Origin of the sequence: Microbulbifer hainanensis (genome assembly GCF_014904735.1) — a bacterium.
GTDB lineage: Bacteria > Pseudomonadota > Gammaproteobacteria > Pseudomonadales > Cellvibrionaceae > Microbulbifer > Microbulbifer hainanensis.
In genome coordinates this window covers 1-169,002 of sequence record NZ_JACZCR010000040.1, presented here as the reverse complement: position 1 = coordinate 169,002, position 169,002 = coordinate 1, and the positions used below count along the sequence as shown (strand labels likewise).

Here is a 169,002-nt window from a genome sequence, read left to right as displayed (position 1 = left end):
CGACCCAGTATGAGCCGCCAAGCGAACTGTTGGGATAATGCTGCGATGGAGTCATTCTTCAGTCGCTTGAAGGTGGAGCTGGTGTACGCAGTGAGCTTTGAGAGTGTGGACCAGGCGAAGTCCGAGGTGTTTGAGTACATCGAGGTTTTCTACAACAGGGTACGTAGGCACTCTACACTGGGTTACATAAGTCCAGCTGAGTATGAGCGCAAATGCGCATAGTTAGAGCGTCTACTTTTTGTGGGTAAGACCACCCCCCAGGAAAAACATGAGTCGCATTAACGAACAACTAGAACTAAGGCTAGCAGGCACCTTTAAGCAATATATACGTCATGCCATTCAACATTCACTGACAGAAGATGTAACAGAAAGTGACGTTTTGCAGGTCATAGTAAATATCCAAGCTGCACTAGAGCTGCTAAGCAAGTTATATGTGTTAAAAAGAACGGGGTGGCAGGGAATTATAAAACCTCAATTTCATAAGAAACCAGAATCAGAAGTGCTTTTGGCAATTGAGAATGGAACAATAACGACAACACCATACTGGAAGAACAAGGAATTTATATCTGATGAAATCTATTTGAATGAGGACGACAAGTCGTTATTAGATGGCTTTCAAAATCATAGAAATCAAATCATGCATTTAGGGATGGTTACTCCTTCTAGGGAAACTTTGAACGAATCAATATGGTTCATGGTAAGAATAATAAATCAGCTAGATTGGCAGGATACTCTTCCTACAAATAAACGGTATATGTCGAATAGCCTTGAATATCTTTTGGGTGACAAGCTATACAAAAAACTGATTAAGACTTCTTGCTATGTTGATGAAGCAGTTGATAGGGCGTATGAACTTTATGACGATGTAAAGCCTTGTATTCAATGCGGCAATGATTCTTGGGCTTTGAATGAAGAAGACTATAGAAATTGCGTTGTATGTGGTTACAGGGGTAATGAGGATGCTCTTGGCTTCATTGATTGCTCACGATGCAATGCAAAAGGCACATTAATTTACGACTCGTTAAATATAACATCTAATACTTTTTCGAATGCAAAGTGCTGTGCTTGTGGAGAGATAGTTCCGGTATCCCAGTGCCATGTGTGTGAAGGAGTTTCTAAGTACACAGAAGAGTGCAGGTTTTGTGGAGATCAGGGCTAACAAGTCGATGCCGTTCGTTTCGGTCCTTTGGGCCTACACCGGACAGTCCACGCTTCGCGCGGCCTGCCGCAGATCGAGGCGTTAGCTTTAGTACTTCTTCCCCTGCAAAACTCAACATTTCATAAAATCTATGAAGGCTCTCAGAGCAGTTGGGACGAGGTCTCTACCGGAAAAATAGAGGTAGTTGGCGGGTAAAGTCGGGGCGCTGTTGTCGAAGACTTCAACCAGTTGTCCGTTTTGCAGCCAGGGTAAGACTTGTTCTTCAACCAAGCAGACGATGCCGCAGTCGTTCAAGGCGGCCTGTAGCAAAAGTTCTGCATCGTTCAGTACCAAGTGAAACTTGGGATTGATGGAATATTCTTCCGTATTGTTCACGAATGTCCATGGATACAAGGTGTTGGCGGATATAAAGCGGTAGCCAATGCAGCGGTGCTGATTCAATGCCCGAGGATTTTCCGGTGTACCGAAGTTGGCTAAATAGGTGGGCGAGGCAACGTAGTACAGTTTCTTCGGTTGGTCGATGCGCACGGCGATCATATCCGGTGAAAGTTTTTCACTTGGTCGAATACCTGCATCGAAGCCTTCTGCTATGAAGTCCACCAGTCGATCGTTCATGTCGAGGTCTACAAAAACGTTCGGATACGCCTGCATGAAATCGGACATACGGGGGATTAACGAGTATTTCGCTGCGATATGATGGCATGTGATTCGGATGCGCCCTGACACCTGATTAGTGTGTTCGCCGATGCTATCAATTGTTTGATTCAGTGTTTTCAGTGTGGGGGCGAGTTCGGACAGGAGCTTAAGGCCAGCCTCTGTGGCGGCAATGCTGCGGGTTGAGCGATGGAGTAAACGTGTCTCCAGTTGCTTTTCCAGCTTCTTGATGGCGTGGCTGACAGCGGAGGGCGTAGTGCCCAGCTGTCGAGAGGCCGCGGCGAAGCTACCCGCTTCGCATGCGGCGGCGAAAACCAATAAGCCGTTCCAGATTTCTTTTTTCATTGCTGAATTTAATTCATGTATGTATGGGCGATTATAGCGGTTTTTATAGGAAAACCTACCTGTTAGATTGATTTCACACATTAATCAGACAGGATTAGCATTGTGACGCATTACAGTACATTGGGTCGTTCAGGTTTGGTCGTGAATTCGTTGTCTTTGGGGACCATGACATTTGGCACACAACGCTGGGGCGCTGACGATCAGCAGTCTTACGAGATTTTTAAGGCCTATTACGAAATGGGCGGTAACTTTATCGATACCGCCAACGTTTACTCGGGCGGCCAGAGTGAGAAACTGGTTGGTCAGTTCGTCCAAGAGATGAACATCCGTGATGAAGTGGTTATTGCAACCAAGGCAGGCTTCGGCACAGGCACGCATCCTCACACGGGTGGCAATGGCGCTAAGCATATTTCCAGCGCGTTGGACGCGTCACTGAAGCGCATGAACACGGATTACGTGGATCTGTATTGGGTTCACATGTGGGACATGGTTACGCCTGCGGAAGAAATGCTGGAAACCATGGCGTCTTTGGTAAGAGCTGGGAAAATTCGATACTGGGGTATTTCTAATTCGCCAGCGTGGTATATCTCCAAAATCGTGACGTTGGCGAAAGCGTTAGGCTTGCCGGGGCCAATCGGCCTGCAATTGCAGTATTCGCTGGTGGAACGAAACATTGAAGCGGAGCACTTTCCTCTGGCGTTGGAAGAAGATTTGGCGGTCCAGCCCTGGAGCCCGCTGGCAGGGGGTTTTTTAACGGGCAAATACTCGCAAGCCGATCCTGATAACGTGGCTGGGAAACGTGGTCCTGCATTACCGGATGGCGCGGAAGATACCGGTGCAGAAACTAACCGTTTGTCTGGGAATAATCCGTTCGGAGACAGTATGTTCACGGAGCGCAATTGGCAGATTCTGGATGTTCTAAAAGAAATTGCGGAAGAGACCGGTTATCAGATGGCGCAAATCGCGCTGAATTGGTTGAGTCGCCAGCCACTGCGTGCGCCAATACTGATCGGTGCGAGCCGCAAGAGCCAGTTGGATAGCAACATGGCTGCGTTGGATATCTCACTGACGGATGAACAACTGACTCGCCTGAACGGCATCAGCCGCCCGGATCTGGAGTACCCTGCTGCTTTGTTTAACCCAGAGGTGCAGAAATTTGTCTTCGGTGGCCATGAGGTGACGGCGTAAGTGGCACGTCTTTGGGCCATAGATCTAAATGGGCCGTACCGGCTAAAATGATAAATGCTATAGGGCTTATGCACTGATTCAGCGGGTTATTCCTTTCTGATTATGACAAGTTCATCAAGTACCGAAGCTAACATACGCAAAGACACGGATCAATTTTTCGCTTCGCTCCAAATTGGCCGGTATTGCGGGGGTTAGGCACAATAGGAGACTTCATGGAATATATTCCTCTCAAAATACTAGTTGGAAAAGCCACAATCACCCGAGTCGAGGAAACTAAATTTGCTTTGCCAACCGACACTCTCTTTCCTGAGTGGGATACGCGCTATGGTCAATCCATGGGAGGAATTCTTAACCCAGCTAGCTTGGACCTCGTTAATCAGCAAGTGCCATTACAGACTCACTTATGGGTGATGGAAATTGGTGGTCTGACCATCGTTATTGACACCGGAATCGGAAATGGGAAAGCTCGTCCATTCAGCAAACTGTTCGATATGCTCGATACGCCGTTGCTCAAGCGTTTCGAAGAAGCAGGATTTCAGCGAGAGCAAGTCGATTACGTGCTCCTTACTCATCTACACGTAGATCATGTCGGTTGGAACACGCATTGGGAAGATGGCCGATGGTCGCCGGTATTTCCCAATGCCACTTATGTATTCAGTAAACAGGAGTGTGATTTTTTCAGTACGCCGGGCGGCGCCGCCCGGCGCATGGTCTTCGAGGATAGCGTATTACCAATCATTGAGGCAGGAATGGCACGCATGATACCCGATGAAGGGGAAGAGATACTTGACGGAATCCGTTTCTTACCTACCCCAGGGCACAGCACTGGGCACATGGTAATTTCAATAGACTCACATGGAGAAACGGCGGTATTTTCGGGGGACGTTATGCATAGCCCATTACAAGTCTATCGTCCGACTTGGAACTCAGTTTTTTGCCTCGATCAACAAGCGGCACAAAAATCGCGCGAATGGTTGCTCGCGTATGCGGCGAACAAAAATGCTATCGTTTTCAGCGCACATTTTCCAGAAACATCTGCGGGAAGCATTCAGCAAGGTGGGAACGGGTATGAATGGCTTTATGTGCCAGTCTAACAACGGCTTCGAGCGCGACAATTTTTCGCATTGCGGCTCAAGCCAGCGTTAAATTCCCACCTATCGGCTCTGCCAACACAGCTGTTTAAGACACCCGCGCAAAGTCTCTCCCGCCGGCAACCCGACTCGAAGCGCCGGCGGGATCCCTACCCCAACCGCACAACCACATCAACGCCCCACGTAAAGCGTCCGCGGCCGAATCAACCGTGGATCCCGGTTGAACTCGTGGAAATGTGAGATCCAGCCAAACACCCGGCTGCACGCAAATAGCGAGGTGAAGTACCTCTCCGGAAACGCCAGCGCCAGATACACGGACCTTTGTAGAATTCCAGATACGCGAAGATTTCCTTGCCCTTCGCACTGAAGACGTCCTGGCCGGTGTCCTCCACCGCTACCAGGGTTTCCATCAGCGTCTGCTATTCGGTGCCTTCGCAGAACTGGCGGGCCATGGGTTTCAGGATGGCGACGACACTGGCGGACAGGCTGGCGCCGGTATTGGCGATGACCACCTAGCGGATGAGCTATGCACCCTTCCCTACAGCCCTTACAGACGCCCATATTTATTGCGATATTCCTGCGGCGTAACACCGGTCAAGCGTTTGAAAACGCTGCGGAAGGTTTTGCTATCGTTATAACCCACTTCGTAGGTCAGTGCCTGGATGTTTTTCTTGCCGCCCTCCAGGGCTTTCTTGGCGACCTCAATTTTCACTCGCTGGATATATTCAATCGGCGTAATCTGCACGGCCTGCTTGAAGCGGCGGATAAAATTGCGCTTGCTCATATTCACCTGCGACGCAATCTGCTCGACGCTGATGTCCTCACCATAACGCGCTTCGATGAAATTCTGCGCATCCAGAATCGCCTTGTCACCGTGCCGGTCCAGGCCACTGAATATCGAGAAGTGCGCCTGATTCATATGATCCCGGTGGATGGAAAAGTTCTTGGCAACCCGCACCCCGACATCGTGCCCGCAGAATTTCTCGACGAGATATAAAACCACGTTCAGAGACGAAAACGCGCCGCCGCCGGTGTAGATGCCGCTCTGATCGGTGAGTACGGAATCCGGTTGCAGGTCCAGCTCCGGGAAGCGCTGGCGCATATCGTCGATGACGGCCCAGTGCGAAGTGCAGGCCTTGCCTTCCAGCAATCCGGCTTCCGCCAGGAAATAGCTGCCCTTGCACAAGCTCGCGACTTCCGTGCCCATTTGATAGTGCTGCTTCAGCCAGGCAATGGCCGCACTGTTTTTCCTGCACAGCAGTTCCCATTCACCATCGAAGGCGGGAACCAGGATCAGGCTCTGATGATGGCCGGCGGGCTTTGGCGGCACCTCTTCCAGGCTGCGCTGGCAGGCAAAGGACGCGGGACTGCCGAGCCGGATATCGCTGGCCTGTTGCGCAACCAGGGAGATATCAAAAGCCGCCGCCCGCCCCATCTGTTTGAGGATGTCGTTCGTGCGCGTGAATATATCCAGCGGCGCTGCCGCCGACGAGAGCACCACTTCTTCAAAAACCAGGATATAGACACTCTTCACTGTCGTACGCTCCTGCGTCCCTTTCACTCCGGAAGATCATAGGTGAGCGGATGGCACAAAACCACCCCGCCTCCGTCATTTGAGCACAGCGCTCGCCAGCGCATCTAGCACCATACTGACCCGGACACTGAAAACGGAGGTCACTATGAACCGGATCGTCGATACACAGGAATGGCAGAGCGCGCTGGAGGCTTTTCGAATCAAGGAGAAGGAACACACCCGGCTTCGGGATGCGTTAAACGCCGAACGCCGTCGCCTGCCGATGACTGAAGTCAGCAAGAATTATCGTTTTACCGGCCCCGAGGGCCAGGTCAGCCTGCTGGACCTGTTTGAAGGGCGCAGCCAGTTGATTGTCTACCATTTCATGTTTGCCGAATCGCCGTGCACTGGCTGCTCGATGATGGTCGACAATATGGGGCATATCGCCCATATCCACGCGCGCGACACTTCGCTGGTGCTGGTATCCCTCGCCCCCTATGCAAAGCTCGCCGCCTTCAAGGAACGTATGGGTTGGGCGTTTCCGTGGTATTCCTCCGCGGGTAGCGATTTCAATAGGGATTTCGGTGCGACCCGCGAGAACGGCGAAATGTTTGGCGTCAGCGTATTTATCCGCGACAAGGACGCTATTTACCGCAGCTACCACACCACCCAGCGCGGCGCGGAATACCTGGGATCCAATTTTTCTTATCTTGATCTCACGCCAATGGGACGCCAGGAACTCTGGGAGGAGAGCCCGGAAGGGGTTCCACAAACGCCACCCTACCGGTGGTGGAAGAAACACGATGAATATTGAGGGGGACTGGCAATGTGTCCGCTGTGTGCCCTGACCGGGCTGACCACCTGGATGCTTGTCGGAGGTGCAGGCAGTAGCTGCGCCGCCACCGCGGCGGTTTATTGGCGCAGACGGAAGTTGGCTTCAAGTACCAGGTGCAAGGCAAAAGGTCTTGCGCAGACGAATATTATTAAACCCAAATAGGAGGGTTGTATGGCGCGTATGCTAGTTATTTACAAGGCCCCTGCAGATCCAGCAGCATTTGATAAACATTACTTCGATGTTCATATTCCATTGGCTAAACAGCTGCCTGGTCTCAAGCGGTACGAGGTCAGCAAGGGCCCCATCGTCGCCCTGGCAGGTGCGGATAGTCCTTACCTTATAGGGACTCTGCACTTTGAATCCATCGATGCCATTAAAGAAGCATTTGCAAGCGAGTGCGGGCAGGCTTGTGCTGCAGACCGCCGAATTTTGGCGCCTGATGACGAGGACGTGCAAATGTTCCTATTCGAAGATCAGAGTACCTAAAACGGCGGTATCCCCAGCCGGCAACCCGGCTCGGGATACCGGCGGGAGCATCCCCTGCGTCAGCATAGATGGCCCGCCGGCACAACCACCTCAACGCCCGACGTAAAGCGCCCGCGGCCGAATCAACCGCGGATCCAGATTGAACTCGTGGAAATGTGAAATCCAGCCAAACACCCGGCTGCACGCGAACAGCGAGGTGAAGTAGCGCTCCGGAATACCCAGCGCCAGGTAAACGGCGCCTTTGTAGAATTCCAGATTCGCATAGATTTCTTTTCCTTTGGCACTGAAGACGTCCTGACAGGTGTCCTCCACCGCTACCAGGGTTTCCATCAGCGTCTGCCATTCGGTGCCTTCGCAGAACTGGCGGGCCATGGGCTTGAGGATGGCGGCGCGGGGGTCGAGGCGTTTGTACTCGCGGTGGCCCATACCCATGATCTTGACCTTGTTGGCGAGGGCATCGCGCACCCAGCTGTCGGCGTTTTCGGGGCTGCCGATCTCCCGCGCCATCATCACCGCCGCTTCGTCGGCGCCGCCGTGCAGAGGGCCGGACAGCGCGCCGAGGCTGCCGGCGACGCTGGCGGACAGGCTGGCGCCGGTGCTGGCGATGACCCGCCCGGCGAAGGTGCCGGCATTGAAGCTGTGGTCCAGCTGCAGTATCTGCGTGGTGTTGATCGCCTGCAGCGCCGCCTTGTCGGGCGCGGCACCGTTGATGCCGTAGAGCAGCTTTTCCAGGAAACCGAGACCGGCGGGGACGGCGAAGATGTCGCCGCGCTGGCTCAAGTTGTGCCAGATCCTGACGGCGGCGTTGATACGCGCTGCCAGGACCATGCCGGGTACCCACTGTTCGCCCAACCAGGCCGGCGGTTGCTGGGCCGGGGTCAGGTCGGCGATGGGCGCCAGGGCCTGCAGCACCGCCATCGGGTGGGTGTCGCGGGGCAGTTGTTCCAGCACCCGCGTCTCTATCGCGGTCAGTTCGGATTCGTCGGCCAGCCAGCGGTCCAGTGCCCGGCACTGCGTCTCATCCAGCCAGTCACCGGTCATCAGCCAGTTGAGCACGGCGGGGAAGTCCCGCTTCACCAGCGCTTCAATCGGCTCGCCGCGGTAGGTCAGCCGGCCGATATCGCCCTCGACGTTGGATAGTTCCGTTTTCCCCACAACAACGCCTTCGAGACCGGCGTTGATTTCCTCTGCCATGACAAACTCCTCACACTCTGTTTGTGATGTATGTATTAAAGATCGAGGAGCGCTGTTAATCTAATTAAACTTTGTGAACAAATGATTAGCAGGACTTATCATGCGTCTGGAAAGCGGTGAAATACGTATCTTTCATTCAGTAGCCCGCTCGGGCGGCTTTCGCGCCGCGGCCGAGGAGCTCCACCTCACCCAGTCGGCGGTCAGCCAGGCAATCAAGCAGCTGGAAACCAAGCTGAACCAGCCACTGCTGATCCGCGACCGTCCGGTGCGCCTGACCACGGCGGGCCGCCGCCTCTATCGCTACGTCGACGATCAGTTGCAACAGGAACAGGCGGCGCTGGCGGACCTGTCGCGGCTCGCGCGCGGCTTGGACCAGCAACTGAGTGTAGCCATCGACAGCACCAACAACCGCTTCGCCGGGGCGGACCTGATTCACACCTTTATCGGCCGCTGGCCGGAGGCGCGGCTACGGCTGGTGGAACAGCCCTCCCGCGCCATCGTGCAGGCGGTGATGAGCGGAGAGGTCGAGCTGGGGCTGGGGCCCTTCCAGACCCGCATGGATCGCTTCGGTACCGAGCCGCTCTACAACGAACACCGCCTGCTGATGATCAGCCCGGCGCACCCGCTCCATCGCACAGAGATGACTGCCAAGGACCTGCAGCGTATCCCCCTGGTGGTGTCGTCGCTGGACGAGCCGGACCAGCGCCCCTATCAGGAGAAGCTGCGCGACCGCTTCCGTATGATCTGGCAAATCAGCAGCCTGAACGTGCGCCTGAACCTGATCGACCGCGGGCTGGCGGTGGGCTATGTCAGCACGGAGGTGACGCGGCAGTTGCCACACGTGCAGCATTTCCGCGCGCTGCATGAATTCGATTTTGCCCGCATCGAGCGCCAGGTTGGTCTGTTTTATCGCAAGGATCGGGATCTGAGCCCGGTGGCCCAGGACTTTATCGAAGTATGCCGGAGCTACTGGGTTGAAGGACAGGGCGACCCCAACATTAGCGCTACGAAATAGCGGCGTTGAATAAGGGGCGCCGGCTCCACGGTGTGCCGCAATCTTTTTTTAATATTGATTGCCGTTCGCTTAGCGGTTCAAATAACCACTCTAAATCGTTAATCCCAGTGTGAGAAAGGAGTCCACCATGCCCAGCGTCCAACACGACGGCTACCAGATTCACTACCAGTGCAGCGGCTCCGGCCCGGCACTGGTGCTACTGCACAGTTTCCTGTGCGACGGCGAAATGTGGAAGGAGCAGCTGGCACCGCTGGCAGAACACTACCGGGTAATCAATATCGATATCCGCGGACACGGCCAGTCAAGCACCGCGGATAAACCGCTGGATATTTATGACCTGGTCGATGACGTGGTGGCAGTGCTGGATCAGGAAGGCATCGACAAAGCGATCTGGGCGGGGCTGTCGATCGGCGGCATGATCGCGCTGCGCGCCGCGATCAAAGTGCCCGAGCGGGTGGACAGCCTGTTGCTGCTCGATACCCATGCCGGCACCGAGACTCGCTTCAAGATTTTCAAATACCGGATGCTGGTTGCCCTGGTGAAGCTGTTCGGCATCAAGCCATTGCTGCCGGCGGTATCCAAGATGATGTTTGGCCGCCACACCCGGCAGAACCAGCCCGCGCTGGTTGAATACTGGCAGCAGAAGTTTTCCGCAATGTCACTGGTATCCATCGATCGTGTGTGCCTCGCGCTGTGCCAGCGCGATTCGCTTAAAACGCAGCTCACCGGGATCTCGCAGCCGGCCCTGGTCCTTGTCGGCGAAGAGGATGCTTCCCTGCCCCCTCCCTGTTCTGAAGCGCTGGCTCAGCGGCTGCCCAATGCAACGCTGGAGATCATCCCCCAGGCCGGGCACCTCTCTACCCTGGAACAGCCAGCTGCCGTGACACAATCGATGCTGGAATTCCTGCGTAATCATCCCACCGGCAGAATGATACCGAGCGATGATCAGATCAGCACGACCTGAAGACGCCGCCCAAGTAGCGGCGATCTACAATCACTACATCCTTAACACGACGGTAACTTTTGAGGCCGAACCGGTATCCGCATCCGATATGGAGGCACGAATTGCCGGTGTTGCCGCGGCTGAGTTGCCCTGGCTGGTCACAGAAGAGTCCGGCCAGATCCTCGGCTATGCCTATGCAACGCCCTGGCGCACACGCAGCGCCTATCGGCACTCGGTCGAAATATCTGTGTACCTGCACCGGGATGCGCGCGGCGCCGGACTGGGGACGGCGCTCTACGAGGCACTGTTCAACTCGTTGCACTCGCGCTCCATCCATGCCGTTATCGGCGGTATCGCGCTGCCCAACGATGCCAGCATACGCCTGCACGAAAAGCTCGGTATGAACAAGGTGGCCCACTTCGAGGAGGTCGGGCGCAAGTTTGGTCGCTGGATCGATGTGGGTTACTGGCAAAGGGTCCTTTTGCGCGAGGAACGGGACTGAAGTTTTCGATTACCTGTCGGCGCTGACCTCAAAGTCACCCCCTCAAATAATTGATTGACTTCTGATCAGGGCTGGATACACTGCCTAAGCGCTAGAAATTAAGCACCATGAACATTCTCTCCTGTTACGAAGTTATATCCATAATCCTCGTCCGATAGTTTAAGTCCTGCTTATTTTCCGCCGTCACCGCCATTACGTATGGCTATATACAATTTAAGTTATAGGACACGATTATGTCTGATACCGTTACAGGAACCGTTAAGTGGTTCGACGAATCCAAGGGCTTCGGCTTTATTGAACAACAGTCCGGCCCGGACGTATTTGCCCACTACAGCGCCATTAGCGACAGTGGTTTCAGAACCCTGGTCGAAGGCCAGCAGGTTTCTTTCTCCGTTGCGAAAGGCCCGAAAGGTCTGCAGGCGGAAAACATCGTCGTTATCTAAATAACGATATCCGGGCGCTGGCGGATTTTGATCAATCCGGCAGCCCGCGGATTGCGGTAGCAAAAAAAGCGGAGCCAATTGGCTCCGCTTTTTTTTGTTGCATGGCATTGATCTAAAATTTTTGAATTATTGAACGCCCGCTGCCGATACCACCATGATTCCACCGCGACCGCCATGCCGCTCACAATGATTTGGCAACGCGAAAAAGGTCGTTTACCTGGTGTTTTTGCCACCTCACTGACACTCACTACCTGACGTTTTACGCGCCGAACGCTGAACAAATTGCTCGGCGGCAAAAAAACTGGCGTCCTATCAGTTTTTTGAACGTTCCACTTTCCCCTGCACCGGATTCTGGGTCGATATCCGGGCATGACAACGCTGACAATCTTCCGCGCAGTCTCTCGCAACAGCCGTATCCGTTGCCGAATAAATTCAAATAATAATTGCGATGAGGTCAGGGAAAATGAAACGTTTGCTCGCCCTCGCTGCGTTCGCAGCGCCTGCATTATTTTCTAGTAGCGGCTACGCCATCGATTGCGACGGCTTGCCGACCTATTCTGCCGGAACCAGTTACGTCCAGGATCAGGACTTGCAAAACAACGGCAGTGCTTACAATTGCGATATCCCCGGCTGGTGCTCTTCCACTGCCGCCTGGGCTTACGAACCCGGCGCCGGCAGCGCCTGGACCCAGGCCTGGTCTTTGCTGGACAGCTGTGACAGCGCTAACAATGGCAGCTCGTCGAGCTCCTCCGGCGGCGCCAGTGCCGGCGGCGACTACGGTATAGAAGCGCTCGGCAGCAGCTCCGTGCTGTTCTACGTGAACACCAGTAACTGGGCTGATGTGCACTTCATCGTGAACAGCGACGGCCAGCAGAACTACCGCATGACCGCCGCCAACGGCCGCCAGGAGTGGCCGCTGGACAATCTCGCCACCGGCGACACCATCCAGTATTTCTATACCTACGACAACGGCAATGGTGCGGTGGATACGCCCTGGGCCACTTATGTTGTGGGCAGCGGCAGCTCCAGTAGCTCGTCGAGCAGTTCTTCGAGTAGCTCGAGTTCGTCTGGCAGTTCTTCCGGTGGCAGCAGCGGCGGCTGGACACTGGTGTGGTCTGACGAGTTCAACGGCTCGGGCCAGCCGGATCCGGCCAACTGGAACTATCACGTGGGCAACGGCTGGAATGCCGGCATCGGCGCCTTCGACGGCTGGGGCAACCAGGAACTGGAGTGGTACCGCCCGGAGAACTGCTACCAGCAGGGTGGCAACCTGGTGATCCACGGCGAGAACAATCCAATCAGTGTCAACGGCCAGAATTTCGACTGGCGCTCCTGCCGCATCACCACCCAGGGCAAGCACTCCTGGACATACGGCCGCATCGAAGCGCGCATCTCGTCACCGAGCCTGCAGGGCAAGTGGAACGCCTTCTGGATGCTGGGGGATTCCCAGAGCGGCAGCTACACCGACAGCTACTCGCCGGCGGCCGGCTACTACGACAGCATGCCGGGCAACTGGGCCAGCTGCGGTGAGACCGACATCTTCGAAAACGTCAATCAGGACAGCTTTACCTTTCACCATAATTTCTGGGATACCCGCACCGGTGACTTCCCCTACGACGCAGGCAGTAACGCCGACTACGGCAGTACCGGCGCTATCGGCGATACGGAAGCCTTCCATGTCTACGCGCTGGAGTGGGACCAGAACGAGCAGCGCTACTATATCGACGGCGTGCTGACCCATACCATCGATATCACACCGGCCAACATGGAAGAATTCCATGAGCCGATGCACATCATCCTGAATATGGCGCTGGGTGGGCGGCTGACCTACGGCTACAACCCGATTGCGTCACAGTGGCCGCGGGATACGCTGGTGGATTATGTGCGCGTCTATCAAGGTGACGGCAGCTCGTCGAGCAGCAGTTCCGGCGGCAGCTCCAGCAGCTCTTCCGGCAGCTCCGGTGGCAGCTTTGATCCGGGCACGCCGGCAGCCGGCACCAGCCACCCGCGCCTGACCGTTCACAACGCCTGCCCCACCAAGACCATGTGGGTGCACTGGCTGAGTGTGCCAGATGGCTCCGGTGGCACATTCAACGCGCCCAATCACAGCGCGGTGCCGGCCAGCGGCTCCATCAGTTACGACATTCCCGACAAGGGACTGGCGGCGATGCGTTTCTGGCCGGCGTTCGACTGCGATGGCACCGGTATGGACTGCCGCATCGGCGCCAGCGGCGGCCCGCAGGAATTCGGCTTTACCTGCCCGCCGGAGGGCTGCGCGCCACCGATCGATTCCAAGTTCGAGGCCACCTTCGGCTGTATCACCGGCATCGACGAGAGCCAGTGCCAGACGAACCCGTCCGCCCCAAGTTCGTCGCTGGGCCGCTCCGACTGGTGGAACTCCAGCGCGGTGGATGGCTTTACCGTGCCGATGAAAGTATCAATCAACGGCTACTGCCCGGAAGGGCCTGTTACCTCCGGCCCGTTCGCGGGGCCCGGCGGTCCCACCAACGGCCAGATCGACTGTTCGGCGCTACGCGTGGCGGACTGCCCGCGCAATGCCGACCTGTCTACCGACGGTCTCTTCCCGCAACTCGGCAATATGGATCTGCTCGCCACCAACCCGGCCACCGGCGAGGCGGGCGGCTGCTATTCACCGGCGGGCAAGCTGACCTACGCCAACTGGGGCAACACGCCCACCTACACCCCGGATGCACCGGAAGCGCAGATGTACACCTGCCCCACTCCGCCGATCAGCCAGGAGGAGTGTCACGCGGGTCCGGCGGATCGCAGCGCCTACCGCAACTACATCCACTCGGTATGCGAGACCTACTCCTATGCCTATGACGATGGCTTCGGTCTATCGACTTGCCCGGCGTCGACGCTGACAACTTATGACGTAACTTTTTATTGTCCCGAATAACAGATTCGCGCAGGGAGTTACCGACAAAGAAACTGGTGAGAAGGTCCTGCCGCCCGAAACACCAACGGGCCGGCGGGCAAAACTTTGAAATGGTGAAGAGAGGAAAAAAATAATGGAAAGCTTTCAATTACCACTGCGTCCGCTTTTAGCGGTCTGCGCCTCGCTACTGCTCGGCGCCGGTGCGGCATGCGCCGATGCCACAGTCTTTCAGGTCGAGGATTACAACGCGTTTTACGATACGACACCGGGCAATACCGGCGGCGCTTATCGCAGCGACGATGTGGATATCGAGGCGACTACCGACACCGGTGGCGGCTACAACGTGGGCTGGGTCGAGACCGGTGAATGGCTGGCGTTCAACAACCTGAATATTTCTGCCTCTGGCGATTACACCGTGCGCCTGCGCGTCGCCAGCCAGGGCGGAGGCACCCTGTCCAACGACCTGAATGGTGGCTCCATCGTACTGGGCAGTGTCAATGTGCCGGACACCGGCGGTTGGCAGAATTGGCAGACGGTGTCTTACACCGTGCATATCGATGCGGGCAATTACAGCTTCGGTGTCTACGCCACCACCGGCAACTGGAACCTGAACTGGATTGAAATAACGGCCAACAGCACCGGCGGCAATATCGCCACCGTCTATAACGACTGTAATTACGGCGGCTGGTCAGCGGGGCTGGGTGTGGGTTCCTACAATCTGGCGGCGCTGCAGGCACTGGGCTTCGTCAATGACCAGGCATCATCCATCCGCGTCTCGCCCGGCTACCAGGCCACGCTGTACGAGCACGACAACTTCGGCGGCTCCTCGATAACCGTCAACGGCGACACCAGCTGCCTCAACAATTTCAACGATCTGGCCTCGTCCGTGGTGATCAGCCCGACCCAAACGGGTGGCCTCGTTTGGAGTGACGAGTTCGACAGCATCAATACCGCTAACTGGACTTTCGAGACCGGCGGCGGCGGTTGGGGCAACAACGAGCTGCAGTACTACACCAACGGCCAGAATGCGTCGATTCAGTATGACGCCCAGGCGGGCAGTAACGTGCTGGTGATCGAAGCGCGCCAGGAGGGTGGCAACAGCTGCTGGTACGGCACCTGCCAGTACACGTCGACGCGCATGATCAGTTCGGGCAAAAAGGAGTTCCAGTATGGCCGCATCGAGGCGCGCATGAAGCTGCCGCAGACCCAGGGCATCTGGCCGGCCTTCTGGATGCTGGGCAACGATATCGGCAGCGTCGGCTGGCCCAATTCGGGCGAGGTCGACATCATGGAACACGTGGGTTACGAGCCAACGCTAACCCATGGTGCGCTGCACGGTCCCGGTTATTCCGGCAATACGCCGATCACCGGCACTAATAACCTGGGGCAGAATGTCGATGCCAACTACCACGTCTACGCGGTGGAGTGGAACAGCAACGGGATCAGCTGGTATGTGGACGGCAACAACTTCTATAACGCCTCCCGCGCCCAGGTGGAGCAGTACGGCAACTGGGTCTACGACCACCCGTTCTTTATCCTGCTGAACGTCGCAGTGGGCGGCAACTGGCCGGGAAGCCCGGACGGCTCCAGTAGTTTTCCGCAAAAGATGTACGTGGATTATGTGCGGGTCTACCAATAATCCGGTAGTCGCTTAGATCGATGCGGCGGCGCAACACTCCGAGTGTCCGCCGCCGCATTTTTTCTATTGGAATATTCCTAAGAGAGAAGCGAGGGCATTACCGTCCCTACGCTGCGACCGTCTGAGCAGTATCCGTACTCCGGTTGTCGACAAACGCCCGGTATTGCGACAGGTACACCTTGCCCGACAGATGCTGCAGGAAGCCGGTACTCTGCAGTCGATCCATCACCGGCCCCTTAACCTCGGACAGGTGCAACTGCATCCCCTGCTCCGCCAGGCGCTCATTGATCGCTTCCAGAACTTCCAGGGCACTCCAGTCGATTTCATTGATCGCACTGCACATCAGGATCACATGTTTTACCCGGCGGTTTGCGGCGAGATCCCCGTAGACGCGATCTTCCAGATAACCCGCGTTGGAAAACATCAGGCTCTCGTCCACACGGATCGTCAGTATCTGTGGATCGGTCACGACTTCATGGCGTTTTACGTTGCGGAAATGCTCCGTGCCCTCGACCAATCCAACCTCGGCAATATGTGGGCGCGAAGTACGGTACAGGAAGAGTGCAATCGACGCTGCGACACCACAGGAGACACCCGCCTCGACACCAAACAGCAGGGTAACCGCGATGGTGATGGTCACAGCGAGGAAATCGCTCTTGGAAAAACGCCAGGTCTTGCGCAGGATCGAGAAGTCCACCAGCGACAGTACCGCCACGACGATGGTTGCGGCCAGCGTCGCCTTCGGCAGGTAGTACAGAAACGGGGTCAGGAATACCGAGGCCAGCGCGATACCCACCGCGGTAAAGACACTGGCGAGCTGCGTCTCGGCACCCGCATCGAAGTTGACCACTGAGCGAGAGAAGCCGCCGGTCACCGGAAAGGCGCCGGACAGGCCCGAGCCGATATTGGCGGCACCGAGTCCGATCAACTCCTGGTTCACGTCGATTTTCTGGCGCCGCTTCGCCGCCAGCGTCTTGCCCACGGAGACCGATTCCACGTAACCGATGATAGAAATCATAATCGCCGGTACCGTCAACGCGCGCACCAGATCCCAGGAAAAATGCGGCAGATGCAGGCTCGGCAATCCCGATGGTATTGCGCCCACCAGTGCCACCTGCTTGCCCTCGAAGTTAAAGGCAATTGCAACGATGATAGTGGCGATCACCCCCACCACCGGTGCGGCCTTAGACAACAGCCCGGCGGTATGGGCGGGCACGGACAGACGCTGCAGCAATCGCCCGGCGCCGCCGCGCGACCAGTAAAGAAATGCGATGACCGCGCTACCCGTAACCAGCGCGTAGACATTGATATGGTGCAGGTGGCTGACAAGCGACCCGATAATCTGCGGCAGGTTATGGCCGCCGGCGCTGACACCAAACAGGTGCTTCAGCTGACTGAAAGCGATCAACAGTCCCGATGCAGTAATGAATCCGGAAATCACCGGGTGCGAAAGAAAATTCGCCAGGAAACCCAGTCGCAATATACCCAGCAATGCGAGAAACGCGCCCGAAAGTGTGGCGAGCACTGCGGCGGCCAGCAAGTAGTCGGTGGTGCCCTGTGCTGCCACTTCGCCGAGTGCGGTGGCACTCATCAGCGACGCGACGGCAACCGGCCCCACCGACAGGGTGCGGCTGGTGCCGAACAGCGCGTAAACGGCCAGCGGCACGATACTCGCGTAGAGGCCGACCTGGGCCGGCAGGCCCGCCAGCAGCGCATAGGCCAGCGACTGGGGAATCAGCATGATGGTCACGATGGCCGCCGCCAGCAGGTCGCGGCTCAGCGCCTGCCGGCTGTACTGCCCGATCCAGCTGAAAACGGGCAAATAACTCTGAAGTGCACGCATATTTATTAATACCGTTAGGGCAACACTAAAAATCAACCGCACTCGTGCTCGCAAGCGCCCGGCGGCCAACACCAGCCACCGGTTCGCTATGGCTTTCAGGGATGCCTGTGCCTATCGCACAGTTACTCTGCAGCAAACGCGGCCACTACGCCGCTCACGTCAAAACCCGCCGTGCGGGCACTTTGCAGCAGAACTTTCTTGTCTGCGCCGGAGAGAGCGCGCGCCCCTGCCCACAGGTTGCTGGAGCGGTTGCCGGTGCGACAGTAGGCGTGCACCTGCTTTCCTCCCGCCAAAAGTTCGGCGAACTGCCGGCAGTGTTCCGGCGTCATCTGCCCACTCGGAAACGGGATTGCGACAAATTCCAGGCCGTGCTCCGCCGCCGCGGTCTGCATTTCGGCATTGGACGGCTGGTCTTCTGTCTCGCCTTCAGGGCGATTACATACAAGTACCTCAATGCCGGCATCAGCCAGCAAAGCAATCGCCTCGCAGCTGAGCTGCTCCGAGACACTGACCTGTTGATCCAGTTGTTTACGGTTCATTGTTACCTCGCAGGCGCCGCCAGGCGGCGCCAATTACAGTTTGTTAATCGGCACTTTCAGGTAAACGGTTCCGTTGTCTTCCGCCGGCGGCATCTGCCCGGCGCGGACATTGACCTGGACTGACGGAATGATCAGCCGCGGCATCGCCAGGGTGGCATCGCGCTTGCTGCGCATCTCGACGAAATCTGCCTCACTCACGCCTTCGTGCAAATGGATATTGCTGCGTTTCTGCTCACCCACGGAGGTCTCACACAGGTGTTCGCGCTCGCCGTTGGGCGGATAGTCGTGGCACATGAACATGCGCGTGTCCTCCGGTAGCGCCAGCAGCTTCTGCGCCGAACGGTACAGGGTGGAGGCATCTCCGCCCGGGAAGTCGCAGCGCGCGCTGCCCACATCGGGCATAAACAGCGTGTCACCGACAAACAGGGCGTCGCCGATCAGCCAGGCCATATCCGCCGGTGTGTGGCCCGGGGCGTAAATGACCTGTGCTTCCAGATCACCGATCTTGAAGGTATCACCGTCGTGGAACAGGTGATCGAACTGACTGCCGTCAACCAGGAACTCTTTTTCCAGGTTGAACACATCGCGGAAGATCGTCTGCACCTGGCGGATATGGTCGCCAATGGCAATCTTGCCGCCGACCTGCTCGCGGATGAACGGCGCCGCCGAGAGGTGATCGGCGTGGGCGTGGGTCTCGAGAACCCACTCCACCGACAGGTTTTCCCCATGCAGGAACTCAATGATGGCCTCGGCCCCCTCGGTCGAGGTGTGTCCGGAAGCGGCATCAAAATTGAGTACTGCATCGATCACCGCAGCAGTACCGCCCGCGTGGTCGTAGACCACATAACTCCAAGTCTCGGTATCCCGATCCAGGAAGGGCTGCACATGGGCAATAGGCTTGTTGGCTGACATCGCAGGCTCTCTCCTATCTATTCCTAAAAATCTGTTCAGCAACAATATACTTGCTAACAATATATAAATCAATATAATGTATTTGAGTAAATTAACCTCATAGTGAGGACACCATGCCCGACACAACTGAGATCAGCCTCGACAAGATGCGCGCCTCGGCCGGCGACGCGTCGATGATGCTGCGCTCTCTCGGCAATCCCGACCGGTTGCTGCTGCTGTGCCAGCTGAGCCAGGAAGAACTCTGTGTCAGTGAGCTGGAGACGCGACTGGATATCCGGCAGCCAAGCCTGTCACAGCAGCTCGGCGTGCTGCGCCGCGAGGGCCTGGTGGCCACGCGTCGCGAGGGCAAGAACATCTACTATCGTGTGGCAGACCAACGCGTACTGGCCCTGCTGCAGACCCTTTACCAACTGTACTGTGCGGAGTAACGACCCCAAATGACCATCGACTGGAATGCATTTACCCCCTACACCGCCCTCGCCGGCGGGGCCCTGATCGGCCTGGCAACCGCCGTGCTGCTGTTGCTGAATGGCCGCATCGCCGGCATCTCCGGCATTCTCGGCGGACTGCTGTTTCGCGCACCGGGCGAGACCGCCTGGCGCCTGGCATTCACTATCGGGCTGCTGGTCGGTCCGGCTCTGTGGATGCTGGTTCACGCCCTGCCGCCAATCCACATCGACGCCGGCTATCCGGTGCTGGTCGCCGCCGGCCTGCTGGTCGGCATCGGCACCCGCTACGGTTCCGGCTGCACCAGCGGCCATGGGGTCTGTGGTCTGTCGCGCCTTTCACCGCGCTCGCTGGTCGCCACACTGACCTTTATGGCCGCGGGTTTTATCACCGTGTTTGTCGTCCGCCATTTGCTGGGAGCCTGAACCAATGAACAAAACCACTGTTACCGCCCTGGTTTCCGGCCTGCTGTTCGGCCTCGGGCTGCTGTTGTCCGGTATGGCCAACCCCGAGAAAGTACTGGGCTTCCTCGACCTGCTCGGCGCCTGGGATCCATCCCTGGCACTGGTGATGGGCGGCGCCATTGCCGTGGGCCTGCCGGTGTTCTTTATCGCCGGACGTCGCGGCCGCACCCTGCTTGGCGACCAGATTCAGATGCCGACACGGCGCGATATCGATCGCCCCCTGGTTGTCGGCAGCCTGTTGTTTGGCATGGGCTGGGGACTGGCCGGCTTCTGCCCCGGCCCGGCGGTGGTTGCCACCGGTGCAGGCGAGCCCAAGGCCCTGATTTTCACTGTGGCAATGCTGGTGGGAATGATCCTGTTCCAGCTCACCCAGCGCCGCGCGCAAACGACCCAGAGCGGCGCCCAGAGTTAATTTCCAAAGCTCCAATCGCGATCGGCAACCCGGGTTGCCGATCGCGCTCTTCTGTACACCCTCACCCAACCGCTTTTCGATAGAGCCCACCCGCAACGGAAAGGGCCTCAAAACCCGACTATCTTTTCAAAGCCGCTGTGAGCGGGCGCCGCGATCATGGAATAATTGCAGCCATGCGACTGAGCAAATTCATTCCCCATTGGTTAGAGGGCTATCAGCGCCACTGGCTGGCGGGTGATGCAATCGCCGCCCTGGTTGCCACCATGATGCTGGTGCCACAGGCCCTCGCCTACGCGGCACTGGCGGGCCTGCCTCCCCATATCGGTCTCTACGCCAGCCTGCTGCCGCTGCTGGGTTATGCGCTGTTCGGTTCCAGCCCGGTACTGTCGGTGGGCCCCGTCGCCATTCTGGCTCTGATGACCGCATCGGCACTGGCGCCGATAGCCGCACCCGGCAGCGCGGAATATATCGTTGGTGCGATCCTGCTCGCGGCCCTGAGCGGTATCTTCCTGGTGATCATGGGCATGCTGAGGCTCGGCGCGCTCGCCAACCTTCTCAGCCACCCGGTCATCCACGGCTTTGTATCCGGCGCCGCCATCCTGATCATCGTCGGCCAGCTCAGCCCGCTGCTGGGGATCGGCAGTGACGGCCACACCGCCCTGCAACTGTTTATCAGCACCGTTGAACACCTGCCGGCAATAGCGCCGCAGACTGCAGCAGTAGGCCTTGGCGCAGTGCTGATACTGGTGACGGCCAAGCTCACCCTGGCGCCGCTACTGCACAAGTTGGGGCTCGGTGAACACATGGCGAATTTGCTGGCGCGCCTGGCGCCAATGTTGGTAGTACTGCTGGCCATTGCGCTGACGGAAATTTTTCACTGGGAACGTCAGATGGCCGTGGTCGGCCCCATTCCCGCCGGGCTGCCGAAAATGCAGCTGCCGCCACTGGACTGGAACCTGATTTACCGACTGTCATTACCGGCGCTGATCATTGCCCTGCTGGGCTTTGTCGAAAGCCTCTCCATCGCCCACGCCATCGCACTGCGCCGCGGCGAACGCCTGAATGCGGACGCAGAATTGCGCGGGCTGGGGGCAGCCAATCTGCTCAGCGCGCTATCCGGTGGTTTTGCAGTCACCGGAAGCTTTGCCCGCACCGCCATCAACGATGAAGGCGGTGCCATGTCGCCACTGAGCGGAGTGATTACTGCGGCACTAATGGCTCTTGTGCTGCTGTTTATTACCGGCCTGTTTGCAGCACTGCCCCTGAGCGTGCTGGCGGCCACCATCATCGTCGCTTCCGCCAGCCTCGTGGACCTGCGTGGTTTTCTGCACAACTGGCGCTACGACCGCACCGACGCTACCGCCATGGCCGGCACCTTTCTCGGAGTACTGCTGTTCGGCGTCGAGGCAGGTATCGGCCTGGGTATCGGCCTATCCTTCGCCACACTAATCTGGCGCAGCAGCCGCCCCCATATTGCCGTGGTGGGACGCGTGCCCGGTACCGAGCACTTCCGCAATGTGCTGCGGCACACGGTGGAGACCCAGCCGGGTATTCTGTTCCTGCGTATCGACGAGAGCCTGTTCTTCAGCAATATCAGCGCCGTGGAAGAGCGATTGCTGAGCGAGCTGAAGCGCCATCCGGACACCCGAGAGCTGGTGATGATCCTGTCGTCGGTCAGTCGTATCGACGGCACCGCGCTCGAGCGGCTGCAGCAGGTCAACCGCGATCTGCGCGGGCGAAAAATCCGCCTGCACCTGTCCGAGGTGAAAGGCCCAGTGCTCGACCGCCTGGGGCGCTCACACCTGCTGGAGGAATTGAGCGGGCGCGTGTTCCTGTCTTCCTATATTGCCGAATTGGCATTGCGCCACGGCAATGTTGGTGGCGAGGATCCGCTGGCCGAGAGCGCCTAAAACGATAACCCCCACCCCCGATTAGCCACTTGTACACGATTGCCGAATACTGGCAAAATATCCAGTATTTGGGCAGGCGGTATCATGCACGCGAGCGCGCTAACGGAAGAACAGCAGGCCATCGCCGACCACCCCGGCGGCCACGCCAAGATCATCGCCGTGGCCGGTTCCGGCAAGACCACTGCCCTGCTGCACTATGTCCGCAACCGCCTGCAATCTGGCGTTCCCAGCGACCGGATGCTGGTGCTGATGTACAACCGCAGCGCCCGCGAGGATTTCGAACGGCGCCTGCAACCGCTGGTGGATGGTCCCGCGCCCGCCGTACATACCTTTCACAGTCTCGGCTACCGCCTCTACCAGCGCATGATTGCCAACCGGCACCTGGCGCCGGCCAATCTCACCCCCCTGCCCCAGTCCACGGTGCAACTACAGATATGGAAAGCGATCGAGGCCTGTGCACCCCGGGCGGAACTCGAAGATATCCGCGCGCGTAAACAGTCGGAAATCGAGGCGGTAGAGTTTTTTATCGACTACACCAAGACGATGCTCGGCGGCGACCTGAGTGCCTTCCAGGAACTCAAGCTCGGCGATGAATACATTTATTTTCTGAAGGTGTTACGCAAGTTTGAGGAGTGGCGGCGCGACCAGAGTGCGGTGACTTACGCGGACCTGATTTACGACCCGGCCATTCTGCTGAGCCTGGAGCCGGGCATTGCCGAGCAGTACGGCAGCCATTACGAAGATATCCTCGTGGATGAATACCAGGATATCAACGAGGTACAGCACTTCCTGCTGCGCGTGCTCTACGGCAAGTCCGGCAATGTCATTGCGATCGGTGATCCGGACCAGACCATCTACGAATGGCGGGGCTCCAAACCCGCTTATCTGCTACGCCTTTTCGACGGCGATTTCCCTCCGTCAAATGTCTATCAGTTGAGCCGCACTTTCCGCTACGGCCACAAGCTTTCGCTCGCAGCCAATCACTTTATCGAAAACAACCGCGAGCGCGCGGAAATTTTCTGCGTCTCCGCCGACGACGAACGGCATACGGAAATCGAGCTGGTACAGACCGCCAAGGAAACCCGCTGGCTGGTGGATCAGCTGCGGCGACTACAGCAACAGGAGCAACCACTCGACCAGGTCGCCATCCTCGTACGCCTCTGGTCCGTGGCCGCCCCCATCGAACTGGCACTGCTGGCGGCGAACATCCCCTACCGTTCCGGCAGCCGCAACACGGTGCTGTCGCGGCGCGAGTTGCGCCCACTGTTCTGGAGCCTCAATGTTGCCTCGGGCCGCTTCGCAGAGCTGCCGGCCAAACGCCGCCAGCAGGGACTCTACGAATGGCTGACGGCCCCGCATATCCGCATCGCCCGACGGCAGCTGGAACCCCTGTGTGCGGAACTGGCCGGACTGGAAAGCGGATGGGGCAAAAACCTGATGGCCCTGATACCCGACACACTGAGCAAGCCGCAGGTGAAGCGACTGCGCCAGCGCGCGGAATTATTGACGGAGATGGAAAACTGGCGGGGCCTGGCCGGCGAACTGCTGCGGCGCCAGCTGGGCGAGCTGGATTACCTCACCGGTATCGGCGACGACAGCTTCACCCGCCAGCAGGGAGAGGAACGCCAGCAGACGATTCTGGCCTTCTGCCAGTACCTCGACCGCCTGAAACAGCGCCCGGTGGAAGCCCTGGCGCATCTGCAGGAACTGCAGCGGCAACACCGGGAAGGCGAGCAGAGTGCCGCTGACGCGGTACAGATCACGACAATGCACCAGGCCAAGGGCCTGGAGTGGGACCAGGTCATCATCCCGTCCCTGACCCAGCACAACATGCCCTATCAACCGCAGCGGGATTTCTCCGCACCGGCGTCGGTGGAGAGCGAACGCCGCCTGATGTATGTGGCCATGACCCGCCCGCGCCAGAAGCTCTACCTGCTGGCACCGGAAGTCGCCGCCAGCCCAGCGGCGGGTGATGACCAGCAACAACCGTCACTGTTTCTCGAGGAAATGCAGCTGCCGCTGTGCGGGATTGTCGGCGACGCCCTGCGCGATCGGCCATCGACCCTGCGCAGCCAGGTTCCGATCACGCGCCAGGCACTGCTTTACCTGGAGGCTTGTAGCTACCAACCGGAAATCGACGCTCCCCGCGCACCACTGCGCAAACCCGCTCTCGGCGACGGCATCCGTCACCGTAAACTGGGCTACGGGCGCGTGATCAAATGGGAAGATGGGCGTGTGGAAATACTGTTCAGCGACCGGCAGACCCGGCGCTTTGACTGGGAAAAAGTGGCACAGTTTCTAATTTAGCCCGGGGCGGCCTGCACCGCTCCCGGGTTCCGGCCCCGGCAATTAGCGATCCGCGTTACTCTTCAGCCACATCGGCGGCGCGCGCAAACTGCTGGCTCACGTTGAAATACAGCGGATATTCCTTACCGGACTCGGGATCGCGAACCTGCATCTTGTCGTAGATACCCTTCTTGTCGTAAACGATCGACTGATCCAGAACTTGCAACCCCTTGAGGCGCAGGAAACCGCGCAGTTCCGACGTGCTGATGGTCCGGTAGGCGCTGTCCTGGGTGCGGCCATCACCGCTTTGTTCAATTGATGCCATCAGCCCGTCCACCATATAGCGGTGCCGGTCCTCACCCTCCAGCTTGCCACTGCGCGCACTGCACACCACGCCAATCATATGTGCCTCGAGGCTCATATAATTCTGTGCCAACACCGTATCGATATCGCTGAGACACTGGTCAAACTCGCCCCGCTCTACGGCGTCATACGCATCTGACAACCCACTCAGTTTGTCGCCGCCATTGGGATTGTACTGCGGCGATGCCACATAGGCGCGGCGCAGCTGGTCAAAATCCAGTGTAAAAGAGAGCTGCTTGGCCTCCGCCACCAGGCGCTGGTACTCGCTCTGCTGCACCGGGCTTCCCGGCTGGACACCCGGCCCGCTACAGGCGGTGCCGACTGCGGCCAGCGCCAGCAGGACCAGCCCGCGAGAAAATTTACGATTGCGTATTGCCATTGGCTGCTTCCGTTTGAGGTTTGACTTTGATACCGAACAGGCCGCGCCGTTCGGTCTCTTCCGGGATCGGGTGGGGCTGGAGGAACTCCCGCAGCTTATTCTGCTCCCACATCGCGTCCTGATATCCTAATTCGATCAACTCACCCAGAAATGGTTTCTCAAATAACAGGTAACTTGCCGCTGAGGCCCCTCCACCGGACGTGGTCGCACCCGTGGAGCGGAACAGCCAGCGCAGTGCCGGCGGCAGGTAGCGCACCTTGCGACCAGCCAGTCGGTCGAGACTCTGCGACGGCTCAATGACCGCGGATTCGACCGGTCGCAGCGGCGACAGATCTCCCAGCCGGTCATGGGCGACAGAATCCAGCAGCAGGTTGACGCGATCCAGGTGCTCCAGGTCCCCTTCGAGACTGTCGATGAATGCGGCATTGAACAGCTGACCGGCAATTTGCGCGATGGACGGTGAGTGTTTCGGTGCCTTGCTACGCTTTTTGCCCCAGTGTACCGGGGAGCGATTATCCGAGACCCCCACGACAAACACGCGGTTGGCACCGAGGTGCAGCGCGGGACTGATCGGTGCCAGCTGGCGCACAGCGCCATCGCCAAAGTACTCGTCGCCAATCTTGACCGTGGAGAACAGCGTCGGAATCGCCGCAGAGGCCATCAGGTGATCTGCAGTCAGTTCCGAGCGCACGCCGAAGCGGCGAAAACGCCGCCACTCGCGCAGGTCGTCTGTGCCCTGGAAGAAACTGACCGATTCGCCGGCACTGTAGGACATCGCATTGACGCAAACGGCGCGCAGGCGACCCTCTTCGATATTCGAGCGGACATTGTCAAAATGGATCACCTCCTCGACCAGCTCGCGCAGCGGCGTATTGTCGAGTAGTGCCAGCGGACGCCGGCGCCCCACCCCGTGGTGGAACAGAGAGCGAGTGATGTGGAACAGGTTGCCGAACAGGCTGCGCCAGCTGCTGCGGTAGATCTGGTCCACCGTAAGGCCCATCCACAGATCGCACAGGCGCGCGACCGCTTCCTTGAAGGTACCCGTATGCGAGGCCAGCAGCAGCGCATTGACCGCGCCAGCGGAAGTGCCGCAGATGATCTGGAAGGGGTTGGGGTTGGTGTCCGGAGTCAGCTCCGCCAGCGCCTTCAGTACACCGGCCTGGTAGGCCGCGCGCGCGCCGCCGCCGGACAGGACCAGGGCACTGGACTGGTGGGTGAGTTTGGGGAGTTCTTTCTTAACGGACAATTTGTTCTACCAATACCGGCAAGCCACGGATAATGCCCCGGCCGTATGGGCTTTCGGGCAACTACACTTCCGCGCCCCATTATAATTCGGGCTATTTAGCATAGCAGGCCGACTGCGCAGCAATTTGACCCAATCGAGATTTTGGTCACTGATTTCCCGGCCGGTGCCGATCAGAGCGCCATATCCACGACATAGCGACCGATACCGTGCCCCCGGTGCAGTCGTGCGAGAAATTCCGGCGCCTGTTCGAGGGAGATATCTTCGGCGATACGGTCGAGCTGTTCACCGATATACCAGTCCCCGGCCAACTTCTCCCACACTACGGCTTTTTTCTCGATCGGCAGCTCGACACTGTCGACACCGAGCAGGCTGATTCCGCGCAGGATAAACGGAAACACATTGGCCTGAAATTGGGCACCGGATGCCATGCCGCAGGCGGCGACCCCGCCGCCATAGGCCAGTGACTTGATGACATTGAACAGCGTCTCGCCGCCGACGGTATCCACCGCCCAGGCCCACAGCGGTTTAACCATGGCCTTGCTGGCGAAGGGCGCCAGCGTCTCCCGATCCAGTACTTTCCAAGCACCGAGATCAGTGAGAAATTCCGCCGATTCCAGCTTGCCGGTCACCGCCGCGACGCGGAACCCGAGATGCGCCAACAGAGCCACGGCAATAGAACCGACACCGCCGGTGGCACCGGTGACCAGCACCTCGCCATCTTCGGGTTTGGCCCCGGCCTCCAGCAGTTTTTCCACGCAGAGCCCCGCGGTGAGTCCCGCGGTACCGAGAATCATCGATTCCCGCGCCGACAGCCCGCTTGGTAGCGGCAGCGCCCAGGTCTCGGGGATCGCAATGCGCTCGGCGAGCCCCCCCGGGGTGTTCATGCCCAGATCGTACCCGGTCACCAGCAGCTGAGTGCCGGGTTCAAAGGTGCCACTCTTGTCTTCGACCACTTCGCCGACCGCGTCGATTCCCGGCGTATGCGGATACTCTCGGGTGATGGCGCGATTGCCGAATGCCGACAGCGCATCCTTGTAATTCAACGACGAGTGCGAAACCGCCAGCAGCAGCGGATTGTCCGGCAGGTCGCGCAGGCGCCGCAGCTCGATCTGCTGATCGTATTTTCCGGCGGCCACTTCCTCGACCCGCATTGCGCGAAAAGTATCATCCATGGCTCAGGTTCCGATTGCTGCCGGGCGTGTCTCGGCGACACAATCCGGCAATCCCACTATTGCGCCATTACTGGGCCTGGTGGCGCCAGGCTTCCAGGCGCGAGAACAACCGCGACACGGCGGACTCTACGCCGGCCTGCGCGGCCAGACCAAATTTCTTGGCAATATTGGTCTTTTCTTTGTATTCCACCTGATACAGGTCTGCGCTCTTCGCACACCCGGTCAGGTACTCATCGGATGTCTTGATTTCGTCAACCAAACCGAGATCCAGCGCCCGCTGTCCGAACCAGACCTCGCCGGTAGCGACTTTGGCCACATCCAGCTGCGGCCGGTATTCACCGACAAAGTGCTGGAACAGCGCATGTATCTCATCCAGATCGCTCTGGAATTTCTCTTTGCCCTCAGCCGTGTTTTCGCCAAACATGGTGACGGTGCGCTTGTATTCACCGGCGGTGAACAACTCGAAATCTACATCGTGACGCTTTAACAGGCGATTGAAATTCGGCAGCTGAGCCAGCACACCGATGGAGCCCAGCATTGCGAAGGGCGCGGCGAGAATGCGATCGGCGACGCAGGCCATCATGTAACCACCGCTGGCCGCGACCTTGTCGACGGCAATCGTCAGCTGGATACCGGCACTGCGAACCCGCGCCAGTTGGCTGGCCGCCAATCCGTAATTTGCCACCATGCCGCCCGGGCTTTCCAGGCAGACCACGACCTCGTCGCCGGGCTCGGCCACCTGCAACACTGCGGTTACCTCTTCGCGCAGGTGCGCCAACGCACTGGCCTTGATATCGCCATCGAAGTGCAACACAAACAGGCGACGGCGTTCGCCCTCAGGCTTCTCTTTGACGACCGTGCGGCTGTGCTGTTCGCCGGCCTCGGCATCCGCCTCACCCTGCTCAGGCAGCGTTGTCTCCGTGCTTTCGAGCCCACTGTGCTGCACTTTTTCCCGCGGTTTCTTTTTCTGTTCCGCCTTCTGTTTTTTCAGCAGTGCCTTGTTCTGCGCTTTCTTTTCCTTCGCCTGCTGCTTCGCGCGATGCGCAAACTCGTGCTTATCCATCACCGCTTCGAGCAGGGTTTCTTTCATCTGCTCGTAGCGGTCATTGAGGCTGCTCACGCTGATGTGTCCCTGCACACGCTCTTTGAGATGCTCCCGATTGGCCACGATAAAACCCACGATGACCAGCAACGCCACCACGATGGTCACCACCTTGGCGAGGAACAGGCCGTACTCAATAAGAAATTCCACTACAACTCCAATTCGCTATCGAAAGATCAAGAAAAACATCCCTGTGCTTTTCGGGGATTATTGCCACTCGTTGAGCGCCGATGTGGCCTGCTTGTTGAGCGGTCGGGCCAGCAGGCCGCTGTGGGTGATGCGCACTTCATAGACGGCACCGTCTTCCATCGGCAGAAAAGTCGCACTGCCGTAAACGGCGTCGACAAAGGGTAGCTTGTTGTCGATTCCGCGCAGTGTCTGCCATACATCGACGCCGTAATTACTGCCGTCCAGCTGGTGAACCGTGCGCTCTTTGGTGCGCTCATCCTGCAGCGTCAGGTAGCGGCCGCTGAGCCGGTCCAGGCGGTACGCGGGCTGTATTCCCCAGCGCGCCAACGGCCCCTTCCACTTCAACATCCGTGCGTCCAGTTGCCATTGGTCCCCCTGCAGCTCAAAGCGCTGGGCGAGTCCGTCCTCATCGGAGAATTTGGCTTCATAGCGCTGGTCTCCGATCTTGCGGAAGGAAACCGTTCCCACGCTGTGTTCTTTGGCCAGGTTGCGGTAGCTGTATACGTCCGCGGCGACCAGTACGATCATCAGCGCAGCGCCGAGCAAAGCCAGGCCGACGGCACCGCGAATAAATCCCAGCAACCAGCTGCCGTTAATCAGTACCCGGCCGCCCCAGAACACCAGCAGCAGGGCAACCAGGGCGATCAGGAAGGTAATGGCGATATACATGGCTATATTGAGCTCCGTTTGCGCGGCCCGGCCCTGGCCGGGTCACTGGCGGTTGTTATTTTCGCTGGCAAACGTCCGGATCAGTTGTCCGGACAGTGTCTGCGCCGGCGGTATCGCGGGCAAGTCACTGAAATGGTACCAGTGCGCCTCGGCGATTTCCTCGAGATCCGGGGCCAGGTCGCCGCCCGCCCATTCGGCCAGATACCCCAGCATCAGCTGCCCGGGAAACGGCCAGGACTGGCTGCCCATATAGCGGCAGGCCCCGACTTCCAGACCAACTTCCTCGCGGACTTCACGCACCAGGGCCTGCTCGGCCGTCTCGCCCGGTTCGATAAAACCGGCCAGCGCGGTGTGCAGGCCGTGGCGATGATGGGCATGTCGCGCGAGCAGACACTCCTCGCCGCGAGTCACCAACATGATGACACAGGGGGAAATGCGCGGATATACCGCCAGTTGGCAGCGGGAACAGACGCGGGCGCGATCCCGCTCGTGATATTCGGTGGCACTACCGCAGCGGCCGCAAAACCGGTGATCACAATCCCAGTTGACCACCTGCATCGCACGTCCAGCCAGGGAAAAAAGATGCTCATCGACCTCGCCGAGCAGCGAGCGCAGACCGCGCCACTCGTAACCGGCAATATCCCATTGCCGCGAAATCAGATGCACACCACAGGTTTCGCCCTCCAGCTCACCGAGAAAGTGACTGGCAGACAGATCTTTGTCCGCCAGTGGCAAGTCGGCGTGCAGAAAGCTTGCGCCGCGGCAGAGCAACTGGCCTTCCGCCACCACGATATGCCGCCGAAAAGCCGGTGCCGGCCGCACTATGCCGGCGGGTACAAACAGATCGCTCACGCGCACCTCCGAATCAGGCGACCTCGACGGGGTAGCCAAGGGCATCGAGACTCTCTACGGCCAGGTTCAGTGACTGCACGTCGGCCTTGCGGTGCAGTTTTACCTCCCCGAGGTAGTATTCGAGACTGATAATGGCATCCGCAAAGACTTCGAGTGACTGCTCGATAGCCGGGGCGGCCTCGTGCTGATCCATCACCGCCTCGACAAAATCTACCAGACGCTCAACCACGGCAGCCGCACGGCGCAGATTGAGCACCACGAGCCCGCCGCGCACCGAGTTGAGCGTGGTCGAAACATTGCGGATATGGCCGTGATCAAATTCCGATTCGGCGTAGGAGGCCAGTGCACGCTTGATCAACGACAATCCCGCTTCCGCCTCCTTGAGCACTGCCACTTCGGCCTCTGCCAGCTGACTGTGCTCCAGCGCCAGGTCCGCGTGTCCGTATTCGTCGACGTCGATACTGGAACTCTGACGCAGGGCACGAATGGTGCTGTCCACCATCAATACCTGGCTGGTCAGTTTCTGCAGCGCGGCTTCCGCGACACCGCCGCCGGCACCGGCACTGCTGCGATATTCCTCCACCGCGTTGCGCAGGCCCTCCCCGACACGGCGGAAATTGAGCAGCGCCAGGGTGCTGGCGATGCGCAGCAGGGTACCGGTCAGGCCGCCCTCCTCGTCAAATCCGGAGACGCCGATGGTCTCCACGTCGTCGAGCATGCGCCGCACACCGGAGAGCTCTTCGTCCAGCGCGCCGGCCACGGCACTGATTGCGGTGGCACCCGGTCCGCCCAGGCTCGCCCGCTCGCGCTCCAGTTCCGCCTCGCTGTATCCCAGTTTGGCCGCGGAGAATGCTTCCAGCATCCGTGCCCCCTGCCCACTCGGGGCTGACAGGGCCAGCCAGTAGAGGCACTCCTTCAACAGAACCGGCGGCGCCGGCTGATCCAGGGCCGCATCCCCCTGCTTTTGCAGCGCGCGAAGGCGGCGGTCAAACATGCTGAATACCATGACCCGCGAGCGGTTGATATGCATCTCTTTCGATGCCATACCGCCCAGCGCAGCGCCGGCCACCGCCCAGAGCCGGCCATTTGGGCGGCCGGCGGAAATACTGGCTATGCGCTGCAATGCACGCGCCATCATCGTGTACGCCGGTTTACACGGTTTGCCCTGCAACAGCGCCAACAGGCCGACCTGGTACATATGGCGGAATCGCCGCACAAAACTGGACAGGTCCTCGGACATCATCGACGCCGAGACGCCACCGGGTAGGCTCGCGTCGAGGCGACAGTGGAAAAAGTGGCTCTCGGGCACCGGTGGCTGGGATCGGGCAGCGCGCAGGTTGTTAATATAAGGAATCAGCAGCTCGGGCCGGGACATGCCGCGATTCTGGACGAAATCGACATAGCGGGTCAGTACATAGAAGCCTGTTCCGAGCCCTTCCATCACTTCGCCGGCGGGCTCCTGACGCCCCTCTTGCAGGTCCGCCAGTGCCGCAAGCAACTCCTGGGCCAGCAACTCTCCCGCGTGCAACTGCACCATCTGCAGCACACCACTTACCTGGCGCACCGCAGCCAGGCACTGTTCCAGCGCCTGCTTGTTACTGTTATCCGCCGCAAAATGGTCGAGATGCGCCGCGGCGGCATCTACGGCCACCACCAGCTCATTTTTGACCACATTGATAGAAGTAAGATTGATATCGCGCAATTCAGTCACTGCTTACACCGCTGGACTCTTATTGATCTTGTACAAAACTCGAGCAAACAAGAGCAGATTGAACGAGTTAGGGGGCAATTTATACCAAACCCGCCAAGAGTCCACCTTTGGGAGGACAATTTCCATCGAACAATCGACAAAACGGCACAACGCCCGGGGAGACTGGTAAAACCACTTGAATTTTCCCGGAAACTGGGTAGCGTTCGGTACAGGTATGACAGCTCCGCACGGCTCTCCGAGAGAAGCTGTGCCGCGGCGGACTGCCAGTGGCAGCGGTACCAATACGGGCAGCTACCCACAGATGGTGGCGCCCATATGCTGGTTACGGCCCACAGCGGGCCACCGGCTAACAAAGGAAGTAAATAATGAATACTTACAATAATGCACTTACGGCTTCTGGCAGTGGCTTCGGTCGGGCCTTAACCGATAACTTTCTGGGCGAGGCTCCCGACTGGTACAAGCTCACCATTGCGTTGTTTCTTATCGTCAATCCCCTGCTGCTTTTCACCTTCGGACCTTTTATAACGGGCTGGGTGCTCATTGCCGAATTCATTTTTACCCTGGCAATGGCCCTCAAGTGCTACCCGCTGCAGCCCGGTGGACTGCTGGCCGTTGAGGCAGTACTACTTGGCATGACCAGCACCGATGCGGTGTATCACGAGATTGTCGAAAGCTTCGAGGTAATCCTGCTGCTGATGTTCATGGTGGCCGGCATCTACTTCATGAAGAATCTGTTGTTGTTTGTCTTCACCAAAATCCTGATTGGCGTGCGGTCAAAAACGCTGTTGTCCCTGCTGTTTTGCGGTGTCGCCGCCGTACTGTCGGCGTTCCTGGACGCACTGACGGTCACCGCGGTACTGATTGCCGTGTCCGTCGGCTTTTATTCCGTGTACCACCGGGTGGCGAGTAACCGTCCACACCACCAGCACGATCACGACCATAACAATGATGACCATGTGGTGGAGTATCACCGCGAGGACCTGGACCAATTTCGCTCCTTCCTGCGCAGCCTGATCATGCACGGTGCCGTGGGCACCGCGCTGGGCGGCGTGTGCACTCTGGTGGGCGAACCGCAGAACCTGTTGATTGCGGAAAAGGCGGGCTGGGAGTTTATGGAATTTTTCCACAACATGGCCCCGGTCACCATGCCCGCACTCTTCTCCGGACTGCTCACCTGTGTTCTGCTGGAAAAAACCGGGGTCTTTGGCTATGGCGCCAAGCTGCCCAATGCAGTGCGCGAGGTACTGCAGAATTTTTCCGCCGAGCAGGAACAAAAGCGCACCACTAAAGAGGTCGCCGAACTCTGGGTGCAGGGTATTGTGGCGGTTATTCTTGTGCTGGCCCTCGCCTTCCACGTTGCGGAAGTGGGCATTATCGGCCTGCTGGTAATTGTTCTGCTGACGGCCTTCAACGGCGTGGTGCAGGAGGCCCGCATCGGCCACGCATTTGAAGAAGCCCTGCCGTTCACCGCACTGCTTGTCGTGTTCTTCGCCATTGTTGCCGTAATCCACCAGCAGCATCTGTTCGAACCGGTGACACACTTCGTCCTCGGACTCGAAGCGGAACACCAGCCGGGCATGCTGTTTCTCGCCAACGGCCTCCTGTCGATGATCAGTGACAATGTGTTTGTGGCCACCGTGTACATCAACGAAGTGAAAGCCGCACTCGCAGCAGGGGAGATTACCCGGTCCCACTTCGACCAGCTGGCCGTCGCCATCAATACCGGCACCAACCTGCCCAGTGTGGCAACCCCCAATGGACAGGCCGCTTTCCTGTTCCTGCTGACTTCGGCACTGGCACCACTGATTCGCCTATCCTATGGCCGGATGGTGATGATGGCCCTGCCCTACACGCTGGTACTAAGTCTGGTCGCGCTGGGCTCGGTAATCTTCCTGCTCAGCTGACACCTATTGCGGCGCACAAAAAAAAAGCGGGCCAATGGCCCGCTTTTTTTTTGTTCGAAACACAAGCCTTACCAGAAATGCTTGCCGGCCGACTTTTCCAGCAGCGCCAGCATTTCCTGATGCGCTTCGACTTCCTGCGCGCTGGCAGCGACAACACTGAGTGGTGATCGCTCGGCGGTAAGACGCCGTATCGCACCGGGCGCCATATCGCGCTGCGTTCCTTCTTCACCGTCACCAGATTGCTGATCCCCGCCCTGAGCCAGGGCCAGATCCGTCTGGCCACCAGTCATCAACAGATAGACGTCTGCAAGGATCTCCGCATCGAGCAAGGCCCCGTGCAAATCGCGCTGGGAGTTGTCGACGAAGTAGCGCTTGCACAGCGCATCCAGGTTGTTTTTCTGCCCCGGGTGCTTCTCCCTCGCCAGTGCCAGCGTATCGAGCACGCTGCAGTGCGCGGCGACATTCTGCCAGCGCGGACTGCCAAGTAACTTGAGCTCCCAATTGATAAAGCCGACGTCGAAGGGCGCGTTGTGAATCACAAGCTCGGCGCCCTCGCAAAACGTCATGAATTCATCGGCGACCTGCGCAAATACCGGCTTGTCCTGCAGGAACTCATTGGTGATCCCGTGGACTTCGATGGCCCCATCGTCCACTTCCCGCTCGGGATTGATGTACTGATGGTAGTGCCGTCCAGTGAGCTTGCGGTTGACCAGCTCCACACAGCCGATCTCGATGATGCGGTGCCCGGATTTCGGGTCGAGGCCCGTGGTTTCGGTATCCAGTACGACCTGGCGCATATTCTGCTCCCCTAGCTCTTCAGCTCATCGATGCCGCGATTGGCCAGTTGATCTGCCCTTTCATTGCCCGGATGTCCGGCGTGCCCCTTGACCCAGTGCCAGTGAACGTCGTGTTCACCGATACTCTCGTCCAGCGCGCGCCACAGGTCGGCATTCTTGACCGGCTTCTTGTTGGAGGTTTTCCAGCCGTTCTTTTTCCAGTTGTGGATCCAGCTGGTGATTCCCTGACGCAGGTACTGGGAATCCGTGTGCAGATCAACCCGGCAGTGCTGATTGAGCGCGCCGAGTGCCTTGATCGCCGCCATAAGCTCCATGCGATTATTTGTGGTGTGCGCTTCGCCGCCACAGAGCTCACGCTCTCTGTCGCCGTGTACCAGTAATGCGCCCCAGCCTCCCGGTCCGGGATTTCCGCGGCAGGCGCCGTCGGTATAAATCGTGACTTCTTTCAATGTGAATGCTTGTATTGATGGCGCACCGCTCGCGCGATGCGCTGGTTGCTTTTAATTAGCGTTTTTGATGGCGCTGACGAGCAGCAACCCGCGGACTCGAAGGTACCGCGGTCAGCGCGGCCTTACGGTCGCCGCGCCAATCCAGCTTGATTGTGCGCATACGCGCCACTTCTTTGCGCGCGACTATGATGTAAAAGCCCCCCCATGGCAAGCGCCAGCGGGCGCCGGTTCGCTCCATCCAGGTAGTCTTGGCAAGCAGTTCGCGCTGCTGCAGCGGCAGCCGGAAGAACCCCCGCTCGATCGTACCCGCCTGGAGGTCGAGCAGATTCATCCAGTCCGCCACTCGAGCCGCGCGGAGCTGGTTACCGCGCTGGTGGGCACCACCGGAGAACAATAAACGCGACAGCCCCAGCAGGGAGAAGGGGTTAAAACCGATCAGCACCATATGGCCACCGGGAATCATGACCCGGGCGGCCTCCCGCAATACCTGGTGGGGATGACTGGAGAAATCCAGCAAGTGGTGAAGGACCACCACATCGATGGATTCCGATGGCAGGGGCAACTGCTCGAACTCTACCACCGCTGCACCCTGCTGCCCGCCACAGGCACTGAGGCGAAAGCGGTGATTGATACGACTGCATGCGCCAAAGTCGACTGCGCTGGTGACCCCGGCCTGCATCAGGTGATAGCCGAAGAGCCTTTCTACCAACGGCTGGGCCAGCGCCAGCTGCTGAGTCAGTATCTCCTGCCCCAGCTGACTGGAAAACCAGTGGGAAAGCGCCTGGCAGGAATCTGCCAGGGTCGGGATTTCCCCCTGCCGGCTCCAAATTGACTTGTTTGCCATAGCTTCTCCCGGACGAACGGTTTTCCGTGGAAACAGAATCCTCTCAAAATCTACAGGAAAACACTCCTGTTTTCATATGAGCAGAAGTGACGCAACAATACTTCCACCACTCCATTCAGGATCGCTCCTGTGCCTCCCACCCATTATCGGGTTTGACGGCCGAATGTCACTGTCCCGTTTCCATTATTAGCTTATGGTATCGTTACTGCTTCACGATTAACGGGCCGCGAAAATGCTCTCTATTAACCCGATTCCAGCATTCAGCGACAACTATATCTGGCACCTGACCCGCGGAGGGGAACACTGGGTCGTGGATCCCGGCGATGCCGCCCCAGTCATCGAAACTCTGGCGGGCGAGTCGCTCGATGGCATCCTGATAACCCATCACCACCTCGACCACACCGGGGGAATCGCCGCGCTGCGCGCACGCTACCAGTGCCCGGTACTGGGCCCCGGCTCCATCGATGGCGTGACCCAGCCACTGCAGTCCGGCGACCGCCTCGAAATACTCGGCCTCCCGCTCGAGGTAATGGATGTTCCCGGCCACACACTCGATCACCTGGCCCTACTTCTCCGGGAGCCCACAGATCAGGGCGAAAAGCTGCACTTGTTCTGTGGCGACACCCTGTTTGCAGCGGGCTGCGGCCGACTGTTTGAGGGAACGCCGGCGCAGATGCACGCATCGCTGTCCAAGCTCGGAAGCCTGCCACCGGAAACCCGGGTTTACTGCGCCCATGAATACACGCTCGCCAACCTGCGATTCGCCGCGGCGGCCGAGCCGGGCAACGTGGCGGTAACCAATCGCCTTGCGGAAGTACAGGCACTACGTGCTGACGACAAAATCACCCTGCCCTCGACTATTGGCGCTGAACTCGCCACCAACCCCTTCATGCGCTGCCATATTCCAGCTGTGGCCCGTCGTGCCGCGGGCCAGGCCGGGATGGACAGCGCAGATGAAGTGGAAGTATTTGCCCGCCTGCGGCAGTGGAAGGACAATTTTTAACCAGCACGGATGCCTGTCAATGCATTTTCGCGGGGTCAGCGACGACATTTTTGAACGAAATCTAGCCAATTTGCATTGACCGAAACCAATCTCGCTCTTTAGAATCAGACAATTAGAACGAGAAGCTCAGGTTTAATACGAAATATCAGTGCCTTGAGCTCCGATGGGAAAAGAACGACTCGCGGATACCAGCATGGTTCACAAAAAACTTGCCGTTGCCATCATGGCAGCGGCTGTGGGGGCCTGTGCGCAGATGCCCGGCAAAGGCACGGCGCCAGACGATTCGGCTATAAAGGCCACTCAACCCGGTAACACACTCAACTCAGCCGCGGCGCATCCCAGTCCCGCGGAGCGGGCTCAACCCCCGGTAGATATCTGGGACAGGCTGCGCCGCGGCTTCCGCCTCGATCGTCACGTCGATCAGCCGGCCGTCGAGGACTACGTCGCCTACTTCTCCCGCAATGAGGCCTATATGTCGCGGGTGACAGAGCGTTCGCGCCGCTACATTTTCCACGTTGCCGAACTGCTCGACGAAGCCAACCTGCCCGCAGAGCTGGCGCTGCTACCGATTGTCGAGAGCGCCTACGATCCCTTTGCCTATTCTCACGCGCGCGCCTCCGGTATGTGGCAGTTTATCCCGGCCACTGCCCGCCACTTTGGGCTCGACGAAAACTGGTGGTACGACGGCCGCCGCGATGTGGACGAATCCACCCGCGCCGCGATCAAGTACTTCTCCTATCTGTCAGAACGCTTCGACGGCGACTGGGAGCTCGCCCTGGCGGCTTACAACGCCGGTGAAGGCACTGTCAGACGCTCGATCGAGCGCAACAAGCGCAGGGGGCTAGGCACCACCTTCTGGGACCTGAAGCTGCCGCGCGAGACCAAGCGCTACGTGCCGCAATTGCTGGCGCTGGCCGAGGTGGTTTCCCGCCCTGACTACTATCACGTCCCGCTTTTCGATGTTGCGAACAAACCCTATTACGCAACCGTCGACGTGGGCAGCCAGATAGACCTGGCCCAGGCCGCCGACATGGCCGATGTGGATATCAAAGAACTCTACCTGCTCAACCCCGGCTTTAACCGCTGGGCAACCGACCCCAATGGCAGCCACAACCTGCTGATTCCGGTCGATAAGCGCGATTCGTTCGTGACTGCGCTGAGCAAACTGCCCAAAGACCAGCGCGTCAGCTGGCAGCGCTACAAGATCCGTCGCGGCGATACCCTGTCCACCATTGCCCGTCGCTACGAAACAACAGTGGTCGCCATTCGCGACAGCAACAAACTGCGCGGCAACTCGATTCGCGCCGGACAGACATTGCTGATCCCGAATGCCTCAGTGCCGGCTTCGCAGTATGCGTATGCGCTGGATCAGCGCGTCAAGCGCAGCCGCTCCTCCGGTAACGGGAACAAGATCAATTACACCGTGCGCCCCGGCGACACGCTGTGGGGTATTTCCCGCGACCTCAAGGTCAGCGTACGCGACCTGGCCCGCTGGAACAGCATGGCGCCCGGCGACACCCTGCGCCCGGGCAACAAGCTGGTGGCCTACGCCGGCAGCGGAAGCGACAGTCGCACCACCCGCAAGCTGTCCTACCGCGTGCGCAATGGCGACTCGCTCTACCGGATTGCCAGCAAGTTCAGCCTGGAAATCAGCGATATTCTGCGCTGGAACCAGATCAACAAATCCACGTACCTGCAGCCGGGTCAGCGCCTGACGCTGTTTGTCGACAGCGCCGCCAGCAGCTGATCGACTAGCATCGCAAACCTGGCCTCCAGGCAATAAAAAACCCGGCAAAAGCCGGGTTTTTTTATTGCCTGGAGGGAGGGAGCAATTCACTCCCGCCCATCCTGCACTACCTACTACGCATTACTTGCTGCTGCTAAATTCGATCTTTGCCTCGTCGGTGAGGTACTTCTGCACCGCCGCCAACTCGGCCCTGCCGTCCATTGTGGCCAGCTGCTGCAGCAGCGCAGCGCGTTGCTCACTACTCTGGCGGGACAGATCACCGGGACGCACCGCGCGCAGCTTGAGCACCACCTGGTTGCCTTCATCGGTGGCAAAGGTGCCGAAAGTACTGCCGCCGGATGCCGGTGAGGCCATCGCAAAAGCATGCTCGATGATTTCTCCGCGTTCACCGAAACCACCGCGGCGGGTATTGTCGCTGGTCTCCAGCGTCAGTCCCTGCTCTTTCGCCAGCTCAGCAAAATCGCCGCCGTCTTCCAGCTGCTTCTGCAGCGCCTGCGCTTTGACGGCCAACTGCGCGCTGGCTTTATCACGCTTCAGGCGCGTGACGATTTTCTCCCGCACCTCTTCCAACGGGTAGGTACCGGAATCCTTGTGCTGGGTAACGCGCAACACCACCGCTTCATCACTGCTGAGATTCAAAACATCCGACGTGTTGCCATCGAGCATCACCTCGGGCGAAAAGGCCGCAGCCACAACCTTGTCATTGGCAGCGATACCTGCCCCCCCTTCACGACTGAACAGTCCGGTTGTCTGTACCGGCACCCCGAGCTCCTCGGCCGGTCCGCTCAGGGAATCAGCGTTATAGGCCAGGTCGGCCAGGCGGCTCAGCGCACCGACGAACTCCCGCTCTGCCTCGGCATTCTGCAACTGCTCTTTGATTTCGGCTTTGCGCTCTTCGAAGGTTGGGGCCTTGCTATCCTCTACCTCGAGCAGCTTGATAAAGTGCGTGCCCGCATCGGTGGTCACCGGCCCGGAGACCTCTCCCACCTTCAAGCCCGCGAGCGCCTTCTCGAAAGCTTCCGGGAAAACATCGCCGGCCGTGAAGCCCAGATCACCACCTTCGTCGCGGGAACCCAGGTCATCGGAATAGGTCTTTGCCAGTTGCGCAAAGTCTTCACCCGCAGCCAGCTTGCTCTGCACCTCGGCAATTTTCTTCTGGTCGTCGCCTTCAATCAGGATGTGCGCCGCATGTCGACGGGTTTTCGCCTGGAAACTCGACTTTTCCTGCTCGAATTGGGCGCGGACATCCTCTTCAGAAATATCGATATTTTTGGCGAACAGGCTCGGCTTCAGGTCGATATATTCAATCGCCACCTGCTCCGGACGCTGGAAATCATCCTGGTGCTTGTCGTAATAGTCCTGGACTTCGCTGTCGCTGACACTCACTTCGTCCAGCAGGCCGTTGACCGGCAACAGGGCATAATCGAAATCCCGCTCTTCCATGGACATTGCCACGACCTTGTCCGCAGCGGCACGGGTTGTAAAGGCGCTGTCAGTCACACTGTCGGCGTACTGCTGCAGCACCAGGTCGCGCTCCATCGTCTGGCGGAAGCCGGCCGCGCTGTATCCCAGCCGACGCAGGCCATCCCGATACAGCTGTGGGTCGAACTTGCCATCGACCTGAAAGCCCGGAATCTGCACGATTTCCCGATCGACGGCAGCGGGGCTCATCACCATGCCACTGTCCTGCGCAGCCTGGCGCATCACGGAGCTGGTGACCAATTGCTGCAGTACGGGCTCGCGGAGCTTCTCGTCAGTGAGCAGGTCGGCGGGCGCCTGGTCACCAAACTGGTTCATGATCATGTTGCGGCGATTCTGGATTGCACGCTGCAGATCCAGGTTCGTAATTTTTTCGCCATTTACCTCGGCCACCTTGTCGGCGGCTCCGCCGCTTGCACCGGAGAAAAAGTTGATTCCCCCAATGACCATTATGAAACCAAACAGGGCAGCGACGATAATGGCCGCAGTACCCTTAAGGTTATCGCGCATGGACTGAAGCATGCTCAGCTCCGAAAGTTAACTCTAAAAAATTTTATGGTTGTGTGTTGTCGCCAATGCAAAACATTCAACAGGCGACCCTGCGTCAGATACAAAAAAGGCGCATCCGAGTGATACGCCTCTTTGAAGCTTCGGCTGAAATACGAGGCTTCTTAATTTACCGCGTCTTTCAGGGCTTTGCCGGCCTTGAAGTTCGGGATTTTCGCCGCAGCGATTTCAATCGGATCGCCGGTGCGCGGGTTGCGGCCGGTGCGGGCTGCACGCTCTTTAACGGCGAAAGTACCGAAACCTACCAGAGCAACTTGATCACCTTTTTTCAGGGCACCAGTGATGCTGTCTACCATAGCGTCCAGAGCACGGCCGGCTGCTGCTTTCGGAATGTCTGCAGATGCGGCAATCGCTTCAATCAGTTCGGACTTATTCACGCTTAATCCCTCTGTTCTTTTCTAGTATGTTTCTGGCGCTCCCTGCGGGGCGCCATTGTGTTCGAGCCATCAATCGCCGGCAATTTTTGCGCCGGTCAATAAGCCCCGTTTTATACCAACTGCCCGGTAGTGGGTCAAGGAACCATGCGGGTTTCCGGGCAGTTGGACAAATCTGCAGCAGCTTTCACCGCTGACAGATTATTTTTTAGCCGGCGACACCAGGCAGTGTCGCCCAATCTGATCAATGCGTACGCACTGAACGCTGCGAACGCTCTTCCGCCTGTTTTTGCAGCGCGGAATACTCTTCGTCCGACAGGGACTCAGGTTTGTGTTCGAGCGCCAGCTCCAGCACCTGATCAATCCATTTGACAGGCTTGATTACCAGATCCTGCAGGATGTTATCGGGGATATCTTTCAGGTCCCGCTCATTATCCGCAGGGATCAGGACTGTTTTGATACCGCCGCGATGCGCCGCCAGCAACTTCTCTTTTAGACCACCGATACGCAAAACTTCTCCACGCAAGGTGATTTCCCCGGTCATTGCCACCTCTGAGCGCACCGGGATACCGGTCAGCACCGAGGCCAGTGCGGTACACATGGCAATACCCGCAGAGGGCCCGTCTTTCGGGGTTGCGCCTTCCGGAACGTGAATATGGATATCCCGAGTCTCGTGGAAGTCCGGCGCGATTCCCAGGGATTGAGCCCTGGCCCGCACTACCGTCAGCGCGGCCTGGATCGACTCCTGCATGACATCGCCAAGCGAACCCGTCTTGATCACCCGACCCTTGCCCGGCACCGCCGACGATTCGATTGTCAACAACTCACCGCCGACTTCCGTCCACGCCAGACCGGTAACCTGCCCGATTTTGTTCTCCTCTTCGGCGCGACCGAAATCAAACTTACGCACGCCGAGCAAATCTTCGAGCTGACTCGGTTCAATCACCGCTTTACTGCTGGTGGACTTCCGCACATGCTCGGTAACCACCTTGCGGCTGATCTTGGCGATCTCCCGGTCGAGTCCGCGCACACCGGCTTCGCGGGTGTAGTAACGCACGATATCGCGCACGGTATCGTCGGACAGGGAAAGCTCATTGTCTTTCAGGCCGTTCGCCTTGCGCTGCTTGGGCACCAGGTAGCGCTGGGCAATATTCACTTTCTCGTCTTCGGTATACCCCGGCAGGCGGATTACTTCCATCCGGTCCAGTAGCGGGCCGGGAATATTCATGGAGTTCGAAGTACACACGAACATTACGTCGGAGAGATCGTAATCGACTTCCAGGTAGTGGTCGTTAAAGGACTTATTCTGCTCCGGGTCCAACACCTCGAGCAACGCAGAGGCGGGATCGCCGCGGTGGTCCATCCCCATCTTGTCCACCTCATCGAGCAGGAACAATGGATTTTTGACACCGACTTTGGCAATTTTCTGAATCAGTTTACCCGGCAGCGAACCGATATAGGTACGACGGTGGCCGCGAATTTCCGCCTCGTCGCGCACACCGCCAAGCGCCATACGCACATACTTGCGGTTGGTGGCACGGGCCACGGATTGGCCGAGTGACGTCTTACCGACACCGGGGGGCCCAACCAGGCAAAGAATCGGGCCCTTCACCTTCTTGACCCGCTTCTGCACCGCGAGGTATTCGAGGATCCGCTCTTTTACCTCTTCCAGGCCATAGTGATCCTGATCGAGAATTTCCTCGGCTTTTTTCAGGTCGTGGCGCACACGGCTGGCTTTTTTCCAGGGCACGCTCAGCATCCAGTCGATATAGCTGCGCAGTACCGAGGCTTCCGCCGACATCGGCGACATCATTTTTAATTTGGCGAGTTCCGCGCGGGTTTTCTTTTCTGCCTCGGCGCTCATGCCGGACTCGACAATCTTTTTCTCGAGCTCCTCGACTTCGTTGGGCTCTTCGGTAATTTCACCCAGCTCTTTCTGAATGGCCTTCATCTGCTCATTCAGGTAGTACTCGCGCTGGCTTTTTTCCATCTGCTTTTTGACACGGCCGCGGATACGCTTCTCGACCTGAATCAGGTCAATCTCGGAATCCATCAGGCCAAGCAGATGTTCCAGGCGCTCTTTCACGCTCGCGGTTTCAAGAAGCTCCTGCTTTTGCGGCAACTCCAGCGACATATGCGCGGCGATCGTGTCCGCAAGGCGACCGGGCTCGTCAATGCCCGACAGAGATGTCATCACCTCATTGGGCACCTTTTTGCTGACCGAAACATACTGTTCGAACTGGCTCATGGCAGAGCGTACCAGCGCCTCGGCTTCGGCTTCGGGCAGTTCTTCGGTCTCCATCGGTTCGACGACCGCCCGGTAGTGGCCATCGCCTTCGGTGACATCTGTGATGTTGACGCGGCGATTGCCCTCTACCAGCACTTTTACCGTACCGTCTGGCAGCTTGAGCAACTGCAACACGCTGGCGACCGTGCCCACGCGGTAAATATCTTCGGCACCGGGATCGTCTTCCGATGCCTTGCGCTGTGCAACCAATAGAACCTGCTTGTCGTTGCGCATTGCCTCTTCCAGCGCATCGATGGACTTTTCCCGGCCGACAAACAGCGGAATCACCATGTGCGGATAGACGACAACGTCACGCAGCGGCAACAGTGGATATTCTTCAATTGTGGTGTCGGATGGCTGATCCATAGAACTCCTCTCGGCCCGATCACTGGGGTATTGGCGCGGCAACAACTAGCTGCAATTCACGATTAACAGCTGCTCTGGGTCACCGCTTGTCTGTTGCTAGAGATGGGGGGGCAGTGACCGGAATACAAGTCTAATCTAACGGCGAATCGGTGCCGAGGCAGAATTCCCGCTTTGCCGCGCCAAACCTTCACACAATGATCGACATCACAGGAAATAGGCGCCTTTTAATGGGAAACGCGCCAAACCGCAGCGAATCAACTGATGCCGTCCAGCTAAACCCCATAAAAAAAGCCCCTTGCGGGGCTTTTCGAGCGGGAGTGAATCACTCCTCCGGGGCAGCCTTTTGTTGCGGCTGGGACTCGTTACTCTCGTAAACAAGCAGTGGAGCCGATTCACCCTTGATGACCGCCTCGTCAATGACAACCTTGGCAACATTGTCGCTGGACGGGATATCGTACATGGTCTCCAACAGAACAGACTCCATAATGGAGCGCAGGCCACGGGCGCCAGTCTTGCGCTCCATCGCCTTGGTCGCCACCGCATCCAGGGCATCCGGACGGAAATCCAGCTCCACCCCTTCCATTTCAAACAGCTTGGCGTACTGCTTGGTCAGGGCGTTGCGCGGCTCGGTCAGGATCTGGACCAGCGCAGCGCGATCCAACTCTTCCAGCGTTGCGGTTACCGGCAGGCGACCGACAAATTCTGGAATCAGGCCGTAGCGCACCAGATCTTCCGGTTCCAGGTCGAGCAACACTTCACCGAAGTTGCTGCTGCTGTCCTTGGACTTCACCTCGGCACTGAAGCCGATTCCGCCCTTCTCGGAGCGATCGCGGATCACCTTGTCCAGGCCCGCGAAGGCGCCGCCACAGATGAACAGGATGTTCGACGTGTCGACCTGCAGAAACTCCTGCTGCGGGTGCTTGCGGCCACCCTGGGGCGGCACGGACGCGACGGTACCCTCGATCAGCTTCAGCAGCGCCTGCTGCACGCCTTCGCCGGAAACATCCCGGGTGATGGACGGGTTATCGGACTTGCGCGAAATCTTGTCGATTTCGTCGATATACACGATGCCCTGCTGGGCTTTCTCCACGTCGTAGTCGCACTTCTGCAACAACTTCTGGATAATATTTTCCACGTCCTCGCCCACGTAACCGGCCTCGGTCAACGTGGTCGCATCAGCGATCGTAAACGGTACGTTCAGCAGTCGCGCCAGGGTTTCAGCCAGCAGAGTCTTACCACTACCGGTGGGACCCACCAGCAGGATATTGGACTTGCTCAGCTCGACGTCTTCCTTGCCCTTGACCCCGGTCTTGCTGCGCAGGCGCTTGTAGTGGTTGTAAACCGCTACTGCCAGCACCCGCTTGGCACGTTCCTGGCCAATGACGTACTGGTCGAGAATTTCGGTAATTTCACGTGGGGTCGGCAGGCGACCCTCGGGACCTTCCGAGCTCTCCTGCACTTCTTCGCGAATGATGTCAGTGCAAAGTTCGACGCATTCGTCGCAGATAAAGACTGACGGGCCCGCGATCAGCTTGCGCACTTCCTGCTGGCTCTTGCCACAGAAAGAACAGTACAGCAGTTTGCCGTTGTCTTCTCCGCTGCTCTGGTCGGTCATCAAAATACTCCGTGGTCTGTGGCCTGCCGGGAGCCCGGCTTACACAATGGTTTCCATAGCAAGATGCTGTCTTTTGGCGGGTTTTTCAAGCCCTTTGTGCCACAGCTAACAAAAGGCGCCTCGCCCACCCCCGACCTCCGGGCCGGGGGTGTATCAATATATGAACAAATAGTCTTATTTGGTCGGCAACTGGCGTCGCGCGAGAACATCATCCACGAGACCGTATTCCTTGGCCTCGTCGGCACTGAGGAAATGATCCCGCTCGGTATCGCGCTCGATATCCTGCAAACTGCGGCCAGTATGGTGGGCCATGATCTCGTTCAGGCGCTGGCGGATCTTCAGGATTTCCTGCGCGTGAATGTGGATATCACTCGCCTGCCCCTGGGCGCCACCGCTCGGCTGGTGGATCATCACGCGGGAATTCGGGGTCGCGTAGCGCTTACCTTCGGCGCCGGCACTGAGCAGGAAAGCACCCATACTGCATGCCTGACCAATACACATGGTACTCACGTCAGGCTTGATGAACTGCATGGTGTCGTAAATGGACATGCCCGCAGTGACCGAGCCACCCGGAGAATTGATGTAGAGGTGAATATCCTTGTCCGGGTTTTCCGCTTCCAGAAAGAGCAACTGTGCCACGACCAGGTTGGCCATGTGGTCTTCCACCTGACCCACGAGAAAGATCACCCGCTCTTTCAGCAGGCGGGAATAAATATCAAATGAACGCTCGCCTCGGGCAGTCTGCTCTACCACCATGGGCACCAGGCCGGTGGCGGTCGGGTCGATCGAGGACTGGGGGTAATCAAATCGTGCCATAGATACCTTAGCTTCCTTTTGTGGCGTATTAGGCGAGTCAACCCGCGGCATAAGCGCCAGGGGCCGAAAATCAGGTCTTTCTGAGCTTAACCGGTCAGGCGCGAGAAAGCCAGCCGGCGAAAAGGGGAAGGAAAGGGATGGGCGACGGCCATTATACCGTCGCCCATCGAACAGGATTTAGCCCTGCTGTTGCGGCTTGATCACATCGTCGTAGCTGCTGTTAACGTCCTTGACCTTGGCGGATTCCAGCACGAAATCAACAACCTGGTCTTCGAGGACGACCGACTCAACACCGGACAGCAGTTCGCGGTTGTTGTAGTAGTACTCAACCACTTCTTCCGGCTGCTGATAGGTGGAAGCCAGCTCCTCAACCTTGGCCTTGACGCGGTCGGCATCCACAGACAGCTTGTTCTGCTTAACGATTTCGCCGACCACCAGACCCAGTACGACACGGCGCTTGGCCTGCTCTTCGAACATGGTGTCCGGCAGCATCTTCTCGGCATCTTCGGCTTTGATCTGACCGCCGAACTGCTGAACCATCTGGCCGCGCAGGGTGCGGACTTCGCCGGCAACCAGTGCTGCAGGCAGCTCCACTTCGTGCTTCTCGAACAGCGCGTCCATGACCTGGGTCTTGACCTTATTCAGAGCCGCATTCTTCAGCTCACGCTGCATGTTATTGCGGACTTCTTCGCGGAATTTCTCCTCACCGCCCTCTTCCACGCCATAGGCCTGGAAGAACTCTTCGTTCAGTTCCGGCAGTTCCGGCTTCTCAGAAGCGGTAACTTTGATGCTGAAGGTTACTGCTGCGCCGCGCAGATCTTCCGCCTGGTAATCTTCAGGGAAAGTCACGTCGATGTCTTGTTCTTCGCCGGGCTTCATGCCCAGGATGCCATCTTCAAAGCCCGGGATCATCTGACCGGAGCCCAGCACCAGCTGGTGACCTTCGGCCTTGCCGCCCTCGAACTCTTCGCCGTCTTTACGACCGACGAAATCGATGGTCACGCGATCGCCCTTCTGGGCCTTGCGCTTGGTTTCCTTCCAGCCGGACTGCTGCTTGCGCAGCACGTCGATCATGTTGTCGACGTCTTTATCGGTAACTTCAGCTACCGGGCGCTCGATGCTCAGCGCTGCCAGATCGGTCAGTTCGACTTCCGGATAAACTTCAAACGTCGCAACGAATTCCAGGTTTTCACCGGGCGCAGTCTGCTTGGCCTCGATGCTCGGCTGCCCAGCCGGGTTAACCTGTTCTTTCTGTACCGCCTCGTAGAAAGAGCGGCTCATGACTTCACCAAGCACTTCCTGGCGAACACCGGCGCCGTAACGCTGGCGAACCACTTTCAACGGCACCTTACCTTTGCGGAAGCCGTTAACGCGGACATTCTTTGCCGCCTGCTGCAGACGCTTATCCACTTCTTTATCGACGATTTCCGCCGGCAAATTAACCGTTAAACGACGCTCCAGGCCGGAAGTTGTTTCGATGGAAACCTGCATGTTATTCCTCGTGAGACTCTCTCTAATCGCGCCGCAGCGCTTTAGGCTCTTCTGATTTTGCCAGCGCGCCGCAGCGCCAACTCTGTACCGGGCCGCCGAGATCACATCGGCCAACCGTCCTGTATGGCCCACCGGAACTGCATTGCAATCGCCGGCATCAGCCAAATACAAACAGCCCGCACCTGCCCTTTCCGGGCAGGCGATACGGGCTGTTCAATTCCTTAATCTGGTGGGGACGGGGAGACTTGAACTCCCACACCTTGCGGCACCAGAACCTAAATCTGGCGTGTCTACCAATTCCACCACGTCCCCGAAATACTCCCCGGCGCTAACTCATTGATATTCCTGCAATTTACTGCAAAAACATCGGGTCCCGGCGACGAGGGGAGCAGATTGTGCCACAGGCGCCTGAGCGCTTCAACAAAAGCGGGCGTTCCGGGGGCCGACGCCGCCCCTCATCTTGCGGCAGCTACGAAAAAGGCGCCCCGCAGGACGCCCTTTCCGCTACCGAACGGCGGCTATCGGGTCACACTCTCTCAACGATGGTGGTGATGCCCTGCCCCAGCCCGATACACATGGTGGACACGCCCAGGTTGCCCCCCTCGTTCTGCATGACGGACAGCAGTGTTCCGGTAATACGCACACCGGAACAGCCGAACGGGTGACCCAGGGCGATGGCGCCGCCGTAGAGGTTGACCTTCTCGTCCATCTTGTCGAGCAGGTTCAGGTCCTTCAGCACAGGCAGTGCCTGGGCGGCAAAGGCCTCGTTCAGCTCCACCTTGTCGATATCCTCGACACTGAGGCCAGCACGCTTCAGCGCTTTCTGGGTGGACGGCACCGGGCCGTAACCCATGATCGAAGGATCCACACCTGCCAGCGCCATCTCACGCACCTTGGCGATGGGAGTCATGCCCAGGGCCTGGGCGCGCTCCGCGGACATTACCAGCATGACGGAAGCACCGTCGGTGATCTGCGAGGAGGTACCCGCGGTCACCTGGCCGTGCTTGGGGTCAAATGCCGGCTTCAGCTGGGCCAGGCCTTCGACAGTGGTGTCCGGACGGATGGTCTGGTCGGTCTCCACCAGGTGGGGCACGCCGTCGTCGTCGTGACCTTCAATCGCGATGATCTCGCGATTGAACTTGCCCTCTTTGGTCGCCGCAGCGGCGCGCTGGTGCGACCGGGCACCGAACTCGTCCATCTGTTGCCGCTGGATACCGTGCATCATTGCCAGGTACTCAGCAGTCATACCCATGGAGCCGGCGGCCTTGGCCATATAGCGGCCCAACATCGGGTTGGGACTCACGTGCTCCATCATGTTCAGGTGTCCCATGTGCTCGACACCGCCGACCACGTAGACATCGCCAACGCCCGCCTGGATGTTGGCAGCTGCGGTGTGCAGGGAGGACATGGAAGAGCCGCACAGGCGGTTGACTGTCTGTGCAGGGACGGTGTGCGGCAGGCCGGCGCGCAGCAGGATGAAGCGGGCCACGTTGAAGCCCTGCTCGTCGCGCTGCATCACGCAGCCCCAGATCAGGTCGTCGATCTCTGCCGGATCCAGTTTGTCGTTGCGCTGCAGGAATTTTTTCAGCAGCTCGGCAGACATGTCATCGGCGCGCACATTGCGGTAAACGCCGTTCTTGGAGCGGCCCATTGCCGTGCGCGCGTAGTCGACGATCACAGCGTCTCTAGGATTCAAACTCACGATAATTCTCCTTACTTGTCGTCGCCGTAGTAGGTTTCACCTTTGGCGGCCATTTCGCGCATGCGCTCGGTGGGCTTGTACAGCTCACCCAGGTCGGCGTACTTATCGGCCATCTTCACAAAGGCATCCAGGCCGACCTTGTCCAGCCAGGCAAAGATGCCACCGCGGAACGGCGGGAAACCGATGCCGTAAATCAGCGCCATATCGGCCTCAGCCGGTGACTCGACAATACCCTCTTCCAGGCAGCGGGCCAGCTCGGTGGCCATCGGCACCATCATGCGCTCGATGATTTCGTCTTTTTCGAATTCGCGGCGGTCTGCCACGTGCGGCTTCAGCAACTCATAGGACTCTTCGGTAGCCACTTTTTTCGGCTTGCCTTTTTTGTCCTCTTCGTAGTTGTAGAAACCCTTGTCATTTTTCTGGCCATAGCGACCGGCTTCGTACATGACATCGGACGCGGCGGTGAAGGTTTTGCCCATGCGCTCGGGGAAACCTTCGGCCATCACTTCCTCGGCGTGCACACCGGTATCAATACCAACGACGTCCATCAGGTAGGCGGGACCCATCGGCCAGCCCCAGCGCTCCATGACTTTGTCCACTTCCTGGAAGTCGGCACCGTCACGGACCAGCATGGAGAAACCGGCGAAGTACGGGAAAAGTACGCGGTTGACCAGGAACCCGGGGCAATCGCGTACCACGATGGCCTTCTTGCCCATCTTGTTGGCATAGGCAACAACGCGAGCAATGGCATTCTCGGAAGTCTTCTCACCGCGAATTACTTCCACCAGCGGCATCTTGTGCACCGGGTTGAAGAAGTGCATGCCGAGGAAATTCTCCGGGCGCTGCAGCGGCTCCGCCAGGGAATCGATGGAGATGGTCGAGGTGTTGGAAGCGATCACAGTATCTTCGGTGACCTTGCCTTCCACTTCTTTCAGCACCGCGTGCTTCACTTTCGGATTTTCCACCACCGCTTCGACGACCACGTCGATATCGTCAAAGCCGTCATAGCTCAGGGTCGGCTCGATACGGTTCAGGGTTTCGCCCATTTTTTCCGCGGTCATACGGCCGCGCTGTACGAGCTTGGACAGCAGCTTGTTCGCTTCCTTCAGGCCGAGATCGATCCCTTTCTGGTCGATATCCTTCATCTTGATCGGCGTACCCTTGTACGCAGACTGGTAGGCGATACCGCCACCCATGATGCCGGCACCGAGTACCGCAGCGCGCTCGATCTTCTTATCGGCTTTCTTTTCCCAGCCTTTTGCGACCTTGCCGATCTTCTGGTCGTTCAGGAACAGGCCGACTAGGGACTTGGCCGTGTCGGTCTGGGCACACTCGATGAATTTCTGCTGTTCGATTTTCAGCGCTTCTTCGCGCGTCACCTTGTAGCCCTGCTCGATAGACTCGACTGCCTTGACCGGTGACGGGTAGTTTTTGCCCGCCTGGGCGCCGACAAATGCCTTGGTGGTGAAGAAGGCCATCAGCGCTTCGATGTCATTGAGCGGAATCGGCGACTTTTTGATTTCGCGGCGGGCCTTGTAGTCCAGCTCGCCATCGATAGCGCGACCCAGCAATTTCAGCGCGGCATCCTTCAACTTGTCCGTCGGCACTACCGCATCCACGGCGTGCGCAGTCAGAGCCGCGTCCGGGCGCTGCTCTTTACCGGCGGCGATCCACTCGGCAGCTACATCCACCCCGACGACACGCGGCAGGCGCACGGTACCGCCCCAGCCCGGGATCAGGCCCAGCTTCACTTCCGGCAGACCGACTTTCGCCTGATCACCCATGACGCGGTAATCACAGCCGAGACACACCTCAAAACCACCGCCAAGGGCGTAACCGTTAATGGCGGCAACACTCGGCACCGGCAGGTCTTCCAGGCGGCTGATATTCTCATTGTTCTTGTTCATCAGGTCGGCGATACCCTCGGGTCCCGCCGAAAAAGCGCCGCCGAATTCAGTGATGTCGGCGCCGACAATAAACACGCTCTTGCCGCTGGTCAGCAGCACGCCTTTAATGTCCTTGGCCGCTTCAATCGCGTCCAGGGCCTGGGAAAATTCCGATACCGTCAGGCGATTGAATTTGTTGACGGACTCGCCTTGCAAATCGAACTTGAGCTCGGCGATGCCGTTGTCCAGCATCTGCACCGATAGCGCTTTGCCACTAAATAACATTGATTGACCTCTTTTATTCGGGGCTGGGAAGTGAGCCCGGGGTCGGGATTTATTGCGCCACATTCCTGTGGCTCGGTCTTCAACCGGTGGATGCCGAAACAATTCGCTCGGGCGAATTCCCGCCGCACTGCGGCAGCTCGGCGACACCGGTCAAATTCGCTCCCGGCGAATTTGCCACTGTACCCGGCCGAAAACGGTGACGTATTCGCCAAGTACAGTCAGGGAACCCTAGTATAGCCAGATTCAAACGTCTGTTTGAATACTATTTCTTACAAATCGAATGGCGCCGGCGGCAATAAAGATCACTATTCCATCAGCCGGCGCCTACCCGATGCCGTTGGGCCGGGGCCGCAGCAAGTCTATATGCAGTGAGCCGGACTATTAAGGTACCTGGCGCAACAGAGCTTTTATCGCGAAGCCGAACGGGGGAAGCGAGTGGAGGAGATCAAACACTGGGCGGAGAATTGGCGGTCACCAGTACACAATCCTCATCGCCGGGATTGCGGAAACGGTGGGGGCGACGACTGGTGAAATAATAACCATCGCCGGGACCGAGCAGCGCCACCTCGGCACCGACGGTCACCTCCAACTGGCCCGATACGACGATGCCCCCCTCTTCTCCCTCGTGACTCAGCAGTTCGTGGCCGGTGTCCTGGCCGGGACGATAGGTTTCCAACAGGATCGACATGGCCCGGTTGCCATTGCTGGCCGCCAGCAAGCGGTATTGGATCGGCCCGCTGCCAACATCGGGCATTTCATCCGCGCGGAAAAAAACCTGGGGATTGTCGTCCAGTTCCAGCGCGAAGAATTCGGCCAGGGACATTGGAATGCTGTCGAGGATCTTTTTCAGGGAACCGACAGACGGACTGACCCGCCCCTGCTCGACCAGGGAAATGGAGGCATTGGTAACGCCGGCGCGCTTGGCCAGTTCGCGCTGGGACCAGCCGTGCATTTTGCGCACGGCCTTCAGTCGCACACCGACCTCGTCGCCATCCCTTGCCTCCGGCGGCTGAATCACCGAATCCATGTTTGCCATGTTGCTGCCTGCCTTGTGCGGACTGCCAGTCTAACGCCAAACCGCTACAGCGAACAAAAGGCGCAGGCGCGCAAGCGCTCGCCCGCCCCAGCATTAGCCTGGCATCAGGTCATGTCGTCAAACGGATTGGTGTCCGGCAAGGTGACCGAGGGATATCCCGGCAGGGTCATTTCCGCCGAGGAAATCTCAATAGCACTTTCGTCCACCAGGCCTTCACCAAACCGATAGATCGCATTCAGTTCTCCACGGCTGGCACGGCTGTCATAGGCCGCAGACTGCTCGCTCGCGGCTTCGTTGCGCTTGCGGTAGTCGGTCAGTGCGGCGGCGCCATGGCGCTTGGCCAGCATCCGCTCGGCGACGTGCGGGGCCAGGACGGTGGCCGTAGCATTGTTACCGCCAAACCCTTTGGAATTCAGGAAGGCGACGTCCAGTGATTCAGGCTCGCGCTCGGTATGCTCAAGGGAAATGTCCAGGTTGCCGTGATGGACGTCATCCGCGAGCCGGTCAATGGTGGTAATGCCCGGCAGAATTCCCCGCGAGAAAATACCCAAACTGGTAATCAGCTGGTCGCCACTGGCCGCCGATACGGTATGCCCAAGGTAGGCCTTGACTGCACATACCGGCCACCGCTCGATACCGAAAGCTCCGGCCAGTCGATCGAAAATTGCCGACTCCGTCACGCGATTCTGCGGCGTACTGGATCCGTGCGCCTGCACGAAGCTGCGCCGACGCAGGCTTTCCTCTCCGACGATCGCGCGGGCTTCCGCCATGGCGCGCGCCACCGTGAGGTAGTTGCCGGGACCCGGGGCAGAGATGGACTTCTTGGTACCGTCGGCGTTGACGAAGACATTCGCGACGGCGCCGTGAATCGTCGCGCCCAACTCCAGGGCCAGGGCATCGTCCATCAGGATGGTCCACTGGGTGCCCTCACCCAGGGTGAATCCGCAGTTCTCGCCGAAAGGCCGGCTCGCACGGCGATAATCGATCTCGCCCGGGAACAGTTTGCGCAAGCCGTCGAGGTTGGCCAGGGCACCCATGGTCGTGTACCCGTCCACGACCTCCGGCACCAGCGGCGCCTCGGCCGCTCCCACGACTGCGACGCGCGCGCGACCGCTGCGAATATCTTCCACTGCCGCGCGCAAATTGTAGAGGTAGGTGGCGCAGGCACCGGCCACAGCGCCCGTCGTACCCACACTGCCGAGCACATAGGCATTGACGAAGTCCGCGGGCATGCTGGTCAGGCCCAGGGCCAGCTGCTTGGAGCTGACCCGATTGCCGCGCAGCCGCGATTGCAACAGGCCGCCGTTGCCGTATGGGTCCAGCTGGCTCATGGCGGAACTGGCATACACAGAGATCTTTTCCGGGCCCGCCGCCGCGACGACCGTCTCCCAGTCGATCCCCAGCGACTGCACCGCATCCGATGCCCCCAGGATGGCCAGTTGCAGGCCGCGCGGGTGGAAACGCGAGTTGTATTCTTCGCCGGGCTCAAAGCCCGTCGGCAGCTGCCCCGCAGAGGCTACCGAGATTTCACGATAACTGTCGAGCATCACCGACAGGCCGCTGCAGCGCACGCGCACGCGCCCGTCGCCGAGGGATTCCACCTGCCAGTCTTCCGGCAGTGGTTCCGGCAGCTGCCGCGCCGCCATTTCAAACGTGAAACCGTCGCCGTTGCTCAGCTCGGCGGGCTGATGGTAGTGACAACTGCGGTAGTCGTAGAAGCGCTTCTCCAGCTCCCGCACCAGCGTACCATTCAGCACCTGCTGCTCGAGCGCGGCATCCAGCGGGCCGGCGGCCTCGGCACCGCGGCGCAGCCCCATCAATGCCGCCAGGTCCGACAGCACATCGGTGCGCTCGGCGGCACCCAGCTTGTCCAGCACCAGACGGCGGTAACCGCGATGAAAAGAGCTACGCCCGGCGGGATTAAAGCCGCCGAATGCGGTAATGACGGGAAGGCGCTGCATCCTGACCTCCAGCAAACCTAGTAATAATTGGCAAATTTAGTATGGAGCTCAGTGTAGGGGCTGGCGATTCGGCCGAGTTATGGGCATACTGGCCAGCAAAATTGAGTTTTTGGCCATTGGCGTCACTACGCACGAGATGTAATGCGAACCGTCACCTTTCTCCTGATCGATCAAATGCTGGCAACCGGCACCGTGCTGCCTCTCGAAATGCTCCGCGGCGCCGAGAGCCGGGCCCGGGTCGAAGGCAATATACCGCCCACGCAGCTGATTACTGCCAGCCTGGATGGCAAACCCGTCGCCACCCGCTCCGGGTTTTCCTTTACCCCGGACGTCAGCCTGGCTGACGCGCCCGCCAGCGACATCATTTACATTCCCGCCCTGTGGCGCAACCCGCGCCCGGCCCTGCGGCGCAGCGGCGCGCTCCTGCAGTGGTTGCGCCAGCAGGCCGAGGGCGGTGCCGCCATCAGCGCAGTGGGAACCGGCGTCTGCTTTCTCGCTGCCGCCGGCCTGCTCGATGGCAAACCCGCCACGACGCACTGGCACTACTTCGAGCGCTTTGCCGCCGACTATCCCCAAGTAAAGTTGAAACGCCAGTATTTCATCACGCAGGCAGACAAGCTCTTCTGCGCGGCCAGTGTCAATGCCCTCGCGGACGTGACCGTTTACCTGATCCGCCAGCTCTACAGCGCAGCGGTTGCCAGCCACGTGGAGCGCAATTTCTCCCACGAGATTCGCCGGCCGTTTGAAGAGATCGCCTACTCCGAGGGTGCCGTCCACCTGCATCCTGACGAGGAGATAGTCCAGGCGCAGACGTGGCTGAAGGAACACTGCAGTGAAGATGTGCGCCTGAGCGACGTCGCCAGCCATTTCGACATGAGCGTGCGCTCGTTCAACCGGCGCTTCAAGCTCGCCACTGGGCAGACGCCGCTCCAATACCTGCAGAATGTGCGCGTGGATATGGCCCGGGAATTACTGCAATCGACCAATTTGTCCGTAAACGAGATTGCGGAGAAGGTGGGTTACCAGGACATGGGGCACTTTACCGCCCTGTTCAAGAAATTCCTGTCGACGACACCCAGCGAATACCGCACTACCGTCCGCGCCAAACTGTTTCGCGTAAACACCTGATTAGTGGACGTCAATCCGTGTCGCTGGCAACAGGGCTCAGCGCTTGCGCAACAGGATGACATCGCTATCGGCAAAGTGCAGCTCTGCGCCAAACCGGTCGGCGAGCCAATGAAAAGTGGGCACGCTGAAAAAACAGATATGGGTGGGGTCGCGAATATAGTGCCAACTGGCGAAGCGCTCCGGCGAAATGACTAACTTGGTCATCAACGCGAGCAAACCGCCAGGCCGCAGACGCGCCCAAAGGTTGTCCAACTCTTTTCCCGGCGCAGACAGATGCTCGATCACCTCTGTCGCAACGACAAAATCGTAGTCCCTTTTCATTGCCCCCCTATTGGGCGCGTAATAGACATCGAAGAGTTCGACCCGGTGCCCCGCCTCAGCGAGCATTGTCGCCAGCAACGGAGCCGGGCCACAGCCGAAATCCAGCCCTTCGCTGTGCGGCTGTAACTGCTCCAGCAGCGGCGTTGCGCAGCGACTGAGAAAGCGGCGGTAACCCTCGTCTTCCAGGGAGTTTTCGTGCTGCTCGTAGTACTCCAGCTCCTGCGCAGTACTCAGGTGAAATTCTTCAGGCACGAAAACCAGTGCGCAGTGTGCGCACTGGTGGTAGCTGCGAAATTGATCGCGGTGATAGAGCTGTGTCGCCTCGTGGCGACACAGCGGACAGGAGAGGGACAAATCAGGCCGCTTCGCTCGCGGCGTCCTGTGCTTTGTCAGAGTGATTCAGCAGGTTGCCGCCCTCACTGATTTCAATTTTGCGCGGCTTCATTGCCTCGGGAATTTCACGCACCAGCTCGATGTGCAGCAGGCCGTTGGCGAGCTTGGCATCGGTCACCTTAACGTGATCTGCGAGCTGGAAGCGGCGCTCAAAATTACGTGCCGCTATGCCGCGGTGCAGAAAGTTGCGCGGATCTTTGTCTTCCGGCTTTTTACCGCATACAGTCAGGTGGTTTTGCTCGACCTGAATATCCAATTCCGACGGCGAAAATCCGGCCACTGCCATCGAAATCCGGTAACTGTCTTCGCCCGTCAATTCAATATCATAGGGCGGGTATGCGGGTTGCTTCTGCTCGCTGGTCGTCATCGCATCGAGCAGGCTCGCCATGCGATCAAAGCCGATTGCAGAACGGTACAGGGGAGAAAGGTCTAGATTACGCATTGTCATATCCTCAATTCAGAGCAATATTTGAAGTTCGCCCGTCCGAAGACCGAGCCGTTGCGGAGACAGCTCTCTTGAGCCTGCCCTCCGTACTCAATAAATAGGGGCAGCCCAAACGCTTTCAAGGGACAAGAAAGAAAGTTTTATGCCAAACAGGGAAATTGATACGCGCATCGACACGGCACGACTGTTTATTGGTGTGCAACCGGACGCCCCCACCCAGCGGTTTCTGGACGGCCTGGTCGCACAGTGCAAGGCACTGTCCTCGTCGGGAAAACGCGACCAGACTCGCTGGACCAGCCATGCCAACCGCCACCTGACACTGGCCTTTCTCGGCGAAACGGCGGAGCCCATGCTGGCACCCCTGGAGCGCGGACTCGGTCAACTCGCCGCCGAGTTACCAGCCTGCAGTGGACGGATAGTCACGCTCAGCCCATTCCCCCAGCGCCGCTCGCGCCTGCTCGCGGCAGAGCTACTGACAAATCCCGGGCTGGATCGGTTACACGAGGGTTGCCGTCAGCTGATGATTGACCTGGGTCTAAAGCCCGAAAGCGCGGCTTATCGTCCACATTTCACGCTCGGACGCAGCCGCCGGGGCTTTGCGGGATTCGAACCGGTTCCGCTCGACTTCACGGCCCAACTGACCAATATCGTACTTTACGAAAGCCTTATGGCACCGGGCGGCAGCCAGTATCACCCCTTGTGGGAAGGGACGCTCACCGGGCCGAATGAACTGGAGTGAGTGGCAAGAGAGGGGAAAAGGCCCGCTCTGGGCGGGCCGGAGGATTTCAGTCGAGCCGGGATAGCACGTATTCCGGGTACATGATCAGGCGCGGGCGCGACAGGCGTCGCCCGTCAAAAATGAAGACATAGCGCACACCGTCGTCATCCGCAGGAATGGTGCGACGGAACTTCCAGGTATTGATCTTGTAGATCTGACGTCCGGCCTCCACCGGCGCAACCAAGCGATACTGGTTGTGACCGAGGAATTCGAACGGGATCTCGTCACCGCGCGGCGGATCCAGGTCCAGGCTGCGGAAAGTGTGCTTACCCTCATCGCCGTCCGCCAGGAGCTTTTTCAGTCGCGCCTGCTCGCGTTTGACATAATCAAGCAGATCCGGATCTATCTCGCGTTGCACCTCGGGCTTGGCTTCCTGCGGTGCAGCTTTCGGAGCAGCTTTTACAGCAGCAACCGAGGGGGCGGGAATCTGCGGTTTCTGCACCGGTGCGGCCTTTTTGGCCTCGGCGCGGTGCTGGGCGGCATCAGCCTTGGCCAGCATCGAATTGACCATTTGCTCGATCTTGCGCTTCTGCCCGGCAATGCGCATGTCACCCTGGGCAATCGCGTTTTTGGCCTCGTCCAACTGAGTCTTCAGATCCTTGTGACTGGACTCGATGATCTCGATGCGCCGCTTGCGGCTGTCCACGCCGCGCTCGGCCATCTCGAACGCATGCTTGGCCTTGCGCAACTGACGCTCGGAATCGGAATTGTGGTTCTGCTTATCCTCGCGCTTCGCCTGCTCGTACTCGCGCTGGCTCTGCTGGTAGTGGTCGCGAGCCTTTGTCAGTGCGTCTTTGGCACGCCCCAGCTTGTAGTCATAGGAAACCAGCTCGTTCTCGATATCCTCGACATCCACCATGCGGTTTTCTTGCGACTGCTCCATTCGTGCGAGCCGGTTTTTCTCCGCCGACAGGGTCGCCTGCGTTTGCGCGACCGCTCCCGCTCCCCCAAAAACTACAACACTCGCCATCAAGAGCGAGCAGTACCGCATTAACGCCATAACAAAGAACCTATTACCCGGTATTTCAACATCGATAGAAAAAGCACACCAAGATCATTTTTCATACAAATCCGTGTGCTTATGCGGGCAATTCTACGCAGGCATGCGGTCTCGGGCAATGACCGTACGTCGGGCGGTCGTTCCGCATCGGCGGACGGTCGAGGTTGACCCTGTGCCCTGTTTCACAGCGGTGGCAGCAGCAAAAACTTTTTGTGACATTTTTGCGCTCACAGCGCTTGATTTTTTTCCTAGCGCAAGCATTATGGGTAACAGGGAGAAAGATCGCTGGACTCAGCGGATATCGGACCCGGGCGTAAAACACCTCGCGCTGTTCAGTCAGCAAATTCAAGTTGCGACCCAGGTGCTCCGATCCACTGCCTGCCTCGGCCTCTCCCCAAAGGGCGCCCTACCTTCTTTTCAGCAAACCGCAAACTGCGGCCTGCAAGGTTTCTTTTAACCGGAGGTATTTGCCCATGAAATCTGCGCCTGACGATAACATTGTGTTCCGCGATATCGACAAATCTGCCGCCCTGGCCAATACGGTATCGAAGAAGTTGCATAAACTGGAACGTTATTCTGGCGACATCATCCGAAGTCGCGTAGTTCTCGAAGCCCCCCATCAGCACAAAACCAAAGGCAAGCAATTCAAGGCTTCGGTCGAACTCGCACTCAGTGGCAATCCCGTGACCATCAGTAGTGAGAGTGAATCCATTCACCGTGCCGTAAACGGCGCGTTCCAATCCGCAGAGCGCTGCCTGAAAGAGCGCAGCGAACGCCGCAAGACAAAGCGCCATCAGGCACTGGAGACCGCGGAGGAAGAGTAACCAGAGGTGAACCCATAAATAAAAAGGGCGATGCGCAAGCACCGCCCTTTTTATATGCCAACAATCAAATCAGGTCGCCGGCGTACGCATGGTGACGAATTCCTCCGCCGCCGTCGGGTGAATACCGATGGTCTGGTCGAAAATGGCCTTGGTTGCGCCTGCCTTCATCGCCACCGCAATCCCCTGAATAATCTCACCGGCATCTGGCCCCACCATGTGCGCACCGATAACCCGGTCATTACTGGAATCCACCACCAGTTTCATCAGGGTGCGTTCATCCCGACCACTGACGGTATGACGCATGGGGCGAAATTCAGATTTGTAGATTGTCACTGCCATACCAGAGTTTCGCGCCTCCTCCTCGGAGAGCCCCACCGTACCGATATTGGGCTGGCAGAACACGGCCGTTGGAATATTGTTGTAATCGATTTCCGTCACTTTGCCGGTCTGGAAATGCTTCACCAGCGCCATCGCTTCGGCCAGCGCCACAGGGGTCAGTTGCGGTTCCCCGGTAACATCGCCCAGAGCATAAATCGAATGTACGTTGGTACGGAAATTATCATCAACCGAGATGGTACCGTCCCGGTGCATGACCACGCCGAGCTTTTCCAGCCCCAGGCCGACGGTATTGGCCACTCGACCAGTCGCATAGAGGACGGTGTCTACAGCCATGGTTTCCCCATCATCCAGACGCACCAGCAGCGATCCATCGGCCTGCTTTTCGATTGCTTCCACGCGGTGATTGAAATGTAGCTCTATGCCTTTTTTGCTCAATTCGTCGCGAACAAAGGTACGCACATCGCGATCAAACCCGCGCAAGAAAAGATCCTTGCGGTATGAGAGCGCAGTCTTTGCGCCCAGACCGGCAAAAATTCCGGCAAACTCCACGGCAATGTAACCACCGCCGACCACCAGGATGCGCTCGGGAAAATCCGCCATCGAAAATATTTCATTGGACGTAAGCGCGTATTCACGCCCGGGAATATCCGGCACAAATGGCCAACTGCCGGTTGCCACCAGAATGCGCTCGGCCGAATAGTGCTGCTCACCGACCACTACCTGGTGCGGATCCTCGATCCGCGCACGACCATCAATGACGGTGACACCGGAATTCGCCAGCAGGTTTCGATAAATTCCGTTCAAGCGCGCAACTTCATTCGCATTGCTTTCACGCAGCGTCTCCCAGTTGAATTCCGATTCGGCGCGCTGCCAGCCATAGGCCGCGGAATCTTCAAACGCCTCTCTATAGCTGCTCGCATAAACAAACAGTTTTTTCGGCACACAACCCACATTGACGCAGGTGCCGCCCATATAGCGATCTTCGGCGACCGCTACACGCATACCTCCGGCGGCGGCCATTCGGGCAGCACGTACGCCCCCGGAACCGGCTCCGATGACAAATAGATCAAAGTCAAAATCGGCCAAAATAAAACTCCTGCTATCTCAAAACCGCTCCGCGCTCTTCAGCGCAAAGCTGTAAAAAAAACCGGCAAACTGTCGACGTTTCAATCAACTTGAAATGAAACGCGCGTTGAAAAAAGACAATTGGTACAATAATGACTATTTTCGTGGAGATCGTATTGACATCGACCTAACCATTCGTTATTCATGTGATGTTTATCACAAAAAATAGCCTGTTAGCGACAACAACAAATATAGGCAACCAAAATGGAATTCCTGACCAGACCCTACCAGCGAGCGTTGTGCTTTGTCTGCCTGCTGTTGATCAGCGGCGCCAGCACCGCGAAAACGCACCCATCGTACCTTTCGCCGAAATACTGTGAAAGTGTCGCCGAACAGTTCGTAGACTCCGGCATGCGCAGTCTCGGCAAGTACGTAAATGAAAACTTCAATCCCGAATTCAAAGGCGGCATTCGCAACACCGTTGATTTTCTCAATCAGCGTTCCGATTGGCTCAGTGAATGTGACGACTACCTGGCGGATACGTCTAAGGACAGAATCTTCTACAGTCCCAAACTGACCAAAAAAATATTCTCTGCCATCACCGAACTGTCACGGGAACTGCAGCACGTGCGCGAAGGCGTCGAATATCCCGATGACGCGGGCAACAACAACCCGACACCCTTTATCAAACAGCGCTATGACACCCTGGCCAAACTCGTGGATCAGTACCACACGCGCATGCTGATGAAGAAGCAGTTCCAGTAAAACAGTGTTCCCGACGGGCGCGAGCCCGTCAGGAGTCTCCCTCGATCTCGCCAGCGCTTTCTTTGCGCCCGGCTCCCGCCTGCAGATACCGGGTCAGCGACAGAAACTGCTCCGACAGTACACTGTCGACAGGTGCCGCAATCCGCTGCAGCTGGTTCGCCTCTCCACCCCAGACGCGGTATTCCCAGGTTAAAACCGACTTTTCTCCCTGCGGCACAATCCGCCACTGCATCAACCCATCCACCGGCATCTTCTGCAGGGGACCAAGACCTCCGCGCAAGCGTACCTCCCTGCCGGGCAATGCGGCGATCACACGCAGATGCTCCACGGATCCGCCCTGCCAGCTTTCACAGAAGCAACCGTCGGCGCGCAAATCAATCGACAGATTCGCCGCGGAACCCGAAAAACTGTGCGCGGAACTCCACCACCCTGGCAGGTCTCCCAGGCCCGCGTAGACCTGCTCATTGCTGTAGGGCAGCGTCTGCTCGATGTGTACGGTAAACCCGGTAGGTGACTGCTGGACCACGTCAGCAGGGGCATGCACGGATATCGCTGACAACATCGCCGCGATCACTAATTCTCTTTTCATAATGGCTCGCTCCACCGAAGTGTCTAGCTACCGTCCCGGCGCGCGCTGGCGTCAACGCCGCTCCGCGAACGCTCACCCGGCATAGTTACCTGAGCTCCCGAGGCGAATCCACCGGCACCCAGCAGCCGCTCTTTGAGACTGCTGGCGATGCGCTTGGTCAGCGTGCCGAGGCGCGGGCGCTGTTTTTCGGAAAAAGGGACCGGGCGACAACTGTGGATTGTGGCAAGACCGATGCGGGCCATGAACAGACTCGCGCCCATACCCTGTCCGAGCCGCGCGGATACGGTGCTCAACATGCTGTCACCCACCAATTCCGGCCAGAGTTCACTGATGGCATATTCACTCGCGCCACTGTAGGCAATAAGCGCGAGTACTTTTTTAAACAGTCGCCAGCGCACGACCACCGAGGGCCGTACGCCGTAAATCTGGCCGACATCGTCGATCATGCGCAGGGACTGGCGTAGCGCCACCAGAACATCCAGCGTCGCGAAGGGACTGAGGCCCACCAGCGCACCGGCACCGGTTGCGTGGCGCACGATACGCCGCATTGCCTCCTGGTCCAGCGCGTCGAGGAAGGTGACTTCCACATGCTGCAAGAGTTCGCTGCTATCGTAGTAATCCGGCGCCTCCTCCAGCACGCGGCTCAACAATACGCCCTGGGGCTTTCCGGCGAAGTGATCATGCAACTGGCGCCGGAAAGGTTCCACCGGCTCGCAGCTGCGGCAATCGCGCATTTCCCGCGCCAGCTCCTGGGTCTTCTGCAATTTGCGCAGCGGGCGACCGGCACGGAAATATTCCCAGATCGAGCTGGCGATGGTGGCGCAGAAAGCGGCGATAACCACACCCGCCAGCACCCCCAGGCTCCAGTGTTTGTCCGCCGCCCAGGTGTATAGCTGGCGCAGCTCCCAGGCGACCGCACCGCCCGCCAGCCCGAGCCCGGCCAGCAGGGCAGGCTTCCACAACCGCAGTCGGAACGTCGGCAGGCGCAGTTCGCTGAAGGAAACCCGGTCAGGCAGGGATTCACCAGTCGTGATCGAGCGCGGCAGTTCCTCCCGCTCCTCGCTGAGCGTCTCGACCCGTGTGGAATCGCGGTGGACCGTTTCGGCTTCCGGTTCAGCCAGTGGCTCAATACGTGTCTGCCGGCGCTTGTTGTCTCTTTCGACACTCATCAGACTTTGTCTCCAAGCAACAGGTTGAGCAGCGCATCCACGCGGATATGGGGGATGCACTGGCCGGCCCCCATGGCCGCCGGTGGCCGCAGCTGCGGCGGCGCCGCCCCGGCGTAATGCTGCCAGCCTTCACCTTCCCGGGGTAAATGATCAAAGATCTCGGCATTTTCAAAGCCGAGGTAACGCCCCTGTATATCGTGCCCCACCAGCATGCGGCGGCCGTCGCGCAGGCTCTCGTTGGAACAGCGCACCGCCGCGATCGCCTCGCAGAACAGTGGCAACCCGCGGTGGCGCGCGCCGGAAAATGCCTGTTGCAGTTGCTGGCCGAGTAGCTGGCGCAACGCATCGTGGTCCGCCGCAAGAACCTGGTCCACTTTGGTGGCCGCAAACAGCATCCGATCGATCCGCGGACGCCACAACTTGCGCAACATTCCGGTGCTGCCATAGCGGAAGGTATCGGCGATGTGAGTGAAGGCCAGGCGCATGTCATCGAGGGCCTGTTCGCCGGCATACAGCGTGCCGATCATATCCACGAGCACCAGCTGGCGGTCCAGATGGCGGAAATGACTCGTCACAAACGGGGTTACCAGCTCTTCGACGTATTCGCGGTAGCGCTCGGCAAGCACCCGGTAATTGGAATTCTCCGGCAGCGCATCCAGTTGCTCCGGCGCCATGCCGCGCAGGTCGAGCATCGGAACCACGCCATAGTCCCGCTCGTCGAGCAGCGCCCTGCCCGGCTGCAGATAACTGAGTCGGCGCTGGCTGCGACAGTCGAGCAGGAACTGGCGGTAGTCCCGCCAGAGTTGTTCGAGACGCGCGCCATCGGCAGGTTCGCGGGGATCCAGCGCGGCCAGCTGGGCCAGTAACTGCGGTGCGAGCCCCGCGCGGGCGTCGGCGCCGATGATATGCGCCTGGTGACGGCACCAGTCCCGGTATTCCATCTGCAGCAGGGGCAGGTCCATCAGCCACTCGCCGGGATAGTCGCGCAATTCCAGCACCAGTGTGCGCGTCCCGTCGCCTCCGAGCCGCCGCCGCCGGCGCAGATGGATATGCAACTCCATTGCCGAGACGTCGCGGGTACTCTCCGGCCAGCGCGGTGGCTGGTCGAGAAGCGCTTCAAGGCAGTGTGCGTAGTCGAAAGCAGGTAGGCCGCTGTCCAGGGCCGGTTTCAGCTCGGCCCCCAATAGATCGCCATTGAGCGCCGGGGCGAAGCCTGGCAACTGCGCCTTGTGTGGGTGGCTCAACTGGTAAATCAGGCTGGTCAGCAGAGTGGATTTGCCGGCGCCACTGAGCCCGGTGATACCGACACAGACACGTCTGTCGAGCAAACGCTCCGCGGCCCAGTGCGACTTCTCCCGGGCCTCCTGGCGCCACTGGCGCAATTTGTCCTTCACCCGCCGGCTGCGCCCGGCAACCTCCTCTGCGGCGGTCGCGGCGCTGGGTCCGCTTTCACTCATTCCCTACTCCCTGTATCGCCCGAAAACCGGCGTTGCCGGCGCGTTAGGTGTTAAGAATACCAGCTGGGGCCGCCCGAGAGACATCAGGGCGAAGTCGCGCCAACCGGGCTCCGGCCACAAAAAAGCGCGCCGCCATTACGGCGAGCGCGCTTTAGAGGAGCCAGTCTGGACAGGTTTAGTCTACCAGGGCGACGTCCCCGGATCCCATCACAGAAAAGGAGTCCTTACCGGGGCGGCGAATGACGATGTCACCGGAACCCATGATCGAACCACTGGCGTTATCCGCCAGCAGGCTGCGGCCGACAAAATCGCCGGATCCCATCAAGCTGACCGCCAGATTGCCGACCCGACCACCGATCGACATATCGCCGGAACCCTTGATTTCTGCTGCCAGGCGCTCCCCTGCCAGGCTGTCAACACGCATATCGCCGGAGCCCTTGATGGATGCCTCGGCTTCCACCGACAGTACAGTGCCAAGCATTAGGTCGCCGGAGCCGGTGATGGAGGCAGTCAGCGACTGAGCGCCCACCTTGTCGACGTGCAACTCGCCGGATCCGGTCACCGCCAGTTCCAGTTTCTCACTCTCCAGGGTGTCGGCGCGTGCCTCCCCGGAGCCCGTGACGATAATGGCTTCAACCACGGGCAGGGTCACCCGGTATTCGACCGCCTGGTCATCGCTGATGGTGACGAATCCAAAGTATTTGTGGCGGGACTCCACCGACAGTTTCAGCGTATCGCCTTTTACCTCCGCGCGGGCCAGTTCCATCGCCTCGCGGGGGCCGCTTGCCTCCACCGCAAAGTGATCGCCCTGCACGACAGTCAACTCGGAACTGCCCTGCAGCGCGATGCGGGTAAACCCGGATACGTCGAACTGCCTGGTGACAGTATCATCCGCCCGAACCACCGTGCTGAAGGCCAGCGCCACCAGTAGAAGAACCGCACCTGGTGCGGCCAATAAGTGTCTTGCGGTCATGCGTTTCCTCTCGATTCAATTACCGTTCCTGCCCCTATAGACGGATCGACGGCGGCAGTTGGATGCACTCTCAATAAAAAAACCTGTATCTGCTCGCAAAGGTTCAACCGCAGTCGGCTTCCTTGAACCCCAAGTCGAGCAGTGAAGTGCGAATCTTCTGTGCCTCGGCGGCCAGCTCATCGGCCTCTGCCGGGCGCTGCAGGGAGAAATCGAGCTCGCCAATCGCATCGATCGGCAGCAGGTGCAGATGGGTGTGGGGCACTTCCAGGCCCGCCACCATGACCCCAACGCGCTTGGGTTGATAAACCGATTTGAGCCCCTTGGCGACTTTTTGCGCGACGAGCATCAAGTGTGCAGCCAACTCCTCAGGCATATCATCCCAGTGATCGACCTCTTCGACCGGAACCACCAGGCAGTGACCGGACTTGATGGGAGCGATCGTCATAAACGCCACAGCGCGCTCGTCGCGCCAGATAAAATGCCCGGGTAACTCGCCATTGATAATCTGGGTAAAAATACTTGCCATTGTCGCTCTTTCCTTGCAGTTCGGATCGAAATTACAGACCAGACCCGCGAGTCTAACAGTTTGAGGCAAAAGCGCAGCTAATTGCCACGCCATGGCAAACCACCCTTTGGCCAGCTGAATTACACCGCCTCTCCCGGCCAGAGATTAACCGCGCACTGTTTCCGCACAAACCGTAAATTTCCTCGATTTTTCGCCCCGATTTGACGCATTTGCGAGCCGGGGCGACCTTTTACAATTGGTACCGCGCCGGTGACCGGAGAGACAGAAAATTCGGCGGGAAACAACCCGAGGAACGAGATGACAATTTGTCGAATGGCCGTTGGCAGCCCCGGTCGGATACCTTAGGCTCCCCCTCCATAAAGATTCACCGCATTGAACCGCGGCATATAACAGCACCTCTGCCGGCAACTTTTTCGGCTCTGCGGGAATCAAAAGAGTGCAAAGTGTTAACTTCCTTGGGGGGAAGCGATTATGAGCAGCCTGTTGGAACAGGTCGGCGGGGCCTCCGTCGTCAACCGCACCGTCAGCGAGTTTTACCAGGCCATCGGCCGCCACCTCACGCAGTTTGAATCCTGCGATCACCGCAAGCAGCAAATTCGACAATCTCAATTCCTCAACCACGCCTTTTCCTCCCAACCAGAACCCGTACGCAGCAGCCGGGCCAGCTTTCTCGCGCGGGGCCTGAATCCAGCCCTTTTTGAAGCACTGCTGGAATATGTCGAGGCGCGCCTGATTGAGCTGGGGTTTTCCATCCAGCTGAGCAGCTGCCTGGTAGAAACTGCCGGCGATCTCTACGATAACTGCGAACAGGACCTTTTCATCGCCTGCTGATCTCCCGGCACCATTCCCGGCCCCCCGGTTGCGGCACGGCGGGCCTGTCAATACAATGGCCGCTCACAGCCTTTCCCGTAGCTACCGTATGCGGTAAGCGCTACTCCATTCATCCATCCCCTAGAGATTATTCATGAAGATTGCCAACCACTCCGTAGTGGAAATGCACTACACCCTGAAAGATGCCGAGGGCACGGTCATCGACTCCTCCGCCGGCGGCGAGCCCCTCAAGTACCTGCAGGGTGTGGGCAATATCATCCCCGGTCTGGAGCAGGAAATGCTGGAGAAAGGCGTCGGCGACAAGTTCACCGCCGTTATTCCGCCGGAACAGGCCTACGGCCCGCAGAATCCCGAACTGATCCAGACTCTGCCGCGCAGCGCCTTCGGCGGCGTCGACCAGCTGGAAGTCGGCATGGCATTTCGCGCGCAAAGCACTGAAGGTCAGCCGATCGAGGTGGAAATCATCGATATCGATGGCGACAACGTGACCATCAACGGCAACCACCCGCTCGCCGGCGTGGAATTGCACTTCGACATCGAAGTGGTTTCCGTGCGTGAAGCGACTCCCGAGGAAATCGATCACGGCCACGTGCACTGATTTCCCGAGTGCGGCGGCCGCCACGGTCGCCGTATTGCCTCCCCCCACCGAGCTCCTGTTTTCCGCTCGCCGATCCGACTACCATTCTCCAGCGCAAGCAGCCCCGGATTCACCATGCCCGCATCCAGGCCGGACAGACTCATCCTGTTCGACAGCCTCTGCAATCTCTGCAATGGCTGGAGCCGCTTCGTACTCAGGAATGATCGCAACTGCCTCTTTACGCTCTGCCGTGTACAATCCCCGGCCGGCCAGCAGCTACTCGAGGAGCTGGGCCTGCCGCTCGACACCTACGAAACCGTGATCTACCTAGAGCGCGTCAACGGCGCTTACCGGCAATTTCACAGAAGTGAAGCGGCTCTGCGTATCACCGCGCAATTGCCCGGCCCGTGGCGGCACCTGGCGTTGCTGCGCGCGATACCGCTTTCGCTGCGCGACTGGATTTACGACCGCGTCGCCCGCAATCGCTACCGCCTGTTCGGCCGCCGATCCGAGTGCCGACTGCCGGACGCCGCGGAGCGGCACCGATTTCTGGAAGAACTGAACCGATGAGCCTGACCGAACAGTATTTGCAACGCTTTGGCGGTATCGCCCGCCTGTATGGCAACGATGCCCTGCCGATCCTGCACAGAGCCCGTTTCACCGTGATCGGGATCGGCGGTGTGGGCAGCTGGACTGCCGAAGCGCTGGCCCGCTCCGGAGTTGGTAATATCACCCTGGTTGATCTCGACGATGTCTGTATTACCAACAGCAACCGCCAGAGCCACGCACTGACCGACACCATCGGCCAGCTGAAAGTGGATGTAATGGCAGACCGCCTGCGGCAAATCAATCCGGAAATACGGGTGCGCGTCGTGGAAGATTTTATTGCTGCAGACAATTTTGCAGAGCTGCTGGATCCGGAGCGGGAAGACGTCGATATCGTTATCGATGCTATCGACGCGGCGCGGGTCAAGGCCGCGCTGATCGCCTACTGCAAAGCGCGCAAGATGCGCCTGATTACCGTGGGCTCCGCCGGCGGCAAACGCGATCCGTCGCGGATCGGCTGTGCGGATCTGGGGCGCACGGAACACGACCCGATGCTGGCCAAGGTTCGCAGCCATCTCTACCGTTTTCACAATTTCCAGAAATCCCGCAAACGCCAGTTCGGTATCGACGCCATCTACTCCACCGAGCCGATGGTTTACCCCCAGCCGGACGGTCAGGTGTGCCAGCAGAAAAGTGCAATGCAGAACGGCGTCAAACTGGATTGCAGCGGTGGCTTCGGCGCCGCCACCATGGTCACCGGCAGCTTTGGCTTCGCCGCCGCGGCGCGCGGTATCGAGCGGTTGCTGCAGAAAAGCCGATAACTGCGCTCACTGCAGTGTCTCGACGGCTGCGCGCATCAATGCGTAAAAACCGTTGCTGCGGGATTCACTGAGATGCCGGGCAAGCCCCAGGTCGGTAAATAAGGCTTCGATATCCGCCGCGCGGATGTCGCCGGCGGTTTTACCGTCGATCTGCGTCAACAGCAACGCGCCCAGCCCCCTGACCACGCGACTGTCACTGTCTAGCGCGAAGAAATGCACTCCTCCGGCCTCGCGGTGCACCAGCCAGGCCGCGGATTCACATCCCTGTACGAGATTCTCCGGGCATCGAATCGCCGGCTTTTCCGTGATCGCCTTGCCCCAACGCATCAGCTCGCGATAGCGGTCTTGCCAGTTGCGCTGGGCCGCCAGTCGTTCCAATTGCAGCGCGGATAGATCGTCGGGCTGCCAGTCCGGCAAACCCTGCACCGCCGGCGACTCTTCCACTTCGGACAGTGACAGATAATCCCGCAGCGCCGCGAGAAAGTGATCCACGTCTTCCATCGTGTTGTAGGCTGCGATGGAAGCGCGCACCGTGGCGCTTTCGCCGGCGGCGCGAATCAGCGGCTGTGCACAGTGATGGCCCACGCGCACGGCGATATCACGCCCGTCCAGCCAGTGCATCAGATCCGTCGCACTGCCGGAAACCGGTGCGAAGGCGAGCACCCCCAGGTTGTGCTGGGGCTGACTCAGCAGGCGCACTTGCGGTAGCGTCGCCACACCCTCGTGGAGTTTCTGCAATAGCACCTGCTCGTGCGCCGCCATGGCAACACGATCCTGGCCTGCGAGGAATTCCAGCGTCGCGCCCAGACCGGCAATGGACGCAAGAGACGAGGTGCCCGCTTCAAACTTGTGCGGGAGATCCCCGTAGCGACTTTGATGCAGGTCCACCTCCGCAATCATTTCACCACCGCCCTGCCACGGCGGCATGGCCAGCAGCAGGGACTCCCGGCCATACAACAACCCGATACCAGTGGGGCCGTAAAACTTGTGCGCCGAGCACACCAGGAAGTCGCAGCCGAGTCGCTGTACATCGATAGCTTCGTGCGCCGCCAGTTGTGCGGCATCGACGATCCAGCGCGGATTACCGCCGAACCGCTCTCTCGCCTCGCGCAGCTGCCGCGCGATATCGGCGAAATCCGGTCGCAGCCCCAACGCATTGGAGCCACCGGTCAACGAGACGATTTTCGTGCGCGCTCCCAGTACTTCGTGCAGGCGGTCGAATTCCGGCACACCGGCGAGATCCGGAACGTAGCGCAGTGTCAGCTGGTTTTTTTTTGCCATCATCTGCCAGGGCACCAGGTTCGCGTGGTGCTCGGCAGTGGAAAGCACGATCTCGTCGCCCGGTTGCAGTTCACTGCACAGACTGTTGGCCAGCAGGTTCAGCGCCTCGGTGGCCCCGCGGCAGAAAATGATTTCACGCGGACTGGCGGCCTGCAAAAATGCCGCAGCCTGCACGCGCACCCGCTCGACCATGGCGGTCGCGCGACGGGCGAGGCGATGGCTGGATCTGTGGGTATTGGCATTACTGTGCTGGTAAAAATCGACGATGGCGTCGATGACACACTGCGGCTTCTGTGTGGTGGCAGCGTTATCCAGATAAATCAGTTCGCGGTTTTCCGGCTGGGAAAACAGCGGGAACTTGCGTTTGAAATCGGCAACGGAAAATTTTTCGTAACTCATAGCGCAAAAAGTTGTTGAGTATTTTTGCGGGTTTGTCGGGCGATTTCCTCCACGGACTGACCGCGCAATTGCGCCAGTGTCTCAGCGACCTCCGGCATGTACGCGGGGCTGTTGCGCTCGCCCTGTCGGCCGGCAAGGGGCATATCCGGCGCGTCCGATTCCAGCAACAGCGACTCCAGCGGCGCGGCCGCCACGGCGCGGCGGGTTTTTGCGGCGCGCTCGTAGGTGATGGTGCCGCCGATACCGAGATAGAAGCCCAGCGACCAGTAATCACCAGCCATCTGCTCGCTACCGCTGAAGGCGTGAATCACACCGCCCCGCGGCGGCTGCAATTCCTTCAGCAGACGCAGCGTTTCATTGTGCGCTTTGTGGACGTGGACGATAAGCGGCAGGTTCAGTCTGCACGCGGCCAGCACCTGTGCACGGAAAACAGCGAGCTGCAGATCCATCGGCGCATCCGTGGCGGCGTCCAGCCCGCATTCACCCACCGCGACAAAGTGCCGACCTGCGGCTTCAGTACAAATGGTCTGTTCCAGCTCCGCCGGTGCGACATCCAGCCGGCTCACCCACCAGGGGTGCACGCCGATGGCGGCGTGCCAGGCAGACTCGCGCTGCACCAGTGCCGCCAGGTCGGGCCACTGCTCAATGCTGACCCCGGGGATGATCAGCTGAGTCACACCCGCCTCTTTACACCGTCGCCACACCAGGTCGCGGTCCGGCGCAAAGGCGTCGAAGTCAAAGTGGCAGTGACTGTCGATCAATTGCACTTGTACTTCCCCACAAATGGCCGCATCTTAGCACGGCTCCCAGATTTGATAGCGACGCCGAGGCCATAGTGTTAGAGACCCTGCTCCCCATCGTGTTATTCACTTTCTCCACCAGCATCACCCCCGGTCCCAACAACCTGATGATAATGTCCTCGGGCCTGAATTACGGTGTCAACCGCTCCCTGCCCCACCTGCTCGGTATCTGCCTGGGATTTCCAGCCATGATCGTGGCCATCGGCCTCGGGCTCGGCGCGCTGTTTTCGCAGTTCCCGGTACTGCACGAAATCATCCGCTGGGTAGGTATTGCCTATCTGCTGTATCTCGCCTGGGCCATTGCCAGAACGCGGGAAATCGGCAGCGCCGACCGCAGCAAACCCTTCACATTTTTGCAGGCGGTGGCTTTCCAGTGGGTCAACCCGAAAGGGTGGATTATGGCAGTGGGCGCACTGGCAGCATTCACCAGTACCGGCAGTGAAATGTGGATCGATGTGGCCCGTATCGCGTTGACCTTTATCGCCATCGGCGGCCCCTGCATCATCGTGTGGATGCTGTTTGGCGTGGGGCTAAAGCAGGTGCTGAACAACCCGGCACACCTGCGCCGCTTCAATATCGCCATGGGCCTGCTATTGGCGGCCAGCGTTGTGCCAATGATTATGGACTGAGTGGAACGGTTGGAGAGGGTCGTGCTGTCGGCGGTAACGCAGTGGCACACGCCTTGAGCGTGCGGAAAGAATACGGAGCGGGCGGATACGGCTGACAACGAAGCCCCGCACCGGGACGCCGTGGCCAGCCCGACTATTCAGCCCTGGGCGCGGGCCACTTCCAGCTCGACGCGGAAGTTCTTCACCATCTGCTTCAGGAACAGGCGCGGTGCCAGTTTGTACAGATAGGCCCCGAGCAGGGTCTTGTCGCGCGGAAACAACCGTTCCCGCCCCTGCTGCAGTGCAGCAACAATCTGTTCCGCCATCCACTCTGCACTGCGCACCTGGCCGATAGTGCTCTGCTTGTGCTGGGCCCTGCCGCCATCACCGGACAGTGCATTGCGGTCGATATTGGTGGCGACAAAGCTGGGGTAAACCATCAGCACCCGTACGCCCTCGTCGCGCACTTCCTCGCGGAAGGTTTCAAAATACTGGTGCAGCGCACTCTTGGCCGCGCAGTATCCCGCGCGTCCGAGCACCGGCATCCAGCCGGCCATGGAACTGATATTCACCACGCAGCCGGACGCCGCGCGCAGCTCCGCCATCAGGCCCTGGGCCAGCTCCACCGGTGCATGGTAGTCCACCGCCATAACCCGGCGGATCACCGCGTTACTGGTCTGCGTGGACAGGCTGCGATGGGTGATACCGGCATTGTTGATCAACAGGTCGACTCGCTCGTATGCGCCGCGCAGTTCGGATACCAGCTCTGCGGTGGCCGCTTCGCTCGACAGGTCGGCCACATAGATATCGGCAGGGATGTCCCGCGCCTGCAATTCTGCCGCACGTGCTTCCAGTGCCTCGCGATTCATATCCACCAACGCAAACCGCGCCCGGTGCCGTGCCGCAAGGGCCTCGACGGTCGCCCAGCCCAGGCCACCGGCAGCGCCGGTTACGACGAAGACTTTCCGCCCATCGCTCACACCGCACCTCCGGCCATTTCTGCCGGCTGTACCAGCTCCGCACCAAGCGCTTCGCGGGCAAAATAGGCAAAGGCTTCGGCGGAGGTCTTTTGCGGTATGTAACCCAGCTCTTCTTTCAGGCGGCGATTGAGCAATACCGGGCGGTACTGCAGGAACATCACCTGTCCCGGTTGCTTGTCGGTCAGGTGCAGGAAATAGCCGATCCCCAGCAGCGTTTTCACCAGCCATACCGGCGGCTTGCGCAGCGGCTTGCCGAGCAACTGGGCGATCTCTGCGGGTGTCAGCGCGCCGTCGCCGGCGAGGTTATAAATCCCGGCGGCACTGCGCTGCACACCGAACTGGATCGCGCGGATCACATCCTGGTCCCAGATAAAGACGAACGGCGAATTGTGGCCACCCGGATCGAGAATGGCGCTGCCGGAAAACAGCTCGCCGATCTTGTTGTTGGTGGTGGCGCCGATGACGGAACAGGGGCGAAAAATCAGCTGCTGCAACTGCGGGTGCTGTTTGCGGTAGGCCGCCAGCATCTCCTCCACCAGGCGCTTGTGATCGGAATAGCCAAACTCCGGGTTGCCGCGCAGGCGGTGGTGCTCCTCGAGCCACTTCGGGTTATCGGCGTGGTAGCCGTAGGCAGCCCCACTGCTGGTCACGGTTATATGCTTGACGCCGGCATAGAGGCAGGCCTTGAGCACATTTTCGGTACCCTCGACATCGATGCGATATTCCGCGGCGCGATCGCGCCCCGCCGCCATGACCGATGCCAGGTGCACGACATGAGTGACTTCCTCGGCGCGCAGCAATTCACCGAGCGCCTCGTCACAGATATCCATCGAGAAAATCGGGAAGGCCGCCGGGCGCGAACGCACATCCACCCCCACCACCGGCATTTCCTGCGCAAGCAGTTCGCCCAGCTGATGGCCGATATAGCCTGCAGCTCCGGTAATCAATACTTTCTTGTCGCTCATAATGACTTCTTATTATCAGGTTTGCGGTTCGCTTTGCAGGTTCTGTGCCCGCGCCCACTTTTTATTGCTGAAATTCCAGTAGCCCGCCAGCGCCAGCCCCGACACCAGGTGCCAGACACCCCAGAAACCGGCGACCACCAGCATGGCGCCGGCAGAGGGATAGAAGGTGAACAGGATGGCCAGTGCGAGGCCAGAGTTCTGGATACCCACTTCCATGGTCACCGCACGCCGATCCGCCAGCGGCAGGCGCATCAGGCGCCCGCTGGCATTGCCGATCAGGAAGGCCAGCGCATTGTGCGCAATCACCAGCAACAGAACCGAGCCGGCAATCTGCACCGCAGTCTGCCAGTGCTTGCTGAACGAGATCACCACGAACAGCAGGAAGACCAGCAGCGAGCCGCTGCGGAAGTAGCGCTCGCTCTGCTCCACGAAACGCGGGAAGCGCGCGCCGATCAGCATACCCAGCAGCATGGGTACCGCCAGCACCAGCACTACCAGCATCACCATGTTCTGTACCGGCAACGCGATCGTCTGCAGCATCTCGCGGGTGTAGGGGTTCAGGTGACCGTAGAGGGCAAAGTTGAATGGGGTCATGACCACAGCGGCGAGACTGGACACCGCGGTCATGCTCACGGACGTCGCGACATTGGCGCGGCCGATCCAGGTCATCACATTGGAAAAGGTGCCGCCCGGACAGCAGGCCACCAGGATCATCCCCAGGGCCAGGCCCGGCTCTATCTTCAACCAGGAAGTCACCAGGCAGGTCAGTGCTGGCAGCAGCAGGAACTGGGCCACCAGGCCGGTCACCGGTGCCAGCGGTCGCCGCATCACGGCGACGAAGTCCGCCGGGCGCAGGCCCAGGGACACGCCGAACATCATGAAGGCGAGCACGGCATTCAACACCAGAAGCGCCACCGGCGACATCTGGAATTGACTGGCCACGTCGAGGGTGTGGTCCACTAGGCTGCTCCCACGGTACTGTTGATTAATTCGCCAGTATCCCGCGCGGGCAGATCCCGCTGCAAGTCTGCGGTGTGACTGCGCAGTGCCTTAAGGTAAGTATCCTTGTGCACGTAGTAAGCCATGCGCTCCAGCTCCAGGTACTTCATCCCACCGTCAGCGCGCACTGACGCCCGCTCGCGCTTGGTTTGTTTCAGCTTCCGCGCGGAATCCGCGCCGTAGGACAGCTGGCGGATATAGAGCGCGACCATCTCCGCCTGCTCGTTGCGTCCTTCCCATCCCAGGCCCGCGGCCTCGACCATGCCCATCAGGAACAGGTTGTCGTACTCCGGGTGGAAAACATTCAGGTAAAAGCGCGGGGCAAACCCCTGCCAGTTCAGGTGCGCACTGTCGACGAACGGATAGTGCAGCTTGTACCCCGTGGCCAGCAGTATCATGTCGTACTCGCCGCTGCGGCCATCCCTGAAGGTCACCTTGTGGCCGTCGATGTCGGCGATGTCCCCCTGCGGCTGGATATCACCGTGGCCGATATGGTGCAGAATCAGGGAGTTGATAACCGGGTGCGACTCGAACATCTTGTAGTCCGGCTCGGGCAAGCCGTACTGGCTGGGACGCCCCAGCATAAGGCGGCTCAGCCCGGCACTGATGCGCTGCTGGACAAACTTCGGCAGCTTGATCTTGCCACCGACCGCATCCGTGGGCTTGCCGCCGATAAATTTAGGCAGGAAGTAGTAGCCGCGACGGAGACTGATATCCACACTCTTCGCCCGGTGCGCCGCGTCGACGGCGATATCCGCCCCACTATTGCCGCAGCCGACCAGCAGTACCCGTTTGCCGTCGAAGATGGCCGGATCGCGGTACTCGCTGGAGTGCAGCAGTTCACCGGCAAACTCGCCCGGCAATTTCGGCAGATTCGGGTGATGCAGCGTGCCGTTGGCAATCAGCAGCCCGCCGAACAGGCGCGTCTGCTCCTCGCCCTTTCTCTCGCCGGCAACAATGCGGGTGACAATCTGCCACTCGTCACCGACGCGCTCGCAATGCACCACTTCGGTATTGAATTCGTACAGGTCGTGGAGTCCGAATTCCCGCGCGTAATTGCGGAAGTAGTCGCGCAGCTCGCTGTGGTGGGGAAAATGCGCGACCTTTTCAGGCATCGGAAACTCGGCGAACTCGGTCATCTTCTTCGATGAGATCAGGTGCGCCGATTCGTACATGGTGCTGGTAGGACTGTCGATGTCCCACAGGCCGCCCACATCGCTGTGAATTTCAAAGCCGACACAGGGAATGCCGTGTTTGTGCAGATTGCGCACTGTGCACAGGCCCATGGGGCCGGCACCGATGACCGCGTAGGGTTTCATTGTCGATTATTCTCCCACTCGCTATCGCGCGATAAAGATCAATATTGTGTCGAGGGCAATATACCGTGACAAGGCGGGACCAGATTGTCATAATCGGGCAATCAGTGGTTAATTTCGGACAGACAAAGTGAAACCGGCGGACTGTAGAAGCGTTACCTTAAACTACACTCGCGCAGTTACCGCGGCATTGAGCAGCCTCAACCTGCCGATGCCGCCAGCGGCGCAAACGATTTTGTCCGGTATCGACGAAAACCAGCGAGTCCCCATGGGTGTCCAGGAGCAGCTGTGGCTGGAGCTGGAAGCCGCCTATCCGGATCCATTACTGGGCGTCAGGCTGGGACAGGCCATGCACAGCAGCCAGATGGGACTGGTGGGCTACCTGCTGATGACCCAGAGGACACTCGGCGCCGCCATAGAGCAACTGCTGATCTACCACCCGCTCGTCGGCGAGGGCGGCCAGTTCGAACTGCGCCGCGGCGCCCACCATGCAGATCTCTGCTACCAGCCCAACTACCTGCGCTGCGCGCGACTGCGCGTGGAAACTGTCCTGTCCGCCTGCCTGACCCAGACCCGCAGCATGACCGGGCACCCGTTTCGCGCCCAGAGTGTACAGCTGGCCTACCCGGCACCATCGCTGGCGATCCAGCAGCAGTACCAGCAGCTGCTGCAGACACCGGTGCAGTTCAACGCCCCAGTGTCGGCAATCCGCCTGCGCTCCCAGGACCTGGATATCCCCCTGGTTGCCGCGGACCAGCAGGTCATGGCGCGCCTGAAGCCGGAGGCCGACGCCCTGTTGCGGGCACTGACCAACAAGAGCCTGCAGTTGCAGGTTTCCCATCTATTGCAGCAGGAACCGCAGCTCTCCCGGGAACAGGTGGCCAGCCGACTGTGTATCAGCCCCCGCCACCTGGGGCGCAAACTGCTCGAGGAGCAGGCCAGCTTCCGCACGATTCAGGATCAGGTGCGCAGTCACTACGCGTGCCAGTGGTTGCGCCAGGGCGACCAGAACAACGCCGAGATCGCCGCCGCCCTCGGCTACTGCGATGAGAGCGCCTTCGGCAAGGCCTTCCGCCGCTGGACCGGCCTATCACCCAAGGCATTCCGCAAGCAGCCGCAGGCCATCCCGGAAGCGCTCGAAGCCTGATCCGCCCGGCCGCGCACGGGAGAAGCCTGCCAGGGCCTGCTCACACTAAATTCGGTGGCCCCATCCCTTCAGGTTGCGCCCCCAAACGGGCCATACGGCGTTGCTCGTCGCTCATTTAGCTCGCTAAATCACTCTCCTCGCGCCTTGCCTGACCTGCTTTGGGACGGCCTGTAATGACGGCAACGCAGCTATCTAATTTAGTGTGAGCAGGCCCTAAGACTAAAGTTAGTGGGTCACCCCGAACACCTGGAACTGCGGCATGCCTGCCATCACCCTGGGAATCCCTGCCGACGGCGACCGCTCCACCCCTTGCCAGCTGATGCCGGACATGGTCAACCGTCACGGCATTATCTGCGGCGCCACCGGTACCGGCAAAACAGTCACCCTGCGCCTGCTCGCCGAGCAGCTGTGCCAGCGCGGCCTGCCGGTCTTCGTCACCGATTTCAAAGGGGATTTGAGCGGCCTGGCGGCACCCGGCGGCGACAGCGCCAAGGTGCGCGAGCGGCTGCCGAAATTCGGCCTGGACGACAGCTACTTTCGCGCCAATCCGCTGGAACTCTGGGGGCCGACCGCCCTGCCCCTGCGCACAACTGTCTCCGAGCTGGGACCGGAAATCCTCGCACAGATGCTCGGACTGAACGACAACCAGAGCGGACTTCTGCAACTACTGTTCAAGATGGCTGACGAGCAGGGGTTGCTATTGCTGGACTGGAAGGACCTGCAGGCACTGATCGACTTTGTCGCCGACCAACGCCAGGCGCTCGCACAGGCCTACGGCACCATCTCCCCCGCCAGCCTCGGCGCCATCAAGCGCAAGTTTCTCGCCATCGAGCGCACCGGCGCCGCCGCGCTATTCGGCGAGCCGGCACTGCAGATCGAAGACCTGCTCAACGGCGCCCGCATTCACCTGTTTGACGCGAGCAAGCTGAATCCCCGTGTATACGGCACGCTGCTGCTGTGGCTGCTGGCAGAGCTCTACGAAAATCTGCCGGAATCCGGCGGCGGCGCGATCAGGATCGCACTGTGCTTCGACGAAGCACACCTGCTGTTTGACGGACTGCCGAAAGACCAGCGCCAGCAAGTGGCGCAGATCGTCAAACTGATTCGCTCCCGCGGCGTCGGTATATTCTTCATCACCCAGAACCCGCTGGATATTCCCGAGGAAATCCTCGCGCAGCTGGGCAATCGCATACAGCACACCCTGCGCGCCTATACCCCGACCGAACAACGCGCAGTCCGGGCGGCCGCGCGCAGTTTCCGCGCCAATCCGGGCTTCGATACCGCCGAGGTCATCGGCCAACTGGCTGTCGGCGAGGCGCTGGTGTCCTGCCTCGATGAAAACGGGGTGCCGCAGCCGGTCGAACGAGTATTGATCCAGCCCCCGGCAAGCCGTTTGGCACCGCTGACGGTGGGAGAAGCCCAGCAACTGCTCCGGGAGAGCCCACTGGCTGCGAGATACGGGCAGTCACTGGATCGGGAATCTGCCTATGAACAGCTGCAGAAAAGGCGCAAGGACACCGCTGCGGAGGCACCCGAGCGGAAAGAAATACACAGGAAAGGAAAGGAAAAGCCTTCCGAGCTGGACCGCGCTCTGGGCAAGATGGCCGACAGCTTCGGCCGCCAGATAGGCAGGGAACTGGTGCGGGGCTTACTCGGCGCGCTCACCGGGCGGCGGTAGGAACCGGCTGCCCGGCCTTTGGGAGTGCCTGCGACGGCGGCACGGCGGCAGATCCGCCGCGCCACAATCAGCCAATCAGAGGGAAGCGGTGCTTTGTACCGTCGCGGCCCGCAGTGCGGCCATATCTTGCAGCCAGACGATGTCCTGCGCAGCAACCTGGCTACCGGTCGCGTGGGACAGGGTGGCAGTCAGCTGCTGCAGGTTGCCGTCGGTGGAAATCTTGTCCAGCGGCATCTTCAGCCACACCTGGCCCTGCTCATCGATCACTTTTTGAGCATCTTTGGTGTCAATGGCTGACAGGTGACGGTCGACGGCGGAGCGGCCACCGGCCGGGAGGTAGATGCTGCCACTGGTGAAATCCACGGCGAAGGCGACCACGCCCGGCAGGATACCAAACAGCAGTGCCGCACCATCCAGGATAACTACAGTCGGATCCACGCGCCCGCCAGTCTGGCCCTTGCGCTCCGGATACAGGAAGTAACCGCAAGCGGTCAGGTTCATCAGCAGTACGAGCAGGCAGCTGGCGGCGATGCCGCGCTTGACGGTCTTGTTCATGGTGACTCTCTTCTCAATCGTATTTGTGCGGGGCTGGCCCCCAAAAATCAGGGGCGTAAGCTTACCGAATGCGTGCCGCCGCAGGAAGTGGCGCCAGGCAATATGATTGTGTCGCAGGTCGCAAAGCCGCAACCTGCCGGTCGAGCCCCCGGCGCCACTCTGCTTTAATCCGGGGCTGGCGCCATTAAAAACATAAGGGAGACCACCATGTCGTACACGCCCACACGCCTCCTAACCATTGCCTGCCTCTGCCTGTCCACCCTGTGGCTGGGGGCCTGCGCCGCACCGGGCAAGACCCGGGATGACCAGCGCCAGTACATCGACCGCACCGAACGGCAGGTGCTGAACGAGCTCTACGCGCTGAAGCCAGATCTGCGCCGTGACGTGGCCAGAGCGCCCGGTTACGCCGTGTTCAGCAATGTCAACGTGAACCTGCTGTTCGCCAGCGCCTCCACCGGATACGGCGCGGCGGTAAACAACCGGAATCACGCGCGGACCTACATGAAGATGGGAGAACTGGGCGTTGGCCTGGGTCTCGGCGTCAAGGATTTCCGCGCACTGTTCCTGTTCGACTCCCCCGAGGTCATGCAGCGCTTTATCGACCAGGGCTGGTCTTTCGGCGGTCACGCGGATGCCGCGGCCAAGGCCCAGGACAAGGGCGCGGCTTACAGCAAGGAAGTGGTTGTCGAGGGCATGCGGGTATACCAGCTGACCGAGAGCGGTATCGCGCTTCAGGCGACCCTGAAGGGCACCAAATTCTGGAAGGATCCGGACCTGAATTACGACTGATCCGTGCACTGCCGACCGGACTTAGCGCCGCGTATAGAGTTGACCAAAACTACGCCAAACTCTGATGGGCGACACATATTTGCAGGTCGAATGGCTAAACTTTAACCAGCACCAGCTGCGAATCGTAAGGGAGTAGTACACGATTTCTGACAGTGCGGGTTCGCACACTTGTGAACGGGCCGGGCAGTGAGCAGTCGCCAGGGGTCAATCACCGGAAATTTCATGGAGCAGTAGTCGCAGCAGGTGCCGCCAGGGAATGGCAAAGGCACGGTATCGTTCGCGGTACCGTGCCTTTTTAATTTTGGCGAACGGAAACATCCCCGGCGTTCCAGGCGACGCCAAACACCAGCACAACGATCGTGGCGCACCAAATTCCCAAGGAAGTCATGCCAGACTGAAAAATCTTTTCCATCCCTGTATGCTGCCCGCGTTAATCTGACTGGAGCCAATCCATGCATATCACGAGCGCCTTTGACAGCGGCAATATCGAAGTCATCAACGCCGACGCCCGCCCGATCGAACTGTCCATCCGCCAGGACAACAATTCCGATTTTTATCAGTGGTTCCACTTCCGCCTGGAAGGCAAGACCGGCGACAGCTACCCGCTGCGTATCATCAATGCCGGCAAGGCCGCCTATCCGGCGGGCTGGGAAAACTACCGCGTCTGCGCCTCCTACGATCGCCAGAACTGGTTCCGCATTGAAGCCGAGTACGACGGCAACACGCTGGACTTCACCGTGGATCTCGACCAGCCGAGCATTTACCTCGCTTACTTCGCGCCCTTCCCCTGGGAACGGCACCTGGATCTGCTGGCCTGGGCCCAGGGACACGACCTGGTACAGCTGGAAACCCTCGGCCAGACGCTGGACGGCCGCGACATGACACTGCTGACCGTCGGCGATGCCGCCGCGGCCAAACACAAAGTCTGGATGATTGCGCGCCAGCACCCGGGCGAAACCATGGCCGAATGGTTTGTCGAGGGCTTTCTCGAGGCACTGCTCGACGACGCCAACCCCTCTGCACAGAGCCTGCTCGCCGATACCGTTTTCTATGTCGTGCCAAACATGAATCCCGACGGCAGCGTGCGCGGCCATCTGCGCACCAATGCGGCCGGCGCCAACCTCAACCGCGAGTGGCAGGATCCGAGCATGGAACGCAGCCCCGAGGTCTTTCTGGTGCGCCAGAAAATGCTCGAAATCGGTGGCGACATCTTCCTGGACATTCACGGCGATGAAGCACTGCCGTTCAATTTCGTCGCCGCCTGCGAAGGGATTCCCGGTTACGACAAGCGTCACGCCGAGCTCGAGGAAACATTCAAGCGCGCATTTGTCACCGCCAGCCCCGATTTCCAGACCGAGCGCGGTTACGACCTGGACAAGCCGGGCGAAGCCAACATGACCGTGGGCACCAATTGGTGTGGCCACCAGTTCCGCACCCTGGCGCTGACCCTGGAAATGCCGTTCAAGGATAATGACATTCTGCCCGACCCGATCGAGGGCTGGTCCCCGGCACGCTGCCGCCAGCTGGCACGGGATATATTCCTGCCGATCCGCGAGACCCTGAAAGTTCTCTGATCCCCTCGACGACTGCATGACCGGCCGCAATCGCCACTGGTTGAAAAACCGGCGCTTGCGGCCGGTGCTCGCTCCCGCCCCGCACACCTAAATAAATTTACTGCGCAATCCACTTTATTCAGCACAGAATGCCTCGGCGCCCGGCGCGCATTTTGCTACCTTAAACCGTTCAAAATAAGACTCACAGGGAATAACCATGCACATACCTACCCTCTGGCGCCGTCTCGGCCTGGTGGTCGCGATCAGCGGCGCTCTGACCGCCTGCGGCAAAGAATCAACGGAACCTGCGAAGGAATCCACCGCCGAAAGCGCGGCGGCGGCCGAACAGCAGATGCAGGCGGAAGACACCGCCAAGGCGAGCAAACTCCAGCTCACCGAAGCGGAGCAGACCCAGGTCGATGAAATGGCCGCTGACCTGCACAAGTACATCAAGGTGCTCGCCTCCGACAAATTCGAGGGTCGCGCCCCCGCCACCAAGGGCGAGGAGCTGACCGTCAATTATCTCGCCGACCAGTTCAAGGCCCTGGGCCTGCAACCGGGCGCGAAAGACGCCGACGGCAATCCCACCTGGTTTCAGCAGGTGCCGGTGGTAGAAATGCAGATCAAATCCACCCCGCTGGAAATCAAGGGCAAGGATTTTGACAAGAAGCTGCAACCCCTGACCGACATGGTCACCTTCACTCAGCGCCAGACCGACTCTTCCGCACTGAAAGACAGTGAGCTGGTCTTCGTCGGTTACGGCATTGTCGCTCCGGAAAACAACTGGAACGACTACGCCGGTCTCGATATGAAAGGCAAGACCGCGGTCATTCTGGTCAACGATCCCGGCTACGCTACCAAGGACAAGTCCCTGTTCAACGGCAACGCCATGACTTACTACGGCCGCTGGACCTACAAGTACGAAGAAGCCGCACGCCAGGGTGCCGACGGCGCCATCATCATTCATGAGACCGGTGCCGCCGGCTACCCATGGGAAGTGGTCAGCGGCAGCTGGTCCGGCGCGCAGATCAGCCTTGCGGACAAGGACAAGAATGCCGACCGCGTCGCTGTGGAAGGCTGGGTAACCAACGACGCCGCCAAGGAAATCTTTACAGCGGCCGGCCTGGATCTGCAGAAAGAAATGGACGCAGCGAAAGCCCGTGGATTTAAAGCGAAACCCATGGGCCTGACCGCCAGCGTCAAGCTGGACAACACCGTGCGCACCTCCAATTCACGCAACGTGGTCGCGAAGATCGAAGGCAAGAAATATCCGGATGAAGCGGTGATCTACACCGCGCACTGGGATCACCTGGGCGTCAACGACAATGCCAAAGGCGAAGATCACATCTTCAATGGTGCCGTCGACAATGCCACCGGTACCGCCGGTCTGCTGGCCATGGCGCGCCAGGTTACCGAATTGCCGGAGCACCCGGACCGCAGCATGCTGTTTGTCGCCGTCACCGCCGAGGAATCCGGCCTGCTTGGCTCCAAATACTATGCAGAAGACCCGGCGATTCCGCTGGACAAGACTGTTGCCGGTATCAACTTCGACGCCCTCGGTGTCTACGGCCCGATGCGCGACGTCATCGTGGTCGGTTACGGCAACAGCGAACTGGAAAAGATGCTGGATAAAGCGGCCACCCGTCGCGGCCAGTACCTGGCGCCGGAAGAGCACCCGGAACGCGGCTACTTCTACCGCTCAGATCACTTCAGCCTGGCGAAGAAAGGCGTACCCATGCTCTATTTCGAATCCGGTTCTGACAGCTATGAACACGGCCAGGAGTGGGGTCAGCAGCAGAGTGAAGATTACACGGCCAATGCCTATCACAAGCCCGCGGACGAGTACGATCCCAACTGGAATCTGAAAGGGGCGGCCATGGACCTGCAACTGGGCCTGGAACTGGGACTGCAACTGGCCAACAGCCGCGACTGGCCAAACTGGTACCAAGGCAATGAGTTCCGCGCGATTCGCGATGCGAGCGCCGGCAGCAGGCAATAATTAGTCTGCCACCCAAAAGCCCGGAATTTCCGGGCTTTTTTTTGCGCGCATTGTCCCTCTTCCAATCCAGAATAACTTCCACGGCTATAACTCAGCATCCAACGCCCCCATACCTACAACTGCCGGCCAACACACGCAAACTTGTCCGCCACCCCACCGCAGGGCATGATAGTCAACGTTTCGATTCAAATGGAGCGTGCAATCGATGGTTGAAGGCGATGAGCGACACAAGCTGATTCACGACGAGCTACCCAAGGAACATGACGATCCGTTGATTCGGATCCTGCATCAAGTAATACGCAACTCCGTGCGCGTACTTGCTGTACTGATGGCACTGGTCATTATCTGGGGGGTACTCGACGTCGTTTTAGTCCTTTACCAACGCCTCACGGATGAACCGAAATTCCTGCTGGACTTCAACGATCTTTTCGATGTATTCGGCGCCTTTATGCTGGTTCTAATCGCCATCGAAATTTTTATCAATATCCGTCTCTACCTCGGCTCCAACGTAATCCCGATACAACTGGTAGTCGCCACGGCACTGATGGCAATCTCGCGGAAAGTGATCGTAATGGATCTGGAGGATATCAGCCCAAACTATATTTTCGCGATAGCTTCCGTCGTACTGGCGCTGGGACTGACTTATTGGTTAGTGGCAAAGAAGGATAAATAAGCCGATAGCGCGCAGTCGTGAGATTTATGAGCCAAAATTTTTAATCCCCCCGGAGCACATACTCTTCGCCAAAGAAATATCATAGGACCGTAAAGCGAACCTTGCCGCTCCGAATATTATTCATCGTCAGGCGGACGCTCAGCCGAACTGTGAGAAACAATCCAATAAGTAATGCCAAGAGCAATGATTACCGCGGCAAACCCCATGACGAAAAGCGGGCCAGTCTTTTCGGTATCCAGCACGATGACTTTCCGCGCCATCGCCATCAGCGCCGTCGCCACCACTAGTTGAATGGGAATGATATTAGTGCCCAGGTAGAGTCGAATATTGATAAATATCTCGACGGCAATAAGCACCACCAGAAACGATCCAAAAATATCTAGAATATCCCTGGAATCCAGAATCCAGACTGGCGGAAAACTCAGTCTTTCGTATAGAACAAACAAAACATAAATCGACCCCCAGACGATTACCAATGACATCAGGATCGCCATGAACCGCACGGCCATTCGGATAACGCGATGCAGATATCGAATTAACCGGTCTTCGTGTTCTGTCGGCAGCTCTTCATGCACAATCGCGCGACGCCCACGCCTCTTCATATCCAGCATCATCCTGCAGAGCCATTTTTTTAGTTATAGCGCAAACTCAGCAGATATCTTTTCAACGGGCACCGCATTGGCTTTAGCGCTCCATATCAATAGACCATGAGGCCAAAACCATTGATCTGTGGCGGCCCTACCCCGCTGGGCGAAACGCATAAATAAAAAAGGCCCCACCGTTCCCAGTGAGGCCTTTTTTTGCTTTCGCCAGCCCACTGCACAGTCATCTCTGCGCAATGGGCTTTAAGGTCGAGATCAGGCGCTAACGGCCGACTCTATTTTCTTCATTTCCTCGTCGCGCAATTCGCGGCGCAGGATTTTGCCGACATTCGTCTTCGGCAGGTCCTCGCGGAACTCGATTTGTTTCGGCACTTTGTAGGCCGTCATATTTTCGCGACAGAAGGCTATGACCTCTTCTTCGGTCAGGGAGGCGTCCGCCTTGACGACAAACAGCTTCACCTGCTCGCCACTCTTTTCGTTGGGGATACCGATCGCAGCAGCTTCGGCAACCTTGTCGTGCGCACTCACGACATCCTCGATTTCATTCGGATACACGTTGAAGCCGGAGACGATGATCATGTCTTTCTTGCGGTCGACGATCTTGATGTAGCCGTCGTCCTGAATCACCGCCATGTCGCCGGTGCGCAACCAGCCTTCGCTGTCCAGGGCTTCCGCTGTGGCTTCCGGACGCTGCCAGTAACCTTTCATCACCTGGGGGCCGCGCACGCACAGCTCACCCGGAGAGTTATTCGGCAGGTCATTGCCGTTCTCGTCGATCACTTTCACTTCAGTACCCGGTACCGGGATACCGACAGTGCCCAGCTGAACCGCGTCAGCGGGGTTAAAAGACACTACCGGGGAGGTTTCCGTCATACCGTAACCCTCGGTCACGACACAGCCGGTCATCTGCTCCCAGCGTTTGGCCGTATCGCGGGTGAGCGCCATGCCGCCGGAGCAAGTGGTGTGCAGCTTGCTGAAATCCAGTTCGGGGAAATCGGGGCAGCGCATCAGGCCATTGAACAGGGTATTGAGGCCTGCGAATCCGGTAAAACGCAGTCCTTTGAGCGCCTTGACGAAACCGGGAATATCGCGCGGATTCGGAATCAGCAGCGAGTGACTACCGGTCGAAAAGAGGCACATGCAGTGAATAGTGAAGGCGTAAATGTGATACAGCGGCAGCGGTGCCACATAAAACTCCTCGCCCTCCTTCATGGAATCGCCCAGAGCTTCGCGCACCTGTTCCATATTGGCGACCAGGTTGCGGTTCGTCAGCATGGCACCCTTGGCCACACCGGTGGTGCCGCCGGTGTACTGAAGCACGGCCACATCTTCCGGCGATCGCTGGACGTCCTGGTGCGGCTGTTTGGCACCGAGGGACATGGCCTCACGGAAGCTGACTTCGTTGGCAAAGGAGAAGTCCGGCACCATTTTCTTAATATATTTGGCGACGCTGTTAATCAGCATTCGCTTGACCGGGCTGTGCAGGTCAGCGATTTCGCTGACGATGACTTTCTTTACTCCGGTTTCGGCAACGATCTGCGACGCAGTGTCGGCGATATTCGCCAGCACCACGAGGGCCTTGGCACCGGAGTCATTCAGCTGGTGTTTGAGTTCTCGCTGGGTATACAGCGGATTCGTGTTGACGACCACCAGACCCGCGCGCAGGGCGCCGAATACGACTACCGGGTACTGGAGTACGTTTGGCAGCTGTACTGCGATGCGATCGCCGGGCTCCAGGTCGGTGTGATTCTGCAGGTAGGAAGCGAATTTGGCGCTGAGCTTATCGATTTCGCCGATGGTTAGCGTCTGCCCGAGGCAGGTAAACGCAGGCCTGTCACTGAACTTGGCACAGGCGCCTGTAAATACGTCGAGTATGCTGCGGTCGATGTCCAACTGTCTTCTCCCAGTCCTGTTGTTGTCGCCTGTCCGTTATATAGACCAACCGCACAGCGGAAGTCCGCGGACACTTAATTATTGTTTGTTTCTGTACAGCCGTTTCTGTTTGATCTTATTGGGCTGTACGTCCGGACAGATTGTGATTATTCAAAGCCGCTGCCGGAAAGTGCGGTTGAACTGATTGTGTGGCTATCTATGCCGCAGGGAACAGGTCGGCCAGCGCAGCTGCCAGGTCCCTGTCACCGGTATACCGGATATCGCCAAGTAGAAATGCATGGCGGGCGCTTAAACGGCCATCCAATATAGCACCAAGTGTGGCATTTGACATTTCCAGAACCAAAGCCGGATTTTCTGCCTCACCGTGGTGCGAAACCGCCGCGCTGCCGCCCTCCTGCTGCGATACGAGCACGTAAAAATCGCTGGCATCGGGCAGCCGGAACTGTACCCGAGTGCCTGGGTGCAAACAAGGGAGGCGCTGCAAACGAGCTACCGTCTGATCCGGCAACTGCATAGGATCTACTCCACAAAAAAACCGCCGGCGAACCGGCGGTTTTTTACAGTGAATGGATTTAGAACGCGAAGTGTTCGGCGTCCAGTTCCATCAGGTTGTCCGCACCGCTCTGCATTGCCGCGGCATGGGTCGCCGTGCGCGGCAGGATGCGATCGAAGTAGAAACGCGCGGTCGCCAGTTTGGCGCGGTAGAATTCCGCTTCGCCCTCGCCGGCAGCCAGCTTGTCGTTAGCCACTTTTGCAGCGCGCGCCCACAGGAAAGCTTCCACAGCGTAACCGGAATACATCAGGTAATCGACAGAAGCCGCACCTACTTCGTCCGGGTTCTCCATCGCCTTGGCACCGACGTGCATCGTCAGCTCGCCCCACTGCTTGTTCAGTTCCTGCAGCTTGGTGACGTACGGAGCCAGTGCTTCAGTGTCGATTTCCGCCTGGCAGAATTTATGCACCATCTTGGTGAAACGACGCAGTGATTCGCCCTGGGTCATAAGGACCTTACGACCCAGCAGGTCAAGCGCCTGAATACCGGTGGTACCTTCGTAGATGGTGGAAATACGCGCGTCGCGCACGTTCTGCTCCATGCCCCACTCGGCGATATAGCCGTGACCACCAAAGCACTGCATACCCAGGTTGGCGGATTCAAAACCGGTCTCGGTCAGGAAAGCCTTGGCGATCGGAGTCAGGAATGCCAGCAGCTCGTCGGCTTCCTTCTTGTCTTCGTCGCTGCCTTTCTGCAGGCGGTCTACCTGCTGTGCACACAGCAGGATCAGCATACGGCCACCCTCGGCAAACGCCTTCTGGGTCAGCAACATGCGGCGAACATCCGGGTGCACGATAATCGGGTCGGCGGCACCATCGGGGTTTTTCGGTCCGGACAGGGAACGCATCTGCAGGCGATCCTTGGCGTAGGCCAGGGATTTCTGGAAGCCCGCTTCCGCGTGCGCCAGGCCCTGCAGGGCAGTACCCAGGCGCGCAGTGTTCATAAAGGTGAACATGCAGTTCAGGCCCTTGTTCGGCGGGCCGATCAGGTAGCCTTTGGCACCGTCAAAGTTCAGCACGGCGGTCGCGTTGCCGTGAATACCCATTTTGTGCTCCAGGGAACCGCAGGCAACGCCGTTGCGCTCGCCGATGGAACCGTCGGCATTGGGCAGGAACTTGGGCACGATAAACAGGGAGATCCCCTTGGTACCGGCCGGTGCATCGGGCAGGCGTGCCAGTACGATATGGACGATGTTCTCCGCCATATCGTGCTCACCGGCAGAGATGAAAATCTTGGTACCGCTAATGGCATAGGAACCGTCGGCATTCGGCTCAGCCTTGGTGCGCAGAATGCCCAGGTCGGTACCACAGTGCGGCTCGGTCAGGCACATGGTGCCGGTCCAGGTACCCTCTACCAGCTTGGTCAGATAGGTATCTTTCTGCTCGTCAGTACCGTGGGCTTCCAGCGTATTCATGGCGCCGTGGGACAGGCCCGGGTACATACCCCAGGACCAGTTCGCGGTGCCCACCATCTCGCTCATCACGGTACCCAGTGACGGCGGCAGGCCCTGGCCACCGTGATGGGGATCGTGTGCCAGAGAAGGCCAGCCCGCCTCGACGAATTGCTGGTAGGCTTCTTTGAATCCTTCCGGCGTGGTGACCTCGCCGTCTTTCCAGGTGCAGCCCTGCTGGTCGCCGATCTGGTTCAGCGGCGCCAGTACGTTTTCACAAAACTTGGAGCCCTCTTCCAGGATGGCATCGACCAGATCCGGAGTCGCTTCCTCGTAGCCCAGGGACGCGTAGTGTTGGTCCCAGTCCAGCAGTTCGCGCATGGCGAAGCGCATGTCGCGCAATGGAATCTTGATATCGGTCATCCTGCTACCCTCAACTCTCTACTTTTTTGCCGACCCGCCGGGAAACCGGCCGGTCAGACTTGTGACTGATTCTTGCGATTGGTTCATCATAGTAGCAAGCCGCCAACTCGCTCTATGGCGAAATCAGTCCAAAGCGATGACAAAACGGGGCGGCTCAGCGAAAAAAAGGCGGGATTTTCAGTCAGTTTGCGTCACTGACAAGCGGGCGACCACTCTTGCGATATTCTCCGGGCGTAACCCCGGTCCATTTCTTGAAGGCGCGGAAAAATGCGCTGGATTCGTCGAAACCGAGCATTTCAGCAATCTGTCCGTTGGACAGGTCGGGACAGCTGAGATAGTGGAAAGCGGCCTCCATGCGACACTCATCTTTCAACTTCTGGTAAGAGGTCCCCTCATTCTGCAGCCGCCGGCGCAGGGTCGTCACCGACATATTGAGACGCTCCGCGACAACCTCCGCCGACGGCATCGACTCGCTCACATCCCGGTTGAGGATGGTCTTTACCTTGGTCTTGATACTGTTGGCACTGCCGTCGCTGATCACCAGGTGATACGGTGCGGTACGGATAAAGTCTTCCAGCGTCTGTGGATTCTGTACGATTGGGTAATCGAGGTAGCGACTGTCGTATTCGAGCGCATTGACGGGCTGGTCAAAAAGCAGCTCACCGGCCTCACTCTGTGCCAGAGTGCGGAATTCTTCCGGGCAGGGAAAGGAGAAGTGCAACCGGGCCAGGGGAATTTCCCGACCTACCAGCCAGCAGTAGAAACGGTGCCACACCGCCAGCGTAGTGCGGATAACACCGGGGCTCGTCTCCCGAATCAGCGCATCAAACTCCCCTTCTTTCAGGGAGCTGATACCGCGAATGGCCACTCGCTCGCGACCGCCTGATGCAGGTTCGAAAACCGGCTTCACCTTGAAACCGCGGCAGATTTCCATGAATTCGGCACTGCGCGCTATGGCCTGACGCACGGTTGCGCAGTTGACGACCGTCAGGCACAGCAGCCGGAACGATCCCGAGCGCACCCGGCCACCGCTCAGCATGCCAAACCACTCATCCTGTACCTGCCACATCACACGCTGGTACAGACGACCGTATTTGATTGCGGAGAAAGCGGCTGTGCCCTCTAGTTCACTGGCTTCGATGCCTACCGAAGCCAGCAGTTCATTGCGGTCACAGCCATGCCGGGCCGCCTCCTCCAGCAATCGCTCGAGGTAGGCAATGGGGATGCGGATATCCTCTTCCGACACGGGCATTCGGTCAACTACCTCAACAATCGCGGCAGGCCGGCAACTGCAAGCAGCCGCCGGGACAAGCGCCTTGGACACTGCGACGAGCACCGCAGCGGATCACGGCCATAGACAGGTCCCGTGCGTTTCCGGAACCGCCCATTTACTTCTTGCGCCTGCGCAACCAATTCAGCAGTGCGCCGAAACCCAGCGCGGCAACTATGATCACCAAAAGTAGAATCAACAGTACCGCCGCGTAGGAGGCGATATCTTCAATTGGCAGATCCCAACTCCAGACGGCCGCAATCACGAAGGCGACACAGGCGAGCACACTGGTAATAAACGAACGTCGACTTTTCTTGGCCATGAGATCCACTGCGTTGGTTACAAAAAGTGAACAATTGGTCGGCATAAAACTGCCACACTATCCTTCAAGGATAGATAGACCGATGCGGCGCGGAATCGTGCGGTAAAGTCCGCTTCCTGTCAACGCCGCGGGAGGTTTAAATGGGCAGGAAACTATTGTACCGACGCGAGGACCGCATCACCGTACGGCATCTGTTTACCCTGATCGAGTGTCTTGCCGCATTGATGGTGGCAATATTGCTGGGAATTGCCCTGCTGTCGTAGTGCAGGGCAATTACACTCAGGACACAACGCTCACTCCCCCTTGACGATTCCCCCCTGCGCCAACTTCGCAGGGTCCAGCAGTTTTTTTAACGCTTCTTCGTCGAGGTCAGTCATTTCCCGTGCGACATCGAGTACCGGGCGGTGGCTGCGATAGGCCTCTTTGGCGATTTCCGCAGCTTTGGCGTAACCGATGACCGGATTCAGAGCCGTCACCAAAATCGGATTGCGAGACAGCGCTTCCTCTATATGCTCCCGGTTAACGGTAAAACCGTCAATCGCCTTGTCTGCCACTAACTGGGCGGCATTTCCGAGCAGCCGGATACTTTCCAGCAGCGTGTGTGCAACCAGCGGCAACATGACGTTCAGTTGAAAATTTCCACTCTGACCCGCCACGCCGATCGTCACGTCGTTTCCCATTACCCGGGCGGCCACCATTGCTGAAGATTCGGCAATGACCGGGTTCACCTTGCCCGGCATGATACTGCTGCCCGGCTGCAGTGCCTGCAGCTCGATTTCCGCCAGCCCCGCCAGGGGGCCGCTGTTCATCCAGCGCAGGTCGTTGGAGATTTTCATCAGCGCCACCGCCAACACCCGAAGCTGGCCCGATAATTCCACCGCCGTGTCCTGGCTGGCAATCGCTGCAAACAGGTTGTCCGCCGGGCGGAACTGCTGGGTGCTGTTGGCACTGAGCTTCTGCGCAAACAGCTCGGCAAATTGCGGATGCGCATTGAGGCCGGTGCCAATCGCCGTGCCGCCCTGGGCTACCTGCGACAACCGTGGCAGGGTGCCGCGGATACGCTCGCGGCAGAGTTCGATCTGCCCCGCCCAAGCGTGAATTTCCTGCTCAAGTGTCAGCGGGAGCGCATCCATCAGGTGGGTGCGCCCGGTTTTCACCACATCGCCGAGTGAGGCTGCCCTGTCACACAATTTTGCGTGCAGGTGCCGCAACGCCGGCAGCAACTGATCCCTTACGGCGAGCAATGCGGAGACGTGAATCGCAGTGGGAATCACATCGTTGCTGCTCTGGCTCATGTTGACGTGATCGTTGGCTCCCACATCGAGACCGCTTTCGCGCGCGGCGATATGGGCCAGCACTTCGTTCACGTTCATATTCGTGCTGGTACCGGAACCAGTCTGGAAAACATCGAGGGGAAAGTGTGTGGCGATGTCCTCTTCCGTCAGGGAATCGCAGGCTGCCACGATTGCCGTCGCCATCTTTTCATCAAGCAGGCCGAGTTCGCGGTTGGCCTGCGCGGCGGATTTTTTAATCAAAACTACCGCGTGAATGAACTCGGGCGGCAGTGGCGCTCCACTGACGGGAAAGTTCTCATGGGCCCGCTGGGTCTGGGCGCCGTACAGCGCCCATTGCGGTACCTGAATCTCTCCCAGACTGTCTTTTTCGGTGCGAAACTCTTTGCTCGAACTGCTCATCGTTTCACCCATCTTCCGCATGCTGCTGTCACAGCGCGGCTCATTCAACGTTGACGGTAATCTTCTTGGAAACTACGGGGTTCTTGAATGGGATATGCAGATAATTGCCCATAACCAGTTGCAGCGTGTGCTTGCCCGGCGGCAGTGTCAGTTCAGTTTCAGTCTGACCACCGCCGAAATGAACCACGTGCTCGTTGGACGGCAGCGGCTTGGTCATATCTGGCATGGAGTCCACATCAATCAGCAGGTGGTGGTGCCCGGTATTCTTTTTATCGACTCCCGCCGGAGCGACGCCCATGCCGGACAGGCCAAACTGCACCTTGAAGGTCTTGCCCACGGTGTCGCCGTCTTTGGGAGAAATGATATAGACCTTCGCATCTGCCGGCGCTTCCGACATCATCTGCGACGACGTGTCCTCAGCGGCGTTGACAAACGGCGCCAGGGCCAACGCACCGGCCAGAATCAGGGATTTATATGCGGTCATGGGAACTCCTTATTGGTGGTTCGGCGCACGTACCCGCTCAGCAGGCGGCGCCGCTGCGTGGAATCACGTTTCACAGCTTATCGCCGCAGACCGGTGACGCCAAGTCCAAAATCAGGCATTACTGAAAAAGTATTCCATAAACAACCAGCAAACCTGGAATATGATTGCCAGCACTACAAACGTGGCATGGTAGAAACGGTTGGTGCTGATCAGCGCTACCAGGCAGGCGGCAATGAACAGGATATTGCGATACACATACAGGCTGCCCAGCTCCACCAGATAGCCCCCGCCCTTCAGCAGGGTATCGCCGAAATCGACGGCGAAAATCAGGGCGAGCACACCGAAGAACCACTTGCGCCGCAATAAAAATAACGCGCGATAATTCTTGGGTTCGGAATTTTTTTCCGGGAACAGCAAGGCGCACAACAGGTAGAGCAGCAGCGTATAGCCGATGAGGTAGAGATAGACCGGCAGACTGATCAATGTCGTGTGGGAGAAGCGGAACTCCCACCACCAGAAATGGAGCAGGTAGAGCACTGCGAACCCCGCCCACATCAGGTGCACCCAGTAAAGGCGGTCCTCGCGAGGCTCCTCCACCAACCGCGCCAAATTGCGCAACAGGTGCGTGAGCCCGAGGCCGACAATGATACCGAGTATTACGCGGACATGTGCGTAGAGAGTTGCGAATTCGGGAGTTCCGTCGCTCACGCCGTCTGCCCTCCAGCCCGGGGCCGGACACACAGCAGCGCCCTGGCCTGTCACTCAGTACAGCATAGCAGTGGCGCGGAAAAGTGCGGGGTCAGACGCTGACACGCCCCTCCTGGGTCCACTCGCAACGCACCTGCATATCGCCGCTACCGGGCTCGTGATAGAGACCCGCCGCCTCCCAGGTAAAAGAGTGGATACCGGAGAGCTCGGTCTCGAGGTGAACGGTGGCCGATACCCAGTACATGCTGCGCAGCAGCTCTTCAAACTTCTGGATCCAGTGATTCCATTCGTATTCCACGGCGCGATAGGAAGCACCAAAGTGGATGACATCGGTCTGGTACTGGGACAATTTGACCTTGATGGTGGGAATCGAAAACATATCGCGGCACAGGAAAGGCCACTCATCGGCACTGGGCAGCGCCAGCACCGCCTCGCGGTTTACCCGCCGGCGATCGGCGCCACCAGCGAGGCTGTTACTGTCTTTGATACATCCGTAGACAATGGATTCCTGATCGCCCTGTACCACTATTGCTTTTCCTCGCGGCGGCGCTGCTGGACAAAAAACATCCGGCAAATAAAGATTCTTGGGGCTTCACTTTAACGGTGAAAAAACGAGAAAGCTATAACCGGGATCGCAAATGAAATGTCGATCAATAACCGACCGCATTCGCTGTCCGACTTTCAATTGCAGAGGCTGTGACCGCGGTCAGATCTCAATACCGCGACCGCGCAGCATTTCGATAAAGGCTTCCTCATCCAGTGTGGGAATATCGAGTTCCCGCGCCTTGTTCAGCTTCGAGCCGGCACCGGGACCGGCGACCACGCTGTCCGTTTTGGCAGAGACACTGCCGGCCACTTTGGCGCCCAGGCGCTGAAGGTAGTCTTTCGCCTCGCTGCGCGACAGGGTTTCCAGCTTGCCCGTCAGCACCCAGGTTTGTCCGGACAGGGGCTGTTCCTCGCCGCCGGTTTCCTCAGGCTGCCAGTGCACACCGGCCTGGCGCAGGGCCTCAATCTCTTCCTGGGCGTGGGTCTGCTGGAAAAACTCAGCCACGAAATGCGCCACCACCGGGCCCACATCTTCCACCTCCTGCAGGGATTCCTCGTCCGCCTGCATCAACGATTCCAGATCGCCGTAATGCCGCGCGAGATTGCGCGCGGTGGCCTCACCCACTTCGCGAATTCCGAGTGCGTAGAGGAACTTCGGCAGTGTCGTGTCTTTGCTGCGCTCCAGCGCGTCGAGCAGGTTCTGCGCGGACTTTTGCCCCATCCGCTCGAGGCCCGCCAACTGTTCCAGTGTGAGGTCATACAGGCCGGAGACCGAGTGCAGCAGTCCCTCGTCTACCAGCTGCTCGACCAGCTTGTCGCCGAGGCCGTCGATATCCATCGCCTTGCGCGAGGCGAAGTGCTTGATCGCCTGCTTGCGCTGTGCGCTGCAGATCAGGCCGCCGCTACAGCGCGCCACCGCTTCGCCGGGGGTCGACTCCACCGGGGAATCGCACACCGGGCAGTGCGTCGGAAATTCGATATCCCGGGCATTTTTCGGGCGTTTGCTCTCCACTACGGAAACCACTTGCGGAATCACATCGCCGGCGCGGCGGATCACGACGGTATCGCCGACCTTCACACCGAGTCGCTCAATTTCGTCGCGGTTGTGCAGTGTTGCATTGGAGACAGTGACGCCGCCGACAAAAACCGGCTTCAGGCGCGCCACCGGTGTCACTGCGCCGGTGCGCCCCACCTGGAACTCCACGTCCAACAGCTCGGTCATTTCCTCCTGCGCCGGGAATTTGTAGGCCATCGCCCAGCGCGGTGCACGGGCGACGAAGCCAAGGCGGCGCTGCAGCGCGGTGTCATTCACCTTGAAGACGATGCCATCGATATCGTATGGCAGCGCATCGCGCTTCTCACCCAACTGCTGGTAATACTCGATGCAGCCATCGATATCTCTGGCTGCGGCCATCTCGCTATTGATTCGGAAACCCCAGCGGTTGAGCTGCAGCAGCATTTCTGTGTGCTTGCCCGGTAAAGTCGCCCCCTCAACCTGCCCTACCCCGTATACACACAGCTGCAACGGGCGCTGCGCAGTGATACGGGAATCCAGCTGGCGCAGGCTCCCCGCGGCGGCGTTGCGTGGATTGACGAAAGTCTTCTCGCCGGCCTCCGCCGCCTTTTTATTCAGCGCCGCAAAGCCGTCTTTGGGCATATAGATTTCGCCGCGCACTTCCAGAACCGCTGGCACACCATTTCCCAACAGGCGCAGCGGCACCGAGCCGACAGTGCGCACATTCTGGGTAATATCTTCACCGGTGGTGCCGTCGCCCCGGGTAGCGGCCCGCTCCAGCACGCCTTCCCGATACAGCAGACTAATGGCGATGCCGTCGAGCTTGGGCTCACAGGCATACTCCACCGGCTCGCTGGTATTCAGGCGATCGCGCACGCGGCGGTCGAACTCCTGCAACTCCTCGTCGTTGAAGGCATTGTCCAGCGACAGCATCGGCACTTCGTGACGCACCTCGGCGAAGGACGTCAGTGGTCCAGCGCCCACCCGCTGGGTCGGGGAGTCCGGTGTTACCAGGTCGGGATATTCCGCTTCCAGGTCCTGCAACTCGCGCAGGCGGCGATCGTACTCCGCATCCGGTAACTCCGGATCGTCGAGGACGTAATACTGGTAATTGGCGCGCTGCAGGATGTCGTGCAGTTCCTGCGCGCGCTGGCGCTGTTCGGTGGTAGGCTGTTTATCTGTGCTTTTTTTGGTCATTCTTCGTACGCAAAAACAGGAATTCTTGCCGGAGGTAGGGTATCAGGTTGCAGGAGCGTCCCTAACTGCGATCGGCTCAACACTGAGCACGTGCAATCGCGGCCGAAGGCCGCTCCGTCAGATTCAATAAAACGGGGGTCAGGCCTGAGCCCGCGCCAGTGCTTTGCGGCGCTGGTACTCCATCACCCGCTGGCGGTAGTGCTCTGCAGTCTGGGCGGTGAAGACACTGCGATTCTCGTCTTTCAGCTCGCCGCCGAGCAGCTCCGCGATCTGCCGCGAGGTGGAGAGCAACTGCTCGAACGCCTTGATCGCCTCACCCTCGATCGGCAGTGCCAGGAACAGGCTCAGGCCCGGTGTGACGAATTCCTCCATCTGCGCCAGGTCGAATACACCCGGCACCACCATATTGGCGAGACTGAAGACCACTGGGCCATCGTCGCTGCCGCCCTGGTGGAAGTGGAAGATATTCATTTCACCGAAGCGCATGCTCGCGGCCATCATCACCCGCAGGATGTCATTGCCTTCGAAGTGATCGCCTTCCGGCGCCATCACGTTGATGATCAGAACTTCTTCGACCGGGGATTTTTCCCGCGGTTTTCTTGTTGTGTCTTTCACCGCTGCCCTCTTTTCCCGTCGCTGGGTCGTCGCCACCCCGGGCTCCGGCTGTATGCGGGGCTCCCGGGCGTCCTGGACCGGTGTATTAGTCAGTGTTTCCGGTTCGGATTCCAGCGTTTCTCTAAGGGCTTCGAGGCTTTCCGCCTCATTGAGTTCCGGCTCGCGGCGATCTTCTTCAGCGACCACGGAATCCATCAGTGTCGGAACCTGGTCTTCCAGGTTCAGCGATGTCTGCTCGGGCTCCTCCCGCTGCGCGCTGCTGCCGGCGAGCGGTTTGCGCGAGGACTGGAAAGTCTGTTGCACCTGGCGGTTGACCTGTAGTGCATCCTCCAGCGCGCGCCGCTGTACCACGCGCACACTGCCAGGCAGCTCCGCGGCTATCTGGCGGCGCTTGGCCTCTTCTTCCGGATCCACGTAATCATCAGCATCATCCTGTGGAACGGATGCACTGCGCACGGGCGTGAGGATATCGTCTTCCTCATCCGCATAGGTGTCCCGCCGCATTGACTGCGACAGGTTGCGCGAAACCTTCATCGCGTTGCGCTGTTTCAGAATTGCGCGACGCACGCCGTCCAACACCGCAAGAAGCAGTATGAGCGCAAGAATTGTTACCAGCCAGTTTCCCATTAAAGCGTCTCTCTCAGCGTCTTTCCCTTACGCCGCTTACGCGGATGCCAGTTCGGCGGCCTCTTCTACGTCCACGGATACGAGGCGCGATACGCCTGGCTCATGCATGGTTACACCCAACAGCTGGTTGGCCATCTCCATAGCGATCTTGTTGTGGGTAATATAAATAAACTGCACGTGTTCCGACATTTCCTTCACCATCCGCGCATAGCGGCCGACGTTGGCATCGTCCAGCGGTGCATCCACCTCGTCCAGCATACAGAATGGCGCCGGGTTCAGGCGGAAAATCGAGAACACCAATGCAATTGCGGTCAGCGCCTTTTCCCCGCCCGAAAGCAGGTGGATGGTGCTGTTACGCTTGCCCGGCGGGCGCGCCATGATCGCAATACCGGTATCCAGCAGGTCTTCGCCGGTCAGTTCCAGATAGGCGTGACCACCGCCGAACACTTTCGGGAACAACTCCTGCAGGCCGGTGTTGACCTGGTCGAAGGTTTCCTTGAAGCGCGTGCGGGTTTCCCGGTCGATTTTCTTGATGGCGTTTTCGAGGGTTTCCAGCGCATCGGTCAGGTCGCTGTACTGGCGATCCAGATAGTTCTTGCGCTCGGATTCCTGCTTGTATTCGTCGATGGCTGCGAGGTTGATCGGCCCCAGGCGCGAAATCCGCGCCGCCACCAGTTCCAGCTCCTGCTGTACCTGGGAGATGGTCAGGTCGCCGGGCAGAGACTCCAGCAGCTGATCCACGTCGTGATCGGTTTCCGCGAGCTGCTCGACCAGCCCCTTGCGCTGTACATCCAGCGTCTGCGCACTGAGGCGCTCCTGTTCCAGCTGGGCGCGGACACCCTGCAGGGCCGACTCCACCTTGTGGCGCTCCTGTTCCTGCTCGCGCAGGCCGCTCTCGACTTCCTCGAGTTTCTTGCGCGCGTCGGAGAGCTCGGTCTCCACGTCGAGACGCTCGGCCAGCTTCTCTTCCAGCTCGGCCTGAAAATCCTGTGACGGGTCCTGGGCTTCCGCCATCTGCTCCTGCAGCAGTTCGCGGCGGCTGCGCAGACGCTCCAGCTGCTCGCGCATGACCTGCAGCGTGCGCTCCAGGGACATCATCTGGGTGCGCACAGACTGCTCGCGCATCGCCAGTTCGTGGGCGCGATCCTTGTCTTCGCGGGCGCGCTGGCGCGCCGCATCCAGAGCTTCGCGCAACTCGTCGCGGCGCGCCAGCATGCTTTCACGGCGGTCGGTGTCGTCGCTCATGGCCTCGACCGCTTCCTGCAACAGCAGGCGCGCTTCGGACAGGGACTCCCCTTCCAGCTCCAACTGCTCACGCACCTCGGTGATTTCCTGTTCGACACGGGTCCGGCGCTCGCCCATCTGCTCGGCGCGCGCGCGACGGGCGGACAGCTGGCTGCGCAGCTCCGATTCCTGTCGACCCAGTTGCTCCGCCTCGTTGCGGGACTGCTCAATGGCCCGCTCTAGATCGCTGGCCTGCAGGCGCAGTGTCTCGCGCTGCTCGGAAAAGCTCTCGATCTGCTCTTCTGTGGTGGCGATGGACTGCTCCAACTCCTCCAGCTCCTGCTTGCGCGCCAGTACGCCGGCTTCCGCATCGGAAGCGCGGTTCACGCGCAGCCAGTTGGGGCCGAGCCAGAGGCCATCGCGGGTGACGATGGACTCGTGGGCTTTGAGCTGGGCGCGCTGGGCCAGCGCCGCATTCAGGTCTTCCGCGGTGTAAATGCCCGACAGAATGCCCGCCAGGGACTGGGGGCCGTTCACGACATCCGCCAGCTTCGGCAGGGCGCCGTCGGACGCGGCGGCCACCTGGCCACCGTCGATAAATATTGCCTGGCCGCTCTCGAAACTCGCGAGACTCTCGCCGAGGCTTTCCAGCTGCTCGACGCAGACCGCCTGTAGCTGGGCACCGAGTACGGTTTCCACCGCGGTTTCCCAGCCGGACTGGGCGGACACCTGGTCAGCGAGGCGCGGCCGCTCGGCCAGGGCCTGCTGCTGCAGCCAGTTCTCCACCGCCTTGCCCTGCCCCAGCGCCGCCTGCTGCAGTGCCTCCAGGGAGGCGTGGCGGCCGCGACTGGTCTGCAGCTGCAGGCGCAGCTGGTCGAGCTCACTGGCGACATCGCTCTCGCGCCCGCGCAGCTCGGCCAGGGATTCATTTTTCTCGGCCACGGTCTCGCGGCGCTCGGTGGCCTGCAACTCCAGTTCCGCGAGCTGTTCGTTCAACTGCTCGGTTTCACCGTCGTCACCGCTCTCCTGCAGTCCGGACTGTTCCGCCTGCAGTTTGTTGATACGTTCCTGCAGGCGCTGGCGCGAGGTCTCCAGGTGCTGGATACGTGACTGCTGCACTTCGGCCTTCTGGCGCGAACCGGAGGCACCCTGATTGAACTGGTCCCATTCGTTTTGCCAGTCGCGCATGGCGTCTTCCGCGGACAGCAGTGTCTGCGCGGATTCCTCTTCGGCGGCCTGGACCATTTCCAGATCCGGCAGGATCACTTCCAGCTCGCCCTCGAACTGGACGGCCTTTTCCTGATCTGTCTCGAGGTTGGTCTCCGCCTCGCGGAATTCCTGTTCGGTTTGCTGCAGGTCAGACGCCAGGCGGGTGTTGCGTTCGCGGGCGTGGGCGATGCTCTGTTCCAGACGCGCGATATCGGCGCCCACGGCATAAAAGCGGCCCTGCACTTCATTGAAGCCGTCAGACAGCTCGTGGTATCCCACACGCTTCTGCTCGATATCGGTGTCGCAGCTGACCTGGCGGGTCACCAGCTCTTCGACGGTGAGTTCCAGCTCGGAGATCTGCTGCTGCTTACTCTTGGACTGGTCGTTCAGGTCGCGGTATTTCAGCGCCTGCAGATGGGCCTTGTGACTGCGCTCCTCTTCCTTGAAGCGGCTGTATTTCTCCGCCGCGGCGGACTGGCGCTCGAGGCGTGACAACTGGCGATCCAGTTCATCGCGGATATCGGTCAGGCGCTCCAGGTTCTCCTTGGTGCGGCGCATGCGGTTCTCGGTATCGCGGCGGCGCTCTTTGTACTTGGAGATGCCCGCGGCCTCTTCAATGAAGACCCGCAGTTCCTCCGGCTTGGCCTCGATCAGCTTCGAGATCATGCCCTGTTCGATGATGGCGTAGCTGCGCGGACCCAGACCGGTACCGAGGAACAGGTCAGTCACATCGCGACGGCGGCACTTGTCACCGTTCAGGTAGTAGTTGTTCTGCCCATCGCGGGTAACCTTGCGCTTGACCGAGATCTCGGCGAAAGCGGCGTAGGCGCCCTGCAGCTTGCCCTGGGAGTTGTCGAACACCAGCTCGATGGAGGCCTGCCCCACCGGTTTGCGGCCGCTAGAGCCGTTGAAGATGACATCGGTCATCGAATCGCCGCGCAGGTTCTTGGCCGACGATTCGCCCATCACCCAGCGCACCGCATCAATGGTATTGGATTTGCCACAGCCGTTGGGGCCAACCACGGCGCTCAGGTTGGACGGAAAGTAGACTGTGGTCGGGTCAACAAAGGATTTAAAACCCGCAAGCTTGATGCACTTCAGACGCATGTATTTTGCAACTCGATAATTGTTCTATGCCAGCTGGCGCGGCGGCTCGCCAAACCGCCAATTGTACATGGCCGCGCCGAGGCTTTCAGCGCAAATTTTTACACTTTCGGAGGGTGACTGGTAAGGCGTGCCGCCCCGCTTTGGCAGTGGACGCCACTCGAGAGGATCGGCCCGCACAGCAAAACCCGAAGCGCCCTGAGGGGGCAATGGTGAGGGAGCGGGCGAAAAAGGCGTGACCGACACGCCGTTGCGGCGCCAGCCAGTGGAAGGCTGGCGCGGCGGCGATCAGAGCTCGGTATCGATGGTGATCGACTGGGGTTCGGACCACGCGGACCGGGAAAGCGACTCTATAGCACCCTGCCAGTCACCGGGGGCCGGTCGCGCATTACCGTGCACTGCCAGCCGGGCCACCAGCTCCACCGAATCCACTCCGGCGATGGAGCGACTCGGCATCATCGCCCGGGACTCGTCGAGCACGACGTCCGCGGGCAACTGATCCGCGCGCAGGCGCACGATGGCCAGCGGCATAGGGCTGTCGGCACCGCGGGCATAGATAAACACCGGGGTATCCGGCTTGGCCTCGACACCCTCGCCGAGCATCACTCGCAAACGGATTGACGGGCCATCCGCCGCCGGCGCCTTTTGCTCGGCCACAGTCTGCGCCACCGGTTCGCCCGCGTCCGCCAATGCCTTGTCGGCCCTGGCCACGCCGGCAGCGAGCGCCTCCGCCGCCGCAGAGCCCCGCGGCAACAGGTTCAGAGCACGCTGCCAGCTGTTTCGTGCAGCGCGGTAGTCTTTGCGATCAAAAGCGGCGATTCCGGCCAGCCCCAGCGCAGTGCCATTGTCCGGCTGAATCTCCAGCACCTCGTCGACCAACTGGTTGACCTCGGCGGAAACCTGAGAGCCATTGGCAAAAAACAGCGCTTGCGCCAGCTCGGCCTTGACCCCAGCGGCTTCCGGCGAGCGCGCGACAACGTAGCGGTATGCCTCCACGGCACCCTGGAGATCACCGGTCACCAGCAGGCGCTGCGCCAGCACGTAGCGGCTGGTCAGGTCGTCCGGGTGGGTCTGTGCGCGGGCCTGCAACTCCCGGGTGATTTGCGCCTCGTCCTCCGGCGTGGTTTTACCCTGATGACTCGCAACCACCTGTCGGTACAGCTTCAGATCGCCGATATGGTCGGAACTCAGATAAACCCCAAGGCCAACCAGCGGCAACAGCACGGCCAGGCCAATGACTAGTCCGCGACCGCCGCGGGCGGCAGCTCCGGACTTCAGGGATTCCTCTGCGGCCAGCAGATTGCGTGCCATCTCAGCTTCCAGCTCGGCAAACTGCTGTTCATCCAGCGCACCACTATCGCGCGCCGCCTGCAGCTCAGCCCGCTGCTCCCGGTATAGATTTGCCAGCGCTGCACGCTTGCTTTCCGCCACGGTGCGCTGCCGCCCGGCGCCACGCAGCGCCGGCCACAAAAGCACGAATGCCAGCGGCAGTATGAGCAACCCGAGACCCAGCCAAAGTTCTGTCATTGTTTTACTTCCCGTTGTCGCTCACATCATCAAAATCGTCGCCCAGCAGTTTTTGCAGGCGACGGCGCTCGTCAGCGGTCAGCTCCGAACTGGCATCATCCTGGCGTGCCCCGGTACCACTGCGGGAACGCATCACGATGACTATCAAAACCAGAAGACCGATAGCCGCAAACACCCCGGGGGCTAACCAAAGCGCCACTGTGTTGCGCTGCAGCGGCGGCCGGTAGAGTACAAAATCGCCATAGCGGGCGACCATGTAGTCCTTGATATCACTGTCCGTGAAGCCCTCTTCCAGCAAGCGCCGGATCTCTTTGCGCAGATCCCCTGCCACCGGAGAATCGGAACCGGCGAGATTCTGGTTCTGGCACTTGGGGCAGCGCAGCTCTTCGATCAACACGTGATAGCGCGCTTCCAGGGCCGGCGACGACAGCTGCTCCACCTCGACGGCCGCCTCTACCTCGATAAACGGCAACAGCCAGAAACACAGGACACACAGCACCGCCGCCACTACGGCCGGCCAGCTCGACTGTTTCACAGGATTTGTCACGATTTATCGTCCGCCGGAAATTTGCGCGATTATAGCAGTGCCAGAGCGCCCGGACACACCCGCGCGTGCGGGATCAATTCACGCCCCAAACCGTTAACCTATTGAAAGACAAAAATTTTTTTGCCGAAGGCGTTGACGGGGCAAAATTTTTCATTAAGATACGCAGCTCCTGACACGGGGTGGTTAGCTCAGTTGGGAGAGCGACGGCCTTACAAGCCGTAGGTCACAGGTTCGACCCCTGTACCACCCACCACTTCCCTTAACCTGCCCGGCAGGCTTCACAAGGGAAGAAAAGGAACTGCGGACCGGTAGTTCAGTTGGTTAGAATGCCGGCCTGTCACGCCGGAGGTCGCGGGTTCGAGTCCCGTCCGGTCCGCCACATACAAAAAAGGCTCTCACGAAAGTGAGGGCCTTTTTTGTATGTGCTGGATCGGCGTACGAGAGCCCCCGTTCGACAAAATTGCCGGGAGCAATTTTGGACGCCGCAGCGCAGCGTAGGCGCCCACAGGGCGAGGGCCAGGATGGCCCGAGTCATTCCCGTCCAGCTCGCCACACGATAAGAGGCTCCCACTAAAGTGAGGGACTTTTTGTATGTGTTGGATCTGCACACAAGAATCCTGCTCGACGAATTGTCCTTAGCAATTCTTGACGCCCGACAAAACTGTAAGCGCCCGAAAAAAGAAAAGCCCACCTGGGTGGGCTTTTCTTCAGACGAAGTCATGACAGAACAACGCGCTTATCCGAACCGGCTTCACACAGAAGTCGACGGGATAGGTCACCCCTGCCCCGGCCCGAACACCTGCCCGATCAAGACACTGCCCCGGGCAACAGGATCCTTGCGGATCAATGCCTCTTCCTGGCCAATGCGGCTGAACAGTGTCGTCATGCTACTGTCGACCACATAGCGCTCCAGATCCATATTGGGCTTGTTGGCGATCGGCAACTTGTCGTACACCGCGAGCATGCTTTTGTACTGATCGTAAAAGCCGGTCTTGCGCAAGTTGGCCTCCACGATTGGCTGGTAGCGTTGGCGCAGCGCACTCTCAGTCTGGCCACGGAAATAATCCGTAGCAGCAGTATTGCCACCTCGGACAATGCCCAGGGCATCGGTGACCGTCATACCGGTAATCGCCTGTTTGAACACCGGCGCCGCCTCAGCGACCGCCTGTTCCGCACCCCGGTTCATCGCCGTTTCCAGCTGGTCCACATAGCTGCCAAAACCAAACTGCCGCAGACTGTCGGCCACCGGTCGAGCGGCTGCGGGCAACTGGAGATGGAATGCCCCCGTCTGCGAAAGCTGAGCGCTGGCGCGATCGGTGCTGGTATTCAGGACATCCTTGACTCCCCTGGCCAGGCGGGAATCGGTATCGTAGCCCGCATTTTTGGCTATCTGGTTGCCCACATCCACCCACGGAGAGACGGCCTCCATGTTCTGGCAACCCGCCAACCCCAACAAACCCACAAGTAACCAGCACTTTTTCACGGACATTCTCCCCTGTTACAGATGCCGCCATGTTACCGCATTCGACACCGCTGGGAAGTGACCGTATTCCCGCTGCGATCGCAACGCGGCCACTCTCCTGGCGCGTTATGGCTGGATATCGAGGCCGCCCGCCTTGCGAACCAGAAATAACAGACTGGCTCCGCTCGCCAGCACAATAAACACGCCCGGCAACCCCGCCAGGTTGGCCAGCATCTTGATCCCGTCCGCCCCGAGAAAAGTTGCACTGCACCAGCCGATAACCCCGATCAGTGATGCCCACAACAATTTAATCCAGAATGGCGAAGCCATATGTTCCGCAGTCACTGACTTCATGCACAGGCCCCCGATGGCATCCGTGTTGGAGTCTGTGGCAGTAATGAAGGAAATAAAGCAGGCAATCACAAAGAAAAAACTTAACAGCTGACTTCCCGGCAGGTAACTGAACAGCTGGTAGACCATCGCTGCCAAACCCTCGCCCCGATAGGTGTCGTACATAGCACCGCCATGAAAATCATCGAAATACAGGGCCGCGCCACCAAAGACGGAAAACCACAAAATACCGAAAGCCGAGGGCAACAGCAGGTTCACCAGGATGAACTGCCGCACGGTATAACCCCGCGCGATCTTGCCGAGGAACAGGCAGGATAGCGGCGCCCACGCAAACCAGCTGGCATAGAAAGCCGTGGTCCACCAACCGGACCAGCGGCTGCCCGCCGGCTCATCCAACAACAGCTGACGGGGAAAGAAATCCACCACATAGGCAACCAGGGATTCGCCGCCGATCCGGGCCAAGAATCCGTCAGGCCCCACCACCAGCACGTAAAGCATCAGCAGGACAAACAGCACAGTGTTGATTCTCGCCAGCACCTGAATTCCCTGGCGCAAACCGCTGGATGCGGACAGCAATGCGACCGCAACAATAAACACAGCGGTGGCGGCATAGCCTGCCGCGGACTTGGGAATATCGAACAGGGTAAGCAGACCGTCGCCGATCAATAAGAGCCCGGCACTCAGAACAGCCGACATGCCGACCACCACAGCAAACAGCACCAGCGCGTCGATCAGTTGCGCGGCGGAATCGTGCAGATGCCTGCCCACTATGGGCCGGAACAGTGAGCCAACGGAAAATCCATAGCCGCGATTATGAAACCCCAGCGCAAACGTCAGGGCGGCCACGGTGTAGATTGCATAGGGCGCAAGGGTCCAGTGCACAAAGACTGTCGACATCGCAAAGCGCATGGCACTTTCGCTGCCCGGGGCCACTTGGGCGAAATCCGGTGGCTGCCGGAAGTGCAGCACCGGCTCCGCCACTGCCCAGAACAGAATGCCCATCGCGATCACCGTCGTCAGGGATACTGCAAACCAGCGAAAGGGTGAATAGATCGGCCGCGCGCCGGGCCCACCAATTCGCACAGGCCCCAGCGGCGAGATGTAAACGAACAGGCAGAGCCCGAGGAGTGCCACCGCGGAATAGAGAAACAGCCAGGAAAAATTACTGATGATGCCGTCGTTAATGGCAGTGGTGATGGCCACGAATTGATGCTGGTCGACTGCGGTTACGGCCAGCACCACCAGGATACTGACCAGCGCCGGCCAGAAGGTGATTGGCTTAAGCTGTCGCCAGGATGACGCTTGCACCCCTGTCCGATCTTCGATAGCAATTCCCCCGTGTTTCCCATTGTTCGGCGGTCGAAATCACCTGCAACCGAAAACTTTCAAACTGCCAGATGACCAATTTGGCTTTTAGGATGCTGCCGGCAAAAAAAATCCAGGGGAATTCATTGCTCAACGCAGGAACCGATTTCAAACCCCTCCGCGATCAACTGCTCCCGCATGGATATCCACTGATCTTGCGGCAGCGTGACACGCATTGAAACGCGATCGCTGTATTCAGCATCGGCACAGGTGCCCCCGTGCTGCCCGGCCAGGAACCGCAGGCGCGACTCCTGGGCAAAATCGCAGCCGATAACAACCGCCAGACGAGGGACAAATGTCTTCAGGTCAACCTTCTGCAATGCAGCGCCTACGGAACCGCGGTAGGCCCGCATCAGCCCCCCGACACCGAGTTTGGTACCGCCAAAATAGCGGGTGACGATAGCACCGACATTGCCGACCCCCTGTTTCAGCAGCAATTCGAGCATCGGCCGCCCGGCACTGCCACCGGGCTCGCCGTCGTCGTCGGATTGCATTACTTCAGGATTGGCGGGATTGCCGATAATCAGTGCAGTACAGTGATGGCTGGCATCGGGAAACTCGCCGCGGGCGCGCTCGAGCTCACGCTGAAAAGCCGCCTTATCCTGCACCGGGCCGAGCCAGCAGATAAAACGGCTTTTCTTTTCTTCGGTCTCACTGACAACCGGAGAGCAGGGAATCTGATAGCTCACCGGCAAACTCGTCCCAGTGTTGTTTTTTCAGGCGCTGATACAGCGGTTGCAGCTTGATCTGCCAGATGCGCTCGTCGACGACACCCACGTGTTTGCAACGGATGGTGCCTTGACTGTCGACCAGGAAGGTCTCCGGCGCGCCGTAAACGCCCAGATCCAACGCCAGCTGCCCCTGATGATCAGCAATACTGAAAATATAGGGGTTGTGAAATTTCTGGAGCCACTCTTGCGCAGCGGCATCCTCATCTTTCAGGTTCACGCCGACAATCGGCACTCCCTGCTGGGCCAACTTATACAGATAGGGGTGCTCAACACGGCAGGAGATACACCAGGTCGCCCAGACATTGATCAGCAGCGGTTCAGCGGGCAAATCCGACTTGCGCAGGACCTTGTCCGTGTCCGCCACATTGGGCAGCGTAAATTCCGGTACCGGCTTGTTCAGGAGTGCCGAGGGCATATCCCGCGGATCGAGTGACAGGCCCTTCCAGAACAGCAGCGCCAGCGCCGCAAATATGATCAGCGGCAAAAACAGTTTCAATCTACCCACGAGTTGCCCCCCCTTTCTCAGGCCCCGGCCGGTATTGCGTCGATGGCCTCGGCGCGCTCGGCTTTGGCCTTGCGGTAGCGTTTGTCGGCCACAGCGATGCCACCGCCCAGCGCCATCAACAGCGCGCCGAGCCAGATCCAGACCACAAACGCCTTGTAGTGCAGGCGCACGGCCCAATCGCCATTCGGGTTGGACTTATCCATCGGCTCACCGAGGGCGACATACAGATCGCGGAACAAACCGCTGTCGATTGCAGCTTCGGTCATGGCTCCGCCACCGGAAAAGTAATTGCGTTTCTGCGGGTGCAGTTCCGCTACCGGCTTGCCATCGCGTCGCACATGCAATACGCCCTCGAAGGCGCGGTAGTTGGGGCCCTGTGCAGCGCGAACACCGTCGAAGTGAAAATCGAAACCGGCCAGGCTGTGGTTGCCGCCCGGAGCCAGGCGCACGTCTTTTTCAATGCTGTAGACGGTGGTCAGGGCCACGCCCAACAGGCTCACTGCCAGGCCGATATGGGCCAGATGCATGCCGTAGTAACTGGCGCGCTGGCGCTTCAGTCCGGCAGCGAAGGAGTCGGCATTGCGGGTCCTGGCAAAGATATCGGCGGCACTTGATGCCGTTACCCAGACGCCGATAAAAACGCCCAGCGCCGCACCCCAGTGGAAGCCACCCAGAGCAAACGGCAGCGCGAAGCCGGCAATGACCGCGACAGCCAACGGCAGTCGCCAGATACCGAACAGCTTGTCCCAGCGGCTGTCCTTCCAGTTGGCATGGATGCCGAGACCGAGCAGCACACACAGCAGCATCATCAGCGGTACAAAAAACATATTGAAGAACGGCGGACCGACACTGATCTTGCCCCAGTGCAGCGCATCGGCGAGCAGCGGATATAAGGTGCCGGTCAACACCACCGCCATCATCAGTATCAGCAGGATGTTATTGCCGAGCAGGAACGTCTCCCGCGAGCGGAAGGAGAAGACACTTCCGGCACTGACCGTCGGCGCGCGCAGTGCAAACAGCAGCAGCGACAGACCGACCACGACCGCCAGGAAAGCGAGAATAAATCCACCGCGCAACGGATCCGTGGCGAAGGCGTGCACCGATGTCAGCACACCGGAGCGCACCAGGAAGGTTCCCAGCAGGCTCAGGCTGAAAGCGAAAATCGCCAGCAAGATGGTCCAGCTCTTGAACAGGCCGCGCTTTTCCGTCACTGCCAGCGAATGCAGTAGCGCAGTTCCCACCAGCCACGGCATAAACGATGCGTTTTCCACCGGGTCCCAGAACCACCAGCCGCCCCAGCCCAGCTCGTAGTAGGCCCACCAGCTGCCGAGAGCGATGCCCACGGTCAGGAAGGACCAGGCTACCGCGGTCCACGGGCGTGCCCAGCGCGCCCAAGCGGCGTCCAGTTGCCCACCGAGCAGTGCCGCAATGGCGAATGCAAATGCGACCGAGAAGCCCACATACCCCATGTACAGCAGGGGCGGATGCACGATCATGCCAGGATCCTGCAGCAGCGGATTGAGGTCTGAACCCTCCACCGGCGGGAACGGCAGGCTGCGGTCAAACGGATTGGAAGTCAGCAGGATAAACAGGAAGAAGCCCACGAGCACCAGGCCCAGTACCGACAGCACCCGCGCCACCAGCTCCGCCGGCAACTGGCGGCTGAATACGGCCACCGCGGCGGTCCAGCCAGACAGCATCAGCAACCACAACAGGATCGAGCCCTCGTGGCCGCCCCATACCGCGGTGATCTTGTAATGCAGGGGCAGAATGCTATTCGAGTTTTGCGCCACGTACTTGACGGTGAAGTCGCTCTGCACGAAAGCGATGGTGAGGCAGATAAACGCGATGGCAGTGAATACCAGTACCCCGATCGCCAGTGGACGCCCCGCCGACATCCACAGCGGGCGCGCGGTATAACTCCCGGCCATGGGGACCGCCGCCAGTGCCAGCGACAGTAACAGCCCGAGGATCAGTGCGAAGTGTCCGAATTCCGGTGTCATATTTTGGCTCCGCCCGCGCAGCTCGCCTGAGCCTTCATCGACTCGGCCACTTCTGGCGGCGTGTAGTTTTCATCGTGTTTGGCCAGTACCTGATCCGCGCGCACCGTGCCGTCGTCCATCAACTTTCCGGTCACCACCGCCGCTTCACCTTCGGCGAAAAGGTCCGGCAGTATCTTGTCGAAGACCACGTTGACGTCCGCCTCGCCGTCGGTGATGGCGAAACGCACATCCAAGCTGTCAGAAGCGCGAACCACGCTGCCCGGCACGACGCAACCGCCGGCGCGGATGCGCTGATGTACCGGCACTTCGCCCGCGGCAAACGCGCTGGGAGCGTAAAAGTAATTCATGTTGTTGCGCATGGCATAGGTCACAAAACCCACGGCGGCACTGGAAAGCGCTACCAGAACCACGACCAGAATCAGGCGCTGCTTGCGAACTGGATGCATGACTTCTCGTTATTCCCTGTTAATCCTTACGGGTAAATTCTATTCACTGACCGCGAGCGGTTCAGGACGCGCCTGAGTCCGCTCCCGGCGGCGCTGCTGAATGCGCTGCTGCCGTGCCAGTTCACGCTGCATACTACGGCGGCGAAGTGCCGGCTGCAGGGCCAGCGCAGCCAGTGCGGCGAAGGAAATGCCATAGGCGATCCACACATAGACCCCGTGACCGTTCATGGACAGAAAATCGGCAATACTGGCGAACTGGAATTGCATGACTTGACCCTCGTTAACCGGCATCGCCCAGGGGCTCGCCACGCAGTACTTGCTGGGCCCACTGGGTGCGCCATTCGCGCTGCAAGATCAGGTTTCGCGTATGCACAAGCAGGGTCCAGGCGTAGAAACAGTAGAAACCGATGATCATCACCAGCAGCGGATAGAACATGCTCGGGTCGATACTGCTGGACTCGGTCAGCTTGATGGTCGCCGGCTGGTGCAGCGTAAACCACCAGTCCACCGACTTGTAGATGATCGGGATATTCACCGTACCAACCAATGCCAGCAGCGCACAGGCTTTGTCCGCCACCTGCTCGCGGGCAAAGGCGCGCGACAGGGCGATCACGCCGACATACAGAAACAGCAGAATCAGCATGGAGGTGATGCGCGCATCCCAAACCCAGTAGGTACCCCAAGTGGGCTTGCCCCAGAGAGACCCGGTAAAGAGCGCGATGAACGTCAGGACAGCGCCGATTGGCGCTGCCGCGCGCATGACCGCGTAGGATAGTTTCATCTTCCAGATCAGGCCGATGGCGCCACTGAAAGCCATGATGTAGTAGCCGGCCAGGGCCAGGAAAGCCGCCGGCACATGGATATAGATGATACGGTAGCTGTTGCCCTGCTTGGCATCCTGAGGCGCAAAGCCAAGCCCCCAGACGGTCCCCACCAACAGCAGTAACACACTGGCTGCCGCCAGCCACGGCAGCCAACCACTGGTCTTCTGATAAAACCAGCGCGGCGAACCCAAGCGGTGAAACCATTGCCAGGCCAAGGGGAAACCCTCCGTCAAGAATCTAAGCTGATGCGGATCGCACCCGCAGCCGCCAGTGGGGCCAGCGCGGCGGCCGCGGCGAGCAGTGCGGCGAGTACTGCCAGCTGCACGCTGTAGGCATAGCCATCGAGTGCTGCCTGCACTGCGCCGGTGCCAAAGATTAACACGGGCACGTATAGCGGCATAACAATCAGTGCCAGCAGCAGGCCCGCGCGCCGCAGTGAAACGGTCAGGGCCGCCCCTACTGCACCGATCAGGCTCAGGCAGGCGGTGCCCAGCAGCAGCGAGAGCAGCAGGCTGGGATAACCCGCCGCCGGCAGGTTCAGCATCATCGCCAGCAGCGGTGACAGTAGTGCCAGCGGCAAACCGGTAACCAGCCAGTGCACAGTCACTTTGGCCAGTACCGCGAAATACAGCGGTTGCGGGGAAAGGGTCAATTGCTCCAGGGAGCCGTCTTCAAAATCGCTGCGGAACAGGCTCTCCTGGGACAGCAGCGTGGCCAGCAGGGCCATCACCCAGATCATCCCCGGCGCCATGCGCGCCAGCAGTTCCGGCTCTGGCCCCACCCCTAGCGGCAGCAGGGCGAGAACCGTGACAAAAAACAGCAGCGGATTGGCGATATCGGCCCGGCGGCGCAGGGCCAGCAGCAGTTCAACGCGCAACAGGGCCATAAAGCCGGGGCCGGCGCGATGACACGGCTCCGCGGGATCGCGGACTGCAATGGAATCAACCGAGGCCATAGGCGCCCTCCTCCATAAACGCATCCGCGGCGACCGCGTAATCCGACAGATTAACCCGCTGCAGTTGCGCCAGCGCCACCGGCTGGTGGGAAGTAAACAGAATGCAACCTCCGCGGCTCAGGTGGCAGGCCATCTGCCCCTGCAGGCTGGATACACCGGCCACATCCAGCGCAGCCAGTGGTTCGTCAAGAATCCACAACGGCGGCGTGTTTGACAGATACAGTCGCGCGAGAGCGACGCGCCGATTCTGGCCCGCCGACAGGTGCTGGCAGAGGCTGCCCTCGAAACCGAAGAGGTCCACCTGCTCCAGCGCCCGCAAGGCGTCTTCCTCACCCGCGCCATACCAGACCAGGTTTTCCAGCGGTGTCAGCCCCCTTCGGATACCGGCCTGGTGACCGATGTAGAGCAGGGATTCCCGCAACTGGGGCAGCGCCGCCGGCAGTGCGGCGCCATTCCAGTAGATATTCCCCTCCGCATCGCCGGCACTGCCGATCAGCGTGCGCAGCAGCGTGGTTTTGCCGGTGCCATTGGCCCCCTCCACCTGCAGCGCGCCGCCGGAATTCAATTCAAAACTGAGCCCCGCAAACAGGCGCCGGCCGTCCCTCTCACAGGACAGATCGCGCACTTGCAGGCAGGCAGGGGAATTGGCTTTCACGGGCATTGGGGCCGACGGTACTTTTGCTGACGAAATAATGACCGGCATTATACCGGCTGCGGCGGTAATTGCATGGAATTCGGCTCCACTGGAGCTGACAGAAGCTGCCCAGGCAGCCGCCAAACCGACTGCACGGCACGGCGCCGATGCCGGTTGTCATTGGCGACAGGCGGCTCCTCTGATATGTTTGCCCGATCTAGGCCCGCTCGACACACACCAAAACACTGTTTGGGCGGCGTTAACCGGAGTGATGTAATCCACAACGAAGAGGACGCGCAATCGTGACCACCCTCGCCGCCGATACCAGCAGCTGGCTGAAAGCCTCTGCATTGGCCCACCAGGACACCCTGGTACGCTCAGAACCATTTTCCTTTATGGTCGCTAAAGACATGCTGCCGCGCGACATTATGCCGTCGCTGCTGGAAGATTTTCCCAAACTGAAGGGTTCCGGTTACCTGCCCTACGAGAGCGAAGAGTGCGGCGACTCGGTGAACGCACTGATCAAGCGCATGATCGAACCGGAATTCGCCAATGCCATCGGTGACAATCTCGGTATCGAGAATATGTCCCAGTATCCGACTTACGTTTCCATTTCCCGTACGCTGAAGAAGCGCCACGGCAATATTCACACCGATGGCAAATCGAAGATCGCTACCGCCCTGCTGTACCTGAATGGCGACTGGGCCTCGACCAGCGAAGGCTGCCTGCGCTTCCTCAACAGGATCGATGACTTCGAAGATACCGTGGTCCCCGAGATCCAGCCGATTTACGGCACCCTGGTTGCCTTCAAGCGCGCCGACAACTCGTTTCACGGTCACCTGCCGTTCGAGGGAGAGCGCCGCGTCATTCAGATTGCCTGGCTGGTCAGTGCAGAGGACAAGCTGCGCAAGGCCAAGCGTGGCCGCCTCTCGCACAAGCTGAAGCAATTGCAGGGATGGCTGGGCGGAAAGTTCGGCGGTAAGACAGGTTAACCGCACAATAGGCTTTTGCCTGCAGCGGGTCTCGGTACTAAGCTCCGGGGCCCGCTACGACTTCGCCGCCCTGCGTCGGGAAGCCGGCGCAGCGGTTGGCGGAGATACCGCTCCCCAGTTCAAGACCGCACGCACGCGGCTGCTGCCAGACTGAATATGCACGTCCCGGCAGATGGCCCGCAGCAATGGCAGACCGCGACCGGAATACACGTTACCCGCTGCGGCCTGTTCCGGCATGCCGGATCCACTATCTTCGACCTCCACTTCGAGCACGCCCTCACCATCGCGATCACGGCAACGCAATGCGATGCGAATCCAGCCCTCCTCCAATGCCCGACGGCCGCTGTGCAGCTGCCGGTAATACTCGGCAAATCCGCGATCCGTCTGCTTCAGCGCACTGTCCAGCTGTAGCAATCCGTGTTCAAGCGCATTCCGAAATAACTCCCCGAGCACAATGGTCAGCGGATCCTGGAAATTCGCCGCGCCGGGCACCTGGGCCAGTACCCCGTGTAACAGCGGCAAGGGATCTGCATCACACAGCTCTTTAGGGCCCAGCGTGAAGTTGATGGCCCAGTCGCCGACGCGGATCACCTCCTGGCTCGCGCCCGCATTACCCGCCACCGTCGTTGCCGGGCCTGGCGCCATGTCGAGACAAACCTCAACCAGCGAGAGGTCATCATGCTGGTCGGCACTGAAACGATGTACTGTGGCGAGCAAGTGGTCAAAGCGACGCCCATCAGCGACCGGTGTCGCCATGGCCTGCAGCAGCCGCTGCTCACCAAACAGCTCGCCACGCAGATTACGCGCCTCGTGAATCCCGTCGCTCCACAGGTAGAGCTGGTCGCCCTCCTCTATCGGGATATAGACAATGGCTTCTTCGACAGTCGCCTCTTCGAGCACGCCGAGCGGCAGATGACTCGACTCCAGAAGGCGCAGGTTGCCGGAACGGCGGCGCAGGCAGACACTCGGCATGCCGCCGTTGAACACCCGCACATATTTCTTATGGGGGTCCAGCTCAATCATCACCGCGCAGCAGAACATGTTGCCCGGCAATATCCTGTGCAGCTTAGTGTTCAGCTCTCTGAGGATATGGCTCAGGGAAAACCCCTTGGGCACCATTGAATAAAAGATCGAGGTCAACGGAGCCGCACCCACCGCTGCGGCAAGACCATGGCCGGTAAAGTCCCCGAGTAACATCATCAGTTTGCCACCGGGGGCATAGGCGGCGGCCAGCACATCGCCATTGAGGACCGCCCGCGGGGACAAGTGGTAGCGGATGGCATCGGTCTGATCGAGACAGCTTTCGTGCCCCATATTGTCGAAGATCTGCCGTGCACTCGCCTGCTCCTTGAGCAGATCGGCATGGTGGCGACGCATCCGGTTGCGCTGTGCCATCAGGGATCGGTTGAATTCGCAGAATCGCTGCAGTGCAGCCAGCTTTAATTGCACCAGATTGACGTTATAGGGCTGCAGGAGAATGTCATCACAGCCGGCCTGCAGGCACCCGGAATCCAGGGTCTCCCGCTCTGATTTAACAAACAGGATGGGCACCGGCTCCAATCCGGCCCGAGCGCGCAGCCGCTGCAAGTCATCGGGCCCGGCGACTCGGGCAGCACAGGGCCCGAAAATGACCAAATCGGGGCGCAGTTCAGAATAGTTTTCCAGGGCGTCAGCTGGCGTGGCTAGCAGACTGGTCTCTACGGATCGAATTCCCCCTTCTCCCATAGAGCATTCGCGCAACAGCTGGCGGAGCTTTGCAGCCTCGGCACCCTCGCTCTCGATAATCAGTACGCGAAATTTTTCGAACACTAGCGAATCGTAAAAATCTTATCGAAGTTGGAGACCAGCAGGATATTTTCCACATGGTCATTGGCATTGCGCAATTCCACCGTGCACTGCGCTTCATCGTCCACATCTCCGAGGCAGTGGTCGCGCAACAGCAGCAACATGCCCAGCGCCGCACTGTCGAGATGGTAGGTTTCCGAGAGATCGATACAGAAGTGTTTGGGTGAGAGGGGTAGGTTCTGATATGCCCGCTGGAATTCGCGGTGCACGTTGAAATCGAAATTGCCGCAAACGCGAATGGTCAGCGCGTCACCGCCTTCAGACAGCTCGCTATCCACCCGTGCTGTTGTCCGCTCCAATACCGCCATAGCGAAGTTCCTTTTCTGAAGACCAACAACGACTCAGCCTCTTTCGGCCAATACCGTTGTCACCCGGAATTAAATTCCGCACATGATACGACGAACCACTCGATGTCCGCGGCCCCAATCCGGCAGACAACGCGATGCGATACTGTGCGAACCCGCTCAACAAGAAAACAGAGTTATAATTGAGATCCTTCGCCAACCGCAATATCCCAGCGGCAGACGAGCGTAAAGTGGGACTGTTGCGCCCTGCCTACTTTATCGTCCGTCTTGATGCGGAGACACAACCAGACACTCCACCAGATAGGACGAACAATAAAAGCTATCCCTCAACAGGTAAAGCAGTCCGAACACCCGGACGCAACCCGTCAGGCGATACAGATCCCGAAAGCAGAAAGGCGCCATTACTGGCGCCTTTCTCCGAGTCTACAAATCGAAGTCGTAGTCCATCAGCTCACGGCGCAGACGCATTTCCTCCAGCTTATCCTCAACCATTCGGCGGGCATCGCGGGGGGGCTGCGACGTGGCCTGCTTCAGAACCTCGTTTGCAATCTGTGGGATGTCATCGGTATCAAAATCTATGTTATTTCCGCTAACGTTGCCGCTCATACGAAACTCCACAATCTCGATCTGCGAGCGCAGAAACACCCTTGTTGTTTTTGTTGTTCAAGCCGAGATTAGCCAGCTCGACCAATCGCGGTCAAGCAATATTTTGCCTTCCGAAACGGGTTTTTAATTGCCAGCAAAGAGGACCCGACTGGCGGGAAAAAACTTGCTCCGAAACAGGCCCCAGTGGCGCCAAAATAGCGCCGATATGTGTCTGTTCGGCGACAGTTTTTCGAAGGCGGGATGACAGCGAGATCGCGGGGACATGGGTAACCACAAGCCTTGAATGTTACCTGTGGTGACAAGGGGCCCGGCCTGCCCCCCGATGGAGAGACCCAATTCCCCGACACGCGGCATGACACCGACAACGGCAGGCGTTAGAATAGCGGCCCGCCCGATACCGGGCGCACGGAACTGGTCTCTCAGGGCCAGACCCGCAGTCCCCGTCGGTTAACAGGATAAACCACGGACCTCCTAAGTCCGGACTGGTGGTTCGAGTCCACCCGGGGACGCCATCTTCAATCTCACCCAATCAGAAGACGCCCACAACTACCTAACCTTACCCAATATTATTCCCCCAACTCGCAGTTGATCCCACTAGGCTCAGCAAAACCCCGACTCCGCCCTCATGCCTTTTCCTATCTCATCACCAGGACGCAAGCCGGGGAGTTCATATTCCAAACAGTTTGTATCGCCACGAGCACCTTGAAATAAGTTGCACTTCCGTGGTACGAGACCCCAAACACCATTAGGTAACCTAGGTGCAGCACTTCCGCGGGGTCAAGCAGCAGGGGCTTTAGAGGTCGCTGTGCGGGCCAAACACTTCGTAGTGGATGCGACCCCCCCCCACCCCCAGGCTCAGCAGCTGGCCTTTGACAAATGCCATAAAGCCTACAGGCCCGCAAAGATAATATTCACCTTCGTGGAGTGGCAGCTTATCGCTAATGGTTTCCAGATCCATTAGCCCCGAAAAATGATTATTCGCAGCATCCACCTTACCCCGGTTGTACCAGACGTAGCTATCCACCAAGTCCTGACTGTCGACCAACCCCTCCAGCCGTGCGGCAAAGGAGTGTTGCATGCGGTTTTCACAGGCATGCAGAAATAGCACAGACGTATTCGCGTGGACGTCAACGATGGTTTCCAGCATAGACATCATCGGCGTCAGGCCCACACCTGCTGAAATCAGCACAGTGGGCGACCCGACAGCCCTGAGAAAGAAGTCCCCGGCGGGCGGGAGGAGTTCTACATGATCCCCAACGTTCAGATGATCGTGCAGATAGTTGGACACCAGACCCGCCCCCCCATTGTGTTCACGCTTAACGCTGATCCGGTAGCTTTCCCCGTTGGCCTTGTCTGAGAGAGAGTACTGGCGAATCTCGAAATATTCGGCCCCCTCAGCCTTTATCCTGACGCCGAGGTATTGGCCCGGCTTGTAGTCCACTACAGGACCACCATCGACTGGCGCAAAGCGGAAACTGCTGACCAGTTCGGACTCCGGCCGCTTGTCGAGGACCTTGAATAGCTTGGGACCGAGCCAGCCACCCGGCGCCTGTTCATTGCTCCGATACAACTCAGCCTCCCTGCCTATAAAAATCTTTGCAAGGAAGGCGTATGCCTCACGCCAGGCAGTTTCGACCGCCGGCGTAAACTGTTCACCCACCATCTCGCGCAGCGTTTCAATCAAGTGATGGCCGACGATGTCGTACTGCTCCGGTAGAATGTACAAGCTGGTATGCTTGTGCGCTATACGCTCCACCATGGCGCCGAGTGCCGGCAGATTATCGATGTGTTTGGCATATGTAGCTATCGCATTGAACAGTGCGAACTGTTGGCGACCATCCCGCTGGTTACTCATATTGAAGACGTTCTGTAGCTCCGGGTTCAACCGGAACATACGTTGGTAAAAATGCGCGGTGATGCCTGTCCCCGCCTCTTCCAGCAGCGGTACGGTTTGCTTTACAGTAGTGATGGTGCTTGCAGATAGCATAGGATTTTCCTCATACAACGTAAGATACCTATTGGTGAAAGTGGTGGTTATCCGGGGCGCCCATCGAGACGGCTCCGCAGAAGAATTGGCACGTACTGCCACAGAAATAGAACGAAGGCGACGATCCAGAAAGTGCCCGCCAAAATCCAGGCGAGCAACGGTGGCAGCCACTGCGGGCCAAACGCACGAACCAGAGCCGCAACCGCGAGTAGCAAATACGCGACGACAAGCCTGCGCGATGCGCGAAGTTGGCGTCCGGTGTGGCCCAAGCTGACCCTGGACATCATGGACAGAATCATCAGCCCCATGGCTCCTATCGTGATCAGGTGCAGGGCATTCTGGAAAGTAATCCACGGAAGCAGGTAGCTGAGTCCGATTAACGCCATGCCGATACTCAGCGCCAGATACGACAAGTGCAGGGACCAGAGCAACGGATGGGCGAGCACCCGACGCGGATACCAATACAGGTGACGGCAGCCGTGCAGGGCCGCAGTCAGCAGCATGATCCAAAAGGGCGAAAAAGGCGGTCGGAGAAAGTAGCCGGTAAAATAAATCAAGCTGCCGAGAGCCGCACAAATCAGAATCAATCGGTCCAGTTGCGGCGTCTTTCGCTGCTGCACATCGCCAAGCGCATTGGCGGTAAAAAATGGGATGACCCTGCCACCAACCAATCCCATCAGCAGACCAAACATCAGCACTGCGGTTTGTGCCAGATGGGCCGCAAACGAAAAGTGACCACTGGTGGCAGCACCCAGCATCGTTAAATCTAGCCCCGCCGTGACGGACAGTAGAGGCAAGAAAAAGTAGTTGCGGCGATTGCGCGACTTGAACAACATCCTAGCCAGAGCGGCAATACCTCCCAGCCACCAGGCCAATTCACACAAAAACGCCCCGGCCAACCAGGCAGGGCTGGAACACCGCCACAGCAAAATCCTGGCTGTCAGCCAAACGGCGGCAAGCAGAGCTAGGCGAATGCCACTCACACTGGGGACACCTGTCCAGGTCTGCGCCGCGGTCAAAAGGAAACCCATGGCCACTGCACCACCAAATCCGAATAGCATCTCGTGGGCGTGCCATAGAGGCGGTGCCAGGCCGCTGCGCCAGGAAATCCAGCCGGTGATCGACAACAGCCACGCAGCTATGGCTAGAACGCCAAAGCCGGCGCCGACCAGGAAAAAGGGCCGGAAGGCCAGTCGAAAGACGGCCCAATTTAAGGTGGCCGAGGTTTTGGCCCCTCGCAGTGCCAGACCCGGCGCTGCCAGTACGACCCTGGACTGGTTTGACACCGCCATTTCAGCTCACCAATTGGCCGAGCCCGCGCTGAGCCACGCAGCGCGCCACATAGGCGATTTTGATGACGGTAGCTAGCAGAATCATTCCGATATGATCCGCCACCAGCAGGTGAATGCAGAAACTGTCAGCAAACGGATAGCCGATAAGAATGGTGGCCACAAATGCCAGGGCTGAGACCACCAGGGTTCGGTTGGCGCCGCTGATCATCCGCCGATATAAATCTGTTTCGTGTTGGTTGAATGCCCAAGTCATGGAAACTCCCGGTGTTTGTCCGTCCGCCAAGGGTCACCGATAGCTTGCACACGGCATGCCAATTTATTTTTCTTTATTTATCAATAACTTAAAGGTTTTCTCTTTCCATAACGTGTTATTTTGACTACTCTAGTTGGCGGTAATTTCAACTATTTCGTGTTAATTTGACATGACAAGACTCAACATGTCGGTACTCATAGAGCTGGCCCTGGATTTGGCGCGTGGACTCACCAATGAAGATAGGTTCGACCGCTTGCTCAGCACTATCCGCAAAGCCATCAACTGCGATGCAGTCGCACTTCTCTCCTATCACGACCGGCTATTGAAGCCCTTGGCGATTCAAGGGCTGGCGAAGGAAGCACTGGGAAGACGCTTCCAGATTGAGGATCACCCCAGGCTGCGCGACATTTGCGCGGCACAAGAGCCGGTGAGGTTTACAGATGATGCGGACTACCCTGACCCTTACGACGGCCTGCTGCTGGCGGAAGCGGGTGACCTGCCCGTCCACGCCTGCATGGGCCTGCCGCTCTATGCGGACCGGGACCTCATAGGCATAGTCACGCTGGATAGCCTGACGCCAGGGGCCTTCGACCAGATACCCCAGCGGACCCTAGAAATCATCGCTGCCATGTCGGCCGCCACACTAAAAACCGCGATGCGCCTCGAGCAGCTCGAGCATCACGCTCTGCATGCCCGCGAGGTCCTGCAGGAGCTAAACCTAGAGGCCCTGACCCGCGACGGCGGCGAACTGATCGGTAAGAGCGTTCCGATGCAGCAACTGAAAAACGATATAGATCTCGTTGCAGGATTTGATTACACGGTGCTGATTGAAGGGGAAACCGGGGTTGGTAAAGAGTTGGTTGCCCGGACGGTGCACCAGTCTTCGACACGCGCCAATAACCCACTGGTCTATATCAACTGCGCTTCCCTGCCAGAACAACTCGCCGAAAGCGAACTCTTCGGACATGTAAAGGGCGCATTTACGAGTGCGGAACGCGACAGGGCGGGCAAATTCCAGCTCGCCGACGGCGGCACACTGTTTCTCGATGAGATAGGCGAGCTCCCGCTACCGGTACAGAGTAAGCTTTTGCGAGCGCTGCAAAGCGGAGAAATTCAACCGCTAGGTGTGGACGAGGTGCACCAGGTAGACGTGCGGGTTATCGCCGCCACCAACCGCGATCTCAAACACGAGGTCGAGGCGGGGCAGTTCCGCGCCGACCTCTATCACAGGCTCAGCGTATATCCCATCCGCGTTCCCAGCCTACGAGAGCGGCAGTCGGATATATTGCTGCTGACCGGATATTTTCTCGAATTGACGGCCCACCGCCTGGGGGTTCGCCAACTGAAACTGGCCGCGGAAAGCGAGCAGCTGCTGCTGCACTATTCGTGGCCGGGCAATGTCCGCGAGTTGGAACACGTGGTAAGCCGAGCGGCCCTTCGGGCACGCAGCGAACAGTGGGGTAGAGATATCATCAAAGTGGAAGCCAAACACTGCGATCTCGACCTGCGGGCCGAAATAGCAGCCGCTGCCACAGAGGTCGTCAAACCCGCCTCACAGTTCATATCGCTGCGGGAGGCGACTGACGACTTCCAGCGACAATTAATTAGCGAGCAGTTGCGGCAATACGGCGGCAACTGGGCGGCAGTCGCGCGGAGCCTGGGCCTGGACAGGGCCAATCTCACCCGGCTGGCAAAACGGCTAGGCGTCCACGTGGAGAAACGAGTGATAGCGAAACGCGAGTAATTGGAGTGCCGAAATTGAAGCGGCCAGCTAAGGCGGCTATCGAATTCGGTCTAAAGACAGCAAAATAGTTAAGCTAACGGATCCTGAGCACACTTGCCTCAGCCTATGTTTTCCCAACCTGAAAAACAAAAATTTATATAAAACGCGGCATTTCGACTACTATTCAGTGCCACCCTGGGACGCCAACCTCCCACTTCGCTTCCCCCCCTAGAGATTCCAATTCCCAGCTCTTGCCCGCAAAAAAATGTTCGCACATGCAAACGCCAGGGAAGTCTTAGCCGGCCCTGCGGACTGGAACAACTCTTCTGGGCGACGTACTCACTATGGCATATAGCTATCTAGCGCCTCGAGCCCAATTTCCAATGCCGCCGTTATTTCTCGCCGGTCGGCACCCGCCTTTTTCATCACTGCCGCCCCAACAGTTAGCATGTTGAGATAGTGCGCCAGGCGGTCCAAATCCGCGGTGTCAGACAGCTCGCCTCTCTCTCTGGCTCGCTCCAGTATTCGCCTTAGTCGCCCGATGGTCAGATCGTGGCCGGCATGAATGTGATCGCTGAATGGAGATCCCAGCTGCATGCATTCAACGGTGGCATTCACCAACATACAGCCCGGCTCGCGCTTCGCTTCACCACCGTCACTCACCACCCTCTCCAACAACCGCAGCAGGTTCGCTTTGAGCGGACCCGTATCGTTTTGAAAACGCTCTTCGCCTTGCGGTGCAGTGTCCACATAGTGATCCAGTGATTTCAGGAAGATCTGCTGCTTGTCACCAAAGCTCCCGTAAACGCTGGGCTTGGTCACACCAATAGAACGCGCCAGGTCCTCTACGCTGGTCGCCTGATATCCCTGCCGCCAGAACACGCGCATGAGCTCGTCCAGTGCCCACTCTGGGTCAAACGACAAGGGGCGACCGCTTTTCTTCGCCTTACGGGCAGACTTGTCATTCATATTGCACTCACGCTTGACACTCCAAATTTCCTACTCAATAGTATAAAACAATTTCATACCGTATGGTAGGAAATTGAGGCTACTGCCGATACGGTGGTATCCAGTGGTTCACTTGCAATGAAAGAGGTTGTCCATGAGCAAGTATCCTTCCCTTTTCAGCCCTCTGCAGATTGGTGCCATCGATGTGCAAAACCGGGTACTAATGGCCCCATTGACCCGCAGCCGCGCCAGCGACAACGGCGTGCCGAGCCCCATGGCCGCCACTTACTACAGGCAACGCGCCAGCGCCGGCCTGATCATCAGCGAGGCCACCCAGGTGTCCCCAATGGGCAAGGGTTACGACAACACGCCCGGGATCTACAACCAAGCGCAGGTAGCAGCGTGGAAAGAGGTTACCGATGCCGTGCACGCGGCCGGCGGCAAAATCTTTCTCCAGCTTTGGCATGTCGGCCGCATCAGCTTCAGGTCTCTGCTCCCCGGGGGACAGGCTCCGCTGGCGCCCTCCGCCATCCGCGCGCGAGTGAAGACCTTTGTCAACGGCACCTTTACCGACGTCGACGCGCCTCGAGCTCTCGCCACGAACGAAGTTGCCGAAATCATCGGCCAGTTCGCCGACGGCGCCCGGTGCGCCAAGGCGGCGGGTTTCGACGGTGTAGAGATCCACGCAGCCAACGGCTACCTGCCGGAGCAATTTCTCCTGAGCGGTACTAACCAGCGAACTGACCAGTACGGCGGCGACGCTGTAAATCGCGCCCGCTTCCTGCTGGAGATCACCCGGGCTGCAATCGATGTCTGGGGCTCAGAACGGGTGGGCGTGCGCCTTAGCCCGACGAGTACCTACAATGACGTTGAGGACATCAATCGTCTGGAAACATTCAGCGAAGTCTATCGCGCGCTCGACGCCCTGCAGTTGGCCTATCTGCACGTGGTTGAACCGGCGCCCGGCGCACCGGCCAGCGAATTGAAGCTGATCGAGCAGCTGCGCCCGCTATGGACCGGTACTTATATTGCCAATGGTGGTTTTGACGCCGCGCGCGCCAGCGCCTGGATCGATAGTGGTCACGCGCACGCCATTACCTTCGGTAAGGCCTTTATTGCGAATCCTGACTTGCCGGCCCGGATCAGCACGGATGCATCGCTGAACACCCCTGATCCCGACAGCTTCTACGGCGGCGACGCCCGCGGCTATATCGACTATCCCAGCCTTTAGTTTGGAGTCATTCAAGATGTCAAAAGATCTGATTTTCACCGTCGAATTCAATGTAAAACCCGAACGGGAAGACGAATTCATGGAAGCGCTGCTGCACGTGCTCAACCGCATGTCGGAGGAAGACACCTTCGTCAGCACCTACCTGCAGCGCAACCTCATCAATCCCCACAAGATCATGATATTCGAGCGCTGGGCTGAACCGTCCTGGGAGGTATTCCGCCAGAATCACCTGCTGACCAAGGATTATCGCAAGGACTACGAAGCACGGCTCCCGGAATGGCTGGTGGAAGAACGCAAATTCGCCATGTATGAACCGCTTCAGGAGTGGGTCAAATAAAATAGAAACAAACGCTCCGTCCGGGGCGTTTTTATTTAATATTGGCCGCCAACCGCTCGGACAATTCCAGTCGGCGAAACTCGTCAACGATATAGTCCACGAACACTCGGGTTTTACGCGACAGGAGCTTGCGTCCCGAAAAGTAGATATTGATCGTACCACTGTCCACAAACCATTCCGGCAAGACTCTTACGGCCTCCCCGCGCTCGAGAAAAGGGATCGAATGCGCCATTCCCACCACGGTAATACCCAGCCCGCGAAGCACTGCCGCGCAGGCCGCGTCAGGGTCATCCAGCGTCATCCGGGTTCGCATTTTCAGTACACAGGTCTGCTCCCCTGGACCCTGCAGGATTCGCGGCAGCACGCGTCCAGACTGGGGCGAGCGAATCAGAATGCCGCTGTGCCTGGCCAAATCTGTGGGTTTTGAAATCGGGGGACTGCGATCGAGATAGTCACGGCTCGCCAGCAACACCAGATGGGCGGGCGCCAACTCCCTCGCCACCAGACTCGGTGAGACCTCAAAACCGCCACCAATAGCGACATCAAAGCCTTCGCTCACCAGATCGACGGCCCGATTCGAAAAACGCAGATCCGGCACTATTTGCGGGTATTGCTCCATGAATCCCGCAAGCATCGGCACGACATAATTACAGCCGAAGGATGGGGCTAGGCTAATCTTTAGGGTGCCGGTGGAGCGGCCCTGGGCGGTTGCCAGATTGGCCATTGCCGCTTGGATCTGCGACAAACTGTCGGTGGACTCGGCGAGGAACTGTCTGCCCGCCTCGGTGAGACTCAGGCTGCGAGTACTCCGTTGAAAAAGACGAACCCCAAGCAACTGTTCGAGTTTTGCCACGTTTTTTCCAACCGCAGCGGGCGTCAATCCCAGTTGCCGCGCGGCCTCTGCAAAGCTACCCGCTTCAGCACTGCGAATGAAGCAATCGATGCCATTCAATGTATCCATAATAAAATTCTAAACCAATGGTATCGAATGTAACGCCCGATTTGTGGCTACTCAGACATGGCCCAACTGGGGATACTGCGGGCGTCCCCCATCACCGAGGTATTTTGAAATGACTGACGCACTCGCACTGAACAACAAGGTTGCCTTTATCCAGGGTGGCTCCCGCGGCATCGGTGCCGCGATCGCCAAACGACTGGCGAAAGATGGCGCATCGGTTGCGCTGAGCTACAGCAGTTCCCCCGATGCTGCACAATCGGTCGTAGACTCTATCGTCGCGGCCGGCGGCAAAGCCATCGCCATCAAGGCCAACAGTGCAGAGGAGAATGAACTGCGAGGCGCCGTTCAGCAGACCGTGGACAAGTTCGGCCGACTGGACATTCTCGTAAACAATGCCGGTGTCCTGGCCATGGCGCCCATCGCCGATCTTGATATCGCGGACCTAGATCGCACCTTATCTGTCAACGTACGCAGCGTCGTCATTGCCACTCAGGAAGCGGAAAAACACATGGGCGACGGCGGCCGCATCATCAATATCGGCAGCTGCAACGCCGATCGCATGCCCTTTCCCGGAGGCGCTGTCTACGCAATGAGTAAAGCTGCCATGGTCGGATTAACCAAGGGACTGGCGCGGGATCTGGGCCCCAAGGGTATTACCGTCAACAACCTGCAACCCGGACCGATCAATACCGAGATGAATCCCGAAGACGGCGAATTCGCCAGCGCGCTCAAGTCACTGATGGCGCTTCCGCGCTTTGGCACTGTCGATGAAATCGCCGGTTTCGTCGCTTACCTGGCAGGCCCGGAAGCGGCATACATTACCGGTGCCAGCCTGACAATCGATGGCGGTTTTACTGCCTGACCGGTAACAGCAGCCGACGGCCGGGGCCCGGTAAATCGCAGAGACCGGGCCTGCGGCTGCCCTGCAAAGCGGATGCTCCGCAGTCGCGCAATCAGCGTCCGAGAACACCGCATTGAAATCTATACCGACCGCAGTAAAAGACTCCCCTCTTCTCCCTGTTTCCATTTCTCCCGTTTATGTCCCGCTGCCTCCGACAGTAAAACGGACAGCGCCGCTGGCGCTAACTCTGCAGCGCAGCCGGCAGGCGCTCGACAAGAAAATCAACGAGTGAGCGTACCGAAGGCAGCATACCCCGGCGACTGGCAAACAGTATGTGCACGTCCTCTTCGGGCGTACTCCACTCTGGCAACACCCTTACCAGCGCGCCATATTTTAGCCCACGCGAGGCTATCCGCTCGGGCAGCAATGCGATGCCGACCCCACTGATGGCCGCCTCGTACTGCACACTGAGATCCGAGCACAGTAAGCGGGGGCGGTGCTCGACGCGCGCGCTGTGCCCGTCCGCCGTGACCAGCGACCATATTTGTTTTTCACCTCCAGCGAGCCCCCCCAGCGTATCGCATTCTGCCAACTTTTCCGGACTGTCAATTTGGCCGGCCGAATCGAAAAATGCGGGGCTGGCAGCCAGGATAAAGCGTCCGCTGGCAATTCGGCGGGCGACCAGTCCCGGCTGCTGCAGCGCGGAATCTCGCGCCCTTACGGCGATATCGACGCGCTCTTCGATCAGGTTAATGTTTCGGTCATTAGAGTCCAGTTCCACGCGCACCTTCGGATGGGCCACCATGAACTCCGCAAGCAACCGCGCAATATACAGTTGTGCCATGGCTACCGGGCAACTTAGCCGTACGGTTCCCACCGGCTCGCTGCGCATTTGCGCGATCGCCTCCACCGCCGCGTCCGCCTCAATCAGCATCGCGGCACAGTGTTCGTAAAAGGCCTGTCCGGCTTCTGTCAGTGCCAGGCTCCGTGTGCTCCGCTGCAGCAGGCGCACCCCCAGGCGCTCCTCCAGCTGCGCGACTCGGCGACTCAATTTGGAGCGGTGAACGTGAGCGACCTGTTCTGCGGCGGTAAAACCGCCGTGCTCAACGATTAACGCAAAGTACCTTAGGTCATTGAGATCCATCATTACTATCCTGAAATTGAGATAGTGAATTGAAAAACAGCATCTTTTTAGCGGGCGGCATTTTTTCTATTTTTACCCGTGTACCAATGAGGTGACCGCTGTCATCCACACGAATTACCAACCTGAGGAAAGACCTATGAGCGCACGACTCGATTTCTACAAAGCCAGCCCCGGCGCGATCAAGGCGATGCTTGCCCTGGAAGAACAGATCGGAAAGTCCAGCCTGGAAAAACCGCTGGTCGAGCTGGTACGCCTGCGGACCTCTCAAATCAACGGCTGCGCCTTTTGCGTCGACATGCACTCCGCGGATGCCAAAAAAGGTGGCGAGGACGATCGTCGCCTGGCAACTGTCGTCGCCTGGCGGGAAACACCATTCTTCACCGAGCGTGAACGCGCCGCGCTGGAATGGACCGAGTCGCTGACGCTGATTTCCGAGACGCATGTCCCGGACGCCACCTGGGAAGCAGTTAAGCCCCATTTCAGCGAGGCCGAACTCTCCGACCTGACCCTGTTGATCAATGCCATCAACGGCTGGAACCGGTATGCAATTGCCTTTCGCAAAGGCCCCGAATAGCGCTGGCAAGCATCGCGCAAGTGATGCAGCCAAACCTGTTGTCCGGGGCTCGCGCCCCGGATGCTTCGGAATTTTCCATACCCTTACCCCCTCGCCCCGCGCTGCGATGGCCGCCCCAGCCACGACCCGCATAGACTTACGTCAAACCGCCGCGCCGCGCCGCGACTTTTGCCACCGCCGACCAGTCCAGCTCCGCATCACCCTGGGCGATAGCATCCAGTAGGTTGTCGCGTAATATACTGGCAAAGGGTAACGGCAGGTGCGCTTCCTCGGCCGCCTGCATAGCCAGCTGTACATCCTTGAGCCCCAGCGGCAATTTGAAGCCAGCGGGTTCAAAGCGCTGCTGCGCGATCATAGCGCCGTAGCCCTTGTATACCGGTGCGCCAGCGAAGAGGGTATTCACTAATAAATCCAGGAAGTTGGCGGCATCGATACCCTGGGCACGCACCAGCGCGAAAGACTCCCCCATGGCTTCCAGCGCGCAGGCAATAGAAAAATTTGCGGCGATCTTCACCGCGTTGGCCCGCTCCGGCAATGTTCCGAAATGCCAGGTCCGTTGCCCCAGAATATCCAGCAACGGCTGCACACGCCCGATAGCGTCGTCAGCACCCGCGGCCAGAATGTTCAGTTTTCCCGCGGCAGCCACATCGGTCCGGCCGAGTACCGGCGCCGCGACATAGCCAATACCGCGCTCGGCGTGCGCGGATGCCAATTCGCGGGCGAAGCGCAAGGACACCGTAGCCATATTGACGTGAATACTTTCACGTCGCATCCCCGCCAGGATACCGCCGTCGAGCAACAGGTCGCGAACCGCGGTATCGTCTGAAAGCATGGAAAACAGGACGTCAACATCGGCCAGCTCTCGCGCCGAAGCCACGCTCTCCGCGCCCTCCTCGACCAGTGCCTGAACCACAGTCTGATTTCGCGCCCACACCTTTACCGGGTAATTGGCCCGAAGGAGATTGACCGCCATTGGCCGGCCCATGGCTCCCAGGCCGATAAATCCAAGTCGCATTTCGTCTCCTCCAACCAGGTTTACTATTTTGGCTACCGCGAGTCCGATGCCCACCCGGATGACGATGCCAAAAAGGCCGCATGCATGGACGACTGCGTGGTAAACCAAGTTCAAATAGAAAAAGAGTAGATGTGAAATCGCTGGATCCCTAGACGTGTGTGCGGAAGAAACACCAAGCGTCTCTAACAAGCCCCACAGAGAGATTGTCTACATCCGTTCCCTACCCATATCCCGCGCTATTCCCACTACGCCCACGGGTGTAATCCCCTGGCAAGCGAGCGAGCTATTCTATAGGAACGTCGCCACTTCATTTGGCGCGGTTCTGCAATAATCAATTGAAAAAGAGACCGTTTATCACCAGTAGTCGCAGACTTATGGTGGCGGCATTTCCTCAAGGGTAGTGACGCCGGAAGTATTCATGAGTACGACACAGGTCTCCCCCACCGACGCATCCGGCGGTCAGCCTCAGGCCGCTGCGGGCGCCGTGGAATTCGGCCCCCGGCTCCTGACCGGTCTGTGCGGCGTCCTGGTGGCGACGCTGGCGGCCGGCTTCAACGGCAATATTATCGATATCGCACTGGCCGATGTACGCGGCGCGATGTCAATGGGTCTGGATGAGGGCCGCTGGCTCTCTGCCTGGTATCAGGCGACCCAGGTGGCCGCGATGGCATTTGCTCCCTGGTTTGCCGTGACCGTCTCCCTGCGACGCTTCACCCTGTTTGCAATTGCCGGCATGCTGGTGCTTGGTATCGCCTGCCCCCTGGCACCCGATTACACGTCGCTGCTGGTGATGCGCAGTGTGCAGGGGCTGATGGCCGGGTGCCTGCCGCCGATGCTGATGACCGTGGCATTGCGCTTCCTGCCACCCAGCATCAAGGTTTACGGGCTGGCAGCCTACGCACTGACCGCAACCTTTGGCCCGAATCTGGGGATCGCGCTGGCGGCCCTGTGGACCGACTTTGTCGGCTGGCGTTTCCTCTTCTGGCAAGTCGTGCCCCTCGGCCTGCTCTGTCTCGCTGCGATAGCTTACGGAATTCCGCAGGATCCCGTGCGCCTGGAACGCTTCCGCCAGTTCGACTGGGTGGGCCTGCTGACCGGCTTTCCCGGCATATGCGCGCTGGTACTTGCACTGTTGCTGGGCGACTGGCTGGACTGGTTCAATTCCCCGTTCATCACAGGCCTGCTTTTTAGCGCTGGCGCCCTGCTGTCTGTGTTCTTCATTAATGAGGCCCGCCATCCAGCACCATTTTTCGCTCTCTTTATATTGCGCCGGCGCAATTTCTCCCACGCGCTCTTCACCCTGTCGATGTTCCTCGTCATCGCCACCACATCGTTTGCCCTTCCCAGTGGGTACCTGGCGCAGGTCCAGGGGTACCGGCCGCTGCAGATGGCGCCACTCTCCCTACTGGTGGCATTGCCGCAAATCGTGCTGCTGCCCATCGTGGCCGCACTGTGCAACCGACCCTGGGTGGACTGCCGCTGGCTGATGGGCCTGGGACTCGCGATCTGCGCGCTGTCGCTGTGGCTCGGATCATCGCTGACCAGTGCCTGGTCGCGGGAAAATTTTTACTTGCCGATGGTGCTGCAGATGGTCGGGCAACCGATGGTGGTGGTCTCGATACTCCTGTCCTCGACCAGCGTGGTACATCCGATGGAGGGGCCGGTGGCCTCGGCCTGGTTCAATTCCATCAAGTCTTTTGCGGCCGTGCTGGCAACCAGCGCACTGTCATTATTGATACGGATACGCGGACAAAATCACGCCACTACGCTGGCGGATCAACTGGGCAACAGCCCGCTGGTGTTGCAGCAGCTGCAACAATCGGCGGCCCGGGGCGGCGAACAGGTCATTGCCCAGCTCGGGCAACAGGTTCAAGAGCAGGCGCAGGTGCTGGCCAGCGCCGACATCTACCAATATATGGCCCTACTGGCGGTATTTCTGATCGCGCTGATTCCGCTGGTACCACAGCGGGTATATCCGCCGGGAATGGCCGCAAAATCCAAATAATGAACACACCAAACTATGAAGCAGGAGTTGGTGATGAGTGACGTCACTGATAATACGACGACAAAACGCTACGCCATGATAACGGCAGCTCTGCTCGCCGCTATCGCCCTCGCCGTATTTATCTGGACCAGACTCGATGGCAGTGAATCGACCGACGATGCCTATGTCACCATCGACAGCACCCTGGTGGCACCGAAGGTCGCGGGGTTTATCGATGAGGTACTAGTGCAGGATAACCAGCATGTCAAAGCCGGTGACCTGCTGGCACGTATTGAAGACAGTGACTTCCGCGCGGCCCTCAACGAGGCGAGCGCCGGCGTAAGTGCCGCCGAGGCAAACCTCAAACACGCGGAGGCAAGCTTGGAAAAACAAAAAGCCGTGATCCAGCAGGCCCGCGCCAACATCACTGCAGGCCGGGCAGAAGTTGTCTTTGCCGATCAGGAACGGAAACGGTATGCGACCCTGGTGACCCGCGGCGCAGGATCGCTTCAGGATTCACAGCAGGCCAACTCAAGATACGACGCGGCCGATGCTCGCCTGGAATATCAAAGAGCAGCGCTGGTATCCCAGGAACGTGAACTGCAAGTGCTGCGCACCCAGCGCGACCAGATGGCTGCGCACCTCCAGCAGGCACAGGCCGAACTCGAGAAAGCCCAGCTCAATCTCTCGTATACGCGCATCAGTGCACCAATCGACGGCGTGGTCGCCAACCGCGCAGTTCGTCAGGGAGCCTATGTCAACCCGGGCAACCTGTTGCTGGCCATCGTGCCGGTCAGCAAGGCCTATGTGGTCGCCAATTACCGCGAAACCCAACTCGCGCATATTCGGCCCGGACAGTCTGCGTCCATGCGGGTGGACTCAATACCTGATGTGATTTTTTCCGGACACGTAGACAGCATCGCGCCGGCTACCGGCCTCGAGTTCGCACCGATAAAGCCGAGCAACGCCACCGGCAATTTTACCAAGGTAGTGCAGCGGATTCCCGTGAAGATCGTATTCGAACCGAATCAGGCCGGGCTAGGCCGGTTGCGCGCCGGCATGTCGGTAGTCACCAAAATCGAACCGTCTGATCAAGAAACTAGCCGTTAAGCTTAATAGCCGTGCAGGAGTCTGTTATGACTGCAAGAACTTTCATGATCACAGGTGCCAGTAAAGGCATTGGCCTCGCACTGTCAAACTACTTAGCTTCAAACGGACACCAGGTGGTGGGCTTGGCACGCGGCAAGCCCGAAGCCGCCTTTCCCGGCACACTGGTTTCTGTAGATCTCGGCGATTCCGCACAAACCGCAGAGGTTCTCGCCGAGTTAACGCAGAAATACCAATTCGATGGACTGGTCAACAACGTCGGGCTCGTTTCGCAACAGCTGTTGGGTGAAGTGACGCTCGAGGCTTTTGACTCGGTCATCGGTCTCAACCTGCATCCCGCCCTGCTGGCAACACAGGCCCTGCTGCCGCACATGCGCACCCGCGGTTGGGGGCGTATCGTCAATATTTCCAGTTTAACCGTGCTCGGTATCACCCACAGAACGTCGTACGCCGCAGCCAAGGCCGCGATGATCAGTTTTACCCGGTCCTGGGCGATGGAGCTTGCACAGACGGGGATTACCGTAAACGCCGTCGCGCCGGGCCCGACCGAAACCAAACTTTTCCGTGAAAACAATCCTCCGGGAAGTGAAGGCGAAGCCCACTATCTGTCTGGCGTTCCCATGGGGCGCTTCGGCCGACCGGAAGAAATTGCGGCGGGCATCGCTTTTTTGTTGTCTGAAAAAAGTAGCTTTATGACGGGGCAAACACTCTTTATCGACGGCGGTGCCTCTATCGGCAAAGCGCCTTTCTGACCTGCATCGACATACCCCGGGGCCGCAATTAGGTGCGACTTTCCCGGGGCTAAACTTACCGCCAGTCCAACCTCAATCCAACTGGCCCCCCTTACCACCAGGAGTGAAAACCATGCGCAGAAATTCATTCGCCTTCTCTACAGTACTATCTACCGCCTTATCGCTGGCTGTTTGCAGCGGCCCCGCCCTCGCCCATGGCGGCGCCGGCGACGAAGAAGTGAAACAGCTGGCCGAAGCCCAGCTACCCAAGCAAGCCAACACCCACGCCACCGCGCTGCGCGTGGACTTCGCACCCGGCGCCACCTCGAAGCCGCACACCCACCCTGGCCCGGTATTTGTGGTCGTGATCAGCGGCGAAGTCGAATCTGCACTCGACGGAGAAGCGCCCAAGCGCTACAAGGCCGGCGACGCCTGGTACGAGGCGCCCGGCCAGCTGCATCGCATCACGCGCAATGCGAGCCAAACAAAACCGGCAACGCTCGTCGCTTGGCTGCTGTCTGATGGCAGTACGCCATTGGTCAAGCCCACCGAAAACTAGTGGTTGACCCCGGATCCGTCATTACATTCTTGTAGCGACGGAGGGTTACGCGCGGGTAGGCTCGGGACACTTAACCAAACGGCGTCCTACCCGCTGATAGCAAATCGGGCGCCAACTGGCCGCTGGGAGGTAGCCGGATAGAGATCGTGAAAAATTTCCGGCTAAACCACAGATTTCTATAATTACCACCACAATCTGCCCCTAGCTCTCAATTTCGATCGGTGATCGGGGGGGGCAGCCCCCTCACCTCGAGGTCACGTCAAGGCCACATACATCAACAGCACCGCGAACAGCCCCACCAGGAAAACCCCACCCCAGAAATAGCGTACCGAACGCTCGATTTGCTGTGGATTTCTTTTGACTCTTCTTTTCTTCGATTTCATGGCCAATTTCTCCTGTTTTAGCGAGGCAAGCCTAAAAACCAGCGCCTTTCCCAGCCGGATACCTGCGATTGACAGGCACCTTACTCACCCTGAAAAATTTCCACCTGAGCCGGCTGGCTGCTGCTCCTGCTCGCGCGGTACATGCCCGTTGTGTTGAAGGTGAGCGCGATGTTGCCGGACCGGTCGAGTACAATCACCCCGCCGGTTCCCCCGATCGGTGCCAGAATACCGTTGATCACTTTATCCGACGCCTCTGCCACCGATTTGCCCTGGTACTTGACGCGAGCACAGATGTCCGCGGCGACGTTGTAGCGGATAAAGTATTCGCCGTGCCCGGTTGCGGAGACTGCACAGGAATCATTATCGGCAAAGGTCCCGGCACCGATGACCGGTGAATCGCCGATGCGGCCATAGCGCTTTGCGGTCATGCCGCCGGTAGAAGTACCGGCCGCGAGGTTCCCCGCCCGATCCAGCGCCACGGCCCCCACAGTGCCCACCTTGAACGGCGTCGGCAGCGCGTCAACCGCAGCCTGGTAATCTTTCACCTTCCGCTCTTTCTTGAGTTTTTCCTTGGCCTCGTTCAACTGCTTCAGGCGCTTTGGCGTGTCAAATAGCTTGTTGTCCACCAGCGGTACGCCCTGTGAACGGGCAAAGGCCTCAGCGCCCTCCCCGGCCAGCATGACGAACGGTGATTTTTCCATCACCAGCCGCGCCAGGCTGATCGGGCTCGCTATATGCTGCACGCCAGCCACGGCGCCGGCCTGGCGGGTCTTGCCATCCATAATGGAGGCATCCAGTTCGTGCTTGCCGTCATAAGTGTACACAGCGCCCTTGCCCGCATTGAACAACGGCGAGCTCTCCATCGTGGTAATGGCGGCGACCACCGCATCCAGGCTACTACCGCCCCTTTCCAGTACCGCGTAGCCCTTGTCCAGGGCCTCGCGCAGTTTGGCGCGGTAAGCCTTTTCCTGCTCCGGGGTCATCTTGCTCTTTTCAATCGTACCGGCACCACCATGAATAGCGATGGCAATCGGGCGCTCAGCCGCCAGCGCCGGCATACAGAACAGCAGCGCGGACATAATCAGCGATAGGGAGACAGTTTTCATGGCTCTTCCTTAAAATTCTTCTATTTGAGACATTTAATAACATTAAGCCGGAATTGATGAAAGAGGAGCGATGGGTGAACCATTCCCGGTACAGCATTATCCGTGGCACCAGTCACCGGCCCGGCAGGGATACAGAGCTAAAACAGGCCTGGCCGGGCTAGAAGTAAACCGCCAAGTAGTAGGACAAGGTTCCCACCACACCCAGTACATAGGTGTAGAACGCGGCGGGTAAAATCAGGAACAGGACCATCGCCTTTCCTTTCGAAACCGGAAATGTCAATGCGGCACGGTAACTCGTTACGCAGGACCAGAAAGAAAAGACGTAGCAGCTCAGCATAAACCAGTCGTTCAGGACTGATCCCGAATACCAGAACTCGTCGTAACTGGAGAATTTCAGCGGCAGGAGTATTCCCAGACAAATCCATGGCAATACCTGGATCAGGTTTTGATACTGCCAGGCAGCGCATGCCTGCCGTATGGGTATATCCGTGGCACCACACAGCTCCAGCCTCGCGTGATACCACCAGCCGGTGATAAACCAGAGAATTACCCCACTGGCCGTTCCCCCTATAAACGACAGCGTAAAGTAAGCCGGCCACGATCCAATCAAGTCATTAATTATCGGCGCGATGGCGATCTGTTCACCGCCTTCCATTCGATACAGAAATCCATCAATGCGCTCCTGCATTGACATCACACCCGCCAGCCAGGCCACCAGTAAAATCTCGAAGCGGTTCGATAGCCATTCCTGGCTGGAGAAGTAGCGGGTGGGATTCGTGAAAAGGATCGAGAGATTGCGGGGACTCAGAGGTGAGCCCTGCATCGGCAGCTCGCGATTCCGCGCATCTTCATTATCGCTTGCCATCAAGTCGGACGATGGGGGCAGATAGGGTGTCTGTTCGTTTGCCGACATACTGAGCCCTTCTTTCTATTTGTTATCGCGAGTACCAAGTACTGCCCGCCCGAATTTGCGAACGGTATCGAAACCAGATCCCGGGTTTCCCGAACGCTGTTATGGGGAGGGCAATCACTGGCACAGAAGCGGATAGCGCTGGGGTTGTTATCCACTATCCGAAAGACGCAGTGCAAAAGGCGCAGACTGCAAAGTCAAAAGTCTAGCAGCAGCCGCAAGCGTCAGCTGGGATTTCACACGTCGGCCAAATTCGCGGTTTCACAACCATGGCCACGATGAACAAAAGTCACAATTGGCATTACTGCCCGATAGCTCACAAAGACCTGGCGTCAGAGCTCAGCCACGTAATCAAATTTTCTAGAGGATTGGTCTAATTGACGCCACCGCTTTTATTTCGATGCTTGGCGCGGCACCGCCCTGTCGTCTCGTCCATCTTCCACAAAATAAATTTTCCCCGACCGCATCCAATTCACCTCGCTGGGTGGTCAATAAACTGATTGGCAATGGGCATCCGGCGCGTATCCGGCTCATCCCGGCTCCGAGCCCGTAGCCAGTAACCGGAGTTTAGTGATTTGATAAAACCCAACCTGCTCCTAGGGTCGCCGTTGGCGAAATTTGTAATCCAGGCAAAAGAGACAAATGAAGAAGAAATATCTGAAAGTCGCGGCACCGGTATTGGTACTCGCGCTGGGTTTTGGGGTTGTGCAATTGATGTCGGCCGCCAAGCCGGCCCCGGAGAAGAAGGAGGAGGAGCACCGCCTGGTATCCCTCGCCTACTCTGAGGCCCGGGAAGAAACGGTGCATCTCACCGTGGCAACCCAGGGTGAAGTGCGCGCCCACACCGAAATCGACCTCACCCCTCAGGTTGCCGGGCGCATCGTCGCCGTTTCCGATAGCTTCGCGGAAGGTGCGGGGTTTGAACCGGGCGAGACGCTGGTTCAACTGGACGACGCCGACTACAAGCTCGCCTTAGCCCGCGCCAAGGCCGGCGTTGCAGAAGCCGAAACGCTCGTACTGCAGGCCAAGGCCGCGGCGAGCATCAAGCGCCAGCAGTGGCTCTCCGTGCACCCCAACAAAAAACCGACGCCCCTGCAGGTTAACCAGCCCCAGGTAGCCGAGGCTGAAGCCAGGCTGCGATCGGCACAGGCCGAACTCGAAGAAGCCGAGTTGAAGCTCGCCCGCACCAAGATCCAGTTGCCGTTTCGCGGCCGGGTAATTCGGCGCGATATTGGCGTGGGCCAGTACGTGACTACCAACAGTCCCCTTGGCCGCGTCTTTGCCACCGACCGGGTCGAAGTGCGCTTGCCACTGACCGACTCCCAGCTGATGGAGCTCGACCTGCCCATGGGCTTCGTCGCCACCGAAGAAAAACCCGGCCCCCAGGTGACCTTCACCGCGCAAGTCGGCTCGCAGCAGCACCAGTGGCGTGGGCGTATCGTGCGCACCCAGGCGGCGGTAGATCAGCAGACCAGACTGATCTACGCAGTAGCGGAAGTGAACGATCCCTACGGCACCGGTGCCAGCAACGGCGTACCGCTCGCGGTCGGAATGTTCGTCACCGCTGGCGCCGAGGGCATACAGGGACATCGCGCCCTGGTACTGCCGCGGGAAGCACTGCGTAACGCCGACAAGGTGTATGTGATCGATCCGGATAACCATTTGAGCATCCGCACTGTGGAAGTCCTGTCCACCTCGGAAGACCGGGTAGTGGTGACCTCTGGCGTTGCGGACGGCGAGCGTGTCGTCACCTCCACCATCGCCAACGCTGTCGATGGCATGGAAGTCCAACCCATGACCCAGCTGGCCAAGCAATAACGGAACGCACCCATGAACAAACTGATTGAATGGTGGGCCCGCAACAGCGTTGCCGCCAACCTGGCCATGGTGGGCATTTTCGTCGCCGGTCTCATTGGCTTTTCCAGCATGGAGCGGGAAATGGACCCCCAGGTGCGCTTCCCGGGTCTGGAGATCATGGTCTCCTGGCCGGGCGCCGCACCGGAAGAAGTCGAGCAGCAGATTGTGGCCCGCATAGAAGAGTCCGTCAGCGACCTGGACAACATCGAATGGGTGCGCTCGAGTTCTTCCGAGGGACAGGGCGAGGTCTATATCCTGGCCGAATCCAACGTCGATTTCTCCCGCTTCATGAACGACGTCAAGATCCGTGTGGACGGTATCTCGTCTTTCCCCCGCGACATAGAACCACCCCAGGTACACCAGTGGGTGAACCGCGAGGAATTTATTCGCGTGGCCGTACATGGCGACCTGAGTGAGCGGGAGCTCAAACGGCTGGCGGAACAGCTGCGGCGCGAGGTTGCGACCCTGCCGGCCATTTCCGTGGTCGAACTCTTCGGCACACGTATGGAAGAAGTGTCCATCGAGGTGAGTGAACTGGCCCTGCGCCGCTACGGCATGACTTTCCAGGAAGTGGCCGATGCCATCCGCTCCGACTCCCTCAACCAATCTGCCGGTACCGTCAGGACCGAGGCAGGTGCCTACCAGATCAAGGTGCGCAACCAGGCCGACAATGCCAAAGATTTCTCCAATATCATCGTGCGCCAAACCGCCGACGGCGGCACCATTCGCGTCGGCGATGTCGCCCACGTAGTGGATGGCTTCGAAGACAACGAAATCCTCGCTACCCTGAACGGCGAGCCCGCGGTGCTGCTGCAGGTCATGAGTACCGAGACGATGGATATCGTCACCGCGTCGAAATCGATCCACAAGTGGATCGACGAGCGCCAGAAAACCCTGCCCCCGGGTGCCAAACTCACGCTCTGGACCGATAACGCCAAGGAATTCAAGAGCCGCCTCGATACGATCGGCACCTCTGCCCTGCAGGGGTTGATCCTGGTACTGCTGGTTCTGGTACTCAGCTTGCGCCCGAAGGTGGCTTTCTGGGTAGCCATGGGTATCGCCACTGCCTACGCCGGCGCCTTCGTGCTGCTGCCCAGCATGGGCGTATCCCTGAATATGCTGTCCACTTTTGCCTTCCTGCTGGTGCTGGGGATCGTCGTGGACGATGCCATTGTGGTGGGCGAGAGTATTCATACGGAATCGCATAATCCGGAGAACCGGGGCCCGGACGGCGGCCTGAATGCCGCGATACTCGGCACGCAACTGGTGGCCAAACCGGTAATCTTCGCGGTGGTCACCACGATATTCGCGTTCCTGCCGTGGATCTTTATCAGCGGTTCCACCAGTGAATTCACCCGTCATATCACCTGGGTAGTGATCCTCGCACTGGTGTTTTCCCTGATTGAGTCGCTGTTCATATTGCCGGCGCACCTCAGCAAAATGAAGCCGCGCACAAAACTCGGCCGGTTCGGGCGTGTCCAGAAACGGATTGCCGACGGCATCATCAGTTTTGCCCAGAATCACTACCGCCGCATCGGCCAGTGGGCGGTGGATCGCCGTTACCTGACACTGAGCATTTTCATCGCCGTCCTGATGATCGGATTCGGCATGTTCGGCAGCGGCTGGGTGAAGAAAAGCTTTATGCCGGATATCGAATCCGACCAGATCATCGTCAATGTCGTCATGCCTGAGGGCGCTCCCTACAGCCGCGCACTGGAAGTACTGGCGCAATTGCAGGATGCGGAAAAAAGCCTTGAGGACGAAGTCAACCAGCGCACTGACGGTGAGGGCGCACTGATCGAGAACTGGTATACGCGCTCCCGCCGCGACAGCGTCATGGCTATTGTCCAGCTGGCGCCGCCAGAAGTCCGCGACATGTCGGCCAAGGATGCCGCGTTGCGATTGCGCGAACTACTAGGCGATATTCCGGATGCGAAGGAAGTCTCGGTGCAGTATTCGCTCAACAACAACGGTCCCGGATTTGAACTCTCCATCCGCCATCCCGACCTGGACGTCTTGCGCCGCGCCACCGCGGACCTGGAAAACCAGCTGCGCACTTACTCGAGCCTGTACGATGTCCGCAACAACCTGGAAGGTGCTTCGGAGGAAATCCGTATTCAGCTCAAGCCCGGCGCGGAAAAACTCGGGCTGACGCTGGCGGCGGTCAACCGCCAGGTGCGCCAGGCTTATTTCGGTGAAGAAGTACAGCGCCTGCCCAGAGCCGGACAGGACGTCAAGGTAATGGTGCGCTACCCGCTCGCCTCACGCCGCTCTATCGAGAGTCTGAAGGACTTCCGCGTGCGCACGGCCGACGGCCGCGAGGTTCCACTGCTGGCCGTTGCAGACCTGGAATACGCGCCGGGTATCAAGCGCATCCAGCGCTGGAACGGCAACCGCGCGGCGCGGGTCATGGCGGACCTGAAAGACGATGTCCGCGGCGAGATCATGGAAGACCTGAACAAGAACTTCTTCCCGGAATGGGAAAAGCGCTACCCCGGTATCATCCGCGGCGCAGTGGGGCAGGCAGAGGGTGAAAAACGCTTCATTCAGGAAGTGGTAGGCCTCTACACCATGGCCCTGTTTGCCATGTACAGCCTGCTGGCAGTGGCTTTCCGCAGTTACTTCCAGCCCTTGCTGATCATGGTAGCCATCCCCTTCGCCTTCGTCGGCGCCATCTTCGGCCACGGGGTGCTGGGACTGACCATGGCGATATTCAGTTACTTCGGTATCGCCGCAGCGGCGGGCGTGGTGGTCAACGACAACCTCGTGTTGATGGACCAATGCAACCGACTGCGCGAGCAGGGTATGGCGCCGTTAAAAGCGATAGTGGAAGCCGGCGTTTCTCGCTTCCGCCCTATCCTGCTAACCACGCTCACCACCATCGCCGGCCTGATGCCGATGATGATGGAGCGCAGCATCCAGGCAGCCTTCCTGAAACCCACCGTTGTGGCACTGGCATTCGGGGTTTTCCTGGCCTTCTTTGTCACGCTGTTACTGGTGCCAGCACTTTACGGAATTGGTATCGATATCAGCGCATTGGCTGGCCGGACAAAGCAAGCCGTATCAAGCCGCATGACAGGAAAAAAACAACATCCTGCCATGACACCCGAGTAACGGCACTACTCCCATAAAGAAGGCCCCGGATTGGTAACTCTCCGGGGCCTTTTCATTTGTCGACATCAAACTCCTGCCGCTAACCGTCAGCGTACACACCTATCTTTTGCACAATTACAATCAATACAATTGCACCTATCCTTAAAATAGTTCCCCCCTTTTCAGGCCGCAGATGATTCGCCGTTGAGGAAACGCAGCTTGTGCATATCGGTGCTGCCAAACTGGAACTGGAAAGTGGTCAGGCGCTTGAAGAAATGGCCTACATCCAGCTCATCGGTCACACCGATACCGCCGTGAATCTGTACCGCTTCCTGCCCCACCTTGCGTGCAGCGGCGCCAATACGGCTCTTAGCCGCAGATACCGCACGCTGTGCCACACCACCGTTGGCATCCATTTGCATCGCGGCCATATACAGGATGGAGCGGCCTTGTTCCACTTCGATAAACATATCTGCCATGCGGTGCTGCAGGGCCTGAAACTTTGAAATTGGCACACCGAACTGCTTGCGGGTCTTGGTGTACTCGACGGTTTTTGCCAGCGTCACCGCCATGGCGCCCACCGCTTCCGCGCAGATTGCCAAGGTCGCCCGATCGATCACTTTCTCGATTCCAGGCAGCGCCTTGCCCTCTTCTCCCAGCAGACAGGCAGCCGGTACAGACACATTGTCAAGGGAGATTTCCGCTGCGCGCTGGCCGTCCACGGTGGCGTAACCGCGACGCCGTACGCCCCGCGCTTCTGCGTCGATCAGCAGCAGGCTGATGCCGTCGCGATCGCGCTGTTCGCCGCTGGTACGCACTGCAACCAGTAGCTTGTCTGCAGCTTCGCCGTTCAGCACCACGGATTTGGCACCATTAACAATAAACTCGTCGCCGCGACGCTCAGCGGTTACGGTCACGTTGTTCAGCTCGTAGCGGCTCTCCGGTTCTGTAAAGGCGAACGCCAGTTGCAGTTCTCCCCCCATAATGAAGGCAAGCAGCTCCTCCTTCTGGCTGTCATTACCGCATTCAGCAATCAGCCCGCCACCAAGTACCGCTGTGGCCAGGAAAGGCTCAACCAACATGCCCTTGCCGAACTCCTCCATGACCACAATCAGGTCAGTGGCGGAGCCGCCCAGGCCGCCGTCACCCTCGGAGAAAGGCACCATCAGCCAACCCAGTTCGGCAAACAGGTTCCAGTTTTCCTCACTGAAGCCCCTGGGGCTTTCTGTAATTTTTCTGCGGGTATCGAAGTCGTAATCCTGCTGGATAAACTTGCTTACACTGTCTTGCAGCATTTGCTGCTCTTCGCTGTAGGAAAAGTTCATTCTTCTTATCTCCCTATCACAGACCGAGCACGGCCTTGCAAATGATGTTCTTCTGGATTTCGTTACTGCCCCCGTAAATAGACGCCTTGCGGTTGTTGAAATAGCGCGGCGCCGCGTTGGCCGCAGTACCCGGCCCCACCGGCTCGCCGTCGAAGCCGGGCGCAAACTGGTCCTTCACGAACGGCATGCTGTAATTGCCCGCTGCTTCCACAAACAACTCGTCGATCAGCTGGGCAACCTCTGTCCCCTTGATCTTCAGTATCGATGATTCCGGCCCCGGTGCCTTACCGGTACTGACAGAGGCCAGGGCGCGCAGCTCGGTGTATTCCAGAGCCAGCAATTCCAGCTCGACGTCCACGATTTTTTGCGCGAATGCCAAGTTGTCGAGCAGGCTGCCCGCACCATCGGCGGTCTCTGCGGCCAGCCGCTTCAGTTGCCCCAGGCGCTGTTTGGAGTTGGCCACCCGCGCAATACCAGTGCGCTCGTGGGTCAGCAGAACCTTGGCATAGGTCCAGCCCTTGCCTTCCTCGCCGATACGGTTCTCTACGGGGACGCGCACATTGTCGAAGAACACTTCGTTGACTTCGCGGTGTCCATCCAGCGTGATGATCGGGCTGACGGAAATGCCCGGATCATTCATGTCGATCAGCAGGAAGCTGATAGCCTCCTGGTTCTTCACGTCAGGGCCACCGGTACGTACCAGACAGAAAATCCAGTCGGCATAGTGCCCCAGGGTGGTCCAGGTTTTGGTGCCATTGACGACATAGTGGTCGCCGTCGCGCACTGCGGAGGTTTTCAGGGAGGCCAGGTCAGAACCGGCATTGGGTTCGGAATAGCCCTGGCACCACCAGACGTTGCTGGCGAGAATGTCGGGCAGGAACCGCTGCTTCTGCTCTTCGTTACCGTAGGTGTAGATCACCGGCGCAACCATCTTCATGCCAAAGGGAATCACGTCCGGCGCGCCCGCGACGGCACACTCATTGGCCCAGATATACTTCTGCGTCGGGGTCCAGCCGGTGCCGCCGTGCTCCACCGGCCAGTTCACTGCGGCCCAGCCCTGCTCGTGCAGGATCTTTTGCCAGCGTACATAGTCCTCTTTTTCCATGTGCAGGCCATTCAGCGTTTTGCGGCTGAGATCTGCCGGCAGCTTTTCTTTCAAGAAGGCACGCACCTCCTCGCGAAAGGACAATTCTTCTTCTGTGAGATCAATATTCATTTCTTATTTTCTCCAAGCACTATTTATGCAATTTCCCGAACCATATTCCGCGCAATCACCATGCGCTGGATTTCGGAGGTACCCTCATAAAGCCGGAATAAACGGACGTCGCGGTAAAAGCGCTCTACGGCATATTCGGAGATGTATCCGGAGCCGCCGTGAATCTGTACCGCGCGGTCGGCCACCCGGCCCACCATCTCCGTCGCGAACAATTTGCAACAGGACGCCTCCGTGCTGACGCGCTCGCCGTCGTCGCGCCGGCGCGCAGCGTCCAGCACCATGCACTTGGCCGCATAGGCCTCGGCCCGGCAATCCGCGAGCATCGCCTGTACCATCTGGTGCTCGGCAATGGGCTTGCCAAACTGGCGGCGCTCCACGGCGAACTTCAGGGCATCATCGATCAGGCGCTCGGCGATACCGACGCTCAGTGCGGAGATATGCAGGCGGCCGCGATCGAGCACTTTCATCGAAGTGATGAAGCCCTCGCCCTCCCTGCCACCGATCAGGTTTTCCGCCGGCACACGCACGTTGTCGAAAATCACATCACAGGTATAGGAACCCGCCTGCCCCATCTTTCGGTCTTTGGCACCCAGAGAAATGCCAGGCGTATCTGCATCGACAATAAATGCCGACACGCCACGGGCGCCGGGGATTTCCGGATTTGTCCGAGCCATCACGGTAAAAGTACCGGCGCGCGGTGCATTGGTGATAAATCGCTTGGTGCCATTCAGCACATAGAAGTCACCATCGTAACGGGCACTGGTTTTCACCGAGGCGGCATCAGAGCCAACGTCCGGCTCGGTCAGGCAGAACGAACCGATCAGCTCGCCGGATGCATAACGCGGCAGGTACTTGTTCTTTTGCGCATCGGTGCCGTCAAACACGATGGCCGCGGAGCCGATACCGTTGTTGGTACCGATCAGTGAGCGGAACGCGGGGGAAGTGCGCCCCAGCTCCATCGCCACCAGGGTTTCCTCCTCCATGGTGAGTCCCAGGCCACCGAATTCCTCGGGAATCGTCAGCCCAAACAGGCCCATTTCACGCATTTCGGCGACGATTTCCTCCGGAATCGCATCCTCTTCTGCGACCTGCGCTTCCGCCGGTACTAGTCGCTCCCCCACGAAGCGGGCGATGGTGTCGAGCAGCTGCTGCAGGATCTCCCCGTCTCGAATCATGTTCTTCCCCCAAGACGCACTTTTAGCCGCACGCCTGCCTTTTCTGACTATTGAAAAACTCTCCGGATACGATAACAATAGCATTGCGTACCGCAGAGCGGAACACCCATATCAAAATAAGATCTCTTGTGCTGTAAATGCACAAAAGGAGAGAGAAAATTGGAAGTCGAAACTGATTGCCCACCTGCAGCATCGCTGCTCACACGGGAGGATTTGGAGCAATTCGAGGCGGTGCCCCTGCGGCAGCGCTACCCCTGGCTGTCCAGCTTCGAACTGCTGAGCCACGCAGCGCGGAAATTCGGCGATGACCCGGCTCTGTCCTACCTGCCCACGGCAGTGCGCGATGAGGAACCCATTCATATCAGCTATCGCCAGCTGCTGGGTCGGGTATGCCAGATGGCCAATCTGCTGCACGCTCTGGACTTCGGCACCCAGGACGCGGTGGCCATCCTGCTGCCGATGATTCCCCAGGCCCATATCGCCCTGTGGGGCAGCCAGGCGGCGGGTATCGCCAGCCCTATCAATCCGCTGCTCGAACCGGAGCATATTGCCGAAATCATCAATACCACTGGTGCGAGAGCCCTGGTGGCACCCGGTCGGGAAGACAGCGCGGAAATGTGGCAAAAGGTCCAGCGCATCAGCGAAATGGCTCCGGGGCTGGAGCACCTGATCCTGGTACGCCGCGACAGCCAGGCGCCACTGCCGGAATGCGGAGCGCTAAAGGTATGCGACCTTAACGAGGCGCTGTCCGGCCAACCCGCAGATCGGCTGGTGAGCAATCGTCAGTTTCGCGCCGAAGACATCGCGGCCTACTTCCACACCGGCGGCACCACCGGCCGCCCCAAGGTTGCCCGATTGACACACGGCAATATCGCCTTCGTAGCCCAGAACTATGCCGAGCGCACCATCGACAAGGGGCGCTTCACCACCCTGGCGGCACTGCCCCTGTTCCATATTTACGGCACCGTGCCCGCGGGCATAGCCACCCTCTTCGCCGGTCGGCGCCTGCTGATGATGACCGCCACCGGGTTCCGCAATCCCAATGTCATCCAGAACTGCTGGCACCATGTGGCGCGATTCCAGATCAAGGGCTTTGCCACCGTGCCCACGGTACTGGCGCTGCTACTTCAGGTACCAGCTGATGGCGAGAACATCAGTTGTCTGCAGGACATCACCAGCGGTTCTGCCCCACTTCCCTCCGGGCTCAAAGCGGCCTTCGAAGAGAAATTCCAGGTATCGGTCATCAACGGCTACGGCATGACCGAATCCACCGGGATTCTGAACCGGCCTTTTGGCAGCTGTGAGGTACCGGCGGGCAGCGTGGGCATGCGCCTGCCGTATATGGAATTAAAGGTGGCCGATCTCGACGGCAACCGTATCCGCCGCAGTTGCGGCGCCGGCGAAGTGGGCAGCGTACTGGTGCGCGGTCCACATATTTTTGCCGGTTACCTCAACCCCACTGACAACGAGAAAGTCTGGGTGGAACACCGCTGGTTTAATACCGGCGATCTGGGCTTTCTCGACGCCGCCGGCAACCTGACCCTCACCGGCCGCGCCAAGGACCTGATAATCCGCGGCGGCCACAATATTGATCCCGCACTGATCGAAGATCCTTTGAGCCGTCATCCGGCAGTGGCCATGGCGGTGGCCATTGGCCAGCCGGATGCGGAAACGGGGGAACTGCCGGCTGCCTTCGTAACGCTGTGCGCAGCAGAAAGCGTGAGCGAAGAATCGCTACTGAAATACTGCCGCGAGCATATTTCCGAACGCGCCGCGGTGCCCAAGCGCATCGAAATCATTAAAGAGATGCCACTGACCGCCGTGGGCAAGGTATTCAAGCCGGAACTGCGCAACCGCGCCACCGAATTCGCGCTCACGGTGAAACTGCAAAATGCAGATATCGAAGCGCGGGTATCCGCATGGCACGACCCACAGCGCGGTCTGGTGGCCTCGGTTGCCCTGGACAATGCCGACCTGCGTTTACAGGCCGAACAATTATTGCGCGGCTTTCCGTTGACACTCGAATTCCGAGACTGACCCGATGGAGAAACCACCCATGTCACAAGCATTCATTTACGATGGCGGCCGCAGCGCCTTCGGCCGCCACGGTGGCGGTCTCTCGGGCGTGCGCCCGGATAATCTGCTCGCCCACGTGATCAAAACCCTCGCCGAGCGCAACAACTTTGCCCCGGATTTGTACGAGGACGTGATCGCCGGCAGCACCAACCAGGCCGGCGAAGACAGTCGCAACGTCGCCCGCTTTGCCGGTCTGCTCGCGGGCCTACCGCTCGAATGCGGCGGTCTCACCGTAAACCGCCTGTGCGGTTCCGGCCTCGCAGCCACCCTCGATGCCGCGCGCTGCGTGCAGACCGGTAATGGCGAACTGTTCGTAGCCGGCGGAGTGGAATCCATGAGCCGGGCACCGCTGGTGGTCTCGAAGGCCAACAGCCCCTTCGACCGCAATCAGGTGATGGCCGATACCACCATGGGCGCGCGCTTTAGCAACCCCGACATCGTCGAGCAATTCGGCGGTCACAGCATGCCCGAGACGGCGGACAATATTGCCGCCGACCTCGGCATTACCCGAGAGGAAAGCGACCGGTTCGCCGCCGCCTCCCAGGAAAAATACGAGGCGGCGCGCCAGGCTGGATTCTTCAGCGAAGAAATCATTCCCATTGAAGTATTCGCCGGCCGCAAGAAGCCACCAGTGCTCGTGGATGTGGATGAACATCCGCGCCCCGGTACCGATATGGCCGCGCTGTCCAAGCTACACAACCTGTTCGAAGGTGGTGTAGTCACTGCGGGCAACGCGTCCGGCATCAACGACGGCGCCGCCGCCCTGTTGATTGGCAGTGAGCGGGCGGGCAAAACCGCGGGCATCGAGCCCCGCGCGCGTATCGTCGCCGGCGCCATTGCCGGTGTGGAGCCGCGCGTTATGGGCCTCGGCCCCGTACCCGCAACCCGCAAGGCCCTGGCCCGTGCCGGCCTCACCCTCAACGATATGGATGTGATGGAATTCAATGAGGCCTTCGCCACCCAGGCGCTGGGCTGCCTCAAGCTGCTGGAACTCAATAGCGACGACCCGCGCATTAACCCCAATGGCGGCGCCATCGCTGTGGGCCACCCGCTGGGCGCCTCTGGTGCGCGCATCATGTACACCGCGCTGCGACAACTTGAGCGCACCGGTGGTCGCTACGCGCTGGCCACCATGTGTATCGGCATCGGCCAGGGAATCGCTGTCGTCATTGAGCGGCTTTAAAAATTTCTGCGAAGAATAATTAACGGGGAATGAATCGTGTCTGTCGTCACTTACGAACTGATTGAAAACATCGGCGTTATCCGCCTGAACAACCCACCCGTCAATGCGCTGTCACACGCACTGCGTGAAGGTATCCAGGATGCCATCAACCGGGCACAGGAAGATGCCTCCAAAGCCCTGATCCTGATCTGCGAGGGCCGCACCTTTATTGCCGGCGCAGACATCAGCGAGTTTGGCAAGCCGCCCAAGGCACCGTCGCTGCCCGAAGTAATCTCTGCGATCGAAGGCTCGGCGAAGCCGGTGATTGCCGCCATGCACGGCACCGCACTCGGTGGAGGCTTCGAAGTCGCGCTGGCCTGCCATTATCGCTGCGCGCTGTCTTCCGCCAAGGTGGGTCTGCCCGAAGTAAAACTCGGCCTGCTCCCCGGCGCCGGTGGCACCCAGCGCACGCCGCGCCTCGCCGGCGTCGAGGCGGCGCTTGAATTGATCACCAGCGGCGCGCCGGTTGCAGCGAATAAAGCTGCGCAAATGAATCTTATCGACCGCGTCATCGACGGCGAACTGCTCGAGGGTGCCCTCGACTACGCCCGCGAACTGGTGACTGCACAGGCGCCGGCCCGCCGCGTCAGCGATCTCATGATTGATCCCGCCAGCGCTCCGGCGGAACTGTTTGAAGGCTTCCGCAGCAAGCTAGCGAAGCGCGCTCGCGGCCAGATGGCACCGCAACTGATCGTCAGCTGCGTGGAGGCCGCCGTTGCTCTGCCTATCGAACAGGGTTTGGCGAAGGAACGTGAACTGTTTATCGAATGCCTGCAGTCAAGCCAGTCGGCGGCAATGCGTCATCTGTTCTTTGCCGAACGCGAGGCGAGCAAGGTCAAGGGTCTGGACAAGGACACTCCGAAACGCGAGATCGCGTCCGTGGCGATTATCGGTGGTGGAACCATGGGCGGCGGCATTGCGATGAACTTCGCCAATGTGGGTATCCCGGTAAAGCTGGTAGAAATCGATGACGAAGCCCTGGCCCGCGGCCTGAGCATTATCGAAAAGAACTACAGCATTACCGTCAAGAAAGGCAAGCTCAGCGAAGCGCAGAAAGACCAGTGCCTGTCTCTGATCCAGGGCACTACCGACTACGCGGATCTGGCCGACGTGGATCTGGTGATCGAGGCGGTATTCGAAAACCTGGAACTGAAGAAAGAGATCTTCGCCGAGCTCGACAACAGCTGCAAGCAGGGCGCCATCCTCGCCACCAACACTTCCTACCAGGACGTGGACCAGATTGCCGCCGCCACCCGGCGGCCGCAGGATGTCATCGGCCTGCACTTCTTCAGCCCTGCCAACGTGATGAAGTTGCTGGAAGTGGTGCGCGGCGACAAGACTGCGGACGATGTCATCGCGACGGCCATGGCACTGGGAAAGAAAATCCACAAGGTGCCGGCACTCTCCGGCAACTGCTACGGCTTTATCGGCAACCGTATGCTGCGCCACTATGCCCGCGAAGCACAGCTATGCATGATTGAGGGCGGCACCCCGGAGCAAATCGACAGCGTGATGCAGGATTGGGGGATGGCCATGGGTCCAATGGCCGTGGGCGACCTGGCCGGACTGGATATCGGCTACAAGGCTCGCCAGGGACTGACCGACGAACAGAAAGGCGACCCCAAGACCTACTGCATCGCCGATGCTCTCGTTGAGATGGGCCACTTGGGGCAGAAGACCGGCGCCGGCTACTATCGCTACGATCCGGAGACCCGTGCGCGTATTACTGATCCGGAAGTAGTCGAAGTGATCGAAACCCAAGCCAAGGCTCACGGAGTCAGCCGTCGCGCGATCGATAACAGCGAAATTCTCAACCGCCTGACTTGCGCACTGATCAACGAAGGCAGCAAGATCCTGCAGGAAGGCATTGCACAGCGCCCCGGTGATATCGACGTGGTCTATGTATTCGGCTACGGCTTTCCCGCTTACCGCGGCGGCCCCATGCAATACGCCGATACTGTGGGCCTGAAAAGAATCCACGACACTATTGTCATGTTCGGTCAACGTTACGGGGAGGAGTACTGGACTCCGGCGCCGCTGTTGAAAGAGCTGGCCGAATCCGGCAAAACCTTTGCCGAGTGGGCCAGGGGAAAATAATAGAAAAACCGATGGGAAACCCGCTACGAGTTAACCTGGCACTTGGCGAGGCGCCCGACCCCACCGGCCGCCTCGCCGTTGCTTACGGTTTGTCTACACGGCCTTTCACTGAGTTTCTGCCGCCGAATCCAGAGACAGAATCTATGACTCAACCGCCCCTACAATTTGTGAAGATGTCTGCGGGGCGCGATTTGGCCATGCGATTGGAGCCTGCTACATTAGTCAAAAAATATGAGTGTCCACTCACATCTTACCCCTGAGATGGAAAGCACCGGTGGATGCTGCCTCTGTTATTTCGGGTATACTGCCGCTCCCCACACGGAACACAGATTTTATGAATTCAGTCATCGGCCTTCCCCGTGAAAAAGGCGAGGAAAAAGACCGAAAGTTTATCGAGGCACTGGCCCGCGGGCTGGATGTATTACGGGCCTTCCAGCAAGGTGACGGTTTCCTGGGCAATCAGGAAATTGCCCAGCGTACCGGTCTGCCCAAGTCCAGCGTGTCGCGCCTGACCTACACCCTCACCCAGCTGGGTTACCTGACCTATTCCGAGCGTCTGGAAAAATATCAGCTGGGTAGCGGTGTACTTGCGCTGGGATACGCCTACGTCTCCAACCTGTCAGTGCGCCGGATAGCCCAGCCACAGATGCAGGAGCTGGCCAACAATACCGGTACCGCCGTGGGGCTCTCGGATCGCGACCGCCTGGAAATGATCTACTTGGAACACTGCACGCCCACCGACGTCACCACCTTCCGCCACGAAATCGGCGACAAGATCGACATCGCCCGCAGCGCTTCCGGACGCGCCTACCTGGCCAGCCTGCCGGCGGAAGAACGGCAGTTTCTCGAAAAGCACATTGAGAATAAATACGGAGAGAAATGGCCGAAGATCAAGGCGGGTATCGACGCGGCAGTCCAGCAGTTTGAAGAATCCGGTTTCTGTTCCTCTTTCGGTGAGTGGAACAGGGATATCAATGGAATTGCGGTGCCGCTAATCCTCGGCCGCGGCAGCATTTATGTGTTCAATGCAGGCGGCCCCGCCTTTCGAATCAGCCCGGAATACCTGCAGCGGGAGGTGGCACCTCTGTTGAAAAATATGGTTCGGGATATCGAAGCCACTCTCATTCATTTCTGACCCGTCTCGCCACAGATTCAGACTCTCCTGTGGCGAAATCACAAAGCCTCATCCAAAAGCAGACCCGCGTCCGCTGTTTTCCGATTTAACAGAGAAGGACCATCTTATCCCGCTTCGTTCGATCTTTATTAGAGCCTATTGCCGGAGCAATTTCAGGTACCGAATTCACGATCGCTAGGGTGCCAGTAAACTGATTTGGAAAAATTTCGACACCATTAAGGCACATGTTCAAACGGTTTGTCTTCAGGCGATGCACGCCCCTCTATGCATTTATGTCAATCGACAGCACCCATCAAATGTACTATCAAGTCAAACACCGAAAAGGAAACACGTAGCGTAGATTATCGTGCCTGCTCCATCCCTGACGAATTAGCCAGCGCTCCATCTGTAGAGTGACCCTTTGAGATATTCCGGATGTGACTGTCTCGACCTCCTGGCCGCCACCATGTCCATCCAAGTACAAGAATGCGGAAGATCAATCCGATGACAGAGATCCTGCTCAACTCTCTGGTACCGATTTTCGCCGTCATGGCACTCGGCTACTTTGCCGGCCGGATCCGTGATATCGACAACCATCACGTCTCAGAACTGAACGCACTGGTGATGGACTTTGCGCTTCCCGCCTCATTATTCGTGGCAACTGCTTCCACGCCCCGGGCGCTGCTATTGGCACAGTGGCCGCTGCTATTGGTCTTTTTCATCTCCATGCTTGTGCTTTACGTGCTGTCTTTTTGGATGCAGCGCCGCTTGTTCCGGCTCGGCGCGAGCGAGGCAGGGGTACAGGCTCTCACAATCGCCGCACCCAACTATGCGGCTGCAGGCCTACCCCTGATAGCCGCCGTGTTCGGATCGACCGATACCATTTATGTCGCCCTGGCAATCGCCACCGGTTCGATTGTGCTGTCACCGCTGACACTGGCTATCCTTGAGGCCAACAAGGTTGCCGAGGGTGGAAAGATGAGTCCCCGTGCAACTCTGCAGTGCATCGGCCGTTCATTAAGCAAACCTATCGTGTTTGCTCCGCTCGCCGGAATGACATTCTCCCTGCTCGGAATCCCCCTGGCGGAGCCGGTCAAAGACTCTTTTCAATTGATCGGCCAGGCGGCTGGCGGCGTCGCACTCTTCTTGACTGGGCTCATACTGTCGGCGCAGACGATTGAATTGAGTGCTAATGTACTGAGCGGCACGGTGCTGAAGAACGTGGTCCATCCCCTGCTGGTTTTCGGGTTGATCCTGGCCCTTCCGATAGAACACAACGTTGCTCGCGCCGCAATTCTGCTGTGTGCTCTACCCTCCGGCTTTTTCGGTACCTTGTTCGGCTTGCGCTATGGACTTGAGTCCCATGTGGCGGGGTCAACTCTGATTGTCAGTTCACTGGCCAGTATCGTGACGTTGCCGATTGTGCTCGCCCTTACGAAGGGGTAAGGCATAGTGATGCCTGATCTTAGAGCGATCACCTTCTCCGGTGATCCGGTCGGTTCTTACGGGGGGTTCTATCCAGCCCCCCCTTAGCACCACTAAATGAAAAAGCCCGGCATGTAGCCTGAATGATCGTCGGAGTGAAATCCCGAAAGGGGTGGACTCAAAACGCGCTAGGGCGTGTTTTCCCCCTGCAGGCTCGGCTTTGCCTCGGTCTCAACTCGCCTTCGCGAGTTGATCGAACCCTCGGCACTTGCTCTCAATACAATCCAAATACACAACCCCTGTATACCAATATCTGGCAAGCTGCCTGGTGAGCTGGGGGGAGTTTCACAGAGGTAAGCTTTCTCACCACTATCAAAGAATAGAACTATGCCCAACGCTATCTACGTCTGGCCCCCGGCCTGTCAAACTCTGCGCGAACCGGCGCCGTGTCGTAGATGATTGTGATTGCGGAGATCTTGCTACCGTCCTCGGTCAATTCGAAGATATCGACGCCCTCAATGGTCGCGGGCTGGCCATCTGCGACTGTACGAGTATAGGCCACATGAACTGCCGCCTGCCGCGGATTCGAGGTCCCCACGAAGATCGTCTTGAGCGCCATCTTCCGATCACTGGTTACTCGCATTACGTAGGCGTAGAAGTCCGCCGCCGGCTGTTTTCCCGAAATTGGCGATGTGGCCGTCGCGTCGTCTGAAAAGTTCGCCAGCAGGGACTCCAGATCGCCACTTTCCAAGGCAGCCAGATATCTCCGACAGAGCGCCTCGATTTCCCCCCATTCTCTGCTCACCCTTCTGCCTTCCTCTCTGCTAGTTTTCATCACCCAACGTCCGGTTTAGAGGCTGCTGGGTCGTAGCGTAAATCATCGTTCGGTCGCGCGTCAGGGAACTGCCTCCGCTTGCACGGCCGTCACAGCCTCACACCACTAGTTATTGGATGATAAAGGAGACTCCGAAACAGCGCTTATTCCCCTCGAATTCGCCCAGCCATTTACAAACGTTCAACGTTGCCTTTCCCTGACTCGATTTTTCCACGTACTCATGCACATAGGAGGGCTCTCCTGTTTCAAACACCTTTCGATCATCTGCCTGTAGAGCATCGGCGTTTTTCGCCCAAGGCAACTCGCGGTCGGTCTTGCCTACAATATCCTCTCCGGCAAGTTGGGTTATGGTTTGATTACCCCATAAGTATTTGCCCGCTTCATCTTTCACCCAAAATAGAAACGGCATGTCATTAAATATCTCGAGGTCCTTGATTTCCATGAAAACTGCCTCTCTCCGCAATAAGACGTGATGTGCACCCGGCCTGCATCAGTTCCAAAGAATGTGAATTGATTAACTCATTGGCGAGGTTAAGCCGCAACGACCAAACTCAGCGGCATCAACCGTGTGAAGAGCCAACGTAGAAGCCATCTCAACTCTACCCCAACCGCTGCAATGCTTTGCTAGTTTCCTCGCTGGCGCGTATTGCCGGAGCGTTCAAGCAAGCGTTCCGCGCTGTCGTTCCATACATCCATTCTTGTGATCTTTTCGCCCCTGATGGTGAACCGGTCTACGTACCGATCGCCTTCAAATGATTCTCCATCGAGCCATGTACCAAAGAGTGTTCCTATGCTGTATACGACAGTTTCATCGTCTTCGAAGGCAACGTCATAGCGCTCTATAGATTTTGAGACTTTGCGATAGCGTCGCGAATTGACCGCCTTAATGTCCTCTGGTTTGCGGAGCTTTTGCCCGCCGACGAATGTCACTTCGATATCCGGTGACATCAGCTCGTCAGTGACCGCTCGATCACCCTCCATTGATGCGAGCATAAATCGCTCGACCATCGCGATTGCCTTTTCCTTTCGCGCGTCGTTCACTGCGGTGCCCCTCACTATCTATGACGTCGATGAGTTAGAACAACGACGGTCGAATTCGAACATGACGTTATCTACAGACCAGGTTTATTCCCGCGGGCGAATCACCAGCGACGGCAACCCATGCTTACCCGCGACCGCTGCGGCGCCTAGTTTTGTGGCGGACAGCTATCAACAGAACTTTAATAATTAAGATAGCTGCTTCGCGTAGCCTTTGTCCTTTCTCTGAATTGGTATTTTGATGTCGAGGAGGAATCACTCATGTCTACAGACGAGAGTGCGGCCATATTAGCTGCGCACAGGGCCTGGCTCGACTCATTGAACGCTATGCTCCAGGGCGACCCAGCGCCTTTCGCCGAGATCTATTCCCACTCCGATGATGCGTCATATATGTCCGCCGAGGGTGGTCTACGCATTGGGTGGGACGCGACGTGGAGAGACTGGCAGGCTCAGGCGCGTTTGGCTCAGGGCGGTCATATCGAGGAAGTAGAACGCCATATTATCCTCCACGGAGACATGGCGGTTGTGCAATTCGTAGAGAAGGGTGTCGTCAACAATGCCCAGGGTATTGGCGTTGAGCTAGAAGGCAGGGAAACTTCGGTATTTCGGCGCGAAGATGGCCAGTGGAAGATAGTCGCCCATCACGCGGACGCCCTTCCCAATTGGATTGAAGTCGCCGGTACCGCTCGTAACGCCTGACTGAGCAGCCAGCTCCTTGCCACCGGACGTCCCCGAGAGGCTTTAATTGTGTCGCGAGGAATGTATAAAGATGGATAACGGCGACATTTTGATTGCATCGATATGCTTTTTGACGCCCGAAGGTGGCATGGTTTCAGTGACCAACTGCCACCGGTCGCATAAGAAAATCGTACCCAAACACGCCTCGCAAGTGCCCCGTGAACTGGGTTCGATACAATCAGAGGCCGGTATCCCTCTCACTTTGTCCCTCCGAGTGAATTCTCCTTTGGGCTCTTTTGAACGAGGTGAAACAGGAAAAGCCTAGCGATGGCTCTGATCCGAACACCCCGGGGCGACTTTGCAGCAATTGGCATTGAGAAGGACAAGCCATTCAAGCCCGATCCACGAATTAAGCAGCCCTAAACGAAAAAGCCCGGCATATAGCCGGGCTTTTTCATTTAGTGGCGGTGAGGGAGGGATTCGAACCCTCGATGCCTTGCGACATACACACTTTCCAGGCGTGCTCCTTCGACCACTCGGACACCTCACCGCAAATTGTGAGCTAAATCAGGAACATAGCTCCCGTTCAGCGAGCGCGCACTTTACATAAACAGCGGCGCCGATGCAACCCTTAGTGAGCGTCCCAATCGCTGAAATAATCATCCGGGGACAGGTTCGGCGCTTCCCGCGGGCCTTTCTGGCGGGTGCCGCAGTAGATGAAGCCGTCGATTCGCTCGTTTTCCGCCAGGCCGAGCCCCTCGGCAACCACGGGGCTGTAGGCCAATGGCCCGGTGCGCCAGTAGGCACCTAGACCCTGGGCGTAGGCTGCGGTCAGCATGGCCTGCACGGCGCCGGCGGTGGACATATGCTGCTCCAGGTGCGGGACCTTGGGGTGCTCCTGCAGGCGGGTGATAGCGACGATGATCAGCGGGGCGCGCAGGGGCATTGCCAGTGTGCGCTCGCGCTGGGCGTCGGTCAGCGGCTCGGCGGCATCGCGCCCAGCGGCCCGCAGGAAAATCTCGCCGAGGCGGTTGCGGGCTTCACCCTCAATGACCAGAAACCGCCAGGGGCGCAGGCAGCCGTGATCCGCGGCGCGCAGGGCGGCGCGGAAGATGTCCTGCCGCTGCTGGGCGCTGGGGGCCGGATCAGTCAGCAGGCCGCAGGATACTCGGTTATGCAGGGCAGTCAGGGCGTCCATTGGGTTCTCCGGTCATTAAACGGGGGCGGATTTTACCGCACAGGGCCGGGCAGGCCCATGAGATCGGGGCCAATTGCGGTCACTGAGAGATATTTCGCATTCTTTTCTCTGGCGGAGTACACTTCACCGCCTGTAGTTACGTCAATCCGACTGGTCAAATAAGACGGGACGAACCCCACGGATTGACGCCAAGGCGACATGTTCACTTTCTGCACAAATGGAAAAAGAAAAACCAGATGCCGGACCAGCCTGAGGAAACTAGCGGGCGGAATATCGATCACCGTTATCCACTCTACTTCCGCACCCTGATCTGTTTTGCCGCGGCCGGTACGTTGGTCAATGCGGTCAACTGGTCTGCGCCGTGGGAATTGGACAAGATCATAGTGCTCGGCATGGCCTTCCTGCTGCTGGCCTATACCGTGGTGGCCTACCGGATCAGCCTCCATTTCACCGGCGATAGTGCCTTTCAGGCCAGGCGCGCCCTCTCCTTCTGCGATGCAACCCTGATCGGCATGGCCATTGCACTGGCCAATTTCAGCCTGCTGCCTTCACTGCTGTTCATCACCATGGTGCAGTTCAATGCGCTGACCGAGGGCGGCGGCCGCCGCTGGTTCGAACACAATACCGGGTTGCTTATGGGGGTCGGCGCCGGCTACCTGATCCACGAACCGGCGCTGGTGGTGAATTCGGACCTGACCATCAGCGCTGCGAGCCTGATCGGGGTCTTTACTTATTTCTGTGCCTACGCCTTCTATACCCACAAGCAGATCTCATCGCTCAAGCGCGCCAACCAGGAGCTCACCAAAGAGCAACACACCAGTAAGATGCGCACTTACAAACTGTCCAAGTACCTGCCGCAGCGGCTGTGGCGGGCGGTGACCAGCGGCACCGAGGGCGAGCTGGTCACCGAGCGCAAACTGCTCACGGTATTCTTCTCCGATATCAAGGACTTCAGCCAGCTCACCGAAGAGCTGGAGGCCGAAACCTTCACCCAGCTGCTGAACAGCTACCTGTCCGAAATGTCGCGAATCGCCGGTCAGTACGGCGGGACCATCGACAAGTTCATCGGCGATGCGGTGATGGTGGTATTCGGCGATGACCAGAGCAAGGGCCCCAAGTCCGACGCCCTGCGCTGCGTGGCCATGGCGCTGGCAATGCGCAAGCGTGTGCGCGAGATGAAGCAGGAGTGGTACAACAAGGGAATCGCGCGGCCGCTGCAGGTACGCATGGGAATCAATACCGGCTACTGCACTGTCGGCATCTTCGGCACCGCCAACCACCAGTCCTATACAGTTATGGGCACTCATGTAAATCTGGCGGCCCGTCTCGAGGGCGCTGCACAGCCGGGCGAGATCCTGATCAGTCACGAGTCCTGGGCACTGATCAAACACTCGGTCATGTGTCGCGACAAGGGACACGTTACCGTAAAAGGTTTCAGTACACCGGTGAAGGTCTACCAGGTCACCGACCTGCGCAAGAACCTCGGCGGACAACAGAGCTACCTGGAAGACCATGCGCCGGGTTTCTCGATGCATCTGGATCTCGACAAGATCCGCAATTACGACAAAGACAAGGTGCTGCAGTCATTGCAGAAGGCCGCTGCAACTCTGAAGAGCAAGGTCATTATGTGATGCCTTGAGGGAGGGCACACCCGCCCTCCCCGCTTTACCCTCCTTTCAATTCAATTCCAGAAACCCGACTGCCCGATCCTCCATCCACGAATAGAACGGATTCCAGCGCAGCCGCAGCTGAGACGATGCACTGATCCTCAGGGCGCCGCGCTCGCCGCGCCAGGCCAGGTTGCCGAGATGAATTCCCGGACCCGGGCCCGCAGGAAAGCCGCCATAGACCGAATCGTCCGACGCAAATGGCAGTGCCACATGAGACAGCGAATAGACCTCCTTCGGCCAGCTCAGCCCCAGCGGTGTGCGGGTCGCAGACTGCTGGTCCGGCGGCCAGTGGGCGGCCATCACGGCGAGCGACTGGCGGTCACTATTGGTCACTAGCGTCAAGCCGTAATGCCGGGGCGACGCTCTGCGCACGGCATCGAGCATGGGGTCGGGGTTCCAGTTGAGCAGGGGCTCCACACCGGCCTGGCGATTAAAATCGAACAGCACCAATTCGTGTCCCCCGGCCGGCAGCCGGTTGAACAGCTCCGTGATCACTGCCGGCGCCTCGACCGTCGCATCAATCACCGAAGAGAACGACAGGATCGGCGGCATCTGGCCCAGCTTGCCCGCTTCCGCCAGCTCGCGCAGGCGGCGCTGGTTTTCCAGGGTAATACGGTGCGCCAGTGCAGCGGCATTGACGGCAAAGGAGCCGTATTTAAACGGCTCGTATTCGAGGTGTACGGCATTCCACTCGAGCTTGCGCAATCCCAGCAGGTGCCCCAGGCGAGCCTGCCAGACGGCGAGTCCCGCCGCTGGCGAGATAGCGATTTGCGGCGACAGCAACACCAGATGCCGCACGTGGGGCAGCGACGGATTACCGATACTTTGCAGTGTGTAGTGCAGGGCCAGGGCCGCACCGTTGGAGTAACCGACAATATCAATCGGCTGTCCGCCCCCGAGCTTATTCAAGTGTTTCGCCGCCAGCTTCACTGCCGCCGCCATATCCTGCCAGGTCACAGTCGTCAGCCCCGATGGTGCCGTGCCGTGGCCAGGGATACGCAGCCCCAATACCGTGGCGCCTGAGCGGTGCAGCCGCAGGGCCAGGTGTCGCAAACTGTAAGGCGCATCCGTCAGCCCGTGCAGCAGCAAAACCACACGGCGCGGGTGCTCCGCTTCCAGTAAAAAACTGCGGTTCCAGTTGGTGGGCCAGCGAGCGGGGTCGGCAAGGCTGCCGCGGCGGTAGCGATTGACGGTGTCGGGAGTGGCCGGTGCTGTTTTTTTGTAAACTTTTTCATCGAGCTGGGCAAACAGCCGATCTTCCAGCGCCAGGTATTCCTTGAAGGTAGAGACAGGGGAATCTTCGGTGAACTCGGCGTCCAGAATTGCCGTGTGCCAGACCTGCAGGTCTGGCAGCCGCGCGATATAGATGGCGAGCCCGATCGACAGGATCAATAAAAAGGCGAGAACGCAGAGGCCGGCAAAGCCGGCTAGTCGTCGAAACCACATGGTGCGGCGAAACTGCCGGGACGGGCCGGCAACGCGCAAACGCTAGACGCGCACCGGCCGCGCGCCCGAGGCCATGATAAGACCGATAAAGATAAGTTTGACCCCGAATATAATGCCGAGCATCCAGTTTCCGGAATACGGGAACTGCGTCCACACCATCACGCCCAAAATGATTGAGATGATGCCACCCAGTGTCAGCCACATTTTCCCGGTTTCGGGAGCCGCGCGAATTCCGGCAATCAGCTCAGCTGCGCCGTCCACGATAAAATAGATGGCCAATAATATTGTAATGGTACCGGACAGCAGCACTGGATTACTGAGCAGTATCACCGCCGCCACGATCGTCAGCAGCCCCAGCGCAATACCCAGAATACCCTTAGTGAAACTGCCGGAGCGAAACGCCCAGATCAGGCGGAAAATGCCTCCGAACAACACCAGTACACCCAGCACCATGGCGAGCGAAAGCCCGGTGAACCCCGGCGCCAGCAATGCCAGTGCGCCCAGGATCATGGTCAGAATACCGAGCGCGGTCATTGCCTTGCCGCCATAACCCATATCGCGCATATGCACCTCCCGCTTGCGCAGAATCCGGAACCGTTATTACCAGTAAAGACTATAGTCGGGGCATTAAGACGGGAGGCAAAAAGGCGAGAGGCGGCGCCGCGGGTAAGCGGCGCCGGAGGCAACGGTTACTGACGGGCAAACCTGGGCGGCAACGGCACACCCTGCGTCGTGCTGCGCAGTGGATTGATATCCAGCCCGCCGCGGCGCGTATAGCGCGCGCAGACGGTCAATTCTTCGAATTCGGCCAGCTGTTGCAGGTCACAGAAGATCCGCTCGACGCAGTGCTCGTGAAAATCCTGGTGTTCGCGGAATGAAACGATATAGGCGAGCAGCCCTTCCCGATCCAGTGCCGGGCCCCGGTAATCGAAGCAGACTGTCGCCCAGTCCGGCTGACCGGTAACCGGGCAGTTACTGCGCAGCAGATGGCTGTATAGCCTTTCACTGACCTGGCCGCGATCGCCGTCCAGCTTCAGCAAGGCCGCATCCGGCTGGTAATGACGAGTCTCGATATCCAGCCCGTCCAGACAGAATCCGTCTGGCTTGGCTATACCCAGCTGCGGGTCTTCCACGCCGAACAGCTCTACTGCCACCGCAGCGCCGGCGGCAGCGGATAGATCCCGCACGAGAATATTTCGCACCACCTGCCAGGAATCAAACGGTGTCTGGTTGAAAGAGTTCAAATACAGTTTGAACGATTTGGATTCCACCATATGCGGACTGGTGGCGGGAAAAGTGAAGCGGGCCACGGCCACCTGCGGCAACCCTTTCGGGTTCAGCCACGACAGCTCGAATCCCCACCACTCATCCTCGCCAAAGAACGGCAGTTCGCCACCCGCCAGCCCCAGGTGAGCCCGCGAAACGGCGCGCTCGATCGGGAACAGCAGCTGCGGATTGTAGCTGGACTCGTAGCGGGTCTCTTTGCCGAGCAGCAGGTTCTGCCAGTCTTCTCTTTCATTGCTCATGAGCGCAGACCCCATCAGTGCCGCAGGCGTTTGCCGTTGCTCATCAGGTGCAGGCCCCAGGCAGACAGCAGTGCGATAAACACCAGCACACCGACAAAGGCCCACACCACATTGATATCGGACACACCCAGCACGCCGTAGCGGAAGGCGTTGACCATATACAGGATAGGGTTGAGCTTTGATAATCCCTGCCAGAAAGGTGACAGCAGCTGAATCGAATAGAAGACGCCACCCAGATAGGTCAGTGGTGTCAGCACGAATGTGGGAATGATCGAGATATCGTCAAAGCTGTTGGCGAAGATGGCATTGATAAAGCCCGCCAGGGAAAACAGCACCGACGTCAGGAACACGATCGCAATGGTGATCCCCACATGCTGCACGCTCAGGTGCGTAAAGAAGAGCGCGATCAGTGTCACCACCAGGCCCACGATCAGGCCGCGCGATACACCGCCGAGCACGTAGCCGGCCATGATCACCCAGTTGGGGGTCGGCGATACCAGCAGTTCCTCGACACTGCGTTGGAACTTCGCGCTGTAGAAAGACGACACCACGTTGGAGTAGGAGTTAGTGATTACCGACATCATGATCAGGCCGGGCACGACAAACTCCATATAGCTGAAGCCACCCATATCGCCGATACGGCTGCCGATCAACGCGCCGAAAATGACAAAGTACAGCGACATGGTAATCACCGGCGGTACCAGCGTCTGCGGCCAGATACGGGTAAAGCGGCGTACTTCACGGCGCAGGATGGTGCTGAAAGAAGTCCAGATTGCACTGCTGTTCATCGGGCTTCCTCCTGTTTTTCATCGGCCAGCAGGGACACAAACAGTTCCTCCAGCCGGTTGGCGCGGTTGCGCATACTCACTACGGAAATCCCCTGCGCACCCAGACCGGTGAACAGTTCATTGAGGGATTGCCCCTTCTCTACCGTTACCTCGAGACTGTGCTCGTCCACCAGGCGCCCGTTAAAGCTGCCGAAGTCCGGCGCCCCCTGCAGGGACTCAGCCGTATCCAGGATGAATGTCTCGCGGCTCAGGGTCTTGAGCAGCGACTTGATCGAAGTGTTCTCGACGATATCGCCCTTATCGATGATGGCGATATTGCGGCACAGGCTCTCCGCCTCTTCCAGGTAATGCGTGGTGAGGATGATAGTGGTGCCCTGCGCGTTGATCTCCTGCAGGAAGGTCCACATAGAGCGGCGCAGCTCGATGTCCACGCCGGCGGTGGGCTCGTCGAGAATCAGTAGCCGGGGCTCATGGATCAGGGCCCGGGCAATCATCAGGCGGCGCTTCATGCCGCCGGACAGCATGCGCGCCTGGACATTGCGCTTGTCCCACAGGCCGAGCTGCTTGAGGTATTTCTCGGTTCGCTCCTCTGCCAGCGCCCGCGGCATTCCGTAGAAACCGCCCTGGGTGGCGACGATATCGAACACCTTTTCAAACTGGCTGAAGTTGAATTCCTGCGGCACTACGCCCAGTAGCTGCTTCGCCTTGGGAAAATTCTTGTCGATGTCGACACCGAAGATGGAAACGCTGCCACCGGTTTTGCGCACCAGTGAACAGATGATACCGATAGTGGTGGATTTACCGGCACCGTTGGGGCCCAGCAAAGCAAAGAAATCCCCGGGCTGCACTTCGAAACTGATGCCCTTCAGAGCCTGGAAGCCGTTGTCGTAGATTTTCTGCAGATTTTGAATGGAGAGCGCTGCGGTCATTACTGTCTCCTAGAATTGAAGGCGCTATTCAACGCGCTTGGGCAGTATATTTCAACCGGTCAAAGGGAAAGGCGCTACGCAGCGGCAGAAATAGTTGGAGAAAAAAAAAGCCGCTCTAAGAGCGGCCTTATAAACTGGAGCGGGAAACCGGGTTCGAACCGGCGACCTCAACCTTGGCAAGGTTGCGCTCTACCAACTGAGCTATTCCCGCTTTTTCTGTCATCTGCAGCCGCGCTTTGCGCAGGCTGCCGAATATGGCATCCCCAAGGGGAGTCGAACCCCTGTTACCGCCGTGAAAGGGCGGTGTCCTAGGCCTCTAGACGATGGGGACAGAAAACTTGCACTTGGCCCCGAAGAACCAATGCTGCCACACTGCCGGTGGCTTCGCTACCAGAAATTCTAGTAGCAACTCCCTGTAGTGCGATCTAGGCGTCACTCTACAAAGAATGAAAACTGGAGCGGGAAACCGGGTTCGAACCGGCGACCTCAACCTTGGCAAGGTTGCGCTCTACCAACTGAGCTATTCCCGCGTGGCGTCCCCTAGGGGAGTCGAACCCCTGTTACCGCCGTGAAAGGGCGGTGTCCTAGGCCTCTAGACGAAGGGGACCCGGACGACTTCGTTCGCGTTGTTTGGCGTCTCAAAGATCCGCTCTGCGTCAGAAGTGGGGCGCATTCTATGTAGCACCCGGGGGGCTGTCAACACCCGAGTGCGAACTTTCTTTGTATTTTTTTCTTTTATAGTCAGGCACTTACCCAACTTGCCGGTTTGTGGCGATTGCGCCCTACTCCACCTCGTGGGCGCGGACCTCCAGCTCGGTCAGAAAACTGCGGATACGCTTGGCGTTCGCACCCAGATCGCTCTGCCCCACCCGGGAGCTGGAACGGATATCCACCCGTGAGCCACCTTTATCCTCGGTCACCCTGACCACGACATCATCGCTGAATCCCAACAGCAGCGTCCGGTCCACAGCCTCCAGATGTCCCTGCGCCGGGTTCTCGGCCACAACCCGCCAGCCGAGGTCATTGGCCACGTCGGCCGCGAGTTCCGTCGCCCGGGCTACGGGCAGCTCGAGCTGCAACGGCTGGATATCCGCATAGATATCCGCCAGGCGCTGCTGTTCCGCCACGGCCTCGCCACCGTACTTGGCACTGTTGTCGGTTTTCTTGCGCAGCGACAGGACCGCCTGATACTGGGGCGGATTCTGCAGGTCGGTACTGATATCGTGTATCGGCGGCACTTCGAAGTTGCTCCTGCCGACCGTCAACAGCGGTACCGCCACCGGCAGCAGGCCCAGGACCACCGCCCAGAGTGCCGCGCGGCGACTCTCGGGGTGGCGTTTCACCAGCCCCCAGATAAACACCAGGATACTCAGCAGCGCGACGCCCAGCGCGGCGAGCCCGGCATATTTGAATACGTGAAAGATGGGGCGGAAGTTGACCAGATCGAGGCGCAGAGCCAGCCCCGCGAAGAAGATGATGGCCAACAATAGCCATTGCACGCGCACCAGCCAGCGACTCCAGTGGGTATTCCGCATGGGTCTCTCCCTATTTTTCTTCCCGGTCGGGATCCAGTTTCACCGACAGCGAATTCACACAGTAGCGCAATCCTGTCTCTGTCGGGCCATCTGGAAAGACATGCCCCAGATGACTGTTACATTTGGCACAGAGGATCTCCGTGCGCTGCATACCGAGACTATTGTCGACTCGCTCTTCCACCTTGCCCTTCTGCACCTCACTGTCGAAACTCGGCCAGCCACAGCCGGCATCAAACTTGGATTCCGACTCGAACAGCACCTCACCACAACAGCGGCAGCGGTAGACGCCGTCCTCGAATGTATCCCAGTACTCTCCACTGAAAGGCCGCTCGGTGCCGGCTTCACGGCAAACGTGAAATTCTTCCGGCGAGAGCTTGTCGCGCCAGTAGTTATCGTCTTTTTCTTTTGACATACTCTGTCTTCCTTATTCCTTATCCGCCTGCAGGAGCGGCAGCTCCCGCGGCAAGTGCACCAGGGATTACCACTGCCATCATGAATGACATTCACAAGTCGGAAAAGCTGCACGGCGTCTGTTACGAAATCCGCGGACCGGTCATGGAACAGGCCAGCCGCATGGAGGAGGAAGGTCACCGTATTCTCAAGCTGAATATCGGCAACCCAGCCCCCTTCGGTTTCGACGCCCCGGACGAGATTATCCAGGATGTCATTCACAACCTTTCCCAGGCCCAGGGCTATGTGGAATCCAAGGGACTGTTCGCCGCGCGCAAGGCCATCATGCAGGAGTGCCAGACACTCGGAATCGACGGTGTCGATATCGATGATATCTACCTCGGCAACGGCGTATCCGAGCTGATCTCCATGGCGACCCAGGCGCTGCTGAACGATGGCGACGAACTCCTACTGCCGATGCCGAACTACCCACTGTGGATGGCCGCGACCAACCTGACCGGCGCCAAACCGGTACTCTATCGCTGCGACGAACAGGCGGACTGGCTGCCGGACATCGACGATATCAAGGCCAAGATTACGCCGCGCACCCGCGGAATTGTAGTCATCAACCCCAACAACCCGACCGGCGCCGTCTACCCGCGCGCGCTGCTGGAAGAGATCGTCGAGCTGGCCCGCGCCAACGACCTGGTCATTTTCGCGGACGAAATTTACAGCAAAATCCTCTACGACGATGCCGAGTTCACGCCGATGGCCAAGCTGGCCGAGGGCGTGCTATGCCTGAGCTTCAACGGCCTGTCAAAATCCTATCGACTGGCGGGCTTTCGCTCCGGCTGGATGATAGTGACCGGCGACAAGCATCGCGCGAAAGGCTTTATCGAGGGGATGGACATCCTGTCTTCCATGCGTTTGTGCGGCAATGTCCCCGCCATGTTCGCAGTACAGACGGCACTGGGTGGCTACCAGAGTATCAATGACCTGGTATTGCCCGGCGGACGCTTGCGCCAGCAGCGCGACCTCGCCTACCGCATGCTGAACGACATTCCCGGTGTCAGCTGTAGCAAACCGAGCGGTGCCATCTACCTGTTCCCGAAGCTGCACCTGGATCGCTACAAGATCCACAACGACGAACACCTTGTGCTCGACTTCCTGCGCCAGGAAAAAATCCTGCTGGTGCAGGGCAGCGCCTTTCACTGGGACGCCCCCGATCACCTGCGTATCGTCTTCCTGCCGCGTGCAGATGACCTCTCCCACGCAATCGATCGCCTGGGTTACTTCCTGGAACGCTACACCGCTTGAATGCAATAGAAGTAATGCTCGACGACCTGCATATTCACGACTTTTACCGCGATGCCGGCAGAATCCTGCTGGCGCTGTTCGGCCAGTTCCCCGCACCGTCGACCGTGTATGTCGAGGATATCGCCGGGCCCGACACACCGGACGAGTTCGGTCTGCACTCGCCGCGCCACCTCGCCTGCCTCGGCGCCATGACCTGGCTGAAACAGAGCGGTTATATCGGTTTCGGACAGCTGGTCCGCCAGGAAGCCGTGGAGGAAGCGGTATTGAGCCACAAGGGCTTCCTGTTACTGGTGAACAAGCTGGAGAGTGGCGAGAGCAACGCTGAACTGCTGAACAGCGCCGTGCGCGGTGGTTCGTCGCCGCAATTGCAGGAATTGATGGAGCGATTGATGCGGGAGTTCTCTGCTCTGTAAGCGCGCTTCGGGCACTTCACAATACGGGCGCGATCGCCGATCGCGCCCACAGGATCTCCAGTGAAATTATCGGCGAAACCTGACGTGCAGCATTTTCAGCGCCGCATCCGGATCCCGGTCGGGAAAATCCGGATTCTGCGGCAGCCGCTCCACCACTTCATAGCGGATATCCGACTCTTCGATCAGCGCACGGAAATGGGCCTCGCTATGGCGCGGGGAGTTCATCACCATCAGCAGTTCCGCTTCGTCCGCCAGGCAACCCGGTAACAGCTGCAGCAGCTTGCCGTAATTCTCACTGACATCGAAACGCCCTTTCTGGCGCGTGGGGGGATCCACCACGGCCAGCTGGAAGGGACCGCGCCGATCGAAGCGGTTGAAATCGCGCAGTGCATCCAGCTGCAGAAATTTGATGCCCTTTAAAGGCAGCTTGTTCGACAGGTGATTTTCGCGGCCGCGGTTCAATACGCCGCGGTTCACGTCAATATTGAGTACATCCAACTCGCCGGCCGCGCGCGCCACCACGGAAAATGCGCAAGTAAAGGCGAACAGGTTCAGCAGTTTCAGGTTTTCCGTTTCGCTGTGGCTGCGCACCTGCTCTTCGAGCCAGTGGCGGCCCGGCTCGATATCGAGGAAAAATCCCACATTCTGCCGCTCGAAGGTCAGCGGGAAGCGCAGTTCACCGCGGCGCGCCTCAGGTGCCGCCACCGGCGCACCACAGGGCCAGGTGATCGGCGCGCCCGGTTGATACCGGCGCTGCACCGCAATTCCCTGGTAACCCTGCGCTGCAGCCATTTCCCACAGCCGCTCGCAGAGTGCTTCCTCGCCTGCGTACTCCTCGAAAAAAGTCACCAGTATTGCGGGAAAAAAACTGTCCACGCATACCTGCTCCAGCCCCGGGTAGCAGCGCCCGCGGCCGTGAAACAGGCGCCGACTGTCCGGCTGCGCTTCACTAAATTTGCTTTCCACCTGTTCCAGCAGGGCAGTCCAGTCTGTCGCCATTTCTAGGATAAATCTCCGTTGCTGAGCGGATAGAGAATCGCGTCCCGGTAACCGGTGACCACGCGAATAAAACCGCTCCAGTGTTCGTCGAGCTCGGCATCACCGCTGTCCACCAGTAACGGACGGCCACCGAGTTCGGTAATCTTGGTCTTGGTGGCGACGACAATCAGGTTGTCGCGGCCGACCGACCGTAGTACCGCCGGCGAGAATTGCTGGTTGCCGCGTCCGATCAGGTGGCCCTGCCCACCGATGGCGGTCAGAATGATTTTCACCGGGCCGTCATGCGCGGCGATGGCGCGCTCGATTTCCGGCGCACTGACGTCCTCAGCGACCAGTTCCCCGTCCCTGACCAGATCCACCCCCAGCAATGTACCGTCGCAACCCAGCTCGCTCAGTACCGCGAGTGTGGTTGAGCCCGGCCCGACGATATAGAGAGTCTGCGGATCCAGGTCTTCGACAATATCCGCAGCGATGTCCGCGACCGCCAGCTCCTCCACTTCGCGGCCGGCATTTTTGACCGCCTGCAGGAAATGTCCTTCCTCCGGCACCAGCAGCTCGCCGTAGTAGCGGGTACTCACCCGCCCTTCGCGAAAGGATTTCTCGTCGATATCGCGCACTTCGTGCTCGTGCAGATCCACCAGCTGCCCGGTCAACAACCGGCGCAGCACCTCGCCGCCAGCCCGCGGCGAAATCGCAAAACAGGCGGAGTGCATTTTGACACCTGCGGGAATTCCCAGCACCGGGAAGTTGTCACCCAGCGCATTGACCATATTGCGCGCGGTGCCGTCGCCGCCGACAAAAATAATCAGGTCGGCGCCGGCGTCGCGAATGGTTTGCGCAGCGCGCTCGCTGTCCTCCGGTGTCGACGGATCTGTCGCCGCCGCGCCGACCACGCGTGTTGTGAATCCACCCTCTTCAGCAACCAGCTCCCCCATGTTGCCGGCAAAGCAGAGGATCTCCAGCTGCCCGGCAAAAGGTTGCAGCGCAGTCAATGCAGTGGCCGCGCGCTTGTGGGCCTGCGGCTCGGATCCCGCAGCAAGCGCCTGCGCCACGGTATCGGCACCGTCGCTGCCCTTGAGACCGGCGGGACCGCCGACGCCGGCCCACGGATTGATGATCAGGCCGAGCTTCTTGATATTCACTGCAACCCCAGAATCGCCAGTTGCCGTTGCAGCGCGGAGTCCAGTGCCGCACTGTCGACACTGTAGTGGGAAAATTCGAGTCGCTCCGGGTACTCCCGCCGCAACCGGTCAAAGGCCCGGGCCATTGGAACATCGCCTGCG

Annotated in this window: 156 protein-coding genes and 9 tRNA genes; 61 read left to right on the top strand and 104 right to left on the bottom strand. The window is 59.0% G+C overall.

The annotated features are described in order from the left end of the window. Together IG168_RS16100 and IG168_RS16095 are read left to right on the top strand one after the other, a co-directional pair. Positions 1–222: IS3 family transposase (locus IG168_RS16100; protein ID WP_193165469.1), on the top strand; the 222-nt coding region annotated here is incomplete at its 5' end. Positions 223–268: 46 nt separating this feature from the next. Then, positions 269–1,159: a hypothetical protein gene (locus IG168_RS16095; RefSeq protein WP_193165467.1), complete on the top strand. Its 891-nt coding sequence runs from the start codon at positions 269–271 to the stop codon at positions 1,157–1,159. Between the two features lie 111 nt (positions 1,160–1,270). On the opposite strand, the gene IG168_RS16090 is transcribed toward IG168_RS16095, so the two are convergent. Next, on the bottom strand, positions 1,271–2,158 hold the full coding sequence (locus tag IG168_RS16090) for a LysR family transcriptional regulator (RefSeq protein ID WP_193165464.1): 888 nt from the start codon (positions 2,156–2,158) through the stop codon (positions 1,271–1,273). 102 nt (positions 2,159–2,260) lie between these two features. Here IG168_RS16090 and IG168_RS16085 point away from each other — a divergent pair, with 102 nt between their 5' ends. Both IG168_RS16085 and IG168_RS16080 read left to right on the top strand, forming a co-directional pair. Then, entirely contained in the window at positions 2,261–3,346 is a 1,086-nt protein-coding gene (locus IG168_RS16085) for an aldo/keto reductase (protein WP_319024738.1), read from the top strand. Positions 3,347–3,558: 212 nt separating this feature from the next. Continuing rightward, entirely contained in the window at positions 3,559–4,440 is an 882-nt protein-coding gene (locus IG168_RS16080; RefSeq protein ID WP_193165462.1) for an MBL fold metallo-hydrolase, read from the top strand. A gap of 168 nt (positions 4,441–4,608) precedes the next feature. Here the strand turns inward: IG168_RS16080 and IG168_RS21005 are convergent, their stop codons facing one another. Next, positions 4,609–4,752, bottom strand: a complete 144-nt coding sequence (locus IG168_RS21005) for a citrate/2-methylcitrate synthase (protein WP_404932004.1) — start codon at positions 4,750–4,752, stop codon at positions 4,609–4,611. Positions 4,753–4,788: 36 nt separating this feature from the next. Here IG168_RS21005 and IG168_RS20700 point away from each other — a divergent pair, with 36 nt between their 5' ends. Continuing rightward, entirely contained in the window at positions 4,789–4,953 is a 165-nt protein-coding gene (locus IG168_RS20700; protein WP_226877035.1) for a hypothetical protein, read from the top strand. Positions 4,954–4,984: 31 nt separating this feature from the next. On the opposite strand, the gene IG168_RS20935 is transcribed toward IG168_RS20700, so the two are convergent. Beyond that, on the bottom strand, positions 4,985–5,971 hold the full coding sequence (locus IG168_RS20935) for a GlxA family transcriptional regulator (RefSeq protein ID WP_193165458.1): 987 nt from the start codon (positions 5,969–5,971) through the stop codon (positions 4,985–4,987). 145 nt (positions 5,972–6,116) lie between these two features. On the opposite strand from IG168_RS20935, the gene IG168_RS16065 reads away from it, so the two are divergent. Next, positions 6,117–6,764 (top strand): DUF899 domain-containing protein, encoded by a 648-nt coding sequence (locus tag IG168_RS16065; protein WP_193165456.1) that lies wholly within the window; start codon positions 6,117–6,119, stop codon positions 6,762–6,764. Between the two features lie 192 nt (positions 6,765–6,956). Continuing rightward, positions 6,957–7,271, top strand: a complete 315-nt coding sequence (locus IG168_RS16060) for an EthD family reductase (protein ID WP_193165454.1) — start codon at positions 6,957–6,959, stop codon at positions 7,269–7,271. A 90-nt stretch (positions 7,272–7,361) separates the two neighbouring features. On the opposite strand, the gene IG168_RS16055 is transcribed toward IG168_RS16060, so the two are convergent. Continuing rightward, the gene (locus tag IG168_RS16055; RefSeq protein ID WP_193165452.1) at positions 7,362–8,465 is read right to left on the bottom strand and encodes a citrate/2-methylcitrate synthase; all 1,104 of its coding nucleotides are present in this window, start codon (positions 8,463–8,465) and stop codon (positions 7,362–7,364) included. 100 nt (positions 8,466–8,565) lie between these two features. On the opposite strand from IG168_RS16055, the gene IG168_RS16050 reads away from it, so the two are divergent. The 4 genes from IG168_RS16050 to IG168_RS16035 all read left to right on the top strand — a co-directional run bounded on the left by IG168_RS16050 (position 8,566) and on the right by IG168_RS16035 (position 11,368). Then, on the top strand, positions 8,566–9,480 hold the full coding sequence (locus IG168_RS16050; protein ID WP_193165450.1) for a LysR family transcriptional regulator: 915 nt from the start codon (positions 8,566–8,568) through the stop codon (positions 9,478–9,480). A gap of 127 nt (positions 9,481–9,607) precedes the next feature. After that, positions 9,608–10,444 carry an alpha/beta fold hydrolase gene (locus IG168_RS16045; protein ID WP_193165448.1) on the top strand — a complete coding sequence of 279 codons (837 nt, stop codon included), beginning with the start codon at positions 9,608–9,610 and terminating at the stop codon, positions 10,442–10,444. Further along, positions 10,422–10,925, top strand: coding sequence for an arsinothricin resistance N-acetyltransferase ArsN1 family B (locus tag IG168_RS16040; RefSeq protein ID WP_193165446.1), 504 nt, complete (start codon positions 10,422–10,424; stop codon positions 10,923–10,925). Before IG168_RS16045 ends, IG168_RS16040 begins: the two co-directional genes overlap by 23 nt. Positions 10,926–11,158: 233 nt before the next feature. After that, complete coding sequence (locus IG168_RS16035; RefSeq protein ID WP_193165444.1) at positions 11,159–11,368, top strand: cold-shock protein; 210 nt, start codon at positions 11,159–11,161, stop codon at positions 11,366–11,368. Here the strand turns inward: IG168_RS16035 and IG168_RS16030 are convergent. Next, entirely contained in the window at positions 11,365–11,616 is a 252-nt protein-coding gene (locus IG168_RS16030) for a hypothetical protein (RefSeq protein WP_193165442.1), read from the bottom strand. The two genes, IG168_RS16035 and IG168_RS16030, sit on opposite strands and share 4 nt — an antisense overlap. 215 nt (positions 11,617–11,831) lie before the next feature. On the opposite strand from IG168_RS16030, the gene IG168_RS20695 reads away from it, so the two are divergent. Together IG168_RS20695 and IG168_RS16020 are read left to right on the top strand one after the other, a co-directional pair. Further along, positions 11,832–14,288, top strand: coding sequence for a family 16 glycosylhydrolase (locus IG168_RS20695; protein ID WP_226877034.1), 2,457 nt, complete (start codon positions 11,832–11,834; stop codon positions 14,286–14,288). A 112-nt stretch (positions 14,289–14,400) separates the two neighbouring features. Then, complete coding sequence (locus IG168_RS16020) at positions 14,401–15,906, top strand: family 16 glycosylhydrolase (RefSeq protein WP_193165440.1); 1,506 nt, start codon at positions 14,401–14,403, stop codon at positions 15,904–15,906. 106 nt (positions 15,907–16,012) lie between these two features. On the opposite strand, the gene IG168_RS16015 is transcribed toward IG168_RS16020, so the two are convergent. The 3 genes from IG168_RS16015 to IG168_RS16005 all read right to left on the bottom strand — a co-directional run bounded on the left by IG168_RS16015 (position 16,013) and on the right by IG168_RS16005 (position 19,200). After that, a complete protein-coding gene (locus IG168_RS16015; RefSeq protein WP_193165438.1) occupies positions 16,013–17,749 on the bottom strand; it encodes a SulP family inorganic anion transporter in 1,737 nt (578 codons plus the stop codon). Positions 17,750–17,871: 122 nt separating this feature from the next. Continuing rightward, a complete protein-coding gene (locus tag IG168_RS16010) occupies positions 17,872–18,288 on the bottom strand; it encodes a TIGR01244 family sulfur transferase (RefSeq protein ID WP_193165436.1) in 417 nt (138 codons plus the stop codon). A 33-nt stretch (positions 18,289–18,321) separates the two neighbouring features. Then, positions 18,322–19,200: an MBL fold metallo-hydrolase gene (locus IG168_RS16005; RefSeq protein ID WP_193165434.1), complete on the bottom strand. Its 879-nt coding sequence runs from the start codon at positions 19,198–19,200 to the stop codon at positions 18,322–18,324. Positions 19,201–19,313: 113 nt separating this feature from the next. Between IG168_RS16005 and IG168_RS16000 the strand changes: the two genes are divergently transcribed. The 5 genes from IG168_RS16000 to IG168_RS15980 all read left to right on the top strand — a co-directional run bounded on the left by IG168_RS16000 (position 19,314) and on the right by IG168_RS15980 (position 24,740). Beyond that, positions 19,314–19,628, top strand: a complete 315-nt coding sequence (locus IG168_RS16000; RefSeq protein ID WP_193165432.1) for an ArsR/SmtB family transcription factor — start codon at positions 19,314–19,316, stop codon at positions 19,626–19,628. A gap of 9 nt (positions 19,629–19,637) precedes the next feature. Continuing rightward, the gene (locus IG168_RS15995; protein WP_193165430.1) at positions 19,638–20,072 is read left to right on the top strand and encodes a YeeE/YedE family protein; all 435 of its coding nucleotides are present in this window, start codon (positions 19,638–19,640) and stop codon (positions 20,070–20,072) included. Positions 20,073–20,076: 4 nt separating this feature from the next. Then, a complete protein-coding gene (locus tag IG168_RS15990) occupies positions 20,077–20,523 on the top strand; it encodes a YeeE/YedE family protein (RefSeq protein ID WP_193165428.1) in 447 nt (148 codons plus the stop codon). 173 nt (positions 20,524–20,696) lie between these two features. Then, entirely contained in the window at positions 20,697–22,433 is a 1,737-nt protein-coding gene (locus tag IG168_RS15985; RefSeq protein ID WP_193165426.1) for a SulP family inorganic anion transporter, read from the top strand. An 84-nt stretch (positions 22,434–22,517) separates the two neighbouring features. After that, complete coding sequence (locus IG168_RS15980; protein WP_193165424.1) at positions 22,518–24,740, top strand: ATP-dependent helicase; 2,223 nt, start codon at positions 22,518–22,520, stop codon at positions 24,738–24,740. 55 nt (positions 24,741–24,795) lie between these two features. On the opposite strand, the gene IG168_RS15975 is transcribed toward IG168_RS15980, so the two are convergent. The 7 genes from IG168_RS15975 to IG168_RS15945 form a co-directional block, all read right to left on the bottom strand. After that, positions 24,796–25,461: a DUF4919 domain-containing protein gene (locus tag IG168_RS15975; RefSeq protein WP_193165422.1), complete on the bottom strand. Its 666-nt coding sequence runs from the start codon at positions 25,459–25,461 to the stop codon at positions 24,796–24,798. After that, complete coding sequence (locus tag IG168_RS15970) at positions 25,442–26,707, bottom strand: patatin-like phospholipase family protein (protein ID WP_193165420.1); 1,266 nt, start codon at positions 26,705–26,707, stop codon at positions 25,442–25,444. Before IG168_RS15970 ends, IG168_RS15975 begins: the two co-directional genes overlap by 20 nt. Positions 26,708–26,877: 170 nt before the next feature. Continuing rightward, on the bottom strand, positions 26,878–27,879 hold the full coding sequence (locus IG168_RS15965; RefSeq protein WP_193165418.1) for a YhdH/YhfP family quinone oxidoreductase: 1,002 nt from the start codon (positions 27,877–27,879) through the stop codon (positions 26,878–26,880). A 67-nt stretch (positions 27,880–27,946) separates the two neighbouring features. Next, a complete protein-coding gene (sohB, locus tag IG168_RS15960) occupies positions 27,947–29,131 on the bottom strand; it encodes a protease SohB (protein WP_193165416.1) in 1,185 nt (394 codons plus the stop codon). Positions 29,132–29,188: 57 nt separating this feature from the next. Further along, positions 29,189–29,839: a cation/multidrug efflux pump gene (locus tag IG168_RS15955; RefSeq protein WP_193165414.1), complete on the bottom strand. Its 651-nt coding sequence runs from the start codon at positions 29,837–29,839 to the stop codon at positions 29,189–29,191. A 42-nt stretch (positions 29,840–29,881) separates the two neighbouring features. Beyond that, the gene (gene nudC, locus IG168_RS15950; protein ID WP_319024737.1) at positions 29,882–30,691 is read right to left on the bottom strand and encodes an NAD(+) diphosphatase; all 810 of its coding nucleotides are present in this window, start codon (positions 30,689–30,691) and stop codon (positions 29,882–29,884) included. 13 nt (positions 30,692–30,704) lie between these two features. Continuing rightward, complete coding sequence (locus IG168_RS15945; RefSeq protein ID WP_193165410.1) at positions 30,705–32,402, bottom strand: hypothetical protein; 1,698 nt, start codon at positions 32,400–32,402, stop codon at positions 30,705–30,707. Between the two features lie 365 nt (positions 32,403–32,767). Here IG168_RS15945 and nhaB point away from each other — a divergent pair, with 365 nt between their 5' ends. Next, complete coding sequence (nhaB, locus tag IG168_RS15940; protein WP_193165408.1) at positions 32,768–34,306, top strand: sodium/proton antiporter NhaB; 1,539 nt, start codon at positions 32,768–32,770, stop codon at positions 34,304–34,306. Positions 34,307–34,374: 68 nt separating this feature from the next. On the opposite strand, the gene dnaQ is transcribed toward nhaB, so the two are convergent. From dnaQ to IG168_RS15925, 3 genes are read right to left on the bottom strand one after another with little or no spacing between them, the layout of a single operon-like run. After that, complete coding sequence (dnaQ, locus tag IG168_RS15935) at positions 34,375–35,103, bottom strand: DNA polymerase III subunit epsilon (RefSeq protein ID WP_193165406.1); 729 nt, start codon at positions 35,101–35,103, stop codon at positions 34,375–34,377. Positions 35,104–35,114: 11 nt separating this feature from the next. Beyond that, positions 35,115–35,552: a ribonuclease HI gene (rnhA, locus tag IG168_RS15930; protein WP_193165404.1), complete on the bottom strand. Its 438-nt coding sequence runs from the start codon at positions 35,550–35,552 to the stop codon at positions 35,115–35,117. Between the two features lie 55 nt (positions 35,553–35,607). Continuing rightward, positions 35,608–36,396, bottom strand: coding sequence for a class I SAM-dependent methyltransferase (locus tag IG168_RS15925; RefSeq protein WP_193165402.1), 789 nt, complete (start codon positions 36,394–36,396; stop codon positions 35,608–35,610). A gap of 232 nt (positions 36,397–36,628) precedes the next feature. Here IG168_RS15925 and gloB point away from each other — a divergent pair, with 232 nt between their 5' ends. Further along, positions 36,629–37,399 (top strand): hydroxyacylglutathione hydrolase, encoded by a 771-nt coding sequence (gene gloB / locus IG168_RS15920; RefSeq protein ID WP_193165400.1) that lies wholly within the window; start codon positions 36,629–36,631, stop codon positions 37,397–37,399. 193 nt (positions 37,400–37,592) lie between these two features. Continuing rightward, positions 37,593–39,146: a lytic transglycosylase gene (locus IG168_RS15915; protein WP_193165398.1), complete on the top strand. Its 1,554-nt coding sequence runs from the start codon at positions 37,593–37,595 to the stop codon at positions 39,144–39,146. Between the two features lie 120 nt (positions 39,147–39,266). Here the strand turns inward: IG168_RS15915 and IG168_RS15910 are convergent, their stop codons facing one another. The 11 genes from IG168_RS15910 to IG168_RS15860 form a co-directional block, all read right to left on the bottom strand. Further along, entirely contained in the window at positions 39,267–41,147 is a 1,881-nt protein-coding gene (locus IG168_RS15910) for a SurA N-terminal domain-containing protein (protein WP_193165396.1), read from the bottom strand. 149 nt (positions 41,148–41,296) lie between these two features. Beyond that, complete coding sequence (locus IG168_RS15905; RefSeq protein WP_193165395.1) at positions 41,297–41,569, bottom strand: HU family DNA-binding protein; 273 nt, start codon at positions 41,567–41,569, stop codon at positions 41,297–41,299. A gap of 241 nt (positions 41,570–41,810) precedes the next feature. Beyond that, positions 41,811–44,219: an endopeptidase La gene (lon, locus tag IG168_RS15900; RefSeq protein ID WP_193165394.1), complete on the bottom strand. Its 2,409-nt coding sequence runs from the start codon at positions 44,217–44,219 to the stop codon at positions 41,811–41,813. 322 nt (positions 44,220–44,541) lie between these two features. Next, positions 44,542–45,834 (bottom strand): ATP-dependent Clp protease ATP-binding subunit ClpX, encoded by a 1,293-nt coding sequence (clpX, locus tag IG168_RS15895; protein ID WP_193165393.1) that lies wholly within the window; start codon positions 45,832–45,834, stop codon positions 44,542–44,544. Between the two features lie 174 nt (positions 45,835–46,008). Continuing rightward, the gene (gene clpP / locus IG168_RS15890; protein ID WP_193165392.1) at positions 46,009–46,650 is read right to left on the bottom strand and encodes an ATP-dependent Clp endopeptidase proteolytic subunit ClpP; all 642 of its coding nucleotides are present in this window, start codon (positions 46,648–46,650) and stop codon (positions 46,009–46,011) included. A gap of 177 nt (positions 46,651–46,827) precedes the next feature. Beyond that, on the bottom strand, positions 46,828–48,141 hold the full coding sequence (tig, locus tag IG168_RS15885) for a trigger factor (protein ID WP_193165391.1): 1,314 nt from the start codon (positions 48,139–48,141) through the stop codon (positions 46,828–46,830). Positions 48,142–48,368: 227 nt separating this feature from the next. Beyond that, positions 48,369–48,453 (bottom strand) — tRNA-Leu (locus IG168_RS15880). A gap of 214 nt (positions 48,454–48,667) precedes the next feature. Beyond that, positions 48,668–49,843, bottom strand: a complete 1,176-nt coding sequence (fadA, locus tag IG168_RS15875) for an acetyl-CoA C-acyltransferase FadA (protein WP_193165390.1) — start codon at positions 49,841–49,843, stop codon at positions 48,668–48,670. An 11-nt stretch (positions 49,844–49,854) separates the two neighbouring features. Beyond that, positions 49,855–52,014, bottom strand: coding sequence for a fatty acid oxidation complex subunit alpha FadB (gene fadB / locus IG168_RS15870; RefSeq protein ID WP_193165389.1), 2,160 nt, complete (start codon positions 52,012–52,014; stop codon positions 49,855–49,857). 445 nt (positions 52,015–52,459) lie between these two features. Next, on the bottom strand, positions 52,460–53,050 hold the full coding sequence (locus IG168_RS15865; RefSeq protein ID WP_193165388.1) for a cupin domain-containing protein: 591 nt from the start codon (positions 53,048–53,050) through the stop codon (positions 52,460–52,462). 104 nt (positions 53,051–53,154) lie between these two features. Beyond that, positions 53,155–55,011: a beta-ketoacyl synthase gene (locus tag IG168_RS15860; RefSeq protein ID WP_193165387.1), complete on the bottom strand. Its 1,857-nt coding sequence runs from the start codon at positions 55,009–55,011 to the stop codon at positions 53,155–53,157. Between the two features lie 141 nt (positions 55,012–55,152). Between IG168_RS15860 and IG168_RS15855 the strand changes: the two genes are divergently transcribed. Next, positions 55,153–56,139 carry a GlxA family transcriptional regulator gene (locus IG168_RS15855; protein WP_193165386.1) on the top strand — a complete coding sequence of 329 codons (987 nt, stop codon included), beginning with the start codon at positions 55,153–55,155 and terminating at the stop codon, positions 56,137–56,139. Between the two features lie 36 nt (positions 56,140–56,175). Here the strand turns inward: IG168_RS15855 and IG168_RS15850 are convergent, their stop codons facing one another. Then, a complete protein-coding gene (locus IG168_RS15850; protein WP_193165385.1) occupies positions 56,176–56,814 on the bottom strand; it encodes a class I SAM-dependent methyltransferase in 639 nt (212 codons plus the stop codon). A 1-nt stretch (position 56,815) separates the two neighbouring features. Next, entirely contained in the window at positions 56,816–57,295 is a 480-nt protein-coding gene (locus IG168_RS15845; protein ID WP_193165384.1) for an Hsp20 family protein, read from the bottom strand. 145 nt (positions 57,296–57,440) lie between these two features. On the opposite strand from IG168_RS15845, the gene thpR reads away from it, so the two are divergent. Continuing rightward, positions 57,441–58,037 (top strand): RNA 2',3'-cyclic phosphodiesterase, encoded by a 597-nt coding sequence (gene thpR, locus IG168_RS15840; protein WP_193165383.1) that lies wholly within the window; start codon positions 57,441–57,443, stop codon positions 58,035–58,037. A gap of 46 nt (positions 58,038–58,083) precedes the next feature. Here the strand turns inward: thpR and IG168_RS15835 are convergent, their stop codons facing one another. Continuing rightward, positions 58,084–58,959 carry a hypothetical protein gene (locus IG168_RS15835; protein ID WP_193165382.1) on the bottom strand — a complete coding sequence of 292 codons (876 nt, stop codon included), beginning with the start codon at positions 58,957–58,959 and terminating at the stop codon, positions 58,084–58,086. Positions 58,960–59,549: 590 nt separating this feature from the next. On the opposite strand from IG168_RS15835, the gene hpf reads away from it, so the two are divergent. Beyond that, positions 59,550–59,900, top strand: coding sequence for a ribosome hibernation-promoting factor, HPF/YfiA family (gene hpf, locus IG168_RS15830; RefSeq protein WP_193165381.1), 351 nt, complete (start codon positions 59,550–59,552; stop codon positions 59,898–59,900). 69 nt (positions 59,901–59,969) lie between these two features. On the opposite strand, the gene gorA is transcribed toward hpf, so the two are convergent. Beyond that, complete coding sequence (gorA, locus tag IG168_RS15825; protein ID WP_193165380.1) at positions 59,970–61,325, bottom strand: glutathione-disulfide reductase; 1,356 nt, start codon at positions 61,323–61,325, stop codon at positions 59,970–59,972. A gap of 243 nt (positions 61,326–61,568) precedes the next feature. Here gorA and IG168_RS15820 point away from each other — a divergent pair, with 243 nt between their 5' ends. Further along, positions 61,569–62,069 (top strand): hypothetical protein, encoded by a 501-nt coding sequence (locus IG168_RS15820; RefSeq protein ID WP_193165379.1) that lies wholly within the window; start codon positions 61,569–61,571, stop codon positions 62,067–62,069. A 28-nt stretch (positions 62,070–62,097) separates the two neighbouring features. Here the strand turns inward: IG168_RS15820 and IG168_RS15815 are convergent, their stop codons facing one another. The 5 genes from IG168_RS15815 to IG168_RS15795 all read right to left on the bottom strand — a co-directional run bounded on the left by IG168_RS15815 (position 62,098) and on the right by IG168_RS15795 (position 66,783). Next, positions 62,098–62,658, bottom strand: coding sequence for an ATPase (locus tag IG168_RS15815; RefSeq protein WP_193165378.1), 561 nt, complete (start codon positions 62,656–62,658; stop codon positions 62,098–62,100). 23 nt (positions 62,659–62,681) lie between these two features. After that, entirely contained in the window at positions 62,682–63,827 is a 1,146-nt protein-coding gene (locus IG168_RS15810) for a TIGR01620 family protein (protein ID WP_193165377.1), read from the bottom strand. After that, entirely contained in the window at positions 63,827–65,284 is a 1,458-nt protein-coding gene (locus IG168_RS15805; RefSeq protein WP_193165376.1) for a YcjX family protein, read from the bottom strand. The genes IG168_RS15810 and IG168_RS15805 overlap by 1 nt, the downstream gene beginning before the upstream one ends. 175 nt (positions 65,285–65,459) lie before the next feature. After that, entirely contained in the window at positions 65,460–66,257 is a 798-nt protein-coding gene (locus tag IG168_RS15800) for a GIN domain-containing protein (protein WP_193165375.1), read from the bottom strand. A gap of 103 nt (positions 66,258–66,360) precedes the next feature. Continuing rightward, complete coding sequence (locus IG168_RS15795; protein ID WP_193165374.1) at positions 66,361–66,783, bottom strand: HIT family protein; 423 nt, start codon at positions 66,781–66,783, stop codon at positions 66,361–66,363. A gap of 471 nt (positions 66,784–67,254) precedes the next feature. Between IG168_RS15795 and IG168_RS15790 the strand changes: the two genes are divergently transcribed. From IG168_RS15790 to tcdA, 4 genes are all read left to right on the top strand, one after another. Next, a complete protein-coding gene (locus tag IG168_RS15790) occupies positions 67,255–67,614 on the top strand; it encodes a globin family protein (protein ID WP_193165373.1) in 360 nt (119 codons plus the stop codon). Positions 67,615–67,747: 133 nt separating this feature from the next. Beyond that, the gene (locus tag IG168_RS15785; RefSeq protein ID WP_193165372.1) at positions 67,748–68,212 is read left to right on the top strand and encodes an FKBP-type peptidyl-prolyl cis-trans isomerase; all 465 of its coding nucleotides are present in this window, start codon (positions 67,748–67,750) and stop codon (positions 68,210–68,212) included. Positions 68,213–68,326: 114 nt separating this feature from the next. Next, on the top strand, positions 68,327–68,761 hold the full coding sequence (locus IG168_RS15780) for a thiol-disulfide oxidoreductase DCC family protein (protein WP_193165371.1): 435 nt from the start codon (positions 68,327–68,329) through the stop codon (positions 68,759–68,761). Continuing rightward, entirely contained in the window at positions 68,758–69,558 is an 801-nt protein-coding gene (gene tcdA / locus IG168_RS15775) for a tRNA cyclic N6-threonylcarbamoyladenosine(37) synthase TcdA (RefSeq protein ID WP_193165370.1), read from the top strand. Before IG168_RS15780 ends, tcdA begins: the two co-directional genes overlap by 4 nt. A gap of 6 nt (positions 69,559–69,564) precedes the next feature. Here the strand turns inward: tcdA and IG168_RS15770 are convergent, their stop codons facing one another. Together IG168_RS15770 and IG168_RS15765 are read right to left on the bottom strand one after the other, a co-directional pair. Further along, complete coding sequence (locus IG168_RS15770) at positions 69,565–71,238, bottom strand: aminotransferase class V-fold PLP-dependent enzyme (RefSeq protein WP_193165369.1); 1,674 nt, start codon at positions 71,236–71,238, stop codon at positions 69,565–69,567. Further along, positions 71,235–72,005, bottom strand: a complete 771-nt coding sequence (locus IG168_RS15765; RefSeq protein ID WP_193165368.1) for a TatD family hydrolase — start codon at positions 72,003–72,005, stop codon at positions 71,235–71,237. The genes IG168_RS15770 and IG168_RS15765 overlap by 4 nt, the downstream gene beginning before the upstream one ends. Before the next feature lie 68 nt (positions 72,006–72,073). Between IG168_RS15765 and IG168_RS15760 the strand changes: the two genes are divergently transcribed. Beyond that, the gene (locus IG168_RS15760; protein ID WP_319024736.1) at positions 72,074–72,667 is read left to right on the top strand and encodes a LysE family translocator; all 594 of its coding nucleotides are present in this window, start codon (positions 72,074–72,076) and stop codon (positions 72,665–72,667) included. A gap of 137 nt (positions 72,668–72,804) precedes the next feature. On the opposite strand, the gene IG168_RS15755 is transcribed toward IG168_RS15760, so the two are convergent. From IG168_RS15755 to IG168_RS15740, 4 genes are read right to left on the bottom strand one after another with little or no spacing between them, the layout of a single operon-like run. Continuing rightward, positions 72,805–73,626, bottom strand: a complete 822-nt coding sequence (locus tag IG168_RS15755; protein ID WP_193165367.1) for an SDR family NAD(P)-dependent oxidoreductase — start codon at positions 73,624–73,626, stop codon at positions 72,805–72,807. Next, on the bottom strand, positions 73,623–74,591 hold the full coding sequence (locus IG168_RS15750) for an SDR family oxidoreductase (protein WP_193165366.1): 969 nt from the start codon (positions 74,589–74,591) through the stop codon (positions 73,623–73,625). The genes IG168_RS15755 and IG168_RS15750 overlap by 4 nt, the downstream gene beginning before the upstream one ends. A 15-nt stretch (positions 74,592–74,606) precedes the next feature. Next, positions 74,607–75,551, bottom strand: a complete 945-nt coding sequence (locus tag IG168_RS15745) for a bile acid:sodium symporter family protein (RefSeq protein ID WP_319024735.1) — start codon at positions 75,549–75,551, stop codon at positions 74,607–74,609. Further along, positions 75,551–76,909 (bottom strand): flavin-containing monooxygenase, encoded by a 1,359-nt coding sequence (locus IG168_RS15740; protein ID WP_193165365.1) that lies wholly within the window; start codon positions 76,907–76,909, stop codon positions 75,551–75,553. Before IG168_RS15740 ends, IG168_RS15745 begins: the two co-directional genes overlap by 1 nt. Before the next feature lie 187 nt (positions 76,910–77,096). Here IG168_RS15740 and IG168_RS15735 point away from each other — a divergent pair, with 187 nt between their 5' ends. Together IG168_RS15735 and IG168_RS15730 are read left to right on the top strand one after the other, a co-directional pair. Beyond that, entirely contained in the window at positions 77,097–78,053 is a 957-nt protein-coding gene (locus IG168_RS15735) for an AraC family transcriptional regulator (RefSeq protein WP_226877033.1), read from the top strand. A 259-nt stretch (positions 78,054–78,312) separates the two neighbouring features. Further along, positions 78,313–79,731, top strand: a complete 1,419-nt coding sequence (locus IG168_RS15730) for a helicase HerA-like domain-containing protein (RefSeq protein ID WP_193165364.1) — start codon at positions 78,313–78,315, stop codon at positions 79,729–79,731. Positions 79,732–79,806: 75 nt separating this feature from the next. Here the strand turns inward: IG168_RS15730 and IG168_RS15725 are convergent, their stop codons facing one another. After that, positions 79,807–80,286 carry a hypothetical protein gene (locus IG168_RS15725; RefSeq protein ID WP_193165363.1) on the bottom strand — a complete coding sequence of 160 codons (480 nt, stop codon included), beginning with the start codon at positions 80,284–80,286 and terminating at the stop codon, positions 79,807–79,809. 207 nt (positions 80,287–80,493) lie between these two features. Between IG168_RS15725 and IG168_RS15720 the strand changes: the two genes are divergently transcribed. The 4 genes from IG168_RS15720 to IG168_RS15705 all read left to right on the top strand — a co-directional run bounded on the left by IG168_RS15720 (position 80,494) and on the right by IG168_RS15705 (position 85,300). Beyond that, positions 80,494–81,075, top strand: a complete 582-nt coding sequence (locus IG168_RS15720) for a lipid-binding SYLF domain-containing protein (protein ID WP_193165362.1) — start codon at positions 80,494–80,496, stop codon at positions 81,073–81,075. 452 nt (positions 81,076–81,527) lie between these two features. Continuing rightward, positions 81,528–82,649 (top strand): M14 family metallopeptidase, encoded by a 1,122-nt coding sequence (locus IG168_RS15715; RefSeq protein ID WP_193165361.1) that lies wholly within the window; start codon positions 81,528–81,530, stop codon positions 82,647–82,649. A gap of 196 nt (positions 82,650–82,845) precedes the next feature. After that, positions 82,846–84,627, top strand: a complete 1,782-nt coding sequence (locus IG168_RS15710; protein ID WP_193165360.1) for a M28 family metallopeptidase — start codon at positions 82,846–82,848, stop codon at positions 84,625–84,627. Between the two features lie 205 nt (positions 84,628–84,832). After that, on the top strand, positions 84,833–85,300 hold the full coding sequence (locus IG168_RS15705) for a phosphate-starvation-inducible PsiE family protein (RefSeq protein WP_193165359.1): 468 nt from the start codon (positions 84,833–84,835) through the stop codon (positions 85,298–85,300). Positions 85,301–85,416: 116 nt separating this feature from the next. On the opposite strand, the gene IG168_RS15700 is transcribed toward IG168_RS15705, so the two are convergent. The 6 genes from IG168_RS15700 to IG168_RS15675 form a co-directional block, all read right to left on the bottom strand. Then, entirely contained in the window at positions 85,417–85,914 is a 498-nt protein-coding gene (locus tag IG168_RS15700) for a phosphate-starvation-inducible PsiE family protein (RefSeq protein WP_226877032.1), read from the bottom strand. 243 nt (positions 85,915–86,157) lie between these two features. Further along, positions 86,158–87,795 carry an AMP-binding protein gene (locus tag IG168_RS15695; protein ID WP_193165358.1) on the bottom strand — a complete coding sequence of 546 codons (1,638 nt, stop codon included), beginning with the start codon at positions 87,793–87,795 and terminating at the stop codon, positions 86,158–86,160. A gap of 196 nt (positions 87,796–87,991) precedes the next feature. Then, entirely contained in the window at positions 87,992–88,309 is a 318-nt protein-coding gene (locus IG168_RS15690; protein ID WP_193165357.1) for an SCP2 sterol-binding domain-containing protein, read from the bottom strand. 58 nt (positions 88,310–88,367) lie between these two features. Next, the gene (locus IG168_RS15685) at positions 88,368–90,161 is read right to left on the bottom strand and encodes an acyl-CoA dehydrogenase C-terminal domain-containing protein (protein ID WP_193165356.1); all 1,794 of its coding nucleotides are present in this window, start codon (positions 90,159–90,161) and stop codon (positions 88,368–88,370) included. 181 nt (positions 90,162–90,342) lie between these two features. Beyond that, complete coding sequence (locus IG168_RS15680) at positions 90,343–91,413, bottom strand: AraC family transcriptional regulator (protein WP_193165355.1); 1,071 nt, start codon at positions 91,411–91,413, stop codon at positions 90,343–90,345. A 136-nt stretch (positions 91,414–91,549) separates the two neighbouring features. Then, positions 91,550–91,753: a hypothetical protein gene (locus tag IG168_RS15675; RefSeq protein WP_193165354.1), complete on the bottom strand. Its 204-nt coding sequence runs from the start codon at positions 91,751–91,753 to the stop codon at positions 91,550–91,552. Positions 91,754–91,893: 140 nt separating this feature from the next. Between IG168_RS15675 and IG168_RS20845 the strand changes: the two genes are divergently transcribed. Continuing rightward, positions 91,894–92,016, top strand: a complete 123-nt coding sequence (locus tag IG168_RS20845; RefSeq protein ID WP_264300120.1) for a hypothetical protein — start codon at positions 91,894–91,896, stop codon at positions 92,014–92,016. A gap of 30 nt (positions 92,017–92,046) precedes the next feature. On the opposite strand, the gene IG168_RS15670 is transcribed toward IG168_RS20845, so the two are convergent. The 9 genes from IG168_RS15670 to IG168_RS15630 form a co-directional block, all read right to left on the bottom strand. Further along, positions 92,047–93,447, bottom strand: a complete 1,401-nt coding sequence (locus IG168_RS15670) for a class II fumarate hydratase (RefSeq protein ID WP_193165353.1) — start codon at positions 93,445–93,447, stop codon at positions 92,047–92,049. A gap of 40 nt (positions 93,448–93,487) precedes the next feature. After that, positions 93,488–93,931, bottom strand: a complete 444-nt coding sequence (locus IG168_RS15665; RefSeq protein WP_226877031.1) for a DUF4399 domain-containing protein — start codon at positions 93,929–93,931, stop codon at positions 93,488–93,490. 111 nt (positions 93,932–94,042) lie between these two features. Beyond that, complete coding sequence (locus IG168_RS15660) at positions 94,043–94,639, bottom strand: hypothetical protein (protein ID WP_193165352.1); 597 nt, start codon at positions 94,637–94,639, stop codon at positions 94,043–94,045. 91 nt (positions 94,640–94,730) lie between these two features. Beyond that, a complete protein-coding gene (locus IG168_RS15655; protein WP_193165351.1) occupies positions 94,731–95,165 on the bottom strand; it encodes a hypothetical protein in 435 nt (144 codons plus the stop codon). A gap of 180 nt (positions 95,166–95,345) precedes the next feature. Next, positions 95,346–97,397, bottom strand: coding sequence for an NAD-dependent DNA ligase LigA (gene ligA / locus IG168_RS15650; RefSeq protein WP_193165350.1), 2,052 nt, complete (start codon positions 97,395–97,397; stop codon positions 95,346–95,348). Positions 97,398–97,535: 138 nt separating this feature from the next. Further along, positions 97,536–98,639, bottom strand: a complete 1,104-nt coding sequence (gene zipA / locus IG168_RS15645; RefSeq protein ID WP_193165349.1) for a cell division protein ZipA — start codon at positions 98,637–98,639, stop codon at positions 97,536–97,538. Between the two features lie 36 nt (positions 98,640–98,675). Then, on the bottom strand, positions 98,676–102,179 hold the full coding sequence (smc, locus tag IG168_RS15640; protein ID WP_193165348.1) for a chromosome segregation protein SMC: 3,504 nt from the start codon (positions 102,177–102,179) through the stop codon (positions 98,676–98,678). 285 nt (positions 102,180–102,464) lie between these two features. After that, entirely contained in the window at positions 102,465–103,703 is a 1,239-nt protein-coding gene (gene ccmI, locus IG168_RS15635; RefSeq protein WP_193165347.1) for a c-type cytochrome biogenesis protein CcmI, read from the bottom strand. A gap of 4 nt (positions 103,704–103,707) precedes the next feature. Then, positions 103,708–104,250 (bottom strand): cytochrome c-type biogenesis protein, encoded by a 543-nt coding sequence (locus IG168_RS15630; RefSeq protein WP_319024734.1) that lies wholly within the window; start codon positions 104,248–104,250, stop codon positions 103,708–103,710. A gap of 177 nt (positions 104,251–104,427) precedes the next feature. Between IG168_RS15630 and IG168_RS15625 the strand changes: the two genes are divergently transcribed. Further along, positions 104,428–104,503 (top strand) — tRNA-Val (locus IG168_RS15625). A gap of 49 nt (positions 104,504–104,552) precedes the next feature. Beyond that, a tRNA-Asp gene (locus IG168_RS15620) sits at positions 104,553–104,629 on the top strand. Between the two features lie 396 nt (positions 104,630–105,025). On the opposite strand, the gene IG168_RS15615 is transcribed toward IG168_RS15620, so the two are convergent. The 10 genes from IG168_RS15615 to ccmA all read right to left on the bottom strand — a co-directional run bounded on the left by IG168_RS15615 (position 105,026) and on the right by ccmA (position 113,547). Beyond that, positions 105,026–105,733, bottom strand: coding sequence for a DUF4197 domain-containing protein (locus IG168_RS15615; protein ID WP_319024733.1), 708 nt, complete (start codon positions 105,731–105,733; stop codon positions 105,026–105,028). Between the two features lie 105 nt (positions 105,734–105,838). Then, the gene (locus IG168_RS15610; protein WP_193165345.1) at positions 105,839–107,371 is read right to left on the bottom strand and encodes a BCCT family transporter; all 1,533 of its coding nucleotides are present in this window, start codon (positions 107,369–107,371) and stop codon (positions 105,839–105,841) included. A gap of 140 nt (positions 107,372–107,511) precedes the next feature. Continuing rightward, the gene (locus IG168_RS15605) at positions 107,512–108,117 is read right to left on the bottom strand and encodes an IMPACT family protein (protein ID WP_319024732.1); all 606 of its coding nucleotides are present in this window, start codon (positions 108,115–108,117) and stop codon (positions 107,512–107,514) included. Continuing rightward, a complete protein-coding gene (locus IG168_RS15600) occupies positions 108,080–108,664 on the bottom strand; it encodes a DsbE family thiol:disulfide interchange protein (RefSeq protein ID WP_193165344.1) in 585 nt (194 codons plus the stop codon). Before IG168_RS15600 ends, IG168_RS15605 begins: the two co-directional genes overlap by 38 nt. Positions 108,665–108,681: 17 nt before the next feature. After that, complete coding sequence (locus IG168_RS15595; protein WP_193165343.1) at positions 108,682–110,667, bottom strand: heme lyase CcmF/NrfE family subunit; 1,986 nt, start codon at positions 110,665–110,667, stop codon at positions 108,682–108,684. Then, positions 110,664–111,113 (bottom strand): cytochrome c maturation protein CcmE, encoded by a 450-nt coding sequence (gene ccmE, locus IG168_RS15590; protein WP_193165342.1) that lies wholly within the window; start codon positions 111,111–111,113, stop codon positions 110,664–110,666. The genes IG168_RS15595 and ccmE overlap by 4 nt, the downstream gene beginning before the upstream one ends. Before the next feature lie 39 nt (positions 111,114–111,152). Next, positions 111,153–111,380 (bottom strand): heme exporter protein CcmD, encoded by a 228-nt coding sequence (ccmD, locus tag IG168_RS15585; RefSeq protein ID WP_193165341.1) that lies wholly within the window; start codon positions 111,378–111,380, stop codon positions 111,153–111,155. A 13-nt stretch (positions 111,381–111,393) separates the two neighbouring features. Further along, on the bottom strand, positions 111,394–112,152 hold the full coding sequence (locus IG168_RS15580; RefSeq protein WP_193165340.1) for a heme ABC transporter permease: 759 nt from the start codon (positions 112,150–112,152) through the stop codon (positions 111,394–111,396). Positions 112,153–112,166: 14 nt separating this feature from the next. After that, complete coding sequence (ccmB, locus tag IG168_RS15575; RefSeq protein ID WP_193165339.1) at positions 112,167–112,892, bottom strand: heme exporter protein CcmB; 726 nt, start codon at positions 112,890–112,892, stop codon at positions 112,167–112,169. Beyond that, positions 112,879–113,547 (bottom strand): cytochrome c biogenesis heme-transporting ATPase CcmA, encoded by a 669-nt coding sequence (ccmA, locus tag IG168_RS15570; RefSeq protein ID WP_319024731.1) that lies wholly within the window; start codon positions 113,545–113,547, stop codon positions 112,879–112,881. Before ccmA ends, ccmB begins: the two co-directional genes overlap by 14 nt. 281 nt (positions 113,548–113,828) lie before the next feature. On the opposite strand from ccmA, the gene IG168_RS15565 reads away from it, so the two are divergent. Continuing rightward, positions 113,829–114,518 carry a 2OG-Fe(II) oxygenase gene (locus IG168_RS15565; RefSeq protein ID WP_319024730.1) on the top strand — a complete coding sequence of 230 codons (690 nt, stop codon included), beginning with the start codon at positions 113,829–113,831 and terminating at the stop codon, positions 114,516–114,518. 54 nt (positions 114,519–114,572) lie between these two features. On the opposite strand, the gene IG168_RS15560 is transcribed toward IG168_RS15565, so the two are convergent. The 3 genes from IG168_RS15560 to IG168_RS15550 form a co-directional block, all read right to left on the bottom strand. Then, positions 114,573–116,327 (bottom strand): ATP-binding SpoIIE family protein phosphatase, encoded by a 1,755-nt coding sequence (locus IG168_RS15560; protein ID WP_193165337.1) that lies wholly within the window; start codon positions 116,325–116,327, stop codon positions 114,573–114,575. Next, the gene (locus IG168_RS15555) at positions 116,327–116,671 is read right to left on the bottom strand and encodes an STAS domain-containing protein (RefSeq protein ID WP_193165336.1); all 345 of its coding nucleotides are present in this window, start codon (positions 116,669–116,671) and stop codon (positions 116,327–116,329) included. Before IG168_RS15555 ends, IG168_RS15560 begins: the two co-directional genes overlap by 1 nt. A 420-nt stretch (positions 116,672–117,091) precedes the next feature. After that, complete coding sequence (locus IG168_RS15550; RefSeq protein ID WP_193165335.1) at positions 117,092–117,274, bottom strand: PA3496 family putative envelope integrity protein; 183 nt, start codon at positions 117,272–117,274, stop codon at positions 117,092–117,094. Between the two features lie 436 nt (positions 117,275–117,710). Between IG168_RS15550 and IG168_RS15545 the strand changes: the two genes are divergently transcribed. Further along, positions 117,711–117,786: transfer RNA gene (locus IG168_RS15545), tRNA-Arg, on the top strand. Between the two features lie 281 nt (positions 117,787–118,067). On the opposite strand, the gene hmpA is transcribed toward IG168_RS15545, so the two are convergent. From hmpA to IG168_RS15530, 3 genes are read right to left on the bottom strand one after another with little or no spacing between them, the layout of a single operon-like run. Next, on the bottom strand, positions 118,068–119,261 hold the full coding sequence (gene hmpA, locus IG168_RS15540) for an NO-inducible flavohemoprotein (RefSeq protein WP_193165334.1): 1,194 nt from the start codon (positions 119,259–119,261) through the stop codon (positions 118,068–118,070). Between the two features lie 47 nt (positions 119,262–119,308). After that, complete coding sequence (locus IG168_RS15535) at positions 119,309–120,553, bottom strand: NnrS family protein (protein ID WP_193165333.1); 1,245 nt, start codon at positions 120,551–120,553, stop codon at positions 119,309–119,311. Position 120,554: 1 nt separating this feature from the next. Next, positions 120,555–120,806 (bottom strand): hypothetical protein, encoded by a 252-nt coding sequence (locus tag IG168_RS15530; protein ID WP_193165332.1) that lies wholly within the window; start codon positions 120,804–120,806, stop codon positions 120,555–120,557. Between the two features lie 184 nt (positions 120,807–120,990). Between IG168_RS15530 and norR the strand changes: the two genes are divergently transcribed. Next, on the top strand, positions 120,991–122,550 hold the full coding sequence (gene norR / locus IG168_RS15525) for a nitric oxide reductase transcriptional regulator NorR (RefSeq protein ID WP_264300119.1): 1,560 nt from the start codon (positions 120,991–120,993) through the stop codon (positions 122,548–122,550). 321 nt (positions 122,551–122,871) lie between these two features. On the opposite strand, the gene IG168_RS15520 is transcribed toward norR, so the two are convergent. Continuing rightward, a complete protein-coding gene (locus tag IG168_RS15520; RefSeq protein ID WP_193165330.1) occupies positions 122,872–123,498 on the bottom strand; it encodes a TetR/AcrR family transcriptional regulator in 627 nt (208 codons plus the stop codon). A gap of 133 nt (positions 123,499–123,631) precedes the next feature. Here IG168_RS15520 and IG168_RS15515 point away from each other — a divergent pair, with 133 nt between their 5' ends. Further along, a complete protein-coding gene (locus IG168_RS15515; RefSeq protein ID WP_193165329.1) occupies positions 123,632–124,708 on the top strand; it encodes an alkene reductase in 1,077 nt (358 codons plus the stop codon). Between the two features lie 16 nt (positions 124,709–124,724). Next, positions 124,725–125,045, top strand: coding sequence for a putative quinol monooxygenase (locus tag IG168_RS15510; RefSeq protein WP_193165328.1), 321 nt, complete (start codon positions 124,725–124,727; stop codon positions 125,043–125,045). 31 nt (positions 125,046–125,076) lie between these two features. Here the strand turns inward: IG168_RS15510 and IG168_RS15505 are convergent, their stop codons facing one another. Next, positions 125,077–126,006, bottom strand: coding sequence for a LysR family transcriptional regulator (locus IG168_RS15505; RefSeq protein WP_193165327.1), 930 nt, complete (start codon positions 126,004–126,006; stop codon positions 125,077–125,079). 109 nt (positions 126,007–126,115) lie between these two features. Between IG168_RS15505 and IG168_RS15500 the strand changes: the two genes are divergently transcribed. Next, positions 126,116–126,865, top strand: a complete 750-nt coding sequence (locus tag IG168_RS15500; RefSeq protein WP_193165326.1) for a 3-oxoacyl-ACP reductase family protein — start codon at positions 126,116–126,118, stop codon at positions 126,863–126,865. A gap of 220 nt (positions 126,866–127,085) precedes the next feature. On the opposite strand, the gene IG168_RS15495 is transcribed toward IG168_RS15500, so the two are convergent. Beyond that, positions 127,086–127,991 carry a LysR substrate-binding domain-containing protein gene (locus tag IG168_RS15495; protein WP_193165325.1) on the bottom strand — a complete coding sequence of 302 codons (906 nt, stop codon included), beginning with the start codon at positions 127,989–127,991 and terminating at the stop codon, positions 127,086–127,088. Between the two features lie 133 nt (positions 127,992–128,124). On the opposite strand from IG168_RS15495, the gene IG168_RS15490 reads away from it, so the two are divergent. Beyond that, complete coding sequence (locus IG168_RS15490; protein ID WP_193165324.1) at positions 128,125–128,562, top strand: carboxymuconolactone decarboxylase family protein; 438 nt, start codon at positions 128,125–128,127, stop codon at positions 128,560–128,562. A 136-nt stretch (positions 128,563–128,698) separates the two neighbouring features. Here IG168_RS15490 and IG168_RS15485 read toward each other — a convergent pair whose 3' ends face one another. After that, positions 128,699–129,577: an NAD(P)-dependent oxidoreductase gene (locus IG168_RS15485; protein ID WP_193165323.1), complete on the bottom strand. Its 879-nt coding sequence runs from the start codon at positions 129,575–129,577 to the stop codon at positions 128,699–128,701. A gap of 418 nt (positions 129,578–129,995) precedes the next feature. On the opposite strand from IG168_RS15485, the gene IG168_RS15480 reads away from it, so the two are divergent. From IG168_RS15480 to IG168_RS15465, 4 genes are all read left to right on the top strand, one after another. After that, complete coding sequence (locus IG168_RS15480) at positions 129,996–131,582, top strand: MFS transporter (protein ID WP_193165322.1); 1,587 nt, start codon at positions 129,996–129,998, stop codon at positions 131,580–131,582. A 33-nt stretch (positions 131,583–131,615) separates the two neighbouring features. Then, positions 131,616–132,671, top strand: coding sequence for an HlyD family secretion protein (locus IG168_RS15475; RefSeq protein ID WP_193165321.1), 1,056 nt, complete (start codon positions 131,616–131,618; stop codon positions 132,669–132,671). Between the two features lie 44 nt (positions 132,672–132,715). Further along, entirely contained in the window at positions 132,716–133,420 is a 705-nt protein-coding gene (locus IG168_RS15470) for an SDR family oxidoreductase (protein WP_264300118.1), read from the top strand. A gap of 112 nt (positions 133,421–133,532) precedes the next feature. Further along, positions 133,533–133,958 (top strand): cupin domain-containing protein, encoded by a 426-nt coding sequence (locus tag IG168_RS15465; RefSeq protein ID WP_193165320.1) that lies wholly within the window; start codon positions 133,533–133,535, stop codon positions 133,956–133,958. Positions 133,959–134,212: 254 nt separating this feature from the next. On the opposite strand, the gene IG168_RS20840 is transcribed toward IG168_RS15465, so the two are convergent. The 3 genes from IG168_RS20840 to IG168_RS15455 all read right to left on the bottom strand — a co-directional run bounded on the left by IG168_RS20840 (position 134,213) and on the right by IG168_RS15455 (position 136,360). Next, positions 134,213–134,341 (bottom strand): hypothetical protein, encoded by a 129-nt coding sequence (locus IG168_RS20840; protein WP_264300117.1) that lies wholly within the window; start codon positions 134,339–134,341, stop codon positions 134,213–134,215. A gap of 80 nt (positions 134,342–134,421) precedes the next feature. Next, positions 134,422–135,447, bottom strand: a complete 1,026-nt coding sequence (locus tag IG168_RS15460; protein ID WP_193165319.1) for an isoaspartyl peptidase/L-asparaginase family protein — start codon at positions 135,445–135,447, stop codon at positions 134,422–134,424. Between the two features lie 157 nt (positions 135,448–135,604). Further along, complete coding sequence (locus IG168_RS15455; protein ID WP_193165318.1) at positions 135,605–136,360, bottom strand: hypothetical protein; 756 nt, start codon at positions 136,358–136,360, stop codon at positions 135,605–135,607. 639 nt (positions 136,361–136,999) lie between these two features. Between IG168_RS15455 and IG168_RS15450 the strand changes: the two genes are divergently transcribed. Next, positions 137,000–138,175: an efflux RND transporter periplasmic adaptor subunit gene (locus IG168_RS15450; protein ID WP_193165317.1), complete on the top strand. Its 1,176-nt coding sequence runs from the start codon at positions 137,000–137,002 to the stop codon at positions 138,173–138,175. Positions 138,176–138,187: 12 nt separating this feature from the next. Further along, positions 138,188–141,328 (top strand): efflux RND transporter permease subunit, encoded by a 3,141-nt coding sequence (locus IG168_RS15445; RefSeq protein WP_193165316.1) that lies wholly within the window; start codon positions 138,188–138,190, stop codon positions 141,326–141,328. A gap of 161 nt (positions 141,329–141,489) precedes the next feature. Here the strand turns inward: IG168_RS15445 and IG168_RS15440 are convergent, their stop codons facing one another. Genes IG168_RS15440 through IG168_RS15430 form a run of 3 tightly spaced genes read right to left on the bottom strand, consistent with a single transcriptional unit; the run spans position 141,490 to position 145,023 of the window. Further along, entirely contained in the window at positions 141,490–142,632 is a 1,143-nt protein-coding gene (locus IG168_RS15440) for an acyl-CoA dehydrogenase family protein (protein ID WP_193165315.1), read from the bottom strand. Positions 142,633–142,648: 16 nt separating this feature from the next. After that, a complete protein-coding gene (locus IG168_RS15435) occupies positions 142,649–143,848 on the bottom strand; it encodes an acyl-CoA dehydrogenase family protein (protein WP_193165314.1) in 1,200 nt (399 codons plus the stop codon). Positions 143,849–143,871: 23 nt separating this feature from the next. Beyond that, positions 143,872–145,023, bottom strand: a complete 1,152-nt coding sequence (locus IG168_RS15430) for an acyl-CoA dehydrogenase family protein (protein ID WP_193165313.1) — start codon at positions 145,021–145,023, stop codon at positions 143,872–143,874. A gap of 159 nt (positions 145,024–145,182) precedes the next feature. On the opposite strand from IG168_RS15430, the gene IG168_RS15425 reads away from it, so the two are divergent. The 5 genes from IG168_RS15425 to IG168_RS15405 all read left to right on the top strand — a co-directional run bounded on the left by IG168_RS15425 (position 145,183) and on the right by IG168_RS15405 (position 152,978). Further along, complete coding sequence (locus IG168_RS15425) at positions 145,183–147,060, top strand: acyl-CoA synthetase (protein ID WP_193165312.1); 1,878 nt, start codon at positions 145,183–145,185, stop codon at positions 147,058–147,060. A 19-nt stretch (positions 147,061–147,079) separates the two neighbouring features. Continuing rightward, positions 147,080–148,282 (top strand): 3-oxoadipyl-CoA thiolase, encoded by a 1,203-nt coding sequence (locus tag IG168_RS15420; RefSeq protein ID WP_193165311.1) that lies wholly within the window; start codon positions 147,080–147,082, stop codon positions 148,280–148,282. Between the two features lie 36 nt (positions 148,283–148,318). Beyond that, complete coding sequence (locus IG168_RS15415) at positions 148,319–150,418, top strand: 3-hydroxyacyl-CoA dehydrogenase NAD-binding domain-containing protein (protein ID WP_193165310.1); 2,100 nt, start codon at positions 148,319–148,321, stop codon at positions 150,416–150,418. A 334-nt stretch (positions 150,419–150,752) separates the two neighbouring features. Further along, positions 150,753–151,553: an IclR family transcriptional regulator gene (locus IG168_RS15410; RefSeq protein WP_193165309.1), complete on the top strand. Its 801-nt coding sequence runs from the start codon at positions 150,753–150,755 to the stop codon at positions 151,551–151,553. A 483-nt stretch (positions 151,554–152,036) separates the two neighbouring features. Continuing rightward, positions 152,037–152,978, top strand: coding sequence for an AEC family transporter (locus IG168_RS15405; protein WP_193165308.1), 942 nt, complete (start codon positions 152,037–152,039; stop codon positions 152,976–152,978). Positions 152,979–153,354: 376 nt separating this feature from the next. Here the strand turns inward: IG168_RS15405 and IG168_RS15400 are convergent, their stop codons facing one another. The 3 genes from IG168_RS15400 to IG168_RS15390 all read right to left on the bottom strand — a co-directional run bounded on the left by IG168_RS15400 (position 153,355) and on the right by IG168_RS15390 (position 154,833). Further along, complete coding sequence (locus IG168_RS15400) at positions 153,355–153,762, bottom strand: nuclear transport factor 2 family protein (protein ID WP_193165307.1); 408 nt, start codon at positions 153,760–153,762, stop codon at positions 153,355–153,357. A 139-nt stretch (positions 153,763–153,901) separates the two neighbouring features. Then, complete coding sequence (locus tag IG168_RS15395; protein WP_193165306.1) at positions 153,902–154,234, bottom strand: PAS domain-containing protein; 333 nt, start codon at positions 154,232–154,234, stop codon at positions 153,902–153,904. Between the two features lie 182 nt (positions 154,235–154,416). After that, positions 154,417–154,833 carry a nuclear transport factor 2 family protein gene (locus IG168_RS15390; RefSeq protein WP_319024729.1) on the bottom strand — a complete coding sequence of 139 codons (417 nt, stop codon included), beginning with the start codon at positions 154,831–154,833 and terminating at the stop codon, positions 154,417–154,419. A gap of 258 nt (positions 154,834–155,091) precedes the next feature. Between IG168_RS15390 and IG168_RS15385 the strand changes: the two genes are divergently transcribed. After that, entirely contained in the window at positions 155,092–155,529 is a 438-nt protein-coding gene (locus IG168_RS15385; RefSeq protein WP_193165305.1) for a YybH family protein, read from the top strand. 441 nt (positions 155,530–155,970) lie between these two features. Here the strand turns inward: IG168_RS15385 and IG168_RS15380 are convergent. Continuing rightward, positions 155,971–156,058: transfer RNA gene (locus tag IG168_RS15380), tRNA-Ser, on the bottom strand. Positions 156,059–156,139: 81 nt separating this feature from the next. Then, positions 156,140–156,706 (bottom strand): nitroreductase family protein, encoded by a 567-nt coding sequence (locus IG168_RS15375; protein WP_193165304.1) that lies wholly within the window; start codon positions 156,704–156,706, stop codon positions 156,140–156,142. A 236-nt stretch (positions 156,707–156,942) separates the two neighbouring features. On the opposite strand from IG168_RS15375, the gene IG168_RS15370 reads away from it, so the two are divergent. Beyond that, positions 156,943–158,337, top strand: a complete 1,395-nt coding sequence (locus IG168_RS15370; RefSeq protein WP_193165303.1) for an adenylate/guanylate cyclase domain-containing protein — start codon at positions 156,943–156,945, stop codon at positions 158,335–158,337. 45 nt (positions 158,338–158,382) lie between these two features. Here the strand turns inward: IG168_RS15370 and IG168_RS15365 are convergent, their stop codons facing one another. The 11 genes from IG168_RS15365 to msrB all read right to left on the bottom strand — a co-directional run bounded on the left by IG168_RS15365 (position 158,383) and on the right by msrB (position 165,012). Further along, the gene (locus IG168_RS15365; protein ID WP_193165302.1) at positions 158,383–159,822 is read right to left on the bottom strand and encodes an alpha/beta hydrolase; all 1,440 of its coding nucleotides are present in this window, start codon (positions 159,820–159,822) and stop codon (positions 158,383–158,385) included. 42 nt (positions 159,823–159,864) lie between these two features. Continuing rightward, positions 159,865–160,386 carry an HdeD family acid-resistance protein gene (locus IG168_RS15360; RefSeq protein WP_193165301.1) on the bottom strand — a complete coding sequence of 174 codons (522 nt, stop codon included), beginning with the start codon at positions 160,384–160,386 and terminating at the stop codon, positions 159,865–159,867. A 125-nt stretch (positions 160,387–160,511) separates the two neighbouring features. Next, the gene (gene queF / locus IG168_RS15355) at positions 160,512–161,348 is read right to left on the bottom strand and encodes an NADPH-dependent 7-cyano-7-deazaguanine reductase QueF (protein WP_193165300.1); all 837 of its coding nucleotides are present in this window, start codon (positions 161,346–161,348) and stop codon (positions 160,512–160,514) included. A 14-nt stretch (positions 161,349–161,362) separates the two neighbouring features. Continuing rightward, positions 161,363–162,136: an ABC transporter permease gene (locus IG168_RS15350; protein WP_193165299.1), complete on the bottom strand. Its 774-nt coding sequence runs from the start codon at positions 162,134–162,136 to the stop codon at positions 161,363–161,365. After that, positions 162,133–163,065: an ABC transporter ATP-binding protein gene (locus IG168_RS15345; RefSeq protein WP_193165298.1), complete on the bottom strand. Its 933-nt coding sequence runs from the start codon at positions 163,063–163,065 to the stop codon at positions 162,133–162,135. The genes IG168_RS15350 and IG168_RS15345 overlap by 4 nt, the downstream gene beginning before the upstream one ends. A 135-nt stretch (positions 163,066–163,200) precedes the next feature. Beyond that, positions 163,201–163,276: transfer RNA gene (locus IG168_RS15340), tRNA-Gly, on the bottom strand. 44 nt (positions 163,277–163,320) lie between these two features. After that, a tRNA-Glu gene (locus IG168_RS15335) sits at positions 163,321–163,396 on the bottom strand. A 123-nt stretch (positions 163,397–163,519) separates the two neighbouring features. Further along, a tRNA-Gly gene (locus IG168_RS15330) sits at positions 163,520–163,595 on the bottom strand. A 1-nt stretch (position 163,596) separates the two neighbouring features. Next, a tRNA-Glu gene (locus IG168_RS15325) sits at positions 163,597–163,672 on the bottom strand. Positions 163,673–163,847: 175 nt separating this feature from the next. After that, on the bottom strand, positions 163,848–164,600 hold the full coding sequence (locus IG168_RS15320; protein WP_193165297.1) for a DUF1499 domain-containing protein: 753 nt from the start codon (positions 164,598–164,600) through the stop codon (positions 163,848–163,850). A 10-nt stretch (positions 164,601–164,610) separates the two neighbouring features. Continuing rightward, complete coding sequence (gene msrB, locus IG168_RS15315; protein ID WP_193165296.1) at positions 164,611–165,012, bottom strand: peptide-methionine (R)-S-oxide reductase MsrB; 402 nt, start codon at positions 165,010–165,012, stop codon at positions 164,611–164,613. Positions 165,013–165,092: 80 nt separating this feature from the next. Between msrB and IG168_RS15310 the strand changes: the two genes are divergently transcribed. Beyond that, complete coding sequence (locus tag IG168_RS15310) at positions 165,093–166,307, top strand: pyridoxal phosphate-dependent aminotransferase (protein ID WP_193165295.1); 1,215 nt, start codon at positions 165,093–165,095, stop codon at positions 166,305–166,307. Further along, positions 166,304–166,720: a hypothetical protein gene (locus IG168_RS15305; RefSeq protein WP_226877027.1), complete on the top strand. Its 417-nt coding sequence runs from the start codon at positions 166,304–166,306 to the stop codon at positions 166,718–166,720. Before IG168_RS15310 ends, IG168_RS15305 begins: the two co-directional genes overlap by 4 nt. Positions 166,721–166,786: 66 nt before the next feature. On the opposite strand, the gene IG168_RS15300 is transcribed toward IG168_RS15305, so the two are convergent. Further along, positions 166,787–167,719 (bottom strand): class I SAM-dependent methyltransferase, encoded by a 933-nt coding sequence (locus tag IG168_RS15300; RefSeq protein WP_193165294.1) that lies wholly within the window; start codon positions 167,717–167,719, stop codon positions 166,787–166,789. A 2-nt stretch (positions 167,720–167,721) separates the two neighbouring features. Further along, positions 167,722–168,861 (bottom strand): ATP-NAD kinase family protein, encoded by a 1,140-nt coding sequence (locus IG168_RS15295; protein ID WP_319024728.1) that lies wholly within the window; start codon positions 168,859–168,861, stop codon positions 167,722–167,724. Between the last annotated feature and the right edge of the window lie 141 nt (positions 168,862–169,002).

What these genes read in the sequence shown, in the direction of transcription:
- IG168_RS16095 (WP_193165467.1), top strand. Translation starts at nt 269, where the DNA reads ATGAGTCGCATTAACGAACAACTAGAACTAAGGCTAGCAGGCACCTTT.
- IG168_RS16090 (WP_193165464.1), bottom strand. Translation starts at nt 2,158, where the DNA reads ATGAAAAAAGAAATCTGGAACGGCTTATTGGTTTTCGCCGCCGCATGC.
- IG168_RS16080 (WP_193165462.1), top strand. Translation starts at nt 3,559, where the DNA reads ATGGAATATATTCCTCTCAAAATACTAGTTGGAAAAGCCACAATCACC.
- IG168_RS16065 (WP_193165456.1), top strand. Translation starts at nt 6,117, where the DNA reads ATGAACCGGATCGTCGATACACAGGAATGGCAGAGCGCGCTGGAGGCT.
- IG168_RS16060 (WP_193165454.1), top strand. Translation starts at nt 6,957, where the DNA reads ATGGCGCGTATGCTAGTTATTTACAAGGCCCCTGCAGATCCAGCAGCA.
- IG168_RS16055 (WP_193165452.1), bottom strand. Translation starts at nt 8,465, where the DNA reads ATGGCAGAGGAAATCAACGCCGGTCTCGAAGGCGTTGTTGTGGGGAAA.
- IG168_RS16050 (WP_193165450.1), top strand. Translation starts at nt 8,566, where the DNA reads ATGCGTCTGGAAAGCGGTGAAATACGTATCTTTCATTCAGTAGCCCGC.
- IG168_RS16045 (WP_193165448.1), top strand. Translation starts at nt 9,608, where the DNA reads ATGCCCAGCGTCCAACACGACGGCTACCAGATTCACTACCAGTGCAGC.
- IG168_RS16040 (WP_193165446.1), top strand. Translation starts at nt 10,422, where the DNA reads ATGATCAGATCAGCACGACCTGAAGACGCCGCCCAAGTAGCGGCGATC.
- IG168_RS16035 (WP_193165444.1), top strand. Translation starts at nt 11,159, where the DNA reads ATGTCTGATACCGTTACAGGAACCGTTAAGTGGTTCGACGAATCCAAG.
- IG168_RS20695 (WP_226877034.1), top strand. Translation starts at nt 11,832, where the DNA reads ATGAAACGTTTGCTCGCCCTCGCTGCGTTCGCAGCGCCTGCATTATTT.
- IG168_RS16020 (WP_193165440.1), top strand. Translation starts at nt 14,401, where the DNA reads ATGGAAAGCTTTCAATTACCACTGCGTCCGCTTTTAGCGGTCTGCGCC.
- IG168_RS16015 (WP_193165438.1), bottom strand. Translation starts at nt 17,749, where the DNA reads ATGCGTGCACTTCAGAGTTATTTGCCCGTTTTCAGCTGGATCGGGCAG.
- IG168_RS16010 (WP_193165436.1), bottom strand. Translation starts at nt 18,288, where the DNA reads ATGAACCGTAAACAACTGGATCAACAGGTCAGTGTCTCGGAGCAGCTC.
- IG168_RS16005 (WP_193165434.1), bottom strand. Translation starts at nt 19,200, where the DNA reads ATGTCAGCCAACAAGCCTATTGCCCATGTGCAGCCCTTCCTGGATCGG.
- IG168_RS16000 (WP_193165432.1), top strand. Translation starts at nt 19,314, where the DNA reads ATGCCCGACACAACTGAGATCAGCCTCGACAAGATGCGCGCCTCGGCC.
- IG168_RS15995 (WP_193165430.1), top strand. Translation starts at nt 19,638, where the DNA reads ATGACCATCGACTGGAATGCATTTACCCCCTACACCGCCCTCGCCGGC.
- IG168_RS15990 (WP_193165428.1), top strand. Translation starts at nt 20,077, where the DNA reads ATGAACAAAACCACTGTTACCGCCCTGGTTTCCGGCCTGCTGTTCGGC.
- IG168_RS15985 (WP_193165426.1), top strand. Translation starts at nt 20,697, where the DNA reads ATGCGACTGAGCAAATTCATTCCCCATTGGTTAGAGGGCTATCAGCGC.
- IG168_RS15980 (WP_193165424.1), top strand. Translation starts at nt 22,518, where the DNA reads ATGCACGCGAGCGCGCTAACGGAAGAACAGCAGGCCATCGCCGACCAC.
- IG168_RS15975 (WP_193165422.1), bottom strand. Translation starts at nt 25,461, where the DNA reads ATGGCAATACGCAATCGTAAATTTTCTCGCGGGCTGGTCCTGCTGGCG.
- IG168_RS15965 (WP_193165418.1), bottom strand. Translation starts at nt 27,879, where the DNA reads ATGGATGATACTTTTCGCGCAATGCGGGTCGAGGAAGTGGCCGCCGGA.
- IG168_RS15955 (WP_193165414.1), bottom strand. Translation starts at nt 29,839, where the DNA reads ATGTATATCGCCATTACCTTCCTGATCGCCCTGGTTGCCCTGCTGCTG.
- nhaB (WP_193165408.1), top strand. Translation starts at nt 32,768, where the DNA reads ATGAATACTTACAATAATGCACTTACGGCTTCTGGCAGTGGCTTCGGT.
- dnaQ (WP_193165406.1), bottom strand. Translation starts at nt 35,103, where the DNA reads ATGCGCCAGGTCGTACTGGATACCGAAACCACGGGCCTCGACCCGAAA.
- IG168_RS15925 (WP_193165402.1), bottom strand. Translation starts at nt 36,396, where the DNA reads ATGGCAAACAAGTCAATTTGGAGCCGGCAGGGGGAAATCCCGACCCTG.
- gloB (WP_193165400.1), top strand. Translation starts at nt 36,629, where the DNA reads ATGCTCTCTATTAACCCGATTCCAGCATTCAGCGACAACTATATCTGG.
- IG168_RS15915 (WP_193165398.1), top strand. Translation starts at nt 37,593, where the DNA reads ATGGTTCACAAAAAACTTGCCGTTGCCATCATGGCAGCGGCTGTGGGG.
- IG168_RS15910 (WP_193165396.1), bottom strand. Translation starts at nt 41,147, where the DNA reads ATGCTTCAGTCCATGCGCGATAACCTTAAGGGTACTGCGGCCATTATC.
- lon (WP_193165394.1), bottom strand. Translation starts at nt 44,219, where the DNA reads ATGGATCAGCCATCCGACACCACAATTGAAGAATATCCACTGTTGCCG.
- clpX (WP_193165393.1), bottom strand. Translation starts at nt 45,834, where the DNA reads ATGACCGACCAGAGCAGCGGAGAAGACAACGGCAAACTGCTGTACTGT.
- clpP (WP_193165392.1), bottom strand. Translation starts at nt 46,650, where the DNA reads ATGGCACGATTTGATTACCCCCAGTCCTCGATCGACCCGACCGCCACC.
- tig (WP_193165391.1), bottom strand. Translation starts at nt 48,141, where the DNA reads ATGCAGGTTTCCATCGAAACAACTTCCGGCCTGGAGCGTCGTTTAACG.
- fadB (WP_193165389.1), bottom strand. Translation starts at nt 52,014, where the DNA reads ATGTTATTTAGTGGCAAAGCGCTATCGGTGCAGATGCTGGACAACGGC.
- IG168_RS15865 (WP_193165388.1), bottom strand. Translation starts at nt 53,050, where the DNA reads ATGGCAAACATGGATTCGGTGATTCAGCCGCCGGAGGCAAGGGATGGC.
- IG168_RS15860 (WP_193165387.1), bottom strand. Translation starts at nt 55,011, where the DNA reads ATGCAGCGCCTTCCCGTCATTACCGCATTCGGCGGCTTTAATCCCGCC.
- IG168_RS15855 (WP_193165386.1), top strand. Translation starts at nt 55,153, where the DNA reads ATGCGAACCGTCACCTTTCTCCTGATCGATCAAATGCTGGCAACCGGC.
- IG168_RS15845 (WP_193165384.1), bottom strand. Translation starts at nt 57,295, where the DNA reads ATGCGTAATCTAGACCTTTCTCCCCTGTACCGTTCTGCAATCGGCTTT.
- thpR (WP_193165383.1), top strand. Translation starts at nt 57,441, where the DNA reads ATGCCAAACAGGGAAATTGATACGCGCATCGACACGGCACGACTGTTT.
- IG168_RS15835 (WP_193165382.1), bottom strand. Translation starts at nt 58,959, where the DNA reads ATGGAGCAGTCGCAAGAAAACCGCATGGTGGATGTCGAGGATATCGAG.
- hpf (WP_193165381.1), top strand. Translation starts at nt 59,550, where the DNA reads ATGAAATCTGCGCCTGACGATAACATTGTGTTCCGCGATATCGACAAA.
- IG168_RS15820 (WP_193165379.1), top strand. Translation starts at nt 61,569, where the DNA reads ATGGAATTCCTGACCAGACCCTACCAGCGAGCGTTGTGCTTTGTCTGC.
- IG168_RS15815 (WP_193165378.1), bottom strand. Translation starts at nt 62,658, where the DNA reads ATGAAAAGAGAATTAGTGATCGCGGCGATGTTGTCAGCGATATCCGTG.
- IG168_RS15810 (WP_193165377.1), bottom strand. Translation starts at nt 63,827, where the DNA reads ATGAGTGTCGAAAGAGACAACAAGCGCCGGCAGACACGTATTGAGCCA.
- IG168_RS15805 (WP_193165376.1), bottom strand. Translation starts at nt 65,284, where the DNA reads ATGAGTGAAAGCGGACCCAGCGCCGCGACCGCCGCAGAGGAGGTTGCC.
- IG168_RS15800 (WP_193165375.1), bottom strand. Translation starts at nt 66,257, where the DNA reads ATGACCGCAAGACACTTATTGGCCGCACCAGGTGCGGTTCTTCTACTG.
- IG168_RS15795 (WP_193165374.1), bottom strand. Translation starts at nt 66,783, where the DNA reads ATGGCAAGTATTTTTACCCAGATTATCAATGGCGAGTTACCCGGGCAT.
- IG168_RS15790 (WP_193165373.1), top strand. Translation starts at nt 67,255, where the DNA reads ATGAGCAGCCTGTTGGAACAGGTCGGCGGGGCCTCCGTCGTCAACCGC.
- IG168_RS15785 (WP_193165372.1), top strand. Translation starts at nt 67,748, where the DNA reads ATGAAGATTGCCAACCACTCCGTAGTGGAAATGCACTACACCCTGAAA.
- IG168_RS15780 (WP_193165371.1), top strand. Translation starts at nt 68,327, where the DNA reads ATGCCCGCATCCAGGCCGGACAGACTCATCCTGTTCGACAGCCTCTGC.
- tcdA (WP_193165370.1), top strand. Translation starts at nt 68,758, where the DNA reads ATGAGCCTGACCGAACAGTATTTGCAACGCTTTGGCGGTATCGCCCGC.
- IG168_RS15770 (WP_193165369.1), bottom strand. Translation starts at nt 71,238, where the DNA reads ATGAGTTACGAAAAATTTTCCGTTGCCGATTTCAAACGCAAGTTCCCG.
- IG168_RS15750 (WP_193165366.1), bottom strand. Translation starts at nt 74,591, where the DNA reads ATGAGCGACAAGAAAGTATTGATTACCGGAGCTGCAGGCTATATCGGC.
- IG168_RS15740 (WP_193165365.1), bottom strand. Translation starts at nt 76,909, where the DNA reads ATGAAACCCTACGCGGTCATCGGTGCCGGCCCCATGGGCCTGTGCACA.
- IG168_RS15730 (WP_193165364.1), top strand. Translation starts at nt 78,313, where the DNA reads ATGCCTGCCATCACCCTGGGAATCCCTGCCGACGGCGACCGCTCCACC.
- IG168_RS15725 (WP_193165363.1), bottom strand. Translation starts at nt 80,286, where the DNA reads ATGAACAAGACCGTCAAGCGCGGCATCGCCGCCAGCTGCCTGCTCGTA.
- IG168_RS15720 (WP_193165362.1), top strand. Translation starts at nt 80,494, where the DNA reads ATGTCGTACACGCCCACACGCCTCCTAACCATTGCCTGCCTCTGCCTG.
- IG168_RS15715 (WP_193165361.1), top strand. Translation starts at nt 81,528, where the DNA reads ATGCATATCACGAGCGCCTTTGACAGCGGCAATATCGAAGTCATCAAC.
- IG168_RS15710 (WP_193165360.1), top strand. Translation starts at nt 82,846, where the DNA reads ATGCACATACCTACCCTCTGGCGCCGTCTCGGCCTGGTGGTCGCGATC.
- IG168_RS15705 (WP_193165359.1), top strand. Translation starts at nt 84,833, where the DNA reads ATGGTTGAAGGCGATGAGCGACACAAGCTGATTCACGACGAGCTACCC.
- IG168_RS15700 (WP_226877032.1), bottom strand. Translation starts at nt 85,914, where the DNA reads ATGATGCTGGATATGAAGAGGCGTGGGCGTCGCGCGATTGTGCATGAA.
- IG168_RS15690 (WP_193165357.1), bottom strand. Translation starts at nt 88,309, where the DNA reads ATGCAGTTGCCGGATCAGACGGTAGCTCGTTTGCAGCGCCTCCCTTGT.
- IG168_RS15685 (WP_193165356.1), bottom strand. Translation starts at nt 90,161, where the DNA reads ATGACCGATATCAAGATTCCATTGCGCGACATGCGCTTCGCCATGCGC.
- IG168_RS15680 (WP_193165355.1), bottom strand. Translation starts at nt 91,413, where the DNA reads ATGCCCGTGTCGGAAGAGGATATCCGCATCCCCATTGCCTACCTCGAG.
- IG168_RS15675 (WP_193165354.1), bottom strand. Translation starts at nt 91,753, where the DNA reads ATGGCCAAGAAAAGTCGACGTTCGTTTATTACCAGTGTGCTCGCCTGT.
- IG168_RS20845 (WP_264300120.1), top strand. Translation starts at nt 91,894, where the DNA reads ATGGGCAGGAAACTATTGTACCGACGCGAGGACCGCATCACCGTACGG.
- IG168_RS15670 (WP_193165353.1), bottom strand. Translation starts at nt 93,447, where the DNA reads ATGAGCAGTTCGAGCAAAGAGTTTCGCACCGAAAAAGACAGTCTGGGA.
- IG168_RS15665 (WP_226877031.1), bottom strand. Translation starts at nt 93,931, where the DNA reads ATGACCGCATATAAATCCCTGATTCTGGCCGGTGCGTTGGCCCTGGCG.
- ligA (WP_193165350.1), bottom strand. Translation starts at nt 97,397, where the DNA reads ATGACCAAAAAAAGCACAGATAAACAGCCTACCACCGAACAGCGCCAG.
- zipA (WP_193165349.1), bottom strand. Translation starts at nt 98,639, where the DNA reads ATGGGAAACTGGCTGGTAACAATTCTTGCGCTCATACTGCTTCTTGCG.
- smc (WP_193165348.1), bottom strand. Translation starts at nt 102,179, where the DNA reads ATGCGTCTGAAGTGCATCAAGCTTGCGGGTTTTAAATCCTTTGTTGAC.
- ccmI (WP_193165347.1), bottom strand. Translation starts at nt 103,703, where the DNA reads ATGACAGAACTTTGGCTGGGTCTCGGGTTGCTCATACTGCCGCTGGCA.
- IG168_RS15595 (WP_193165343.1), bottom strand. Translation starts at nt 110,667, where the DNA reads ATGACACCGGAATTCGGACACTTCGCACTGATCCTCGGGCTGTTACTG.
- ccmE (WP_193165342.1), bottom strand. Translation starts at nt 111,113, where the DNA reads ATGCATCCAGTTCGCAAGCAGCGCCTGATTCTGGTCGTGGTTCTGGTA.
- ccmD (WP_193165341.1), bottom strand. Translation starts at nt 111,380, where the DNA reads ATGCAATTCCAGTTCGCCAGTATTGCCGATTTTCTGTCCATGAACGGT.
- ccmB (WP_193165339.1), bottom strand. Translation starts at nt 112,892, where the DNA reads ATGGCCTCGGTTGATTCCATTGCAGTCCGCGATCCCGCGGAGCCGTGT.
- IG168_RS15555 (WP_193165336.1), bottom strand. Translation starts at nt 116,671, where the DNA reads ATGGCGGTATTGGAGCGGACAACAGCACGGGTGGATAGCGAGCTGTCT.
- IG168_RS15550 (WP_193165335.1), bottom strand. Translation starts at nt 117,274, where the DNA reads ATGAGCGGCAACGTTAGCGGAAATAACATAGATTTTGATACCGATGAC.
- hmpA (WP_193165334.1), bottom strand. Translation starts at nt 119,261, where the DNA reads ATGCTATCTGCAAGCACCATCACTACTGTAAAGCAAACCGTACCGCTG.
- IG168_RS15535 (WP_193165333.1), bottom strand. Translation starts at nt 120,553, where the DNA reads ATGGCGGTGTCAAACCAGTCCAGGGTCGTACTGGCAGCGCCGGGTCTG.
- IG168_RS15530 (WP_193165332.1), bottom strand. Translation starts at nt 120,806, where the DNA reads ATGACTTGGGCATTCAACCAACACGAAACAGATTTATATCGGCGGATG.
- norR (WP_264300119.1), top strand. Translation starts at nt 120,991, where the DNA reads ATGTCGGTACTCATAGAGCTGGCCCTGGATTTGGCGCGTGGACTCACC.
- IG168_RS15520 (WP_193165330.1), bottom strand. Translation starts at nt 123,498, where the DNA reads ATGAATGACAAGTCTGCCCGTAAGGCGAAGAAAAGCGGTCGCCCCTTG.
- IG168_RS15515 (WP_193165329.1), top strand. Translation starts at nt 123,632, where the DNA reads ATGAGCAAGTATCCTTCCCTTTTCAGCCCTCTGCAGATTGGTGCCATC.
- IG168_RS15510 (WP_193165328.1), top strand. Translation starts at nt 124,725, where the DNA reads ATGTCAAAAGATCTGATTTTCACCGTCGAATTCAATGTAAAACCCGAA.
- IG168_RS15505 (WP_193165327.1), bottom strand. Translation starts at nt 126,006, where the DNA reads ATGGATACATTGAATGGCATCGATTGCTTCATTCGCAGTGCTGAAGCG.
- IG168_RS15500 (WP_193165326.1), top strand. Translation starts at nt 126,116, where the DNA reads ATGACTGACGCACTCGCACTGAACAACAAGGTTGCCTTTATCCAGGGT.
- IG168_RS15495 (WP_193165325.1), bottom strand. Translation starts at nt 127,991, where the DNA reads ATGATGGATCTCAATGACCTAAGGTACTTTGCGTTAATCGTTGAGCAC.
- IG168_RS15490 (WP_193165324.1), top strand. Translation starts at nt 128,125, where the DNA reads ATGAGCGCACGACTCGATTTCTACAAAGCCAGCCCCGGCGCGATCAAG.
- IG168_RS15485 (WP_193165323.1), bottom strand. Translation starts at nt 129,577, where the DNA reads ATGCGACTTGGATTTATCGGCCTGGGAGCCATGGGCCGGCCAATGGCG.
- IG168_RS15480 (WP_193165322.1), top strand. Translation starts at nt 129,996, where the DNA reads ATGAGTACGACACAGGTCTCCCCCACCGACGCATCCGGCGGTCAGCCT.
- IG168_RS15475 (WP_193165321.1), top strand. Translation starts at nt 131,616, where the DNA reads ATGAGTGACGTCACTGATAATACGACGACAAAACGCTACGCCATGATA.
- IG168_RS15470 (WP_264300118.1), top strand. Translation starts at nt 132,716, where the DNA reads ATGATCACAGGTGCCAGTAAAGGCATTGGCCTCGCACTGTCAAACTAC.
- IG168_RS15465 (WP_193165320.1), top strand. Translation starts at nt 133,533, where the DNA reads ATGCGCAGAAATTCATTCGCCTTCTCTACAGTACTATCTACCGCCTTA.
- IG168_RS20840 (WP_264300117.1), bottom strand. Translation starts at nt 134,341, where the DNA reads ATGAAATCGAAGAAAAGAAGAGTCAAAAGAAATCCACAGCAAATCGAG.
- IG168_RS15460 (WP_193165319.1), bottom strand. Translation starts at nt 135,447, where the DNA reads ATGAAAACTGTCTCCCTATCGCTGATTATGTCCGCGCTGCTGTTCTGT.
- IG168_RS15455 (WP_193165318.1), bottom strand. Translation starts at nt 136,360, where the DNA reads ATGTCGGCAAACGAACAGACACCCTATCTGCCCCCATCGTCCGACTTG.
- IG168_RS15450 (WP_193165317.1), top strand. Translation starts at nt 137,000, where the DNA reads ATGAAGAAGAAATATCTGAAAGTCGCGGCACCGGTATTGGTACTCGCG.
- IG168_RS15445 (WP_193165316.1), top strand. Translation starts at nt 138,188, where the DNA reads ATGAACAAACTGATTGAATGGTGGGCCCGCAACAGCGTTGCCGCCAAC.
- IG168_RS15440 (WP_193165315.1), bottom strand. Translation starts at nt 142,632, where the DNA reads ATGAACTTTTCCTACAGCGAAGAGCAGCAAATGCTGCAAGACAGTGTA.
- IG168_RS15435 (WP_193165314.1), bottom strand. Translation starts at nt 143,848, where the DNA reads ATGAATATTGATCTCACAGAAGAAGAATTGTCCTTTCGCGAGGAGGTG.
- IG168_RS15430 (WP_193165313.1), bottom strand. Translation starts at nt 145,023, where the DNA reads ATGATTCGAGACGGGGAGATCCTGCAGCAGCTGCTCGACACCATCGCC.
- IG168_RS15420 (WP_193165311.1), top strand. Translation starts at nt 147,080, where the DNA reads ATGTCACAAGCATTCATTTACGATGGCGGCCGCAGCGCCTTCGGCCGC.
- IG168_RS15410 (WP_193165309.1), top strand. Translation starts at nt 150,753, where the DNA reads ATGAATTCAGTCATCGGCCTTCCCCGTGAAAAAGGCGAGGAAAAAGAC.
- IG168_RS15405 (WP_193165308.1), top strand. Translation starts at nt 152,037, where the DNA reads ATGACAGAGATCCTGCTCAACTCTCTGGTACCGATTTTCGCCGTCATG.
- IG168_RS15395 (WP_193165306.1), bottom strand. Translation starts at nt 154,234, where the DNA reads ATGGAAATCAAGGACCTCGAGATATTTAATGACATGCCGTTTCTATTT.
- IG168_RS15385 (WP_193165305.1), top strand. Translation starts at nt 155,092, where the DNA reads ATGTCTACAGACGAGAGTGCGGCCATATTAGCTGCGCACAGGGCCTGG.
- IG168_RS15375 (WP_193165304.1), bottom strand. Translation starts at nt 156,706, where the DNA reads ATGGACGCCCTGACTGCCCTGCATAACCGAGTATCCTGCGGCCTGCTG.
- IG168_RS15370 (WP_193165303.1), top strand. Translation starts at nt 156,943, where the DNA reads ATGCCGGACCAGCCTGAGGAAACTAGCGGGCGGAATATCGATCACCGT.
- IG168_RS15365 (WP_193165302.1), bottom strand. Translation starts at nt 159,822, where the DNA reads ATGTGGTTTCGACGACTAGCCGGCTTTGCCGGCCTCTGCGTTCTCGCC.
- IG168_RS15360 (WP_193165301.1), bottom strand. Translation starts at nt 160,386, where the DNA reads ATGCGCGATATGGGTTATGGCGGCAAGGCAATGACCGCGCTCGGTATT.
- queF (WP_193165300.1), bottom strand. Translation starts at nt 161,348, where the DNA reads ATGAGCAATGAAAGAGAAGACTGGCAGAACCTGCTGCTCGGCAAAGAG.
- IG168_RS15350 (WP_193165299.1), bottom strand. Translation starts at nt 162,136, where the DNA reads ATGAACAGCAGTGCAATCTGGACTTCTTTCAGCACCATCCTGCGCCGT.
- IG168_RS15345 (WP_193165298.1), bottom strand. Translation starts at nt 163,065, where the DNA reads ATGACCGCAGCGCTCTCCATTCAAAATCTGCAGAAAATCTACGACAAC.
- IG168_RS15320 (WP_193165297.1), bottom strand. Translation starts at nt 164,600, where the DNA reads ATGCGGAATACCCACTGGAGTCGCTGGCTGGTGCGCGTGCAATGGCTA.
- msrB (WP_193165296.1), bottom strand. Translation starts at nt 165,012, where the DNA reads ATGTCAAAAGAAAAAGACGATAACTACTGGCGCGACAAGCTCTCGCCG.
- IG168_RS15310 (WP_193165295.1), top strand. Translation starts at nt 165,093, where the DNA reads ATGAATGACATTCACAAGTCGGAAAAGCTGCACGGCGTCTGTTACGAA.
- IG168_RS15300 (WP_193165294.1), bottom strand. Translation starts at nt 167,719, where the DNA reads ATGGCGACAGACTGGACTGCCCTGCTGGAACAGGTGGAAAGCAAATTT.